The 228,733-nt window shown below is 65.3% G+C and carries 217 protein-coding genes, 1 tRNA gene, 4 pseudogenes and 1 other annotated feature (2 of these 223 running past the window's edge); of the genes and pseudogenes, 100 read left to right on the plus strand and 122 right to left on the minus strand.

Annotated elements, in window-relative coordinates:
* Positions 1–486: the 5' portion of a uracil-DNA glycosylase gene (locus CFP68_RS02825; RefSeq protein ID WP_099824339.1), read on the minus strand. It extends 321 nt beyond the left edge of the window; only the first 486 of its 807 coding nucleotides appear in the window; it begins with the start codon at positions 484–486; the stop codon falls past the left edge of the window.
* A gap of 113 nt (positions 487–599) precedes the next feature.
* Between CFP68_RS02825 and CFP68_RS02830 the strand changes: the two genes are divergently transcribed.
* The 7 genes from CFP68_RS02830 to CFP68_RS02860 all read left to right on the plus strand — a co-directional run bounded on the left by CFP68_RS02830 (position 600) and on the right by CFP68_RS02860 (position 5,572).
* Positions 600–1,553 carry an aspartate carbamoyltransferase catalytic subunit gene (locus tag CFP68_RS02830; protein WP_099824341.1) on the plus strand — a complete coding sequence of 318 codons (954 nt, stop codon included), beginning with the start codon at positions 600–602 and terminating at the stop codon, positions 1,551–1,553.
* Positions 1,550–2,119, plus strand: a complete 570-nt coding sequence (locus tag CFP68_RS02835; RefSeq protein WP_099824344.1) for a hypothetical protein — start codon at positions 1,550–1,552, stop codon at positions 2,117–2,119. The genes CFP68_RS02830 and CFP68_RS02835 overlap by 4 nt, the downstream gene beginning before the upstream one ends.
* A complete protein-coding gene (locus CFP68_RS02840; protein ID WP_099824346.1) occupies positions 2,119–2,691 on the plus strand; it encodes a hypothetical protein in 573 nt (190 codons plus the stop codon). Before CFP68_RS02835 ends, CFP68_RS02840 begins: the two co-directional genes overlap by 1 nt.
* On the plus strand, positions 2,688–3,953 hold the full coding sequence (gene pyrC / locus CFP68_RS02845) for a dihydroorotase (protein WP_099824350.1): 1,266 nt from the start codon (positions 2,688–2,690) through the stop codon (positions 3,951–3,953). Before CFP68_RS02840 ends, pyrC begins: the two co-directional genes overlap by 4 nt.
* 91 nt (positions 3,954–4,044) lie before the next feature.
* Complete coding sequence (plsY, locus tag CFP68_RS02850; protein WP_099824352.1) at positions 4,045–4,626, plus strand: glycerol-3-phosphate 1-O-acyltransferase PlsY; 582 nt, start codon at positions 4,045–4,047, stop codon at positions 4,624–4,626.
* Between the two features lie 50 nt (positions 4,627–4,676).
* Positions 4,677–5,162: a hypothetical protein gene (locus CFP68_RS02855; RefSeq protein WP_099824353.1), complete on the plus strand. Its 486-nt coding sequence runs from the start codon at positions 4,677–4,679 to the stop codon at positions 5,160–5,162.
* 74 nt (positions 5,163–5,236) lie between these two features.
* Entirely contained in the window at positions 5,237–5,572 is a 336-nt protein-coding gene (locus CFP68_RS02860) for a hypothetical protein (protein WP_158234121.1), read from the plus strand.
* On the opposite strand, the gene CFP68_RS02865 is transcribed toward CFP68_RS02860, so the two are convergent.
* The 3 genes from CFP68_RS02865 to CFP68_RS02875 all read right to left on the minus strand — a co-directional run bounded on the left by CFP68_RS02865 (position 5,566) and on the right by CFP68_RS02875 (position 8,267).
* A complete protein-coding gene (locus tag CFP68_RS02865; RefSeq protein ID WP_099824357.1) occupies positions 5,566–6,936 on the minus strand; it encodes a glutamate--cysteine ligase in 1,371 nt (456 codons plus the stop codon). The genes CFP68_RS02860 and CFP68_RS02865 overlap by 7 nt on opposite strands.
* Before the next feature lie 63 nt (positions 6,937–6,999).
* Positions 7,000–7,530, minus strand: a complete 531-nt coding sequence (locus CFP68_RS02870; RefSeq protein WP_099824358.1) for a hypothetical protein — start codon at positions 7,528–7,530, stop codon at positions 7,000–7,002.
* The gene (locus tag CFP68_RS02875; protein WP_099824360.1) at positions 7,527–8,267 is read right to left on the minus strand and encodes a 16S rRNA (uracil(1498)-N(3))-methyltransferase; all 741 of its coding nucleotides are present in this window, start codon (positions 8,265–8,267) and stop codon (positions 7,527–7,529) included. Before CFP68_RS02875 ends, CFP68_RS02870 begins: the two co-directional genes overlap by 4 nt.
* Between CFP68_RS02875 and ubiA the strand changes: the two genes are divergently transcribed.
* The 4 genes from ubiA to CFP68_RS02895 all read left to right on the plus strand — a co-directional run bounded on the left by ubiA (position 8,266) and on the right by CFP68_RS02895 (position 13,775).
* A complete protein-coding gene (gene ubiA / locus CFP68_RS02880; RefSeq protein WP_099824362.1) occupies positions 8,266–9,228 on the plus strand; it encodes a 4-hydroxybenzoate octaprenyltransferase in 963 nt (320 codons plus the stop codon). The two genes, CFP68_RS02875 and ubiA, sit on opposite strands and share 2 nt — an antisense overlap.
* A gap of 59 nt (positions 9,229–9,287) precedes the next feature.
* Positions 9,288–11,240 (plus strand): OmpA family protein, encoded by a 1,953-nt coding sequence (locus CFP68_RS02885; RefSeq protein WP_099824364.1) that lies wholly within the window; start codon positions 9,288–9,290, stop codon positions 11,238–11,240.
* Entirely contained in the window at positions 11,227–11,556 is a 330-nt protein-coding gene (locus CFP68_RS02890) for a hypothetical protein (RefSeq protein WP_099824366.1), read from the plus strand. Before CFP68_RS02885 ends, CFP68_RS02890 begins: the two co-directional genes overlap by 14 nt.
* 77 nt (positions 11,557–11,633) lie before the next feature.
* The gene (locus CFP68_RS02895; RefSeq protein WP_099824369.1) at positions 11,634–13,775 is read left to right on the plus strand and encodes a malate synthase G; all 2,142 of its coding nucleotides are present in this window, start codon (positions 11,634–11,636) and stop codon (positions 13,773–13,775) included.
* 39 nt (positions 13,776–13,814) lie between these two features.
* Here the strand turns inward: CFP68_RS02895 and CFP68_RS02900 are convergent, their stop codons facing one another.
* The gene (locus CFP68_RS02900) at positions 13,815–14,675 is read right to left on the minus strand and encodes a LysR family transcriptional regulator (protein ID WP_099825240.1); all 861 of its coding nucleotides are present in this window, start codon (positions 14,673–14,675) and stop codon (positions 13,815–13,817) included.
* A 122-nt stretch (positions 14,676–14,797) separates the two neighbouring features.
* Between CFP68_RS02900 and CFP68_RS02905 the strand changes: the two genes are divergently transcribed.
* Both CFP68_RS02905 and CFP68_RS02910 read left to right on the plus strand, forming a co-directional pair.
* On the plus strand, positions 14,798–15,016 hold the full coding sequence (locus CFP68_RS02905) for a DUF1127 domain-containing protein (protein ID WP_099824371.1): 219 nt from the start codon (positions 14,798–14,800) through the stop codon (positions 15,014–15,016).
* 154 nt (positions 15,017–15,170) lie between these two features.
* Entirely contained in the window at positions 15,171–15,890 is a 720-nt protein-coding gene (locus tag CFP68_RS02910; RefSeq protein WP_099824373.1) for a Bax inhibitor-1/YccA family protein, read from the plus strand.
* 93 nt (positions 15,891–15,983) lie between these two features.
* Here CFP68_RS02910 and CFP68_RS02915 read toward each other — a convergent pair whose 3' ends face one another.
* Positions 15,984–16,874, minus strand: coding sequence for a LysR family transcriptional regulator (locus CFP68_RS02915; RefSeq protein ID WP_099824375.1), 891 nt, complete (start codon positions 16,872–16,874; stop codon positions 15,984–15,986).
* A 113-nt stretch (positions 16,875–16,987) separates the two neighbouring features.
* Between CFP68_RS02915 and CFP68_RS02920 the strand changes: the two genes are divergently transcribed.
* The 3 genes from CFP68_RS02920 (at position 16,988) to CFP68_RS02930 (ending at position 21,547) form a co-directional block, all read left to right on the plus strand.
* On the plus strand, positions 16,988–18,538 hold the full coding sequence (locus CFP68_RS02920; RefSeq protein ID WP_099825244.1) for a proton-conducting transporter transmembrane domain-containing protein: 1,551 nt from the start codon (positions 16,988–16,990) through the stop codon (positions 18,536–18,538).
* Between the two features lie 15 nt (positions 18,539–18,553).
* Complete coding sequence (locus CFP68_RS02925; RefSeq protein ID WP_099824377.1) at positions 18,554–20,935, plus strand: YbcC family protein; 2,382 nt, start codon at positions 18,554–18,556, stop codon at positions 20,933–20,935.
* A 123-nt stretch (positions 20,936–21,058) separates the two neighbouring features.
* Complete coding sequence (locus CFP68_RS02930; protein ID WP_241523954.1) at positions 21,059–21,547, plus strand: hemerythrin domain-containing protein; 489 nt, start codon at positions 21,059–21,061, stop codon at positions 21,545–21,547.
* On the opposite strand, the gene CFP68_RS02935 is transcribed toward CFP68_RS02930, so the two are convergent.
* From CFP68_RS02935 to CFP68_RS02990, 12 genes are all read right to left on the minus strand, one after another.
* On the minus strand, positions 21,513–22,232 hold the full coding sequence (locus CFP68_RS02935; RefSeq protein ID WP_099824381.1) for a Crp/Fnr family transcriptional regulator: 720 nt from the start codon (positions 22,230–22,232) through the stop codon (positions 21,513–21,515). The two genes, CFP68_RS02930 and CFP68_RS02935, sit on opposite strands and share 35 nt — an antisense overlap.
* Before the next feature lie 198 nt (positions 22,233–22,430).
* Positions 22,431–23,282 carry a universal stress protein gene (locus CFP68_RS02940; protein ID WP_099824383.1) on the minus strand — a complete coding sequence of 284 codons (852 nt, stop codon included), beginning with the start codon at positions 23,280–23,282 and terminating at the stop codon, positions 22,431–22,433.
* A 12-nt stretch (positions 23,283–23,294) separates the two neighbouring features.
* On the minus strand, positions 23,295–24,791 hold the full coding sequence (locus CFP68_RS02945) for a SulP family inorganic anion transporter (RefSeq protein WP_099824385.1): 1,497 nt from the start codon (positions 24,789–24,791) through the stop codon (positions 23,295–23,297).
* Positions 24,792–24,863: 72 nt separating this feature from the next.
* Positions 24,864–24,920, minus strand: a sequence feature (sul1 is cis-regulatory element that is thought to sense ions involved in sulfur or methionine metabolism; They are found in Alphaproteobacteria).
* A gap of 117 nt (positions 24,921–25,037) precedes the next feature.
* Entirely contained in the window at positions 25,038–25,397 is a 360-nt protein-coding gene (locus tag CFP68_RS02950) for a Na+/H+ antiporter subunit G (RefSeq protein ID WP_099824387.1), read from the minus strand.
* Positions 25,394–25,681 (minus strand): K+/H+ antiporter subunit F, encoded by a 288-nt coding sequence (locus CFP68_RS02955; RefSeq protein WP_099824389.1) that lies wholly within the window; start codon positions 25,679–25,681, stop codon positions 25,394–25,396. The genes CFP68_RS02950 and CFP68_RS02955 overlap by 4 nt, the downstream gene beginning before the upstream one ends.
* A complete protein-coding gene (locus CFP68_RS02960) occupies positions 25,678–26,178 on the minus strand; it encodes a Na+/H+ antiporter subunit E (RefSeq protein WP_099824392.1) in 501 nt (166 codons plus the stop codon). Before CFP68_RS02960 ends, CFP68_RS02955 begins: the two co-directional genes overlap by 4 nt.
* A gap of 1 nt (position 26,179) precedes the next feature.
* A complete protein-coding gene (locus CFP68_RS02965) occupies positions 26,180–27,721 on the minus strand; it encodes a monovalent cation/H+ antiporter subunit D (protein WP_099824394.1) in 1,542 nt (513 codons plus the stop codon).
* On the minus strand, positions 27,718–28,074 hold the full coding sequence (locus CFP68_RS02970; protein WP_099824396.1) for a Na+/H+ antiporter subunit C: 357 nt from the start codon (positions 28,072–28,074) through the stop codon (positions 27,718–27,720). The genes CFP68_RS02965 and CFP68_RS02970 overlap by 4 nt, the downstream gene beginning before the upstream one ends.
* A gap of 1 nt (position 28,075) precedes the next feature.
* Positions 28,076–30,955, minus strand: a complete 2,880-nt coding sequence (locus tag CFP68_RS02975) for a monovalent cation/H+ antiporter subunit A (protein WP_099824400.1) — start codon at positions 30,953–30,955, stop codon at positions 28,076–28,078.
* A 236-nt stretch (positions 30,956–31,191) separates the two neighbouring features.
* Positions 31,192–32,565 carry an aspartate aminotransferase family protein gene (locus CFP68_RS02980; protein WP_099824402.1) on the minus strand — a complete coding sequence of 458 codons (1,374 nt, stop codon included), beginning with the start codon at positions 32,563–32,565 and terminating at the stop codon, positions 31,192–31,194.
* Positions 32,566–32,615: 50 nt separating this feature from the next.
* Entirely contained in the window at positions 32,616–34,100 is a 1,485-nt protein-coding gene (locus CFP68_RS02985; RefSeq protein WP_099825247.1) for an NAD-dependent succinate-semialdehyde dehydrogenase, read from the minus strand.
* Positions 34,101–34,231: 131 nt separating this feature from the next.
* Positions 34,232–34,765: an Lrp/AsnC family transcriptional regulator gene (locus tag CFP68_RS02990; RefSeq protein WP_241523932.1), complete on the minus strand. Its 534-nt coding sequence runs from the start codon at positions 34,763–34,765 to the stop codon at positions 34,232–34,234.
* A 22-nt stretch (positions 34,766–34,787) separates the two neighbouring features.
* Between CFP68_RS02990 and ehuR the strand changes: the two genes are divergently transcribed.
* The 8 genes from ehuR (at position 34,788) to doeB (ending at position 42,841) form a co-directional block, all read left to right on the plus strand.
* A complete protein-coding gene (gene ehuR / locus CFP68_RS02995) occupies positions 34,788–36,188 on the plus strand; it encodes a MocR-like ectoine utilization transcription factor EhuR (protein ID WP_241523933.1) in 1,401 nt (466 codons plus the stop codon).
* 144 nt (positions 36,189–36,332) lie between these two features.
* A complete protein-coding gene (locus tag CFP68_RS03000; protein WP_099824408.1) occupies positions 36,333–37,352 on the plus strand; it encodes a TRAP transporter substrate-binding protein in 1,020 nt (339 codons plus the stop codon).
* 65 nt (positions 37,353–37,417) lie between these two features.
* Positions 37,418–38,047: a TRAP transporter small permease gene (locus tag CFP68_RS03005; protein WP_193825203.1), complete on the plus strand. Its 630-nt coding sequence runs from the start codon at positions 37,418–37,420 to the stop codon at positions 38,045–38,047.
* 3 nt (positions 38,048–38,050) lie between these two features.
* The gene (locus tag CFP68_RS03010) at positions 38,051–39,337 is read left to right on the plus strand and encodes a TRAP transporter large permease (RefSeq protein WP_099824410.1); all 1,287 of its coding nucleotides are present in this window, start codon (positions 38,051–38,053) and stop codon (positions 39,335–39,337) included.
* Positions 39,338–39,355: 18 nt separating this feature from the next.
* Positions 39,356–39,796, plus strand: coding sequence for a universal stress protein (locus tag CFP68_RS03015; RefSeq protein WP_099824412.1), 441 nt, complete (start codon positions 39,356–39,358; stop codon positions 39,794–39,796).
* A gap of 10 nt (positions 39,797–39,806) precedes the next feature.
* Positions 39,807–40,604, plus strand: coding sequence for an aspartate racemase/maleate isomerase family protein (locus tag CFP68_RS03020; protein ID WP_099824414.1), 798 nt, complete (start codon positions 39,807–39,809; stop codon positions 40,602–40,604).
* 60 nt (positions 40,605–40,664) lie between these two features.
* Positions 40,665–41,849, plus strand: coding sequence for an ectoine hydrolase DoeA (gene doeA / locus CFP68_RS03025; RefSeq protein ID WP_099824416.1), 1,185 nt, complete (start codon positions 40,665–40,667; stop codon positions 41,847–41,849).
* Positions 41,846–42,841, plus strand: coding sequence for a N(2)-acetyl-L-2,4-diaminobutanoate deacetylase DoeB (gene doeB, locus CFP68_RS03030; protein ID WP_099824419.1), 996 nt, complete (start codon positions 41,846–41,848; stop codon positions 42,839–42,841). The genes doeA and doeB overlap by 4 nt, the downstream gene beginning before the upstream one ends.
* A 22-nt stretch (positions 42,842–42,863) precedes the next feature.
* On the opposite strand, the gene CFP68_RS03035 is transcribed toward doeB, so the two are convergent.
* From CFP68_RS03035 to CFP68_RS03055, 5 genes are all read right to left on the minus strand, one after another.
* Positions 42,864–43,193, minus strand: coding sequence for a chaperone modulator CbpM (locus CFP68_RS03035; RefSeq protein ID WP_099824423.1), 330 nt, complete (start codon positions 43,191–43,193; stop codon positions 42,864–42,866).
* Positions 43,190–44,137, minus strand: a complete 948-nt coding sequence (locus CFP68_RS03040; protein WP_099824425.1) for a DnaJ C-terminal domain-containing protein — start codon at positions 44,135–44,137, stop codon at positions 43,190–43,192. The genes CFP68_RS03035 and CFP68_RS03040 overlap by 4 nt, the downstream gene beginning before the upstream one ends.
* 164 nt (positions 44,138–44,301) lie before the next feature.
* Positions 44,302–44,679, minus strand: coding sequence for a Lin0512 family protein (locus tag CFP68_RS03045; protein ID WP_099824428.1), 378 nt, complete (start codon positions 44,677–44,679; stop codon positions 44,302–44,304).
* Positions 44,676–45,020, minus strand: a complete 345-nt coding sequence (locus CFP68_RS03050; protein ID WP_099824430.1) for a Lin0512 family protein — start codon at positions 45,018–45,020, stop codon at positions 44,676–44,678. Before CFP68_RS03050 ends, CFP68_RS03045 begins: the two co-directional genes overlap by 4 nt.
* A gap of 9 nt (positions 45,021–45,029) precedes the next feature.
* Entirely contained in the window at positions 45,030–45,854 is an 825-nt protein-coding gene (locus CFP68_RS03055; protein ID WP_099824432.1) for a prephenate dehydratase, read from the minus strand.
* 132 nt (positions 45,855–45,986) lie between these two features.
* On the opposite strand from CFP68_RS03055, the gene CFP68_RS03060 reads away from it, so the two are divergent.
* The 9 genes from CFP68_RS03060 (at position 45,987) to CFP68_RS03100 (ending at position 55,305) form a co-directional block, all read left to right on the plus strand.
* Positions 45,987–46,511 carry a c-type cytochrome gene (locus CFP68_RS03060; RefSeq protein WP_099824435.1) on the plus strand — a complete coding sequence of 175 codons (525 nt, stop codon included), beginning with the start codon at positions 45,987–45,989 and terminating at the stop codon, positions 46,509–46,511.
* Positions 46,512–46,702: 191 nt separating this feature from the next.
* A complete protein-coding gene (locus CFP68_RS03065; protein WP_099825255.1) occupies positions 46,703–48,604 on the plus strand; it encodes an extracellular solute-binding protein in 1,902 nt (633 codons plus the stop codon).
* Between the two features lie 6 nt (positions 48,605–48,610).
* On the plus strand, positions 48,611–49,693 hold the full coding sequence (locus CFP68_RS03070) for a microcin C ABC transporter permease YejB (protein WP_099824437.1): 1,083 nt from the start codon (positions 48,611–48,613) through the stop codon (positions 49,691–49,693).
* A gap of 66 nt (positions 49,694–49,759) precedes the next feature.
* Positions 49,760–50,905, plus strand: a complete 1,146-nt coding sequence (locus tag CFP68_RS03075; protein ID WP_241523955.1) for an ABC transporter permease — start codon at positions 49,760–49,762, stop codon at positions 50,903–50,905.
* A complete protein-coding gene (locus tag CFP68_RS03080; RefSeq protein WP_099824441.1) occupies positions 50,905–51,252 on the plus strand; it encodes a hypothetical protein in 348 nt (115 codons plus the stop codon). The genes CFP68_RS03075 and CFP68_RS03080 overlap by 1 nt, the downstream gene beginning before the upstream one ends.
* A complete protein-coding gene (locus CFP68_RS03085; protein ID WP_099824443.1) occupies positions 51,249–51,596 on the plus strand; it encodes a hypothetical protein in 348 nt (115 codons plus the stop codon). Before CFP68_RS03080 ends, CFP68_RS03085 begins: the two co-directional genes overlap by 4 nt.
* Entirely contained in the window at positions 51,593–53,221 is a 1,629-nt protein-coding gene (locus CFP68_RS03090) for an ABC transporter ATP-binding protein (RefSeq protein WP_099824446.1), read from the plus strand. The genes CFP68_RS03085 and CFP68_RS03090 overlap by 4 nt, the downstream gene beginning before the upstream one ends.
* 72 nt (positions 53,222–53,293) lie before the next feature.
* Entirely contained in the window at positions 53,294–53,956 is a 663-nt protein-coding gene (locus CFP68_RS03095) for a potassium channel family protein (RefSeq protein ID WP_099824448.1), read from the plus strand.
* Complete coding sequence (locus tag CFP68_RS03100; RefSeq protein ID WP_193825204.1) at positions 53,956–55,305, plus strand: TrkH family potassium uptake protein; 1,350 nt, start codon at positions 53,956–53,958, stop codon at positions 55,303–55,305. The genes CFP68_RS03095 and CFP68_RS03100 overlap by 1 nt, the downstream gene beginning before the upstream one ends.
* A gap of 63 nt (positions 55,306–55,368) precedes the next feature.
* Here CFP68_RS03100 and CFP68_RS03105 read toward each other — a convergent pair whose 3' ends face one another.
* Both CFP68_RS03105 and CFP68_RS03110 read right to left on the minus strand, forming a co-directional pair.
* Positions 55,369–56,727 (minus strand): D-alanyl-D-alanine carboxypeptidase family protein, encoded by a 1,359-nt coding sequence (locus tag CFP68_RS03105; RefSeq protein ID WP_420915810.1) that lies wholly within the window; start codon positions 56,725–56,727, stop codon positions 55,369–55,371.
* A gap of 199 nt (positions 56,728–56,926) precedes the next feature.
* Entirely contained in the window at positions 56,927–57,649 is a 723-nt protein-coding gene (locus CFP68_RS03110; protein WP_099824451.1) for an HAD family hydrolase, read from the minus strand.
* 135 nt (positions 57,650–57,784) lie between these two features.
* Here CFP68_RS03110 and clpS point away from each other — a divergent pair, with 135 nt between their 5' ends.
* From clpS to hemF, 4 genes are all read left to right on the plus strand, one after another.
* Entirely contained in the window at positions 57,785–58,105 is a 321-nt protein-coding gene (clpS, locus tag CFP68_RS03115) for an ATP-dependent Clp protease adapter ClpS (protein WP_169961452.1), read from the plus strand.
* Between the two features lie 9 nt (positions 58,106–58,114).
* Positions 58,115–59,104: a class I SAM-dependent methyltransferase gene (locus CFP68_RS03120; RefSeq protein ID WP_338152795.1), complete on the plus strand. Its 990-nt coding sequence runs from the start codon at positions 58,115–58,117 to the stop codon at positions 59,102–59,104.
* A gap of 25 nt (positions 59,105–59,129) precedes the next feature.
* On the plus strand, positions 59,130–59,939 hold the full coding sequence (locus tag CFP68_RS03125; protein WP_099824455.1) for an SDR family NAD(P)-dependent oxidoreductase: 810 nt from the start codon (positions 59,130–59,132) through the stop codon (positions 59,937–59,939).
* Between the two features lie 66 nt (positions 59,940–60,005).
* Positions 60,006–60,899, plus strand: a complete 894-nt coding sequence (gene hemF, locus CFP68_RS03130) for an oxygen-dependent coproporphyrinogen oxidase (RefSeq protein ID WP_099825261.1) — start codon at positions 60,006–60,008, stop codon at positions 60,897–60,899.
* On the opposite strand, the gene CFP68_RS03135 is transcribed toward hemF, so the two are convergent.
* Positions 60,896–61,282: a hypothetical protein gene (locus CFP68_RS03135; RefSeq protein WP_099824457.1), complete on the minus strand. Its 387-nt coding sequence runs from the start codon at positions 61,280–61,282 to the stop codon at positions 60,896–60,898. The genes hemF and CFP68_RS03135 overlap by 4 nt on opposite strands.
* Positions 61,283–61,463: 181 nt before the next feature.
* Between CFP68_RS03135 and CFP68_RS03140 the strand changes: the two genes are divergently transcribed.
* Positions 61,464–62,924 carry an MFS transporter gene (locus tag CFP68_RS03140; protein ID WP_099825263.1) on the plus strand — a complete coding sequence of 487 codons (1,461 nt, stop codon included), beginning with the start codon at positions 61,464–61,466 and terminating at the stop codon, positions 62,922–62,924.
* On the opposite strand, the gene hemE is transcribed toward CFP68_RS03140, so the two are convergent.
* Positions 62,921–63,952, minus strand: coding sequence for a uroporphyrinogen decarboxylase (hemE, locus tag CFP68_RS03145; protein ID WP_099824459.1), 1,032 nt, complete (start codon positions 63,950–63,952; stop codon positions 62,921–62,923). The genes CFP68_RS03140 and hemE overlap by 4 nt on opposite strands.
* A gap of 114 nt (positions 63,953–64,066) precedes the next feature.
* Between hemE and hemC the strand changes: the two genes are divergently transcribed.
* Positions 64,067–65,023 (plus strand): hydroxymethylbilane synthase, encoded by a 957-nt coding sequence (gene hemC, locus CFP68_RS03150; RefSeq protein WP_099824462.1) that lies wholly within the window; start codon positions 64,067–64,069, stop codon positions 65,021–65,023.
* On the opposite strand, the gene CFP68_RS03155 is transcribed toward hemC, so the two are convergent.
* The 3 genes from CFP68_RS03155 to CFP68_RS03165 are packed head-to-tail and all read right to left on the minus strand — an operon-like array spanning position 65,014 to position 68,341.
* Positions 65,014–66,222, minus strand: a complete 1,209-nt coding sequence (locus CFP68_RS03155; RefSeq protein ID WP_099824464.1) for an MFS transporter — start codon at positions 66,220–66,222, stop codon at positions 65,014–65,016. The two genes, hemC and CFP68_RS03155, sit on opposite strands and share 10 nt — an antisense overlap.
* Before the next feature lie 22 nt (positions 66,223–66,244).
* Positions 66,245–67,651 carry an FAD-binding oxidoreductase gene (locus tag CFP68_RS03160; RefSeq protein WP_099825266.1) on the minus strand — a complete coding sequence of 469 codons (1,407 nt, stop codon included), beginning with the start codon at positions 67,649–67,651 and terminating at the stop codon, positions 66,245–66,247.
* A gap of 57 nt (positions 67,652–67,708) precedes the next feature.
* Entirely contained in the window at positions 67,709–68,341 is a 633-nt protein-coding gene (locus CFP68_RS03165) for an arylesterase (RefSeq protein WP_241523956.1), read from the minus strand.
* 64 nt (positions 68,342–68,405) lie between these two features.
* On the opposite strand from CFP68_RS03165, the gene CFP68_RS03170 reads away from it, so the two are divergent.
* The 20 genes from CFP68_RS03170 to CFP68_RS03260 all read left to right on the plus strand — a co-directional run bounded on the left by CFP68_RS03170 (position 68,406) and on the right by CFP68_RS03260 (position 90,824).
* Positions 68,406–69,122 carry an ABC transporter ATP-binding protein gene (locus CFP68_RS03170; protein ID WP_099824468.1) on the plus strand — a complete coding sequence of 239 codons (717 nt, stop codon included), beginning with the start codon at positions 68,406–68,408 and terminating at the stop codon, positions 69,120–69,122.
* A gap of 79 nt (positions 69,123–69,201) precedes the next feature.
* Positions 69,202–71,727 (plus strand): ABC transporter permease, encoded by a 2,526-nt coding sequence (locus tag CFP68_RS03175; RefSeq protein ID WP_099824470.1) that lies wholly within the window; start codon positions 69,202–69,204, stop codon positions 71,725–71,727.
* 380 nt (positions 71,728–72,107) lie between these two features.
* Positions 72,108–72,305 carry a cbb3-type cytochrome oxidase assembly protein CcoS gene (ccoS, locus tag CFP68_RS03180; RefSeq protein WP_099824472.1) on the plus strand — a complete coding sequence of 66 codons (198 nt, stop codon included), beginning with the start codon at positions 72,108–72,110 and terminating at the stop codon, positions 72,303–72,305.
* A 74-nt stretch (positions 72,306–72,379) separates the two neighbouring features.
* On the plus strand, positions 72,380–73,954 hold the full coding sequence (ccoN, locus tag CFP68_RS03185) for a cytochrome-c oxidase, cbb3-type subunit I (RefSeq protein WP_099825268.1): 1,575 nt from the start codon (positions 72,380–72,382) through the stop codon (positions 73,952–73,954).
* A 3-nt stretch (positions 73,955–73,957) separates the two neighbouring features.
* Positions 73,958–74,734, plus strand: a complete 777-nt coding sequence (ccoO, locus tag CFP68_RS03190; RefSeq protein ID WP_241523934.1) for a cytochrome-c oxidase, cbb3-type subunit II — start codon at positions 73,958–73,960, stop codon at positions 74,732–74,734.
* 3 nt (positions 74,735–74,737) lie between these two features.
* A complete protein-coding gene (locus CFP68_RS03195; RefSeq protein WP_099824476.1) occupies positions 74,738–74,908 on the plus strand; it encodes a cbb3-type cytochrome c oxidase subunit 3 in 171 nt (56 codons plus the stop codon).
* Positions 74,899–75,783 (plus strand): cytochrome-c oxidase, cbb3-type subunit III, encoded by an 885-nt coding sequence (ccoP, locus tag CFP68_RS03200; RefSeq protein WP_099824478.1) that lies wholly within the window; start codon positions 74,899–74,901, stop codon positions 75,781–75,783. Before CFP68_RS03195 ends, ccoP begins: the two co-directional genes overlap by 10 nt.
* Positions 75,773–75,946, plus strand: a complete 174-nt coding sequence (locus CFP68_RS18175; protein WP_169961447.1) for a hypothetical protein — start codon at positions 75,773–75,775, stop codon at positions 75,944–75,946. The genes ccoP and CFP68_RS18175 overlap by 11 nt, the downstream gene beginning before the upstream one ends.
* A complete protein-coding gene (locus CFP68_RS03205; RefSeq protein WP_206601889.1) occupies positions 75,940–76,824 on the plus strand; it encodes a DUF2189 domain-containing protein in 885 nt (294 codons plus the stop codon). Before CFP68_RS18175 ends, CFP68_RS03205 begins: the two co-directional genes overlap by 7 nt.
* Positions 76,825–77,055: 231 nt before the next feature.
* Positions 77,056–77,493 (plus strand): pseudoazurin, encoded by a 438-nt coding sequence (locus tag CFP68_RS03210; RefSeq protein WP_099824482.1) that lies wholly within the window; start codon positions 77,056–77,058, stop codon positions 77,491–77,493.
* A gap of 468 nt (positions 77,494–77,961) precedes the next feature.
* Entirely contained in the window at positions 77,962–80,163 is a 2,202-nt protein-coding gene (locus CFP68_RS03215) for a NosR/NirI family protein (protein WP_099824484.1), read from the plus strand.
* Positions 80,164–80,174: 11 nt separating this feature from the next.
* Positions 80,175–82,115, plus strand: a complete 1,941-nt coding sequence (gene nosZ / locus CFP68_RS03220) for a TAT-dependent nitrous-oxide reductase (protein ID WP_099825271.1) — start codon at positions 80,175–80,177, stop codon at positions 82,113–82,115.
* A gap of 3 nt (positions 82,116–82,118) precedes the next feature.
* Positions 82,119–83,450: a nitrous oxide reductase family maturation protein NosD gene (locus CFP68_RS03225; RefSeq protein WP_099824487.1), complete on the plus strand. Its 1,332-nt coding sequence runs from the start codon at positions 82,119–82,121 to the stop codon at positions 83,448–83,450.
* Positions 83,416–84,312 carry an ABC transporter ATP-binding protein gene (locus CFP68_RS03230; protein ID WP_099824489.1) on the plus strand — a complete coding sequence of 299 codons (897 nt, stop codon included), beginning with the start codon at positions 83,416–83,418 and terminating at the stop codon, positions 84,310–84,312. Before CFP68_RS03225 ends, CFP68_RS03230 begins: the two co-directional genes overlap by 35 nt.
* Positions 84,309–85,133: an ABC transporter permease gene (locus tag CFP68_RS03235; RefSeq protein ID WP_099824491.1), complete on the plus strand. Its 825-nt coding sequence runs from the start codon at positions 84,309–84,311 to the stop codon at positions 85,131–85,133. Before CFP68_RS03230 ends, CFP68_RS03235 begins: the two co-directional genes overlap by 4 nt.
* A complete protein-coding gene (locus tag CFP68_RS03240; RefSeq protein WP_099824493.1) occupies positions 85,130–85,711 on the plus strand; it encodes a nitrous oxide reductase accessory protein NosL in 582 nt (193 codons plus the stop codon). The genes CFP68_RS03235 and CFP68_RS03240 overlap by 4 nt, the downstream gene beginning before the upstream one ends.
* 4 nt (positions 85,712–85,715) lie before the next feature.
* Complete coding sequence (locus CFP68_RS03245) at positions 85,716–86,624, plus strand: FAD:protein FMN transferase (protein WP_099824495.1); 909 nt, start codon at positions 85,716–85,718, stop codon at positions 86,622–86,624.
* A 105-nt stretch (positions 86,625–86,729) separates the two neighbouring features.
* Positions 86,730–87,218, plus strand: coding sequence for an acyloxyacyl hydrolase (locus CFP68_RS03250; RefSeq protein WP_099824497.1), 489 nt, complete (start codon positions 86,730–86,732; stop codon positions 87,216–87,218).
* Positions 87,219–87,303: 85 nt separating this feature from the next.
* Complete coding sequence (locus CFP68_RS03255) at positions 87,304–88,179, plus strand: hypothetical protein (protein WP_099824499.1); 876 nt, start codon at positions 87,304–87,306, stop codon at positions 88,177–88,179.
* Positions 88,180–88,310: 131 nt separating this feature from the next.
* Positions 88,311–90,824, plus strand: a complete 2,514-nt coding sequence (locus tag CFP68_RS03260; protein WP_099824501.1) for a cation:proton antiporter — start codon at positions 88,311–88,313, stop codon at positions 90,822–90,824.
* Positions 90,825–90,839: 15 nt separating this feature from the next.
* On the opposite strand, the gene CFP68_RS03265 is transcribed toward CFP68_RS03260, so the two are convergent.
* Positions 90,840–91,742 carry a LysR family transcriptional regulator gene (locus CFP68_RS03265; protein WP_099824503.1) on the minus strand — a complete coding sequence of 301 codons (903 nt, stop codon included), beginning with the start codon at positions 91,740–91,742 and terminating at the stop codon, positions 90,840–90,842.
* A 121-nt stretch (positions 91,743–91,863) separates the two neighbouring features.
* Between CFP68_RS03265 and xdhA the strand changes: the two genes are divergently transcribed.
* The 4 genes from xdhA (at position 91,864) to CFP68_RS03285 (ending at position 97,266) form a co-directional block, all read left to right on the plus strand.
* Positions 91,864–93,321: a xanthine dehydrogenase small subunit gene (xdhA, locus tag CFP68_RS03270; RefSeq protein WP_099825274.1), complete on the plus strand. Its 1,458-nt coding sequence runs from the start codon at positions 91,864–91,866 to the stop codon at positions 93,319–93,321.
* An 8-nt stretch (positions 93,322–93,329) separates the two neighbouring features.
* Positions 93,330–95,732: a xanthine dehydrogenase molybdopterin binding subunit gene (gene xdhB, locus CFP68_RS03275; RefSeq protein WP_241523935.1), complete on the plus strand. Its 2,403-nt coding sequence runs from the start codon at positions 93,330–93,332 to the stop codon at positions 95,730–95,732.
* Complete coding sequence (xdhC, locus tag CFP68_RS03280; RefSeq protein WP_241523936.1) at positions 95,725–96,552, plus strand: xanthine dehydrogenase accessory protein XdhC; 828 nt, start codon at positions 95,725–95,727, stop codon at positions 96,550–96,552. The genes xdhB and xdhC overlap by 8 nt, the downstream gene beginning before the upstream one ends.
* A gap of 297 nt (positions 96,553–96,849) precedes the next feature.
* Positions 96,850–97,266 (plus strand): GlcG/HbpS family heme-binding protein, encoded by a 417-nt coding sequence (locus CFP68_RS03285; RefSeq protein WP_099824506.1) that lies wholly within the window; start codon positions 96,850–96,852, stop codon positions 97,264–97,266.
* Between the two features lie 274 nt (positions 97,267–97,540).
* Here the strand turns inward: CFP68_RS03285 and CFP68_RS03290 are convergent, their stop codons facing one another.
* The 5 genes from CFP68_RS03290 to CFP68_RS03310 all read right to left on the minus strand — a co-directional run bounded on the left by CFP68_RS03290 (position 97,541) and on the right by CFP68_RS03310 (position 103,176).
* The gene (locus CFP68_RS03290; RefSeq protein ID WP_099824509.1) at positions 97,541–98,005 is read right to left on the minus strand and encodes an Hsp20 family protein; all 465 of its coding nucleotides are present in this window, start codon (positions 98,003–98,005) and stop codon (positions 97,541–97,543) included.
* 213 nt (positions 98,006–98,218) lie between these two features.
* The gene (locus tag CFP68_RS03295) at positions 98,219–99,058 is read right to left on the minus strand and encodes a trypsin-like serine peptidase (RefSeq protein ID WP_099824512.1); all 840 of its coding nucleotides are present in this window, start codon (positions 99,056–99,058) and stop codon (positions 98,219–98,221) included.
* Positions 99,059–99,158: 100 nt separating this feature from the next.
* Positions 99,159–100,553, minus strand: a complete 1,395-nt coding sequence (gene glcF / locus CFP68_RS03300; RefSeq protein ID WP_099824514.1) for a glycolate oxidase subunit GlcF — start codon at positions 100,551–100,553, stop codon at positions 99,159–99,161.
* Positions 100,554–100,556: 3 nt separating this feature from the next.
* The gene (gene glcE, locus CFP68_RS03305; protein WP_099825278.1) at positions 100,557–101,687 is read right to left on the minus strand and encodes a glycolate oxidase subunit GlcE; all 1,131 of its coding nucleotides are present in this window, start codon (positions 101,685–101,687) and stop codon (positions 100,557–100,559) included.
* Positions 101,688–101,742: 55 nt separating this feature from the next.
* Positions 101,743–103,176 carry an FAD-linked oxidase C-terminal domain-containing protein gene (locus tag CFP68_RS03310; protein ID WP_099824516.1) on the minus strand — a complete coding sequence of 478 codons (1,434 nt, stop codon included), beginning with the start codon at positions 103,174–103,176 and terminating at the stop codon, positions 101,743–101,745.
* Positions 103,177–103,298: 122 nt separating this feature from the next.
* Here CFP68_RS03310 and CFP68_RS03315 point away from each other — a divergent pair, with 122 nt between their 5' ends.
* Positions 103,299–104,006, plus strand: a complete 708-nt coding sequence (locus CFP68_RS03315; RefSeq protein WP_099824519.1) for a DUF599 domain-containing protein — start codon at positions 103,299–103,301, stop codon at positions 104,004–104,006.
* Positions 104,007–104,146: 140 nt separating this feature from the next.
* Here CFP68_RS03315 and CFP68_RS03320 read toward each other — a convergent pair whose 3' ends face one another.
* The 4 genes from CFP68_RS03320 to CFP68_RS03335 are packed head-to-tail and all read right to left on the minus strand — an operon-like array spanning position 104,147 to position 110,907.
* Complete coding sequence (locus tag CFP68_RS03320) at positions 104,147–106,213, minus strand: hypothetical protein (protein WP_099824521.1); 2,067 nt, start codon at positions 106,211–106,213, stop codon at positions 104,147–104,149.
* 49 nt (positions 106,214–106,262) lie between these two features.
* Positions 106,263–109,028: a DUF4159 domain-containing protein gene (locus tag CFP68_RS03325; RefSeq protein ID WP_099824523.1), complete on the minus strand. Its 2,766-nt coding sequence runs from the start codon at positions 109,026–109,028 to the stop codon at positions 106,263–106,265.
* The gene (locus CFP68_RS03330; RefSeq protein WP_099824525.1) at positions 109,028–109,903 is read right to left on the minus strand and encodes a DUF58 domain-containing protein; all 876 of its coding nucleotides are present in this window, start codon (positions 109,901–109,903) and stop codon (positions 109,028–109,030) included. Before CFP68_RS03330 ends, CFP68_RS03325 begins: the two co-directional genes overlap by 1 nt.
* Positions 109,900–110,907 carry an AAA family ATPase gene (locus CFP68_RS03335; protein WP_099824527.1) on the minus strand — a complete coding sequence of 336 codons (1,008 nt, stop codon included), beginning with the start codon at positions 110,905–110,907 and terminating at the stop codon, positions 109,900–109,902. Before CFP68_RS03335 ends, CFP68_RS03330 begins: the two co-directional genes overlap by 4 nt.
* An 82-nt stretch (positions 110,908–110,989) precedes the next feature.
* On the opposite strand from CFP68_RS03335, the gene CFP68_RS03340 reads away from it, so the two are divergent.
* Positions 110,990–111,565, plus strand: coding sequence for a DUF1285 domain-containing protein (locus CFP68_RS03340; RefSeq protein WP_241523937.1), 576 nt, complete (start codon positions 110,990–110,992; stop codon positions 111,563–111,565).
* 110 nt (positions 111,566–111,675) lie between these two features.
* Here the strand turns inward: CFP68_RS03340 and CFP68_RS03345 are convergent, their stop codons facing one another.
* The 6 genes from CFP68_RS03345 to CFP68_RS03370 form a co-directional block, all read right to left on the minus strand.
* Positions 111,676–112,110, minus strand: a complete 435-nt coding sequence (locus CFP68_RS03345; RefSeq protein ID WP_099824531.1) for a F0F1 ATP synthase subunit epsilon — start codon at positions 112,108–112,110, stop codon at positions 111,676–111,678.
* Between the two features lie 62 nt (positions 112,111–112,172).
* Positions 112,173–113,597, minus strand: coding sequence for a F0F1 ATP synthase subunit beta (atpD, locus tag CFP68_RS03350; protein WP_099824533.1), 1,425 nt, complete (start codon positions 113,595–113,597; stop codon positions 112,173–112,175).
* A 19-nt stretch (positions 113,598–113,616) separates the two neighbouring features.
* Positions 113,617–114,483 (minus strand): F0F1 ATP synthase subunit gamma, encoded by an 867-nt coding sequence (locus tag CFP68_RS03355; RefSeq protein ID WP_099824535.1) that lies wholly within the window; start codon positions 114,481–114,483, stop codon positions 113,617–113,619.
* 21 nt (positions 114,484–114,504) lie between these two features.
* The gene (gene atpA, locus CFP68_RS03360) at positions 114,505–116,043 is read right to left on the minus strand and encodes a F0F1 ATP synthase subunit alpha (RefSeq protein WP_099824537.1); all 1,539 of its coding nucleotides are present in this window, start codon (positions 116,041–116,043) and stop codon (positions 114,505–114,507) included.
* Positions 116,043–116,609, minus strand: a complete 567-nt coding sequence (locus CFP68_RS03365; protein ID WP_099824539.1) for a F0F1 ATP synthase subunit delta — start codon at positions 116,607–116,609, stop codon at positions 116,043–116,045. The genes atpA and CFP68_RS03365 overlap by 1 nt, the downstream gene beginning before the upstream one ends.
* Positions 116,610–117,041: 432 nt before the next feature.
* Positions 117,042–117,788 carry a class I SAM-dependent methyltransferase gene (locus CFP68_RS03370; RefSeq protein ID WP_099824542.1) on the minus strand — a complete coding sequence of 249 codons (747 nt, stop codon included), beginning with the start codon at positions 117,786–117,788 and terminating at the stop codon, positions 117,042–117,044.
* Between the two features lie 65 nt (positions 117,789–117,853).
* On the opposite strand from CFP68_RS03370, the gene gloB reads away from it, so the two are divergent.
* The 3 genes from gloB to CFP68_RS03385 all read left to right on the plus strand — a co-directional run bounded on the left by gloB (position 117,854) and on the right by CFP68_RS03385 (position 122,114).
* Positions 117,854–118,624 (plus strand): hydroxyacylglutathione hydrolase, encoded by a 771-nt coding sequence (gene gloB / locus CFP68_RS03375; RefSeq protein WP_099824544.1) that lies wholly within the window; start codon positions 117,854–117,856, stop codon positions 118,622–118,624.
* A gap of 174 nt (positions 118,625–118,798) precedes the next feature.
* A complete protein-coding gene (gene clpA / locus CFP68_RS03380; protein ID WP_099824546.1) occupies positions 118,799–121,117 on the plus strand; it encodes an ATP-dependent Clp protease ATP-binding subunit ClpA in 2,319 nt (772 codons plus the stop codon).
* Positions 121,118–121,208: 91 nt separating this feature from the next.
* Positions 121,209–122,114: a M23 family metallopeptidase gene (locus CFP68_RS03385; RefSeq protein ID WP_241523938.1), complete on the plus strand. Its 906-nt coding sequence runs from the start codon at positions 121,209–121,211 to the stop codon at positions 122,112–122,114.
* A gap of 6 nt (positions 122,115–122,120) precedes the next feature.
* On the opposite strand, the gene CFP68_RS03390 is transcribed toward CFP68_RS03385, so the two are convergent.
* The 3 genes from CFP68_RS03390 to CFP68_RS03400 form a co-directional block, all read right to left on the minus strand.
* Positions 122,121–124,697, minus strand: a complete 2,577-nt coding sequence (locus CFP68_RS03390; RefSeq protein ID WP_099824548.1) for a peptidoglycan -binding protein — start codon at positions 124,695–124,697, stop codon at positions 122,121–122,123.
* Positions 124,698–124,700: 3 nt separating this feature from the next.
* On the minus strand, positions 124,701–125,897 hold the full coding sequence (locus tag CFP68_RS03395) for a biopolymer transporter ExbB (RefSeq protein WP_099824550.1): 1,197 nt from the start codon (positions 125,895–125,897) through the stop codon (positions 124,701–124,703).
* 72 nt (positions 125,898–125,969) lie between these two features.
* Positions 125,970–126,515, minus strand: a complete 546-nt coding sequence (locus CFP68_RS03400) for a gamma-glutamylcyclotransferase (RefSeq protein WP_099824552.1) — start codon at positions 126,513–126,515, stop codon at positions 125,970–125,972.
* Positions 126,516–126,579: 64 nt separating this feature from the next.
* On the opposite strand from CFP68_RS03400, the gene CFP68_RS03405 reads away from it, so the two are divergent.
* Positions 126,580–127,575: a DUF2125 domain-containing protein gene (locus tag CFP68_RS03405; RefSeq protein ID WP_099824555.1), complete on the plus strand. Its 996-nt coding sequence runs from the start codon at positions 126,580–126,582 to the stop codon at positions 127,573–127,575.
* Positions 127,575–128,786, plus strand: coding sequence for a winged helix-turn-helix domain-containing protein (locus CFP68_RS03410; RefSeq protein WP_099824558.1), 1,212 nt, complete (start codon positions 127,575–127,577; stop codon positions 128,784–128,786). The genes CFP68_RS03405 and CFP68_RS03410 overlap by 1 nt, the downstream gene beginning before the upstream one ends.
* Before the next feature lie 48 nt (positions 128,787–128,834).
* On the opposite strand, the gene CFP68_RS03415 is transcribed toward CFP68_RS03410, so the two are convergent.
* From CFP68_RS03415 to hisC, 3 genes are read right to left on the minus strand one after another with little or no spacing between them, the layout of a single operon-like run.
* Complete coding sequence (locus CFP68_RS03415; protein ID WP_099824562.1) at positions 128,835–129,656, minus strand: extensin-like domain-containing protein; 822 nt, start codon at positions 129,654–129,656, stop codon at positions 128,835–128,837.
* Positions 129,657–130,574: a prephenate/arogenate dehydrogenase family protein gene (locus CFP68_RS03420; RefSeq protein ID WP_099824564.1), complete on the minus strand. Its 918-nt coding sequence runs from the start codon at positions 130,572–130,574 to the stop codon at positions 129,657–129,659.
* Positions 130,571–131,659, minus strand: coding sequence for a histidinol-phosphate transaminase (hisC, locus tag CFP68_RS03425; RefSeq protein ID WP_099824566.1), 1,089 nt, complete (start codon positions 131,657–131,659; stop codon positions 130,571–130,573). The genes CFP68_RS03420 and hisC overlap by 4 nt, the downstream gene beginning before the upstream one ends.
* Before the next feature lie 184 nt (positions 131,660–131,843).
* Between hisC and CFP68_RS03430 the strand changes: the two genes are divergently transcribed.
* A complete protein-coding gene (locus CFP68_RS03430) occupies positions 131,844–132,113 on the plus strand; it encodes a DksA/TraR family C4-type zinc finger protein (RefSeq protein WP_099824569.1) in 270 nt (89 codons plus the stop codon).
* 224 nt (positions 132,114–132,337) lie between these two features.
* Here the strand turns inward: CFP68_RS03430 and CFP68_RS17795 are convergent, their stop codons facing one another.
* The 4 genes from CFP68_RS17795 to CFP68_RS03445 all read right to left on the minus strand — a co-directional run bounded on the left by CFP68_RS17795 (position 132,338) and on the right by CFP68_RS03445 (position 136,055).
* Entirely contained in the window at positions 132,338–132,640 is a 303-nt protein-coding gene (locus CFP68_RS17795) for a hypothetical protein (protein ID WP_145953389.1), read from the minus strand.
* A gap of 349 nt (positions 132,641–132,989) precedes the next feature.
* The gene (gene rpsD, locus CFP68_RS03435; RefSeq protein ID WP_099824571.1) at positions 132,990–133,610 is read right to left on the minus strand and encodes a 30S ribosomal protein S4; all 621 of its coding nucleotides are present in this window, start codon (positions 133,608–133,610) and stop codon (positions 132,990–132,992) included.
* 215 nt (positions 133,611–133,825) lie between these two features.
* Positions 133,826–134,944 carry a Hint domain-containing protein gene (locus CFP68_RS03440; RefSeq protein WP_099824573.1) on the minus strand — a complete coding sequence of 373 codons (1,119 nt, stop codon included), beginning with the start codon at positions 134,942–134,944 and terminating at the stop codon, positions 133,826–133,828.
* Between the two features lie 184 nt (positions 134,945–135,128).
* Positions 135,129–136,055: a LysR family transcriptional regulator gene (locus CFP68_RS03445; RefSeq protein ID WP_099824576.1), complete on the minus strand. Its 927-nt coding sequence runs from the start codon at positions 136,053–136,055 to the stop codon at positions 135,129–135,131.
* 163 nt (positions 136,056–136,218) lie between these two features.
* Between CFP68_RS03445 and aroC the strand changes: the two genes are divergently transcribed.
* Positions 136,219–137,322, plus strand: coding sequence for a chorismate synthase (aroC, locus tag CFP68_RS03450; protein ID WP_099824578.1), 1,104 nt, complete (start codon positions 136,219–136,221; stop codon positions 137,320–137,322).
* Positions 137,323–137,366: 44 nt separating this feature from the next.
* Here aroC and CFP68_RS03455 read toward each other — a convergent pair whose 3' ends face one another.
* The 10 genes from CFP68_RS03455 to CFP68_RS03500 all read right to left on the minus strand — a co-directional run bounded on the left by CFP68_RS03455 (position 137,367) and on the right by CFP68_RS03500 (position 147,140).
* Positions 137,367–137,747, minus strand: coding sequence for a PRC-barrel domain-containing protein (locus CFP68_RS03455; protein WP_099824580.1), 381 nt, complete (start codon positions 137,745–137,747; stop codon positions 137,367–137,369).
* 118 nt (positions 137,748–137,865) lie between these two features.
* Positions 137,866–138,768: a DMT family transporter gene (locus CFP68_RS03460; protein ID WP_099824582.1), complete on the minus strand. Its 903-nt coding sequence runs from the start codon at positions 138,766–138,768 to the stop codon at positions 137,866–137,868.
* Between the two features lie 72 nt (positions 138,769–138,840).
* The gene (locus CFP68_RS03465) at positions 138,841–139,275 is read right to left on the minus strand and encodes a MarR family winged helix-turn-helix transcriptional regulator (protein WP_099824584.1); all 435 of its coding nucleotides are present in this window, start codon (positions 139,273–139,275) and stop codon (positions 138,841–138,843) included.
* Between the two features lie 16 nt (positions 139,276–139,291).
* Entirely contained in the window at positions 139,292–139,879 is a 588-nt protein-coding gene (locus CFP68_RS03470) for an amino acid synthesis family protein (RefSeq protein WP_099824587.1), read from the minus strand.
* A gap of 35 nt (positions 139,880–139,914) precedes the next feature.
* Positions 139,915–140,499 carry an amino acid synthesis family protein gene (locus CFP68_RS03475; protein WP_099824589.1) on the minus strand — a complete coding sequence of 195 codons (585 nt, stop codon included), beginning with the start codon at positions 140,497–140,499 and terminating at the stop codon, positions 139,915–139,917.
* A complete protein-coding gene (locus CFP68_RS03480) occupies positions 140,492–141,313 on the minus strand; it encodes a UPF0280 family protein (RefSeq protein ID WP_099824591.1) in 822 nt (273 codons plus the stop codon). The genes CFP68_RS03475 and CFP68_RS03480 overlap by 8 nt, the downstream gene beginning before the upstream one ends.
* Complete coding sequence (locus tag CFP68_RS03485; RefSeq protein ID WP_099824593.1) at positions 141,310–142,728, minus strand: 6-hydroxynicotinate reductase; 1,419 nt, start codon at positions 142,726–142,728, stop codon at positions 141,310–141,312. Before CFP68_RS03485 ends, CFP68_RS03480 begins: the two co-directional genes overlap by 4 nt.
* The gene (locus CFP68_RS03490; RefSeq protein WP_099824595.1) at positions 142,721–145,453 is read right to left on the minus strand and encodes a molybdopterin-dependent oxidoreductase; all 2,733 of its coding nucleotides are present in this window, start codon (positions 145,451–145,453) and stop codon (positions 142,721–142,723) included. The genes CFP68_RS03485 and CFP68_RS03490 overlap by 8 nt, the downstream gene beginning before the upstream one ends.
* Positions 145,446–146,285, minus strand: coding sequence for an FAD binding domain-containing protein (locus CFP68_RS03495; protein ID WP_099824597.1), 840 nt, complete (start codon positions 146,283–146,285; stop codon positions 145,446–145,448). The genes CFP68_RS03490 and CFP68_RS03495 overlap by 8 nt, the downstream gene beginning before the upstream one ends.
* Before the next feature lie 78 nt (positions 146,286–146,363).
* The gene (locus tag CFP68_RS03500) at positions 146,364–147,140 is read right to left on the minus strand and encodes a copper chaperone PCu(A)C (protein WP_099824599.1); all 777 of its coding nucleotides are present in this window, start codon (positions 147,138–147,140) and stop codon (positions 146,364–146,366) included.
* 34 nt (positions 147,141–147,174) lie between these two features.
* On the opposite strand from CFP68_RS03500, the gene CFP68_RS03505 reads away from it, so the two are divergent.
* From CFP68_RS03505 to CFP68_RS03560, 12 genes are all read left to right on the plus strand, one after another.
* Entirely contained in the window at positions 147,175–148,602 is a 1,428-nt protein-coding gene (locus CFP68_RS03505) for a hypothetical protein (RefSeq protein WP_241523939.1), read from the plus strand.
* A 101-nt stretch (positions 148,603–148,703) separates the two neighbouring features.
* Entirely contained in the window at positions 148,704–149,999 is a 1,296-nt protein-coding gene (locus CFP68_RS03510; RefSeq protein WP_099824601.1) for an ABC transporter substrate-binding protein, read from the plus strand.
* A 61-nt stretch (positions 150,000–150,060) separates the two neighbouring features.
* Positions 150,061–150,987, plus strand: coding sequence for a branched-chain amino acid ABC transporter permease (locus tag CFP68_RS03515; RefSeq protein ID WP_099824603.1), 927 nt, complete (start codon positions 150,061–150,063; stop codon positions 150,985–150,987).
* The gene (locus tag CFP68_RS03520; protein ID WP_099824605.1) at positions 150,984–151,922 is read left to right on the plus strand and encodes a branched-chain amino acid ABC transporter permease; all 939 of its coding nucleotides are present in this window, start codon (positions 150,984–150,986) and stop codon (positions 151,920–151,922) included. Before CFP68_RS03515 ends, CFP68_RS03520 begins: the two co-directional genes overlap by 4 nt.
* A complete protein-coding gene (locus tag CFP68_RS03525; protein WP_099824607.1) occupies positions 151,919–152,629 on the plus strand; it encodes an ABC transporter ATP-binding protein in 711 nt (236 codons plus the stop codon). The genes CFP68_RS03520 and CFP68_RS03525 overlap by 4 nt, the downstream gene beginning before the upstream one ends.
* Positions 152,622–153,317: an ABC transporter ATP-binding protein gene (locus CFP68_RS03530; RefSeq protein WP_099824609.1), complete on the plus strand. Its 696-nt coding sequence runs from the start codon at positions 152,622–152,624 to the stop codon at positions 153,315–153,317. The genes CFP68_RS03525 and CFP68_RS03530 overlap by 8 nt, the downstream gene beginning before the upstream one ends.
* A 15-nt stretch (positions 153,318–153,332) precedes the next feature.
* Positions 153,333–154,529 (plus strand): amidohydrolase family protein, encoded by a 1,197-nt coding sequence (locus tag CFP68_RS03535; protein ID WP_099824612.1) that lies wholly within the window; start codon positions 153,333–153,335, stop codon positions 154,527–154,529.
* Positions 154,530–154,617: 88 nt separating this feature from the next.
* Entirely contained in the window at positions 154,618–155,544 is a 927-nt protein-coding gene (locus CFP68_RS03540) for a histone deacetylase family protein (protein WP_099824614.1), read from the plus strand.
* The gene (locus tag CFP68_RS03545) at positions 155,541–155,783 is read left to right on the plus strand and encodes an exodeoxyribonuclease VII small subunit (protein WP_099824616.1); all 243 of its coding nucleotides are present in this window, start codon (positions 155,541–155,543) and stop codon (positions 155,781–155,783) included. Before CFP68_RS03540 ends, CFP68_RS03545 begins: the two co-directional genes overlap by 4 nt.
* A gap of 53 nt (positions 155,784–155,836) precedes the next feature.
* Positions 155,837–156,715 (plus strand): polyprenyl synthetase family protein, encoded by an 879-nt coding sequence (locus tag CFP68_RS03550; protein WP_099824618.1) that lies wholly within the window; start codon positions 155,837–155,839, stop codon positions 156,713–156,715.
* Positions 156,716–156,789: 74 nt separating this feature from the next.
* The gene (gene dxs, locus CFP68_RS03555) at positions 156,790–158,685 is read left to right on the plus strand and encodes a 1-deoxy-D-xylulose-5-phosphate synthase (RefSeq protein ID WP_099824621.1); all 1,896 of its coding nucleotides are present in this window, start codon (positions 156,790–156,792) and stop codon (positions 158,683–158,685) included.
* 233 nt (positions 158,686–158,918) lie between these two features.
* Positions 158,919–159,575, plus strand: coding sequence for a redoxin domain-containing protein (locus CFP68_RS03560; protein WP_158234123.1), 657 nt, complete (start codon positions 158,919–158,921; stop codon positions 159,573–159,575).
* A 52-nt stretch (positions 159,576–159,627) separates the two neighbouring features.
* Here CFP68_RS03560 and CFP68_RS03565 read toward each other — a convergent pair whose 3' ends face one another.
* The 5 genes from CFP68_RS03565 to dapA all read right to left on the minus strand — a co-directional run bounded on the left by CFP68_RS03565 (position 159,628) and on the right by dapA (position 164,252).
* Positions 159,628–160,506: an SDR family oxidoreductase gene (locus CFP68_RS03565; RefSeq protein WP_099825284.1), complete on the minus strand. Its 879-nt coding sequence runs from the start codon at positions 160,504–160,506 to the stop codon at positions 159,628–159,630.
* 82 nt (positions 160,507–160,588) lie between these two features.
* The gene (locus CFP68_RS03570; protein ID WP_099825287.1) at positions 160,589–161,773 is read right to left on the minus strand and encodes an amino acid aminotransferase; all 1,185 of its coding nucleotides are present in this window, start codon (positions 161,771–161,773) and stop codon (positions 160,589–160,591) included.
* 2 nt (positions 161,774–161,775) lie between these two features.
* Entirely contained in the window at positions 161,776–162,633 is an 858-nt protein-coding gene (sseA, locus tag CFP68_RS03575) for a 3-mercaptopyruvate sulfurtransferase (RefSeq protein ID WP_099824624.1), read from the minus strand.
* Between the two features lie 70 nt (positions 162,634–162,703).
* The gene (gene smpB, locus CFP68_RS03580) at positions 162,704–163,180 is read right to left on the minus strand and encodes an SsrA-binding protein SmpB (protein WP_099824625.1); all 477 of its coding nucleotides are present in this window, start codon (positions 163,178–163,180) and stop codon (positions 162,704–162,706) included.
* Positions 163,181–163,376: 196 nt separating this feature from the next.
* Positions 163,377–164,252, minus strand: coding sequence for a 4-hydroxy-tetrahydrodipicolinate synthase (gene dapA, locus CFP68_RS03585; RefSeq protein WP_099824628.1), 876 nt, complete (start codon positions 164,250–164,252; stop codon positions 163,377–163,379).
* Positions 164,253–164,378: 126 nt separating this feature from the next.
* Between dapA and CFP68_RS03590 the strand changes: the two genes are divergently transcribed.
* A complete protein-coding gene (locus tag CFP68_RS03590; RefSeq protein ID WP_099824630.1) occupies positions 164,379–166,352 on the plus strand; it encodes a lytic transglycosylase domain-containing protein in 1,974 nt (657 codons plus the stop codon).
* A 55-nt stretch (positions 166,353–166,407) separates the two neighbouring features.
* On the opposite strand, the gene CFP68_RS03595 is transcribed toward CFP68_RS03590, so the two are convergent.
* From CFP68_RS03595 to CFP68_RS03645, 11 genes are all read right to left on the minus strand, one after another.
* Entirely contained in the window at positions 166,408–167,628 is a 1,221-nt protein-coding gene (locus tag CFP68_RS03595) for a DUF1501 domain-containing protein (RefSeq protein WP_099825290.1), read from the minus strand.
* 18 nt (positions 167,629–167,646) lie between these two features.
* Complete coding sequence (locus CFP68_RS03600) at positions 167,647–169,011, minus strand: DUF1800 domain-containing protein (protein ID WP_158234124.1); 1,365 nt, start codon at positions 169,009–169,011, stop codon at positions 167,647–167,649.
* Between the two features lie 104 nt (positions 169,012–169,115).
* Complete coding sequence (locus CFP68_RS03605; protein WP_099825292.1) at positions 169,116–170,039, minus strand: DMT family transporter; 924 nt, start codon at positions 170,037–170,039, stop codon at positions 169,116–169,118.
* A 108-nt stretch (positions 170,040–170,147) separates the two neighbouring features.
* On the minus strand, positions 170,148–171,113 hold the full coding sequence (locus CFP68_RS03610; protein WP_099824634.1) for an App1 family protein: 966 nt from the start codon (positions 171,111–171,113) through the stop codon (positions 170,148–170,150).
* Positions 171,114–171,150: 37 nt separating this feature from the next.
* On the minus strand, positions 171,151–172,215 hold the full coding sequence (queG, locus tag CFP68_RS03615; RefSeq protein ID WP_099824637.1) for a tRNA epoxyqueuosine(34) reductase QueG: 1,065 nt from the start codon (positions 172,213–172,215) through the stop codon (positions 171,151–171,153).
* 78 nt (positions 172,216–172,293) lie between these two features.
* Positions 172,294–172,959, minus strand: a complete 666-nt coding sequence (gene fzlA, locus CFP68_RS03620) for an FtsZ-binding protein FzlA (protein ID WP_099824639.1) — start codon at positions 172,957–172,959, stop codon at positions 172,294–172,296.
* A gap of 55 nt (positions 172,960–173,014) precedes the next feature.
* On the minus strand, positions 173,015–173,731 hold the full coding sequence (gene mtgA / locus CFP68_RS03625; protein ID WP_420915811.1) for a monofunctional biosynthetic peptidoglycan transglycosylase: 717 nt from the start codon (positions 173,729–173,731) through the stop codon (positions 173,015–173,017).
* Positions 173,732–173,798: 67 nt separating this feature from the next.
* Positions 173,799–174,713 carry a Hint domain-containing protein gene (locus tag CFP68_RS03630; RefSeq protein ID WP_099824646.1) on the minus strand — a complete coding sequence of 305 codons (915 nt, stop codon included), beginning with the start codon at positions 174,711–174,713 and terminating at the stop codon, positions 173,799–173,801.
* Between the two features lie 147 nt (positions 174,714–174,860).
* Positions 174,861–179,399 carry a glutamate synthase large subunit gene (gltB, locus tag CFP68_RS03635; protein WP_099824648.1) on the minus strand — a complete coding sequence of 1,513 codons (4,539 nt, stop codon included), beginning with the start codon at positions 179,397–179,399 and terminating at the stop codon, positions 174,861–174,863.
* Positions 179,396–179,830, minus strand: a complete 435-nt coding sequence (locus CFP68_RS03640) for a GFA family protein (protein ID WP_099824650.1) — start codon at positions 179,828–179,830, stop codon at positions 179,396–179,398. The genes gltB and CFP68_RS03640 overlap by 4 nt, the downstream gene beginning before the upstream one ends.
* Positions 179,831–179,959: 129 nt before the next feature.
* On the minus strand, positions 179,960–181,393 hold the full coding sequence (locus tag CFP68_RS03645) for an NAD(P)-dependent oxidoreductase (protein ID WP_099824652.1): 1,434 nt from the start codon (positions 181,391–181,393) through the stop codon (positions 179,960–179,962).
* Between the two features lie 204 nt (positions 181,394–181,597).
* Here CFP68_RS03645 and CFP68_RS03650 point away from each other — a divergent pair, with 204 nt between their 5' ends.
* The gene (locus CFP68_RS03650; protein WP_099824654.1) at positions 181,598–182,401 is read left to right on the plus strand and encodes an undecaprenyl-diphosphate phosphatase; all 804 of its coding nucleotides are present in this window, start codon (positions 181,598–181,600) and stop codon (positions 182,399–182,401) included.
* Here CFP68_RS03650 and CFP68_RS03655 read toward each other — a convergent pair.
* Positions 182,392–183,381, minus strand: coding sequence for a complex I NDUFA9 subunit family protein (locus CFP68_RS03655; protein ID WP_099824657.1), 990 nt, complete (start codon positions 183,379–183,381; stop codon positions 182,392–182,394). The genes CFP68_RS03650 and CFP68_RS03655 overlap by 10 nt on opposite strands.
* A 185-nt stretch (positions 183,382–183,566) precedes the next feature.
* Here CFP68_RS03655 and CFP68_RS03660 point away from each other — a divergent pair.
* Positions 183,567–183,652: transfer RNA gene (locus CFP68_RS03660), tRNA-Leu, on the plus strand.
* A 193-nt stretch (positions 183,653–183,845) separates the two neighbouring features.
* On the opposite strand, the pseudogene CFP68_RS03665 reads toward CFP68_RS03660, so the two are convergent.
* Positions 183,846–184,172 (minus strand): annotated as a pseudogene (locus tag CFP68_RS03665) (hypothetical protein); the annotation flags it as partial.
* 611 nt (positions 184,173–184,783) lie between these two features.
* Here CFP68_RS03665 and CFP68_RS18055 point away from each other — a divergent pair.
* Positions 184,784–185,179: a YbaN family protein gene (locus tag CFP68_RS18055; RefSeq protein WP_158234125.1), complete on the plus strand. Its 396-nt coding sequence runs from the start codon at positions 184,784–184,786 to the stop codon at positions 185,177–185,179.
* Between the two features lie 63 nt (positions 185,180–185,242).
* Here the strand turns inward: CFP68_RS18055 and CFP68_RS03680 are convergent, their stop codons facing one another.
* From CFP68_RS03680 to CFP68_RS18060, 7 genes and pseudogenes are all read right to left on the minus strand, one after another.
* Complete coding sequence (locus CFP68_RS03680; protein WP_099824661.1) at positions 185,243–186,637, minus strand: 4Fe-4S binding protein; 1,395 nt, start codon at positions 186,635–186,637, stop codon at positions 185,243–185,245.
* Positions 186,638–186,811: 174 nt separating this feature from the next.
* The gene (locus tag CFP68_RS03685) at positions 186,812–187,519 is read right to left on the minus strand and encodes an iron transporter (RefSeq protein WP_241523940.1); all 708 of its coding nucleotides are present in this window, start codon (positions 187,517–187,519) and stop codon (positions 186,812–186,814) included.
* A gap of 136 nt (positions 187,520–187,655) precedes the next feature.
* The gene (locus CFP68_RS03690; protein WP_099824665.1) at positions 187,656–188,885 is read right to left on the minus strand and encodes a NifU family protein; all 1,230 of its coding nucleotides are present in this window, start codon (positions 188,883–188,885) and stop codon (positions 187,656–187,658) included.
* Entirely contained in the window at positions 188,878–189,249 is a 372-nt protein-coding gene (locus tag CFP68_RS18370) for a DUF971 domain-containing protein (RefSeq protein WP_277621455.1), read from the minus strand. The genes CFP68_RS03690 and CFP68_RS18370 overlap by 8 nt, the downstream gene beginning before the upstream one ends.
* Positions 189,250–189,291: 42 nt before the next feature.
* Positions 189,292–189,999, minus strand: a pseudogene (locus CFP68_RS18375) (Mrp/NBP35 family ATP-binding protein); the annotation flags it as partial.
* 265 nt (positions 190,000–190,264) lie between these two features.
* Entirely contained in the window at positions 190,265–190,900 is a 636-nt protein-coding gene (locus CFP68_RS03700; RefSeq protein WP_145953390.1) for a hypothetical protein, read from the minus strand.
* Positions 190,901–190,973: 73 nt separating this feature from the next.
* Positions 190,974–191,144 (minus strand): hypothetical protein, encoded by a 171-nt coding sequence (locus CFP68_RS18060; RefSeq protein WP_158234126.1) that lies wholly within the window; start codon positions 191,142–191,144, stop codon positions 190,974–190,976.
* Between the two features lie 24 nt (positions 191,145–191,168).
* Between CFP68_RS18060 and CFP68_RS17800 the strand changes: the two genes are divergently transcribed.
* Both CFP68_RS17800 and dhaL read left to right on the plus strand, forming a co-directional pair.
* The gene (locus tag CFP68_RS17800; protein ID WP_145953391.1) at positions 191,169–191,864 is read left to right on the plus strand and encodes a hypothetical protein; all 696 of its coding nucleotides are present in this window, start codon (positions 191,169–191,171) and stop codon (positions 191,862–191,864) included.
* A 272-nt stretch (positions 191,865–192,136) separates the two neighbouring features.
* Positions 192,137–193,885, plus strand: coding sequence for a dihydroxyacetone kinase subunit DhaL (gene dhaL, locus CFP68_RS03715; RefSeq protein WP_099824673.1), 1,749 nt, complete (start codon positions 192,137–192,139; stop codon positions 193,883–193,885).
* A 5-nt stretch (positions 193,886–193,890) separates the two neighbouring features.
* On the opposite strand, the gene CFP68_RS03720 is transcribed toward dhaL, so the two are convergent.
* From CFP68_RS03720 to CFP68_RS18625, 17 genes and pseudogenes are all read right to left on the minus strand, one after another.
* The gene (locus CFP68_RS03720; protein ID WP_099824675.1) at positions 193,891–194,346 is read right to left on the minus strand and encodes an RpiB/LacA/LacB family sugar-phosphate isomerase; all 456 of its coding nucleotides are present in this window, start codon (positions 194,344–194,346) and stop codon (positions 193,891–193,893) included.
* On the minus strand, positions 194,343–195,119 hold the full coding sequence (locus tag CFP68_RS03725) for a triose-phosphate isomerase (protein WP_099824677.1): 777 nt from the start codon (positions 195,117–195,119) through the stop codon (positions 194,343–194,345). Before CFP68_RS03725 ends, CFP68_RS03720 begins: the two co-directional genes overlap by 4 nt.
* Positions 195,116–196,048 carry a sugar phosphate isomerase/epimerase family protein gene (locus CFP68_RS03730; protein ID WP_099824679.1) on the minus strand — a complete coding sequence of 311 codons (933 nt, stop codon included), beginning with the start codon at positions 196,046–196,048 and terminating at the stop codon, positions 195,116–195,118. Before CFP68_RS03730 ends, CFP68_RS03725 begins: the two co-directional genes overlap by 4 nt.
* Positions 196,045–196,878 carry a TIGR01459 family HAD-type hydrolase gene (locus tag CFP68_RS03735; RefSeq protein WP_099824684.1) on the minus strand — a complete coding sequence of 278 codons (834 nt, stop codon included), beginning with the start codon at positions 196,876–196,878 and terminating at the stop codon, positions 196,045–196,047. Before CFP68_RS03735 ends, CFP68_RS03730 begins: the two co-directional genes overlap by 4 nt.
* Positions 196,875–198,113: an FGGY-family carbohydrate kinase gene (locus CFP68_RS03740; protein WP_099824686.1), complete on the minus strand. Its 1,239-nt coding sequence runs from the start codon at positions 198,111–198,113 to the stop codon at positions 196,875–196,877. The genes CFP68_RS03735 and CFP68_RS03740 overlap by 4 nt, the downstream gene beginning before the upstream one ends.
* Entirely contained in the window at positions 198,106–199,083 is a 978-nt protein-coding gene (locus CFP68_RS03745) for a class II aldolase/adducin family protein (protein WP_099824688.1), read from the minus strand. Before CFP68_RS03745 ends, CFP68_RS03740 begins: the two co-directional genes overlap by 8 nt.
* Positions 199,080–200,579 carry a glycerol-3-phosphate dehydrogenase gene (locus CFP68_RS03750; RefSeq protein ID WP_099824690.1) on the minus strand — a complete coding sequence of 500 codons (1,500 nt, stop codon included), beginning with the start codon at positions 200,577–200,579 and terminating at the stop codon, positions 199,080–199,082. Before CFP68_RS03750 ends, CFP68_RS03745 begins: the two co-directional genes overlap by 4 nt.
* Positions 200,576–201,229, minus strand: a complete 654-nt coding sequence (locus tag CFP68_RS03755) for a class II aldolase/adducin family protein (RefSeq protein WP_099824693.1) — start codon at positions 201,227–201,229, stop codon at positions 200,576–200,578. The genes CFP68_RS03750 and CFP68_RS03755 overlap by 4 nt, the downstream gene beginning before the upstream one ends.
* Before the next feature lie 4 nt (positions 201,230–201,233).
* Positions 201,234–202,274 carry a 2-hydroxyacid dehydrogenase gene (locus CFP68_RS03760; RefSeq protein WP_099824695.1) on the minus strand — a complete coding sequence of 347 codons (1,041 nt, stop codon included), beginning with the start codon at positions 202,272–202,274 and terminating at the stop codon, positions 201,234–201,236.
* Positions 202,267–203,841 carry an FGGY-family carbohydrate kinase gene (locus tag CFP68_RS03765; protein WP_099824698.1) on the minus strand — a complete coding sequence of 525 codons (1,575 nt, stop codon included), beginning with the start codon at positions 203,839–203,841 and terminating at the stop codon, positions 202,267–202,269. The genes CFP68_RS03760 and CFP68_RS03765 overlap by 8 nt, the downstream gene beginning before the upstream one ends.
* Positions 203,838–204,962, minus strand: coding sequence for an ABC transporter ATP-binding protein (locus tag CFP68_RS03770; RefSeq protein ID WP_099824701.1), 1,125 nt, complete (start codon positions 204,960–204,962; stop codon positions 203,838–203,840). Before CFP68_RS03770 ends, CFP68_RS03765 begins: the two co-directional genes overlap by 4 nt.
* The gene (locus CFP68_RS03775) at positions 204,959–206,074 is read right to left on the minus strand and encodes an ABC transporter ATP-binding protein (protein WP_099824704.1); all 1,116 of its coding nucleotides are present in this window, start codon (positions 206,072–206,074) and stop codon (positions 204,959–204,961) included. Before CFP68_RS03775 ends, CFP68_RS03770 begins: the two co-directional genes overlap by 4 nt.
* 3 nt (positions 206,075–206,077) lie before the next feature.
* On the minus strand, positions 206,078–206,935 hold the full coding sequence (locus tag CFP68_RS03780) for a carbohydrate ABC transporter permease (protein WP_099824706.1): 858 nt from the start codon (positions 206,933–206,935) through the stop codon (positions 206,078–206,080).
* Between the two features lie 11 nt (positions 206,936–206,946).
* On the minus strand, positions 206,947–207,813 hold the full coding sequence (locus tag CFP68_RS03785) for a carbohydrate ABC transporter permease (RefSeq protein WP_241523941.1): 867 nt from the start codon (positions 207,811–207,813) through the stop codon (positions 206,947–206,949).
* 171 nt (positions 207,814–207,984) lie between these two features.
* Positions 207,985–209,430, minus strand: a complete 1,446-nt coding sequence (locus tag CFP68_RS03790; RefSeq protein ID WP_099824710.1) for an ABC transporter substrate-binding protein — start codon at positions 209,428–209,430, stop codon at positions 207,985–207,987.
* A 29-nt stretch (positions 209,431–209,459) separates the two neighbouring features.
* On the minus strand, positions 209,460–210,416 hold the full coding sequence (locus tag CFP68_RS03795) for a sugar-binding transcriptional regulator (RefSeq protein ID WP_099824713.1): 957 nt from the start codon (positions 210,414–210,416) through the stop codon (positions 209,460–209,462).
* A gap of 277 nt (positions 210,417–210,693) precedes the next feature.
* Positions 210,694–210,838, minus strand: a pseudogene (locus CFP68_RS18625) (IS256 family transposase); the annotation flags it as partial.
* Between CFP68_RS18625 and CFP68_RS18630 the strand changes: the two are divergent.
* Positions 210,839–211,105 (plus strand): annotated as a pseudogene (locus tag CFP68_RS18630) (transposase); the annotation flags it as partial.
* A gap of 170 nt (positions 211,106–211,275) precedes the next feature.
* On the opposite strand, the gene CFP68_RS03810 reads toward CFP68_RS18630, so the two are convergent.
* Positions 211,276–212,631, minus strand: a complete 1,356-nt coding sequence (locus tag CFP68_RS03810; protein WP_099824715.1) for a FliI/YscN family ATPase — start codon at positions 212,629–212,631, stop codon at positions 211,276–211,278.
* Between the two features lie 85 nt (positions 212,632–212,716).
* Between CFP68_RS03810 and CFP68_RS03815 the strand changes: the two genes are divergently transcribed.
* Genes CFP68_RS03815 through CFP68_RS03855 form a run of 9 tightly spaced genes read left to right on the plus strand, consistent with a single transcriptional unit; the run spans position 212,717 to position 217,304 of the window.
* Entirely contained in the window at positions 212,717–213,109 is a 393-nt protein-coding gene (locus tag CFP68_RS03815; protein ID WP_099824717.1) for a FlgB family protein, read from the plus strand.
* Positions 213,110–213,118: 9 nt separating this feature from the next.
* Positions 213,119–213,508, plus strand: a complete 390-nt coding sequence (gene flgC / locus CFP68_RS03820) for a flagellar basal body rod protein FlgC (protein WP_099824720.1) — start codon at positions 213,119–213,121, stop codon at positions 213,506–213,508.
* 28 nt (positions 213,509–213,536) lie between these two features.
* Complete coding sequence (gene fliE, locus CFP68_RS03825) at positions 213,537–213,830, plus strand: flagellar hook-basal body complex protein FliE (protein WP_099824722.1); 294 nt, start codon at positions 213,537–213,539, stop codon at positions 213,828–213,830.
* Positions 213,831–213,833: 3 nt separating this feature from the next.
* A complete protein-coding gene (locus CFP68_RS03830) occupies positions 213,834–214,100 on the plus strand; it encodes a flagellar biosynthetic protein FliQ (RefSeq protein ID WP_099824724.1) in 267 nt (88 codons plus the stop codon).
* Between the two features lies 1 nt (position 214,101).
* Positions 214,102–214,818: a flagellar hook-basal body complex protein gene (locus CFP68_RS03835; RefSeq protein ID WP_099824726.1), complete on the plus strand. Its 717-nt coding sequence runs from the start codon at positions 214,102–214,104 to the stop codon at positions 214,816–214,818.
* A gap of 25 nt (positions 214,819–214,843) precedes the next feature.
* Positions 214,844–215,629 carry a flagellar basal-body rod protein FlgG gene (flgG, locus tag CFP68_RS03840; protein WP_099824728.1) on the plus strand — a complete coding sequence of 262 codons (786 nt, stop codon included), beginning with the start codon at positions 214,844–214,846 and terminating at the stop codon, positions 215,627–215,629.
* Positions 215,626–216,054, plus strand: a complete 429-nt coding sequence (flgA, locus tag CFP68_RS03845) for a flagellar basal body P-ring formation chaperone FlgA (RefSeq protein ID WP_099824730.1) — start codon at positions 215,626–215,628, stop codon at positions 216,052–216,054. The genes flgG and flgA overlap by 4 nt, the downstream gene beginning before the upstream one ends.
* Positions 216,055–216,068: 14 nt before the next feature.
* Positions 216,069–216,791 carry a flagellar basal body L-ring protein FlgH gene (flgH, locus tag CFP68_RS03850; RefSeq protein ID WP_099824732.1) on the plus strand — a complete coding sequence of 241 codons (723 nt, stop codon included), beginning with the start codon at positions 216,069–216,071 and terminating at the stop codon, positions 216,789–216,791.
* 9 nt (positions 216,792–216,800) lie between these two features.
* Positions 216,801–217,304 (plus strand): flagellar basal body-associated FliL family protein, encoded by a 504-nt coding sequence (locus CFP68_RS03855; RefSeq protein ID WP_099824734.1) that lies wholly within the window; start codon positions 216,801–216,803, stop codon positions 217,302–217,304.
* Positions 217,305–217,345: 41 nt separating this feature from the next.
* Here the strand turns inward: CFP68_RS03855 and CFP68_RS03860 are convergent, their stop codons facing one another.
* The 13 genes from CFP68_RS03860 to CFP68_RS18600 form a co-directional block, all read right to left on the minus strand.
* Positions 217,346–217,702, minus strand: coding sequence for a hypothetical protein (locus CFP68_RS03860; protein WP_099824737.1), 357 nt, complete (start codon positions 217,700–217,702; stop codon positions 217,346–217,348).
* Complete coding sequence (locus tag CFP68_RS03865) at positions 217,699–218,346, minus strand: EscU/YscU/HrcU family type III secretion system export apparatus switch protein (protein ID WP_338152799.1); 648 nt, start codon at positions 218,344–218,346, stop codon at positions 217,699–217,701. The genes CFP68_RS03860 and CFP68_RS03865 overlap by 4 nt, the downstream gene beginning before the upstream one ends.
* A 40-nt stretch (positions 218,347–218,386) precedes the next feature.
* Entirely contained in the window at positions 218,387–218,989 is a 603-nt protein-coding gene (locus CFP68_RS18385; protein ID WP_241523942.1) for a plasmid pRiA4b ORF-3 family protein, read from the minus strand.
* Positions 218,986–220,632 (minus strand): IS66 family transposase, encoded by a 1,647-nt coding sequence (gene tnpC, locus CFP68_RS03875; RefSeq protein WP_099824739.1) that lies wholly within the window; start codon positions 220,630–220,632, stop codon positions 218,986–218,988. Before tnpC ends, CFP68_RS18385 begins: the two co-directional genes overlap by 4 nt.
* A 59-nt stretch (positions 220,633–220,691) precedes the next feature.
* Entirely contained in the window at positions 220,692–221,042 is a 351-nt protein-coding gene (gene tnpB / locus CFP68_RS03880; protein ID WP_099824741.1) for an IS66 family insertion sequence element accessory protein TnpB, read from the minus strand.
* A complete protein-coding gene (gene tnpA / locus CFP68_RS03885; protein ID WP_099824743.1) occupies positions 221,039–221,431 on the minus strand; it encodes an IS66-like element accessory protein TnpA in 393 nt (130 codons plus the stop codon). Before tnpA ends, tnpB begins: the two co-directional genes overlap by 4 nt.
* 31 nt (positions 221,432–221,462) lie before the next feature.
* Positions 221,463–221,930 (minus strand): EscU/YscU/HrcU family type III secretion system export apparatus switch protein, encoded by a 468-nt coding sequence (locus tag CFP68_RS03890; protein ID WP_158234127.1) that lies wholly within the window; start codon positions 221,928–221,930, stop codon positions 221,463–221,465.
* Positions 221,927–222,703 (minus strand): flagellar biosynthetic protein FliR, encoded by a 777-nt coding sequence (locus CFP68_RS03895; protein ID WP_099824748.1) that lies wholly within the window; start codon positions 222,701–222,703, stop codon positions 221,927–221,929. The genes CFP68_RS03890 and CFP68_RS03895 overlap by 4 nt, the downstream gene beginning before the upstream one ends.
* Complete coding sequence (gene flhA / locus CFP68_RS03900; RefSeq protein ID WP_099824750.1) at positions 222,700–224,784, minus strand: flagellar biosynthesis protein FlhA; 2,085 nt, start codon at positions 224,782–224,784, stop codon at positions 222,700–222,702. Before flhA ends, CFP68_RS03895 begins: the two co-directional genes overlap by 4 nt.
* Before the next feature lie 237 nt (positions 224,785–225,021).
* The gene (locus CFP68_RS03905) at positions 225,022–227,061 is read right to left on the minus strand and encodes a hypothetical protein (RefSeq protein ID WP_145953392.1); all 2,040 of its coding nucleotides are present in this window, start codon (positions 227,059–227,061) and stop codon (positions 225,022–225,024) included.
* Between the two features lie 80 nt (positions 227,062–227,141).
* A complete protein-coding gene (gene motA / locus CFP68_RS03910) occupies positions 227,142–228,005 on the minus strand; it encodes a flagellar motor stator protein MotA (protein ID WP_099824755.1) in 864 nt (287 codons plus the stop codon).
* Between the two features lie 87 nt (positions 228,006–228,092).
* Entirely contained in the window at positions 228,093–228,632 is a 540-nt protein-coding gene (locus CFP68_RS03915; RefSeq protein ID WP_338152796.1) for a MotE family protein, read from the minus strand.
* 44 nt (positions 228,633–228,676) lie between these two features.
* Positions 228,677–228,733, minus strand: partial view of a hypothetical protein gene (locus CFP68_RS18600; RefSeq protein ID WP_193825208.1) — the final stretch only. 429 nt of this gene lie beyond the right edge of the window; 57 of the gene's 486 nt are visible here — the last part of the coding sequence; its start codon lies beyond the right edge, outside the window — the gene reads right to left on this strand; the stop codon is at positions 228,677–228,679.

Raw genomic sequence — 228,733 nt, forward strand, 5'->3', positions numbered from 1 at the left:
GTCGGCGCCGGAGGCCGTGCGCGACAACCCGATGGCGTCGAACATCCGGTCGAGAAACTGACCTGCCTTGCCGATGAAGGGTTTGCCCCTGGCGTCTTCCTCGCGGCCCGGCGCCTCACCCACGATCATGACCCGAGCGCCCGGATCGCCGTCGGAAAACACCAGGTTGCGCGCGCCCTTGCGCAATTCGCACCCTTCAAAGGCCGCCATAGCATCGCGCAATTCGGCCAGGGTCGTGGCCCCGGCGGCGGCGGCTTGCGCATCTGCCACGGGATCGGCCAGCACGATGGGCGGCGGCGGGGGTGTCGGGCGCTTGCGCGCATCCGGCTGCGCCTGCGGCGAGGCCGGCCTGGCCGGTGCGGCCGGCAGCTCGTAACGGTTCACCGGGGCTTCGCCGATCGCTTCGGTCGCGCCCAGTTCGACCTGCCATTCCAGCAGGGCGGCGGCGTGCCACCAGTCGTCGGGGGATGATGCCTGCGAATCCATGGGCCGCAGTCTAGGCCGCTTTGGGCGCAATGTGCAGACCCCCCGTCGTCGCAGCGCCCTTGCCCGGCCCGGCGCGCCTTCCTATAACCGCGAAACGCCAAGGAGCTTGCCACATGACCTTTCGCGCCCGCCACCTTCTGGGGATCGAGCATCTTCACCCCGTTGAAATCACGACCGTCCTGGATCTGGCCGACAGCTATGTCGACCTGAACCGGGGGGCGCGCAAACATGGCGATGCCCTGGCCGGGCTGACGCAGATCAACATGTTTTTCGAAAACTCCACCCGCACCCAGGCCAGTTTCGAGCTGGCGGGCAAGCGGTTGGGTGCCGACGTGATGAACATGTCGATGCAGGCGAGCAGCATCAAGAAGGGCGAGACGCTCATCGACACGGCGATGACCCTGAACGCCATGCACCCCGATCTTCTGGTGGTGCGCCATCCGCAGTCGGGCGCCGTCAACCTTCTGGCCGAAAAGGTGAATTGCGCCGTTCTGAACGCCGGCGACGGGCGGCACGAGCATCCGACACAGGCGTTGCTGGACGCGCTGACGATCCGCCGCGCCAAGGGACGGTTGCACCGTTTGACCGTCGCGATCTGCGGCGACATCGCCCATTCGCGGGTGGCGCGCTCGAACATCCTGCTGCTGGGCAAGATGGAATCGCGGATCCGCCTGATCGGTCCGCCGACGCTGATTCCCGCCGGCGCGCAGGACTGGGGGGTCGAGGTCTTTGACGACATGAAAGCAGGTTTGGAGGGCGCCGACGTGGTGATGATGCTGCGACTTCAGAAGGAACGGATGGACGGCGGTTTCATCCCCTCGGAACGGGAATACTATCACCGGTTCGGTCTGGATGCCGAAAAACTGGCCCACGCAAGGGAGGACGCGATCGTGATGCACCCCGGTCCGATGAACCGCGGCGTCGAGATCGACGGCACGCTGGCCGATGACATCAACCGGTCGGTCATTCAGGAACAGGTCGAGATGGGCGTCGCCGTGCGCATGGCGGCCATGGATCTTCTGGCGCGAAACCTGGTTGCGGACAATGCCGCCGGAGTGATGGCATGACCCCCCCGCGCGAGGCGAACGGCGTGGCCAGCCGCAAGATCCAGGTTTCCGCCGGGGAACACGGCGTGCTGCGTCTGTTTTCCCTGTCGATGCCCCCCGAGGAGGCGGCAACGCTGCGCGACGGCAAGGCGCTGAGTGCGGCGTTGGGCGCCAGCCACATCGACCCGGAACACGCCGAGGTGATCGCGCTGAACGACATCGGCGGCATCGGCCTGTCGTCCTATCTGACCGAAGGTGTGGGGATACGGGCCGACGAGGTGCGCGCCGAACGCGCCCGGCTGGACGCGCTGGAAGGACATGTTCTGCTGCTGCGGTCGTCCGCGGTCGGGGCCCGGGCGCAGCAACTGACGCCCGATCCGCGGCTGACCCTGATCGCGACCCTGCACGAGGATGCGCCGGCGCCGCCGCCGATGGACCCGCTGCGCAGCGACAGCGCCAAGGGCACCATCACCCCCGCCGATCGCGCCGCGGCCGCCCCCGCCAAGCGCAAGAGCCGCGCCAAACTGCTTGCCGTGATCTGCGCCATTGCTGCGCTGCTGCTTCTGGCGCTTGCCCTGGGGCGGTGATGGAGACGCGGGATGCCACGCCCGGCTGGGAGGATATCCTGGACAGCGACGAAGACCTGATCTGGCAGGGCAATCCCCGTCCCGGCCTGACGTCGCCCGGCAAGACGGTGTTCCTGTCGATCTTCGGCCTGCCGTTCCTGGGCGCCGGGCTGGCCGTCTTCGGCTTTGGCGTGTTCGCCCTGTTCTCGCTCGGCGGCAGCGCCGATATCGTCAGCGCGCTGTTCGCCATACCGTTCAGCGTCCCGTTCATCGGTGTGGGGCTGCACCTGGTGGTGTTCAGCTGGTACAAGGCCCTGACCGCCCATCGCCATGTCCATTATTCGCTCAGCAACAAGCGGGCCTATATCGCCACCGACTATTGGAAGCGGACGCTGGAAAGCTATCCGGTCCGGCCGGACAGCCGGATTCAACTCGACACCGGGGGGCGCGGCGATACGGTGTGGTTCGACGTCAAGACCCGGCGTGGGCAGAAGGGTCGCACCATCGAGACACCGGTGGGATTCGAACATATCGTTGACGGCAGCCGCGTCTATCGGCTGCTGCGAGACATTCAGAGGGAGCAGACACAATGAGCCTGCTGTTCACCAACGCACGCCTGATCGATCCCGAACGCGGTGAACTGCGCGAGGGCGATCTGCTGGTCTCGGGGGGAGTGATCCAGCCGGACGGCACCGATCGGAAAGCCGCCGCCGTCATCAACTGCGCCGGTATGTGCCTGGCGCCCGGCATCGTCGACATCGGCGTCAAGGTCAGCGAGCCGGGCGAGCGGCACAAGGAATCGTTCCGCTCGGCGGGGCGGGCGGCGGCGGCGGGCGGGATCACCACGATGGTTACCCGCCCCGACACCGACCCGCCCATCGACACGCCCGAGGTGCTGGAATTCGTCACCCGCCGCGCCCGCGCCGACAGCCCGGTGCGGGTGCTGCACATGGCCGCCCTGACCAAGGGGCGTGCCGGGCGCGAGATGACCGAGATCGGGTTCCTGCGCGATGCGGGGGCGGTTGCCTTCACCGACTGCGACCGGGTGGTCGAAGACACCAAGGTGTTCGCCCGCGCGCTGACCTATGCGCGTTCGCTGGGGGCGCTTGTCATCGCGCACCCCCAGGATCCGGGCCTGTCGCGCGGCGCCTGCACGACGTCGGGCAAGTTCGCGTCGCTGCGCGGCCTGCCCGCCGTGACGCCCATGGCCGAACGCATGGCGCTGGACCGCGACATGGCCTTGGTGGAAATGACCGGCGCGCGCTATCACGCCGATCAGATCACGACGGCGCGCAGCCTGCCCGCGCTGGAACGGGCCAAGCGCAACGGGCTGGACGTGACGGCAGGGGTCGGCATCCACCACCTGACCCTGAACGAACTGGACGTCGGCGATTACCGCACCTTCTTCAAGATCAAGCCGCCCCTGCGCTCGGAAGACGACCGCAAGGCGATGGTCGCGGCGCTGGCCTCGGGGCTGATCGACGTGCTGTGTTCCATGCACACCCCCCAGGACGAGGAATCCAAGCGCCTCCCGTTCGAGGAGGCGGCCAGCGGCGCGGTGGGCCTGCAGACCCTGCTGCCCGCCGCCATGCGGCTGGTCCATTCCGGCGACATCGACCTGCCGACACTGTGGCGCGCGCTGTCGCTGAATCCGGCGCGCCGGCTGGGCCTGCCCGCGGGGCGGCTGTCGCCCGGCGCGCCTGCCGATCTGGTGCTGTTCGATCCCGACGCGCCGTTCCTTCTCGACCGCTTCACGCTGGCCTCCAAGTCCAAGAACACGCCCTTCGACGGCCAGCGGATGGAAGGCCAGGTGACCGGCACATGGGTCGCGGGCGAACGGGTGTTCACGCGATGACAGCCCGCACCACGCCCGGCTTCTCATTGACCGAAATACTCCCGCCGGAGGCATCCGCCCCCGCGGCTTCCACACCCTGGCGGACGCTCCCATGACCCTGATCCTGACCGCCATCGCGGCCTATCTGCTGGGCGCCGTCCCGTTCGGCATCGTCATGGCGCGGCTGTTCGGGCTGGGCGATCTGCGCACCATCGGGTCGGGCAACATCGGGGCGACCAATGTGTTGCGCACCGGCAACCGGACGGCGGCGTTCCTGACGCTGGTGCTGGACGCCGCCAAGGGCGGGATCGCGGTTCTGCTGGCGCGCTGGCTGGTCGGGGACAACGGCGCGCAGGTTGCCGGGTTCGCGGCGTTCCTCGGGCATTGTTACCCGGTTTACCTGGGGTTCAAGGGCGGCAAGGGCGTGGCCACGTTCCTTGGCACGCTGCTGGCGCTGGCCTGGCCCCTGGGGCTGATCGCCTGTGGCATCTGGGCCGCGACCGCGGCTGCGTTCCGGTATTCGTCTCTGGCCGCGCTGGTGGCGGCGGTCACGTCGCCGCTGGTGGCGATGATTGCCGGATACGACCAGATGGCGGTGCTTCTGGCGCTGCTGGCGGGGCTGATCGTTTTGCGTCACAGCACCAACATCGCGCGCCTGCGGGCCGGCACGGAACCCAGGATCGGGCGGAAATGATGCGCCAGGCCAGCCTGTTTTCAATCGTATGTTTCGCAACTGTCTTCGGTATGACATCCGTCGGCACCGCCGACGTCGCACCGATCAATGACCGGGTCGATGCGATCCTCACCGCTGCCGAAGCGGAATGCGTCGCCGATGTGCGGGGCGACGACCCGACCGCGCCGATGCCCGAACTGCTGGTGGAACCCGGCGCACTGACCTTCGTCACGCTGGACCCCGACGACGAGGCGAAGGACGATGTGATCCTCGACTTCAACCATGTGCTGTGTTCGCTGAACTATTCGCTGTGGCACGGCACCGGCGGCAGCATCATCCACGTGGTGCGCAACGGCGAAACCTCGGCCAGCTGGACCGGCGGACGCTGGCGGCTGAGCGAATTCGACGGCACGCCGCTGCTGCTGATCGGGCGGCACGGCGGCAATTGCGACGGCTACGGCGCACAGCCCTGCGTGCAGGCAATTTCGTTCTACGAGGGTGGCTTTTCGACGGTGCGGTTTCCCGCATCGCTGGAAGAGAAACCGCCCGAGGAATGACCGGCCCGCGGCCGATACCGTTTGTCATCGCGACGGTTCTTTCACCACTCCTTCTGACGATCGCAAGTCGGGCTTTGGTCGACGTGGTCGGCGTGGGGTTCGTGATCCCGTTCTTTGCCGGGGTCATCGGCGCGCCCAGCTATCTGTTGCTCGGATTGCCCGCGATGTATCTGACCACCCGCCGATGGGGCGCGCGGGTGCGTGTCTTCACGCTGGCGGGGATGGCGGCCAGCCTGCTGTCGCCGCTTCTCGTCGTCGCACAGCTTCTGATGGATGGCAGAACGATAGATCCGCAGATGCGCTGGCTTCTGTTCTTCGGGCTGCTGCCGATGGGCCTGATTTTCTCGGCGCTCTGGTGCGGTTTCGCCGGGCTTCTGTATCGCTGGATCGACCGCCGCTTTCCTCAGTAACTATGCTCGGCATAGATCCGCTTCAGATCGCCGTCCCAGACGGTATCGTATTCGTCCAGCAGGTCATCGGCGGGCGTCTTGCCCGTCTCGACGCTTTCCTTCAGGGCGTTCAGGAAATGCGTCTCGTCCGGGATCAGGCCGCCGGCGCCGCTGCGCCCACGTGCCTTGAGGCCGGCATCGGCGATCATCACCGTCTCGCGCGCCAGATCGTGCAGCGACAGGCCATTGACGCGGCCCTGCAATCCCTGTTCGGAAGCTGCAACGCGCAACGCCTCGCGGGTGTCGGTGTCCCAATCCTTGACCATGTCCCATGCGGCGTCCAGCGCGCTCTGGTCATACATCAGCCCGACCCAGTAAGCGGGCAGCGCACAAAGACGGCGCCACGGGCCGCCGTCGGCGCCGCGCATCTCGATGAATTTCTTGATCCGCGCCTCGGGAAACAGGGTGGTCAGGTGATCGGCCCAATCGCTCAGCGTCGGGGTTTCACCGGGCAGCGCAGGCAGTTCGCCCTTCAGGAAATCGCGGAACGACTGGCCCAGGGCGTCGATGTATTTCCCGTCGCGATAGACGAAATACATCGGCACATCCAAGGCGTATTGCACCCAGCCTTCAAACCCGAAACCTTCGTCGAAGACGAACGGCACCATGCCGGTGCGCGCATCGTCCAGCCCCCGCCAGACCCGCGAGCGCCAGGATTTGTGGCCGTTCTTCTTCCCCTCGAAGAAGGGGGAATTGGCGAACAGCGCGGTGGCGACCGGTTGCAGGGCGATGGCGACGCGCAGTTTCTGCACCATGTCGGCCTCGGACGCGAAGTCCAGGTTGACCTGCACCGTGCAGGTGCGGCGCATCATCTGGGTGCCATGGGTGCCTACGCGGCCCATGTAGCTGTCCATCAGCTTGTAACGCCCCTTGGGCATCAGCGGCATCTGTTCGTGGGTCCATTCGGGGGCGGCACCAAGGCCGATGAAGCCGACGCCGATCTCGTCGGCCACCGATTTCACCTCGCGCAGGTGCACGTTCACCTCGTCACAGGTTTCATGGATCGTGCGGACCGGCGCGCCCGACAGTTCCAGTTGTCCGCCCGGTTCCAGCGAGACGTTCGCGCCGTCCTTTTCCAGCCCCAGCAGCTTGTCGTTCTCGGTCACCGGCGCCCAGCCGAAGCGATCGCGCAGGCCCGACAGGACGGCGTGGATCGACCGCTCGCCCTCATAGGGCAGCGGTTTCAGGGTGTCCTTGCAATAGCCGAACTTCTCGTGCTCGGTGCCGATGCGCCAGTCGTCCTTGGGCTTGCAGCCGTCTGCCAGGTATTCGGCAAGCTGTTCGTGCCGTTCGATCGGGCCGCCACCGGACTGGGGAATGGACATGAACGTGATCTCCGATGGGTTGCGCGCAATCAGACCGAGGGGTGGAAGGTTTCGCGCGCCTTGTCAATGCAGGCGGGGGCGATGCTTTTGCCAGATGACGAACAGGCCGGGGGCGCCGCCGCTGCCCGCGTCGATGGCGCGGGCGTAATCCACGCCGGGCAAGGGGGCCAGCGCGTCGAACAGCGCGGCGGCGTTTTCCGCATCGCCGGGGATGGTCAGCGGCGCCATGCCGTCGGCGTGCAGGATCCACGTCAGACCGGCGGGCGCGGCCCGGGCCGCGTCGCGTTCGATTTCGACACGGGCCAGCGCGTCGATGGACACGGCCCCGCCGCCACCGGGGCCGAAATAGGTGATCTGGCGTTCATCCACGTCGACCACCCCTGCCCCGCCCCCCGCACCGGGAAAGCGCGCGCGCCGGATCCCCTGGGCGCCCAGCGCGGCACCGCCCAGCATCAGGACCACCCCGGCCGCCCGCAACAGCCCGCCGCCGCCCAGCACCCAGAACGCGCCGATGACGACAAGCACGACGGCGATCAGCACGTCGCGCCAGCGCAGCATCAGCGCAATGGCCTCGGGGCGCAGGAACCGGCTCACCGCCAGTCGCCGATGCGCAACTGCCACAGGGTCAGCGCCGCCACCGCCGCCGTATCGGCGCGCAGGATGCGGGGGCCGAGCGAGACCGGATGCGATCCAGCCATCTGCGACAGGCGCACCCGTTCGGAATCGGAAAATCCGCCTTCGGGGCCGATCAGGATCGCCCAGGGGTCGGCCGCGCCCACGGTGTCGGGCAAGGGCGCGGCGGTTCCGGCCAGCGCTTCGTCGCAGAACATCAGCCGGCGGTCGCCCGGCCAATCGTCCAGCAGGGCGCCCAGCCTGGCGATCTGTGTCACCTCGGGCACCATCGTGGCGCCGCATTGCTCGGCTGCCTCGATCGCGTGTGCCTGCAGACGGTCGTGGCGGATACGCTCGGCGTTGGTAAAGTCGGTGTGGACGGGGACAATCCGCGCCGCGCCCATCTCGACCGCCTTCTCGACGATGAAATCCGTGCGCGCCTTCTTGATCGGCGCGAACATCAGCCACAGGTCGGGGGGCGGTTGCAGGGGGGCAGTCTGTTCGCCCACCGCCAGCGTGCCCTTGCGCTTGTCGGCCCGGGTGACGGTGGCCGCAAAGGCGCCCTCGCGCCCATTGAACAGAGTGACGGTCGCGCCTTCGCTCAGGCGCATCACCGCGAACAGGTAATGCGCCTGCGGCTGCGTCAGGGCGACGGATTGCCCCGGACCAAGGGGCTGGTCTACATAAAGTCTGATTTTCGCAGCCAAGGGACGCTCCATGCCGGACAGCTCGCACATCACAAATGGGCAGGTCGCCGATGCGGTCAAGGGCAACTGGGTCGACCGCCTGGCCCCCGTGGCCGCCCGGCCCTATCTGCGGCTGTCGCGCGCCGACCGGCCGATCGGCACGTGGCTGCTGCTGATTCCGTGCTGGTGGGGGCTGTTGCTGGCCTCGGCCACGACCGGCACCTTCGGGCTGCGCGAGGTGTGGATCGCCGTCGGCTGTGCCATCGGCGCGTTCCTCATGCGCGGCGCGGGCTGCACCTGGAACGACATCACCGACCGCGACATCGACGGCGCGGTGGCGCGCACCCGGTCGCGCCCGATTCCGTCGGGCCAGGTCAGCGTGAAGGGCGCGCTGGCCTGGCTGGTGGCACAGGCACTGTTGTCCTTCGCCATCCTGCTGACGTTCAACGGGGCCGCCATCGCGCTGGGCATCGCGGCGCTGGTGCCGGTCTGCATCTATCCGTTTGCCAAGCGGTTCACCTGGTGGCCGCAGATCTTCCTCGGGCTCGCATTCAACTGGGGCGCGCTGCTGGCGTGGTGCGCCGTGACCGGCAGTCTCACGCTGGCGCCGGTCCTGCTGTATGTCGCGGGCATCGCCTGGACGCTGTTCTACGACACCATCTATGCCCACCAGGACGCCGAGGACGACGCGCTGATCGGGGTGAAATCCACCGCCCGGCTGTTCGGCGACACCTCGCCACGCTGGTTGCGGGGGTTCCTGGTGGCCACGGTCCTGCTGATGTCGGCGGCGATCATCGTGGCACTGGCGCCGCTGGCGAATCCCCTGGTCCTGGTCATCGCGCTGGGCGGACCCTGGGCCATGGGGTGGCACATGGCATGGCAGTTGCGCCGGCTGGATATCGACGATTCGCCGCGCCTTCTGGCCCTGTTCCGCAGCAATCGGGATGCCGGATTGATCGCTGCGCTGTTTCTCGCCTTGTCACAACTCGTTTGATTGCCCCCCATGGCGCCGGCCAGTAAGACCATGCAACCGAAACCGAACCGGAGTCGCGGATGAAAGTCGCATCCCACCTGCCCGCCCTCGCTGTTTTCGTTCTGGCCGCCGTCGTCAGCTTCTTTTCGGCCAGCTTCGCGGTGGCCCTGATCGAGCGCACATCGGTTCGCGACGTGACGACCGCCATGCGCGACAAGGGGTATGATTGGGTCACGGTATCGGCCAACGGTCTGAACCTGGGGCTGGCCGGCACCGCCCCGGACGAGGCGACGCGCTTTCGCGCCATCACCGTCGCCAACGAAATCGTCGATTCGGCGCGGGTGATCGACGGGCTCGAGGTGGCGGCGGCGGAACAGATCCGCGCGCCCGACTTCTCGATCGAGATCCTGCGCAACGCCGACGGCATATCGCTGATCGGGTTGATTCCGGCAGACAGCGACCGCGACGGATTGCTGCGCGACGTGCGCGCCATCGACGGCGCGGGCGAGGTGGCGGATTTCCTGGAAACCGCCGATTTCCCCGTTCCCGAAGGCTGGTCGTCGGCGGTGACCTTCGCCGTGCGCGCGCTGGACCGGATGCCCCGCTCGAAGGTGTCGATCACCCCGTCGCTGGTCAGCATCAGCGCGATTTCCGACAGCCGCGCGGACAAGCGCATGCTGGAAACGCAACTGACCCGGCTGGCACCCGACAGCCTGCGCGTGGCGCTGGACATCGCGGCACCCCGCCCGGTGATCACCCCCTTTACCCTGCGTTTCATCATCGAAGAGGACGGCGCCCATTTCGACGCCTGTTCCGCCGCCACCCCCGAAGGACGCGATCAGATCCTGACGGCGGCCGCCGCGGCCGGGCTGGAGGGCAAGACCGATTGCACCATCGGCCTGGGCGTGCCCAGCCCCGACTGGCCCAATGCCGCCGTCGCCGCCATCGGCGCGCTGAAAACGCTGGGCGGCGGGTCGGTCACGCTGTCGGATTCCGATATCACGCTGGTCGGCACCGATACGACGCCGAAGGCCGATTTCGACACCGCCGTCGGCCGGCTGGAAGGATCGCTGCCCAAGGGGTTTTCGCTGTTTTCGGTGCTGCCGGAAAAGGTGGTGATCGACGGCACCGGCGAAGGCGACGGCCCGCCCGAATTCATCGCCACCAAAAGCCCCGAGGGCCTGGTGCAACTGCGCGGGCGGATCCCTGGCGATCGCGAACGCGCCGCGATCGCCAGCTTTGCGCGCGCCCGCTTCGGTATCGAAAACGTGCAGGACGGCGCGCGCACCGACAAGGATCTGCCCCAGGGCTGGTCGCCCAGGATCCTCGCCGCGCTCGCCTCGCTGGCCGAGTTGAACAACGGTGCCGCGGTGGTGCAACCCGACGTGGTCGACATCCGCGGCGTCACCGGCAACCCCGACGCCCGCGCCGAGATTGCCCGCATCCTGGGCGAACAGCTGGGCACGGCCGAGCAGTTCAAGCTGAACGTGCGTTACGACAAGAAGCTGGATCCGATCCTGGGCCTGCCGACACCGGAAGAATGTGTTTCCCAGATCAACCAGGTGCTGGACGTGCGCAAGATCACCTTTGCCCCCGGATCGGCCGAAATCGCTGCCGACGCCCGCGATACCGTTGACCGGATCGCCGAACTGCTGCGCACCTGTGACGACGTGCAGATGGAAATCGGCGGCTATACCGACAGCCAGGGCCGCGAGACGATGAACCAGCAGCTCAGCCAGTCCCGCGCCGAGGCCGTGCTGACCGCGCTGGCGGCCAAGCGGGTCAAGACCGCGAATCTGACCGCCATCGGGTTCGGCGAAGAGCGCCCGATCGCCACCAACGAAACGGAAGAGGGCCGCGAAGCCAATCGACGTATTGAATTCCGCCTCATAGTGCCCGAAGAACCGGGTACGCCCGATGACGAAGCTGAATCGTCCGACGGCCCCACCGACGTCACAGACCAAGACGACCAGGGTTCGGGCGACGGCGAAATCATAACGGGCGGCGCGGGAAGCGAGAATGAACAGAACTGAATTCATCATTGTCACCGCGTGCATCCTGTTCGTCGCCTTCATGCTGGGATGGTTCGCAAGCTGGCTGGTGCATCGCCTGTCACGCGTTTCGCAAAGCGACATCAGCGAACTGGACAACCTGGCGCAGCAGTTGCACGAGGCCGAACAGACACGGGACGAGGCGATCGCCTATGTCCAGCAGCGCGAGGCCGAGATGAACAACCAGATGGCCCAGACCGAGGCGGAATTGCGCGCCGCCATGGAAGGGCTGCGCGATGCCCGCCACGAGGCCGAAGAACTGCGCGATTATATCGAACGCACCAACCAGAACGTCTGACCGCCCGTCCCGGCCTCACTTGTGTCGCGCGCACCTTGGGCCTAGGTTGCCGCGACACCTAGCGACGGAGCATTCAGATGGGCGAGCGGATTGAAAGACACGGCCTTCAGGTCGATACGGAACTGGCGACCTTCCTCGAGGAACGCGCCCTGCCCGGAACGGACGTTGCCCCCGATGCCTTCTGGAAGGGTCTGTCCGATCTGATCCACGACTTCGGCCCCGAGAACCGCGCGTTCCTCGAGACCCGCGAAAAGATCCAGACGCAGATCGACGACTGGCACAAGGCCCGGCGCAACCAGCCCCACGATCACGACGCCTACAAGGCGTTCCTCGAGGACATCGGCTATCTCCTGCCCGAAGGCCCCGCCTTCCAGATCACGACGGAAAACACCGACCCCGAATTCGCGTCGATCGCCGGTCCCCAGCTTGTCGTGCCGATCACCAACGCACGCTATGCGCTGAACGCCGCCAATGCCCGCTGGGGCAGCCTGTATGACGGGCTGTATGGCACCGACGCCCTGGGCAGCGCACCGCCGCAAGGCGGTTTCGACAAGGGCCGCGGTGCCCGCGTCGTTGCCCGCGCCCGGGTGTTCCTGGACGAGGCGTTCACCATCGATGGCGCCAGCCATTCCGGCGCCGGCGAATACCGCATCTCGGACGGCGCGCTTCTGGTGGATGGCAAGCCCCTGGTGAACCCCGAGAAGTTCATTGGCCACCGTGGCGACGCCGACAGGCCCGACGCCATCGTGCTGAAGAACAACGGCCTGCACGTCGAACTGGTGTTCGACCGCACCCACCCCATCGGATCCGAAGACCCCGCCGGCCTGGCCGACGTCCGCATGGAAAGCGCGGTTTCCGCGATCATGGATTGCGAGGATTCGGTCGCCTGTGTCGATGCCGAGGACAAGGTTCTGGCCTATTCCAACTGGCTGGGCCTGATGAAGGGCGATCTTGAGGAAAGCTTCGAGAAGGGCGGCAAGACCGTCACCCGCAAGCTGGCCGGTGATCGTGTCTATACCGGCGCCGATGGCGGCGAGGTGAAATTGAAGGGTCGCGCGCTGATGCTGATCCGCAACGTCGGCCACCTGATGACCAACCCCGCCATCCTGGACCGCGACGGCAACGAGGCGTTCGAGGGCCTGATGGACGCGATGATCACCGTGCTGATCGCGAAGCACGACCTGAAGCGTGAGGGTGGAAATTCGGTCTGCGGCTCGGTCTATGTGGTCAAGCCCAAGATGCACGGCCCCGACGAGGTGGCGTTCACCGACCGCATCTTCACCCATGTCGAAGCCGCGCTGGACCTGCCCGCCAACACCGTCAAGCTGGGCATCATGGACGAGGAACGGCGCACGACCGTCAATCTGATGGAATGCATCCGCGCCGCGAAATCCCGCGTTGCCTTCATCAACACCGGGTTCCTGGACCGCACCGGCGACGAGATCCACACCTCGATGGAGGCGGGGCCGTTCTCGCGCAAGGACTTCATCAAGAAGAAGGCGTGGATTTCGGGCTACGAAAACCGCAACGTCGATATCGGGCTGGAATGCGGCCTGTCGGGCAAGGCGCAGATCGGCAAGGGCATGTGGGCCATGCCCGACATGATGGCCGCGATGCTGGAGCAGAAGATCGAACACCCCAAGGCGGGCGCGAACACCGCCTGGGTGCCCTCGCCCACCGCCGCGACGCTGCATGCGCTGCATTACCACAAGATCGACGTCTTCGCGGTGCAGGACAAGCTGAAGAAGGGCGGACGGCGCAACCATGTCGACACCGTTCTCGACATCCCGCTGGCCAGTTTCCGCAACTGGAGCCGCGAGGAGATCATCCGCGAGGTCGAGAACAACGCCCAGGGCATCCTTGGCTATGTCGTGCGCTGGATCGACCAGGGCGTCGGCTGTTCCAAGGTGCCGGATCTGAACGATGTCGGCCTGATGGAAGACCGCGCCACCTGCCGGATCTCGGCCCAGCACATCGCCAACTGGATGCACCACGACGTGGTGTCGGAAGACGACGTGCGCGGCATCATGGAAAAGATGGCCGCCGTGGTCGACAAGCAGAACGCCGACGATCCGAACTATCGCCCCATGGCGCCCGACTTCGACAGCATCGCCTATCGCGCCGCCTGCGATCTGGTGTTCAAGGGACGCCAACAGCCGTCGGGCTATACCGAGCCGGTACTGCATGCGCGGCGCCTTGAGCTGAAGGCGGCACAGTAACGAACCGGGGCGCCCTTGCGGCGCCCCTTTCCATTTCGGCTAGCCGCGCAGCAGGCGGTAATGCTGGCGGATCAGCCCTGCCATGCCGCGCGCCACCTCGCCCTGGGTCAGTTCGCCGGAATACAGGTTGATCATCTGGGTCTTCAGCTCGGGCAGGCCGCCGCCGTGCGAGATCTGTTCCATATGCCCCGAAGCGGTGCCTTCCAGCTGGGCGGTGATGGCCAGATCGGCACTGACGGTCGCTTCGATCGCCGGCTCGGAATCGCTCTCGACGCTCATCTCCCAATCGATGCCGGCGGTGTCCAGCGCGCGCTGCGCCCCGGCGCGGAAGATGCAGTTGGTGCAGAAGGCCAGCCGCAGGGGCCGCTGTCGCCATGCCGTCCCCTTGTGCGCGCCATACCAGACCAGCGGCACCTGAATCAGCGTCTCGCCCCCCAGGCCGACGTCGTCTTCGGTGGTCAGGATGAAATCGCATTCGCCCTTGGCGAACATCCGCTTGAGGAACCGCGTGTGCGCCGATCGCAACTGCACCCGGACCCGGGGAAATTCGGCGGCGAACCGTTGCAGCACCTTGGGCATGGCCGGATGCACGATGTCGTGGGGCAATCCGACGACGATTTCGCCCTCATAGGCGGTGGCGGTCATGCGGGCCATCGCCTCGTCGTTCAGATCCAGCATCCGCCGGGCATAGGACAAAAGCTGTTCGCCCGACGAAGTCAGCGCGACCGTGCGCGCGCTGCGGTCGATCAGGCTGAGGCCCATGCTTTCCTCAAGCCGCTTCAACTGCATCGACACGGCCGATTGCGTCAGGTTCAGAAAGCCGCTGGCCTTGGTCACACCGCCGGTTTCCGCAACGGCCACGAACGAGCGCAGGGCCGTCATGTCGAGATTTCGCATCACATCACGATCCTTGATAATCGAAGTCAAAAACATTCACTTTGCTTATTGAACATGGTGAAGGATAAGCATCAACAAAAATGATGCCTATGGCATCTGAAATCACACGAGCGAAAGTTTCTGCCATGTCCACCCTGATCCGTTCCGCCCAACACGGCACCTTGCACGCGACGCGTTCGGGCCTGATCGCCGTGCTTGCCAACGCCCTCGCGGCCCGACGTCAGCGCATCGCGCTGGCCGGTCTCGACGATGACCGGCTGTGCGATATCGGCCTGACACGGGCCGAGGCCGAACAGGAATCGCGCCGTCCGCTGTGGGATGTGCCGGCCCGCCGGCAAAAATGACGCGGATCCATTCGATTGCCCGAAAAAACCCGCCGTCTGCGGCACTTGCGCGCTTGAAATGATCGGTCGGCCTGCCGATATTCCTAACCAAGGGCGGCTGTCTTCATCCCGAAGGCGTGTCGACCGCTCCGCGATGCACGCAAAGAGGTGATCCATGGCTGAATATCAAACGATCCGCGCAGGGACCGGTGCCCGGTCCGCCCAAATCGACGAGGGTCTGCGCGCCCACATGTCAAAAGTCTACGGCACGATGTCCGTTGGTCTGCTGATGACCGCGCTTGTGGCATGGGCGGTCGGCACCAACGAACAGATGGTGGCCGCCATCTTCGGCACGCCGCTGAAATGGGTCGTTATGTTCGCGCCGCTGATCATGGTCTTTGCCTTCGGGGCGGTGATCAACCGGCTGTCCGCCGCGGCGGCACAATTGTTCTTCTACACCTTCGCCGCCCTCATGGGCCTGTCGATCAGCTATATCTTCGCGGCCTACACGGGGATTTCGATCGCCCAGACGTTCCTTGTGACGGCGATTTCCTTCGCCGGTCTCAGCCTCTGGGGCTATACCACCAAGAAGGACATCTCGGCCTGGGGATCGTTCCTGATCATGGGCGTGATCGGCCTGATCGTGGCGTCGATCGTGAACATCTTCCTCGGCTCGCCCGCGTTGATGTTCGGCATCTCGGTGATCGGCGTTCTGATCTTCGCCGGCCTGACCGCCTTTGACACGCAGCGGATCAAGACCGACTATATCCAGCATGCGCAGGCGATGGACAGCGAATGGCTGGGCAAGTCCGCGATCATGGGTGCGCTGAACCTGTATCTGAACTTCATCAACCTGTTCATGTTCCTGCTCAGCCTGATGGGCGGCCGCGAATAAGCGACCCGTCTTCGCCGACTGGACAATCCCACCCCGCCGGGCCCCGACCCGGCGGGGTTTTTCGTTGGTGCGCCATGGCTGAACACCGCGGGTTCAGCGGCGCCCTGCTTCATCGGTGCTGAGCTTCAGCAGATCCTGAACCAAGCGGTTGGGGAACCGGCGGCGCAGCGTCACCGCATAGAACACCTCGTGGATCCGGGGATGTTCGTCGGCCTCGACCAGCCGCCCCGACGCCAGTTCGTCCTGCACGACGACCGGCGCAACCAGGGCCAGGCCGATATCCTCGCGCGCCATCAGGCGCATCATCGCCATGTCGTCGACCTCGGCCACGATGCGGGGACGGATTTCCAGTCGGTTGACCAGGGCATCGAACGCCGTGCGCACGCTGCTGCCCGCGGTCGGCAGGATGATCGGCTGATCGCGCAGAAGATCGCCCAGTGGGCGGCGGGGATCCAGCCGGCCGGGCGATCCGACCAGGCTGACCGCCTGTTGCGCAAGGCGGTGGGTCACGAACGGCGCGGCGCCGTCCCCCGGCGGCTCGCGATTCATCAGCACAAGATCGAAGTTGAGCGTTGCCAGACCGTCGAGAAGTTCGGCCGGGCTGCCTGACCGCAGCATCACTTCGACGTCCGGGCGTGCCAGGATCGGGCGCAGGAAGCCGATCTGGAAATTGCGCGACAGGGTTGCCAGCGCGCCCACCCGCACCGCAAGGCGGGACCGATCGGTGTCCTGCAGGATCGCCACCAGTTCCTGACCGGTGGAAAAGATCGCATCCGCATGGTCCAGCGCGATCCGGCCCGCTTCGGTCAGGTGCAGCTGGCGGCCGCGACGATCGAACAGCGGATGCCCCAGACGCTGTTCCAACTGCTTGATCTGCACCGACAGCGCCGATTGCGAGATGTTCAGCCGCTCGGCCGTGCGGGTCAGGTTGCCATCATGGGCGACGGCCCAGAAATACCGCAGGTGATGATAGTTCAATGGCATACGTTCTGTTTATTGAAACGGTTACAGTCAAACAATGAATTTATAATAACGATGTGAATGCCGTAATTCCCGTCCGGCCGGCCATGCCCGGCGCAACCGAACGGGAAGACACGATGCCTTACATGCTGCTGCCCCTGTTGGCCCCGCTGATCATGGCCCTCACTGCGGGTTACGCCCATCGCCATCCGGGTCTGCGCCCCGCGCGCCTGATCGCGTTGTCGCACCGGGCGGCCCTGGCGGCCTTCGGCGTCTGCGTTCTGACGGTCGCGGTGCTGGCGCTGGACGGGGCGGGCACATCGCCGCTGATCGGCGTCATGGGGGTCGGGCTTTCCGTGCGGCTGGACGTGGTCAGCGCCACCATGCTGACCGTGGTCGGCTTCATCGGCTGGATCGTCATGCGCTATGGGGCGACCTACATGGACGGCGAGGCGCGACAGGGCCGGTTCATCGCCCTGATGTCGGCCACCCTTGCCGCCGTGCTGCTTCTGGTGATGGCGGGGAACCTGGTTCAAATGCTGGCGGCCTGGGTGGCGATGGGCGTGGGGTTGCATCGGCTGCTGCTGTTTTATCCAGAACGGACGGTGGCACAGCGGGCGGCGCGCAAGAAGTCCGTGGTCAGCCGCATCAGCGCCGTCGCGCTGGCGGGCGCCATCGTCCTGTTGATCGCGGATCACGGCACGACCGACATTGCACAGATCCTGACCGGCGCGCGGCCCGGCGCGATGTCGATCGCCGCGGCCCTGCTGATCGCGGTGGCCGCCGTCCTGGCATCGGCACAGTTTCCCGCCCATGGCTGGCTGACCGAGGTGATGGAGGCGCCGACGCCGGTGTCGGCGTTGCTGCACGCGGGGGTCATCAACGCCGGGGGTTTCCTGCTGATCCGCTTTGCCGACGTGATGCTGACAGCGCCGGGGGTCATGGCGGTTCTGGTGATGCTGGGCGGGTTCACCGCCCTGTTCGGGGGGCTGGTGATGCTGACGCAGCCCGCGATCAAGACTTCGCTGGCGTGGTCGACCATCGCGCAGATGGGGTTCATGGTGCTGCAATGCGGGCTGGCGCTGTTCGGACTGGCGCTGCTACATATCGCGGCCCATTCGCTCTACAAGGCGCACGCCTTCCTCGGCGCCGGCGAGGCGGTCAGGAACGTCGCCGCCATCCGCCGCCCCGGCCCGGTCGCCGTTCCCAGCGCGCGAAAGGTCATCCTGGCGTTCACAGTGGCCATCGCGATCTACGTCTGTGTCGGCCTGGTGCTGGGGTTCGACGGCAAGTCGGTGCAGGCCGTCGCGCTGGGGGTCATCCTGATCTTCGGGGTCGCCTATCTTCTGGCGCAGGGGTTCGCCGATGCCGCACCGGCCGCGCTGACCCGGCGCACCGCGCTCTATGCCGCGGTCACGTCGTTCAGCTATTTCGCGCTGCAGAAAATCGCGGCCCATCTGGGCGCCGAGACCTTGCCACCGGTGCCGCCGCCCGGACCGCTGGAATGGGCGCTGATCGTGCTGGCGCTGGTGTCGTTCGGCGTCGTGGCCTTGGCCCAGGCGGCGTTTCCGCTGTGGGCGACACATCCGGCGGCGGGTGGGCTGCGGGTGCATCTGGCGAACGGCTTGTATGCGAACGCGATCTTCGACCGGCTGATCGGCGGCTGGTCGAAGCCTTCGAAAACCTGATCAGGGACACCACCGATGCTGATGAAACACGAGAATTACCCCCCCGCCCTGCTGGAGCTGGTCACCGTTGCCAATGGCGCCGTGCGGGCGGTGCCACCGCTGTTCCCGCTGGCCGCCAGCGTTGCGGTCAATCCGTTCCTGGGCCAGTCCGGATCGTCACTGGCCGCCACGGCGGCCCGGCTGGCGCGGGTGTCGGGCAGCCGCATCATGCCCGAACGCGCGGCCTGGGCCAGCCGGATCGACAGCGGGGAAATCCGCACGTCCGATCTCTGCGCCGCGCTGGCTGCGCAGCCGGACGCGTCGTCTCCCGCCACCCTGGATGAGGTGAGAGCGGCGCTGAAAGCGCCGTCGCCCACACCCGCCGCCCAGCCCACGGTGGCCGAACTGGCCGCCGAGGTCTCGGGCATCGATTGGCCCGGCCTTGTCGACGAACGCATCGGTGTCTGGGCCGCCAGCCATTTCGATGATGGCCAGGCCTTGTGGCAGCCATCGCGCGCCGGCGGGGCCTTTGCCGCCTGGCAGGCGTTCGCCGCGCGCGATCTGACGCCGGAAATCCACGGGTTGACCGGGTTCGGCGCCTTCGTCGCGGCGTTGCCCCGCTCGCCGTGGCGCGCGATGGGGCGCGCGTCGGAAACGCTGGGCCTCACCACCGATGCCGCCGACACGGCGTTTCACCGGCTGCTGGTCACCCTGGGCGGCTGGGCGCAATATGCGCGTTACCTGCTGTGGCAGGCCGAACTGGCCGGCGACAACGATACGACCGCCGTGCAACTTCTGACGATCCGCCTTGTCTTTGAAGAGGCGCTGTTCACGATGTATCGCGACCGGATCGCGGGGGCGTGGGCCACCGTGGTAAAGGTTCACGCGACGCCGGTCACACCGACCCGAGATCAGGTGATCGATGCGGTGTTGCAGGCGGCCGCCGAACGGGCCGCACAGCGGGCGCTGGCGGAAAAGCTGGCCGCAACCACGGCCCAGAGCGCCGGCACGGGCCGCCCTGCGGTGCAGGCCGCCTTCTGCATCGATGTGCGGTCGGAGGTGTTTCGCCGCGCGCTCGAAAGCCAGGACGCGGGTATCCAAACCTTGGGCTTTGCCGGATTCTTCGGCCTTGCCACCCGCCATGCACCGGCCGGTTCCGACGTGACCGAGGCGCGCGGTCCGGCGCTGTTGGCGCCCGGCATGTCGTCGCGGGCGGTCGAACCTGTCACGGCCGACCAGCGCCGCCGCTATGGCGCGCGCGCCCGGCGGGCGTGGGGGCGGTTCAAGCTGGCGGCGGTGTCGTCCTTCGCCTTTGTCGAGGCGGCCGGCCCGATCTATGTCGGCAAGCTGTTGCACGATGCGCTGTCTGTGCGCCCCGCCACCGGCTTGGCAGAGCCATGCCCCACGCCCGATCGCGCGCTGGATGTCGCAGCGCGCGCGGCCATCGCGGCAAAGGTTCTGCGGGCGATGTCGCTGACCGGGAACTTTGCCCGTATCGTCGTGCTGGCGGGTCACGGCGCCACCGTCACCAACAATCCCCATGAAAGCGGTCTGCATTGCGGCGCCTGTGGCGGTCACGCGGGGGATGTGAACGCCCGCCTTCTGGCCGGGCTGCTGAACGATACCGCCGTCCGCGATGCCCTGCGGTGCGACGGCATCGACATCCCGCGCGACACGCTGTTCCTGGCGGCGCTGCACGATACCACCACCGATGCCGTCACGCTGTTCGATGCCGATCATCCTGTGGCGACGATGGCGGGCGAGATCGACAGACTTCGGGCGTGGCTGAAAGCGGCCGGGGGGCTGGCGCGCAGCGAACGGATCGCCCGCCTTCCGCGCGCGGCGGCGGACGCCGACGTGTTCCGGCGCGCCGCCGACTGGTCGGAAACCCGCCCGGAATGGGGGCTGGCCGGATGCCGCGCCTTCATCGCCGCGCCGCGCGCGCGCACACAAGGGGTGGCCCTGGCGGGACAGGTGTTCCTGCACGATTACGACTGGCGGACGGACCAGGGGTTCGGCGTTCTGGACCTGATCGTGACCGCGCCGGTGGTCGTCGCAAGCTGGATCAGCCTGCAATACTATGGCTCGAGTGTTGCGCCGCAGCTGTTCGGCGCAGGCAACAAGCTGTTGCACAATGTCGTGGGCGGCATCGGCGTGCTGGAAGGCAACGGCGGCGCGCCGCGTCCGGGTCTGCCGTGGCAATCGGTGCATGACGGCGAGCGTCTGCAACACGACCCCCTGCGCCTTGCCGTGGTGATCGAGGCGCCCCGCGACGCCCTGACCGACATCCTGCACCGTCACCCCCAGGTGCGGGCGCTGTTCGACAACGCGTGGATGCATCTGATCGCGATGGATGACGACGGACGATTGGCGTGGCGGTATGAACGCGGCCTGACGTGGCGCGCGATGCACGCGTGAAGCATCCCCCCGTGGTGCCGGAAATCGCCGGCTTGACACATATCAAGGTTTTCGCCCGATCCCGGCCCTAGAGTCGGAAACGCTTACCGTCCACCCTGCTCCGAAGGGACCCCGGCCTTGCCTGTGTCATCCAAACCGCCCAACCCGATCGAGGAACGGGCAACCGCCATCGACATTTGCCTGGGCAACCAGCTTGAATTGTGTCGCCGGCTGGAAACGCTGGTCGATGCGCTTCCCTTCCGGTTCGACACGCTGGCCGCGACCCTCCTGGCCGAACGGCTCCGCTCGACGATGCAGATGTCCCATCACTTGGAAGAAACGATCATCTTTCCGGCCTTGTCGACCTGTCACCCCGAAATTCACGGCATGCTGGATCGCCTGCGCGAGGAACATCTGGAAGATCAGGACCAGACCCGCGATGTGCAGGACGCTGTCGGTGCCTTCGCCCTGGGCAACCGGGGCGAAGCCGAGGCGGTGGGATACATGGTGCGCTGCCTGTTCGTGTCGCTGCGCCGGCATCTGGCCCATGACCGTGAATATATCCTTCCCCTCTATCGGAAAGGCCCGACGTCGCGGTTCAATCCAGAATCGCTGCGGTTTCGAGAGCCGTGAAGTCAAGAACGCTGACGCTGCGGTTGCGCGAGATCGAAATGATTCCCGCCTTGCGCAGATGCGACAATTGACGGCTGACCGTTTCGATCGTCAGGCCAAGGAAATCGGCGATGTCGGCCCGCCGAAGCGGAATGTCGAAACACGCCGCATACCCCGGATTATAGGGATCGATCCGTTTGCTCAGGTGCAACAGGAACGATGCGACCTTTTCCGACGCCGACTTCTGTCCGAGGATCATCATCCAGTCCCGCGCCTCGTCCAGCTCGCGCAGGGCCTGGGCGTGCAAGCGTTGTTCCAGCCTGGGTGAGCGGCGCGTCATCTCTTCGAGCACCGCGCGCGGAAAGGCGCACAATCGCACCGGGCTGGCCGCTTCGGCGCTGACCGCGCTGCAATCGGCAAAGGGGCGGCCCAGGAAGTCGGGGGCGAACTGCAACCCGACGATCTGCTGGCGCCCGTCGGGCAACAGCTTGATCAGCTTCACCACGCCGCTGAGTATGTTCGCATAGCCTTCGGCGCGGACCCCGGCGGCGATCAGCTCGGTCCCCGCGTCGACCTCGCGACACCCCGACTGACGCCCCAGATGTCGCAGGTCGGGCGCGTCCAGCGCCCCGCAGATCCCCTGTTGGCGTGCGTCGCAGGCCAGGCAGAGCGAAGGCGCGTCCAAGCTGTGGATGTGCAGCCGCATATCGCATTCCTTACGGCGCGGGCGCATGTCCGACGGAAAGGGTCGTGGTGCCGGATCGCGCCAGGCCAACCCTCAGGATAGCCATCGGGGCCGCCCTTGCAAGCCATCCCCCGTTGTCGGGCCGGAACCGGCCGAAAGGTCGGCGGCGCACCGACCAAGGCGCACATTCGATTGGCGCGGCGCCAACCCTGCCGGGTGTCAGCGATAGAGAAGCACGGGAATCTTGACCCGCTGGATCATCGCCGTCGTGGTCGAGCCGATGATCAGCCGCCGGATCCGGCTGTGGCCATAGGCGCCCATGACCAACAGGTTGAAGCCTTCGTCCGCCACCAGCTTGGCCAGCACTTCCTCGGGTTCGCCCGTGGCGACGCGCGGTGACGCCGTCAGGTTCGCCGCCCGAAGCTTGGCCACAGCCTCGTCGGCCGTGGCCTGCGCCCGGCTTTCGTCCTTGCCGACGCACAGCACACAGATCTCAAGCCCCTCGAACACCGGACTGGTCGCCATACGCTCGATGGCGACCTTGGCGCTGGAACTGCCGTCATAGGCGACAAGAACCTTGGCGATCGGGGTGAATTCGCGCGATGCCACGAACACCGGCACCTTCGACGTGCGCACGATCCGTTCCAGATTCGAGCCGAGATGCCCGGTGGCGAAATCCGCGCCCTCGCCGCGCTTGCCGATGATGATGGCGCGGATGTCGTCCTCGATCTCGCGCACGGCATCCAGAAGATCGCCCTTGCGCAGCCGCAGGTTCACCACCGGCACGCCGTCCTGGTCCAGGATCGCCTTGGCATCCTCGAGGATCGCGTGCCCCTTGGCATGGGCCACCTTGGCCCATTGTTCATCCAGCGACGAAAGCTCCTGCAGGATGGCCGACCGGGCCCCCAGACGCAGGGCGCCGGACAGGTCGGGCGATTCAGACCCGGCACGCCGCCCGATCACATGCATCGCCTCGACACTGGCGTTCAGTTTCCGGGCAATCCAGGCTGTGTGGTGACAGACGCTTTCGGAATAGGCCGAACCATCCAGCAAGGTCAGTATCTTGTCCATGTCGTTCCTCCCTCAGTGCCCCATCAACTTGTCCATGGCGCCCGGCTTGTCGTGAATCGCCAACTCGTCGACGATCGTCTCGGACGCTTCGTTCAGACCGATCACCTGAACCTCCGCGCCCTCGCGGCGCCATTTCAGGATCGCCATGTCCAGCGCCTGGACCGAGCTGATGTCCCAGATGTGGGCCTGGCTGACGTCGATCACGACACGGTCCAGCGCTTCGCGGAAATCGAACGCCTCAACGAAATCCTCGGTCGAACCATAGAACAGCTGACCCTCCAGAACATAGGTCCGTTCGCGCCCGTCTGCCGAAAGGGTCGACGTGATGCCGAAAAGCTGGGCGATCTTGCCGGCAAAGAAGATGCCCGACAACAACACGCCGACCAGCACCCCGATGGCCAGGTTGTGGGTATAGACCACGGTGGCCACCGTCGAAAGCATCACGATCGACGACGACCGCGGATGGACCGTCAACGCCTTGATCGACGACCACGAGAAGGTGCCGACGGACACCATGATCATGATGGCGACCAGCGCCGGCATCGGAATCTGCCCCACCAGATCGCCAAGGCCGACGACAAGGATCAACAGCACGACCCCGGCCGTGAAGGCCGAAAGCCGCCCGCGCCCGCCGGATTTGACGTTGATCATCGACTGGCCGATCATCGCACAGCCCGCCATGCCGCCGATGAACCCGGTTGCCGTGTTGGCGATGCCCTGGCCGATGCACTCCTGATTGCGGTTGGATTTCGTGTCGGTCAGGTCATCGACGATGTTCTGGGTCATCAGGCTTTCCAGCAGGCCGACCACCGCAACCGCGACCGAATAGGGGAAGATGATCACCAGCGTCTCGAAGGTCAACGGGATCTGCGGAACCATGAACACCGGCAGCGTGTCGGGCAGCGCGCCCATGTCGCCGACGGTGCGCACCTCCCAGCCGGTCACGAAGACCAGCCCGGTCAGCACGAGGATCGTCACCAGCGGTGACGGCACCGCCTTGGTGAGGCGCGGAAACAGATAGATGATCGCCAGCGACACGGCGACCAGCGCATAGGTCAGCCATGTGACACCGGGATTGGCCAGGTTCAATTCGGGAAGCTGGGCCATGAAGATCAGGATCGCCAGCGCGTTGACGAAGCCGGTCATCACCGATTTCGACACATAGCGCATGAAGCGCCCCAGTTTCAGCAAGCCCGCGCCGATCTGAAGCAATCCGGCCAGGACGGTGGCGGCCAGGAGGTATTCAAGGCCATGGCTTTTGACCAGGGTGATCATCAGAACCGCGGTGGCCGCCGTGGCCGCCGAAATCATGCCGGGCCGCCCGCCGGTGAAGGAGATCAGCACCGCGATCGAGAACGACGCATAGAGGCCGACCTTGGGATCCACCCCCGCGATGATCGAAAAGGCGATGGCTTCGGGGATCAGCGCCAGCGCGACCACCAGACCGGCAAGCAGATCGCCGCGGATGTTGCCGAACCATTGCTGCCGGTATTCGGAGAGTGAAATCATGTGCGGTCCAATTCTCGGTGTCGAACGGCCCTTCGCAAGGCATTTCGGCAGAACGACATGGGATGGTCTTTTGGTTGTCCGGCGGATCGGCGGCCGGAAGAGCCACCCGGCGTTCCCACCGGGTCCTTGCGCGAATGCTGCCGCATAGACACGATTACGCGCCAACCCTCAAGGGTTAACCGGGCGATCGCGGGCATCGGCGGCGTTGCAGGTCGGCCCGGGGCCGGGCCATGGCCCACCCGTCCCTCAGTCCTCGGGCGAGTTCAGCGTGGCCCACATGTCGTCACGCGGCGGCGGCGGCGGCATGTCGCAGGCGCGGCGGTGAATGGCGACCTTGGCGATGAAATGCGCCGAAATCGGCGCCGTCACGAACAGGAAGGCCATGATCAGCAATTCATGCAGCGATGCGTCGCCCACGACGAACGAATGGATCATCGACGCCAGCAACAGCATGCCGATGCCGACGGTGCCGACTTTCGTCGGGGCGTGCAGCCGGGTCATCGGGTCGTTGAACTTCAGCAGTCCGATGACACCGACGATGACGAAGAACGATCCGATCAGCAGGCACAGCGCGGCGGCGTAGGTGGCGATGATTTCCATGGTCATTCGATGATGTCCCCTCTCAGAAGGAACCGTGCCAGTGCCACGGTCGACACAAAGCCCAGCATGGCGATCAGCAGGGCAATCTCGAAATAGATCTGCACGCCCTGGTGAATGCCCAGCAGAACCACCAGGCCCAGCGCGTTGATCACCATGGTATCCAGCGCCAGGATGCGATCGCCCGGTGTCGGCCCCAGCACCAGCCGCACCATCGACAGCACCTGACCCAATACAAGCGCGATAAAGGCGATGCCCAGGGCTGCATCCATAACTCCGTAAGCTGTGGTCATGAGAAAATCTCCTGAAGACGGCGTTCATAGCGGGTCTTGATGTCGTCGCGCACGGCATCGGGGTCGTCGGTGTGCAGCACATGCACCAGCAGGCTGTGACCTTCGTCGGACAGATCCGCCGACACCGTGCCCGGGGTCAGGGTGATCGTTCCGGCAAGGACCGTGATCGCCTCGGGTTGGCGCAATTCCAGCGGAACGACGATCCACGCCGGTTTCAGCTTGGCGTTCGACACGGTCAGAACGATCCACGCGACCTCGATATTGGCCACCAGGATGTCCCACAGCACCATGACGGAATAGGTTGTCATCTTGCCCAGCCGGAACCCCCGGGGCGTGTCCGGCCACCAGATCGAGGTCGTCCAGGGAATGACGATCCCCAGGATCAGACCGAACACGATCATGCCGGCCGACACCTGGTTTTGCAGGATCGTCCAGACCAGGGTCAGCAGAAGGGTCATGAAGGGGTGCGGCACCAGCCAGTAAAACGCGCGGGCCATGTCAGTGGTCCTCCTTCGGGGTGCTCAGTTTGCCCGGGGTGTCCAGCACGGTCGCGATATAGGGGCCGGGCGCGAACAGCTGCGCGGCCACCCGGGTCGTGTAACCGTGCACCTGTCCGGCGAACACCGTGTGCGCGACCAGAAGCGCCACCAGCCCGCCCGTCGCGACATAGGACAGCGTGGCGGGCCGCAGCATTTGCTCCGTATCGGCGGGGTCCGACAGGCTGTGGGGTTTCCAGAACAGGATGCTGCCGGCACGCGCGAAGCCCAGCAGGCTGACCAGGCTGGAAATCAGGACGACCGCCCAGATCCAGACGACCAGGTCGGTGCCATAGGCCGAATCGAGCACCAGCAGCTTGCCCAGGAAACCCGACAGGGGCGGCAGGCCGGCCATGGCGATGGCGCCGACGAAGAACAGGCCCGCTGTCAGCGATATCCCCGCCATCGGCGGCTGTGCCGTCAGTTCGACGTTGCCCCGCCCGCTGCGCACCAGGTCCGAGATCAGGAACAGCACGGCACCGGCCAGCGTCGAATGCACGATGTAATACAGGGCGGCGGCGATGCCCGACGGCGTGAACAGCGCGATCGCGACCATCACCATGCCCATCGAACCGATGATGGAAAACGCCACCAGCCGATCCAGACGGCGCGCGGCCAGCACACCCGCCATGCCGAGCGTCAACGACACCAGGGCGGCGGGCAGAAGCCAGACCTCGTGCAGGCCCGCCGTGACCTCCAGATCCGGCGGAAAGATCAGCGTATAGACGCGGATGATCGCATAGGCGCCGACCTTGGTCATGATCGCGAACAGCGCGCCGACCGGTCCCGGTGCCTCGGCATAGCTGGACGGCAGCCAGAAATGCAGCGGCACGACCGCCGCCTTGATCGCGAACACCAAAAGCAACAGGACCGACGCGACCCGGATCCCCACGCTGTCCTCCGGCCCGATCATCGCCACCCGGTTGGCCAGGTCGGCCATGTTCAGGGTGCCGGTTTCCGCATAGATCGACCCCAGCGCGAACAGGAACAAGGTCGAGCCGATCAGGTTGAACAGCACGTATTGCACGCCCGCCCTCAGCCGCACGTTGCCGCCGGCATGGATCATCAGGCCGTAGGACGCGATCAACAACACCTCGAAAAAGACGAACAGGTTGAACAGGTCGCCGGTCAGAAACGCGCCCAGCAGCCCCATCAGCTGAAACTGGAACAACGCGTGGAAATGCCGCCCGCGGTTGTCCCATCCCGACCCGATGGCATAGAGCAGCACGAACAGCGCCAGAACGACGGTCAGCAGGACCATCATCGTCGACAACCGGTCGCCCACCAGGACGATGCCGAAGGGCGCGGCCCAATCGCTGAGCCGATACAGCACGATGGACCCGTCCGAGACCTGCCAGGCCAGGCTTGCCGCGATCGCAATCAGCGCCAGCACACCGGCCAGCGAAAAGGTCCGCTGGATCCGGATATGATAGCGGGCGGCCAGCACGATGAACGGCGCAAGCATCGCCGGAAGAACGATGAGGGCGATGATCCAATGGCTCATGATCTGCCCCCCGGCTGTCGGTCGGCGCCGTCGGGCCGGTCATCCACGTGGTCGTCGTCCGACCCCAGGAAGGCGCCGAGCGCGATCATCACCACGACCGCGGTCATGCCGAAGGAGATCACGATCGCGGTCAGCACCAGGGCCTGCGGCAACGGATCGGTATAGACGGTCACCCCGTCCCGCAGGATCGGCGGCGCCCCGACGGTCAGCCGCCCGGATGCGAACAGGAACACGTTCACGGCATAGGTCAGCAGCGACATGCCCAGGATCACCGGAAACGTCCGCAACCGCAGCATGAGGTATAGTCCGCCGGCGGTCAGGATGCCGATGGCGGATGCGACGAGAATTTCCATGTCAGACGTCCCCCCTGGTGAAGACGGCCGAATCCGGCGCTGGTCGAACCCGGGAGGGGTCGATATCCATCGCATGTTCGCTGTCGGGCGTGTGCGCCCGCCGCGCCAGCCGCGAGAAACTCTCCAACGACAGCATCACCGCGCCGACCACGGCCAGGAACACGCCCAAATCGAACATCGCGGCGGTGGCCAGCTCGAACTTCTCGAACGGCGGAATGCGCACATAGGTGAAATCCGATGTCAGGAACGGCTTGCCCACGAACCACGACCCGATCCCGGTCAGCCCGGCGGTCAGAACCCCGGCGCCGATGACGCCGTGATAGGGGTATTTCAGGCGCGCGGATGTCCAGGAAAAACCGCTGGCCATGTATTGCATCACCACCCCGATCGACACGATCAGCCCGGCGATGAACCCGCCCCCCGGTTCGTTGTGACCGCGCAGGAAGATATAGAAACCCACCATCAGCACCAACGGCAGCAGAACCCGCGTCAGCACCACCATCATCATCGGATGGGTGTCGCCGGCCCGGGCCTGGTCGGGCTTGCGGTTCAGAAGCCGGGCGCGCACCGGCCCGTCCAGCAGGGTTTCGGTCAGCGCATAGATCAGCAGTGCCGCAATCCCCAGGACGATGATCTCGCCATAGGTGTCAAAGCCCCGGAAATCGACAAGGATCACGTTGACGACATTGTTTCCACCGCCGCCCTTGTAGGAATTGGCCAGGTGAAACTCGGAAATCGGCGTGCTGACGGCTTCGCGCAACAGGTAGTGATGGGCCAGCGCAAAGGTGGCCAGACCGCCCAGGATGGCAATGCCCGCATCGCGCACCCGGCGCAGAACCGTGCTTTCGATCGGGGTGTGGTTCGGCAGGAAGTTGAGCGCCAGCAGCAGCAGGATGATCGTCACCACCTCGACCGTGAACTGCGTCATGGCCAGATCCGGCGCGCTGAGGAAGACGAACCCGATCGAAACCATCAGGCCGACGATCCCGATCAGGATCAGCGACAGGAACCGATTGCGATGCATCAGGACCAGACCGGCGGTCGCGGCGACCAGCATCGCCCAGCCGCCGATGAAGACCGGCGAGGCGGGCTGGGGCGTACGGGTCGGGAAGCCGATCGATCCCGTGCTCCACGCGTGATAGCCGACCGCGAAGATCGCCACCGATCCGATCGCGGCATAGCGTGTGAACGCACCATCGTGAATCGGCAGGATCAGCTTTCTGGCGAGGCTTGCGGTGGCGTCCGTGATGGCATCGAAGATCGCCTTGGCCTCGGGGCGCGGTGCCGCGTCCCACAGGCGCAGGGCCGGGTTGAACACGGCCATCATGACCAGGCCGCCCACGACGGCGATGATCGACATGAACAGGGCGGGCACCAACCCGTGCCAGATCTTGAAATGCGCGGCGGGAATCTCGGCGGCATCCCCCAGCACCGAGGCCGTGATCAGCTTGACGAAGGGTTCGGCCAGGAACGGCGCGACACCGATCACCACGACCAGCAGCACAAGCGTTGCCGGCGGCATCCACAGACCTGCGGGCGGATCGTGGGGTTTTGCCGGATAATCGTCTCGCACCGGCCCAAGAAACACATGCCAGATCAGCCGGAAGCAATAGGCGGCGGAAAACAGCGCGCCGAACGTGGCCAGCGCCGGAACCAGCCATGGCACATCGAAAAGAACGGTGTGGTTCGCCTCTTCCAGCATCATTTCCTTCGACAGGAACCCGTTCAACAAGGGGATCCCCGCCATCGACAGCGCCGCCAGCGTGGCGATCACGAAGGTCACCGGCATCAAATGACGCAACCCGCCCAGCCGGCGGATGTCGCGGGTGTGGGTTTCGTGATCGATGATCCCGGCCGACATGAACAACGCGGCCTTGAACGTCGCGTGATTGAGGATGTGAAACACCGCCGCCATGGCGCCGAACGCGGTGCCGGTGCCAAGCAGCATCGTGATCAGGCCCAGGTGGCTGACCGTCGAGAACGCCAGAAGCGCCTTGAGGTCATGTTTGAACAGGGCAATCACCGCGCCCAGCACCATGGTCACCAATCCGGCGGTCGTTACGATGACGAACCATTCCGGTGTGCCCGACAGAACCGGCCACATCCGCGCCATCAGGAAGATGCCCGCCTTCACCATGGTGGCCGAATGCAGATAGGCCGACACCGGCGTCGGCGCCGCCATGGCGTGGGGCAGCCAGAAATGGAACGGGAACTGCGCCGATTTCGTAAAGCACCCCAGCAGGATCAGGATCAGCGCCGTCAGATACAGTGGGTCGGCCTGGATCAGATCGCGGTTCTGCAGGATCACGCTCAGGTCATAGCTGCCGACGATCTGGCCCAGGATCAGCATCCCGGCAATCATCGAGAGCCCGCCCATGCCGGTGGTCACAAGCGCCATCCGCGCGCCCTGCCGCCCCTCGGGCAGGTGTTTCCAGAACCCGATCAACAGGAACGACGACAGCGACGTCAGCTCCCAGAATACCAGCAAAAGAAGGATGTTGTCGCTGAGCACGATCCCCACCATGGCGCCCTGGAACAGCAGCAGGTAGGTAAAGAACTCGCCCATGTTGTCGTCGCGGCTGAGGTAGTGGCGCGCGTAGGCGATGATCAGAAGCCCGATCCCCAGGATCAGCAGGGCGAAGAAGAACCCCAGGCTGTCCAGCATCAGTGTGAAATTCAGCCCCAGCGCCGGCATCCAGTCGACCCGCGCCATCACCACATCGCCGGCCAGAACCGTGGGCAGATTGGTCAGCAAGCCGATGAAGGCGGCCAGCGAAACGGTGAACGTGACACCGGCACAGGCGGCGCGCCCGGCCGAGTTCATCAGCCCCGGCAACAGCGCGCCGAGAAAAGGCAGGGCGACAATGATAAGGAGGGACACGGAAACTCCTGGTTGGACCGGGTTTCAAACTGCGCAAAACGCCTTGGATTCGCAAGAGCGTAGCCGCATATCCCCGACTTTCTTTGAAAGTCTTTCGTTATTTTCGATCAAGACGAATCCGGCATCGCGGACAAAAGGTCGCGATTCGCGCCCGCCCCTCCCCGGCACCCGTGAATTGCGGGCGCCGGAGCCGGGTCGCGGCGGGTCTTGGCGCGACGCCGAAGCATGGCCGCGCGTCAGGCGCCCAGGACGACGTTGATCGCATCGACGGTGGCGCCGACGATGGTGTCGGCCTCGTCGCGCGTCAGGCAGAACGGCGGCGCATAGCCGATGATGTCGCCTTGCGGCATCGCGCGGGCAATGACGCCGCGTTTCGCCATTTCGGCCGAGATGGCGGCGCCGATCTTGCGCGACGGATCGAAGAATTGCCGCCCCTGCCGGTTCTCGACCATCTCGACCGCGCACAGCATCCCCTCGCCGCGCACCTCGCCGACATGGGCGTGATCGGCCAGCGCTCCCTGCATCTGGCGGTTCAGATAGGCGCCCACCTCGCGCGCGTTGTCGATCAGGTTCAGATCGTCGATCAGCAGCAGGTTGGCGACCCCGGCGGCGGCGCCGATGGGATGGGCCGAATAGGTCCAGCCGTGGCCAATGGGGCCGTTTTCATCGGTGCCCTGCTCCAGAACCTTCCACATCCGATCGCCCACGATGGACCCCGACAGCGGCGCATAGGCCGACGTCAGCCCCTTGGCGATGGTGATCAGGTCAGGCCGCATCCCGTAATGGTCGGATCCGAACATCGACCCCAGACGCCCGAACCCGGTCACGACCTCGTCCGCGACCAGCAGGATGTCGTGACGGTCCAGCACCTTCTGGATCGCGGGCCAATACCCCGGCGGCGGCGGCACGATGCCCCCCGTGCCCAGCACGGGTTCGCCGATGAAGGCGGCGATGGTGTCGGCGCCCTCGCGTTCGATCAGCGCCTCGAGTTGCGCCACCAGGTGATCGGTGAACTGCTCGGGCGTCATGTCCTCGTCGGTGCGGCGATAGTAATAGGGTGCGTCGGTGTGCACCACCTGGGCCAGCGGCAGGTCGAACTTCTGATGGAACAGATCGAGGCCCGTCAGCGACCCGGTCATCAGGCCCGATCCGTGATACCCGCGCCAGCGGCTGATGATCTTCTTCTTCTCGGGACGGCCCAGGATGTTGTTGTAATACCAGATCAGCTTGACGTTGGTTTCATTCGCATCCGACCCGGACTGGCCGAAATAGACCTTGCTCATGCCTTTCGGCGCGCGGTCGAGGATCATCTTCGACAGGGTGATCGACGCCTCGGTGCCGTGGCCGACATAAGCATGGTAATAGGCCAGCTCGTGCGCCTGCTCGGCGATCGCCTCGGCGATTTCGCTGCGGCCATAGCCCACGTTCACGCAATAAAGCCCGGCGAAGGCGTCGAGCGAGCGGTTGCCGTCGCGATCGGTGATATGGCACCCCTTGGCGGTCTTGATGACCCTTGTCGGGCTGTCGCCGCGGGCGTGGTTCGCCAGGTGGGTCGAGGGGTGAAAGAAACTCTCGCGGTCCCATTGCTCCAGCAGGTCGTTCTTCAGCATCGTCTTACCTTTCGTCTTGCGGGCGGACCCGCCGGTTTTTCGGTTTTCGCTCAGGCCCAGTCGCGGCAGACGTATTTCACGTCGGTGAAGGCTTCCATCCCCAGGCGCGAGCCTTCGCGCCCGATGCCCGATTGTTTCATGCCGCCAAAGGGGATCGGTGCGCCCGTCACCTTGGTGCGGTTAACCGCGACCATGCCGAACTGCAACGCGCGGCTGGCGCGATAGATGCGGCGCGGATCCTGCGTGTGCAGATAGGCGACAAGGCCGTATTCGGTGTCATTGGCCCGCGCGATGGCCTCGGCTTCGGTGTCGAAGGCGGCGATGGCGGCGACGGGGCCGAAGGTTTCCTCGTGCATGATGCGGGCATCGGGCGGCACGTCGGCCAGGACCGTGGGTTGAAAGAACAGCGGCCCGGCGACGTGCCGTTTGCCGCCACACAGAAGGCGCGCACCGCGTGCCACGGCGTCGGCGACCTGTTCTTCCTGCTTGGCGACGGCCGCTTCGTTCATCAGCGGGCCGATGTCGGGGTCGTCCATGCCGGGGCCGACGCTCAGCGCCTTCGTCGCCTCGGCAAAGCGGGTGCAGAACGCGTCGTACACGCCGCGCGCCACAAGGAAGCGGTTGGCCCCCAGGCAATCCTGGCCCGACGTGGCGAATTTCGCCTTGATCGCTTCGGACACCGCGCGCTCCATGTCGGCGTCCTCGAATATCAGGAACGGCGCGTGACCGCCCAGCTCCAGCACCAGCCGCTTGATCGTATCGGCGCCCTGGCGATACAGCAGGCGGCCGATTTCGGTCGAACCGGTGAACGACACGGCCCGCACGCGGGCGTCGTCCATCCAGGCGCCGACCACCTCGGGGGCGTCCCCCGTCACCACGTTGAACACGCCGGCGGGCAGCCCGGCCCGTTCGCCCAGTTCGGCCAGCGCCAGCGCCGAGCATGGCGTTTCGGCCGACGGATGCGCCACCACGGTGCATCCCGCCGCCAAGGCCGCCCCCGCCTTGCGCGTCAGCATCGCCGACGGGAAGTTCCATGGCGTGACCAGGGCGGCGACGCCCACGGGTTCGCGCCAGATCTCGACCTCGGCGTCGGGCAGGTGCGACGTGACGCCCTCGATGTTCGGGCGCCGCGCCTCTTCGGCGTAAAACTCGAGGAACGCCGCGGCATAGTCGATTTCGCCACGGGATTCGGAAATCGGCTTGCCCTGTTCGGTCGTCATGATGCGGGCCAGATCCTCGCGGTGTTCGATCATCAACTCGAACCAGCGGCGCAGGATCGCCGAGCGGTCCTGTGGCAGAAGGCCGGCCCAGGCGGGAAATGCGTCATGGGCGGCATCGACGGCGCGGCGGCTGTCGGCGGCGTTCAGGCGGGCCACGTCCGCCAGCTTGGCGCCGGTGGCGGGATCGGTGACCGCCAGCGTCGCATTCGCGCCGCCCGCGACCCAGGCACCGCCGACATAGGCAAAGCTGCGCGCCAGTTCCGGGCGGCTCAGAACGGGCAGACCATTGGCGGGGGGCGGTGTCGGTTTGGTCATCTCGGGTCTCCTCGGGCGGTCGTTGCATTCGACCGCAGGATACCGGGCGCGCGCCGGAAAATCGCCGGAATGCGCGGAAAACAGCACCGGATCCGGCGCCGATCCGCCCCGCCCGCCGGCGAAACCCGTGGTCAGCCGTCGGTTTCGGGATGCAGGATGGCGAACGGCGGTGGTGCGGATTTGATCGGCTTGGTCACGACATGGGTGAAATAGCGCGACAGCCCGATCCGTTCGGCCAGCACCGTGTCGATCAGGCGCTGATAGCTGTCGATGTCACGGGTGACGACCTGAAGCAGGTAGTCATAGCCGCCGCCCAGCGCCCAGCAGCCGGTGATCTCGTCATACCGCTCGACCGCCGCCTCGAACAGCTGGAACGCCGCCGCCTCGTGGCTGCCCAGTTCGGCCAGGACGAACACCGTGACGTGCGGCGCCAACCTGCGCAGCGCGATGTCGGCGCGATAACCGCGAATCAGCCCCGCGGTTTCAAGCCGCGCAAGCCGGTCGGCACAGGCGCTGGTGCCCAGGTTGACCCGTTCGGCCAGCGCGCTTTTCGAAATCCGGCCCTCGCGGGACAGCACGCGCAGGATCGCGATATCGCGTTGATCGAGTTTGACGATGGCCATGGCGAAGTGATGCGCAGGGCCGCCGGACTTGTCAATTGTCATGATTATGGCAATCATGGCAATCATGACAAGTTGGCCACCGGACCCCGGCACGTTGAAGCGACCCGCCTATCGGTCGCTGGTGAACGCCATCGAGACGGCGATGCAGACCGGAGCCCTGAAACCGGGCGACCGGCTTCCGACGCAGCGCCAGCTGGCGTTCGATCTCAGGCTCAGCGTGCAGACCGTCAGCCGCGCCTACAGCAAGCTGATCGAGGCGGGACGGATCAGCGGCGAGGTGGGGCGCGGCACCTATGTGCGCGGCCCCCGCAACGAGGTTCAGATCCCCTTTGTCACGCGCAAGGTGTCCCATGGCCTTCTGGACATGTCGATCCTGAAGCCCGTGGTGGACCACGGCCAGGAAAACGCCCTTGCCGAAGTTCTGCGGGCAATCGCGCGATCCTTGCCGCGCACCGTGCTGAACGCCAGGCGGCCGGCCATCGGCACCGATGCCACGTCGGAACCGCTCCGCCGGTGGCTGGCGCTGTGCGGGCTGAACCTGGACGATACCGTGGTGATCCCGACCAATGGCAGCACCAGCGCCATGACGGTGGCGCTGATGACGGCGGCGCAGCCCGGCGATCTGGTTCTGAGCGAGGACATCGGCCATCATACCCTGCGCGCGCTGGCCCGTTTCCTGGGGCTGCGGTTGCAGGGCGTGACGGTGAACGACGGCGGCATCTGCCCCGACGCCCTGGAAGCCGCGTGCCGCGCGGAAGGCGTCAAGGCGGTGTGCCTCATGCCCACGGGGCTGAACCCGCTGGCGTTCACCATGACCGACGAACGGCGGGCCGCCATCGTCGCCGTGGCACGCCGCCATGACCTGGCCATCATCGAAAACCACGCCTGGGGCCCCCTGCAGGACGCGGCGCCCCCGCCGATCGCCGCCCTCGCCCCCGAGCGGACGCTGGCCTTTACCGGGCTGTCGAAATGCCTGATGCCGGGGTTGCGAATGGGATACCTGGTGGTGCCCGATCACCTGGGCTCGGCCGCCGCGAACCGGCACCTTGTCACCGACTGGATCGCCAATCCGCTGATGTCGGAAATTGCCGAACGCTGGTTCGACAACGGCACCGCGGAACGCCTGCTGCACCGTCAGCGCCTGGCGCTGGCGGACCGGACCGGCCACGCGGTGCAGGTTCTGGATGGAATCGACATTCGCACCAGTTCGAACGGCCTGCATATCTGGATCGGGTGTCACGATGCCCGCGAGGAACGGGCGGTGGTCGATGCCGTGCGCCACGAAGGCGTCGCCGTCGCACCGGCGGCCAGCTTTTCCATCGGCCCCCATGCGCTTCATACCGGGATCGGCGTCGCCGTAGGTGGTCTGTCATTCCCCGATTTCGCCCGGGGGTTGCGGATTGTCGACCGCGAGATCCGCAGGATCCGCGCCCTGCCCTTCGGGGATCAAAGACGAAGCCCGTGAAAAGGAAGGGTGAAATTGTAATGGTTCAATATTCGCATTGACATGATTGTCGAACCTCCAAATGCTCACACAATCAGGACAATCCACACGCCATGGCCTCCTGACCGTGTGCATTGGATAAATCCAACAGAGAAAGGGTAAATAATGGCCACTTATAAAACCGCACTGGCAGCGAGCGCACTTGCCGCTGTCACGACCGTCGCAGGTGTAAGCGCCGTTCAGGCCGACACGTGGCGGTATGCCTTCGAAGAAGCCATGGACGAGGTCCAGGGCAAGTTCGCACAGAAGTTCAAGGAAGAGGTCGAGGCCAACTCGGACCACGAGATCCAGCTGTTCCCCTATGGCACCCTGGGCGAATCCGCCGACATCATGGAACAGGCCCAGGCCGGCATCCTGCAGTTCGTCGACCAGTCGCCCGGCTTCACCGGCGCGCTGATCCCCGAGGCGCAGGTGTTCTTCGTGCCCTACCTGCTGCCGCAGGACGACGAGGAGCTGTTCGAGTTCTTCCGCACCTCGAAGGCGATCACCGAGATGTTCCCCGAGCTTTATGCCGAACAGGGGTTGGAACTGCTGACGATGTTCCCCGAGGGCGACGTGGCGATCACGACGCGCGAGCCGCTGAAATCGCCCGAGGATTTCAACGAGGTGAAGGTCCGGGTGATGACCAACCCGCTGCTGGTCGAAAGCTACAAGGCGTTCGGCGCCACACCGACGCCGCTGCCCTGGGGTGAGGTTTACGGTGCCCTGCAGACCGGCATCATCCAGGGACAGGAAAATCCGACGTTCTATATCCTGTCGAACAAGCTGTATGAGGTCAGCGACTACATGACCTACATCGGCCACAACAACTTCACGACCGCCGTGATGGCCAACCAGGACTTCTATTCGGGCCTGTCCGAGGAAGACCAGGCGATGATCGAAGATGCCATCGACGTGGCGTTCGAATACATCCTCGATTACCAGCGGGGCCAGACGGAAGAGGCGATCAAGGGCATCAAGGAAGCCAAGCCCGGCTATACCGTCACCACGCTGTCCGAGGAAGAGCGCCAGCCGTTCAAGGATGCCGCCGCGCAGGTCGAGGCCGCGTTCATCGAGATGACCGGCGAAAGCGGCGAGAAACTGCTGGAGCAGTTCAAGGCCGATCTGGACGCCGTCAAGAAGTGACGCCCTGACGCAAGCCCCCCGCCATCCGGGGGGCTTGTCGTTGAAACCATCTCGGGAGGACGCCGGTGACGAACGACAACCACGGCTCGCAACTGCAATCGCAGACCGACACCACCGGCACGGACGACGCGCCTCTCGAAGCCTATGAATCCAGCCTGCCGGGCTTTCTCGGCACGCTGGACACCTGGATCAGCAAGGTCGAATCCGCCATGCTGGCCCTGGGCGTTCTGCTGATGGCGGCCAACACCAGTGCCAATGTCATCGGCCGGTTCGTCTTCCAGAGTTCGCTGTTCTTCTCGGAAGAGTTGAACCGGGTTCTCATCATCCTCATCACCTTTGCCGGGATTTCCTATGCCGCGCGCCATGGGCGGCATATCCGAATGTCGGCCATCTTCGACGCCTTGCCCAGTCGTATGCGCAAGGTGCTGATGATCGTGATCTCGCTGGTGACGGCCATCTTCATGCTGGGGCTGGCGTGGTATTCGCTGCAATACATCCTGACGCAGGCCGGGCGCGGCCGCGTTCTTCCGTCGTTGCAAATACCGGTCTGGCTGACGCTGGTCTGGGTGCCGGTCGGCTTCTTCATGACCGGGGTTCAGTATCTTCTGACCGCCATCAAGAACATGATCGAAAGGGACATCTACCTGTCGACCAATGTTCTTGAAGGGTATGACGACAACGAGACAGAGGTCTGAACCATGGCAATCACGATTTTCTCCATCATGATCGTCCTTCTGCTTCTGGGCTTTCCGATGATGATCCCGCTGATTGTCGGCGCCTTCGTCGGCTTCTATTCCCTGTTCGGCGGCTTTGGTCAGCTTGAAACCATGGTGCAGCAGATGATGGCGGGCATCCGGCCCGCGTCGCTGATCGCCGTGCCGATGTTCATCTTTGCCGCCGACATCATGACCCGCGGCCAATCGGCCGGGCGGTTGATCGACATGGTGATGGCGTTTGTCGGCCACCTAAAGGGCGGGCTGGCGGTGTCGACCGCGACGGCCTGCACCATGTTCGGCGCGGTGTCGGGGTCGACCCAGGCCACGGTGGTGGCGATCGGATCGCCCCTGCGGCCACGGATGCTGAAGGCCGGCTACAAGGACAGTTTCGTTCTGGCGCTGATCGTCAATTCATCCGACATCGCGTTCCTGATTCCGCCCTCGATCGGAATGATCATCTATGGCGTCGTGTCCAACACGTCGATCGCCGAACTGTTCATCGCCGGCATCGGGCCCGGCCTTCTGATCCTGTTTCTGTTCTCGGTCTATTCGGTGATCTATGCCATCCGCCACGATGTGCCGACCGAGGAAAAGACCACCTGGGGCGCGCGCATAAAGGCCGTGCAACAGGCCCTGTGGCCGCTGGGATTTCCGGCGATCATCATCGGCGGCATCTATGGGGGCATCTTTTCTCCCACCGAAGCCGCGGCAGCCTGTGTGCTTTATGCCATCTTCCTGGAACTGATCGTCTTCCGCTCGCTCGATCTGCGGGGGTTGTATGAAACGGCCAAGTCCACGGGGCTGATCACCGCGGTCGTGTTCATCCTTGTCGCGGCCGGCGCCGCGTTCTCGTGGGTGATCTCGTTCGCGCAGATTCCGCAGGCGATCCTCAGCGGGATCGGCATCGACCAGATGGGTCAGATCGGGGTGCTGTTCGTCATTTCCATCGCCTTCTTCATCGGCTGCATGTTCGTCGATCCCATCGTCGTGATCCTCGTGCTGGTGCCGATCTTCACACCGGTGGTCAATTCCGTCGGGCTTGATCCAGTTCTGGTCGGCACGGTCATCACGCTTCAGGTTGCCATCGGGTCGGCGACGCCGCCGTTCGGCTGCGATATCTTCACGGCCATCGCGGTGTTCAAACGGCCCTATATCGAGGTCATCCGCGGCACGCCGCCGTTCATCGTGATGCTGCTGGGCGTTTCCGTGTCGCTGATCTTCTTCCCGCAGATCGCCCTGTTCCTGCGCGACCTCGCGTTCGCCAAATAACCGCAAAGAGAGTCTGGCATGTTCACCCATATCCTTGCGCCCTATGACGGATCGAAAAACGCGGATCGCGCGCTGGAAAAAGCGGCGCAGCTTGCGAAGCTGACCGATGCCAGCATCAGCCTGCTGACCGTGTTCCGGCACCATTCCATGCTGGAAGCCTCGCTTTCGATGGTGCGGGTCAACGATCCCGGGCGCATCGACGACGCCATGCGCGAACATGCCTCGGGGATCGTCGCCCATGGCAAGCAATTGTTGATCGACGCCGGCGTGGCAAACGTGCGCGGGTTCGTCCGCTCGGGCCGGCCGGCCCGCGAAATCAACCAGTTCGCCATAAAGCACGGGGTCGACCTGATCATCCTGGGCAGCCGCGGTCTTGGCGCGTCGGGCGACGGTTATCTGCTGGGCAGCGTGTCGCACAAGGTGACGGGCCTGTCCAAATGCCCCGTCCTTGTCGTCTAGCAGGCCCGGCATGGCCACCCCGCCCAAGCCCCGGGTCTTTGACAGCCGCCTGCGGTCGCACGCCGAAGGCCCGGCGCGGATCGGCGCCATCCTGTTGTCCACCGATCAGGTGTTCGAAGGCGATGCCGCGCGCCTGATCGACCGCGACCGGGCCGTCCTGCACGTCGCGCGGATCGCGTTCGAAAATCCCACCACGCCCGAAAGGCTGCGCGCCATGGCCCCCGACCTGGCGCGCACGGCGGGCCTGCTGGTGCCGGGTGCCACCTTGTCGGCGGTGGCCTTTGCCTGCACGTCGGCGTCGGTCAGCATCGGCAACGGCCCCGTCGCCGATGCGGTTCACCAAGGGCTGCCCGGCGTTCCCGTCATCACGCCGTCCTTTGCCGCGCTGGCCGGGCTTGCGGCGCTTGGCGCGCGGCGGGTCGCGATGCTGACCCCCTATCTGCCGGAAACCACCGAACCGATGGCCGAATACCTGTCGGACTGCGGGCTGGATATCGTGGAAAACGCGTGTTTCGCCCTTGAGGACGATCGCGACATGGCCCGCGTCGACGACGACAGCATGATCGAAACCGCCTGTGCCCTGGACACGCCCGAGGTCGAGGCGGTGTTCCTGTCGTGCACCGCCATGCGCGGCGTCGATGTGATCGAGCGGATCGAGACGCGGCTGGACAAACCCGTGGTCACCTCGAACCAGGCGTTGTGCTGGGCGCTGGACCGGATGGCCGGCCTGAACGGGCGCCCCCGCGGGTTCGGACGACTTTGGGATTGCGCGATGCCGGCGGCATTTGCCAAAGGTATCGGAGCGTAACGGACGGCATCATCGCCCTGTCCGACGACATGCAACATCAACCGCGACAGGAGGCAGGGCATGACAACCTTCGAGGCGAATTTCACCCGGTCCGAATACCGGCGTCGTATCGCAAAGACCCGCAAGGCGATGGCCGACAGGGGGCTGGATGCGATCGTGGTCTGCGACCCGTCGAACATCTCGTGGCTTTCGGGCTATGATGGCTGGTCGTTCTACGTCTATCAGGCGGTGATCCTGACCCATGACGGCGATCCGGTCTGGTGGGGGCGCGCCATGGATACCCTGGGCGCACGGCGCACGGTGTTCATGGAGGATGACGATTGCATCCGCGGCTATGACGACACATTCGTGCAGAACCCCGAAAAGCACCCGATGACCGACCTGGCACGGCTGCTTGCCGAACTGGGGTTGGAAAAGGCGCGGATCGGCGTCGAGATGGACAATTACTATTACGCCGCCGCCGCCCATGCGACCCTGGTGCGCAGCCTGCCCGATGCCAGCTTTCCCGACGCGACCGCATTGGTGAACTGGCAGCGGGCGGTCAAGTCCGAACGCGAGATCGAATACATGCAACGGGCCGCGCGGATCGTCGAGGTCATGCACGAGCATATCGTCGCCACGGCGGAACCGGGAATGCGCAAGAACGACCTGGTGGCCGAGATCTATGCCGCGGGGATTCGCGGCGCCGACGGATACTGGGGCGATTACCCGGCCATCGTGCCCATGGCGCCCTCGGGTCTGGATGCGACGGCGCCCCATCTGACATGGGACGACCGGCCGATGGAAACCGGCGAGTCGACGTTCTTTGAGATCGCCGGCGCCCATCGCCGCTATCAATGCCCACAGTCGCGCACCCTGTTCCTGGGCGAGGTGCCGCAAAAATACCGTGACGCGGAATCCGCCGTGCTGGATGCGATCGACGCCGGGCTGGAACAGGCCCGCCCCGGCAACCGCGCCGAGGACATCGCCAACGCCTTCAACGCCACGCTGAACAAGGCGGGGTTCGAAAAGGACAGCCGCTGTGGCTATGCCATCGGCATCAGCTATCCACCCGACTGGGGCGAACGCACGATTTCCTTCCGGCGCGGCGACATGACCGTTCTGGAAGAGGGCATGACATTCCATTTCATGCCTGCGCTCTGGCTGGACGACGGTGGCCTGGAAATTACCGAACCGATCCGCATCACCGAAACCGGGCATGAATGCTTCTGCAACACGCCCCGCCAATTGTTCGTCAAATCATGACCACCAGCCCGATCACCCCGACCATTCCGCTGGACGCGCAGGGCGCGTTCCACGGCTTCCTGCGCCTGCCCCACAGCCGCGACGACAGCGCCTGGGGCGCGGTGATGGTGCCGATCAGCGTGATCGCGGGCGGCGACGGGCCGACCGCGTTGCTGACCGCCGGCAACCACGGTGACGAATACGAAGGCCCCATCGCGTTGCAGGAACTGGCGGCGACGCTGGACCCTGCAACCGTCAATGGCCGGATCATCATCCTGCCGATGATGAACCTGCCCGCGTTCAGTGCCGGACGGCGCTGTTCGCCCATCGACGGCGGCAACATGAACCGCAGCTTTCCGGGCCGTCCCGACGGCACCGTGACCCAGAAGATCGCGCATTACATCGCCACCGAACTGGTGCCGCTGTCCGATATCGTGCTGGATTATCATTCGGGCGGGCGCACGCTGGATTTCCTGCCGTTCGCCGCCGCTCATATCCTGCCCGACAAGCGTCAGGAGGCGGCGTGCATGGCGGCAATGACGGCCTTCAACGCGCCCTATTCCATGAAGATGCTCGAGATCGACAACGTCGGGATGTTCGACACCGAAGTCGAAAGCCAGGGCAAGGTGTTCGTCACCACCGAACTGGGCGGCGGCGGCACGTCCACGGCGGCCAGCGTCGCAGTGGCGCGCAAGGGCGCGCGCAACCTGCTGATCCACGCCGGCATCCTGAACGGCACCTGCGAAACCGCGCCGTCGGTCACGCTCGACATGCCCGACGGGCGCTGTTTCGTGTTCAGCGAACATGCCGGATTGCTGGAACCGCTGGTCGATCTGGGCGCGTCGGTCGAGGCCGGGCAACCGATTGCGCGGCTGTGGCCGGCCGACCGCAGCGGCGCCGCACCACGCCAGCTTGCGGCGGGCCTGTCGGGTATTCTGACCGCGCGCCATTTTCCCGGCCTTGTCGGAATGGGCGATTGCGTCGCCGTGGTGGCGGTGCCCGTCACAGCGTGATCCGGGCGGCACCGCGGCCGGTTCAGGCCTTCTTCAGCGCCGTGAGAATTTCGGTGCGCAGACTTTCGGGCAGGGTGTCGATGGCATGGGCCATCGCGGCCAGGTCTTGCCGCGCCGCGTGCAACTGATCGAGCAGGGACAGCACCGTGCCAAGGGCTGTCTCGTCGAACTCGAGATCCAGCGACAGATCGCACAGCAACTCGAGGCGCGCGATGTCGACGCGGCGAAAGACGTATCCGTGGGCTGCGCGCTCGGGCTTCACGAACTCGCCCTCGACGAACCGGACCAGGCGGCTTCGGGTCAGACGCGTGACAGTGGCAATGACTTCGTCTTCAGACAACAGCTCGCTCATGTCATGGCCCCTTTCATCAGATCGGCCCGGGGATCGACCCCGTGGGTCTTGCGCCATTCCGTCAGGAAATCACGCAGCGCCGCGTCGGGTTCGGGCGGTGCGACAATCTTCAGTTCGACCATCTGATCGCCCTTGGCCTTCTGCCCCTTGCGCGCCACCCCGCGCCCGCGCAACCGCAGGATCCGCCCCGAGCTTGCGCCCGCCGGAATGGTCAGGCCGACCGGCCCGTCGATGGTGGGGGCTGTCACCTTGCCGCCCAGGACGGCTTCGTCGATGGTGATGGGCAGGGTCACGAGGATATCGTCGCCCTCGCGGCTGAACACGGGGTGCGGGCGCACCATGACGGTGATCAGGGCATCGCCGGCCGGGCCGCCGCCGAAACCGGCGCCCCCCTTGCCGCGCAGCCGCAAGGTCTGGCCGTCTTCGGTGCCCTGCGGAATCTTCACGGCAAGGGCATTGCCATCGGGCAGGGTGATGCGCGTTTCCGACCCGCGCACGGCGTCCAGGAACGGCACCTCGAGGGAATAGCGCGCATCGGGCCCGGCAGCTGAAAAGCCGCCGCCGCCAAAACCGCCACCCCCGGCGGTGCGGCCCCGGTTACGCAGGATCTCGGCGAAGATGTCGGCCGGGTCGGCGTCCTGTCCAAAGCCGTGGCCCTGCTGATAGCCATGGTTCGGCCCGCCTGCGAAATCGCGGTAATATTGCCGCTGGGGCCGTTCGGTGCCCGAGGCGTCGATTTCGCCGGCATCGAAACGTGCGCGGGTTTCGGGATCCTTCAGCAGGTCATAGGCGGCCGAAATCGCCTTGAACCGGGCTTCGGCACCCGCATCGTCGGGGTGCAGATCGGGGTGACTGGTGCGCACCAGCCGGCGATAGGCTTTCTTGATGTCTGCCGCAGTCGCGTCCTTGCTCAGACCGAGGGCGGCATAGGGATCGTCGGACATTCAGGCTCCTTGTGGTCGGCCTTGGGCGCGCGCGCACCGGCGGGCGCCGCCTTTGGCGGCATTCTGCGGCGCGGCGCCGATCCCTGTCAACATGGGGGCAGACGGTCAAAAATCGACCCCTGCGGGCGACCCCGCCCCACCCCAATCATGGCGCCGGGACAGGATCAGGCGTTGTCGTCCGCCCCGCGGGACGTAAGCCGCCAGCCGGCCTGTTCCGGCAGGAACGCCTCGATCGCGGCGGTGACGATCACGGTCACCTCGCCGCTTTCGGGGTTGGTGATGTCCAGCCCGCCGTGACCCGCGGTGACGCTGGCGCGACCGCGCGGCAAAAGGCGCGCGATGGCGGCGGTATCCACCCGGTCGGGGTGTTGCGCGCCGATCGTCACCCGCACATCCATGTCATCATGCGCGATGTCGAGGGTGGCAAAGATCGGCAGGGTCGAGCGGCGCAGCGCGGCCTCGACCGCGCGCCCGGCGGCCTTGGTATAGTCGCGCCCATGCAGATCGTTGCCCATGCCCGTTTCGAGGATGAACCGTCTCATGTCCGCTCCATGTCGAAGGATACCGAAATCGCGGCGTTGGCGATGACGGTGGGGTTGCCATCGGGCCGTGGCACGTCCAGGCCGCCCTTGCGGACCGTGATCTGGACCTGGCCATAGGGAAACACCCGCGCCAGGGCGTCCACGTCCACCGAATCGGGATCCTGCACGCCGATCTCGGCGTCGATGATCATGGCCGCGCGATCGAAGTCGAACAATTCGGCCAGGTTGATCGAATTGCGCCAGAGCGCGTCCTTCAGCGCCTTTTCGGCCGCCGCGGTGTAATCCTGCCGCCGCAGCGAGGTGCCGATGCCGAATTCGGTCAGAAGGCGGTGGCGCGGCATGGCGGTTCCTTACAGGCGGCGCGGGAATGTCCCGAGCATCACGATCTCGTCCGTGAAATGGTCCAGCTCCTCGAAGGCGCGAATCATGTTCTCGTCTTCGGGGTGGCCTTCGACGTCGGCATAGAACTGGGTCGCGGTGAAATCGCCGTTCACCATGTAGCTTTCCAGTTTCGTCATGTTGATGCCGTTGGTCGCGAATCCGCCCATCGCCTTGTAGAGCGCGGCGGGAATGTTGCGCACGCGGAACACGAACGACGTGACCATCGGCCCGTCGCCGCGCCGCGACAGGTCGGCCTCGCGCGCCATGACGATGAACCGGGTGGTGTTGTTGTCGAAATCCTCGATGTTCGCGGCCAGCACGTCCAGGCCGTAAATCTGTCCGGCCAGTTCCGACGCCAGGGCCGCGCTTGACGGATCGCCCGCCTCGGCCACCAGTTTCGCCGATCCGGCGGTGTCGACGCCGGTGATCGAGGCGATGTTGTGGTCGCTCAGGAACCGGCGGCACTGGCCCAGCAGAACGGTATGGCTGGTGGCGGTCTTCACCTGCTCCAGCGTCGTTCCGGGCACCCCCAGCAGGGCGATGTGGACGCGCACGAACGCCTCGTCGACGATCTTCAGCCCGCTTTCGGGCAACAGGGAATGCACATCCGCCACCCGCCCGTAGGTCGAGTTTTCAACCGCGATCATGCCCAGATCGGCGTCGCCGTCGCGCACCGCCGCGATGGCATCGTGAAACGTGGTGCAGGGATAGGGCACGTGGTCGGGCCGCGACTGGACACAGGCCTGATGGCTGTAGGCGCCCAATTCGCCCTGAAACGCGATCTTTCCGGCCATTGTCGCACCCCTTGGTTTCGGTCTTGACGCAAAAAGCGTCACATGGCGTTTCGTCGCGCCTCATATCGCTTGAAACGAGGGGGCGGAAGAGGATAGGTAGCAAACCAACGCACAGGTAACACGGATCGCGACATGTTCGACACAATGACACTGACAAAAGCCGTGGGCGCACTCTGCGGGATGTTCCTCATCTTCCTTCTGGGGGGTTGGGTCGCCGAAAGCCTGTATCACGTCGGCGGTCATGGCGATGAAAACCAGGCCTATGTGATCGACACCGGGGAAGACGAAGGCGCAGACGAAGCCGAAGCCGAAGCGGCCGATGAACCGCCGGTCGAGGAACTGCTGGCTTCGGCCGACATCGGTTCGGGCGAACGGACGTTCAACAAGTGCAAGGCCTGTCACAAGCTGGGCGCCGGCGAAAACGGCACGGGCCCGACGCTGCACAACATCATCGACCGCCCGGTGGATTCGATCGAGGGCTTCAACTATTCCGGCGCGCTCGAGCAGGTGGCTGATGTCTGGAGCTACGAGAACCTGTATCACTTCCTCGAAGATCCCAAGGGCTGGGCGCCGGGCACCAAGATGAGCTTTGCAGGACTGCCCAAGCCGCAGGACCGCGCCAACGTGATTGCATACCTCGAGTCGGCCGCGAACTGAGACTGTCTTGCGGACGACGACGTGACGATGCCGGCCTTCGGGTCGGCATTTTCATTTCTGCCGATGGTCGCCAAGGGCCGAAGGTTGCACCAAGATGTCGGGGCGATCACAAAGTATCAACTTGATCCCGCCACGCCGACCTTTAACCTGATCGCCCATACCCGACCGTGATTTCCGCAAAGGTCCGCTTCATGTCCAGATCATCGACAATCGCCCTGCCCCGCGTGCCTCTGGCGCTGAAGGCCCGCCGGACCTGGATCGCGGCCATCGCGGTTGCGCTGACGGCCCAGGGCGCGGCGGCGCAGGGTGCGGGCGGTGACGCGAAGATCATCACGGCGCACGGGTTCTCGGATCTCGGTGCGCTGGTCTATGGGCCGGACTTCGAACATCTGGCCTACGTGAACCCCGACGCGCCCAAGGGCGGCGAGATGTCGACCTGGGCGCGGGGCACGTTCGATTCGATGAACCCCTATACCCGCAAGGGGCGCGCGCACGGCTTTTCGGTCCTGCCCTATGAGCGGATCATGACCAACACCGACGACGACGCCTATGGCTCGTACTGCCTGTTGTGCGAAACGCTGGAATATCCCGAATCGCAGGACTGGGTGATCTTCAACCTGCGCCCCGAGGCGACGTTTTCCGACGGCACGCCGCTGACGGCGGAAGACGTGGCCTTCACGTTCCGGCTGTTCCTGGAACAGGGACTGCCGTCGTTTTCATCGGCGGTCAAGGCGCTGATCCCCGAGGTCGAGGTTCTGGGACCGCACCGCGTCAAGTTCCATTTCGCCCCCGACGTACCGCGCAAGGGTCTGATCGGCCAGGCCGGGGCGACCATCGTCTTTCAGAAGAAGTGGTTCGAGGAGACGGGCGCGCGGCTGGACGAAAGCCGCCTGACCCAATCGCCCGGCTCGGGCCCCTATATGATCGACGAGGTCGAGGTGAACCGCCGCATTTCGGTCAAGCGCAACCCCGACTATTGGGGCGCCGACCTGCCGATCAACCGCGGGCGGTGGAACTTCGATACCATGCGGGTCGAGTTCTTTGCCGATACCAATGCCGCGCTCGAGGGGTTCAAGGCGGGCGCTTATACCTTCCGCCAGGAAAGCAGCTCTCTCACCTGGGCGACGCAATACGATTTTCCGGCGATCGAGAAGGGTCACATCGTCAAGGAGGAATTGCCCGACGGCAGCCTGCCGCAGGCGACGGGGTTCATTTTCAACCTGCGCAAGGAAAAGTTCCAGGATCCGCTGGTGCGCCGGGCGCTGGGTCTGATGTTCAATTTCACCTGGACGAACGACACCCTGCAATACGGTCTGTTCGCGCAACGCGCCTCGTTCTGGGAAAATTCCGAGCTTGAGGCCAGGGGGATGCCCGAAGGCCGCGAGCTGGAGTTGTTGCAGGGCGTCGCCGACATGCTGGACCCGGCCGTGCTGTCCGATCCGGTTCCGGTGCCCGATGCGGGCGGCAAGCGCCAGCTTGATCGCGGCAACCTGCGCGCGGCGGCCGACCTTCTGGAACAGGCCGGCTGGATCGCCGGGGACGACGGGATGCGCCGCAAGGACGGTCGTGTCCTCAGTCTCGAATTCTTGCAGAACAACCCCAGTTTCGACCGGATCATCCTGCCCTATATCGACAACCTGAAACGTCTGGGCGTCGATGCGAAATACAACCGGATCGACGACGCGCAATACACCCTGCGCGAACGCGACGGCGATTTCGACATGATCTATGACGGCTATACCAATGGCCTTGAGGAAGGGCTGGGCATCGGTCAACGCTTCGGCTGTGCGGATGCAAAGAACAGCGTCTTCAACCCCGCTTCCTATTGCGATCCGGCGGTGGACAAGCTGATCGACGAGGTGGTGAAGGCCGAAAGTCTGGAAGACATGCAGGCCGCCGTGCGCGCCATCGACCGGATCATGCGCCACGCCTATTTCGTGGTGCCGGTGTGGTACAATCCCACCTATTGGGTCGCGTATTACGACCAGTTCGCCTATCCCGATACCTTGCCACCCTATGCGTTGGGGGCCTTGGATTTCTGGTGGTATGACGCCGACAAGGCCGCGCAACTGCGCGCGGCGGGGGCGCTGTAACCCGCCATGGGCGCCTATATCCTTCGCCGTCTGCTGCTGATCGTTCCCACGTTGCTTGGGATCATGGTGCTGAACTTTGCGCTGACGCAATTCGTGCCGGGTGGCCCCATCGAACAGGTGATCGCCCAGCTTGAAGGTCAGGCCGATACCTTCGCGGGCATTTCCGGCGGCGCCGGTGACGCGGGCAACCAGACGTTCGAGACCGAGAATTACGTCGGCTCGCGCGGCTTGCCGCCGGAATTCATCGCCAAGCTGGAAAAGGAATTCGGCTTCGACAAACCGCCGCTGGAACGGTTCCTGTCGATGATGTGGAATTATATCCGGTTCGATTTCGGCGAAAGCTATTTCCGTTCGATTTCGGTGATGGATCTGGTTCTGGAGAAGATGCCGGTGTCGATCACGCTGGGCCTGTGGTCGACCGTCATCGCCTATCTGGTGTCGATCCCGCTGGGCATCCGCAAGGCGGTGAAGGACGGATCGGCGTTTGACACCTGGACCAGCGGCTTGATCATCATCGCCTATGCCATTCCCGGCTTCCTGTTCGCGATCCTGCTGCTGGTGCTGTTCGCGGGCGGGTCGTATTTCCAGATCTTCCCGCTGCGCGGGCTGACCTCGGACAATTTCGATCAGTTGAATCCGCTGCAAAAGGCGCTGGATTACCTGTGGCACATCGCGCTGCCGGTGATTGCATCCACCATCTCGGCCTTTGCCACGTTGACGCTGCTGACCAAGAACAGCTTTCTGGACGAGATCAAGAAACAATATGTGGTCACCGCCAAGGCCAAGGGCCTTTCGGAACACAAGGTGTTGTATGGCCACATCTTCCGCAACGCGATGCTTATCGTCATCGCCGGTTTTCCGGCGGTGTTCATCGGCGTGTTCTTCGGCGGCTCGCTGATCATCGAAACCATCTTCTCGCTCGACGGGCTGGGACGGCTGGGATTCGAGGCGGCCGTGGCGCGGGATTATCCGGTGATCTTCGGCACGCTGTTCTTCTTTGGCCTGATCGGGCTGGTCGTCGGCATCCTGTCGGACATGATGTATGTCTTCATCGACCCGCGCATCGACTTCGACAGCCGCGAGACCTGAGCCATGGTGAACACGTCCCCCACCCAGCCCGATGTCGTCACACCCCCCGCGCAGCCCGCGCCGGGGATGGATGCGCCGCCCCCCGTGGTGCCGGCGCGCAAGCGCATGGTCCTGTCGCCCCTGAACCAGCGACGCTGGCGCAACTTCAAGAAGAACCGCCGCGCGCTGTGGTCGCTGTGGATCTTCGCGGTGATCTTTACCTTGTCGCTGTTTGCCGAATTCATCGCCAACGACAAGCCGATCCTGGTTCAGTATCGCGGCGACTGGTATGCGCCGATCTTCAACTTCCATTCGGAAGAGGAATTCGGCGGCGACTTCCGCACCGAAGCCGTCTATGGCGATATCGAGGTCAAATGCCTGATCCGCACCGGCGGGCTTGAGGAATGTTTTGACGATCCCGAACGTCTGATCGCGGCGGTGGATGCGGGTGAAACCCCGGCGGGCGATTTTGAATCGGGCTGGATGATCTGGCCGCCGATCCCCTATTCCTATGACACGATCAACGATCTGGGCCGTGCCGCGCCCTCGCCGCCGGACGGCACCCATATCCTTGGCACCGACGACACCGCGCGCGACGTTGCTGCGCGGGTGATCTATGGCTTCCGCCTGTCGATCCTGTTCACGCTGATCGTCACGGCGCTGACATCGCTTCTGGGCATCCTCGCGGGGGCCGTGCAGGGCTTCTTCGGCGGCTGGACCGACCTGATCTTCCAGCGTTTCCTTGAAATCTGGACGTCGACGCCATCGCTTTACGTCATCATCATCCTGTTCGCGATCCTGGGGCGCAGTTTCTGGCTGCTGGTCTTCGTCACCGTGCTGTTCGGCTGGCCCGCTTTGGTGGGCGTGGTGCGGGCCGAGTTCCTGCGGGCGCGCAACTTCGAATACGTCCGCGCCGCCCGCGCGCTGGGCGTCGGCAACTGGACGATCATGTTCCGCCACATGCTGCCCAATGCCATGGTCGCCACGGTCACGATGCTGCCGTTCATCATTACCGGCACGATCTCGACCCTCGCGTCGCTCGATTTTCTCGGGTTCGGGTTGCCATCGTCCGCCCCGTCGCTGGGCGAACTGACGTTGCAGGCGAAACAGAACCTTCAGGCGCCGTGGCTGGGGTTCACCGCGTTCTTCACCTTCGCGATCATGTTGTCGCTGCTGGTGTTCATCTTCGAGGGTATCCGCGACGCCTTCGATCCCAGAAAGACGTTTCAGTGATGGCGGTCGATCTGCGCGCCCTCATCGGACCGGCCTATGGCATCGCCCTGGTGATCCACGGCCTGTTCGTGGTTTTCGTGATCGGTGCCGGCGCAACCTCGGCGGTGTTCGTTGCCGGCACGGCCAACGCATGGCGCTCGGACCTGCTTGCCTTTCCGCTGATCCTGCTGCCGGCGTTGCTGGGGGCGTTGCCGTCGATCATCGCGCTGTTGTCGTGGTTCCTGCTGTGGCGCCGCGATCGGCGGCCATCGGTGGGGCATCGCGTGCTGACCACCGGCTGGGCCGCGGTGCTGGTCGGGCTGACGGTGTTCGGCATGGCGAACGCCCAGGGCGGAGCCGGAGCATGAAGGGCGAACGCCACGTCCCCACCCCCGTCGCCGCCCGTCGCGCCGAACGCACGGCGCAGACCTATCCGCTGTATGCGATTTCGCTGGCGGTCATCGCCACCTGCCTGATCGTGCTGATCACCCATCTGCTGATGTCGATCATCGAGGGCGCACCGTTTCCGGTGCTGAAGGATCCGCTGTTGTTCTGGGCCAGCTTCGCGTTGATCGGCGGCGGCATCGGCATCGTCGGTCTTGCCTGGCGTCGGGCGCGGCTGAACCGCCCGCCGGGGCGGGGCCTGCGTGTGTTCGTGATCGTCGCCGCCTGCATCTTTGTTCCCGCCACCCTGTTCGAGATTGTCCTGTGACCGCATCGCCCCCTTCAAACACCGTGCTGGACGTGCGCGACCTGACCGTGACCTTCCGCCAGGACGGCGCGTGCACCGTTGCCGTGCGCGGTGTTTCGTTCCATGTCGACAAGGGCGAAACCGTCGCGCTGGTGGGGGAATCCGGGTCCGGCAAATCCGTCACCGCCTTGTCCACCGTGTCGCTTCTGGGGGATTCCGCGGAAACCACCGGGTCCATCGTTTACGAAGGCACCCAGATGGTCGGCGCCCCGGAGAAAGACCTGCGCCGGGTGCGTGGCAACGACATCAGCTTCATCTTTCAGGAGCCGATGACCTCGCTGAACCCGCTGCATACGCTGGAACGCCAGTTGGCCGAATCCCTGGAACTGCATCAGGGCCTGACCGGCGATGCCGCGCGCAAGCGGATCATCGAACTGCTGGTTCAGGTCGGCATCAACGATCCCGAAACCCGGCTGGGCGCCTATCCGCATCAGTTGTCCGGCGGCCAAAGACAGCGGGTGATGATCGCCATGGCTCTGGCCAACGGTCCCGATCTGCTGATCGCGGATGAACCGACCACCGCGCTTGACGTGACCATCCAGGCACAGATCCTGGATCTTCTGGCCGATCTGAAGGACCGGATGGGCATGTCGATGCTGTTCATCACCCACGACCTGGGGATCGTGCGCAAGATCGCCGACCGGGTCTGCGTGATGAAGTCGGGCGAAATCGTCGAGACCGGTCCGACTGCGGAAATCTTCGGCAATCCGCAACACCCCTATACCCGGATGCTGCTGAGCGCCGAAAGCACGGGCCAGCCGAACCCGGTGCCCGACGACGCACCCGAAGTGGTGCGCACCAAGGATCTGCGCATCTGGTTCCCGATCCAGAAGGGCCTGATGAAACGGACGGTGGGCCATGTGAAGGCGGTGAATGCCGCATCGCTGTCGGTCCGTGCCGGTGAAACCATCGGCATCGTCGGCGAATCGGGGTCCGGCAAGACCACGCTGGCCTTGGCGATCATGCGGCTGATTTCATCCGAAGGGCCGGTGGTGTTCCTTGGCAATGATATCCAGGGGCTGAAATCGCGCGCCCTGCGCCCGATCCGCGGCGCGATGCAGATCGTGTTCCAGGATCCCTACGGATCGCTGTCACCGCGCATGACGGTCGAGGAGATCATCGCCGAGGGGCTGACGATCCACGGCACCCGCGACGGTCAGGACAAGCGGCAGATGGTGGCGGCGATGATGGCCGAGGTCGGTCTGGATCCGGCCACCATGCACCGGTATCCCCACGAGTTTTCCGGCGGTCAGCGACAGCGCATCGCCATCGCCCGCGCGATGATCCTGCGACCGACGCTGGTGGTGCTGGACGAACCCACCTCGGCGCTGGACATGACGGTGCAGGTGCAGATCGTCCAGCTGCTGCGCGATCTGCAGAAGAAATACGCGCTGGCCTATCTGTTCATCTCGCACGACCTGCGGGTGGTGCGCGCGGTGTCGCACAAGGTCATGGTGATGAAGCGGGGCGATGTCGTCGAACAGGGCCCGGCCGCCGAAATCTTCGACGCGCCACGCACCGAATATACCCGCACACTGATGGCGGCGGCGTTCGGCCTGAAAATGGAACATCCGGGGCACCGCTGACCGGGACTGTCGTCTTTGACCGTGAATGGCGCCCGCGCTAGATCGTCACGAACACATCTCAGGAGCGTCCAAGTGGCCAGAAACGGCAGAACATTCGGCGTCATCGGATTGGGCAACTTCGGCAGCACGGTGGCCAACGAACTTGTCCGCTTCGGCAATCACGTCATCGGAATCGATCTGAAGGAACAGCTGGTATCGGCCCACGCCGAAACGTTGACGCAATGCATGATCGCCGACGCCCGCGACGATGTCGCCCTGCGCGAAGCGGGGATTGCCGATTGTGACGCGGCCCTGGTGGCCATGGGCAGCGACCTTGAATCCAACATCGTCGCGTCGATCAATCTCAAGATGCTGGGCGTGCCCAAGGTCTGGGCCAAGGCCAAGACCAAGACGCACCACCGCATCCTGTCGAAACTGGGCGTCGACCGCATCGTTCACCCCGAGGTCGAGATGGGCCAGCATGTGGCGCAGGTGCTGCACAATCCGCTGGTGCGCGACTATGTCTCGCTGGGCAACGGGTTTCATGTTGTGAACTTCATGGTTCCCGAAAGCCTGGAGGGCAAGAAGCTGTCGGACCTGCCGCACACCAAGAATCACAACCTGCGGTGCGTCGGAATCATGCGTGGCACCGAATTCGTCGGGCGTGACGGTGACAGCTGCGTGCTTCAGGGCGATGACCGGTTGCTTTTGCTGGGGCAACGCGGCGATCTCAGGGCCTTCGCGGCGACCCTCTGATGGCCCTCACCTTCCGCACGCGGCTCCGGGCGTTCAGGGTCCGGCGTCTGCCACCACCGGCAATGCTGGCTCTGCTCTACCTCTCGCTTGTGATGCTGGGCGGTGTCCTGCTCAAACTGCCCTTCGCGACCACCCAGCCGATCTCGTGGAGCGATGCCGTCTTCACCTCAACCTCGGCGGTGACGGTGACCGGATTGGCGGTGGTCGACACCGGGTCGGGATTTACGCTGTTCGGGCAGATGGTGATCGCGTTCCTGATCCAGATGGGCGGCCTTGGCCTGATGACGTTTGCCGGCCTGCTGCTTCTGGCATTGGGGATTTCCATTGGTCTGCCGCAGCGCCTGATCCTGCGCGAGGATCTGAAACAGACATCGCTCAGCAATCTGCCGACGCTGGTGCGGGTGATCTTCACCGTCGCCCTGCTGTGCGAGACGATCGGCGCGGCGCTTCTGGCCATCGTCTTCGTGCCGGAATTCGGGCTTTGGCCCGGGCTCTGGCATGCGGTGTTCCACTCCATATCGGCCTTCAACAACGCGGGTTTCGCGCTATTTCCCGACAGCCTGTCGCGGTGGGTTGGCGATCCGATCGTCAATCTGGTGATCCCGCTGCTGTTCATCGTTGGCGGCCTAGGATTCGTGGTGCTGGCCGACATCAACCAGAAACGCGGGTTCCACCGGCTCAGCCTGCATTCCAAGCTGATGCTGGTCGGAACGGGTTGCCTGATCGCGTGGGGGTGGGTCACGTTCGCAGTGCTGGAATGGTGGAACCCCGGAACGCTTGGCGGTCTCGACGGCTGGGGGGCCAAGCTGTGGGCAAGCTGGTTTCAGGCAGTGACGCCCCGCACCGCCGGGTTCAACACGCTGGACACCGGCGCGATGCACGATGCGACGGCGTTGATGACGATATCGCTGATGCTGGTCGGCGGCGGCAGCGCATCGACCGCCAGCGGCATCAAGGTCACGACGCTGATCGTGCTTTTGCTGGCCACGGTCGCATTTTTCCGCCGCTCGACCTCGCTGCACGTTTTCGGGCGTTCGCTGGGCATCGACGAGGTGATGAAGGTGATGGCCCTGACCACCGTCAGCATCATCCTGGTCCTGATGGGTGTTTTCCTGATGACGATCACCCACGACGGCGAATTTCTGCCCATGGCGTTCGAGGTCGCGTCGGCTTTCGGCACGGTCGGGTTGTCCATGGGGGTGACCGGTGAACTTGACGGGTTCGGGCGCGCCCTGATCATGGCCATCATGTTTCTGGGCCGCGTCGGGCCGCTGACCGTCGGATTTTTCCTTGCCACCCGCAGCATACCGCGCGTGCGCTATCCCGCCGGACAGATCTATCTGGGCTGACCGCCCGACGCGAAAGGCCGCCCCGGGCAGAGCGGCCTTCGACAATCGTCTGTATCGGTAACTTCAGCCGGGCCCGAAGGTCGAACAGGACATGTTGCGCGCTTCCAGGCGGCGACAGGCCAGTGTCGCGCGGTCTTCGGTCAGGCCGACGAAGTTCGCCTCGTAACCGCCGCCACGGGTGACGACCTTGCGCAGCGCCTCGTCCAGGGTGCCGATCTCGACCAGCGCGGTCTTGAGCAGCATCCGCTCGGCCTCGTATTTCGAGCCGTAGCGCCCGACATTGATGCCGTAATGCCGCCCGCCAGATGTCGAGAGCCGTGTCACCACCTCAAGCTGCAAAGGTTCGGCCGAGGCTGTCGCCGTGCCGAGGTCTTCCGGGCGGGGCGGGGGCACCGGCGCGGCGGCGACAACAAGGGTTTCAACCTCGGCGCGCGCCACGACGACCGTTTCGACGGCGGGTTCCGGCGCGCTCCGTCCGGGGCGCGGCGTGGGCCGGGGCGATTTCGTCACCGCGGTGACCAGGCGGATTGTTTTGCCCTGCAGGGACGGATCGGCCAACCCGGCCAGCATCGGCGCGTCCGGCTTGGTCGTCGGCGCATTGCTGGGCGCACGACGGAACCCGAGGTCAAGCAGTTCGGCCACCTTGGCATTGCGCGACGCGCTGGAGCGGCCGCCGAACACGGTGGCGATCACCCGTTCGTTGCCCCGCTTGGCCGAAGCGACAAGGTTGAAGCCTGCCGCGCTGGTATAACCGGTCTTGATCCCGTCGGCGCCTTCATAGGCGGCCAGCAGGCGGCGATTGGTGTTGTTGACGGTGCGCACGCCCGCATCGGTCGAACGGCGCGAGAACAGGTTGTAATACTCGGGGAAATCGAACAGCAGACGCCGCCCCAGCAAGGTCATGTCACGCGCAGTCGACTGGTGTCCGGCCTCGGTCAGGCCATGGGCGTTCTTGAAGGTCGTCCGGGTCATGCCCAGCGCCTGTGCGGTGCGGGTCATGCGCTTGGCAAAGGCGTCTTCCGAGCCCGACAGCGCCTCGCCCAGGGCGGTGGCAGCGTCGTTGGCGGATTTCACCGCGGCGGCGCGGATCAGATACTTCAGCGCGATCCGCTGGCCGGCGCGCAGGCCCAGCTTGGACGGCGGTTCCGACGCGGCATGGGGAGAGATCCGCACCTCGGTATCCAGCGAGATTTCGCCCCGACGCACCGCATCGAACGTGATGTAAAGCGTCATCATCTTGGTCAGCGATGCGGGATGCAACCGGGTGTCGGCGTTGGTTGCATGAAGCACCTCGCCAGTGCGGGCATCCATCACCATCGCCGCATAGGGGGCGGCGCGGGCGGGGGCCGACGCGAATGACGTCAGGCCGATCAAAAGAAGAGTGAGTCCGATCAGGACACGCGGGGTCCGTCGTGCTTGCACGGTATTTCTGCCTTTTACTGCCTCACGCGGCCAGATCTGTCGCCTGGTCCGTCATTATAGCAAGAATGCTAGCACAACCTCTGGCTTCGGGAAATACCTTTATTCCCCAAGACTTAAAGGATGACTCGTCAAGCTCTCCTATATCTGGCGCCGCGATACCGGCGACTCCCCCATATATCCACCACGACGCTAGGGCGCCTTATTTCTGCCACATCCCGGTCTGGCTGATCGACCGGCAAACCGCGACGATGCGCCCCAGTCGGTCCAGCTCGACGAAGCGCGTCGATTCCCGTGGGGCCGGTGCGTGTTCCAACGCCCAAGGCGCGCCATGGGGCACGTGAACACCCCAACCGCCGGCCTGGATCATCGGCACCACGTCGGACCTCATCGAATCGCCCACCATCAGGCCCGTGGCGGCACACCCACCATGGCGCGCAAAGATCGACGCATAGACGGCGGGCGTCTTGTCCGACACGATCTCGATTCCGTCGAACAGGTCTCCCAGCCCCGATTGCGCCAGCTTGCGCTCCTGATCCAGGAGATCGCCCTTGGTGATGACCAGCAGGCGAAAATCACCCGACAGCGCGGCGATGGTGTCCTGCACATCGGGCAAAAGATCGATGGGGTGTTCCAGCATCTCCTGACCCGCCGCGATCAGTTCGCCAATCACCGAACCCGGCACCGCACGGTCCGTCACCTCAAGCGCGGTTTCGATCATCGACAGGACGAACGCCTTGACGCCGAAGCCATACCGCCCGAGGTTGCGCCGCTCGGCCGCCAGCAGACGCTCGTGCAGGTGGTCGGCCTCGGCGTAATCCGCCAGAAGCTCGGCAAATCGCTGTTGGGTCAGCCGGAAAAAGCGTTCGTTGTGCCAAAGCGTATCGTCGGCATCGAAGGCCACCGTGGTCAGCGCGCGCGCCATCAGAGCCGCGAACGCGGCACGTTTCGCCCACCAGCGGGCTGCGCCCCCTTTTCACCGCGGTTCCACGTCTTATATACAGCGATCAATGCCAATCCTTTCCATCGGAGTTCCGGCTTGCTCACCCCTCCAGTCACCATGTCGGACAGGAACGACCAGCCAGATGATGACTCGGGCGTAATCCTTGAGACGAAGAAGAAAACGCAACGCCCACCGCTTTACAAGGTGATGTTGCTGAACGACGACTTCACCCCGATGGAATTCGTGGTGCACGTTCTCGAGCGTTTCTTCGGCATGAACCACGCCCAGTCGTTCGAACTGATGCTGGTCGTGCACAAGAAAGGGCTGGCCGTGGTCGGTGTCTTTTCCTTCGAGGTGGCCGAAACCAAGGTGGCGCAGGTGATGGATTTCGCCCGCCGCCATCAGCATCCGTTGCAATGCACCATGGAAAAGGAATAGAGGCAGGCGATGTTGTCTGCCCGTCTTTCCTTTGCCCGCGAAGAGGGCCTGTTCGAGCTGCCCGAAGGCGGGCGCGTCTGCGTGTTCGGTGCGCGCGGCGATGACGACCTGTCGCTGCTGGGCGATCAGGTCCAGGTGGTGCAGGGAATGAAGCCCGATCACGACGCACTCGGCGCCCTTGGTCATGATGTGGTCGTTGCCCCCGACGGAACCTTCGACGCCGCGCTGGTGGTGCTTCCCCGGGCGCGCGACCTGGCCCGCGACCGCATTGCGCAGGCGGTCGATCTGGTGGGCGATGGGCCGGTGTGGATCGACGGCCAGAAGACCGACGGCGTCGAAAGCATGATTCGCGCGCTGAAACCGCTGGGCACCATCGGCCCGGTGATCTCCAAGGCGCACGGCAAGCTGTTTTGCCTGACCGGCGCCACCCTGCCCGGCTGGCACGCAGAGACGACGTCTCTGGAAGGTGGCTTCATCACCCGGCCCGGCGTGTTTTCAGCCGACGGACCGGACCGGGGTTCGGTCCTGTTGGCCGGGCTGCTGCCCGAGGTGATGAAAGGCAGCGTTGTCGATCTGGGCGCGGGATGGGGGTATCTGTCGCACCACATCCTGCACCGTGACGGCGTCACCGCCCTGCATCTGGTCGAGGCCGATCACACCGCGCTCGAGTGTGCGCGCCACGCCATCACCGATCCGCGCGCCAGCTTCCACTGGGCCGATGCCCGCACTTTCTCTGCCGAGCCGGTCGATCACGTCGTGATGAACCCGCCATTTCACGTCGCGCGCGCCGCCGATCCCGATCTGGGCCGCGCCTTCATCACCGCCGCGGCGGCGCTGTTGAAACCCGCCGGCCATCTGTGGATGGTCGCCAACCGTCATCTGCCCTATGAAGCGGTGCTTGACGAACACTTCGTCAAGACGACGGACCTGTCGGACGATCCGGCGTTCAAGGTGATCCATGCCGAACGCCCGCGCCGCGGGAAAACCCGGCGCGCCTAGGCCCTCTCCCTTACGGAGTTATCCCATGTCTCTTTCAATCCAAGGCAAGACCGCCGTCGTGACCGGCGCGGCAAACGGTATCGGCCTGGCCATTGCACGGCATTTCGTCGAACGCGGCGCCAACGTCATGTTCGCCGACATGGACGAGGAACGGCTGGAATCCGAACTGGGCGACAATCGCGATGGCGATGGCAACGCCCGCTGGTTCGCCGGCGATTTCCGCGAAAAACTGGCGGTGGCCAACCTTTTGTCCGCGACCATCGATGCCTACGACCGGGTCGATATCTTGGTCAACGCCTCGCGCCAGATGCTGACGACCGATCCGCTGGACCTCGACGACGATTCCGTGTCGACGCTGCTGCAACAGAACCTGATGACCAGCCTGCGCCTGTCGCAACTGTTCGCCCGACGGATGATAAAGCAGTCGGAGGAATCCGAGGACGATACCCGGATGGCCGGATCCATCGTCAACCTGTCGTCCATCGCCGCGCGCCGCACCCATGCCAACCTTCTGGGCTACTCCGTCAGCTCGGCCGCGCTGGACCAGGCGACGCGGTCTTTGGCCGTCGCGCTGGCCCCCAACAGGATCCGGGTCAATGCCGTCGCCTTCGGCAGCGTGATGAGCGCGTCGTTGAAGGGCGCGATCAAGGGCAATTCCGACATGCGCGCCGACATCATCGAAAACACCCCGCTGTCGCGCATCGCCAGCCCGACCGAGGTGGCCGAAACCGTGCAGTTCCTGGCGTCGGACGGCGCGGCCTTCATGACCGGCCAGATCCTGACCATCGACGGCGGCCGCACCCTGATCGACGGGTGCGACAGCGCGATGCACTAGGCCACCCTTGCCAGCCGGCCGCCTTTGGCCGACAACGCGCCCCGCAACCGAACGCGGAGCCCCGACATGAACGACACGATGCCGAACGAGAAAGACCGCGCAGCCGCGTGGTTCCGCAGCCTGCGCGACAGCATCGTCGCCGCGTTCGAAGGGGTCGAAGACCGCCAGACCACAGGCCCCACGGCCGCCCTGCCCGCCGGCCGGTTCGACGTCAGCGAAACGCACCGCACGTCCGAGGACGGATCGGACGCCGGCGGCGGATTGATGAGCGTGATGCGCGGGGGGCGCGTGTTCGAAAAGGTCGGTGTCAACGTCTCGACCGTGTTCGGCACCCTGGGGGATCGCGCCCAGGCCGCCATGGCCGCGCGCAAGGGCATTCCCGGCATGGCCGACGATCCGCGCTTCTGGGCCTCGGGGATTTCGCTGGTCGCGCACATGCAGAACCCTCATGTGCCCGCGGTGCACATGAACACGCGCATGTTCTGGACTCCGCATGCCTGGTGGTTCGGGGGGGGATCCGACCTGAACCCCTGCATCGAATACGCCGCGGACACCGCCGATTTCCACGCCGCACAGAAGGCGCGCTGTGCACCCCATGGCGCCGATCTATACGACCGCTACAAGGCATGGGCCGACGAATATTTCTTCATCCCCCACCGCAAGCGCGCCCGCGGCGTCGGCGGGATCTTCTATGACGATCACAATTCAGGTGATTGGGAGGCCGATTTCGCCTTCACCCAGGACGTCGGTCGCGCGTTTCTGGAAGCCTACCTGCCGCTGGTCGAACGGCGCCGCAACACAGGCTGGAGCGATGCCGACAAGGACACGCAACTGATCCATCGCGGTCTCTATGCGGAATACAACCTGGTCTATGATCGCGGCACCAAGTTCGGGCTGGAAACCGGCCACGACGCCAACGCGGTGTTGATGAGCCTGCCGCCCATGGCCAAGTGGGTTTAACCTTCGGGCGGATCGACCCGGACGAATTTCGCCCCCGTGATCCGGCGCAGGGGCAAGGTGGCGACAGGATCCTGCGCCTTGGCGGATCCGTCGGCCATCGCCCGCAACGCGGTTTCGATCTCGTCGCGGGCCACCGCGCCCTGTCCCTGGTGCGCGATCAGATCGACGGCAAGGCCCGGCGCCACGTCCACCGCCACCCGCGCCAGTCGCAGGGTGCGCAGGGCCTGACGGTCGCCGTCCGACAACGCCCCGGTGGGCAGCCCCAGCGCCTGTCGTTCGCCCGCATCTGGCGGCACCGCCTGAACCCAGCCCGAGAACGTGATGGCGACGGCCACGATGACCGCCCGCAGGACGGCAAACGGAAAGCGGATGAGAAACGGCATGAGGGCGCCCCTTTCAGGCTGGCGTGTCACCCCGATACCCGTCGAAACGGGCCTGGCCGCGACCGGGACATGGCGAAGATGAGGCCGGATCCCGCCGATTGACCTTGCAAGTTCGCCCGGCCGTCGCATGTTGCCATGCGAACGCGCGCGCCCTGCGCCGAACCCTCCGAAGGCCAACGACATGAGCACGACCCAAGCCGACGCCCCGACCACCGGAGCGGTGCCCGCCCCGCGCGAACGCTGGATCGCGATGGCGGTCCTGCTGGTCGCCAGTTTCATGAACCTGATCGACGTGACCATCGTCAACGTCGCCCTGCCCACCATGGAGACGGCGTTCGCCGCCACGCCCAGCCAGATCGAATGGATCGTCGCGATCTATATCCTGGTGTTCGCGGTGCTGTTGCTGCCCTCGGGCCGTTACGGCGACATGTTGGGACAACGGCGCGTGTTCGTGGCCGGGGTGGTGGTGTTCACCGTCGGATCGGCCCTGTGCGGGCTGGCGCCCAACATCGAAACGCTGATCGGCGCGCGGGCGGTTCAGGCGGTGGGCGGGGCGATGATGATTCCGCAGACGCTGGCGTTGGTGCCGGCCCTGTTCCCGCCCAGGGAACGCGGTGCGGCCTTTGCGCTGTTCGGGCTGTCGGCCGGCCTGGCATCGGTCAGCGGGCCGTTGCTGGGCGGTGTGCTGATCGGCGCCGACCTGTGGGGGCTGGACTGGCGGCCGATCTTCCTGGTGAACATTCCGGTGGGGATCGCCGCGATCCTGCTGGCGATGCGGTTCGTGCCGCGGGTCGAACCGCGCCCCGAACTGAAGAACGATTTCGTCGGCATGCTTCTGGCCGGGGCCGCGCTTTTGCTGGTGGTTTTTCCGCTGATCGAGGGGCGACAGTTCGGCTGGCCCTGGTGGAGCTTTGCGATGATCGTGGCGGTCGTGCCCACCGCGTTCCTGTTCGCGGCCTGGCAGAACCGTCAGGCCCGCCGCAATCGTGCGCAACTGCTGCCCGCCTATCTGCTGCACAACCGCAATTATCTGGTCGGCATCTTTCTTGTCGCCTTGCTGTTTTCGGGCGTGCCGGGATTCTTCCTGATCACCGCGCTTTTCCTGCAGAACGGCTATGGTCTGAGCGCGCTTGAATCGGGGCTGACGACGCTGCCGTTTTCCATCGGCGTGCTGATCGCTTCGTTCGTGGCCGGGCGGCTGGGCAACCGGGTGCTGCGCCTGCGGATCACGGTGGGTGCCACGCTGATCTCGGTGGCCATGGCGTCACTCTGGTATGTGGTGGCCAACACCGGCGAAACCCTGGTGCGCAACGATTTCATCCCGTCGCTGCTGATCGCCGGGTTCGGAATGGGCACCGCGATTTCACCGCTGTTCAACACGGTCCTGGCCAGTGTCACCGAAGGCGATTCCGGTTCGGCATCCGGCGCGTTGCAGGCGTTTCAGCAGGTCGGGCTGGCCATGGGCGTGGCCATTGTCGGCCAGATCTTCTTTGCCCAACTCGGCGGGGTCGCCGCCGACGGTTCCCCGGCCGCCCATGCCACCTATTCCCATGCCTACCTTCTTGGGGTCAGCTATTCGGCGGTGTCGTTCGGGGCGCTGGCGGTTCTGGTGTGGTTCCTGCCGCGCCCCGATCCGGACTAGGCGCGCAGGGTTTCCAGCATCAGCGCGACGTTGTCAGGGTCGGCATCGGGCGTGATGCCATGGCCCAGGTTGAACACATGGGGCCCGCCGGAAAACGCCGCCTTGATCCGCCGCACCTCGTCGATCAGCGGCTGACCGCCGGTGACCATGTGGCCGGGTGCCAGGTTGCCCTGGACGCAGCCATCGACCTGCACGTTCTTCGCGGCCCAACCCGCATCGACCGATTGATCCAGCGCGACGCAATCCGCGCCGGTCGCCTTGGCGAAGCCGACATAGGCCTCGCCCGCCTCGCGCGGGAAGGCGATGACCGGCGTGTTCGGGTGCCGCGCCTTCAGCGCCGCGATGATCTTGCGGGTCGGCTCCAGTGCGTAGGTGGTGAAATCGTCACCCTTCAGCGATCCGGCCCAGGAATCGAACAGTTTGACCACTTCGGCCCCCGCGTCGATCTGGGCCGACAGGTATTCAATGGTCGCCTCGGTGATCCGGTCCATCAGCGCATCGAACACCGGGCGGTTGCCGTCCTTCAGCGCATGGGCCGGCGCCTGGTCCGGCGTGCCGCGCCCGGCGGTCATGTATGTGGCGACGGTCCAGGGCGCGCCGGCAAAGCCGATCAGCGCGACATCCGACGGCAATTCACGCGACAGGATCTTCACCGTCTCATAGATCGGCGACAACGTCTCGTGCACCGCATCCGCCGGTTTCAGCGCGTCGAACCCGGCGCGGTCGGTGATCGTCGACAGGCGTGGCCCCTCGCCGGTGACGAACCACAGGTCCGCGCCCAGCGCCTGTGGCACCAGCAGGATATCCGCGAACAGGATCGCCGCGTCAAAGCCGAACCGGCGGATCGGCTGCAACGTGACTTCGGCCGCCAGATCGGGGTTGTAGCACAGCGACAGGAAATCCCCCGCCTCGGCCCGGGTCGCCTTGTATTCGGGCAGATACCGCCCGGCCTGCCGCATCATCCACGCCGGCGGTGTCTCCATCGTCTCGCCCGCCAGCGCGCGCATCAGTTTTTTCATCTCGGCCATGGTGCCCCCTTCCGCTTGGGGCTGTGGTCGGGGTCGCCCGCCCCTTTGTCAAGCCGACAGGATGCCGCCCGCTTCGATATTGTCAGCCATGACCGGACCTTGTAAGCCCGCCCCATGACCCTGACTTTGCCTTCTCCCACCGATCCGTTGAAAATCGGCACGCGCGGCTCGCTCCTGGCGATGGCGCAGGCCCATGAAACGCGTGACCGGCTGGCCCGCGCCTTCGATCTGCCCGAGGATGCCTTCGTTGTCGTGCCGATCAAGACCACCGGCGACCGGATCCAGGACCGTCCGTTGAAGGACATCGGCGGCAAGGGCCTGTTCACCCGCGAGATCGAGGATGCGCTGCTGACCGGCGTCATCGACATCGCGGTTCATTCGATGAAGGACATGCCGGTGTTGCAGCCCGAGGGGCTGACGCTGGACACCTATCTGCCCCGCGAGGATCCGCGCGACGCGTTCGTGTCGCTGAGCGGCGGGTTGCTTCAGGATCTGACCGAAGGCAGCATCGTCGGAACCTCGTCCCTGCGACGGCGGGCACAACTGTTGAACCGGCGGCCCGACCTCAGGATCGTCGAATTTCGCGGCAACGTGCAGACACGGGTGCAGAAGCTGCACAACGGCGTGGCGGCGGCGACGTTCCTGGCCATGGCCGGGTTGAACCGTCTGGGCGCAAGCGAAGTGCCGCGTCAGCCGATCCCCGACACCGATATCCTGCCCGCCGTGGCCCAGGGCGCCATCGGCATCGAACGGCGCGGCGACGACACCCGGGTGGCCGACATGCTGGCCGCGATCCACGACACCCCGACCGGTCAGCGGCTGGCAGGCGAACGCGCATTTCTGGCGGCGCTGGACGGATCCTGCGAAACGCCCATCGCCGCGCTGGCCGAACTGCACGGCGGCACCCTGCACCTCAGGGGGGAGATCCTCCGGGTGGACGGGTCGGAATGCCTGGCCGGGGAACGCCGCGGCGATATCGCCGACGCGGCCGCCATGGGGCGCGACCTGGCGGTCGAACTGCGTGACCGGGCCGGCGCCGATTTCCTCGACTGGGTGACGCCTCAGGCCTGAACGGGCACGCCGCGCCGGTCGACGATCCACAGGCAGGCGGCGCCGGCCGCCACGGCCATTCCGCCCATCACCGCCGCGCCCTGATAGCCGCCGATCCACGCGCCCAGTGCGAACATGGCCGCGCTCGACACCTGTGCGCCAAGCTGAACCAGCGAAATCAGCGACCCGCCCATGCCCGGTCGTTTCCCCAGCAAGTCCTGCAGATACAGCAACGGTTGCGACACCAGAACCCCCGCCCCCAGACCGGCGGGCACCAGCAACAGCCAGACCGCGCCGGAATGCCCCAGCACCGGCAGCAGGATCAGGAACGCGGCATAGACGAGGCCACCGCCCGAAATCACCGCCGTGATCCCGTATCGCGCCACCAGGCGCGGCAGCATCAGCATCACCGGCACCTCAAGCCCCGCGACGATCGCCACGAACAGCGACACATCCGATGCATCGCGCCCCGGTGCCGCGCTCAGCACCAGGCCGATCAGGATCATATACAGCGATATGCCCCCCATCAGCAGCCCCAGCAGCGCCGCGCGCAGCAGCACCGGGCCATGGGTCAGCTCGGCCAGCGCCGCCCGCAGGCTGAGGCCCGAGCGTTGATCCTTCCACCGTGTCCGCCCGTCCTTGGGCCATGCGAACAGGAAGATCGCCAGCGTCACCGACGCCGTGATCCCGCAGGCCAGATAGACGGTCAGCAACCCGGCACCGTTCTGGAATGCAAGCGCCCAGATCGGCAGAACGGTCAGCCACGGCAGGCAGAAGATCGCGCGAAACGCAGTCTGGATCGCCACCCGCTGGGTTTCGGGGTGCACCGTTCCGGCCAGCCGCGCCATGGCGAACAACTGACCGAACAGCGTGGCCGAAGCGGGAAACAGCAACACATGGGCAATGACGAAAGCCGCCGGCGTCTGCCAGAGACCGACGCCGAAGGCCCCGACCAGACCGGCCGCCGCCGCCAGACGCGCGGTGTTGCGCCGCTTTGCCGTGCGGTCGTTGACGATACCGACCGTCACCGCCGCCACCAGCGACAGGACCGACCCCGCCATGTAGATCAGCGCATATTCACCATCGCCGAACCCGAAGACCTGAACGGCGATCAGCGACTGGTAAGGGCCGATGGACGCCACGAAAGTCGACACCGACAGGAACGCCAGCGCGATCAGGCGCAGGGCCGGATCGCGCAGGATCGTGAGAAACGCGCTCAACCTGAAACCTGCGCGACGCGGATCAAGGCAGGATCTTGCCGGGGTTCATGATGCCATCGGGGTCCAGCGCGGCCTTGATCCGCGTCATCACCTCCAGCGCGACGCGATCCTTGCGCCGCTGCATGGTGCCCTGCTTGCTCAGCCCGATGCCGTGTTCGGCGGAAAAGCTGCCGCGCATGTCGGCGACGACATCCTCGACCGCCTCGAGGATCGTCTCGCTGTTGTCGGCCCCGCCTTCGGTCATCCAGATGTTCAGATGGATGTTGCCGTCGCCCAGATGCGCGACGATGAACTGCTCGGCACCGGGATCGTGCCGGTCCACCGCGATCTGCGCGCGGTCCAGAAACTCGGCCACGCGGTCCAGCGGCACCGCGACATCCATGATCACCAGCGGCCGTTTCGTCGCCGACACCTCGGCGGCATCCTCGCGCCGTTTCCACATCTCGGCCCGCTGCGCCTCGGTGCGGGCCACGACGGCGTCCAGCACCTGGCCGCTCTCGATCATCTCGCCCAGCATTTCCTCCAGGGCGGTCACGATGGCGACCGACCCGTCATCGGCCACGGCGGCATCGCGCGGGGCGGTGGCGCCGACCTCCAGCATGATGTTCACGTCATAGATCTGATCGAACGCGGGCCGCGCGCCGTCGATCACCGCCAGATGACGCTCCATATACAGGCGCGGCATGTATTCGAACGCCTCGACGGCACCCCCCGTCGCCGCCTGCAACCGGTTCAGCAGATCCAGCGCGTCGGACAGCGCAGGCAGCGCGACCATCGCCGTTGCATAGGCCTTGGGCTTCGGCATCAGCTTCAGCACCGCGCCGGTGACGATGCCCAATGTGCCTTCCGCGCCGATAAACAGGTCGCGCAGATCGAAACCCGAGTTGTCCTTGCGCAGCTCGCTCATCAGATCCAGCACCTCGCCCGAGGGCAGAACGACCTCGATCCCCATCACCTGTTCGCGGGTGTTGCCATAGCGCAGCACGTTGGATCCACCCGCATTGGTCGACAGGATGCCGCCGATCATCGCCGATCCCCGCGCGCCGAAGGTGACCGGGAACACCAGGTCGTGTTCGCCGACCGCATCGTGCAGCTTCGACAGGATCACACCCGCCTCGACCACCGCCAGCCGCGCGTCGGCGCGGATCTCGCGGATCTTGCGCATCCGGTCGACCGACAGCACCAGCTGGTCGGGCGCATGGGTGCCCCCCACCAACCCGGTATGCCCCGACGACGGCACCACCGGCGTGCCGGTCTCGGATGCCAGCTTCATCACCGCCGCGACCTCGGCCGTCGACGCGGGACGCACCACCGCCAGGGGCTGTCCGCGGAACTTGCCGGTCCAGTCCTCGGCCCAGGGGGCGCAATCGCTGCCGGTCAGTACATTCGCCTCGCCCAGTTCCGCGCGCAGCCGTTCGATGATGTCCATGGGATCCTCCGTGCCAGTCGCGCGCAGCATCCCAAAAGCCGCGGCCGCGTGCCAGCCCTATTCGCCGCGCACCCGGGCGATCAGGTCCAGAACCTTCGGCCCCAGATCCGCGACGATCAACGCCACGCCATCGGCATTGGGATGCACGCCGTCCCCCTGGATATAGCGCGACATCGCCGCCTGCCGGTCGGGCATCGCTTCCAGCGCGCCAAGGAAGTTGTCGGCCAGCAGCGTTCCGTGTTCCGCCGCAAGCTCGGGATAGATCGCATCGAACGCCGCCTTGTAGTCGGCGCCGAAGTTCCCCGGCGCACGCATCCCGACCAGCAAAACCGGCACATCCCTTTCACCGGCCGCCGCCAGGATGCCGTCCAGGTTGGCGCGGCTTTCGGCCGGATCCAGCCCGCGCAACAGATCATTGCCGCCCAGCGCCACGATCATCCCGTCCACATCGGGCGTCAGGGTCCAGTCGACGCGGCTCAACCCGCCTGCCGTCGTATCCCCCGACACACCGGCGTTGATCAGCGTAGCACCGGCGTCGCGGTCGCCCAGCCACGCCTGAAGCTGCGGCACGAAGCCCTCGGTGCGCGGCAAACCATACCCCTGGGTCAGCGAATCGCCCAGCGCCGCGATGGTCACGTCCTGCGCCCAGGCCGGCGCGCCCAGCACCCCGAGCGCCAGCGCCGCACCCATCCACAGCTTGCGCAATCCGCCCGGTGCCCCATATCGAACCGAGAGACGACAAAAGGTGCGCCCGATGACCGACACGCCCGATCCGATCCTGTCGCTGAGCGACATCGACCTCAGCCTCGACGGCAATGCCGGGCGGGTGGATATCCTCAAGGGCATCACCCTCGACGTCGCTGCGGGGGAAACACTGGGCCTGGTGGGGCCGTCGGGATCTGGCAAATCGTCTCTCCTCATGCTGATGGGCGGACTGGACCGCGCCACGGGGGGCCGGGTGCGGGTTCTGGGATGCGACATCACCGATCTGGACGAAGACGCGCTGGCCCGCTTCCGCAGGGATCATATGGGGGTGGTGTTCCAATCCTTCCACCTCATCCCGACGATGACGGCGCTGGAAAACGTCGCCACGCCGCTGGAACTGGCCGGGGCCGCCGATGCGTTCGAGCGGGCGCGCGCCGAACTCGCCGCCGTCGGTCTCGCATCGCGTGCCGACCATTACCCGGCCCAGATGTCGGGCGGCGAACAGCAACGCGTCGCACTGGCCCGCGCCGCGGCACCCCGCCCGGCGATCCTTCTGGCGGACGAGCCGACGGGCAACCTCGACGGCACGACGGGGCAGGCGATCATGGACCTGCTGTTCGGCCTGCGTGACCGCCACGGCGCGACCCTGATCCTTGTCACCCACGCGCCCGACCTTGCCGCCCGGTGCGACCGGGTGATCCGCCTCGAAGACGGGCGCATCGCCCCCGAAGACCGCGCCGATGCCCAGAGCGAGGCCGCCGAATGATCGCCTCCGCCCCGCTTCTTACTGACCGAAATACTCCCGCCGGAGGCTCCGGCCCCCACAAAACGCGCCGGAGCCCGGAATGAGCCTCGCCATTGCCGCACGCATCGCACGGCGTGAACTTCGGGGCGGCGTGCGGGGGTTCCGGGTGTTCCTTGCCTGCCTGACGCTGGGCATCGCGGCCATCGCCGCCGTCGGCACGGTGCGCGAAAGCATCGATCGCGGCCTTCAGCGCGAGGGCGCATCGATCCTCGGCGGCGATGCCGAAATCGAACTGACCTATCGCTTCCTGAACGCCGACGACCGCGCGTTCCTCGACACGCTGGGCACGGTCTCCGAAATCGTCGATTTCCGCTCGATGGCGGTGGTGGGTCAGGGCGACACGTCCGATCGTGCCCTGACCCAGGTCAAGGGCGTGGATGGCGCCTATCCGCTTTACGGCAGCGTCGCGTTGACGCCCGAGATGACACTGGCAACGGCGCTGGAGGGTCAAGGCGGCCTTCCCGGCGCGGTGATGGACCGGATCCTGATGGACCGCCTGGAGTTGTCGGCGGGCGACACCTTCCGCCTCGGCACCCAGGATTTCGCCGTCATGGCCGAATTGACCCGCGAACCCGACAGCGGCACCGGCGGCTTTACCCTCGGGCCGCGCACCATCGTCGCCACCACGGCGCTGGACGGATCCGGCCTGCTGGCGCCCGGCACGCTTTACGAAACCGGGAACCGCCTGCGTTTGCCGCCCGAGGCCGATCTGGACGCCACGAAGGTCGCCGTCGCCGCGCATTTCGACGATACCGGATACCGCTGGCGCGACCGGCGGAACGGCGCGCCGGGAATCGCGCGCTTCGTGGATCGTCTGTCGGCGTTCCTTGTGCTGGTCGGGCTGGCCGGTCTGGCCGTGGGCGGCGTCGGCGTCGCGGCGGCTGTGCGCGCGCATCTGGACGGCAAGACCGGCACGATCGCGACGCTCAAGACCCTTGGTGCGACCGGAACGACCATTTTTCAGGTCTACCTGATCCAGATCGGCGTGCTCAGCGCCGTCGGGATCGTCCTGGGGGTCACGCTGGGTGCTGTCGTGCCCCTTGCCCTGTCGTCGGTCATCGAAGCGAACCTCCCGGTGCCGGCCGCCTTCGGTCTCTATCCTGGTCCGCTGATCGAAGCCGCTGTCTATGGCCTGCTGACGGCGTTGCTGTTCACCCTCTGGCCGCTGGCGCGCACCGAACGGATCCGCGCCGCCGCGCTCTACCGCGACCTGAATGTCAGTGGCCTGCCGCGCCCGGTGTTCATCGTCGTTCTCGTGGGTCTGCTGTGCACGCTGATCGGGCTGGCGGCGTGGCTGTCGGGGCTGGCGTTCCTCACGCTCTGGGCCGCGCTGGGGCTGATCGCGGCCTTTCTCGCGCTGATGGGCGCGGCGTGGCTGGTGCGCGTACTGGCCCGCGCGACGGCCGGATCGAAGCTGGTGCAGGGGCACAGCGCCCTGCGCCTTGCGCTGGGGTCCGTCGGCGGACCGGGCGGTGAGGCGACATCGGTGGTCCTGTCGCTGGGCCTGGGCCTGACCGTCCTTGCCGCGGTGGGCCAGATCGATGCCAACCTGCGCGGTGCCATCGCCCGCGACCTGCCCGACATCGCCCCGTCGTATTTCATGGTCGACATCCAGCCGGGGCAGATCGACGGATTCCGCGCGCGACTGGCCGAGGATCCCGGCGTCAGCAAGGTGCAGACCGCGCCGATGCTGCGCGCCATCGTCACCGAGATCAACGGCCGCGATGCAACCGAAGTGGCGGGCGATCACTGGGTCGTGCGCGGCGATCGCGGCATCACCTATGCCGCCGCCAAGCCCGAGGATACGACGATCACCGCCGGCACCTGGTGGCCCGAAGGATACGACGGCCCGCCCCAGGTCAGCTTTGCCGCCGAAGAGGCGGCCGAGATCGGCCTGAAGCTGGGCGACGACATCACCATCAACGTGCTGGGCCGCGACATCACCGCCGAGATCACCAGCTTTCGCGAGGTCGACTTTTCCACCGCCGGGATCGGTTTCGTGATGACGATGAACCCCGCGGCGTTGCAGGGTGCGCCGCACACCTTCATCGCCACGATCTATGCCGATGAAGCCTCCGAGGCTTCGATCCTGCGCGACCTGGCCGACGCCTATCCCAACATCACCGCGATCCGGGTGCGCGATGCGATCGACCGGGTGACGGTGGTTCTGGGCGGGATCGCCGCCGCAATCACCTATGGCGCGCTGGCGACGCTGATCACCGGCGCGGTCGTCCTGATCGGTGCGGCCGCAGCGGGCGAGCGCGCGCGCACCTACGAGGCGGCCGTGCTGAAGACCCTGGGTGCCTCGCGCGCCACCATCCTTGCCAGCTTCGCCATGCGTTCGGCCATGCTGGGCGCGGCGGCCGCAGTGGTCGCCATCGTGGCCGGTGCGGCCGCGGGGTGGGGCGTCAGCCGCTTCGTGATGGAGACGGATTTCTGGTTCGAGCCGACATCGGCCCTGTTGATCGTGATCGGCGGCGTCGTCGTCACCTTGCTGGCCGGGTTGGCCTTTGCCTGGCGCCCCCTCGCGGCGCGCCCGGCGCGCGTGTTGCGCGGCGCGGAATGATCGCGGCATGCCGCCGGATCACATCGGTCCGGGGCGTGCGACCCGCGTGCCCCCGCGGCTTCGGCGAAGGCACACAACCGGCAGGGAACTCCCTTCAGGCCACGCCGCGGCACCGGCCTTCACTGATCGGCATCCGACCGCATGTCACGCGGGCGTGATCTGCAACATCAGGTGATTTGAGTTTTCCGCGGATCGGCGCTATGTTGCGGAATACACGCCCGGATCCGAGCTTTCGAAAGGTGCGCTGTGTTTCATGAGATTCTTCCAGCAATGTCACGTTTCGCGTCGTCGTCATGCAATGGCGGACGCGTCGCGTTGCCCGATCCGTGGCCAGCAGCGGGTCCGGACCTTCGGGCGGTCGCAACGGATGGGGGCACCGCATGGGCGCGCTGATCGTTCTTGTTCCCGTTTCGCTGGCCATGGGCGCCATCGGCCTTGCCGTCTTCTTGTGGAGCCTGCGCACCGAGCAATACCAGGATCTTGAAGGTGACGCCGAGCGGATCCTTCTGGCCGACGATCGTCCGATCGCGCCACGGGCGTCCGAATTCTCCAGACGCAAGAAGGAAACATCCCCGTGATCGCACAACTGAGGACCGCAGAGCGCCAGCTGGCGCTGATCCTGTCGGGGCTTGTTGCCTTCGCCGGGCTTGTCATGGCCGCCGTCGGACGCGGCGACCCCATGGGCGCGCAGGGATGGATCGTGGCGCTGTGCGCCGGTCTGGTCGTCATCTTCCTGCTGCGCGGTCTGGACGGTCCCGAGCCGGTCGAGGACCGCGCGACCGCTTACTACGATGATCCGACGCGGGTCGGCATCCTGATCTCGCTGGCCTGGGCGGTCGTGGCCATGTCGACAGGGGTCTGGGTTGCGTCGCAACTGGCGTGGCCCGATCTGCGCTTCGACGGCGCATGGTCCAGCTTCGGGCGGATCCGTCCGGCCCATACCTCGGGCGTGATCTTCGGCTTCGGCGGCAATGCGCTGATCGCGACGTCGTTCCATGTGATGCAACGCACCAGCCGGGCCCGGCTGGCCGGGCAGGTGTCGCCGTGGTTCGTCCTGTTCGGGTTCAACCTGTTCTGCATCGTCGCGGCGTCGGGTTATCTCATGGGAATCACCCAGTCCAAGGAATACGCCGAGCCGGAATGGTATGCCGATATCTGGCTGGTGATCGTCTGGGTCACTTATTTCACGCTCTATATCCGCACCCTGGCCCGCCGGAACGAGCCGCACATCTATGTCGCCAACTGGTATTACATGGCCTTCATCCTGGTGATGGCGATCCTGCATATCGTCAACAACCTGGCGATTCCGGCGTCGTTCGCGGGGGCGAAAAGCTATTCCGCGTTCTCGGGCGTGCAGGATGCGATGATCCAGTGGTGGTATGGGCACAACGCGGTGGCGTTCTTCCTGACGGCGGGTTTTCTGGGGATGCTCTATTACTTCCTGCCCAAGCGCGCCGAACGACCGATCTATTCCTATCGCCTGTCGATCCTGTCGTTCTGGGGGATCGTGTTTTTCTATATCTGGGTCGGCTCGCACCATTTGCATTATACCGCCCTGCCCCAATGGGTTCAGACCCTGGGCATGACGTTCTCGATCATGCTGCTGATCCCCAGCTGGGCCAGCGCGGGCAACGCGCTGATGACGCTGAACGGGGCGTGGCACAAGGTGCGCGATGACGCCACGCTGCGCTTCATGATGGTGGCGGCGGTGTTTTACGGCCTATCCACGTTCGAGGGATCGTTCATGGCGGTGCGTGCCGTCAACTCGCTTTCGCATTATACCGACTGGACCGTCGGGCATGTCCATTCCGGCGCCATGGGCTGGGTCGCGATGATCACCTTCGGGTCGATCTATGCCGTGGTGCCGCTGCTCTGGCGCAAGGAATCGATGTATTCCTGGAAGCTGGTGGAATGGCACTTCTGGCTCGCGCTGGCGGGCACCGTGATCTACGTCTTCGCGATGTGGAACAGCGGCATCATCCAGGGGCTGATGTGGCGCACCTATACCGACAGCGGCACCCTGGCCTATTCGTTCACCGATTCGCTGGTGGCGATGCACCCCTATTATGTCGCTCGCGCCGTCGGCGGCGGCCTGTTCGTGGCGGGGGCCGTCCTGTGCGCGTTCAACGTTCTGATGACGATCCGCAGGGTGCCTGACCGGGTGCCGGAATACGACCATCCGACATCGTCCGAAGCGGGCGAGCCGGCCGTGCCGGCAGGAGAATAGACCATGTGGCGCAAACTTCTCTCTCCGTTCGCCCGCATGTTCGAATTCCAGGCCCGGACTCATTACCGGGCGGAACGCCATTCCATGGCGCTGACCATCGGCATCATCCTGGCCGCCGCGGTTGGCGGTTTCGTCGAAATCGCGCCGCTGTTCACCATCGATGAAACAGTCGAGGCGGATCCCGACATGCGCGTCTATACCCCGCTGGAACAGGCCGGGCGCGACATCTATGTGCGCGAGGGGTGCTATGCCTGTCACAGCCAGATGATCCGCACGCTGCAGGACGAGGTGGATCGGTATGGCCCCTATTCTCTGGCCGTCGAATCGCAATACGACCATCCGATGCTCTGGGGGTCCAAGCGGACCGGCCCCGATCTGGCCCGCGTCGGCGGGAAATACTCGGACGACTGGCAGGTGCGCCACCTGGTCGACCCCCGGGCGCTGGTGCCCGAATCGGTGATGCCGCAATATGCCTTCCTGCTGGACACCACGTTGGAGACGGCCAGCCTGCCGGGCCGTCTGGCGGCGCTGCGCGCGGTCGGCGTGCCCTATACCGACGCGCAGATCGAGAACGCGGTCAGCGACACCATCGGCCAGGCCCAGCCCGACGGCGAGCGTGCCGACGGCACGTTCGAGCGGTATGGCGACGACACCAACGTGCGCGCCTTTGACGGGCGCCGCGACCTGCTGACCGAAATGGACGCGCTTGTGGCCTATCTGCAGATCCTCGGCGATCTGACCGACCTGCCAGCCCGGACGCAACCCGCAAGAGGAGAATGACCGATGGAACTGACCCATGCCTTTACGTCGGCAATCGCGAAATCCTTCGGGCTGTTCTACCTGATCGCGCTGTCGATCGGCGTGACTGTCTATGCGTTCTGGCCTTCGCTGGGCAAACGGTTCGACAAGGCCGCGAAAAGCATTCTCGATGACGAGGACGGCCCATGTCGGTAAAGGAACGCGACCCGCTGACCGGGCACCAGACCACCGGCCACGAATGGAACGGCATCACCGAACTGAACACCCGTGTGCCGCGCGCGGTGTGGTTCTTCATCATCGTCACCCATATCTGGGCGCTGGTCTATTGGGTGCTGATGCCCGCCTGGCCCCTGGTCAACAGCTATACCCGCGGTCTTCTGGGCGTCGATCAGCAGGAGCGTGTCGAGCGCCAGGTCGGCGCGGCCAATGCGGCGCGCGCCGACTGGACCACCCCGCTGGCCACGCTGGACGCGGCCGCGATCCGCGACGACCCCGCGCTGATGGCCCATGTGCAACGCACGGCGCCGGCGCTGTTCGGCGACAATTGCGCCGCCTGCCATGGCACGGACGCGGCGGGCGGCCCCGGCTTTCCCAGCCTCGTGGATGACGCGTGGCTTTGGGGCGGCGACGCCGAAACCATCATGGAAACCCTGCGGGTCGGCATCAACTCACCCCATCCCGACAGCCGGTATGCGCAGATGATGGCCTTTGGCCAGTCCGGCATCCTGACACGCCCCGAGATCCGCACTGTCGTCGATTACGTGCAATCGCTGTCCGGCCTTGAAACCGAGGCCGACGCGGACCGCCTGGCCCGGGGCGCGACCCTGTTCGAGGAAAACTGTGCCAGTTGCCATGGCGAGAACGCCATGGGCAACCAGGATCTCGGCGCGCCGGACCTGACCGACGCGCACTGGATCTATGGCGGCGACGATGCGTCGATGTTCGAGACGATCAACGCCGGCCGACAGGGGTGGATGCCGGCCTGGGAAGATCGCCTGACCGTGGCCGACCGGATGATGCTGACGCTGTATGTCCAGGACCTGGCAAAGGAGGCGGACAATGCCGATTGATCGCACGCGCCTTTTGGCCCTCGGGGCCGCCTTCATGGTGGCGGCGGTCTTTGTCGCCGCCAATATCCATCTCGTGTCCGTCGCCGTGTCATCACAACCGGCGTGCATTCTGACTCCAAAGGAAGGCGTCGCGTCCCATCGCGCGGCGAAACCCTCATGCTGAGCGATCGTGACGCCCCCCCGCCCCCCGACAATCCCCATTCCGGGGGAATGATCCCCAAGGTCGTTCCACCGCTGCCGCGCGAAAACACCCACGCCCGCGATCTGCCCTGGCGGACGGCGTTTTCCTGGCTGCGCGCCGGATGGTCGGACCTGTGGACCAACCCGTTGCCCAGCCTTCTGTACGGTGTCGCGGTCTTTCTGGTTTCGGTGGTTGTGGTCTGGTTCCTGTTCCGGCTGGAATACGATTACGCGCTGTTTCCGGCCTTGGCGGGCTTCATGGTGGTCGGGCCGCTGATTGCCAGCGGGCTGTACGAAAAAAGCCGGCGGCTGGAGGACGGCGCCCATACCGGCATCCTTCAGATGGTGTTCGTCAAGCCGCGGGCCGGCAGGGCAGGTCTGTTCATGGGTGTGATGCTTCTGGGGCTTTTCCTGTTGTGGATGCGGGCGGCTGTGCTGATCTATGCGCTGTTCTTCGGCATGGTGGCCTTTCCGGGCACCGCCGAGATCGTCCCGATGCTGTTTCTCACCCCCACCGGATGGGGATTGCTGGTGGCGGGCAGCGTCGTGGGCGGCCTGTTTGCGGCGTTTGCCTTTGCCATCAGCGTGTTTGCCGTGCCGATGCTGCTGAGCGAACGCATCGATGCGCTGTCGGCGCTGGGAATCAGCATGGCAATGGTCTGGGCCAACCTTCCCGTCATGCTGGCCTGGGGGGCGATCGTGCTGGTGCTGTTCGCGGCCTCGATCCTGACCTTGGGACTGGGCCTGATCGTGGCCTTTCCGGTTCTGGGCCATGCCACCTGGCACGCCTATCGCGCAGTGCGCGGCGACAGGGCCGTGGAAGACGACGAAACCCAACGGATGTTCATCCGTCCGGCCTGATCCGGTTGCGACACCTTGTGCTCTGGACAGGCCGTCCCTTTTTCGCGCACACCGTAGCCGGTCCGGACCCTGGCGTCCCGACCGCTCTTTTTTCGGGTCCGGCTCTTCAAATAGCCCGACGAACCTCCTAGGTAAAACCCGTTGCAGACGGGATAAGCGCCGGACATGGTCCGGCCCTGCCAACACCGCCAAAGAACGATTGGCGGACCCGATGACACACAAGGATAAAACATGAAACTGACTACGATTCTCGCCGCATCGCTTGTTGCGCTGGCTCCTGCGCTGGTCTCTGCCGAAACCATCGAAGTTCAGATGCTGAACAAGGGTGAAACCGGAACGATGGTGTTCGAACCCAACTTCGTGTCGGCACAGGTGGGTGACACCGTGGTGTTCCGCGCCACCGACCGGGGTCACAACGCCGAAACCATCAAGGGTATGGTGCCCGAGGGGCAGGAGGAATTCGTCGGCAAGATCAACGAGGAAGTCGAGGTCGAGCTGACCGCCGAAGGCGTGATCGGCGTGAAGTGCAAGCCGCACCAGGGCATGGGCATGGTCATGGCCATCCAAGTTGGCGACGCGCCGATGCCCGACGGGTTCCTGGACGCCAAGCTTCCCGGCAAGGCCAAGAAGACCATGAAGACCATCGTGGAAGAAAACGGGCTCAACTGAGCCACCCCGGCCACCCGCAGGACACGTTGTCCGCGGGACCGGCGGGTATGTTCGAAGACGCCAGGCAGGCAATCCGACCGCGGGTTGCCTGCCTTTTTTGTTGGCGCCGCTGGGGCCGGACCCCGGGCGTCAAAACAAAATGGAAATTGTCGGATAAACGGGTGCCAATTTGAGATGGAACAAGGTCGCGCCGCGCGCCGGTCGTTAGACCACGCCCATGACATACGCCTTCCTTCAGTTTTCCGGTCCTGCCCGGCCTCTCGATTCCGAAAGGGGGGTGCGCGGTTGCGCGCCGCTTGCCGCCCTGGCCGCCGCCGGACCGTGCCCCGTTCGGCCATCGCTGCGACAGGATGGCGCGCTGACGCGGCAGGCGATGTTGACCCCCTCGAACCCAGTTGCTACCGCTCAGGCGGTCGCCCGATGTCTGGCGCACAGTGATCGGCGACCCTTGGAAAAGGACGCCGTCGCATGAAGACCCTTCAAATTCTCGTAAAATATCTGACCGTTGCCATCCTGATGCTGGGCTTCGGCCTGCCGGCGGCGGCGCAATCCGTGCTTTCCAAGATGCTTCCCGATGTCGAGGTCGGACAGCTGGTCGAGGGCGCGGATGCCTTCGGCGCCACCCACCCCGACCTCCCGGCGGTCGAGGTTCTGAAGGCCGGACAGCACATCGGCTGGGCGTTCGTCACCTCGGATTTCGTGTCCACCACGGGGTATTCGGGCAAACCGATCCACACCATGGTCGCCGTGGACGATGCCGCCCAGGTGATCGGCGTCGAACTGGTCAAGCATTCCGAACCGATCGTGCTGATCGGCATCCCCGATTCGAAGATCAAGGCGCTGGTGGCCAATTACCGCGGGCTCGATCTGGTCGCCGAGGCTGAATCCGGCGGCACGGCCCATGATCTCGACATTATTTCCGGGGCGACGGTGACGATCATGGTGATCGACGATTCGATCATCCGCGCCGGCCTGAAGGTGGCACGCCAACTGGGCCTTGGTGGCCTGGCGGTCGCGGCCCCCGACACCGGCCCGCAATACGAGATCGATCCCGACGCAGAGGCCGCCGACGACTGGATGACGCTTGAGGGCGACGGCACCCTGCGCCGCCTGTCGCTGGACGTGGGCCAGGTGAACGCCGCCTTCGCCGCCATGGACGATCCGCGCGCCGCACGCCGCGCGTTGACCGAAGCCCCCGAGACGACCTTTATCGAAATGCAGGCCGCTCTGGTTTCGCACCCCGCCATCGCGCAATCCCTGTTGGGCGAGGCCGAGGCCGCGAACCTGGAAAACTGGCTGGAGGAAGGCGAACACGCTGTCGCCATCTTCGGCCGCGGGCTGTATTCGTTCAAGGGATCGGGCTATGTCCGGGGCGGCATCTTCGACCGGATCGTGCTGATCCAGGATGACATCTCGGTGCGGTTCCGCGACCGGATGCACAAGCGGATCAACACCATCGCCGCCGATGGCGCGCCGGTGTTCAACGAATCCGACATGTTCAAGATCCCCGCCGATGCCGGCTTCGATCCGACCCAGCCGTTCCGTATCCAGCTTCTGGTGCAGCGCGACGTGGCGGCGATCGAAAAGGTCTTTACCACCTTCGATCTGGGCTATGAGCTGCCTTCGAAATATACCCGCACCATCGCCGCTCCGCCGCCCGCCGAAGTGCCGGTCGGTGTGGCCGAGGTGACGACCCAGACCGAAGCGGACGCCCACCAGGCGTTGTGGAAACGCATCTGGGCCGGGAAGACCACCGAGATCATCGTGCTGGGGATCATGCTGACCCTGCTGACCGGCGTGTTCTTCTTCCAATCCCTGGCCACGCGCAACGAACGGGCGTTCTTCTGGTTCCGCATCGGGTTTCTGACGGTCACGCTGGTCTATCTGGGCTGGTATGCGAACGCGCAGCTGTCGGTCGTCAACCTGATGGCGCTGTTCGGATCGCTGGTCAGCGGCTTCAGCTGGCAGGCGTTCCTGCTGGATCCGATGACCTTCATCCTGTGGTTCGCGGTGGCGGCAGCCCTGCTGTTCTGGGGGCGTGGCGCCTATTGCGGCTGGCTTTGCCCGTTCGGTGCGCTGCAGGAATTGCTGAACCGCGTCGCCAAGGCGTTGCGCATTCCGCAATGGACCCTGCCCTGGGGATTGCACGAACGCCTGTGGCCGCTGAAGTACATGATCTTCCTCGGATTGTTCGGCGTCTCGCTGGCCAGCATCGAACAGGCCGAGCGTCTGGCCGAGGTCGAACCGTTCAAGACCGCCATCATCCTGAACTTCGTGCGCGCCTGGCCCTTCGTGGTCTATGCCGTCGGGTTGTTGATCGCCGGCCTGTTCGTGGAACGGTTCTTCTGCCGCTACCTCTGCCCCTTGGGCGCCGCGCTGGCGATTCCCGCACGCTTGCGGATGTTCGACTGGCTCAAGCGCTACAAGGAATGCGGCAATCCGTGCCAGACCTGCGCCCACCAGTGCCCGGTGCAGGCGATCCATCCGACGGGCGAGATCAACCCGAACGAATGCATCAACTGCCTGCATTGCCAGGTGCTGTACCAGTCCACCACGACCTGCCCGGTCGTTATCAAGAAGATGAACAGACGCGCCAAGACCGGCGCACCTGATCTCTCTCGCGGTATTTCCGGGCACCCGAACCTCGTCAACAAACCAACTACAGTGTGAAGGAACACATGATGTCTGAGGGAAAGAAACTGCCGATTTCACGTCGGAACCTGCTGGGCGCGACCGCCGGGGGCGCTGCCCTTGCCGGGGCCCTGGGCACCCGCGCGATGCTGACCGGCGGCGCCGTCGTCGGAGCGGCCACCGTGGCCGGCACCACCAGCGCACGTGCAGCCGCCGGCGCCGAAGTCGGCCCCGGCCAGCTGGATGAATACTATGGCTTCTGGTCCTCGGGCCAAGCCGGCGAAATGCGCGTCCTCGGTGTGCCTTCGATGCGCGAACTGATGCGGATCCCGGTGTTCAACACCTGCTCGGCCACCGGCTGGGGCATCAGCAACGAATCCAAGAAGATCCTGACCGAGGGCCTGCTGCCCAAGACCAAGGAATATCTTGCCGCCAACGGTCACGAATTCCCGCCAAACGGCGACCTGCACCACCCGCACATGTCGTTCACCGAAGGCACCTATGACGGCCGCTTCCTGTTCATGAACGACAAGGCCAACACCCGCGTCGCCCGTGTGCGTTGCGACGTGATGAAGTGCGACAAGATCATCGAGATCCCGAACGCCAAGGCGATCCACGGTCTGCGTCCGCAAAAGTGGCCGCGCACCAACTATGTCTTCTGCAACGGCGAAGACGAAGTGCCGATGGTCAACGACGGCAAGATCCTGGACGAGCCGGAAAAGTACGTGAACTTCTATACCGCCGTGAATGCCGACGAAATGACCGTCGCATGGCAGGTGATGGTCACCGGCAACCTCGACAACACCGATTGCGACTATGACGGCAAATACGCCTTCTCGACCTCCTACAACTCGGAAATGGGCATGAACCTGGCCGAGATGACCGAGGCCGACATGGACCACGTCGTTGTCTTCAACATCAAGGAAATCGAGAAGGGCATCGAAGCCGGCGACTATATCGAGCTGAACGGCGTCAAGGTGATCGACGGCCGCAAGGGTCAGAACAAGAAGTACACCCGCTATATCCCGATCCCCAACAACCCCCACGGCTGCAACATGGCGCCCGACAAGATCCACCTGTGCATCGCGGGCAAGCTGTCGCCCACCGTGTCGGTGATCGACGTGCGCAAGCTGGACGCGGTGTTCAACGACGAGGCCGAGCCGCGCAGCGTCGTGGTGGCCGAGCCGGAACTGGGCCTCGGGCCGCTTCACACCTGTTTCGACGGGAAGGGCCGTGCCTTCACGACACTGTTCCTCGACAGCCAGGTGGTGATGTGGGACATCGAAAAGGCGATCCAGCTCTACAACGGCGAAGACGTCGATCCGATCATCACCAAGCAGGACGTGCATTATCAGCCGGGCCACAACTCGACCGTGATGGGCGAAACGCTTGAAGCCAGCGGCAAGTACTATCTGACGATGAACAAGTTCTCCAAGGACCGGTTCCTGAACGTCGGACCGCTGAAGCCCGAGAACGAACAGCTGTTCGCGATCGACGGCGACAAGATGACCCTGATCCACGACGGCCCGACCTTCGCCGAACCCCACGACTCGATCATCGTGGACCCCAGCAAGGTGAACCCGAAATCGGTCTGGGATCGCAACGATCCGATGTGGGCCGACACCCGCAAGCAGGCCGAGGCCGATGGCGTCGATCTGGACGACTGGCAGGAAGAGATCATCCGCGACGGCAACAAGGTGCGGGTCTACATGTCGGCAAACGCGCCCAGCTTCTCGATCGAGAAGTTCACGGTGCAGCAGGGCGACGAGGTGACGATCATCGTGACCAACCTCGATGACATCGACGACCTGACCCACGGCTTCACCATGGGCAACCACGGTGTCGCAATGGAAGTGGGGCCGCAGGCAACCGCGTCGGTCACCTTCGTGGCGGCACAGCCCGGTGTCTTCTGGTACTACTGCCAGTGGTTCTGCCACGCGCTCCACATGGAGATGCGCGGCCGGATGTTTGTCGAACCGAAGGCGAGCTGAGCCATGATGCGTTCCCTGATCCTTGCATTGTCGATGTCTGTCGCGCTGCCCCTCTGGGCTGCCGGGACCGACGTCGTGCCCGGATCGGGGAGCCTTGCCAAAGCCATCGCCGGGGCCAACCCCGGCGATGTGCTGACCCTGCTGCCCGGCCGTCACGAGGGCGCGGTGGTCATCGACCGCCCGCTGACCGTGACCGGCACCCACGACGCCGTGATCGACGGCATGGGCCAGGGCACGGTGGTCACGATAGACGCCGAAGACGTCACCCTGCGCGGCGTGACCGTCACCGGATCGGGCCTGAGCAGTCAGGACCTGGACGCCGGCATCAAGATTCTGAAACAGGCCGATCGCGCCATCGTCGAGAACAACCGCGTGCTGGGCAACCTGCACGGCGTCGATGTTCACGGTGGCCGCGACGCCGAAGTACGCGACAATACTATCGAAGGCACCCGCCAGTTCCGCCTGAACGACCGCGGAAACGGGATCTATGTCTGGAACTCTCCCGGTACGCTGGTCGAGGGGAATTCGGTCCGCTGGGGCCGCGACGGCATCTTTTCCAACGCTTCGCGTACGGGCACCTATCGCAACAACCTGTTCCGCGATCTGCGCTTTGCCGTGCATTACATGTACACCAACGACTCCGAGGTGTCGGGCAACGTGTCGATCGGCAACCACCTGGGCTATGCGATCATGTTCTCGAACAAGGTGGTGGTGAAGGACAACCTCAGCCTGTCGGACATCAGTCATGGCGTGATGCTGAACTATGCCAACAATGCCGACGTGTCGGGCAATTTGGTGCGCGGCGGAACCGACCGTTGCACCTTCATCTATAACGCCCACAAGAACCTGATCTATGACAACCGGTTCGAAGGCTGCAACATCGGCATCCACTTCACCGCCGGATCCGAACGCAACGTGCTGACCGGCAATGCCTTCATCGGCAACCGCACCCAGGTGAAATACGTCGGCACCCGCGATATCGAATGGAGCTTCGAGGGGCGCGGCAATTATTGGTCCGACCATCCCGGTTTCGATCTGGGCGGTGACGGGATCGCCGACAGCCCGTTCCGCCCCAACGACCTGATGGATCATATCCTGTGGTCGCAACCCGCGGCCGCCCTTCTGACGGGTGCGCCTGCCGTGCAACTTGTGCGCTGGGCCCAATCCAGCTTTCCCGCGACATTGCCGGGCGGTGTCGTCGACAGCGCGCCCCTCATGGTGGCACCTGCGATGACCGTCCCTTCCGAATATACCGCCATGGAGGCCGAAGCGGTCGGCCGGCGGGATGAAAGTGTGCTTGATGACTTCGACATTAACGATCTCTCGTCTCACTAAGACATTCGGGGGGCTGAACGCCCTGACCGAAGTCTCGCTTACCGTCGCCCCGGGCGAGCGTGTGGCCTTGCTGGGCCACAACGGTGCCGGCAAATCGACGCTGATGAAAATCATCCTCGGGCTGATCACGCCCGACGGTGGCGACATCTCGGTCTGTGGCGCGGCACCGGGCAGCGCGCGCGCCCGCGCCCAGGTGGCCTATCTGCCCGAAAACGCCGCCTTCCATCCGGCACTGAGCGGGTTGGAACAGATCACCCAATACATGCGCCTGCGCAATCTCGACCCGTCCGGCGCGATGGAGCTGCTTGAGCGTGTCGGCCTGGCCCATGCGGCGAAACGGCGGATCGGCACCTATTCGAAGGGGATGCGCCAGCGCGTCGGCCTGGCCCAGGCTCTGATCGGGCAACCCCGCCTTCTGGTGCTGGACGAACCCACCAGCGGCCTTGATCCGGTATCGCGGCGCGATTTCTACGAACTGCTGGACGGTCTGGCGGCCGACGGTGCGGCGATCCTGCTGTCCAGCCATGCCCTGACCGAGGTCGAGGCCCGCACCGACCGGCTGTTGATCCTGTCGGGCGGGCGCATGGTGGCCGAAGGGACCCTGCCCGATCTCAGGCGCGAGGCGGCGCTGCCCGTGGCCATGCATCTGAGTGCACTCAACGGTTACGAAAGCGATGTCGTCGCGGCCCTGCCCGGCGCGATCCGGGCCAACGGTTTCGTGCATCTGACCTGCGCCCAGGATGAAAAGCTCGCGATGCTGTCGCGGATTTCGGCCATGTCCGAAAAGATCTCCGACCTCGACGTGATTCCGCCTAGTCTCGAGGATATCTACAGTCATTTCAGCCGGAGGGACGGCCAATGATCGCCCGCATCCTGGCCACGGCGGCCACTGAGATCCACATCGCACGGCGCAACCGCTGGGTTCTGATCGCGGTGTTGCTGATGGTGGTCTTCTCGCTTGTCCTGTCGGCGGCGGGATCGGCGCCGACAGGGGCGTTGGGCGCCGACCGGCTGTCGGTTGTCGTCGCCTCGTTGACCTCGCTCTCGGTCTATCTTGTGCCGCTGGTCGCACTGCTGATGTCGTTCGACGCGGTGGCCGGCGAGGTCGAGCGTGGCACGCTGCCTTTGCTGCTGACCTATCCGGTGGCGCGCTGGGAAATCCTGGCCGGCAAGCTGGTCGCCCACACCGCGATCCTGGTTGTCGCCATCGCCGCCGGCTATGGCGCGGCGGCGGCGGTGGCCATCATCACCGACCCCGCGGCCCTGGCCGGTCTGGCGGCGCTGTGGCGGCTGACCTGGACGTCGGTCCTGCTGGGCATGGCGTTTCTCGGCATCGGCTATGCCCTGTCGTCGCTGGCGCGGCGGGTGTCCGGTGCGGCCGGACTGGCAATCGGGCTGTGGCTGGGGCTGGTCGTGCTGTATGACCTGGGGCTTCTGGCGGCCGTGGTGGCCGACGATGGCGGGTTTTTCACCACACAGGTCTTCCCCGCCGCCCTGCTGGCCAACCCGGCCGATGCCTTCCGGCTGTTCAATCTGACGGCCGCCCAGGCCACATCTGCCGCGTCCGGCATCGGTGGTGCGGCAAATGCGATCCCGCAATGGCAATCCCTGGTATCCATCGCCCTCTGGCCGCTTGTTTCACTGGCGCTGGCCGCGCTGGCCTTCCGGAAGGTCGAACCATGAGAACCGCATTCGCCGCCCTGGCGCTGTTGATGCTGACCGCCTGCAACGACGAACCGGCACAGGACGTCTCGGCCATGCCGCTGACCGGAAGCTCGGTCGGGCACTTCTGCCAGATGGATCTGCTGGAGCACGAGGGCCCCAAGGGCCAGGCCCACCTGGCCGGCCTGCCGGGGGCGCCGCTGTTCTTCAGCCAGGTGCGTGACGCCGTCGCCTATATGCGGATGCCCGAACAAAGCCACGAGATCCTGGCCGTCTGGGTCAACGACATGGGGGTGCCGGGCGCCACCTGGGCCGATCCGGGTGCCGACAACTGGATCGCCGCCGACGCTGCGGTTTATGTCGTCGGGGCCCGTGTCACCGGCGGAATGGGTGCGCCCGAACTGGTTCCCTTTTCCGACGCTGACAAGGCGGCCGGCTTCGCCGAAGCCAACGGCGGTGAACTGATGCGACTCGCCGAAATCCCCGACAGTGCGGTCCTGGCCCCCGTCGATCTGGTGCCCGACGAATCGGACGAAACCGCCGACGATTCCGAATTTGAACAACGCCTGCGTGCCTTGTCGCGCAAATCCGAAGGATGACATCATGACGACCCGCCGCCGTTTTCTTGCGATCAGCGCCGCCGCCATTGCCGTTCCGGGGATGGGCCGCGCCCAGCCGATCCATGTCTGGCAGGGCACCGCCCTTGGGGCGCGCGCCACCCTGCGCCTGGCCCATCCCGACGCGGCGGCGATCGGCGCCCGCGTCGGTGCCGAGATCTCGCGTCTCGAAGACATCTTCAGCCTGTATCGCCCCGACAGCGCGCTGTCGCGGTTGAACCGCGATGGCCGGCTTGTCGCGCCACCATTCGAGCTGCTGGAATGCCTGTCGCTGGCCGGAAGCGTCCATGCCGCCAGCGGCGGTCGGTTCGATCCCACCGTGCAACCGCTGTGGGCCGGGTATGCCGATGCCTCGGCCACGGGGGCGTTGCCCGGCACCGACACCATCGACGACGCCCGTGCGCTGGCCGACTGGGGCGGTGTCACGCTGGGCGCCGACGCCATCACCCTGCGCCCGGGCATGGCGCTGACCCTGAACGGCATCGCCCAGGGGTTCATCGCCGACCGGATCGCCGCGTTCCTGTCGGCCGAAGGGCTGAGCGATATCCTGATCGACACCGGCGAGTTCCGCGCCCTCGGCAGTGCGCCGGGTGGCAAATCGTGGCAGGTCAAGCTGGCCGCGGGGGGCGAAGTGGCGCTGACGGCGCGGGCGCTCGCGACCTCGGCCCCCTTGGGCACGACGTTCGACGAAGCCGCACAGGTGGGGCATATCCTTGATCCGCGCACCGGGCGCCCCGCGCAGACACCCTGGCGCGAGATCACCGTCTCCGCCGACTCGGCCGCGCTTGCCGATGCTCTGTCGACGGCGGCCTGCCTGTTCGACACGCGCGCAGAGATCGATGCCTGCCTTGCCGGATTCCGCGACGCACGGCTGGAGAACATAACCGCGGCGTGACGGGCGCCGCGGCACGCGGTCCGTGCTGCAACACCTGAATGCATATCGACCGACGCGCGCATTTTATGTCTTGAAATCGCGACCGCGTGAACCGAAGGATCGGCAATGCGCAAGATCCTGACACAGCTGACCTTTGGTCTTTTCCTCTCCGCCATGCCCCTGTCGGCCGCCGAACTGGTGTATGGCATCGGCTCGGATGACGTCGATGGCCCCAAAAGCGGGACGCCGACGGCACTGTTCGAATACCACACCGACCCCTGGCGCGAATTTTCATGGGGCAGCGTGGCGGGCATGGCGGCGGTTCAGACCGACAGCGACCGCGACGTCTGGCTTGGCGTCGGAATTTCGTCGATCGTGAACCTTTCCCCCTCGTGGTTCATCGAGGGCAGTTTTGCGGCGGGCTATTACGACGGCGGCAACAACGGCAACGATCTGGGCGGCAAGCTGGAGTTTCGCACATTGGTCGGCACCGGTTACCGGTTCAACGACCGCCACCGCCTGTCGGTCGCTGTCGATCACATATCGAACGGCGGCTTATCGAATCGCAATCCCGGGCGGAACTCCGTATTCCTGCGCTACGGCCTGTCTTTCTGACAGGTCCGACATCTGATTTTCATCGCGTGGCGCCCGCGGCCCTGCGCGACACGATGCACGTATCGTGAGGAACAAGGATTGCGCCATGGCGACCGACCCGACCATCCAGATCGTGTTCCTGAAATGGGGAACGAAATACGGTCCCGAATACATCAACGGCATGGTCGACACGATCACGCGCACCGCGACACGTCCGGTTCGGTTTCTCTGTTTCACCGAAGATGCCACCGGGATGGATGAGCGTGTCGAAGCGCGGATGTTTCCCGATTTCGGTGTGCCCGTCACGTCCATGACCGGGCGGCGCGGCACGCTTTTGAAGATGGCGTTCTTCGATCGGGGACAGTTGGATCCCGATCGCCCCACCGTCTATATCGACCTGGACAGTTCGGTCATGGGCGACATCGTGCCGTTGGTGCAATGTCTTGAGCGGCATCGGGGTCTGTATCTGCTCAAGCGCCACGCGATTCCCCATTGGCGGTTCCGCGGCTTGGTCAGGCTGGTGGCACCGCACCGTTATTACCTGGGCAATACCGCCGTCATGGCGTTCTATCCCGGCGACTGGACGCAGATCGCCGATGGCTTCCGCAAGGATTTTCCGAAGTATCTGAACGATCCCGAATCGCTGGATCCGGCCACGCGCCGTCGCTATCTGGAAGGCAACGAACGCATCATATCGCACGCGGCGAAGGATGCATCGCGGGTGTTCCCGACCGACGTGGCCGTGAAGTTCACCCAAGGGTTCATGTCGCATTTCCTGTGGCTGGCCCGTCTTCGCAACCGGTTGCCGTGGGTCAAAGCGCGGCGCAGCCGGGTCAAGGTGATTTCCTATCACGGTGACAAGCTGAAACCGGCGAACCTGGTCGATGTGCAGCCCGGCGAGCTGATCACCTACAAGTCCTACAAGACGATCTGGGATTATCCGGCCCTGTCCGCATACTGGCGCCGGGTGCTGGGCGCCTGAGGGTCCGGAAGACCGACGGCGTCGCGCGGCGGGACCAATCGACCCGGGCAGAGGCCCGAACCGCACTCCGTTTTCGCCCGCCGTCGTGCGGAACAGTTTCCGCTTTCACAAAACTGCGCTAACTAGCCACGATGGACATCGTTCTCATCACCACGGTCATCTCGTCGCTGTTCCTGGTCATCGGCGCGGCCGAGCCGTTGGCGGCGCGCCTTCGGCTGCCCTATACGGTGATCCTTGCCATTCTCGGCATTCTCATCGGCACGGCGGCGCTGTTTTTCCTGCGCACGGACCTGACCGATGCCCTGAACCCCGTGGCCGAGGCGATCCTGGCACTTCCGATCCGCTCGAACGTCTTTCTCTATGTGTTCCTGCCGACGCTCCTGTTCCAGGCGACGCTGGGGATGAGCCTGCGGCGGATGATGGATGACTGGGTGCCGATCCTGGTGCTGGCGGTGGTTGCGGTGATCGTTGCCACGCTCAGCGTCGGCTATGCGCTGTCGTGGGTCAGCAGCCTGCCCTTGGCGGCCTGCCTGCTGATCGGCGCCATCGTCTCGACCACGGACCCGTCGGCCGTGGTTTCGATCTTCCGCTCGATTTCGGCGCCGCGCAGGCTGGCGCGGATCATCGAGGGCGAAAGCCTTTTGAACGACGCGGCGGCGATCGCGCTGTTCGGGTTGTTCATGGGGTTTGTCACCTTCGGCGGCGAGGATCCCAGCCTTGCCAATGCCCTGGGGCAATTCCCGATGCTGATCGCCGGCGGCGCGCTGACCGGCTGGCTGGCGGCGCGGATCGGCGTGTGGATCATGGCGCTTTTCGGGCGTCACGAACTGGCGCTGATTTCGGTTTCCGTGGCCCTGCCCTATCTGGCCTATATCGGCGCCGAACAGGCGGTCGGCGCATCGGGGGTCATTGCCGTCGTGGTGACTGGCCTGACCCTGAACCTGACCGGCCCCGGCCGCCTGCCGCCAGAGGCCTGGATCAACCTGCGCGAAACATGGGATCTTCTGGCGCATTGGGCCGGTGCGTTGATCTTCATCCTGGCGGCGCTGCTGATTCCCCGGCTGCTGCAGGACGTCCGCATCGGTGACTTCATCCTGATCGGTGTCATCGTTCTGGCTGCGATCGCGGCGCGGGCCGTGATCCTGTTCGGCCTGCTGCCGTTGATGACGCTCCTGCGGGTGTCGCCGGTGGTCGATCGTCCCTATCGCGCGGCGATCCTGTGGGGCGGGCTGCGCGGCGCCGTCACCCTGGCCCTGGCCCTGGCGGTGACCGAGAGCTTCCGCGTCCCGGACGAGGTGAAGCGGCTGGTCGGCATCCTGGCGACCGGTTTCACGCTGTTCACCCTGATCGTGCAGGGCACGACCCTGCGCACGGTCATCGGCTGGCTGGGACTGGACCGCCTGTCCCCGATCGACGAGGCGATGTCGCGCCAGGTCGTTGCCGTCGCCCTGCAAACCGTGCGCGAGGACGTGGCCCGCACCACGGACGACTATAACCTGACGCACGACATCGTCCGCTCCGAGGCCAAGGTGTTCGGTGAACGGCTGGATGACGCCGTAAAGACGGCCGAAAAGACCACCGATATCCTGGACCGCGACCGGATCACGCTGGGCCTGATCGCGCTTGCGGGGTTCGAGCGTGAAACGATTCTGGCCCGCGTGCGCGAACGCACGATTTCGGCCCGGATGGCCGAACAGATCCTGTCGGATGCCGACCGCCTGATCGAAGGCGCGCGCAACGGCGGGCGCAGCGGGTATCAGCGCGCGGCCCGCCGCACGGTCGCCTATGGCAGGACGTTCCGGCTGGCCGTGTGGCTGCACAGCCGGCTGCATATGCCCACGCCGCTGGCGCGGATGACCGCCGACCGGTTCGAACACCTGCTGTCACAACGCCTGATCATGCAGGATCTGGATTCCTTCATCGACGGGCGCATCCGCCGGATCCACGGGCGCCGGGTGGCGGACCTGCTGCACGAGTTGCTGGCGCGCCGCATCGACAGCGTCGAAACCGCGCTGGAGGGGCTGCGCCTGCAATATCCCGGCTATGCCGAGGAACTGGAACGTCGGTTCATCCGGCGCACGGCCCTGCGGCTGGAAGAACGCGAATACACCGCGATCCGCGACGACGGTCTGATCGGGGCCGAGGTCTATACCGCGCTGATGCAGGACCTGGGCCAGCGCCGCGCCGTCGCCGAGGCGCGCCCGCGTCTTGATATTGCCGTGCAACGGAAAGAACTCGTCCGGCAGTTTCCGCTGTTCGAGGGTCTCGACGAACGGGCGCGCCGGAAACTGGGCCGGGCCTTGCAGACCCGATATGTCGATGCCGGCAAGGTGGTGTTTCGCAAGGACAGCCCGGCCAAGAGCGTGTTCTTCATCGCGTCCGGCGCGGTCGAGTTGCAAAGCGCCGGTCAGACCTGGCGGTTGGGCCGGGGCGAGATGTTCGGCCAGATGGGTGTTCTGCTGAAGAAAGCACGCCGGATCGAGGTTCAGGCCATCGCGCCCTCGACCCTTCTTGTGCTGGACGAGGCGCGGTTCCGATCCCTGCTGGCGCGCAGTCCCGCGATGCGCAAGGCGGTGCGCAAAAGCGCGGAACAACGTGGCATCGATCCCGACCTCCTGTTTCCCGAAAAGGATCGCGCCGCCTGAGCGCGCCATCGCACGCTATGGGTTGGCCAGTTGCTTGCGGCATCCGGCCAGCAGGAAGTCGATGAAAAGCCGGACCTTGTTGTCCTGCAACCGCCGGTGGGGATACAGGCAGCCGAAAAGAGAGGGCTCGGGCGGCGTTTCCGGCAGGATCTCGACAAGCGCGCCGCTTTTCAGATGCTCGGCGATCTCGAACCGGGGCTTGTTGATCACCCCGCGCCCGGCAAGCGCCCAAAGGGTCAGAACGTCGCCATCGTCGGAATCGTAACTGCCGGACACATCCAGGCGCATCGGGCCGCGGGCGGTCGTCAGGGTCCAGAACCATTCCGGCGATCTGGGAAAACGCAGCAACAGGCAATTGTGCCTGAGCAGATCGTCCGGCGTCTGCGGCACACCCCGTTTCGCAAGATAGGCGGGCGCGGCACACAGAACCCGCGGCGTATCCATGATCTTGCGCAGCTTCAGCGTCGAATCGGGCGGCCGCCCGACGAACAACGCGACATCCAGCCCATCCTCCAGCAGATCGACCTTGCGATCCGACAGGCGCAGACGCACCGACACCTCGGGATAGGCATCGACGAATTCGGGGATCAACGGCGCGACCAGGCGCTTGCCCACCCCCAGGGGGGCGGTGACATGGACAGTGCCGTGGGGATGGCGCGAAAAGTCGGAGATCGCGGCCTCGGCGTTTTCCAGCGATTGCACGACAAGCCGGGCATGGTCGTAGAACGCGTGCCCCACTTCGGTCGGGGTCAGCTTGCGGGTCGTGCGGTTGAACAGGCGCACGTCCAGGCGACGCTCCAACTCCTTGATCCGGTTGCTGGCCACCGCGGGCGTCAGGCGCAGATCCCGCCCCCCTGCCGTGATGCTGCCAAGTTCGACAACCCGGACAAAGACCTTCAGGCTTTCCAGATAGGGCATGCGCGCCTCTTATTATATACGATTCGTTGAAAGAGAATACGCGACTGCGCGGTTCTTTGAACGCTTTCGATTCGGTATGATGCGCCGGCGCACCGGCCCGCGCCGCGCCCATGGAGGATATATGACAGCCAGATCCGAAATCCGTTTCGTCCTGAACGATCGCGACGTGTCGCTGGACCGCGTCGGCGCCGCGGACACGCTGCTGGATTTCCTGCGGATCGAACGCCGCTTGACGGGCACCAAGGAAGGTTGCGCCGAAGGCGATTGCGGCGCCTGCACGGTGCTGGTGGGCCGCCTTCAGGATGGCACGTTGCGGTATGAACCGGTCAACGCCTGCATTCGCCTGCTGGCATCGCTGGATGGTTGTCACGTGGTGTCGATCGAATACCTGTCGGGGCCGGATGGCAAATTGCACCCGGTGCAACAGGCCATGGTCGATCACCACGGCAGCCAATGCGGCTTTTGCACGCCGGGGTTCGTCATGTCGCTCTATGCGTTGTGGATGGAAAACCCCGACCCCACCGAGATCCAGATTGAAACGGCGATCCAGGGCAACCTGTGCCGCTGCACGGGATACCAGCCGATCGTCAAGGCCGCCCGCGCCGCAACCACGCTGGGCAGCCCCGTTGACGACGCGTTGACCCGCGAACGCGCGGCCATGACGAAGCGGCTGCATGCCCTGCACGACGGCGCCCGGGTCGAGGTGTCGAAGGGAAACAGCCGGTGCATCCTGCCGGCGTCGGTCGATGATCTGGCGCAGGTGCTGTTAGAAGTGCCGGACGCCACGATGGTCGCCGGTGCCACCGATGTCGGGCTGTGGGTGACGAAGTTCCTGCGTGACATATCGCCGGTGGTGTTCCTCGGGCAACTGGACGGATTGCGCAAGATCGAGGTGACGGACGACGCGATCCGGATCGGCGCGGGCGCCAGTTACACCGACAGCCGGGCGGCGCTGGTGGCGGATCATCCGCATCTCGGCCCGTTCTGGGACCGCATCGCCGGCTGGCAGATCCGCAGCATGGGCACCATCGGCGGCAACATCGCGAACGGATCGCCCATTGGCGACACCCCGCCGGTTCTGATCGCGCTGGGGGCCACCATCACCCTGCGCAAGGGCGACGCGCGGCGCACCCTGCCGATCGAGTCATTCTTCATCGACTACGGCAAGCAGGATCTGGACCAGGGCGAGTTCCTGGAAGGCATCACGGTGCCGCGTCCCATCGCCGGCGCCCGCCACGCCGCCTACAAGATTTCCAAACGCCGCGACGAAGACATCTCGTCCGTCTGCGCCGCGTTCAACGTGTTGGTCGAGAACAGCACGATCACCGCCGCCCGCATCGCCTTTGGCGGCATGGCGGCCACCCCGAAACGCGCGGCAAACGTCGAAGAGGCGCTGGTCGGTGCGGATTGGAGCGAGGCCGCGCTGATGCACGCGGCCACCCGCCTGGCCGATGATTTCAGCCCGCTGTCGGATTGGCGCGCCTCGTCCGAGTATCGCCTGCAAGTGTCGAAAAACCTGTTCCGCCGCTTCTGGCTGGAACAACAGGGCGGCTCTGCGCCCGTGCGGCTGAGCGCATGAGGGAGGACATGGAAATGAACATCGAAAAGCCGGTCGAATCCCCCATCGAGACGGACAAGCGCAAGGATCCGCCCGTGGCGCAGAACCTGACCCGCGCCGACCAGGACCGCGATGTCATCAAGGGCGGCGTCAGCAAGGATCTGCGCCATGACAGCGCGATCAAGCATGTGACGGGCCGCGCCGAATATTGCGACGACATTCCCGAACCGGTCGGCACGCTGCACGCCTATCTGGGCCTGTCGACCCGCGCCCATGCCACGCTGCGCGACATCGATCTGGACGCGGTGCGCGCGGCCCCCGGTGTAATCGGCGTTCTGTGCGCCGCCGACATTCCCGGCGTGAACGACGTCTCGCCCACGGGGCGCGATGACGAACCGATCTTCGCCACCGACAAGGTCGAATTCTGGGGCCAGCCGATGTTCGCGGTGATCGCGGAAACCCGCGACGCGGCCCGCCGCGCGGCACAACTGGCCCGGGTCGGTTACGACGATCTGCCCCCCGTGCTGGATGTGCAGGCGGCGCAGGACGCCGGCAGCGCCTATGTCACGCCACCGCTGACCCTTCGGCGTGGCGATGCGCCGCGTGCGATGGAGAAGGCGACGCACCGGATCAAGGGCAAGCTGACCGTCGGCGGTCAGGATCATCTGTATCTTGAAGGGCAGATCGCCTTTGCCATCCCCGGCGAAGACGACGACGTGGTGGTTCATTCCTCGACCCAGCATCCCAGCGAGGCGCAGCACATGGTCGCCCACGCCCTGGGCGTGCCGTCCAACGCCGTCACGATCAACGTGCGGCGCATGGGCGGCGGGTTCGGCGGCAAGGAAACCCAGATGAACCTGTTCTGCGCCGTGGCCGCGGTCGCCGCGAAGAAATGGAACCGCCCGGTCAAGATCCGCCCCGATCGTGACGACGACATGTCGGCCACCGGCAAGCGCCATGATTTCGTGATCGACTACGAGGTCGGTTTTGACGACGACGGCGTCATCCAGGCGGTCACCGGCGAATTTGCCGCGCGCTGCGGGTTTTCATCCGACCTGTCCGGGCCGGTCACCGACCGCGCGCTGTTTCACGCCGACAACGCCTATTATTACCCCGATGTCCTGCTCAATTCGCATCCGTTGAAGACGAACACGGTGTCGAACACCGCGTTTCGCGGATTCGGCGGACCACAGGGCGTGATCGCCGCCGAACGCATCATCGAGGAGATCGCCTATCACCGCGGGCTCGACAGTCTGACGGTGCGCAAGCGCAACTTCTATGGCGACGACGGGCGCGACCTCACGCCCTATCACCAGACGGTCGAGGACAACATCGCCCCCCGCATCGTGCAGCAGCTTGAGGAAGACGCCGATTACCAGGCGCGCCGGCAGGCGGTGCTGGACTGGAACGCCAAGGGCGGCACGATCCGCAAGGGCATCGCGCTGACCCCGGTCAAGTTCGGCATCTCGTTCACCGCGACGTGGTATAACCAGGCCGGCGCGCTGCTGCACATCTATTCCGACGGGTCGATCCACCTGAACCACGGCGGCACCGAAATGGGCCAGGGTCTGAACACCAAGATCGCCCAGGTTGTGGCCGACGCGCTCCAGGTCGATTTCGACCGGATCAAGATCACGAAAACCACGACGGAAAAAGTGCCCAACACCTCGGCCACCGCCGCCTCGTCCGGGTCCGACCTGAACGGCATGGCCGCACTGGATGCCGCCCGTCAGCTGCGCGAGCGGCTGACGGCTTTCGCTGCCGAACATTGGCAGACCGACGTTGTAAACGTGCGTTTCATCGCCAACGCGGTGCAGGTCGGTGACGAAACGATCCCCTTCGCCGATTTCATCCGCGCGGCGTACATGGCGCGCGTTCATCTGTCGGCCGCCGGGTTCTACAAGACGCCGAAAATCCATTGGAACCGCGACACCGGCAAGGGACGCCCGTTCTATTACTATGCCTATGGCGCGGCCTGCTCGGAAGTTTCGGTGGACACCCTGACCGGCGAATACCGGGTCGATCGGGCCGACATCCTGCACGATGTCGGCAGATCGCTGAACCCGGTGATCGACCGCGGCCAGATCGAAGGCGCGTTCATCCAGGGCATGGGATGGCTGACCACCGAGGAACTCTGGTGGGACAAGCAGGGCCAGCTTCGCACCCACGCGCCCTCGACCTACAAGATTCCGCTGGCCTCGGACCGTCCGCGCATCTTCAACGTCGAACTGGCCACATGGTCGGAGAATCGCGAACACACGATCAAGCGGTCCAAGGCAGTGGGCGAGCCGCCGTTCATGCTGGGCATTTCGGTGTTCGAGGCGCTGTCCCACGCGGTGGCCAGCGTGGCCGATTACAGGATTTGCCCGCGCCTCGACGCGCCCGCAACCCCCGAACGGGTGCTGATGGCCATCGAACGGCTGCGTGGCTGACGCCATGACGCTTGCCCGGTTTTTCGCCAGGACCACAGACGTCATTCACGTCCGGCTGAGCCGGGTGCGCGGGTCGTCCCCCCGCGACGTCGGTGCGGAAATGTTCGTGGCGCCGGGGGGCATCCACGGCACCATCGGCGGCGGCCAACTGGAATACATGGCCATTGACAACGCGCGGGCGATGCTGCGCTCGGGGCGGCGGTCTAAACGTATGGACGTCCCGCTGGGCCCGGAGATCGGGCAATGCTGCGGCGGGCGTGTCGAACTTGCGCTGCGCTGGATGACCGACGCTGACCGGGCCACGGCGCTGCGCACTGACGCGGAACGCGAGGCGGCGCGACCCCACGTCCATATCCTGGGGGCGGGCCATGTCGGACGGGCCCTTGCACGGTTCTTTCAGTTCCTGCCGGTGCGCTGCATCGTGATCGACAACCGCGCCGAAGAACTGGCTCTGGTCGATGCCACGGTGGAAAAACGCCGCTCGGCCATGCCCGAGGCCGACATCCGCAACGCCCCCGCCAACAGCGTCTTCATCGTGCTGACCCACGATCACGCGCTCGACTTCCTGCTGACCCTTGAGGCGCTGGACCGCCGCGATGCGGCCTATGTCGGGCTGATCGGCTCTGCCACGAAACGCCAGAGGTTCGAGCGGTTCCAGAAAACGCACGGCGCCGGGGCGGATTGCACGCGCCTGGTCTGCCCCATCGGCGCGGACGACAGCGGCGACAAGCGCCCCGAGGTGATCGCCGCCCTCGTCGTGGCCGAGGTCATGCGCGCGCTGGGCGTCGCACGATACCCAGCCACCGAAACGACCGGTTGACCGACCCGATCTCGCCGGCAAACGCCGAAACACCCGGCCTGCAGAACCCTCACGGGCGGAAACTGCGTGAAGGCCAGCGTGGTGGTGGCGATCTGTTCGTTTCAAGAACCGCCCGGCCGCGCCCCGCTGGATCGCGCGGGGAATTGCTCTCGGATATCGATCGCGGACCCCCGCGAACCCGCGCATGGACCGCATCGAAAACCTGTGCGAAAACCTTCTCGCCCCCGAAACACGGGCGAAGACCGGGCCCGCGCGCCGATCGACCGCGCAGGCCAGCCGCAGAAAAGGAAACAACCGATGATCACCGTCACCCGTCTCGACGCCGCCGACGCCGATACCATCATGGCCGGCGCCGTGGCCCATGCCGATGCGATCGGCGTGCCGATGTGCATTGCCATCACCGACGAGTCCGGTCAGCTGATCGCCTTTCGCCGGATGGACGGCGGCAAGGTCACATCGACCACCGTCGCGATCGACAAGGCTTTCACCGCCGCCGCCGCCAAGAAGGCGACCCACGAAATCGGCGCGGCCAGCCAACCGGGCGGGCCCGTCTTCGGCATCGGATCCGCCATCGGCGGGCGGCTGATGGTGGTGGGCGGCGGCCTGCCCGTGATCTTCGAAGGCGACGTCGTGGGCGGGATCGGGGTCAGCTCGGGAACACCGGACCAGGACCGCGCCGTCGCACAGGCAGGCATCGACGCGTTGCTGCGCTAGGCGCCGGCGCGCTTGGCGCATCCCAAGCCCGCTTCAGCCCGCCAGGCCCCGACCGGCGCACCTGCTTCTTACTGATGGGAAATACTCCCGCCGGAGGCTCCCACCCTCTCATCCGCGATACGTGTGCGGGGCCGTCGGACACGTCGATCTGACATTCGCCACGCGAAACCCCGCCGGACGGGACCACGCGAAACCGCAAACACGTGCGCCGCCCGACAAAAAAAGGCGCGCCCCCGATGGGGCGCGCCACATGATGTCGGTTTGGCGTCTGCGCTCAGGCGTCGGCGTGTTCCACGGCCTTGCGCTCGACCGTGTCGCCGCTCGAGATGGCGATACGGCGCGGCTTGAGGGCTTCGGGCACCTCGCGCACCAGGTCGATGTGCAGCATGCCATTCACATGCTCGGCACCGGTCACATGGACGTGGTCGGCCAGGTGGAAGCGCCGCTCGAACGCGCGGGTGGCGATGCCGCGGTGCAGATAGCTGCGCCCTTCATCCCCATCGGCCTTGCGGGCGGTGACGATCAACGCGTTCTCGCGGACTTCGACGTTCAGATCGGTGTCCGAGAACCCGGCAACGGCGATGGAAATGCGCCAGCCATCGTCGTCCGTCTTTTCGATGTTATAGGGCGGATAGGTCTGCGCGCCGACATTGTCGGTCAGAACGCGATCCATGAGGTCGGCCATCTGGTCGAAACCGACAGTGGCGCGGTACAGCGGAGCAAGATCGAAGGTTCGCATGGGTCATCCTTTCAACAAGCGATAACATGGGGGCCTTCCCGTGCGGGACAGGCCGTTTCGACAACCGGACCCGATTTCGGCATCCGGTGGCACTGATGTGGGTGTCGATTTTCGCCGGTTCAAGATCGGCCCGGCGGATTTTCGCGCGGCGGGATGCCCGGTACCGGCCGTGAAAGGCCGGACGTTTCAAGATCGTACCGATGCCGGCAGTGATCAGCCGGGGCGCAGGAACTTGGCCGTGCCGGCCTTGCGCGCATCGTCCGGGTTCAGCGTTTTGACCTGCGGTTCGGCGCGGTGAAAGACACCGTCGCTGGCGGCCATCAGTCGGGTCAGCTCGTCCAGCGCCCCCCCGAGGGCCGTGCCGATCGACACCTTCTCGGACTGCACCTCGGCCATGGCCGACACCACCGAAACGATCCGGGGGCCATCGTCGGTCATGGCAAAGACGGGGGCGCCGGATGCCCCGAAGTCGACCGCGCACGACATGATCAGCGCGCCGTCCTGATGACCCTTGATGTGACACACCTCCTGCAGCGTGGGCCTGTCGGCGCGTTCGCGGGCATAGGATACGATCCCCACCGCATCGCCGTCCGCTGGGCCGGCATATACCGGGAATGGCTGGATCCGGCCGTTGCGAATAGGGTGATCCAACTCGATCAGGGCGATATCGCGGCCGATGTCATGCATGGCATTGGACAAGGGATCATACGCGGGATGGGTCATCGCCCGACGCGCACCGCGATAGGCTTCGGCGCGACCATCGCGCCAGCCGGCGAGAAAGGTGATTTCGGACGGCGCATACCGGCGGCCCGTGTGCTTGTCGAACAGGCAATGCCCGGCGGTCAAAACCAGGTCGGGCGCAATCAGCGCCCCGGTGCAAAATCCCCGCTCGCCCAGGTTGACCCGGCCCACGGCGTCCCAGCCACGCGCGTCGTCCGCTGTCTGGAACGATTTCAGCCCCGAGGCCGACGCCAGTTCGATCGCCTGCGCCTGCGCGCCCAGGACGCTTGCGAACAGGGCCATTGCCCCAAGTGTTGCCGTCATGATCCGCATCGAACCCTCCTGCGTTGCGTTAACGCTAGGGGGGGCGTGCGGCCGATCTGTGTCGTTACCCGCATCAATCACGGCGCTGCCGGGGCATGGTCGTGATCGTTCAGGCGGGCTCTGCCACCTTTCGCTCACGCACGGTCATATCGGCAAGCGCCGGAGGGCGCGGCCCGCCCGTGGCCCAGTCAAGCAGCTCGACGGTATGCACGATCGGCACTCCGGCGGCGTCGCCGATCTGCATCATGCAGCCGATGTTGCCGGCCGCGATCACATCGGGATCCGTCGCCGCCAGGGTATCGACCTTGCGCGTCTTCAACTGCTTGCTGATCACCGGCTGCATCAGGTTGTAGGTGCCTGCCGATCCGCAGCACAGATGGCTGTCCCTGGGTTCGACCACGTGGAACCCGGCCCGCTTCAGCAGGTCCTTGGGATAGGTCTTGATCTGCTGACCGTGCTGCAACGAACAGGCCGCATGATAGGCGACACGCAGACCCGCCGGCGGTCCGCCTTCATGGACAGCCCGTGCATCGGTGCCCGCGACCAGGTCGCGCGCGCGGTTCTGCTCGGCCCCCGGTGTCGCCGCGGGCATCAGGTCCATCAAAACCTCGCTGACATCCTTGGCCAGGGCACTGATCCGTGCGGCATCGTCGGCCAGCGGATCGTTGCGGAACATGTGGCCGTAATCCTTCACCGTCGTGCCGCAACCGCTGGTGTTGATGACGATGGCGTCCAGCGCATCCTCGCGGTCCTCGGCCATCCATGCCTTGATGTTGCGCGCGGCCGAGGCATGGCTTTCATCGACCTTGCCCATGTGATGCACCAGCGCGCCACAACACCCCATGTCCCTGGCGATGACCACCTCTGCCCCCAACCGCCTCAGCACACGGATCGTGGCATCGTTGATGTCGGTGTTCAGCGCCTTCTGCGCACATCCCGTCATCAACGCCACGCGCATCTTGCGCGCGCCCTTGGCGGCGAACACCTGCGGATCGTCATTGCGGCTGACCGGCGGCACGGTCTTCGGCGCCATCTCCAGCATCGCGCGCAACCGGGCATCGGGCACCAGGAACGCGAACGGCCGCCCGATCTTTGCCCCCAGAAGGGCCAGCCGGAACCGCCCCGGATGGGGCAGGATCCGGGCCAGGGTCCAGCGCAGGACGCGTTCGAACATCGGCCGCTTATAGGTCTTTTCGATATGGGCGCGGGCATGGTCGACCAGGTGCATGTAGTGCACGCCGGACGGGCATGTCGTCATGCAGGCCAGGCACGACAGGCATCGGTCGATGTGCTTGACCGTCTTGGCATCGGCCGGGCGGTCGTTCTCCAGCATGTCCTTGATCAGATAGATCCGCCCCCGCGGCGAATCCAGCTCGTCACCGAGGATCTGATAGGTCGGACAGGTCGCGGTGCAGAACCCGCAATGGACACAGGCGCGCAGGATCTCGTTCGACCGCGCGATCGCCGGATCCTTCAGCTGTTCGGGTGTGAAATGCGTCTGCATGTCTTATCCTCCATGCGCTCCGGTTCGGCCCATGCGTCCGGGATTCAGAATCCCGCGCGGATCGAACTGCGCCCTCAGGCCCGCCGAAATCGCGGCCAGCGGGGCGGGTTCGGGATGAAATGTTCCCAGGGCGGCATGGGTTTCGGCCGCTCCGCGGACCAGCGTCGCATGGCCGCGAAAATCGCCCAGCGCCGCGCGCAGGTCGGTGCCGGGCGCCACCCCGGCCCAGATCAGCCCACCGCCCCAGTCGAACATCACTCGTGCCTCCGGCAGACGGGCCGCCATCGCCGCGCCGTCCCCCGGCATGACCGAAATGCGCCACACGTCTTCGTCGGTATCGGCAAACATCGTGGCATTCGCAATGTCGCGCCATGTCGCGTCCACCTCGGCCGCATTCATGTCGACCGACCAGTCACCGAACCCGGACAAAAGCTGCTGCAGGCGTTCCGCGCGATATTTCACCGACGCCTCGAAACCCTCGATGCGCAGCAGCGTCACGTCGTCGCGATGGGCCGCGCCCGAGATTTCGAACGGCGATCCCAATGCCGCCGACAGCGCAGCGATCGCACGGGCGACATCCAGTCCGGCCGTGGACAGGGTCGCCCGCACCGCCGACTGCGGCAAAACCTTGAACGACACCTCGCTCAGCACGCCCAGAGTCCCGTGGGATCCCGCCATCAGCTTGACCAGGTCATAGCCGGTGACGTTCTTCATCACACGACCACCGTTCTTGATCGCGTCGCCGCGCCCGTCCACGAACCGCACCCCGATCAGCGCATCGCGGCACGCACCGACCTGGATCCGCCGTGGCCCCGATACGTTGGCCGCGACGACTCCGCCGATGGTCGGCGTGCCTTCGGTTCCCAACACCGCGCGGTGATCCATCGGCTCGAACGCCAGACGCTGGTTCTCTGCCGCCAGCGCGGCCTCGATCTGGGCGACGGGGGTTCCCGCCTGTGCCACCAGGGTCAGCGCGCCGGGCTCATACAGGGTAATGCCGCTCAGCCCCGAAACGCTCAGCCGCGTCCCTTTGGCTGCTCGGGCCGGACCGCGCGTGCCACCCCCTTCGATCCACAACGGACCCTCGGCGCCCCGCACGGCATCGCACAGTTCCGCTTCGCTTTGCGGCCTCAGCATGGCGGCACTCCTGACTTTTTCTTGCTCGAAATACTCAAATCCGACGATGGCGTCACGCGGCGCGCCGGCTTTCGGTCGCCGCCAGCGGAAACACCTTGGCCGGGTTCAACAACCACTTGGGATCGAAGACATCCTTCACCCGCAACTGCGCTTCCAGATCCACATCGTCGTATTGATCGCCCATCAGGTCGCGTTTTTCAATGCCGACCCCGTGTTCGCCGGTCAAACAACCACCGACCTCGACGCACAGGCGCAGGATGTCCGCGCCGAACGCCTCGCATTTTTCCAGATCGCCGTCCTTGTTGGCATCGAACAGGATCAGCGGGTGCATGTTGCCATCGCCGGCGTGAAACACGTTGCCCACGTCCAGGCCGTATTCCTTCGACATCTCGCCGATCCGCTTCAGCACATGGGGCAGCGACGACACCGGGATCGTGCCGTCCAGGCACATGTAATCGTTGATCTGCCCCATGGCACCGAACGCCGACTTGCGCCCCAGCCAGATCCGCGCCGATTCCTCGGCCGACTTGCTTTCCCGCAGTTCCACCGGATCATGGCTCCGCGCGATTTCGGTGATCACCGACAGCTGTTCGTCGATCTCGGCGTCGGATCCCTCGACCTCGACGATCAGCAGCGCCTCGCAATCGGGATAGCCCGCGTGGGCAAAAGCCTCGGTCGCGCGGATACAGGGGCGGTCCATGAACTCGATCGCCACCGGCAGGACACCGGCCTTGATGATGTCCGACACGCATTCGCCCGCCACTTCGTTCGAATCGAACCCGATCAGAACCGGCCGCGCCCCTTCCGGCTTGCGCAGGATCCGCAACGTGGCCTCGGTCACGACACCCAACTGCCCCTCGGATCCACAGATCAGCCCCAGAAGGTCCAGCCCGCCGGAATCCAGGTACGCACCGCCGATCTCGACGATTTCGCCCTCCATCGTGACCATGGTGACACCCATGAGATTGTTGGTCGTCACGCCGTATTTCAGGCAATGCGCACCGCCACTGTTCATCGCGATGTTGCCCGCGATGGCACAGGCCAGTTGCGATGACGGATCGGGGGCATAGAAGAAATCCTCCTCCTCGACCGCGCCGGTCACCGACAGGTTGGTCCGCCCCGTCTGCACCCGGATGAACCGGTTGGCGTAATCGGTTTCCAGAACATCGTTCATCCGCGCCACGCCCAGGATCACGCTGTCGGCGGTGGGCAATGCCCCCCCGGCCAGCGACGTGCCCGATCCGCGCGGCACCACCGGCACCCCTTCCTCGAAACAGATCTTCAACACGGCGGCCACTTCGGCGGTGGACGACGGCAGAACCGCGCACAGCGGCGGGCACCGATAGGCGGTCAGCGCATCACACTCATAGGCGCGCACCTCGTGCTCTTCGTGAATCACCGCGTCGGGCGCCAGTACGGCCTGCAAACGCGCGACGATATCCGCCTTGCGGTCGATGACGAAGGCGTTGGGAATCGGCATTTCCATGACATGTTCCTTTCAACCGTCCAGTGTGAAAACATAACCGATACCTACCCACAAACAAGGCGCAAATCCGGCCATGCCACTGCCGCACTACCCGTTGCCGGGAAATTGAGCTAGGCAACCCCATGACCTTCATTGACCGCCTGAGCCTGCTGACCCTGATGGACGGTGCCGCCGTCGCGCTTCTGCTTGCGGGGTGGAGCCTGATCGGCTGGTGGATCGAACGCCCGAACGCCGCCCGCCCCTCGGTCACGGTGCTGATGATGCAATATCGCCGCGACTGGATGGTGCAGATGGTCACCCGCCAGCCGCGCATCTTCGACGCCACGATCCTCGGTTCGCTGCGTCAGGCGACGTCTTTCTTCGCCTCGACCAGCGTCATCGCCATCGGCGGCGTCATGGCCCTGATCGGCAACGCCGAACACCTGGCCGGCGTCGCCGCAGACCTGACGGCACGCAGCACCCCGACGATCATCTGGGAGATGAAGCTGGCCCTTGTCGCGCTTCTGCTCACCGATGCCTTCCTGAAATTCGTCTGGTCCAACAGGTTGTTCGGCTATTGCGCCGTGGTCATGGCGTCGGTCCCCAATGATCGGGACGACCCCCAGACCATGCCACGCGCCGCGCGATCGGCCGAACTGAACATCCGCGCGGCGTGGAACTTCAATCGCGGCCTCAGGTCGATGTATTTCGCCCTGACCGCGGTGGCTTGGCTGCTTGGCGCGATCACGCTGATCATCGCGGTGATCGCCACGCTGGTCCTGCTGTGGACACGGGAATTCCGCTCGCAATCGCGTGACATCCTGCTTGGACGTTCGCCCGCCGATCCATGACGACGGGCGCTTTTCGCCGGGGCGCTCACCACTGATCGCAGGGGTGTCGTCGCACAGTCCGCGGATCCACCGCGCTTCTCGCTGACACACATACGCGAATTCCGCGTCACCCGCCGCGACCGACGGCGACGGCCCCGCGCTCAGCGTCGTCCTTCGCGCACCCATGCGCCGACCGTCAGCAGGGCCGCCAGCAGCAGGAACAGCCAGCCCGAGACAAGCGGCGTCACCATCACATCCGCTGTCAGATAGGCCTTGCGCGGCGTCAGCCCGATCCAGCCGCGTCCGGCGGCGGGCCGGCCTTCGCGGACCTGTCGGATGTCGGGAATTCCGTCCTCGATCGCCAGGATGCCCCCCCGGGTCGTATCGACGACAGGTTTCAGCATCTCGCCACTGGCCACCGTCTGCTCGAACTCACGGGGTGCCGACGGCCCCACGGCGATCACGGTTTCCTGCTCTGCCTCGCGCAACCGGTAAAGCCCGATGTCGGGCGCTCGCCATTCCGCCGCGAACCGGCCCGGCGCCGTCGGCTCCAGCGGCACCCTGGTCACGTTGCCATCTGGCCCGGCAATCTCGACATCGCCCACCGTGTCGCCAAGGGTGCGGCGCAGGATCGTCACCCGCTGCCCCTCGGCGCTGGCGACCAACGCCTCTTCGTCCAGTTCCGGCTCCTTCATCATCCAGTGGGCCAGCCGGCGCAGCAACTCCAACTGCGGCCCGCCCCCTTCATAGCCGCGCGACCACAGCCATGCCTGATCGGATCCCAGAAGGGCCACGCGCCCCTCGCCCACCCGGTCGAGGATCAGCAGGGGGCCGTCATCGATCCCCTGCATCACCGCCTGCCCCGACGTCGCGGTCAACTCGATCTGCCGCATCCAGCGCCCCCAGCCGGGCTGGCCATCGCTGCCGCCCGGCGACAGGGCATCCAACCCCTCGGTCACCGGGTGCTTGCGCCCAAGCTCGGTCAGACGGGGCAGAAACCCCTGTTCGAACACCCGCGCCGTGGGCGCACCGGGCAACACATCGCCCAGGGGCGAGCGATAGATCGACGCGGCACTGGCATAATCGGGCCCCGCAGCAACCAGGACGGCACCGCCCCGTTCGACATACTGGCGGATATTGTCGAAATACAGCGCCGGCAGGATGCCGCGCCGCTTGTATCGGTCGAACACGATCAGATCGAACTCGTCGATCTTTTCCAGAAAAAGCTCGCGCGTCGGAAAAGCGATCAGCGACAATTCGTTGACCGGCACGCCGTCCTGTTTTTCCGGCGGGCGCAGGATGGTGAAATGGACAAGATCCACCGAACTGTCCGACTTCAGCAGGTTGCGCCATGTCCGTTCGCCCGCGTGCGGCTCGCCACTGACCAGCAGCACGCGCAGCCGGTCGCGCACGCCGTTGATCTGCACCACGGCCGCGTTGTTGCGATCGGTCAGCTCATCGCCGGTTTCGGGGGTGCTGAACTGGATCACGTTCATCCCGCCATGGCTCAGCGTCACGGGCAATTCCAGATCCCGACCGACGGGAACCTCGAACAGCTGCGGTGCGGCCCCGTCGACGGCGATGCTCAGCTCGGCGCGCTCTTTGACCGCGGTCGGGACCGCGCCCTGATCCTCGATTCGCAGGGTCAGGGTGACGGGCTCGTCGATGATGGCGAAGGCCGGCGCGTTGGTCACGACCAGCCGGCGATCCCAATCGGCCTCACGCCCGCTCAACAATACATGCAGCGGCGCGGGCAGATCGGGCGCCTGCGCCACATCATGCAGCCGTCCATCGGTCAACAGGATCGCTCCGGCCAGCCGCGCGCGTGGCTCCTCGGCCATGGCCCCCGCCAGCGCCGCCATAAGCAAGGTGCCACGATCCCCCTCGCCGTCGCCCAGCCGAACCACCCGCAACTCGGTGTTCTCCAGATCGGCGATTTCGGCTTCCAGCGCGGCTTCGGCCTCGGCCACCTGCGCCGCGCGGTCCGAAATCCGCTGGCTGGCGCTTTCGTCCACGACCAGGATCACGATATCGCTCAACGGCGCGCGGTCTTCCTGCTGGAACGACGGGTTCGCCAACGCAACCAGAAGCACGATCGCCGCAAGCCCCCGCAACCACCACCCCGCCAGCCCGCGCCACAAACACAGGCCGACGGCCAACGTCGCGACCACCGCGGCCGCCGACAGGAAGGCCACCGGGACCAACGGATCGAATATCACGCTGTCCATGGGCAGAGTCCTGATTTCTTACCGATAAAAATACTCATTCCACCCATCGTCACTGACCCAACCGATCCAGAAGGGCGGGAACGTGGACCTGGTCGGATTTATAGTTCCCGGTCAGCACGTGCATGATCAGGTTGACACCAAAGCGCAGGGCGATCTCGCGCTGGCGCTCGCCCGCGTAACCGCGCCCCACCGGGAACATCCGGTTGCCGCGGTCATCGATGGCCCAGGCGGCGGCCCAGTCGTTGCCGCCGATCACCACCGGGGTCACGTTGTCGTTCAGGTTGCGAAACGGCATCCCCTCGATCTGCTCGGCATCGGGCGGCGCCGCCTCGACCCAGATGTCCCGGCTGGCAAAACGTCCGGGAAAGTCCTGCAGCAGATAGAAGGTCCGCGTCAGGACGTGATCCGACGGCAGCGGTTCCAGCGGCGGAATATCCAGCGGTCTGGCCAGTTGCTGCAGCTTGCGCCCGTTCGGCGATCCGCCACCGAAGCCCGCGACATCGGCGTCGCGGGTGTCGAACAGGATCAGGCCCCCGGTCCGCAGATAGGTGTTCAGCCGGGCATAGGCCGCCGGGCTCGGTTGCGGCTGATCCGGGGTCACCGGCCAGTAAAGGAAGGGGAAGAACGATAATTCGTCGGTTTCCAGGTTCACGGCAATCGGATCGGACGGTTCGATCGAGGTGCGCGAGAACAGCGTGTCCGACACCCCCCGCAACCCGGCATGGGCGATCTCGTCCACCCGGGCGTCGCCGGTGACCACATGGGCCAAGACGACTTCGGCCGTGGCGTTCAGCGCAAAGGCATCGGCCTCCTGCGCGCGTGTGTCCAACGGCGCCGACACCAGGATCAGTGCGGCCATGGCCGCAACCGCACCGCGCGGCCCGCGAAGACGCCCGGCCAGCCACAGTGATGCGATGACATCCAGCGCCAACAATCCCAGCGCCAGCATCAGCAACCATCCCTTCAGGGCCGTTTCCCCCGCCAACGTCAGGCCTTCCACCGGGATCCGGGCGGGCCAGACGGTCGGCGCAAGCACGCTTTCGGCGCCCGTGACGTTCAGGGCGATCCGCCGGTCTTCGCCGGCATAGAGCCCCGGCGGGCTTGCGGCCGAAGGCACCGCCCGGGCCAGATCCTCGCCCGCGATCCCCGGCAGGTTGCCGGCGTCGCCGATCTGTCCGAACGCATCCAGCAGGCGGTCGGGCGTCCATGTCGTGCCGGCCAGATCCTCGGCCGCCACCTGTGCCGGGCGCGTGGACACGGCCAGCCGTTCCAGCATCTGTACGAACAGCCCCGACAGCGGCAGCGTCGACCATTCGGCATTCGCCGTGACGTGGAACAGCACGACCTGCCCCTGTCCCAACCGCTTGCGGGTGACCAGCGGCGTGCCGTCTTCCAACGCGGCGATCACCCTGTCGGCCAGCGTCGGATCGGGCTGCGCCATGACCTGTGCGTTCACCTTCACGTCATCCGGAATTTCCAGCCCGGCGAAGGGCGAGCCTTCGGCAAACGCGCGCAACCCCTTCGGCTCGCCCCAGCTCATGGCGCCGCCGACGCTGCGCCCGCCGGTGCGCAGCCGCACCGGCATCAACGGGTCTTCGGTGTCGCGCGACACGTCGCTTGCGGCCAGGCGCGGCCCGGCAAAACGCAGCAGCAGGCCGCCACCGTCGACCCAGGCGGCAATCTCTTCGGCCTCGGCCGATGTCACCATGGCGACATCCGCCATGACGATGACATCGGGATTGGCCTGCAGGATATCCGCGAGCGTCCCGTCGATCAGATCCGCCGTGGGGGCCAGGGCCTGTTCCAGGTAATGGGTCGGCGACAGCAGTTGCAGCGCCGCGCCATCGTCGCGCCCGGAAATCAACGCCACTTCGCGCCGCTTCAGGGCGTCATCGGTCAGTGTCACCGCCCCCGCCGACCGCCAGCCGTCGATCTGGAACCGCGTGATCCGGTTGCGCAGCTCGGGCGGCAGCGACAGGGATATTTCGGCCTCGGGGGCGCCTTCGGCAAAGGTCAGCGTGGCACGGGCCAGTTCACGTTCGATCCCCGCCGGATCCAGACCGTGCCCGGCCACGTCGATGTCCTGCGTCCCGTCCGCGCGCGCACGCACCGCCGACAGCGCGATCGCGCCGTCGCGAAACTGCGCCGGGCGCAAACCCAGCACCGGCCGCGGGCTTTCGAAGACCGTCACCGGACCACGACGCTCGAACGCCGCAAGAAGCGGTGCGCGCCAAGGTGCAGCCACGCCATCGGACAGCCACAGTGTTTCGAAACTGCCGTCCAACGCGCCGGCCCATGCACCGATGTCGTCCCGGTCGGGCGCCCAAGGTCGCGGCGTCAGCCCCGACAGCCGCGCGATCCAGGCATCGGCGGCGCGAAACGGCAAACCGTCATCCGCCGGCAGGTCGGTCAGCGTCACCACGGCGGCGGTCCGCCCGTCCCGCGCCGCTTCGCGCAGGGCATCATCGATCCGGTCCAGCCGCCGCGGCCAGTCGCGGGCATCCGCCCACGTCCCGTCCGCCACGATCAGGATCGGACCGCTGCCCGGCACTCGGTCGTCGGGATTCAGGATCGGGCCGGCAAAGCCCACGATCACCGCGGCCACGGCCAGTGTCCGCAGAAGCAGCAACCACCACGGCGTGCGATCGCTTTGCTGTTCTTCGTCTCCCAGGCCCAACAGCAAGGCAACACCGGGAAACCGCCGGCGCACGGGCGCGGGCGGCACCGCGCGCAACAACAGCCACAGGATCGGCAGCGCCGCCAGAGCCAGCAACAACCAAGGCGCGCTGAAGCCGATGTTCGCCAGGACAGCCATCACCGCGTCCGCTCCATCGCGCCATACAGCCACAACAGGGCCGCCGTGGCGCTGTCTGCGGTGTGGTGACAGTGATATTGCCACCCTGTCGCGCGGCACAGGTCGGCCAGCATCGCCTTGCGCGCCGCCAACCGATCAAGATAGCGATCACGCAGATTGCCCGCCTTCAGCGTCTCATGGCGCAGGGCACCGCCGATGGATTCGAACACGGTGCGCCCGTCGAAGGGAAACGCCTCTTCCTGCGGGTCCAGAACCTGCAGCACGGCGCCCTTGACGCCCCGATCCGCGGCCTTGGTCAACGCACCGGCGACCGGATCGGGATCGCCCAGGAAATCCGACACGAACAACGCGCGTGACCGTGCCATCATCCCCCGCGTTTCCGGCGCGCCGTATTCGGCAGCCTCGACCGAGCCCGACAGCGCCGACGCCAGCCGCAGCAATTGCACCTGGCCGGTCCGCGGCGGCAGCCCGTCGCCCGACAACCCCACACGCTCGCCACCCCGCACCAGCAAGATCGCCAGCGCCATGGCGATCAGCCGCGCGCGCGCGCCCTTGGTCGGCACGCCCGGATCCGACGCGAACTCCATCGACCGGCCATCGTCGACCCACAGCAGGATCGACTGTGCCGCCTGCCATTCCTTCTGCTGGACGAAATGCGCATCGGACCGCCCCGAACGGCGCCAATCGATGCTGCGTCCGTCGTCGCCCGGCATGGCCGGGCGGTATTGCCAGAACTCGTCCCCGACGCCTGCCCGCCGCCGACCGTGGGCGCCCAGCAGCACGCTCTGCGCCAGGTGTTCGGCGTCGGCCATCAACGGCGGCAGGGGCGCCGCCAGCCCTTCGGCACCCGCGCGCAAAAGGGCGGAGTCGCTCACGCCGCGGCCTCGATCCGGGTGACATTGGCGACGACGGTTTCGATCAGCTGCGACAGGCTCTCGCCGCGCGCCCGCGCCGCGAATGACAGAGCCATCCGGTGCGACAACACCGGCGCCGCCATGGCCGCCACGTCATCGGGCGACGGGGCAAGTCGCCCGTCCAGCAGTGCACGCGCGCGCACCGTCAGCATCAGCGCCTGCGCCGCCCGCGGCCCCGGCCCCCAGCTGACCGAGGCGCGCACGATATCCGAGGCCGAGGGATCGTCGGGGCGACAGGCGCGCACCAGATCCAGGATCAGCTCGACCACCCGATCGCCCACCGGCATCCGCCGCAACAGGGCCTGCGCCGCCAGCAGACCGGGGGCATCGAACACGGCGCGCGCTTCGCCTTCCGCGGTGCCGGTGGTGGCGATCAGGATATCGCGTTCGGTCGCGCGATCGGGATAGGGCACGTCGATCTGCACCAGGAAGCGGTCAAGCTGTGCTTCGGGCAGGGGATACGTGCCTTCCTGCTCGATCGGGTTCTGCGTTGCCAGCACATGAAACGGCTGGCCCAGGGCACGGGATTGCCCGGCGACGGTCACGGTTTTTTCCTGCATCGCCTGCAGCAGGGCCGACTGCGTGCGCGGCGAGGCGCGGTTGATCTCATCCGCCAGCAGAAGCTGACAGAACACCGGCCCCTCGATGAACCGGAACGCCCGCGTGCCGTCTTGTGTCGTGTCCAGAACCTCGGATCCGATGATATCCGCCGGCATGAGGTCGGGCGTGAACTGAACCCGCCCCCCATCCAGCCCCATGACCGTGGAAAGCGTGTCGACCAGACGCGTCTTGCCCAGCCCGGGCAGACCGATCAACAGGCCGTGTCCACCGCACAGCAGCGCCGACAGAACCAGATCGACGACCCGTTCCTGGCCGATGAAACGCCGCGAGATGCTGTCGCGTGCCAGCGCCAGGTGGTCCCCCAAGGTCTCGATCTCGGCGATCAGCGCGTCGGACTCGGCCATGACTTCTCTCCATCCATGCTTATATCACCATTAGACAGACCTATCCCGACAGGGACAAATGGCAAAAGCACATAAGGGACAAATGATCGTGAAACCTTCTGCCGAAAGCCTGGCAAAAAGCGCGGCCGCTGCGTCAAAAGGCGGATTGCCGCCGGTCCATCTGTGGAATCCGCCGTTCTGCGGCGATCTGGACATCCGCATTGCCCGCGACGGGACGTGGTTTTACCTCGGCACCCCCATCGGACGCAAACCGCTGGTCAGGCTGTTCTCGACCATCCTGAAGAAAGAGGGCGAAGATTATTTCCTCGTCACCCCGGTGGAAAAGGTCGGGATCATGGTGGACGACGCACCTTTCCTGGCATCGGATTTCACGGTGGAGGGGGAAGGACCGGATCGCACGATCGTCTTCACGACCACGACCGACGACCGTGTGACCGCCGACGCCGATCATCCGATCCGCGTCAGGCGCGATCCCGACACCGACGAACCCGCCCCCTATGTCATGGTGCGTGGCGGGATGGAGGCGCTGATCGACCGGAAAAGCTTCTATCGCCTCGTGGAAATCGGCGAAACTGCGCCACAGGATGGGTCAGACTGGTTCGGCGTCAGATCCGGCGGAGTCTTCTTCCCGATCATTCCCGCAGACGAATTGCCCTGACTCGGGCCTCCTGCTGATCCAGGGGCTCAGTCAACGGTCTGCATCGGACGTCAACGCAAAAGGGCCCCGATCAACACCGGAGCCCTTGCAGATCCAAATTGACGAGTCGCTCAGAGGTTCGGCTGCTTCGGGTTCAGCCCGATATGCGTGCCGGTGGCAACCATGTCGTTCAGCAGTTTCACCGCATCATCGACCGGGCCGGGTTCGTTGTTGAACTCGCGCACCTTGGCGTGGGCCTCGGCCGCCTGCTGAATCCAGTCGTCCAGCGTTTCCTGCGTCACGTCGGCGCGCGGCAGCGCCTGTTCGGCCAGAACCGAAATACCGTCGGCGTTGATCTCGGCAAAGCCGCCGGTGACCATGTATTCCTCGGTGCCGTCCGGTCCCGTGGCTTTCAACAGGCCGGGACGCAGGATCGTGATCGTCGGCGCATGGCTGGCCATGACCGTCATGTCGCCTTCCGAACCGGGAATGAGGACTTCGGTCACTTGGGCCGAGGCCAGGCGACGCTCGGGCGAGACGAGGTCGAATTGCATCGTGTCTGCCATGGTGGCTCCTTCCGAATCGATACAGGTCGGACCGGCCCCGCATCACGGGACCGGTGTCAGGGTCAGGCGGCGTCGGCGGCCATCTTCTCGGCCTTGGCCTTCACTTCCTCGATGCCGCCGACCATGTAGAAGGCGCCTTCCGGCAGGTGGTCGTATTCACCCGCGACAACGGCCTTGAACGAGGCGATCGTCTCTTCCAGCGGAACCTGCTTGCCCGGCGCGCCGGTGAACACCTGCGCCACGTCGAACGGCTGGGACAGAAAGCGCTGGATCTTGCGGGCACGGGCCACGGTCAGCTTGTCGTCTTCCGACAGTTCGTCCATCCCGAGAATGGCGATGATGTCCTGCAACGACTTGTAACGCTGCAGGATACCCTGCACGTCACGGGCCACCTGGTAATGCTCCTCACCCACGACGGTCGGATCCATCAGACGCGACGTGGAATCGAGCGGGTCGACGGCCGGATAGATGCCGAGCTCCGAGATCGCGCGCGACAGGTTGGTCGTGGCGTCGAGGTGGGCGAACGAGGTGGCGGGCGCCGGGTCGGTAAGGTCGTCGGCGGGCACATAGATCGCCTGAACCGAGGTGATGGACCCGGCCTTGGTCGACGTGATGCGTTCCTGCAACTGGCCCATGTCCGTGGCCAGCGTCGGCTGATAGCCCACGGCGGACGGGATACGGCCCAGCAGCGCCGAAACCTCGGAACCGGCCTGGGTGAAGCGGAAGATGTTGTCGACGAAGAACAACACGTCGGTGCCCGACTGGTCGCGGAACTGCTCGGCCAGGGTCAGGCCGGACAGGGCGACGCGCATCCGTGCACCCGGCGGCTCGTTCATCTGGCCATAGACCAGCGCCACCTTGGATTCGGTCAGGTTGTCCGGAACGATAACGCCGGATTCGATCATCTCGTGATACAGATCGTTGCCTTCGCGGGTCCGCTCGCCCACACCGGCAAACACGGAAAAGCCGCTGTGCACCTTGGCGATGTTGTTGATCAGTTCCATGATCAGAACGGTCTTGCCCACGCCGGCACCGCCGAACAGGCCGATCTTGCCGCCCTTGGCATAGGGGGCCAGCAGGTCGATGACCTTGATGCCGGTAACCAGGATGTCCGACGACGTCGCCTGTGCGGCGAAATCCGGTGCCGGCTGGTGGATCGAACGGTATTCGTCCGCTTCCACCGGACCGCCTTCGTCAACGGGTTCGCCGATGACGTTCAGGATCCGGCCCAGGGTCGCATTGCCCACGGGAACGGTGATCGGGCCGTCGGTGTCGGTGACGACCGTGCCGCGCACCAGACCTTCGGTCGCGTCCATCGCGATCGTGCGGACGGTGTTTTCACCCAGGTGCTGGGCCACTTCCAATATCAGGCGCTTGCCGTTGTTGTCCGTTTCCAGCGCGTTCAGGATCTGCGGCAATTCGTCGTCGAACTGAACGTCCACGACGGCACCGATGACCTGCGTGATCTTGCCTTTGGCATTTGCCATGTTGTCTCTCCGGTTCGTCTTAGAGGGCTTCGGCGCCCGAAATGATTTCGATCAGCTCGTTCGTGATCACGGCCTGGCGCGAGCGGTTGAATTCGATGGTCAGGTCGTCGATCATCTCACCCGCGTTGCGCGTCGCGTTGTCCATGGCGGACTGACGCGCGCCTTGTTCCGACGCGGCGTTTTCCAGCAGTGCCGTAAAGATCTGGGTCGCCACGCCACGCGGCAGCAGGTCGGCCAGAATGCCTTCCTCGCTGGGCTCGTAATCGTACAGCGTGCTTTCCTCGGCCTCGTCGAACGTGGCCGGGATGATCTGAAGCTCGGTCGGGTGCTGTGTCACGACGTTTTCGAACCGCGAGAAATAGATCCGGCAGACGTCGAATTCACCGGCGTCGAACCGGCTCAGGATATCCTTGGCGACATCCTGTGCGTTGGCATATCCCACGCGCTTGACCTCGGACAGGTCGACGTGACCCACTAGGAACGCGGAATATTCGCGGCGCAGCTGATCGCGCCCCTTCTTGCCGACGGTGAGGATCTTGACCTCTTTGCCTTCGGCCCGCAGCTTTTCGATCCGGACCTTCGCCTTCTTGACGATGGACGAGTTGAAGCCGCCGCACAGACCGCGCTCGGCGGTCATCACGACCAGCAGTTCAACCTTGTCGCTGCCGGTTCCCGACAACAGGCGCGGGGCAGAATCGCTGCCCTGCACCGATTGCGCCAGCCCCGACATCACGGCGTTGAACCGTTCCGCATAGGGCCGGGCCATTTCGGCCGCTTCCTGCGCCCGCCGCAGTTTTGCGGCGGCCACCATCTGCATGGCCTTCGTGATCTTGCGGGTCGATTTGACCGACGCGATCCGGTTTTTCAGATCCTTGAGGCTGGGCATTCAGCTGTCCTTTTCGGGTCTTCAGGCGGCGAAGTCGTCGGCGAATTCCTTGATCGCGCTACGAATGCGATCTTCGGCATCGCCCTTCACCTTCGGATCCTCTTCGGTGATCCAGTTCAGCATGTCCTCGTGGTTGGCATGCAGATGCTTCAGCAGGCCCTGCTCGAACTTGCCGACCGCACTCACCGGGATCTTGTCCAGATAGCCCTTGGTGCCGGCCAGGATGACGCAGACGATTTCCGCGTTGGTCAGCGGCGAATACTGCGGCTGCTTCATCAGCTCGGTCAGGCGGGCACCCCGGTTCAGCAACTGCTGGGTCGAGGCGTCGAGGTCGGACCCGAACTGGGCGAACGCCGCCATCTCGCGATACTGGGCAAGCTCCAGCTTGACGGGACCGGCGACCGATTTCATCGCGTTGGTCTGGGCCGACGAGCCGACGCGCGACACCGACAGACCGGTGTTCACGGCAGGGCGGATGCCCTGATAGAACAGTTCGGTTTCCAGGAAGATCTGGCCGTCGGTGATCGAGATCACGTTGGTCGGAATGAACGCCGAAACGTCGCCACCCTGGGTTTCGATGATCGGCAGCGCGGTCAGCGAACCGGCGCCGTTCTCCTCGTTCAGCTTGGCCGAACGTTCCAGCAGGCGGGAGTGGAGGTAGAACACGTCGCCGGGATAGGCTTCACGGCCGGGCGGACGACGCAGCAGCAGCGACATCTGGCGATAGGCCACGGCCTGTTTCGACAAGTCATCATAGACGATCAGCGCATGGCGCCCGTTGTCGCGGTAATACTCGGCCATGGCCGTCGCGGCATAGGGGGCGAGGAACTGCATCGGCGCGGGGTCGGATGCGGTCGCGGCAACGATGGTCGTGTATTCGATGGCGCCGGTTTCTTCCAGCTTCTTCACCAGCTGTGCCACGGTCGACCGCTTCTGGCCGATGGCGACATAGATGCAATACAGCTTCTGGCTCTCGTCCGTGGCCGCGTCGTTGTACGACTTCTGGTTCAGGATCGTATCCAGTGCCACGGCGGTCTTGCCGGTCTGACGGTCACCGATGATCAGCTCGCGCTGGCCACGGCCGACGGGGATCATGGCGTCGATGGCCTTCATGCCGGTCGCCATCGGCTCGTGCACCGACTTGCGCGGGATGATGCCCGGCGCCTTGCTGTCGGCCACGCGACGTTCGGCGGCGTCGATCGGGCCCTTGCCGTCGATGGGGTTGCCAAGACCGTCGACGACGCGTCCCAGAAGCGCGTCACCGGCGGGCACGTCCACGATCGAGTTGGTGCGCTTGACGACATCGCCTTCCTTGATGTCGCGGTCCGACCCGAAGATCACGATGCCGACGTTGTCGGTCTCGAGGTTCAGCGCCATGCCGGCGATGCCGCCGGGGAATTCGACCATTTCACCGGCCTGCACGTTGTCCAGGCCGTGCACACGGGCAATACCGTCACCGACCGACAGCACGCGGCCAACTTCGGCCACATCGGCGTCTTGCCCGAAGTTCTTGATCTGCTCCTTGAGGATCGCAGAGATTTCGGCAGCTTGGATACCCATTATCCGACCTCTTTCATGGTGTTCTGGAGTGCGTTCAGCTTCGCGCGGATCGAGGTATCGATCATCTTGGAGCCGACTTTGACGATAAGACCGCCGATGAGCTTCTCATCAACGGCGGTGTTCAGCTTGACGTCTTTGCCGACCGACGCCTTCAGCGTTGCGGCAAGGTCGGATTTCTGCTTTTCGGTCAGCGCCTTGGCAGACGTCACATCGGCCGTGACCTCACCCTTGGCTTCGGCGATCATGTCGCGCAGCGCCGCGATCATGCTGGGCAGCACGAACAGGCGCCGCTTGGACGCCATCAGGCGCAGCGTGTTGGCCAGGTTGTTGCCGAGGCCCATCTTGTCGGCGATGGCGCCGATGGCCGCCTGCTGCTGTTCCCGGGAATAGACGGGCGACGCGATCAGCGAACGGAAATCCTCGCTGTCCTTCAGCGCGGAGTCCAGCGCATCGACGTCCGTTTGCAGTTGATCCAGCGCGTTTTCATCCTGCGCGAGCGAAAAGATCGCAGAGGCATATCGCCCGGAGATACCTGTGGAAATCGAAGCTGGTTCTGACACGTCCACCCTTTCGAAGCTTCGCCCCCGGGGAATGCCTGACCGGGCACGAAGGGGGCAATTGAAAAGACGCCCCCTCGCGGGCGCGTCATCAAGATCGGGCGTCATGTAGCAGAGCGTTCGACACCCCGCAACCGCTTTAGAACGCCAGTGCGGGTCCGGTTGCCGGTCGGCCACCGCCGCCCCGCAAGACACCGCGCGTCGCGGTCACACCGGAGCGCCGGCCCGTTCCGGCGCGATACGTTCCGGGTTTCCCGCCCCAATCCCGTTGACGCCACAAACAGGCGGGTTTCACCCCGAAAGACGCGGATCGCGGGACAGGTGCGCCATACCCCGTTCGCCGGTTTCCTGCGGCTTTGCCAGAAAATGCACGATCGGATCCGCGCCGCGCTGTCCTTGACGATTCGCGCCCGGACCGCCCGTTTTCCCGGCAGCCGCCCCTCAGGCCGGTTCGGCCTCGGGGCCGGCAATTCCGTCCAGCACGCGCAACGGACGCCGCAGTGATTCCCGCAGCCCGGGACCGGCCGGGCGCGGCACCTGCTTGCTGACCTCGACCATCAGGACACCGCCGGCATAGCGCCCCGAGACGGCGCTTCCCACCCGCTCCATCAACCCGCCGGCCCTGAGCCAGAACCGCCGGTCCGACGGCGGCTGAAACAATGCGGCGACATGACGCTGAGGGATCAGCCCGTGGCGTTTCAGTTGCGATTCAAGCTGGCTCAGGCTGTAGGGGCGCCCAAAGCCGAAGGGGGTGCGATCGCGGCGCGCCCACATTCCGGCCCGGTTCGGCACGATGAACAATCCCCGCCCGCCGGGCGCCAGAACCCGCCAGCATTCCTCGAGAACCGAGGTCGGATCCTCGCTGGTTTCCAGCCCGTGCATCAGGATCAGCCGATCCGCCGCGCCGCCGTCCAGCGGCCACAGCGTTTCCTCGCACAGGACCGAAACGTTGGGCTCGCCCGCTGGCCAGTGCATCACGCCCTGCGGCCCCGGCATCAGCCCGACAACCCGCTTGGCTGCCGGCAGGTAGGGGCGCAAAAGCGGCACCGCGAACCCGTAACCGACCACCGTATCGCCGCGGCGCGGCGGCAACAGCGACACCACCTGCGTTCTGATCGCCCGTTGCGCCGCACGGCCCAGCGGGGTGCGGTAATAGAAGTTGCGAAGATCGTGAACATCCAGATGCATTGAAGTGGCCCGCGATTGCTGCAAGTCTTCCGATCAGAGTTTTTCCTGAAGGAAGGTGCCCGACCATGACCCTCGAACTTGTCACCGTCCCCTGTCTTTCGGACAATTATGCCTTCCTGCTGCATGAGAGCAACAGCGGCGCCACGGCCCTGATCGACATTCCCGAGGCCGCGCCCATCGACGCGGCGCTGCGAACGCGCGGCTGGAACCTGAGCGAGGTGTGGCTCACCCATCATCACGCCGACCACGTTCAGGGCCTGTCCGAGTTGCTGGCGGGACGGGACGGCGTAAGCGTGACAGGTGCCGCTGCCGACGCACATCGCCTGCCGCCACTTGATCGCCAGGTGGCCGAGGGGGACACGTTCGACTTTGCCGGTCACGCGGTGCACGTCATCGACGTATCCGGCCACACGACCGGGCACATCGCGTTTCACGTTCCCGATGCCCGCGCCGCGTTCACCGCCGACAGCCTGATGGCCCTGGGGTGCGGTCGCCTGTTCGAGGGGACGCCCGAAACGATGTGGGCGTCGCTGTCGAAACTGGCCGCGCTCCCCGATGACACGATCATCTGTTCGGGGCATGAATACACCGCCGCAAACGCCCGCTTTGCCCTGACGATCGAACCCGAAAACACCGCGTTGCAGGACCGCGCCAAAGCCATCGACGCCGCCCGCGCGAAGGGCGCGCCGACCGTGCCGTCGACCCTGAAGGAAGAACTGGCCACCAATCCCTTCCTGCGGGCGGGATTGCCGTCGGTCAAATCATTCCTATCTATGGCGGGCGAGAGCGACGCCGCCGTCTTTGCGGAAATCCGGCGCCGCAAGGATTCCTTCTGACATCACCGCAATGACGCGGCATCCGACCGACCACACGGCAACGCCCATCAAAATGTGAACTGTTTGCCAAAGAAAAGTCTTGAAGCATGGCCATAAAAAACCAAGCTTTAAGGTTAAGGGGCCAAGGTCGCGAATGGGCCCATCCTTCACGACCAAGACAAAGGAGCACGCAACGTGCCTTCATTTTCATCGACGCTTGAGCAGGCAATCCACGCGGCACTGGCCCTTGCCAACGCCCGCCACCACGAACTTGCAACACTCGAACATCTCTTGCTTGCCCTGACGGACGAGCCCGAGGCCGCCAAGGTGATGAAAGCCTGCTCCGTCGACCTTGAGGATCTCAAAACAACGCTGGTCGAATTCATCGACGACGATCTGTCAACGCTGATCACCGACGTCGAAGGGTCCGAAGCGGTGCCGACTGCGGCGTTCCAGCGGGTGATCCAGCGTGCCGCGATCCATGTCCAGTCGTCCGGTCGCACCGAAGTGACCGGCGCCAACGTGCTGGTCGCGATCTTCGCCGAACGCGAAAGCAACGCCGCCTATTTCCTTCAGGAACAGGATATGACGCGCTATGACGCCGTCAACTTCATCGCCCACGGCGTGGCCAAGGATCCGTCCTATGGCGAAAGCCGCCCGGTTTCCGGCGCACCCGAAGCCGACGACGACACCACCGTGGACGAAGGCGATCAGAAGGAATCGGCGCTGGCGAAATACTGCGTCGATCTGAACACCAAGTCCCGCAAGGGCGATGTCGACCCGTTGATCGGCCGCGAGGCCGAGGTTGAACGCTGTATCCAGGTGCTGTGCCGCCGACGCAAGAACAACCCGCTTCTGGTGGGCGATCCCGGCGTGGGCAAGACCGCCATCGCCGAAGGGCTGGCCCTCAAGATCGTGCGCGGCGAAACCCCTGAGGTTCTGTCGGGGGCGACCATCTTCTCGCTCGACATGGGCGCGCTGCTGGCCGGCACCCGCTATCGTGGCGATTTCGAGGAACGCCTGAAGGCCGTAGTGACCGAGCTTGAGGATCACCCCGATGCGGTTCTGTTCATCGACGAGATCCATACCGTGATCGGTGCCGGTGCGACCTCCGGCGGCGCGATGGATGCGTCCAACCTGCTGAAACCCGCGTTGCAGGGCGGCAAGCTGCGCTGCATGGGGTCGACCACCTACAAGGAATTCCGCCAGCATTTCGAAAAGGACCGCGCCCTGTCGCGCCGGTTCCAGAAGATCGACGTGAACGAACCCTCGGTCGAGGATACCGTCAAGATCCTGAAGGGTCTGAAGGAGTATTTCGAGGACCACCACCACATCAAGTACACGGCCGATGCGATCAAGACGGCGGTCGAACTGTCCGCGCGTTACATCAACGACCGCAAGCTGCCCGACAAGGCCATCGACGTCATCGACGAGGCCGGCGCGGCGCAGCACCTGGTCGCCGAATCCAAGCGCCGCAAGACCATCGGCACCAAGGAAATCGAGGCCGTCGTGGCCAAGATCGCGCGCATCCCGTCCAAGAACGTGTCCAAGAACGACGCCGAAGTGCTGCGCGACCTCGAAGGGTCGCTGAAGCGGGTCGTCTTCGGTCAGGACGCGGCCATCACGGCCCTGGCGTCGGCCATCAAGCTGGCCCGCGCCGGTCTGCGCGAACCCGAAAAGCCCATCGGCAACTATCTGTTCGCCGGGCCGACGGGTGTGGGCAAGACCGAGGTGGCGAAACAGCTGGCCGATACACTGGGCGTCGAACTGCTGCGTTTCGACATGTCGGAATACATGGAGAAACACGCCGTCTCGCGCCTGATCGGCGCGCCCCCGGGTTATGTCGGGTTCGATCAGGGTGGCATGCTGACCGATGGTGTCGACCAGCACCCCCATTGCGTGCTGTTGCTGGACGAGATCGAAAAGGCACACCCGGATGTCTTCAACATCCTGTTGCAGGTGATGGACCACGGCAAGCTGACCGATCACAACGGCCGCGCGGTGGATTTCCGCAACGTCGTGCTGATCATGACCTCGAACGCGGGGGCGGCGGACATGCAGAAAGCGGCCATCGGCTTTGGCCGCGACAAGCGCGAGGGCGAGGATACGGCCGCCATCGAACGCACGTTCACGCCCGAATTCCGCAACCGTCTGGATGCGGTGATCTCGTTCGGCGCGCTGCCGAAAGAGGTGATCATGCAGGTGGTCGAAAAGTTCGTCCTGCAACTGGAAGCGCAACTGCTGGACCGCAATGTCGCCATCGAACTGACTGCGCCGGCCGCCGAATGGCTGGCCGACAAGGGTTATGACGACAAGATGGGCGCACGCCCGCTGGGTCGGGTGATCCAGGAGCACATCAAGAAGCCGCTGGCCGAGGAACTTCTGTTCGGCAAGTTGGCCAAGGGTGGCGTCGTGCGCGTGGGGGTGAAGGACGGCAAGATCGATCTTCAGATCGATCCGCCCGAAACCCGGCGGCTGTCGTCCAAGAAGCCGCCGCTTCTGACCGCAGATTAGAGCGCGCTTCGTGCCTGGCACCGCGCACTTCGGTCTTGCGCTGATCCTCACGGGCTCCCTCGCGTCGCCGCTGGCCGCGAGGGAGCCCGTTTTGAATCCGCCATTGGACTGCACGCTGGGCAAGACCTGTTTCATCCAGCAATATACCGACACCGATCCGGGTCCGGGATCCGCAGACTACATGTGCGGCCCGCTGAGCTATGATGGGCACAAGGGCACGGATTTTGCCCTGCCTTCGATTGCGGCGATGCGCGCGGGGGTCGATGTCTATCCCGCAGCCCCGGGCACGGTCACCGGCGTGCGCGACGGGATGGAGGACGTGCTTCAGGGTCAGTCCGGCGCGCCGGATGTCAGCGATCGCGAATGCGGCAACGGCGTCGTCATCGATCACGGCGGCGGATGGGAAACCCAGTATTGCCACATGAAACGCGGATCGGTCCGGGTGCGGCGCGGCAACAAAGTGAACAATGCCACGGTCATCGGCCAGGCGGGGTTCAGCGGTCTGGCGGCATTTCCGCATCTGCACTTGTCCGTGCGCAAGGATGGCACGGTGGTCGATCCGTTCAACCCCGAAGGTCTGGCCAAATGCGACGGCGCGCCTGCCGATACACTGTGGCAGACGCCGCCGGCCTATCGCCCCGGTGGCTTGATCGCGGCCGGGTTCTTCCCCGGCGTTCCCGATTACGAAACGGTGCGCGCCGGTGCCGCCGCGCCCCCGACCATTGCCGGCGATGCAGGTGCCCTGGTCATCTGGGGATTCGCGTTCGGCGGCCGGGCGGGCGATCAGCTCTCGCTGGAATTTGCCGGGCCGGATGGTTCGGTTCTGTCGGAAACGGTCGACCTTGACCGGAACCAGGCGCAATTCTATCGCGCCGTCGGCCGGCGCGCGCCCGATGGCGGCTGGCCCGCGGGCGAATATCTGGGCCTTGTGCGGATGCTGCGCGACGGGGTCGAGATCGACAGCCGGGCGGCCGATGTCCGCATAAGCGAAGATTAACGCCGCCTAGCGTTCGGTAAGCTTGAGTTCGATGCGCCGGTTTTGCGCCCGTGCCGCAGCACTGTCTTCCGGATTCACCGGATAGAATTCGCCGAACCCGGTCGGCGCCAGCCGGTTTGGCGGAAAACCCAGATCCTCGGTCATGTAGCGCACGACCGACAAGGCCCGCGCCTGAGACAATTCCCAGTTGTCGGCAAACCGCGCACCGGGGATCAGCGGCACGTCGTCGGTATGCCCGTCAACACGTATGACCCAATCGATCCCTTCTGGAATATCGCGCGCCACCTCGAACAACAGGTTGGTCACACGCCCGATCTGCGCTTCGCCTTCCGGCGAAAGCGTCGCCGATGCGCTGGGAAACAGCACCTCGGACGAGAACACGAAGCGGTCGCCGACGATCCGCACGCCTTCGCGGTCGCCCAGCAGATCGCGCAGGCGGCCGAAGAATTCGGACTGATACCGTTCCAGCCGCTGACGTTCCGCCGCTTCCAGCGCCGCGATCTTCTTTTGCTCAAGCAGGGTCCGCGCCAGGGCGGCGTTCAACTCGGTCCCAAGGTTCTCGATCACCACCTTCGACGCCGCATCCTTTTCGGCCGCCAGATCCAGAAGCCCCTGCAACTGATCCAGCTGCTTGCGCAATTCGCCGACCTGTTGGTTCAGAACCTCGACCTGGCGCTGGCTTTCGGCCGAACGCGCCTCTTCCGTCTCCAGTTGGCGGTTGGCGGTGGCCAGCAGGGCTTCGCGCTTTTCCGCCTCGCTCAGGCGGTCCGCGGCCTGACGTTCCGCGGCCAGTTTGGCGGCCAAGGCTTCCTCAAGCTGATCGCGCAGCGCGTCTTGGCCATCTGCCGCCCCACGCAACGCCGCAGCCTCGCTGCGGGCAGCTTGCAGGGCGGCGGCCAGCCGGTCGCGCTCGGTCGCCTCGCGGCCCACGGTCTCGCGCAGGTCGGCCACCTCGGCTTCGGCCGCGGCCAGCCGGTCGCGGGCATCCTGCAAATCGCCCTGGAAGGTCAGTTTCGCGGCCTCGGCCACCTTCAGCGCGGCGGATATGGCGGCCAGTTCCTCGGTCGTTTCATCCTGCTTCTGCAACGCCGCGGCCAGCAATGCCTCGGCGCTCTCGCTGTCGCTCAGCGCGGTGTCACGCGCCGCGAGCGCGGCGGCAAGGGCGGCTTCGCTGCGGGCCAGTTGATCCTTGGCATCATCCGCCGTGCCCAGGGCCGCCGTCAGCCGCGCCGTCAGATCGGCGCGATCACCCTCGACCCCGGCAAGAGCCGCCTCGGCGCGCTCCAATTCCGCTTCGGTCTGGTCCTGCGCCAGGATCGCGGCGGCCAGCCGGGTGTTCAGCGCGGTGCGGTCTGCCTCAAGCTCGGCCAGTTTCGCGGCATCATCGTCACGGGCCAACAGCGCCTGCGCCAGCTTTTCGTTCAGATCGGCCTGGTTCGTTTCGGACCGGTCCAGCGCGATCTGCAGGGTGGCGATTTCCTCGCGGCTGCGATCCTGAGTCAGCAGGGCGACGGCAAGCTGGCGGTTCAAGGCCGCTTTTTCCTGGGCCAGCTGGGCCACCGAAGCATCGCTTTCGTCCTGCGCCAGCAGCGCGGCGGCCAGACGCGCGTTCAGATCTTCCTGCGCCGATTCCGCTGCGGCCAGCAGGGTCAGGGTTTCTTCGGCGCGCTTGCGCTGTTCCTCCAGCGCCAGCGTCATCGCGGTCAATTCGCTGTCCGCCGATGCCAGACGTTCGCGCAGCGCTTCGGCCGCCGCCGCCTCGGCCAGCCGCGCCTGTTCCTCGGCCGTCAGTTCATCCTCGACGGCCGCCAAGCGTGCGCGCAACGCTTCGGCGGCGGCGGCTTCGGCCAGGCGGCGGGCCTCTTCATCCGACAGTTCGGCGGCGGTTTCGTCCAATGTGCTGGCCAGTTCGGCGCGCGCCGCATCCGCCGCGCTGAGCCGTGACAGCGCATCTGCCAGCGATGCGTCACGTTCTTCGACGCTGGCGCGCAACTCGGCGGTCATGGCTTCCAGCGCTTCGCGGCGGGCGGCGGCAAGGCGCGCGGCCTCGGCCTGGGCGTCAATCTCGTCACGGGCGCGGGCCAGGGCGATCTGCAACTGCTCCTGCTCGCTCAGCAGATCCGCCTGCGCCTGTTCCAGCTCGTCCAGCGATGCGCCCAGCCGCTCGCCCTCGGCCAGCGCGGTGTCGCGTTCGGCCAGAAGCGTCGCCACCTGTTCCTCGAACGACGCGATCCGCCGGTCCTGATTTTCGGCCTGCGCGGTCAGGCTTTCGATCAGGCGGTTCTGACGCTCGCTTTCGGCCTGTGCGGTTTCCAGCCGTGTATCCAGTTCCGCCGTCCGGTCGCGTTCCAGCCCCAGAAGACGTGTCAGGCCGGCCACTTCGGAGGTCAGCGCGTTCAGTTCATCGCCGCGGCGTTCCAGCTCGCTCTCCTGCCCCGAGATTTCCTCGCGCAGGACGAATTGCACCACCATGAAAATGGTCAGAACGAACATCATCACCAGCAGAAGCGCCGTCATGGCATCGACGAAACCGGGCCAGATGCTGTTGCTTACCCGCTGTGTCGAACGTCGCGTCAGGGCCATGGATCAGCCCCGCCCGCTGTCCACGCGCGGCGCGTCGCGCGCGCCCTGCCCGCGGATCGCGCGCACCAGTTGCTTGATGTCTTGGCGCAGTTCGGCCGTGCTTTCCTGGCGTCCCGCGGCGACTTCTTCCAGCAGGCGCAGCAGTTGCACGTCGATCGAACGCAGGCGCATCCGGCTTTCCGCATCCATGGCGCCACCGCCGGAATCGGCCTGCGCCTCCAGCGCTTCGGCCAGCCGCTCCTGGCCCTGCGCGACCCGGTCGAGCGCACCGCGCACCGATCCGTCCTCGGCCATCCGGCGGGTCATCGCATCGACCGAGCTGACGAGATCGCCCAAACGCTCCTCGACCAGGGTGCGGCCCACCTCGGAATCCGCGAACAACTGGGTCAGCTCGTCCATCTGGCGCGACATGTGTTCCATGACGCCGGTGACCATCGCCGCATCGCCGTGCCCCTCGCTGCCGGTGGCAATGCCAAGCCGGGTGAACGACGACAGCCATTCCTCAAGTTCGCGATAGAACCGGTTCTGTCCATGGCTCGCGAACAGTTCCAGCAAGCCGACGACCAGCGACCCGGCCAAGCCCAACAGCGATGACGAAAACGCCACCCCCATGCCGCCCAGCTGGGCCTCAAGCCCCGACATCAGGCGCGCGAACACCTGCATGCCGTCTTCACCGTTCTGCGGCGCAAGCCCCCGGATCGTTTCGACAATGGCCGGAACGGTGGTGGCCAGGCCATAGAACGTGCCGAGCAGCCCGAGAAAGATCAGCAGGTTTACGATATAACGCGTGATATCGCGCGCCTCGTCGATCCGCGTCGCAACCGAATCCTGGATCGAGCGTGACGACGAATCCGAGATCTGCACCTGCCGCCCGCGCGAGCGCAACAGCGCGGCCAGGGGGGCCAGAAGCCGCGGCGCGTTGACGAATTCGTGACCGGGGTTTCCGGCCACGAAGCCTTCGATCCAGCCGACCGATTGCCACAGCTGATAGACCTGCCAGAAACACGCGATCACTCCGAAGATGAACACGATGGCGATGAACCCGTTCAGCCAGGGGTTGGCCAGGAAAACCGGTGCCACGCGCGGAAACGCGATATAGGCACCCACCGCGACAAGGGCGACCACCACCAGCATCGTAAGGATCTGGCGCACGGGCTGGGTGAAATGGGCGTCGGACTGAAGGTCCGCTCGGCGCTCCATCAGTGTATCCTCGCATGAATGTCGCAGCGCAGCATACCGGCATTGCCCGGCGAGTCCAACGGGCGGCGCGATTTACCCATGGGTGAGGATTTCGCGCACCCGCGCGTCCAGCCAATCCAGATCACGGTCGGGAATCCCGGTCTCATGCAGATGCGCCACCGTGTTGAACAGATAGTCGGCGTTGGCCCCGCGATCGCCCACGGCCCGCGCAATGATGCGGGCCTGCTCCTCCAGCGCAAGGTTGCCGCAATACTGATCGTGGCCCGTGTCGACGACATAGGCGACAGCCCGCACATCACGCCCATCGCTCAGCGACAGTGCCAGCACACGTTCGACATAGGCCGACGAGATCAGCTCACGCGCGCGCAACGCCTCGAGCGTGTCGTCCTCGGCCCCCGGTGCGACCCGCAAGCCGAGACCACAGCACGACGCCCCCGGCTCCGGGTCCAGCGCCAGCACCAGGCCGGGGTCGGCCACGGTTCCCCGATGATGGATCGAGCGCATGCAGAAACTGCGCGCATGGTCGGGCAAGATGCCGATCACGCGTTCGGCCACCGGAAACTCGGGGTTCCACAGAAGCGATCCGTATCCGAACACCCACATCGGGGGCTGAGCCATGGTGCTGGTCCTCTTGGTTTCGCCCCTGTAAACACCACGACACGGATCAGCGAAAGGGTGCAGGATGCGGAAACTTCTGGCGGTGATCCTGATCGCGGCACTGGCATGGGGCGGCTATTGGTTCGTGGGCTCCTCGGCCGTCGAAAAAGGCATGAAACGCTGGTTTGCCGCACAACGGGAGCGGGGCTGGACGGCCACGTATTCCGACCTCTCGACCACCGGCTTTCCCAACCGGTTCGACACCACGATCACCGACCTCGACCTCTACGATCCGGTTACCGGGTTCGGCTGGCGCGCGCCGTTCTTCCAGATCTTCGCGCTCAGCTATCGACCGAACCAGATCATCACGGCCTTCGCCAACGATCAGACGGTTCAAACGCCTGCGGAAAGCATCGCGCTGGCCAGCACGCGGATGAGGGCCTCGGCGACATTCGCGCTGGACACGGGCCTGGCCCTTGATCATTCGACGCTGATTGCCGACGGCGTGACCCTGACCGGCGAAACCGGCTGGCGCGTCTCGGCCGACCAGATCCGCGCCGCCACCCGTCCCGCCGTGGGTCTGCAACACGGCCACGATCTGGACATCGTCGCGGTCGAACTGGCGCCGGGGCCCGCGCTGCGCGCGGCAATCGACGCCGGCGGATCCCTGCCGCCAACGCTCGGCACCGTGAAACTGGACGCGAGCCTGGGCTTCGACGCGCCGTGGGACCGTTTCGCCCTCGGCAATGCCCGTCCGCGCCTGACCACGGTTGATCTGACCGAAGCGCGCATTGTCTGGGGGCCGCTGGATCTGCGCGCGTCGGGCGATGTTGCGGTCGGCGCCGACGGCCTGCCCGACGGCCGCATCACGGTGACGGCAACCGGCTGGCGACGGATGATCGACATGGCCGTGGGTGCCGGCCTGATCCCCGCTGCGGCAACCGATACGGTGACGCGTGTCCTGACGATGCTGGCGCAATCGACGGACGATGGCGAAACGCTGGACCTGCCGCTCAGCTTTTCGGACGGGCGCATGGCCCTCGGCCCTGTCGATCTGGGGCCGGCGCCGCGCCTGCGCTGATGGCGAACCCGCGGATCGCCAATGTCACGGCCCGGCGCCTGTTCCTCGACCGGCACGCCCTGCTCGAGCCGCCAACCGGTCCCGCCCGTGGCGCCGATCTTCTGGCCCTGATCCACCGGCTGGGGTTCGTCCAGATCGACAGCGTGTCCACCGTCGAACGGGCCCATCACATGATCCTGCACGCGCGGCGCACGGCCTATCGACCGGCGATGCTGGCGCCGTTGCTGGAACGTGACCGCACGCTGTTCGAACACTGGACTCACGATGCCTCGGCCATCCCGATGGCGTTCCTGCCCCATTGGCGGCTGGCCTTCGCCCACCACGCCGAACACCTGCAACAGCGTTGGAAGACCTGGCGGAGGGCCGGGTATCAGAATGAATTCGGCCCGGTCATGGCAAGGATCGCGCGCGACGGCCCCTGCCGGTCGGATGATTTCGCCGACCGCGCCAGCGGCAAGACCGGCGACGGGTGGTGGGATTGGCACCCCTCGAAGACCGCGTTGGAATACCTCTGGCGTACCGGCGATCTGGCCGTTTCCCGGCGCGAAGGCTTCCGCAAGGTCTATGATCTGGCGGCGAACGTCTATCCTGCCTGCGCTGCCCCCCTGGACGTGGCCGAAACCATCGACTGGGCCTGCACCGCCGCGCTGGACCGGCTGGGGTTTGCCACATCGGGCGAGTTGGCGGCGTTCTTCGCCGTGATCAGCCCGGCCGACGCAAGGCACTGGTGCGCAACGGCCCTGTCCGACGGCACCATCGAAGCCATCGAGGTGCAATCGGCCGACGGCACGTGGCGGCGCCATTTCGCCCGGCCCGGCACCGCCCAGACCGCCGCAACCCTGCCTGCCCCTCCGCACATGATCCGCGTCCTCAGCCCGTTCGATCCTGCCCTGCGCGACCGCAAACGCGCCTTGCGCCTGTTCGGCTTTCATTACCGGATCGAGATCTTCACCCCCGCCGCGAAACGCAAATACGGCTATTACGTCTTTCCGATCCTCGAAGGCGACCGCCTGATCGGCCGCATCGACATGACGGCAGACCGACCCGATTCCACGCTGAACGTCGCGGCACTCTGGCCCGAACCCGGCGTGCGCTTCGGCGCGGGTCGCATTGCCCGTCTCACCGCCGCGCTGAACCGCACGGCCCGCTTCGCCGGCTTGACGGGCATCGCGTGGGCCAACGACTGGCTCAGACCCCCGACTTCTTACTGACCGAAATACTCCCGCCGGAGGCTCCGGCCCCCACCACGCACGCCGACGCTATTTGCAATAGGATCCGCTGCGATAGCGCGCCGTGTCGAAATGGAAGTGATCCTGATGATATCGGTCCGCATTCGGCCCCAGGACGGTGCCGAACGGCCCACAGGCCGCACGGTGCATGGTCTTCATCATGCCCGCCTGCGCCGGATCGCGCCATCCCTTCAGCACGCTCAGCGACGCGCCGTTCTTCAGAACGATGGACGATATGTCGACCGCCCGCCCCTTGCCGTGCTCGGAAATCCGGGCGCCGCGCTTGTTGTTGCGGGCGCGGCAGGAATAATGCGCGGCCACCTTCAGTGACGCGACACCGCCGCCCAGCCGTCCGATCACCGGCTTCACGCCGCGCTCGACCCAGGTTTTCAGCGCCTTGGCCGTGGTGCAATCCATCGTCGCCCCGGTGGACAGCGCCACTCCGGCGATCGCCGTCACCTGCACGGGGGCTTCCACACCGCAGCCCCGGATGCGCCCGGCGATCCGCGACATGCGCACGCCCTGGATGTCCGGGTCGCCGCAGAGCGCCCCGCGCGATCCCGTCGCAGGCGGCATCCGGCGAAATCCGGCGGCGGCGACGATGGACCGGCGCTTCAGATTCTCGGGGCGCACCTGGGGGCGCGGCGAACGCGGCACCACGCCGGCCACCGCCGCCAGAACGACGGGCGCCATGCCTTCGCCGACTTGCCCGCCCACCCCGAGAGGTGCCGCGCGGCTGACGACGTCGCCATCCCGGTGCTGGGGCCGCGGCGAAGACGTCGGCGCATCCGCCCGCCCCGTTTCCGCGACCAATGCGGCGCACACCAAGGCAAGGGCGTAGACATGTTTCATTCAGGGCTTCCCACCGCGTCCGAAGTCGGCGGCAGATGTATCCTGCCCCGCCTCGATGATACCGCGCCGGATTGCACGGGTCCGGGTAAAGTAGTCGAAAAGATGGTCGCCGTCACCCTTGCGGATCGCCCGCTGCAACGCGAACAATTCCTCGGTGAACCGCCCGAGGATTTCCAGGGTCGCGTCCCTGTTGTTCAGGAACACGTCACGCCACATGGTCGGGTCGGACGCCGCGATGCGGGTGAAATCGCGAAACCCGGCGGCGGAATATTTGATCACCTCGCTGTCGGTCACCCGGCCCAGGTCATCGGCAACACCGACCATGGTATAGGCGATCAGGTGCGGCGCGTGGGACGTCACGGCCAACACGAGGTCATGGTGTTCGGCGTCCATGACATCGACGTTGGCGCCCATCCCCTGCCAAAGCGCGCGCAACCGGCCAAGAGCGGCATCGTCGGTGCCTTCGACCGGCACAAGCAGGCACCAGCGGTTGTCGAACAGTTCGGCGAACCCGGATCGGGGGCCGGAATGTTCGGTGCCCGCCAGGGGATGCGCCGGGATGAAATGCACGGTGTCGGGCAGATGCGGCGCGACGGCGGCAATCACCCCGGCCTTGACCGACCCCACGTCGGTCACCGTGGCACCGGGTGCCAGATGCGGCGCCATTTCGGCCGCGACGGCGCCCATTGCCCCCACCGGCACGCACAACACCACCAGGTCGGCGTTCGCCACGGCCTCGGCCACGGTATCGACCACCCGGTCGCACAGCCCGATTTCGGCGGCGATGGTGCGGGTTTCGGCCGAGCGGGCGGTGCCGACGATCTCGCCGGCCAGACCGGCGCGGCGCATGGCCAGCGCCATGGAACCGGCAATCAAGCCAAGCCCGATCAGGGCCACCCGGTCATAGGTCACGCTCATCCCTCGGGATCCTTGAAGCGGGAAATGGCGTGGACCACGCGGCGGCACGACGCTTCGTCGCCCACGGTGATCCGCAGGCAGTTGGGCAGTTTGTAGCCGCCCATCTTGCGCACGATCAGACCGTCGCGGCGCAGGTGCGCCTCGCAGGCGTCGGCTTGCGGCGCATCATCGAACCGCGCCAGCACGAAGTTGGCGCAGGATGTGTCCGACGGCACCCCCAGTTCGGCCAGCGCCTTGGCCATCCAGCCGCGCATCCGGCTGTTTTCGGCGCGGCAGCGTTCGACATATTCGCGATCGCGCAAGGCCGCCTCGGCCGCCGCCATCTGCAACTCCGACAGGTTGAACGGCCCGCGCACCCGGTTCAGCGCGTCGATGACGTGGTCGGGCCCATAGCCCCAGCCGATGCGCAAGCCCCCCAGCCCGTAGAGCTTGGAAAACGTGCGTGTCATGAAGACATTGTCGCGCTTGTCGACCAGTTTCGCGCCGCCATCGAAATCGGCGACGTATTCCGCATAGGCGCCATCCAGCACCAGCAGCACATGATCCGGCAGTTCGGCCGCCAGGCGCCCCACCTCGTTCGAACCGATCATCGTGCCCGTGGGGTTGCCGGGGTTGGTCACGAAGACCAGCCGCGTGCGGAAATTGCAGGCCTCGAGAATCGCGTCGACATCGACCTTGCGTTCGTGTTCGCGCACTTCGATCGGGGCGGCGCCCGCGGCCAGGGCGCTGATGCGATACATGCCGAAGCCGTGTTCGGTGTGGATCACCTCGACTCCCGGTCCGCCGTAGGCCTGGCACAGCAGGGTGATGATTTCGTCGCTGCCATTGCCGCAGATGATGCGCGCGGGATCCAGGCCGTGGACGTCGGCGATGGCATTGCGCAGCGAATCGTGGCTGGTGTTCGGATACCGGTGGATATTGTGCAGCGACCGGCGGATCGCCTCCTTGCTGGCCTCGGACGGGCCGAACGGGTTCTCGTTGCTCGACAGTTTCACGACATCGCGCGCGCCCGCGATACCGGCGTCACCGCCCACGTAGGGCGCAATTTCCAGAACGCCGGGCTTCGGCTGAATGGCATGTGTCATGGCGGCAATTCCCCTTCGGGGCGGTTCTAGCGACGGGCGTCGGCCAAGACCAGAAGCATGTTGCCAATTCGGCACAGGCCGGAATTTCGTCGCGGGGTGCGGTTTTCGGGTCACGCGGCCGCGCATCTTGAAGCGGCCCCTCGCGATGACCACCTTGTTTGCAGGGCGAATCGGAGGTGTGGACATGGCCGGAGGCTGGAGCCGCGACGGCGCGGTGAACGAACAGATCGAAGCATCCATCGCGGATGAGTTGCAGCGCATGCAGGCGCGGCGCGGTGTCGCACGCCCCTCGCGCACCCATTGCGCCGATTGCGAGGAACCGATTCCCGAAGCCCGCCGCATCGCCAGCCCCGGCGTGACGCTGTGCATTGATTGCCAGACCGAACGCGACGGCCAGGCGGTCCGACGCGGCGGCATCAACCGGCGTGGATCGAAGGATTCGCAACTGAAGTAGCGACCGAATGGCGGCGGGCCAGGGCAGTTGCAATTGGTGCGACAGAATCTGCGCGCGCGAAAAATTGCCGTTCGCCTTACCCTGGTTCAGTCCGGTCACGACCGTTAGCGGTCGTTCATTCAAGTTGCGGCGAAGGGTCGGAACGAGCCGACTTCAATCACGATCAATGTCACGTCAAAGTGTCGCCTGCATGACCGGAAATTGCGATTTAAGGCAGGTGCGGTCTAGTGATTATGGTCGCATTTTGTATCAACCTTGGACATGCGCCAGGTGATCATGGAAAGCAGGCAAGCTCGACCTGGGTCTTGAGCATCGCGAATTCGGCTCATCATCGTTGCCCAGTCTTCTTCGGGTGCTCTGTTTGTAAAATCAGCGACAGCCATCCGGGCAAAGGCGGCATGATCCATACCTTCGGCTTCGGCGGCTTTACCCAAGGCATCCCAAATCTCTGGCTCGGCGGGTGCCAGCCAGTCTTTAATCCCATCGCCGGATTTGCGCGCGGCGCTCAGAACTTCACCTAGCATCATGACTTTATCTCCACCCGACTGGCATGTTGGAATTAGAAAGACATGATGGCGTCAAGCAGCACTGTCAATTCCAAACGCGACCGCGTTGGTGTCGCAACCCTGACAGCAGTCTGGCGGTTCCGGACCTGTTCTGGCCTTTCGCTATCATTCACGAAGGTCTGCCTTGTCCGCGCAGCCGACCTCGGCACCTGGTGCAGCGACGCGCGCTTCCCGCCGCTCCATGACATCGGATGGCGTTGTCCCATCGCTCCATCAGGGATGAGAGCCGTCATTCGCCCTATCACCCTGCCAACGAAAAAGGCCGCCGCATCCAACGATGCGACGGCCCTGATGCGACATTCCGGAACGATCAGTTCTGGGCGTAGTATTCGATGACCAGGTTCGGCTCCATCTGCACGGGATAGGGCACATCGCCCAGGGTCGGGGTGCGGGTGAAGGTGGCGGTCATCTTGTTGTGGTCGACCTCGACATAGTCGGGCACGTCACGTTCGGGAAGCTGCACGGCCTCCAGGACGCTGACCAGCTGCTTCGACTTCTGGCGCACCTCGACCACGTCGCCTTCCTTCACGCGGTAGGACGGGATGTTGACGCGCTGGCCGTTCACCGTGACGTGGCCGTGGTTCACGAACTGGCGGGCGGCGAAAACGGTCGGCACGAACTTGGCGCGGTAGACGACGGCGTCCAGGCGGCGCTCGAGCAGGCCGATCAGGTTCTCGCCGGTGTCACCCTTCACGCGGGCGGCTTCGGCGAAGATGCGCTTGAACTGCTTTTCGGTCAGGTCGCCGTAATAGCCCTTGAGCTTCTGCTTGGCGCGCAGCTGCAGGCCGAAGTCCGAAACCTTGCCCTTGCGGCGCTGGCCGTGCTGGCCCGGGCCGTATTCGCGGCGGTTGACCGGCGACTTGGGGCGGCCCCAGATGTTTTCGCCCATGCGGCGGTCGATCTTGTACTTGGCAGATGTGCGTTTCGTCACGTCTGATATCCTTCGTCTATGCGCCACCCGAAGCGGGCGACAGGGAAGGGCGTTGTCCTCTGAACCCCGATTCGACGAACCGGGCTCCGACAGGCGATCCCTTGCGGGAGCCACCAACACCAATGATCATCCGGATGCCACGCAGGCGCAGCACCAGACGAAGGCGCGTCTTATCCGCTGGGCGGGGGAAGTCAAGGGGTGGCGTCCGCAGCGGGTCACGACATGACATGGGCAACCTCACGGACGGCACCGGTGCGACGGTGCGCCATGCCGCGCGCTTCCGACAGCATGACCGCCGCTTCCGCCGCGCTGAGCAGGCGGCGGGCGGCGGCCCCGAAGACCGTCGGATCTTCCGCCAGTTCGGGATCGGTGGCGAACATCGCGGCGCGCTGGTCGTCGGGAATGCTGTCCAGCGCGGTGTGGGCCGGATGGAAGCTTTCGGAGGCAACGCCATTGGCCCACAGCACGTTATGGGCCGGCAACATCAGGTGATGATAGACGACTTCGCGCCGGCCGTGTTCCACGGTGACCGAACGGTCGTTGACCAGGTCGATGGCCGCCACCAGCACTTCGGGTTCGTTGAACAGCGCCTCGGCGGCCGCCCCGCGCACGAGGATGCGGTGTTGCGGCGACACGACCAGATCGGGCGTGGGCACGTTCAGACCCAGCGCATCGGTGCGGATCCGCACCGGACGCAGCGCCGGCAGCGCATGCAGGCGCGCCCCGGTCATCCGCCGATGGCCGGTCCATTGCAGGGGTTGCGCGCCGTTGTCACGGGTGCAGACGGTATCGCCCTGAGTCAGATCCTCGACCCGGCGATCGCCGTCGGGGGTGCGCACCAGGGTGCCCGCCGCGAAACAGATCACGCCCGGCGGCACCGCGGCCGTCCGGGGTGCCACCAGGACCCGTTCACCGGGACAGCGCACCACCCAGAGATCGCGATCGGCTGGCGGCATCTCGCCAAGGAACAACAGCAACGGACGCGCCGTTTCGGCCAGTTCGATAAGCGTTATCGCGTATTCGCGACGGCCTTCGGTCACCACGAAGTGGCGGTCGAACAGCGGCTCGTCCGCGAAACCGCGAACATCCGGCCGCAGGGGCTGTATCGCGTGCCCCACCATGCGCCGTGCGGCACGCGCTGCGCGCTGCCGCAATTCACCGTCACCCAAGGGCCCTTCCAGAATCAGAAGATCGTTCGCGCCATCGACACGCACCGGGCTGCCGCTCCAGCGCCAGCTGGCACCGACCTCGAGCGCGCCCACCGGCGCCCCCGGCAAACCATCCACTTCCGTCTGAGACCAAGGGACAACGAACGTGCCTGAATAGCCCGCCATCCTGCTTGTTCCTGCTCTCGTTTCTTATTGTTTTCAGGATACGCACAGCGTCCGCCCGATCCAAGTCATTGTCCGCAAAGGAACCGGGTTGCGCGCGGCAGGCGTTGCGTGGAACCCACAAAAGCGCGCGCGGGGGGCCTGCCGGCACCGTCGTCGCCACAGTTTCGCCACACTTGCACCCGAATCAGATGCGCCGAGCGAATCCGTCCAACACCATGTCTGACAGCATCCGTGCCGCCGGGGTCAGATCGGTGTCGCGGCGTTCAAGATAGGAAAACGTCTCGACCGCGATCTTCAGGCGCAGATCAAGCGGCTCGAGCCCGATGCCCGGAAACGCCCGGCAGACCGCCGCGGCAATCGGGGCGATCGCGTCGCTGCGGGCCGTGGCCGCCAGCGTCATCACGAAGGACGAGGTCGACAGGACCCGTTCGGGCAACCCCAACCCCTGGGCCCGCAGTACCGAATCCAGCGTCGTGCGCAGGATCGCGCCCTCGGACGGCACAACCCAGTCGAACGGCATGAGGTCGGCCAACTCGAGATTGCGCCGTCCGACCAGCGGATGACCCGACCGCACCGCGAAAACGACCGGCTCGTCAGCGATCGGAACCTCGCTCAGCAAGGCCGGGGCCACCGACCCGGGCCTGCGCGCAATGGCGAAATCCAGCGTGCCGTCCAGCAGGTCGGCCACCATCCGGTCGCTGGGGCCGACATCGATGCCGACGTCGACCCGCGGATACGCCGCGCGATAGGCGGTCACCGCCGACAGCACGGCCTCGACCGCCGGGCCGGTGACAGATCCCAGCCGGACACGGCCCGCCGCGCCCTGGCGCAACTCGTCGACCTCGCGGCCGCCCAGTTCGATCTCGTGCAGCATCCGCGCCGCCCGACGGGCCATCGCCGCACCTTCGGGCGTCAGAACGACACCGCGCTGGGTCCGGGTATAGATCGCCACCCCCAGGATGCGCTCAAGCTCGGCCGCCAGCCGGGACGCCGCCGGTTGCGAAATCGCGATGCTGCGGGCGGCGGCGCCCAGGTTGCTCTGCGTCAGCAGAGCCGCCATCAGCCGCAGATGCGACAACTTCAGCCCGCGGCGCAGAAGGTCCGGCGTCATGTCCTGTCCACTCAAAGGGTATCGGCCACAAACCACGCCGGGTGCATCCTGTCACCCCGGTTTCCTGAAAGACCCCGCCGGTGAAGGATGGTCCGGCACTGGTTTGGGCTGGGCATCCCATCGTCGCGGCCATAAACAGGACACCGACAAAACGGAGCGCGCCATGAGCCTGAACACCTTCGGACATCTTTTCCGCGTGACCACCTGGGGCGAAAGCCATGGCCCCGCCCTGGGCTGCACCATCGACGGCTGCCCGCCGGGTGTGCCGGTGGCCGCCGAAGACCTTCAGATATGGCTGGATCGGCGCAAGCCGGGGCAGAACCGCTATACCACCCAGCGCCAGGAGCCGGACGCGGTGGAAATCCTGTCGGGCACCTATGAAGGCGTCACCACCGGAACGCCGATCCAGCTGACGATCCGCAACACCGACCAGCGGTCGAAGGATTACGGCGACATCGCCGAGAAATTCCGCCCCGGCCATGCCGACATCACCTATTGGCAGAAATACGGCATCCGCGATCCGCGCGGCGGCGGCCGGTCCTCGGCCCGCGAAACGGCGGCGCGGGTGGCGGCGGGGGGCGTCGCGCGGGCGGTGCTGGCGCAACTGGTGCCGGACCTGCGGATCACCGGCTACATGGTGCAGATGGGACCGCACGCCATCGACCGCGACCGGTTCGATTGGGACCGGATCGGCGAGAACCCGTTCTGGACGCCCGACGCGCAGGCCGCCGAGGACTGGGCCGGATATCTGGACGGGTTGCGCAAATCCGGCAATTCCTGCGGCGCCGTGATCGAGGTCGTCGCGCGCGGCACGCCGCCGGGCCTTGGCGCCCCGGTCTATGGCAAGCTCGACACCGATCTTGCCGCCGCGATGATGAGCATCAATGCCGTGAAGGGCGTCGAAATCGGTGAAGGGATGGCCGCGGCTGCCCTGACCGGCGAAGACAACGCCGACGAGATCTTCATGGGGAACGACGGTGTGCCGGTGTATTCATCGAACCACGCGGGCGGCATCCTAGGCGGCATTTCAACGGGGCAGGACGTGGTGGTGCGATTCGCGGTCAAGCCGACCTCGTCGATCCTGAAATCCCGCGCCACGATCACCAAATCGGGCAAGCCCGCCGACATCATCACCAAGGGCCGGCACGACCCCTGCGTCGGCATCCGCGCCGTGCCAGTGGGCGAGGCGATGATGGCATGTGTCATCCTCGACCATCTGCTGTTGGATCGGGCGCAGACCGGCGGCGTGCGCGGACCCATCGGATAGGAAACGGCCCCGGCGAACGCCGGGGCCGCATCGTTTCGGTCAGGTCAGATCCAGTAATACGGCATCCCGAAGTGGCTGTAATACCGCTCTTCCCACGCCCGGTCACGGGTCCAGTCGTCGTTGCGGGGGGGCATCCCCTCGAGCTGTTCCTTGGTGATATCGGTGACGAAACCACCTTTTGACGGGTCGTAATCCAGCTTGCCCCACGGTACCGGCACCTCTTCCGCACCAATTCCGAAAAAACCGCCAAAGTTCATGACGGCATAGCCGATGTTGCCCGACTTCTTGTCGATCATCAGGTGGGCGATGTCGCCGACGTGATCGCCGGTCGGGCTATAGACCGCCGTTCCGGTGACGTCGTCGGACGACACCAGATGGCCGCCGGTTTCGGTTTGCGAGTGGTCTGTCTTCAATGCGTCAGTCATCGGAAAACCTCCTCTTCTCGATGTCACCGAGTCAACGGGGATGGCGGCCGAACGTTCCCATCAGGCAGGTGCCATCGGCCGAAAGCGGCCGATCCGAAACGGCGCCGCGCGCGGTGGATCAGCTCGCGCGGGGTGGGTGCGGCGGAACGGCGTTGATACGCCGCGCCTTGGACACCTGCACGGCAAAGATACCGGCCGTGATGATCGCCACGCCGACGATATCCAGCACACCCAGCGCCTCGCCCAGCAGCAGGGCGGCAATGGCCACGCCAAGGAACGGGTTCAGGAAATGGAACGTCGATGCGCGCACCATGCCGATCCGCCCGACCAGCACGAACCACACCAGCGTCGCCGCCAGCCCCGGCACAAGGGTGGTATAGGCAAACGCCAGCACCAGCCGCCAGGACCACGCCACATCGAAGGTTTCCGTCGGGATCGCCACCACCGCCAGACAGACCGACCCCACCAGCATCTGAAGCCCGACCACCATCAACAGGTTGCCCCCCGAAGACGCACCGCGCATCGACAAGGTGGCCACGGTCAGCGCGATGGCCCCGAGGATGCACAGGATCAGGCCCGTCACATCCACGCCGCCGGAAATGCGCGACCCCATGATCAGCACGACGCCGAACATGCCGGCGGCCAACCCGGCCAGCCCCAGTGGCCGCGTCCGTTCGCCCATGAACAGCCAGCCGGCCAGCGCCACCAGCAATGGCAGGGACGACGCGATGATCGCGGCCAGCCCCGCCTCGATCTTCTGCATCGCGACAAAGTTCAGCCCCAGGTACAGCGCGTTCTGGCAGATGCCGAACACCGCCGTCGCCTTCCATTGCGCCCGGCTCAGCCGCCATGTCTGGCCCAGCGCCAGCGCGATGCCGACCCCCAGAAGGCCCGAGATCAGGAACCGCAGGCTGAGCGCCGTCAGGGGCGGCGCGTCCAGCACGATCATCCGTGCGCTGGTAAAGGCCGACGACCACATGACGGCGAACGCCACGCCCAGCGCGATTGCCTTGATGTCCATGATATGGCTCCGCTTCGGGGGTGATGACGTGGCGCCCACACACCGCATTTTCAGGCGGCCGGCAAGGGCGCGTCAGGTCAGCTTGCGCAACAGGGCCAAAAGCTGTGTCCGCTCGGCGGCGTCCAGAGGTGACAGCGTCTCGTCGGTGATGACGTGGCCGGCCTCGTGCAGTTCGGCGATCATTGCGACACTTTCGTCGGTCAGCGATATCAGCGTGCGCCGCCGGTCGCCCGGATAGGGTTTGACGGCGACCAGCCCCTTGGCCTTCAGCCGGTCGATCACCCCCTTGATCGTCGCCACATCCATCGCCACCGCGCGGCCCAGTTCGTTCTGCGACGCGGGGCCGGCCTCGTGCAGGCGGATCAGGGTGGAAAACTGTGTCGGCGTCAGACCGCCGGGCGCCAGCCGCTGAAAGATCGCGGCGTGCCGCTGGCTGACCTGGCGCAGCAGATAGCCGGCCTGATCGTCCAGGACATACCCGTCGCGCGGGGCGCTTTCATCGTTCACGCGCCGGTCCTTGTGCTCATCGCAATCCGTCCCGGCCTTCGGCGTCTTCGTGACTCAGCCCGCCGACACGCGGCAGGGGGCGCCCGCTGTCGGTGACGGCCACCGCGACCATGATTTCATTCGCGCGGGGCGAATCGTTCAGCCGCACCTCGATCCCGTCGAAGTGGCTGCGCACATAGGCCGCGTCCTTGTGGCCCAAAGGCACATCCAGCACCTGGCCCGGTCCGCCCATCTTCTTGGACGACGGCACGAGGGCCGCGCCCTTTTCCACCGCCGCGCGCAGGGGTGCGCCCAGTTTCGGATGCAGGATCGCGGCGGCGTGTTCCAACTCGCCGTTCTCGCCGACCATGGCGGCCTTGCCATAGCTTTGCGCCTGCGCGGGAGCGATGCCCAGCGCGCTCACGCACCGTTCACCCAGCAGCCCGCCCAGTTCGGCCCCGATGTCGATCAGGTCCGACAGGTCGTCGGCATAGGTGCCGGCGAAGGGGTTGGCGATGACGGCGACGGCCACCGCCTTGCGGGTCGGCGGCGCGATCTCGCGCCCCATCTCGATGCGGGTCTCCTCGACCCAGACGGCGATCTTGCGGATATTCGCCTTTGCCATGCTTGCGGCTCCTTCAGTGTTCCTGGCCTGCAACGTCAGCGCTGGCCGTCCTCGCCCTTGATGTCGCGTGCCTCCAGCCCGCCCGACCGGCTGTGCACCCGCGGCCCGGTCGTCATGACCAGGATGAAGGCCAGTTCATCGGCCCGCGGCGCGTCGTTCACCCCCACCTCGATACTGTCGAAATGGCTGCGCACGTAAGAGGCGTTGACATGGGTCACCGGCACGTCCAGGCGCGCCCCGACCCCGCCCACCTTCTTGGTCGACGGCACGATCGCCTTGGTCCCGTCCAGCACCGCGCGCATGGAATATCCACCGGGCGCATGCCACAGCGCGCCATGCTCCAGCTCGCCCGCCGCGCCGACGATGGACCCCTTGCCATAACCTTCGATGGCCTTCGGATCGCCGCCCAGCGCGTTCAGCAGACGGGTCGCCATGTCGACGCCCATGGGCTTGAGATCTTCCATGAACGGCTGAATGTCCGCGACATAGCCGCCGGCGAACGGATTGCGGATCACCGCCATGATCGCCCCGCGCTTCAGCGGCTGGGCCGGGGCGGGGCCGAATTCGTGAAACACCTCTTCGACACTCAGAACGGTCTTGCGGATGACGACCTCAGGCATGGGCGGGCTCCTTTGCTTCGATGTAATGGCTGGCGCCGATCACGCGGCGTTCGCCCTGAAGGCACAGTGCGGCGGCATGGATCAGCCCGGAGCGGCACATGGCGTCACCACGCGCCACGCCCCGCGCCAAAGCTTGCGAGATGTCATCCGGTGTCAGGCCGTGGACCCCGACAACCACGGGACGCGCGCCAAGATCGCTGTCGTCCTTCACGCGGTCGGCCGGGGCGCGCGCGATGCCCGGATGACCGGGCACGTCCACCGCATTGGCAATCAGCGTCGCGGCCACGTCGGCCGCCGACGCCGTCCGGGCCAGAACGGTAACCGAATCGGCGATGCCCATGGACAGGGACCGCCCGCCGCGCCCGCTGGTGGCAATGCCGCGCACCGGATCGGCGTGGCGCACGACGATCCGCCCCGCCGCCATGGCGACGCGAAACACCTCGCCTTCGGTCAGGTACAGCGCAATGTCGCCGCCGTTGTTCACATAGGCCCGCCGCACCCCCGGCACGGCCCGGATCGCGCCCAGCACCGCATCGGCCACCGCGCCCGCAACCGCGGCCATCGGCGTCGCCTGCCCCGGATGGGCCTGCACGGCGGCCCACATGGCGCGCGCCACCGGGCCGCCGGGACAGGGGCCATCCCACTGGCGCAACAGGGCGTAGTCGTCCATCAGACGTTCAAGGATCCCGTCGAAGCGCGCCCGCGCCGCCGCGAATCCCGCCCGGCGCGCCCCGTCGCAGCCGATCACCAGATCGATGGGACCGTGGTGCAGGTGCAGCCGGTCACCGGGCAGAAGGGCGGCCTGAACGCTCACGCGGCGCCGTCCCGGGGCACCCGGCGGATCCCGTCCTTCAGCACGGAATCGACGGGTTGGATCCGCTCCACGTGGCCGCCCATGGCCTTGTAATCCTCGCGCCGCAGGGTGAACTCGATCGGCGCGACAAGGGCCGGTGTCGGCACATAGCCGAAGGCGTTCGTCGGCATGTCCATCACATCGGCCATCACCGTGATCCCGCCGCCGGGCCAGACGTATCCGGCCGCCCCGCCCACGGTCACCTTCGTCAACGTATCCTTGACCGAGCGGGTCAGGCCGACGGGGTTTTCCGTGACCCCGGCGCGCAGCGATCCGCCCGCCCCGCCCATGAACAGCACCGAACACAGCGAGGGCTCGCAGTTGTCGGCGATCCGTTCGGCAATCGCGCGCAGCGCATCGGGGATGTAGGCCACCTGCGGCGCCAGATCATCGTCCAGCGTGAAATAGGCCCATTGTTCGCCGGTGGTCGAAATCATCAGAAGGCGCAGACCCGACCACGCCACCTTGGGATCCACCGCCTTGATGATCGTCAGCGGGTCTTCCACATCGGTGCCGCCCCAGCCGGTGCCGGGACGCGCCACCTGGAAATACCGCCCCGGGGTCGAACGGCGCCCGGTCACCCGGATCCCCGCCGGTTTCATGCCCAACTGCTTGCCCGCCTCGTGTTCGGTCAGCACGCCGGTGATGTGGTCGTCCACCACGATCACCTCGTCGACATGGGGCGCCCATTGCTGTGCGAACATCCCGATGGTGGCCGAACCGCATCCCACGCGCATGAGCTTTTCCGTCTCGCCGTTGATGACCGGCGGCTTTCCGGCCTGCACCACGATCGATGCGCCATCGTCGATCTGCATCTCGACGGGTTCGCGGTTGCACAGCGCCATCAGCGCATCGCAGGTCACGCGACCTTCCTTTTTCGAGCCGCCGGTCAGGTGGTCCACCCCCCCGAGGCTGAGCATCTTGGACCCGTATTCCCCGGTCGTCACATGGCCGATGGGTTCGCCATCGACCCGCACGACCGCGCATTCCTCGCCGATATGACGGTCGGTGTCGATCTTCACCTTGACCCCGCAATACGAGAATATCCCCTCGGTCACGATGGTGATCATGTCCACGTCGTCGATCATCTGCGACACGATGAACGGCGCGGGCTTGTAGTCGGGATATGTCGTGCCCGCCCCGATGGCGGTGACAAAGGGGCGGTCGGCCTTCAGGATGTCGCCGTCCCATTCCTCGGGGCGCTCGGCCCGGTCCAGAAACGGCACGGCGGGCGCGCCGTTCTCGATCACCGTCAGCGGGTCCAGGCGCACCAACTCGCCGCCGTGGTTGGCATAGCGGTCGCAGGCCCCGGATTTCCCGTCCGAGATATAGCACATCACGGGGCAGGCATCGCAGCGGATCTTCTCGTCACTCATGGGTTTTCTCCAGCGCCGCCTTCATGCGCGACGGGGTGACAGGCACCTGCCGGATCCGCACGCCGGTGGCATTGCGGATCGCGTTCAGCAGGGCGGGCGCGGTCGGAATCAGGACATGTTCGCCCAGCCCCTTGGCGCCATATGGGCCGTGCGCATCCGGGTCTTCGACGATCAGGGTTTCGATGGGGGGGATGTCACCGATGGTGGGAATCAGGTAATCGTGCAGGTTTTCTGTCCGGCCGGGCAGATATTCCTCCATCAACGCCATGCCCAGACCCTGGGCGATGCCGCCCTGAACCTGGCCTTCGACCAGCAGCGGGTTGATCGCCTGACCCACGTCATGGGCGGCGGTAAAATGCAGCGGTTTCACGGTGCCAAGCCGCAAATCGACCTCGACCACCGCCAGATGCGCGGCATAGCCGAACTGTGCGTAAGGCACACCCTGTCCGTTTTCATCCAGCGGTTTCGTCGGCGGATCATAGGTTTCGCACGACCTGATGACGTAACCCTCGGCATCGGCCTCGATCCGGTCCAGCGCGATGTCGTGGGTCACGTCGCCCGACGTGACGTGCAGCCCGTCGCGATCCAGCGCGATCTGCGCCGTTTCGGGTGCATTGCACAGCTTCAGGATCGCGGCCCGCATCGCTTCGCCCGACAGTTTCGCGGCGGCCCCGGTGACGAAGGTCTGGCGGCTGGCGCTGGTCTTGCCCGCGTCGGGGGTGACGTCGGTATCGGCGCCGACCAGGTGCAGTTGCGTCACCGGCAACCCCACCGCCTGGGCGAAGATCTGGGCGATCACGGTGTTCGCGCCCTGCCCGATATCCATCGCCCCCTGGTGCAGGGTGATCGTGCCATCCGCTTTGATCCCTGCCTTGATGGTCGACGGGTTCGGCAGGGACGTGTTGCCGCAGCCATACCATCCCCCGGCCAATCCGACCCCGCGCCTGACGGTTTCAGACGCGGCATTGAACGCCGCGCATTCCGCCTTGGCCCTGTCCCACGCCGGACGCAGCGCGTCGAAGCAGGCACCAATACCGACGCCCTGATCGAACACCTGACCACAGACGGTGGGCTGCCCGTTCTGCAAGGCGTTCAGCGCGCGGAACTCCAGCGCATCCATGCCCAGCGCCTCGGCCAGATCGTCGAACAGGCATTCCTGCGCGATGGCCGATTGCGGCACGCCAAAGCCGCGAAACGCGCCCGAGGGCGGGTTGTGGGTGTGAATGCCGCGCGCCTCGGCCCGGTAATCCGCGATGCGGTAGGGACCGGATGCATGGACCGGCACGCGGTTGGCCACCGTCGGCCCCCAGGACGCATAGGCGCCGGTGTTGAAATCGCCATCGAACGCCATGCCGCACAGCGTGCCGTCGCTGGTCGCACCGATCCGCACCCGCAGGTCGGACGGATGGCGCTTGGTCGTGGATTGCATCGATTCGGTGCGCGAATAGGTGATGCGCACGGCTTTGCCGGTCTTCAGCGCACCCAGTGCCAGAAAGGGCTGCACCGACAGATCCAGTTTCGATCCGAAACCGCCGCCCACCGCCGTCGGCACGATCCGCACCCGCGACTTGGGCCAGCCAAGGATGCCGGCAACCCCTTCCTGATCCATTACCGGGGCCTGGGTGCAGGCGTGGATCTCCACACGCTCGCCCACCATCCGCGCGAAGCCCGCTTCGGGCTCGATATAGGCGTGTTCGACGAAACCGCTCCGGAAATGCCCATCAACCACGATGTCGGCGCGCGCCAGCGCCGCTTCGGCGTCGCCGCAGGCCACGAAACCGCCGGTCATCAGGTTCCCATCGCGCCCGACGTGCAGAAGCGGCGCGCCATCGGCCTTGGCGTCGGTCACGTCCAGGACATGATCCAGCGGCGTCCAGGTCACCGGAAAATCCGCCATGTCGAATGCGGCCATGGCGGCGGGCGATCCGATCACCGCCGCCACCGCCTCGCCGCGATAGCGCGTCTCGCGCTCGGCAAAGACGGGTTGATCGACAAAGGCGGGAATCACGCCGAACGCATTGCGCCCCGGCACATCAGCCGCCGTCAGCACGGCCTCGAGCCCCGGCGTATCGGCCACCAGCGCATCCAGATCGCCAAAGGCGAAGGCCGCGCGGGGGTGCGGCGAGCGGACAATGCGCATCACCAGCGCATCCAACGGGGCCACATCGTCGCCGAAGGCCTCGCGCCCTTCGACCTTGGCGGCACCGTCCAGACGGCGGATCGTCTGGCCGACCTGTCCGGCACCCATGGGCCCGGCAGGCAACCCGCGCACCGCGTCGATGATCTTGCGATAGCCGGTGCAGCGGCACAGCACACCGGCCAGCGCATCCGTCACCTGATCCTCGGACGGGCGCGGCACCTCGCGCAGCAGGGCGACGGCCGACACCATCATGCCCGGCGTGCAGATCCCGCATTGCGCCGCCTGATGGTCCTGAAACGATTGGACCAGGGCACGGCCTTCGTCGGTGTCCAGCACCCCGGTCAGCGTATCGACGGCACGCCCCGCCGCCTGTTGCGTCGGCATCAGGCAGGCGCAGACCGGCGCGCCGTCCACCAAAACGGTGCAGGCGCCGCAATCGCCGGCGTTGCAGCCGACCTTGACATCCCGGGCACCCAGCCGTTCGCGCAACGAATAGGACAGGCGTTCGCCCGGTGCCGCATCAACCTCGGCAATGCGCCCGTTCAGGCGCAGGGCGGTCATGGCGGTGTGGGCGGGCTTATCCATGGGCGGCCTTCCGGATCGCGCGGTCGCACAGTTCGGCGACGGCCAGACGGCGGTAATCGGCGCTGCCCCGCACATCGGCGATGGGCGACAGGCCAGACAGGTGTTCGGGCCGGGTCAATGCGCCGTCCAACCCGCCGAGATCCAGACCGACCAACACCGCCTCAAGCTCCGGCAGGCGCTGTGCCACGGGCGAGGCGGCGCCGACGGCGATCCGCGCGCCCGCGATGCGCCCACCGTCGCGCCAGATCACCGTCGACACCATGACGATCGAGATCACAAGGTATTTCCGGCTGCCCAGCTTCAGGAACGCCGATTGCGCGCTTTCGGGCTGCGGCGGAACATGGATCGCCGCGACGATTTCACCGGGACGCAGGGCGGTTCGCCGCACGCCGGTCAGGAATTCGCCCAGCGGCAAATGGCGCGTGCCCTCGCGCGCGGCCAGTTCAACGGTCGCATCCAGCGCCATCAGCGCCGGCACGCCGTCGGCGGCGGGCGATGCGTTGCACAGATTGCCCGCCAGCGTGCCGGTGGTCTGGATCTGCACCGATCCGACCTCGCGCGCCGCCGCCTTCAACCCGTCGAAACAGGGCGGCAGGTCGGCGCGGATCGCCTCGCGCCATGTCACCGCCGCGCCGATCCGCCAGCCGCCATCGTCACGCCGCGTGATGCCGCGCAACTCGGCCACGCGGGTCAGGTCGATGAAATCGGCCGGAGGCGGAGAATCGCCCAGCGCGGGAAACACATCGGTGCCACCGGCGACGATCCGCGCGCCGCCATGGGCCGCGATCGCGCCCAGCGCATCGTGCAAGGTTTGCGGCGCGTGATAGCTCAAGATCGCCTCCCAGGATCATTCGCACACACACAAACTAAAGGGCGTGACGTCCGGTGTGTCAATCTTTCTCTGCGTCCCTCAGCCGACGCGCAACGTGGCGGTCGCGCGCACCGGGGTGTCACCCACCACATAGGCACGGTGATCATTGGTGTTCAGCGTGACCGAGACGGCGTAATCGCCCGGCGCAAGCGCGCCGATTCGCGCGGTGTCGGAATACATCCGCTGCAATTTCAACCCGTTGAGATAGAGGTGCCCGTGGCCATACCCCGGGATATGGCCCAGGTCCGGCGCCGGTTCGGAAAACGTGAAGTTCGACGATGCCACGTGCATCCGCCATCCACCGTCCACCGCCGTCAGGTTCAGCGCGACCTCTGGCGCAGGCTCGCCCGGCCCGGCGCGACAGATCCCGCCCAGCGACATCAGCCCGAACGCCGACGCATCGCCGGGTCGCAAGGCAGGCGCGACACGGGCGCGGGTGGCGACAGCGCCGGCGCCCGCGAAGGTCAGCGTCAGCGGCAGGATCGCGCCTTCGCCCGGGGGTGGCAGGCCGCGCACCAGCAGGTGCGCGCCGTCGGCGGCCAGGCTGGGGCTGGATCCGGCGGGCAGGATCAGATCGCCGTCCGATACGGTTTCCGCCGCGATCCCGTCCAGCGTCGCGCCGATCAGGCGATCCGCCGCGCCCGCGTTCCGCATGGTCACGAAAATGCGCAACTCGTCGGGCGCGCCGGCCACCGGCACCGCCTCGGCCCCGGTCAGGTCGACCGACGCGCGCGCACGGCCCAGGGTCCACAGGCCGACCGCGCCCGCCGCGCCGGCAAGTCCGGTCAGAATCACGGCGCGGCGACGCGAGATCATTGGCAACCCTGCAAAGCTGTGTCTGATATGAAGGATGACCAAACCTTCGCTTCCCGTCAATTCACCCCTGCGCCGCGGTTTTGCCGTCGCGATTGCCGCCGGCCTCGGGGTCGGGCCGGCATCGGCCCACACCGCCCAATCGGGGTTCGTGCTGTTGCTGCCGACCGATGTCTATCTGATCGCCGGAAGCCTTGCGGTGGCGGCGACGGTGATCTTCGTGACGGTATTGCCGGGGGCAACCCTTGCACGGCTGTTCCGGCCAAGGCGGCTGGGATCACTGCCCGATCTGTCGCAACTGCGCGCCGCCACCAGCCTGATCGCGCTGGGCTGTCTGGCGCTGCTGATCGTCGCGGGCCACCTCGGGCCCAGCGATCCGTTGTCAAACCTGCTGCCGCTGGCGATCTGGACGGTCTGGTGGATCTGCCTTGTCGCGGTGCAGGGCGTGTTCGGCGACGTCTGGGCCTGGGTCAATCCGTGGACCGGGTTCCAGCGGCTGGCCAACGGCGGGGGGCAGCCGCCGCTGAAGCTGCCGGCGGCATTGGGCCAGTGGCCCGCCGTCGTCATCTTCGGGCTGGCCATGGGATTCGCGCTGGCCGATCCCGCGCCCGATTCGCCACCCCGGCTTGCCGGGTTCGTTGCCGGCTATGCCCTGTTCACGCTGGCGGGGGTGACCGTGTTCGGGGCGCGCTGGCTGCGTCAGGTCGAGTGTTTCACGATCATGCTGCGCTGGTTCGCCACCCTTGCGCCGCTGCAACTGCGGCGCTGGGCCTCGATCGGCTTTCCCGGCTGGGCCAGCCTGCGCGCGCCGGTGCCGCCCGTCTCTGGCGCGGTGTTCATCATCGTCCTCCTGGCCACGGGCAGCTTTGACGGGCTGAACGAAACGTTCTGGTGGTTCGCGCGCATCGGCATCAACCCGCTGGCTTTTCCCGGCCGTTCCGAGATCATCTGGGACACCACGCTGGGCCTGATCGGCGCGAACGTCCTGCTGGTGGCGGCCTTCTGGGGCTGTGCCGCGCTGGGCGTGCTGCTGGTGCGGGCTTTCGTGGCCGACACGGCGCCCTCCACCACGCTGGCATTCCGCCGCCTGTCGGTGTCGCTGTTGCCCATCGCGCTGGGCTATCACATCGCGCATTTCTTCACCGCGTTCCTGGTCAACGGCCAATATGCCCTGGTCGCGCTGAGCGATCCGCTGGCCAACGGCGCGGACCTGCTGAACCTGGGACAGTTCTATGTGACCACGGGGTTCTTCAACACCCGCGACACGGTGCAGACGATCTTTCGCGTTCAGGCGGGGGCCATCGTGATCGCCCATATTCTGGGCGTCCTGATGGCGCACCGGATCGCCGACGACCTGTTCACCACCCGCCGTGCGGCGCTGTTGGGGCAGATCCCGCTTGCCCTGTTCATGGTCCTCTATACGCTGCTGGGATTGTGGCTTCTGGCCGCGCCGAGGGGCGCATGATCCGCCGGTCGCTGCAACAAAATGCTGGACAGGTCGTTCGTGTGCATACAACCTTGATCCAGTGACAAACGGCCGCAGCGCCGCCACAGGGAGGTTCCACCATGACCCGCAAGACGCTTCTGAAACCCGACTATTCCCGCCGCAAGGCAATCCGCACCATGGGCCTCGGGGCCGGGGCGCTGGCCGCGTCCACCGCGTTGCCGCGATTCGTGCAGGCCCAGAGCGCCGCGCCGATCAAGATCGGGTTCCAGGTGCACCGCACCGGCATTGGCGCCTCCTATGGCCGCTGGTATGACCGCACGACCACCGCCGTGGTCAAGCGGATCAACGACGCCGGCGGGATCAACGGCCGCCCGATCGAGATCATCGCCGAGGATGACGGCACCGACGCCAAGCGCGGCGCCGAGGTGATCGAGAAGTTCGCGACCCAGTCAAAATGCGACATCGCCTTCGGCACGCTGTTTTCCCATGTCGTGATCGGATCGGCCCCCCGCGCGGGCGAGCTGAAGCTGCCGTATTTCGTGGTTTCCGAAGGGCACCACGTCGCGTCGGGCATGCTGAACCGATACACCCTGCAACCCGGCATCACCGACGTGAAAAGCCAGGTGCAGGCGATGGCGCCCTATGTCGCCAACAACCTGGGCAAGAAGGTCACGATGATCTATGCGGACTTCGCGTTCGGCCATGATCACCGCGACTATTTCTCGGCCGCGGTCGAGGCGCAGGGCGGCGAAGTCGTGGCAAAGATCGCCATTCCGCCCACCGAGACGAGTTTCACCAAGTATTTCCCCCAGATCCCCCGCGAAACCGAGGTGGTGTATCACGTCATGGTCGGCCCCGCCGTTCTGACGTTCGTCAAGGAAATGGGTGAATTCTTCGGCCCCTCCAGCCCGGAAATCTTCGGCTTCATCGATTCGCTGGAAGCGGTGGACATCGCGTCGCCGGGGCTGGAATTTCTCGAAGGCAGCTATTTCTGGGAAGGCATGCCGCGCTATGCGCAGGCCGATCAGACGGATTACGAAAAGGAATACCGTGACGCGGTCGGCGTCGATGCCAACGGGGCATCGGTCACCGATTCCAAGGACGTGTCGACCTATGCCCATATGTTCGGCTGCTGGGAGACGATGAACATCATCAAGGCGGGCATGGAAGCCTGCGATTACCAGGGGCCCGAGCAGCGGCAGGCGCTGATCGAGGCGGTCGAGGCGATGTCAGACATGCCCGCGGGCATCGACCATCCCCAGGGACCGAAACGGTTCAACGGCAAGACACACCAGACATTCGGCGTGCAGTATATTTCCAAGGTCGAGGGCGGAAAGATGAACGTGGTCCACACCACGTCGATCGAAGACACCCTGTATCCCGACGAAGTCGACTATACGACGCAATCGTTCTGACCCCCCTGCACCGCCGGGCCGGTTCCGGCGGTGCCTGTCCCATGACCTGAACGGATCCTTTATGGAATTCGGCCCCCACCTGATGCTCGCCATGCTGGAAGGCGCGGTGACCGCCGCGATCCTTGCGCTGACCGCCATGGGGCTGTCGGTCGTGTTCGGCGTGATGCGCGTGGTCAACGTCGCGCACGGCGAATTCTACATGCTGGGCGCGGTGATCGCGTGGTTCGTCGCCGCAACGCTGGGCACACACCCGGCGGTCGGTTTCGTCGCCGCGCTGGTGATCGCGCCGCTGCTGGTGGGCGCGCTGGCGTCGCTGGCCGACGTTCTGATCCTGCAACGCATAAACTATGACCCCGAACGCACGATCGTCGCCACCATCGGCCTGCTGTATATCCTGCAACAGGGCACGCTGATGACCTTCGGCCCCGATGCGCGCCCGGTCGAACCGCCGTTCAACCATCGTCTGGCCCTGCCCTGGGTGGAATGGGGCGAACAGGGGCTGGCGCTCTATTGGCCCTGGGGGCTGTCGATCACGTCCTACAAGCTGTTCGTGATCGTTGCCGCCGCCGCGATCCTGGGCGCGCTGTGGCTGTTCATGACCCGCACCAGGGCGGGGCTGGTGATGCGGGCCACGCAACAGGACAGCAATATGGCCCGGGCGTTCGGCATACCGGTCGCGCGGGTCTATGCCCTGGTCTTCGGGCTGGGGGCCGCGCTGGCGGCCATGGGGGCGGTCCTGATCGTGCCGATCCAGCAGGCGCATTACCTGATGGGGCACGATCCCTTGTTGCTGTCGTTCATCGTCGTCATCATCGGCGGCCTCGGGTCATTGCCGGGCACGATCATCGCCGCGATCCTGATCGGCATGTCCGACGGCATCATCTCGGTCTTCTTTTCACCGACGCTGGCCAAGATCCTGGCGACGCTGGCCGTTGCCATGGTCCTGGTGTTCCGCCCGCAGGGCTTGCTGGGAAAGAAAGCCGCATGAGCCACCGCGACACGTTCCTGCACCTGTCGGTGATTGCCGTGCTGTTCGCCGCGTTCTTCGTGCTGCCCGCCTATCATTCCGGCAGCCTTGCGCGGATCATGGTGCTGGCGATCTATGCCATGGGATACAATCTGGCGTTCGGATACACCGGTCTGCTCAGCCTCGGGCATGCGTTGTTCTTCGCCGCCGGGATGTACGGGCTGGGGCTGACCATGCAACTGGGCGGCTGGGCGGCGATCCCGGCGTTCGCCCTCGCGCTGGTGGCGTCACTGGTGGTGGCGGGGGTGGTCGGGGTGCTGGCCCTGCGCACCAGGGGCGTCGGCTTCATGATCGTGACACTGATGTTCGCGCAGGCCGGATACCTGACCGCGCTCTATTTCGTGCAATACACCCGGGGCGACGAAGGCTTCGTGATCGACCAGGCGGCGCGCGCCATCGGCCCGGCCGACCTGTCGTCCGAGGCCGGGCGGTATTTCGCGGCACTGTTCCTGTTCGCCGTCACCCTGCTGGTCATCGGTGCGCTGGTCCGCGCCCCGTTCGGACGCACCCTGATCGCGATCCGCGAAAACGAGGCCCGTGCGACCATGCTGGGATACGACGTGCAGCGCCTGAAATGGATCGCGCTGGTGGTGTCGGGCACCATTTCCGGCGCTGCGGGGGCCGCCTATGCCCTGTTGTTCGGCTATGCCGGGGCCAGCTTTGCGGGCGTGCAATACAGCATCTTCCCGCTGCTCTATGTCCTGTTGGGGGGCGCTGGCACCACCCTTGGGCCGCTGATCGGTGCCATCTTCATGTTCTACCTGATCGACCTGTCCAGCGGGATCACCAACGCCTACATGCTGATCGCGGGTGTCGTTCTGGTATTGCTGACGATGTTCCTGCCCCACGGCATCCTCGGAACCCTTCGCAAGAGGGCGCTGCCGTGGCTTCCATGATGCTGAGCACGCGTGGCCTGACCAAGACCTATGCCGGGGTGAAGGCGAACACCGATGTGGATTTCGATCTGCCCAAGGGCCAGATCCGCGCATTGATCGGCCCGAACGGCGCGGGTAAATCCACCTTTGTGGGCATGCTGTGCGGCCGTATCCCCGCCACGCGCGGCACCGTCACCCTTGACGGGCAGGACATCAGCCGCCTGCCCGCCCACAAGCGGATCGCCATGGGCATCGCCTATACCTTCCAGATCACATCGGTCTTTGCGGGGCTGAGCGTGCGCGAGAACCTGGCCCTGGCGGCCCGCCGCCACCTGCATTCGGCGGCCGTGGTCACCGCCAAGGTCGATGATGTTCTCGACCGGGTGGACCTGGCCGGGCGCGCCGACCAGATCGCCGGCGATCTGAGCTACGGGCACCAGCGGATCCTGGAAATCGGCATGGGTCTGGCGCAGGATCCGCGCCTGTTCATCCTCGACGAACCGACGCAGGGTCTGGCCGAAACCGAAATCGCCGCGTTCAAGACGCTGATCCTGTCGCTGACCGACACCACGATCCTGCTGATCGAACACAACATGGGCGTCGTCATGGAAACCGCCGAATACATCACCGTCCTGAATTTCGGCCAGATCCTGGCCGAGGGCACGCCCGATCAGATCCGTGGCAACGCGGATGTGCAGGCCGCCTATCTGGGAACCGGCAATGCTTGAGGTGGCGGACATCCACGCCGCCTATGGCCGGGTCAAGACGCTGTTTGGCGTGTCGCTGAGCGCGAAACCCGGCGAAATCACCTGTCTGCTGGGGCGCAACGGCGCGGGCAAGACCACCACCATGCGCGCGATCATGGGACTGTTGCCTGTGTCGCAGGGGTCGGTATCGCTGGACGGCACGCCCCTGCACACCCTGCCGGCGCACATGATTCCACGCCAGCGGATCGGCTATATCCCGCAGGGGCGGCAGTTGTTCGCGGAACTGACCGTGGCCGAGAATATCGAGATCGGGTTGATGACCTGCGGCGAGGGGCCCGACACCCGCGACTGGGTGCTCGACATCTTTCCGCGCCTGCGCGAACGCCTGCGCCAGAGGGCCGAAACCCTGTCGGGGGGCGAACAGCAGATGCTGGCAACGGCCCGCGCGCTGTGCCTGCGGCCCCGCGTCCTGTTGCTGGACGAGCCGACCGAAGGATTGCAGCCTTCGATGATCGAAGAAATCCGCCAGGTCGTTCTGCGGATGAAGGCCGAGGGGCTGATCGTGCTGCTGGTCGAACAGCGGATGGATGCGATCCTGTCCATGGCCGACCAGGTGGTGTTCCTGGAGAACGGCCAGTCGCGCGAAAACATGTTCGGCGCCGCCCTGCGCGCCGACCCCGAAATCCTGACCCGCCGGTTGGGTGTCTGACAACGGAGAAACACGATGGCCGATCCTGCCCCTGCCGCAAAGTCCGAAACCCCCGAAAAGCTGGTGATCCACAACATCGGGCTGATGTTGTCGGGCCGGATCGAGGAGCCGATCCTGGACGCCGATTGCGTGATCTGCGTCGACGGCAAGATCGCCGAGATCGGCCGCGCCAAGGACATGGATCAGGAAGGGGCGACGACGGTGGTGGACGCCAACGGCATCACCCTGTGCCCCGGCCTGATCGACAGCCACGTGCACCCGGTGATCGGCGATTACACCTCGCGCCAGCAACAGTTGGGTTGGATCGATTCGACCCTGCACGGCGGCGTTACCACGATGATTTCCGCTGGCGAGGTGCATGTGCCGGGACGGCCCAAGGATGTCGTCGGGCTGAAGGCGATGGCGATCGCCTATCAGCGGTTCTACAGCAATTTCCGCCCCTCGGGGGTCAAGCTGCACGCCGGGGCGCCGGTGATCGAACACGGCATGGAAGAACACGATTTCAAGGAGTTGGCCGAGGCGGGCGTGACCCTGTTGGGCGAAATCGGGCTGGGATCGGTAAAGGACGGCAAGACCGCCGCCCAGATGGTCGGATGGGCGCGGAAATACGGCATCCAGAGCACGATCCACACCGGCGGCCCGTCGATTCCGGGGTCCGGCCTGATCGACGCCGACATGGTGCTGGAAACCGGAACCGACGTGGTGGGGCACATCAACGGCGGCCATTCCGCCCTGCCCGACGACCAGATCGTGTGCCTGTGCGAGAACTGCAAGCAAGCCCTTGAAATCGTGCACAACGGCAACGAACGCGCGGCGATCCTGACGCTGAACACCGCGCGCGAGCTGGGCAAGCTGGACCAGCTGATCCTGGGCACCGACGGACCTGCCGGATCGGGGGTGCAACCCCTTGGCATCCTGCGGATGATCGCCATGCTGTCGTCGCTGGGGAACGTCCCGGCCGAAGTCGCCTTCTGCTTCGGCACCGGCAACACCTCGCGCCGCCGCAAGCTGGACACCGGCACGATCGAGATCGGCCAATGCGCCGACTTCGTGCTGTTGGACCAGGCGCAGCACGCGCCGGGCAAGACGATCCTCGACTCGGTGCAACTGGGCAATCTGCCGGGGGTCGCCATGACGGTGATCGACGGCAGGATCACGTCCCAGCGGTCACGCAACACGCCCCCGGCGTGGCGCGTCCCCGAGATGCGCTGATCCCGGACGGGGCCTGTCACAACGCGTCTGACTGCCGTACACATCCCGGGCATAAGGAACGTGCGCCGCCAGCAAGGGAGCGAACGCCATGACAACGGCCTGTTTCAGTCACGACGACGGGTTGAACCACGTCAACCCCGACGGCCACCCCGAACAGGTCGCGCGCCTGACGGCGGTGGCCGATGCGCTGCACGGCATGGACCTGGACCGGCGCGCCGCCCCCCTGTGCGACGATGCCGAAATCCTGCGCTGTCATCCGCAGCGATACCTTGATCGGGTCATCGCCAGCGTGCCGGACCGGGGGTTCACCCGGATGGACGGCGACACGACGGTGTCGCCCGGGACGCTGCGCGCCGCGCGCCGCGCCGTCGGTGGATGCTGTGCGGCGGTCGATGCGGTTCTGGCCGACGAGGTCGCGAACGCCTTTGTCGCCTGCCGCCCACCGGGGCACCATGCGGAAACGGAAACCGCCATGGGGTTCTGCCTGTTCGGCAACATCGCCATCGCCGCGCGCCGCGCGCTGGATCATCACGGGCTGTCGCGCGTGGCGGTTGTGGATTTCGACGTGCACCACGGCAACGGCACCCAGGATCTGTTGTGGGACGAGGCGCGCGCGCTTTTCGTATCGTCGCACCAGATGCCCCTGTATCCGGGCACCGGTGATCCGTCCGAGACCGGCGCCCATGGGCAGATCGTGAACATGGCGCTGCAACCCGGGTCGGGATCGGCCGAAATGCGCGCGATTTGGGAACGCCCGGGATTTCCCGCCATCGAAGCATTCCGTCCCGAACTGATCCTGATTTCGGCCGGGTTCGATGCCCACACCCGCGATCCGCTGGCGAACCTGAACTGGACCACCGCCGATTTCGCCTGGATCACCGGCCGCCTGTGCGACCTTGCCGATGCCGCCTGCGGCGGGCGCATCGTCTCGACACTGGAGGGGGGATATGATTTGCAGGCGCTGGGCGACGCGGTGGCGGCCCATGTGGATGTCTTGAGGGAGCGCGGCGCATGAGCGAGATACCGGTGGATCAGATGAGTTTCGAGCAGGCCATGGGCGAGCTGGAAAAGGTGGTCGGCAAGCTGGATTCCGGTGACGTTCCGCTGGAGGAATCGATCCGGCTGTATGAACGCGGTGCTGCCCTGAAGGCGCGGTGCGAGGCCAAGCTGAAAGAAGCCGAGGAAAAGGTCGCCGCGATCACGCTGGACCGCGACGGACAGCCGACCGGCACCACCGCCTTTGACGGCGCCTGATATCGGCGTCGGATTTTGAGTATTTGGATCGGTAAGAAGCAGGGCGTTGCGGCATGAGCGTTGGGTTCGCCTCTCGTCTGGACGAAAGCGCCGCGGCGGTGCGGGCGCGGCTGGATGCGGCCATGGCGCACCTCGGCGATCTGCCGGTTGTGCAGGGCATGCGCTGGGCCTGCGCCGGGGGCAAGGGTCTGCGCGGCTTCCTGGTGAGCGAAGGCGCATCGTTGCATGGTCTTCCGCTTGAGCGGTCGGTGACCGCGGCGGCGGCGATCGAGGCGCTGCATGCCTATTCCCTGGTACATGATGATCTGCCCTGCATGGACGACGACGATCTGCGGCGCGGCCGGGCCACGGTGCATGTGAAATGGGACGAGGCGACGGCGGTTCTGACCGGGGACGCCCTTCAGACGCTTGCGTTCGGTTTGCTGTCGGATCCCTCGTGCCATCCCGATCCCGGCGTGCGGGTGGCGCTGATCGCGTCGATGGCAGAGGCCGCCGGGGCGCAGGGCATGGTCCGGGGACAGGCATTGGACATCGCCGCCGAGGCGGCACCCGTGCCGCTGACCCTGGAGCAGATCACCGCGTTGCAAGCGGGCAAGACCGGCGCGTTGATCCGCTGGTCCGGTGCCGCCGGCGCGGTCATGGCCGGCGCGGATCCGGCGCCGTTGGACCGTTATGCCGCGGCCTTGGGGCTGGCGTTTCAGATTGCCGACGACCTGTTGGACGAAACCGGAGATCGTGTGGCCGTGGGCAAGGCCGTGGGCAAGGATGCGGCGGCCGGCAAGGCGACCTTCGTGTCGCTGCTGGGTGTGGCGGGCGCGCGCGACCGCGCCCAGGCTCTGGTCGAGGCGGCCTGTGACGCCCTTTCGCCCTATGGCGGGCGGGCCGACGCGTTGCGCGCCTGTGCGAAATACGTCATTTCGCGCGACCGCTGAGCGGGACGGCCCAAACGGGCCTTTTCCCCACCGCACAGATCCCTATGTTGCCTGCCACAATGTGGAGAGCGCCGATGACCGATACCCCCCTTCTGGACCGTGTCCACAGCCCTGCCGACATGCGCGGCATGTCCGACGCGGATTTGAAACGGCTGGCGGGTGAACTGCGGGGCGAGGTGATCCGCGCCGTGTCGCAGACCGGCGGCCACCTTGGGGCCGGGTTGGGTGTGGTCGAGCTGACCGTTGCGCTGCACGCCGTGTTCGACACGCCGAAGGACCGGCTGATCTGGGACGTCTCGCACCAGTGTTATCCGCACAAGGTGCTGACCGGGCGGCGCGACCGCATGACGACCCTGCGCCAGAAGGACGGGTTATCGGGATTCACCAAACGGTCTGAATCCCCCTACGATCCGTTCGGGGCGGCACATTCGTCGACCTCGATTTCCGCTGCCCTGGGGTTTTCGGTGGCGCGCGATCTGGGCGGCGCGCCGGAACACGGGCTGGGTGACGCCATTGCCGTGATCGGCGACGGCGCGATGAGCGCGGGCATGGCGTTCGAGGCGATGAACAACGCGGGCCACCTGGGCAAGCGGTTGTTCGTGATCCTGAACGACAACGAGATGTCCATCGCGCCGCCGGTCGGTGCCATGTCGTCCTATCTGACCCGCCTCTATACCGGCGCGCCCTTCCAGGAGTTCAGGGCCATCGCCAAGGGCGCCGTCGGGTTCCTCCCGCCGCCGTTCCAGGAGGGCGCGCGCCGCGCCAAGGAAATGCTGAAGGGCATGACCATCGGCGGCACCTTGTTCGAGGAACTGGGATTTTCCTATGTCGGGCCGATCGACGGACACGACCTGGACCAGGTGCTGGCGGTTCTGCGGACCGTGAAATCGCGGGCGACCGGGCCGGTGCTGATTCATGCGATCACGAAGAAGGGCAAGGGATACGCACCGGCGGAAAAGGCCCGCGACAAGGGCCACGGCGTCGGCAAGTTCGACATGGTCACCGGCGAACAGGCCAAGGCGAAGGCGAACGCGCCCTCCTACACCTCGGTTTTCGCCAAGGCGCTGCTGGATCAGGCGTCGCGCGACGACAAGATCGTGGCGGTGACGGCGGCGATGCCGGACGGCACCGGATTGAACCTGTTTGCCGAACGATATCCGTCACGCTGTTTCGACGTCGGCATCGCCGAACAGCACGGCGTGACTTTCTGTGCCGGGCTGGCCGCCGGCGGGCTGAAGCCGTTCTGCACGATGTATTCCACGTTCCTGCAACGGGGGTACGACCAGGTGGTGCATGACGTCGCGATTCAGCGCCTGCCGGTGCGCTTTGCCATCGACCGGGCCGGTCTGGTCGGGGCCGACGGCGCGACCCATGCGGGAGCGTTCGATATCGGCTTCCTGTCGAACCTGCCGGGGTTCACCGTCATGGCCGCCGCCGACGAGGCCGAGTTGGTGCACATGGTGGCCACCGCCGCGGCCCATGACGACGGACCGATCGCCTTCCGCTTTCCGCGCGGCGAAGGCGTGGGGGTGGACCTGCCGGAACGGGGCGTGCCCCTGGAAATCGGCAAGGGCCGGATCATCCGCGAAGGGCGTGACATCGCCATCCTGTCGTTCGGCACGCGGTTGGCCGAGGTGGAATCCGCCTGCGAATCGCTGGCGGCCCAGGGGATCACGCCGACGATCGCCGACGCGCGCTTTGCCAAGCCGCTGGACCGTGCATTGATCCTGGATCTAGCCGCGCGCCACGATGCGCTGATCACCATCGAGGAAGGTGCCATCGGCGGATTCGGATCCCATGTCGCACACCTTCTGGGCGAGGAGGGCGTGTTCGATACCGGGTTGAAGTTCCGCTCGATGGTCCTTCCTGATATCTTCATCGATCAGGCCAGTCCGGCGGATATGTATGCCGTGGCGGGGCTGAACGCCGCAGATATCGAGGCAAAAGTCCTGAATCTGTTAGGCCATTGACAGTTTCGCGAGCACGCAATCGGTTGTTTCGTCAAGTTTAAAATATTAACCCTGCCTTAATCCTGCCGGAATCAGATGCCTTCATACACGTATAGCGGGAAATCGTTTTTCATTCCGCTTTGTTCACCAGTGCAAGGGGCCAACCGATGATGATGACGAAGGTGCAAGCGACCACGCTTTTTTCACAACGCCGTAAACCGAAAACAAAGGTCGAGATACCGCGTGGGTATTGCGTGACAAACACGTGGGTGCCGAAAATCGGCGACTATTTTCCGAACTTCTGGGCCGATTCGACCCAGGGCGACATCAGCTTTCACAAGTGGGCCGAGGGCAACTGGACCGTCCTGTTTTCGCACCCCTGCGCCTTCACGCCGGTGTGCAGCTCGGAAATGGCGGAATTCGCCGCCCTGAAGGACGAGTTTCGGTCGCGCGATGTCAAGGTTCTGGGCCTGACCAACAGCAGCCACGAAGACGAAAGCCGCTGGCTGGAGGACATCGAGCGGACCTTCGATGTCGATATCGACTTTCCGGTGATCTCGGACCCGGATCACATGCTGAGCAAATCCTGCGGCATCTATGCCACCGAGAGCATGCCCGACTATCGCATTCGAAAGACGTTCATCATCGATCCATCCCTGCGGATCCAGATGATTTTCGAGTATCCGGTGATGGTGGGGCGCAGCACGGAAGAGCTTTTGCGCGTGATCGATGCGCTGAAGATGTCGGCCAAACACCAGGTCGCCATGCCCTGCGACTGGACCGCCGGCAAGCATTGCCTGGTGTCATCGAAGTTCGACGACATGCAGGCCACGGCGCTTTACGGCGACAACTGGTTCAAGGTCCGCGATTACCTGCGGGTCGTCGATGGACTTGAGGATTCGATACGGTAACGGGGCGACCCTTGCGGGGCGCGCGGACATCGGATCGCGCGCCTTGACCCTGTCACCCCGACATGGCGTCCTCGTCGCGCAGAAGCGCCGCAAGGCCGCTGCGATAATCGGGGTATTTCAGGGTCACGTTCAGGTCATCATGGATCCGCCGGTTGCTCACCCGTTTGCTCTCGGCATAGAAGCTGCGCGCCATGGGTGACATTTCGGCGGTTTCGAAATTCACCCGTTCGGGCAACGGCAGGCCAAGCAGTTCCGCCGCATGGGCGATCACGTCCTGTGGCGGTGCGGGATCGTCATCGCAAACGTTGTAGATCGCGCCGGGATCGGGCTGCGCGATCGAGGCCGCCAGCACCCGGGCGATATCATCGACATGGATGCGCGAAAACACCTGGCCCGGCTTGATGATTCGCCGCGCCGTGCCGGCCCGGACCTTGGCAAAGGGGCCACGGCCCGGACCATAGATCCCTGCAAGCCGGAAAATATGAAGCGGCAAACCGATATCCGCCGCCATTTCCTGCCACTGTGATTCCGCCAGAACCCGGTGCGCGCCGCGCGTTGTCGACGGGGTCAGCGGGGTGCTTTCGTCGACCCAGCCGCCCCCGTGATCACCATAGACACCCGTGGTCGACAGATAGCCGACCCAACAAAGGTGTCCCGCGGCCTGTTCGATCTGCCCGCGGGCGCTGTTCAGCACCGGGTCGCCGGTTTCATCCGGTGCCGCGGAAATCAACAGGTGGGTCACACCGGCCAGATCGGGCAACGACCCGTCCCCCGGCCACACCAGCGGCTGGATTCCCGTTGCCGCCAAGGCGTCCAGCTTGTCGGCGCTGCGGGTCGTGCCGGTCACCTGCCAGCCTTGCGGCAGCAGGATCTTCGCAAGGGCACGGGCCGAATACCCATGGCCGAAGCTGAAGAGATGGGACTGCGTCATCATCGCGCCCCAAGGCGCCCGCCGCTGCCTGAGGGAGCCTCCGGCGGGAGTATTTGCAGCAAGAAAAAGCCGTGCGTCAGCGTCATGCCCCGGCGTCGAGGATGGCCTGGGCCAGGATCGGCACCGTGCGCGCGTTCAACCCCGCGATGTTCATCCGGCTGTCGCCCACCATGTAGATGCCGTTGGTCTTGCGCATCTGCTCGACCTGTTCGGGTGTTGCGCCGATGCGCGAGAACATGCCGCGATGGTGCGCGATGAAATCGAACCGGTCCGAGTTCGACCGCTGGCGCAATTCATCGGCAAGCTGTGTGCGCAGACGCAGCATCCCGGCGCGCACCTCCTCAAGCTCGGCCTGCCAGTCGGCGCGCAGGTCGGGGTCGGTCAGGATCGTCGTGACCAGCCGCGCGCCATGGTCGGGCGGAAACGAGAAGTTCTGACGGTTGAGAAAGGCCAGCGTGCCTTGGGCGACGGTTTTCAGCTTGGCATCATGGGTGATCGCCATGAGAAGCCCGGTCCGTTCACGGTAGATGCCGAAGTTCTTCGAGCAGCTTGCCGCGATCAGCGTCTGCGGCATCCGCGATGCGATCAGACGTGTTCCGGCGGCGTCGGCGTCCAGGCCGTCACCGAAACCCTGATAGGCGATGTCGATGAACGGGATCGCACCGCGGTCCGTCAGGATATCCGCTACCTCGCCCCATTGCGCCAAGGTCAGGTTGGCGCCGGTCGGGTTGTGGCAACATCCGTGCAGCACGACCACGTCACCTGCGGCAACGGCGTTCAGGTCTTCTTTCATGCCCTCGAAATCGACGGTGCAGGTGGCATTGTCGAAATAACGGTATTCGCCCATCTCGATCCCGAGATAGCGGATGATCGACGGATGGTTCGGCCAGGTCGGATCGGAAAGCCAGATTTTGGCGTCGGGCGCGGCAAGGCGGATCAGCTCGAACCCCTGGCGCAGCGCACCGGTGCCGCCCGGCGTTGCGGCGGCCGACACCTGACCGGGATCGACACTGTCCCCCAAAATCAGGTCGCGCAGGGCGTCGCCATAAGCCGGATCGCCCAGCAGGCCGACATAGCTTTTGGTCTGCTCCGTTTCCCACAACCGTTTGCCGGCGGTGCGGACGGCACGCATCACCGGCGTGCGGCCTTCGGCATCCTTGTAGACGCCGACACCCAGATCGATCTTGTCCGCGCGCGGGTCGTCGCGGAAGGATTGCATCAGCGCCAGGATCTTGTCGGCGGGTTGCGGTTTGAGGTTGTCGAGCATGGTCATGCGTCTCCGGTGGCGATGGACAGATCATCGAACATGCCCCATTCGGACCAGGATCCGTCATAGAGCGCGTGATCGCGATGGCCCATGATCTCGAGGGCCAGCGACAATATGGCCGCCGTGACGCCCGACCCGCAGGTCGTGATCGCCGGTCGCGACAGATCCACCCCCGCCGCAGCAAAGACCGCGCGCAGATCGTCAATGGATTTCATGGTGTGATCGGGGTTCAGGATGTCGCGATAGGGGACATTCCGCGATCCCGGAATGTGGCCCGACCGCAGGCCCGGGCGCGGCTCGGGGGCCTCGCCGCGAAACCGCTCGGCCGACCGCGCGTCGATGATGGCATGGTCGCCCAGCTTGGTGGCCGCGGCGACCTCGGTGACGTTGCGGACCAGGTCATTGCGCCGGCTGGTGGTGAAGTGGCGATCCTGCACCATCGGCGCCATGTCCTCGACCGGACGCGCCTCGGCTTGCCATTTCGGAAACCCGCCATCCAGAACGGCCACATCGGTCTTGCCCATGAGACGGAACAGCCACCACAGACGCGCTGCGGAAAACAGCCCGGCGCCGTCATAGACCACCACCTGATGCCCATCGCCGATGCCGAGCGCCCGCATCCGCGACGCGAATTGTTCCGGTGGCGGCGCCGTGTGCGGCAGGTCGGACCGGGCATCGGACACGGCATCCAGCGCCACAAAACGCGCGCCCGGAATATGGGCGGCCTCGTATTCGGCGCGGGGATCGCGTGGCACATCCGACATGTGCCAGCTTGCGTCGAGCACTCGCAGGTCAGGGTCGTTCAGGTGACGGGCCAGCCAATCAGTGGACACCAGCGTCTTGGGATCGTTGTAAGCCATGTGGTCAGCCCCGTATGGTCCTGAAACATGCGTAAACGCGCGGCGCCCGCAAGACAAGACCGCCCCGACCTCAGACGTTGTTGCGCAGCAGGCGGGCCTTCTGGCGTTGCCAGTCGCGCTTGGCCGAATCGGCGCGCTTGTCGTGGTTCTGCTTGCCCTTGGCGACGCCGATCTTCAGCTTCACCAGGCCCTTGTGGTTGAAATACATCACCAGCGGCACGATGGTCATGCCCTTGCGCTGGGTGTCGTTCCAAAGCTGTGACATCTGCTTTTTCGAGACCAGCAGCTTGCGACGGCGACGGTCCTCGTGGCCCCAGGTCTTGGCCGGAAGGTAGGGGGCGATATAGCTGTTCACCAGCCACAGTTCCGACTGCTCGACCGCCGCATAACTTTCGGCGATGTTCGCCGAATTCACACGCAGCGATTTCACCTCGGAGCCCATCAGGACGATGCCGCATTCGATGTCGTAATCGATAGCATAATCGTACCGGGCCCGCCGGTTCTCGGCGATTACCTTGTAGTTCTTGTTGTCATCTTTTGTGGCCATGGGAACCAGATAGCGGGCCGCGCGCGCCGTATCAACCTGTGGCGCGCGCGGAACGGACGGGATGCCTCCGGCGGCGGGGTGAGCGGCGGTTCGGAAACGCTCTGGGAAAGCGTTTCAGCCGTGAACAGGCGGAGCTCTGAGGCAGGAAAAAGACCGGACATGGCTTTTTCTTGCTCCAAATACTCAAATTCGATGGTCAATCCAGCAGGCCAGCGTGATCCATTGCAGCGCGGACCGCTTCCTTGGCGCCGTCCGACAGTCCGATCAGGGGCAGACGCACGTCGGGCGCGCAAAGATTCAGCAGCGACATCGCGTATTTCGCACTGACCAGGCCGGGTTCGATGAACAGGGCGGCGTGCAGCGGCATCAGCCGATCCTGATACTCGAGCGCCTTGGCATAATCGCCGGCCAGGGTCGCCTCCTGGAAGGCGGCGCAGAGGCGCGGGGCCACGTTGGCCGTGACCGAGATCGCCCCGACGCCGCCATGGGCGTTATAACCCAGGGCCGAGGCGTCTTCGCCGGACAGTTGAATGAAATCGGGACCGCAGGTGATACGCTGTGCCGAGACGCGGGTGATGTCGCCCGTCGCGTCCTTGACGCCGACGATACGCGGCAGCTTGGCCAGCTCTCCCATGGTGGCGGGCGACATGTCGACGACCGACCGACCAGGGATGTTGTAGATCACGATCGGGATATCGGCCGCATCGTGCAGGGCGGTGTAATGCGCGATCAGCCCCGCCTGGGTCGGCTTGTTGTAATACGGCGTGACGACCAATGCCGCCGCGGCGCCGACCGATGCCGCGTGCTTTAGCAGGCGGATGCCTTCGACCGTGCTGTTCGATCCCGCCCCCGCGATCACCGGCACCCGGCCGGCGGCATGTTCCACCACCACTTCGATCACGCGTTCGTGTTCGGCGTGGGTTAGGGTCGGGCTTTCGCCCGTCGTGCCGACCGGAACGATCCCGTGGGTGCCTTCGGCGATGTGCCAGTCGACCAGTTTTCGCAGGGTATCCAGATCCAGCTGGCCGTCCTTGAACGGCGTAACCAGAGCGACATAGGACCCTTTGAACATGACACGTTTCCTTCAGGTTGGTCGGGCGGGATCGCCCAGACGTTTTCGCGCGGACCCTAACGCCGGTTGGCGGGATTGCCAAGTTTGTGTCTTGCCCGAAGCGGGCGGCGCTTTAGGGTGCGGACCATGAGATATTTCCGCATCCTCGCGCTGCTTCTGGCGGCGCTCTGCCTTGTCGCTCCGGCATCGGCCCAGCAGGTGAAACCGCGCCCCCGTCCGGCGCACGATCTGACCAACGGCATGGCCGCCGCCATGGACGCGGTGCGGCGGGGCAGCTGGACCAGCGCCCTTGTCGCCGGTTCGCGCGCCGGCCCGGTGGGGCGCGACGTGATCGAATGGCACCGCCTGCGTGCCGGGTTGGGCACGTTCGAGGAAACGCTTGCGTTCCTGCGCCGCCGCCCCGATTGGCCCGGCCTGCCCTATCTCAAGCAGCGGGCCGAGAAAACGCTGCCCCATGCCGGGCAGGCACCCGATGTCATTGCCTTCTTTGCCGACACGACACCCACCACCGGGCATGGGGTCGTGTCGCTGGTCAATGCGTTCCGCGCCATCGGCGCCGAAGGGGATGCCCAGGCCGAGGCCGCGCTGGCCTGGCTGAATCTGTCGATGACGGCCGAGGCGGAAGCGGTGCTGTTGGCCTATTACGGCGATCTGCTGGCCCCGCTGCATGGCGCGCGGCTGGATGCGATGCTGTGGCAGGACGCCGAGAGCGCGGCGCGCCGCATGCTGCCCCGTCTGGACGACGCGGGGCAGACCGCGCTGGCCGAGGCACGGCTGGCCTTGCGCAACGACCGGCGCGACGCCGATGCGCTGCTGCAAAAGGTGCCCGATGAACTGCGCGCCGATTCGGGGCTGGCATTCGAGGTGTTCCGCCGCCATCACGCCAACAACCGCGACGATGCCGCGACCGACCTGATCGTGCAGCGCAGCGTCAGCGCCGATCTGTTGGGCCAGCCCGAGGTCTGGGCCCGCCGGCGCCGCGAGCTGGCGCGCACCCTGATGCGGGCCGGCCGCACCGAAGATGCCTATGCCGTCGCGTCGGTGCATTGGCTGGCGCCCGGTTCGGATTATGCCGAGCTGGAATGGCTGTCGGGCTATCTGGCGCTGCGGTTCCTTGACAACCCCGAGGCGGCACAGGCACATTTCGCCCGTTTCCGCAGTGCGGTGGAAACTCCGATCAGTCTGGGACGGGCCGGGTATTGGGAAGGCCGCGCCCACGAGGCGGCCGGAAACGCCGAGGCCGCCGCCAACGCCTATGCTTTCGGTGCGGAATACCAGACCAGCTTCTATGGCCTTCTCGCGGCCGAGCGGGCGGGCCTGCCGATGGACCCGGAATTGACCGGCACGCAGGTCTATCCCCCCCTCACCGGCGCTGCATTCCGCACCTCGGACATCCTCGAGGCGGCGCTAATCCTGCAGGCCGCGGGTGAACGGGACCTGGCCGAACGGTTCATGGTGCATCTGGCCGAAACCCTGACCGGCCCCGAGCTGGGCACGCTGGCCGACCTGGCCCAGGCCCTGGGCGAGCCGCACATCGCCCTGATGATCGGCAAGCAGGCGGCGTCGGTCGGTCTGACCCTGCCGCGGCCCTATTATCCGGTGGTCGAGCTGGGGGTCGAAAACAACCCTGTGTCGCGCGAACTGGCGCTGTCCATCGCGCGGCGCGAAAGCGAGTTCAATCCCGGCGTGTCGTCCGGCGTCGGCGCGCGGGGATTGATGCAGCTGATGCCGGGCACCGCCAAGGACATGGCGCGCAAGCTGGACCTGCCGTTTTCGCGCGAGCGGCTGTTCACCGATCCGACCTATAACGCGACACTGGGCACGGCATACCTTGCGGAACTGACCGAAAGGTTCGGCAACAACGTGGTGCTGGTATCGGCCGGATACAACGCGGGGCCGGGACGCCCGCTGCGCTGGATGGAGGAACGGGGCGATCCGCGGGCCGAGGGTGTCGATGTGATCGACTGGATCGAACACATTCCATTCGACGAAACGCGCAATTACGTCATGCGGGTGGCCGAAAGCCTGCCGGTGTATCGCGCGCGCCTGTCGGGCCAGGTCGAACCGATCCGCCTGAGCGAGGAGTTGAAGGCGCGCTAGGTTGTGACCCCATAACGCTCGGCCCAGGCATCCGGAAGATTCCCGGGGTCACGACCTAGAGGATCAGACCCGGGTTCGTTCCCATGTCGAGGCCGGGAAAGACGTCGCGTTCAAGACTGGCCGAAGGAAGGCCGAACAATCCGCGCATGGCCCAGGCCGCATGTTGGCGAACGTCCGATGTCGGCATCAGATCGCGGCGCTGATACAGGGCCGCCTCGTCCAGGCCGGGCCATGTACCCATGACGCGACCGCCCCGGATCGCGCCCCCGGCGAACAACATCGCCCCGCCGGTGCCGTGATCGGTGCCGCCCGATCCGTTTTCGCGCACCGTGCGCCCGAATTCCGTCATCGCCACCACGCAGGTCTTGTCCCACACCGGGCCAAGCCCCTGCTTGAGCAGAAGGATCGCATCGGACAGGCGCGCCAGCGATCCGCCGATGGCCTGGGGCTGCCGGCGGTGGGTGTCCCAGCCCGGCATCGAGAACGCGGCGATCCGCGTCTCTTCGCGCAGGCGCTGGGCCGAGAATGCGGCCAAAGCCTCGATCGCGGTGCCGCCCCCGCGTTTCATCGCGTCGGCCATCGCCGCACCGCGCGGCGTGCTTTCGTCGGGCGCCACCAGTTCGGCCAGTTCCACCGCCTCGTCCGCGGCGTCGCGAAACAGCGGATCCTCGTGATAGACTTCCTGCAACAGAAGCCTGGCCTGCGGCGACATGTTCAGGGCGGCATCGGGCGACCAGTTCATCACCGGCGCCGGTCCGTTCAACACCTTCAATTCATCGCGGCCAACGGCAAAGGCGGTCTGGGCATTCATGCCGGGCACCGTGGCCAGCATCCGGTTCAACCATCCATCGCGCCGCGCGGAGGCCGGAACATCCATGCCGGTGCCTGCCTCGAGGATATCCTGTCCGTCGAAATGGCTGCGCTTGTCGCGGTAGGGGGTCGAAACCGCGTGGGCAAAGGCAAGTTGCCCGGCCGACCACAGGGGCATCAACGGCGCCAGCGCGGGATGCATCGCGAAATAACCGTCCAGCGGCAGGCTGTCGTCGCGGCCGCGCAAAAGGCCGCCGCGCATGGCCATGAACGCCGGGTCGCCCAGCGGGCGCACCACGTCCAGACCATCCATGGCACCGCGCAGGATGATGACCACCAGGCGGTTTTCCCAAGGCGCCGAGGCGAAGGTGACCGTGGTCATCAGCGGATGCGCGGCGGCGGAACAGGCGATCAGCGCGCCACCGCGTTGCAGAAGTCCGCGTCGTGTGAGGCGTGTCGTTGCCATGTCGTCGTCCTCCACCGGTCAGCGGCGATTGAATTGCGGGGAATAAAGAACCAGCGCGACGCCCTGTGGCACAGTTTCGCTGGCGCCGACGGCCCAGCTCAGCCGCTCTCCGGCGGCATCGGCAAGCACCGCATCCAGAAATTCGCGCGGGTCCGGCAGCGGGCCGGCCACCAGACGGCGGGGCATCTGTTCGCCCCAGCGGATCCGCTGTGCCAGACCCAGGGGCGTGATCCAGGCCTCGGCCTCCTCGGGCCAGCCGTCGGGGCCGGCGGGTCGCAGGAACCGCTGCCCCATCAGGCGCATCGGGCGCATGACGGATTGCCGCAGCAGTTTGCGATCCAGCGCCATGACATCCTGTCCGCTCAGCCCCAGCGCGACCAGAGACGAGGCGATGAAATCCAGCGGCTGCTTGGCCTTGCCGCCCACCGGCCCCCACCCTTCGGGGTGGTCCAGCATGGATTCGTAAACCGCCATCAGATCACCGCCGGTCGCCATCCAGGCCGACGTCATCCGGTCGACCAAGGCATCGGACGGCGTGTCGGCCACGAAATGAACGGCCAGCTTGCGCGACACATGGCGCGCGGTATCGGGGTGCACGGACAGATCATCGAGCGCGGCGTGAATGTCGGCAACACGCGCCGGGTCGTCCGACCCATAGGTCCGGCCCAGCACGGTTTCGCCGCCGGGCTCGGCCCATCCGGGGCGAAACGGGATGTGCCGGTCGGGACCGAACCAAAGCCCTGTCAAAAGCTCAGCGAACTGGCGCACATCATCCTGCGTATAGGCCGCCCCGACCCCCAGCGTGTGCAACTCCAGCACCTCGCGGGCCAGGTTCTCGTTCAGGCCCGCCTTGCGCTTGCGGCCCACCCGCGATCCCGGCCCGATGGACCCGACCTGATCCAGATAGACCAACATGGCGGGATGGGTCACGGCAGCGCGCAGCAGGTCGGCAAAACGGCCGGTCAGATTGGGACGGATCGCATCGTCGATGAACGAGCCGATCAATGCCGCCGCCGCGTCCGAGGTCAGCGCGACGGTGAAATGATCGACCCAGAACCGCGTCAGCCGCTCGCGCATCGGTGCGTCGGCGTCGCAGATCCGCGCCAGTGTCGCGCGCAGGACTTCACGCGGCAAGGCCCGGATCGCATCGCGCGCGGCGTCGCTGGCCTTTTGCGCATCGGGATCGCCGTCGCGGGCTGCGATCCTTGCCTCCTTGGCGCGAAGCAGCATCTGTCGCGCCTGGTCCAGATCGGTGGTCGGATAGGCCTGCACGACGCGGTCCGCATCCATCAGCGACTTGAGAACGGCCGTGGGCGAGGCAGGTTGCGGGCTGGCCCGCAGGCCAAAGCCATATCGGATCGCGGCGATCGTGGCGTCCTGCATCAACCCCTCCGGCGCGACTCTGCCGTTCCTGATATAGCAGACCGGCAGCCGGCGCAAAGCCATGCCCGATGCCGTTCGGCCATTCCCGGCCGATACGCAGCCCGTCAGCCCTGGGGCGTCATCACCCGCCGGCCGCGCGCGCGTTCCAGGCCCAATGCACGCTCGCGCCAGATGATCAGGATACCGGCGGCGATCACAACCGCGACGCCGGCCAGCATGATCAATGTCGGCACCTCGCCAAAGGCGACATAGCCGATGAACAGGGACAGCAGGATCGAGACGTATTCGAACGGCGCCACAACCGACACGTCGGCCCAGCGATAGGACGTGGTCAACAGGATCTGACCGAACCCGCCCAGCAGCCCCGCCCCCACCAGCATCGCCGCAACCGGCGCACTGGGCACGACCCAGCCGAACGGGACCGTGCACAGCGCCAGCGCCGACGCCGTGATCGAGAACCAGAACACGATGGCCGATGTCTGTTCGGTGGTGACCAGTTTGCGCACGAACACCTGCGCCAAGGCCGCACAGACCGCCGACATCAGCACCAGCACCGCGCCCAACGCCTCAAGCGGGTCGATCTCGCCACCGGACAGGGCCGTCAGGCGGGGCGACAGAACGATCAGCACGCCGACGATGCCCATGAAAACGGCCGTCAGGCGAAACAGGCGCACCTGTTCGCCCAGGAACATCGCCGCAAAGATGACCACCAGAAGGGGGGCGGCATATTGAATCGACTGCACCTCGGCCAGCGGCAGAAATCCAAGCCCCGCAAAGCCCAACCCCATGGCCGCGGTGCCAACCACCCCGCGCCAGACATGCCCCATGGGGTTCACGGTCACCAGCCCCGTGCGCAATTGCTGCCGCCAGACCAGCCACCCCAGAATGACCGGAACCGCAAAGATCGAGCGGAAGAACACCGCCTGCCCCGGCGGCACCTCGTCCGATGCCCCCTTGATCAGCGCCGACATCAGAACGAACAGCGTGACGGATCCTATCTTGAACAGAATCGCGCGGTAAGGTGACATGGCGGCGGGACTTTCCACAGGAATACCCGAGCCATAGACCATGGCGCGACGTCAGGGAAACAGATTTCACGTGCCCGCCGGGGGCACAATCCGCGCCGATGTGCCCGGTCAGCGCTGAACATCGACTCCGGCGTGGTCCAGTGCATCCGCCGCGCCAGTGAAATCGCGACCGGTGTGCACGGTGACACCCATGATCCGCATCGCCGCGATGGCATGGCGTGCCGCATCGCCGGGTCCGTTGCGCGTCGCTTCGCGCAGGATCACGGCGCGCACCTGCCCTCCGGCACGTTCGCATATGCCGTGATAGATCTCGGCGTCGTGCTGGCCGGTGTCCCCCATCAGGATGAACGGCAGATCCGGGTTCGCCGCGAGGATCTGCAGGATGGCGTCGCCCTTGTGATCGCCATGGGCGTTCGCTCCGCCCTGCGCGGTGCCGACACCAAAATCGCGCAAGAACATCGGCCCCGCCACCAGGCCCGCCCGGGCAAACACCTTGTCCAGGAAATAATGCAGGTTCCAGGGGCTGGAACTGACGTAATAGACCGGGTTGAGACCGTGGGCGTGCAGGTGATCCATCAGAACGACTGCATCGGGAAACACCTTGCGCGTCAGCGCCGATCCCGTGAACGTGGTCCACAGGTTGCGCGCCAGCGAATAGGCGCCGGTCTTCATCATCGTGTCGTCGATGTCGGAAATGATCCCGATGCGCGCCTGCCGCTCGGGCACCATCACCGGGAACGGCACGGCCGGCCCATCATCGCCGACGATCCCCACCTCGACGTCATGCCAGCCCGGCCCCTCGCCCTCGCGCGGCACCTCGAGCCAGACATAGCCCTCGCCGTCACTGCGCGTGGTCACGCCCCGCGCCTCGACGGCGACATCGGCAACCTCGTCGGTCAGGAACAACGACAGCATCTGGCGCAGGTTCGCCCAGCGCCCCTGGTCCGGCAGGGGGGCGGTGCGCCGCGACGCGCTCAGGACGCGACCGCGCAGGATCAGCCGGTCGGGCGTCGCAAAACCGCGATACCCGTCCAGAACCGGCGCCGCATCGCGATCACGCAGGGCGCGGTCCATGACCCGTTCCGCCCCGGTCGCCAGCTTCAGAAATAGACTACGCCCCAGCACCGTCCGCCGCCACTCCTCTGGTCAACCGCTCCCTGGCCCACAAGGCGGCGTCGGCCACCACCGGATCGGGATCCGCCAGCAGTGGCACCAATACCGCCGCAAGCTCGGGACGTCCCGAATTGCCGATGGCATAGCATACATTGCGCACAAAGCGATCCCGCCCCAACCGCTTGACCGGACTGCCCGAAAACATCGCGCGAAACGCCGCATCGTCCAGAACCGCCAATTCGGCCAGTGGCGGCGCATCCAATGCGCCGGTGCCGTGATACCGCATCTCCTGCGCGGCGACGGCGAACTTGTTCCACGGGCATGCGGCCAGGCAATCGTCGCAGCCATAGATCCGGTTGCCAAGGGCGGCGCGGAACTCGGCCGGCACCGGCCCCTTGTGTTCGATCGTCAGATAGGAAATGCAGCGCCGCGCATCCAGCTGGAACGGCGCGGGAAAAGCATCGGTCGGACAGGCATCCAGGCACTTGCGGCAGCTTCCGCAATGATCGACCTCGGGTGCATCCACCGGCAGATCGATCGTCGTGAAGATCGCCCCCAGGAAGACCCAGTTGCCGATGTCACGGCCCAGCAGGTTGGTGTGCTTGCCTTGCCAACCCAGTCCGGCCGCCTGTGCCAAGGGCTTTTCCATCACCGGGGCGGTATCGACGAACACCTTGATTTCTTCGCCCGGACATTGCTCAAGCAGCCACCGCCCGACCCGCTTCAGCCGTTTCTTCACGATATCATGGTAATCGCGGCCGCGCGCATAGACGCTGATCGCGCCCAGATCGCGCTGGCCGACCACCTCCATCGGATCGACGTCGGGTGTATAACTCTCGGCCAGCATCACCACCGACCGCGCGGCCGGCCACAGGGCCGTGGGATCGCCGCGCCATCCCATCCGCTCGGCCATCCACCCCATCTGGCCATGCCGCCCGGCGGCCACGAAGGCGTCAAGCCGGCCGGCGGTCTGGGGCGCTGCATCGGGGCGACACACGCCCACCTTGGCAAAGCCGGCAGCGCGCGCTTCCTCGATCAGCCTTGATTTCAGATCTCCAGCCATGGCCCAAGCTTTTTCTTGCTCAAAATACTCTGGGGGAGCGCGCAGCGCGGGGGCAAGGCCCCAAACCCGGACGAAGGATCAGAAATCCAGATCGGCGTAATGCTGGGGCGGCAGAAATCCCGAAATCTGGTCCGCCAAGATCGAGCGGAACGCCGGGCGCGACTTGATCTTGGCATACCAGTCCTTGACCGTCTCGCTGCGGTTCCAGTCGACGTCGGAAATGTAATCGAGGCACGACAGATGCGCCGCGGCGGCGAAATCGGCCAGGGTCATCTTGTCGCCCGCCAGCCACCGGCGCTGATCCAGCAGCCATGCCATGTAATCCAGGTGGAACTTGATCGCCTTGGCGCCCTGCTTGATCTTGGTGCTGTCGGGATAGCCCTGGCCCATGATCTTCTTGTTGACCCGCTCATACAACAGCTTGCTGGTGACTTCGCTGTGGAACTTGTCGTCGAACCAGCCGACCAGCCGGCGCACTTCATAACGTCCCTCGGGATCGGACGGCAGAAGCGGCGGTTCGGGATGCACTTCTTCCAGGTACTCGCAGATCGCCACGCTTTCGCTGAACGTCTGCGATCCCATCTTCAGCACCGGAACCTTGCCCGCCGGGTTGCGGCGCAGGAAATCGGTGCTCTGCTCCCAATACCTTTCCTCGACCAATTCGACCTCGATCTTCTTTTCCGCAAGCGACAGGCGAACCTTGCGGGCAAAGGGAGACAGCGGAACGTGAAACAGACGATTCATCTCAAAACCAACAAAAATGGGGGCCGTCCCTCAATGGACCCTATCGGCGCGGTTATCAACTCTCGAAACAGGCGGCCCGTCCGTCCCTGCGGATCGTCGCCGCTCCGTCGCGGATCCCGTTGGCGCGACGGCGCACGAAATCGCTGGGCTTGCTGGCCGACCGCCCCTTGGGGTCGGGCAGGATCGCGGCAAGCCTTGCGGCCTGGGTCGCCGTCAGATCGGCGGGCAGGACCCCGAAATAATGCTGTGATGCCGCGTCGATACCGAACACTCCTTCGTCGAATTCGGCCACGTTCAGATAAACCTCGAGGATGCGCCGCTTGCTCCAGACCATTTCCATGACGGGGGTGATCATCGCTTCCAGCGCCTTGCGGATCCACGACCGGCCCTGCCAGAGATAGACGTTCTTGACGACCTGCTGGCTGATCGTCGATGCGCCGCGCGCGCCGCCCGCTTCCAGGGCAAGGCGAATCGCGGCCATGTCGAAGCCGAAGTGTTCGCAGAAATTCGCATCCTCCGCCGCCACGGCCGAACGGGCCATGACCGGCGCGATATCTTCCATCGGCACGAAGGCGTAATCCACCGCGCCCAGCCGCATGCGTTCGCTTCGGATGTAGAAGGTCGTCGGCGGGTCGAAGACGGCAAAGCACGAGATCGCCAGCAGCATCACCGCCGCGGCCAGCACCGCAAGGCGCATGACCCAAAGGGCCAGCCACCGCCCGGGCCGGAACTTCTTCTTGCCACTTGGTTTGAATGTCTTCGACTTTGCCACGGCGCAGGGTATCCATGGCGACGTCGACACGGTCAAGCCCCGATCCCGGGGCCGCGCGGAACGCCACCTAGGCCAGGACGGCCGCCTCGGCAGCACGCACGACCGGCCGCGCCACGGCCCGCATGGTCAGCTGGCGCGCGCTGGTTTCCGACAGCGCGTTGGTGACGTCGGCGGCCAGGGCCGGGTCGGCGTCAAGAACGGCATCGCCTGGATTGAAGCTCTCGACGGGCAGGCCTTCGGCAAAGACCACCTGGTGCGCGTCGAACAGCAGGTGGCGATAGACGATGGACCGGCACGGCGCCAACGCGATGCCCGGGCGCCCCACCATGTGCTTGGCGGCGATCAGAACCTCGGACGCCCCCAGGAACAACTCGGCCCGCCAGCCCCCCTGAAGCACGCGATGCTGCTGCGACAGGCGCAGCGTGCCGTGATCGCCCAGGGCGCCGCCCAGGATTTCGACCGGAGCACAGCGCCCGACGCCCGTTTCCGCGCGCGAGATCACGAGGCGCACGGGTTGCAGACCGTTGTCGGCCGTCTGCACCAGAGTTCCTTCGCGGATCTCCTCGATCGCCATGGCGCCCCATACGGTCGCGATCTTCGTGCCGGGGCCGAAACAGGTCGGGCCGAACTGGTTCACGCTGATCTGGGTGCTGTAGTTGACATAGGTCGAGCGGACGAACGTCCCTTCTTCCAGAACCGCGTTGCCGCGCGGCGTGAAGGCACGCGCGCCGTTGGCGGTATAGAAGGTCGTCCCGGTATAGGTGATGTCGGGGCCGCCATCGCTGGGCCGGATGGTGACGGTATCGTTCACATAGACCGCGGTGATCCGCGATCCGTCGAAGGTATCGCCGGTATTGCCACGGATCACGCCATTGTCGTTCACGTCGGTGAAAACCAACCGCTCGACCGACAGGGTCGTGCCGAAGGCGGGCGGATTGCCTGGATCCATGCGATAGAATTGGTCGACGTATTCTTGCGGCATCAGCTCCCCCCTCGTTGGACGACAGGGCTAGTTCGCAATTTAGACATAATCGTGGCAAATTGGCCGGATTGGTTCCGGTGAGGCCCGATGTGGCAAAAACGCATCGCTATGCGGCATCGGCGGGACGGGCCCGCCGGTGCCGCGCGATCATTCCGCCGGAACGGCCAGCGGTTCGATTCCCAGCGGATGGGACAGATGCACCAGCATTTCGCGGGGGCAGACCTGGATGAACTGCGTCAGGCTTTCGTCCCAATGCTGCAACAGCGCGGCGGCGCGCTTGCTGCCGGTTTCGGCCAGATGCCGTTCGACCAGACCTTTCAGCTCGGCCTGCCAATGGGGTTCGGCCACCGCACAGGTAACCAGCGTTTCAAGGTTCATCAGCCCCTCGGCCCGGCCTTCTGGGTCGTGCAGATACGCCATGCCGCCGGTCATGCCGGCGCCGAAGTTGGCACCGATGGACCCAAGGATCACGGCCACCCCGCCGGTCATGTATTCACAGCCGTTCGACCCGCAGCCCTCGATCACCACCTTCGCACCCGAATTGCGCACCGCGAACCGTTCGCCCGCGCGCCCGGCGGCAAACAGGTAACCATCGGTCGCGCCATACAGCACGGTGTTGCCGATGATCGTGTTGTCCGCGGCGACCAGCGTCGACATCATCGGCGGGCGCACCACGATGGTGCCGCCCGACAACCCCTTGCCGACGTAATCGTTGGCGTCGCCGCTGACCTCGATCTTCAGGCCCGGCGCGGCGAAGGCGCCCAGGGATTGCCCGGCCGATCCGGTCAGCTTAACCGTCAGGTGATCGGGTTGCAGGTTGTTGCGCATCCCGAACCGGCTGACGATATGGCTGGACGTGCGGGTGCCCACGGTGCGGTGCGTGTTCTGCACCGCATAGGACAGCTGCATCTTCTCGCCGTCCTTCAGGAACCGCTCGGCATCCTTGACGATTTCGGCATCCAGCGTATCGGGCACCTCGTTGCGCGCGCGCGCCTTCCAGTATTCGATCTTGTCGGCCCCATCGACAGTGATCAGAAGCGGGTTCAGATCCAGATCGTCCAGGTGCGCCGAGCCACGGCTGACCTGGCTCAGCAGGTCCGCCCGGCCGATCACCTGGTCCAGCGACCGGGCACCGATCGACGCCAGGATCTCGCGCACCTCCTGGGCATAGAAGGTGATCAGGTTCACCACCTTGTCCGCGCTGCCGGTGAACTTGGCGCGCAACGCCTCGTCCTGGGTGCAGACGCCCACGGGGCAGGTGTTCGACTGGCACTGGCGCACCATGATGCAGCCCATGGCGATCAGCGCGGCGGTGCCGATGCCGTATTCCTCGGCCCCCATCATCGCCGCCATGACGATGTCGCGCCCGGTGCGCAGGCCCCCATCGGTGCGCAACGTCACGCGCGAGCGCAGGTTGTTCATCGCCAGCACCTGGTGCGCTTCGGTCAGCCCCATTTCCCACGGCAGGCCCGCGTATTTGATCGATGTGGCCGGCGATGCGCCGGTGCCACCGTTGTGGCCCGAAATCAGGATCACGTCGGCCTTGGCCTTGGCGACCCCCGCCGCGATGGTGCCGACCCCGCTGGAGGCGACCAGCTTCACCGTCACCTTGCAGCGCGGGTTGATCTGTTTCAGGTCATAGATCAGCTGTGCCAGATCCTCGATCGAATAGATGTCGTGGTGCGGCGGTGGTGAAATCAGCATCACCCCCGGGGTCGAGTGGCGCAGCCGTGCGATCAGTTCGGTGACCTTCATGCCGGGCAGTTGTCCGCCCTCGCCGGGCTTGGCGCCCTGGGCGACCTTGATCTCCAGTTCCTCGCACTGATTCAGGTACTCGGCCGTCACCCCGAACCGCCCCGACGCCACCTGCTTGATCTTCGCGCTCGGGTTGTCGCCGTTGGCTTCGGGGTGGAAATGCGCCGGATCCTCGCCGCCCTCGCCTGAATCGGACTTTGCGCCGATCCGGTTCATCGCCACGTTCAGCGTCTTGTGCGCCTCGGGGCTGAGTGCGCCAAGGCTCATGCCGGGGGTGACGAACCGCTTGCGGATCGCGGTGATGCTCTCGACCTCTTCCAGCGGCACGGGCTTGCCCAGGGGTTTGATATCCAGCAGGTCGCGCAGGTGGATCGGCGGTGCCGACCGCATCCTGGCCGAATACTGCTTCCAGATCTGGAAGCTGGCCCTGTCGCACGCCGTCTGCAACAGGTGCATCCCGGTCGCTTCCCAGGCGTGCGTCTCGCCCGACCGGCGGGCCTTGTAAAAGCCGCCGATGGGCAGGACGTTGGCACTGTTGCCATCCTGCCAGCCCTGTGCGTGAACCTCTTCGGCCTTGCGCTGGATGCCGGACACGCCGATGCCGGAAATCCGCGAATGCATGCCGGGGAAATACTCGGCGCACATGGCGCGCGACAGGCCCACCGCCTCGAAGTTCAGACCGCCGCGATAGGACGACAGGACCGAAATCCCCATCTTCGCCATGATCTTCAGCAATCCCTGGTCGATGGCATTGCGATAGCGCGCCATCGCCTCGGCCAGGGTGCCGTCCAACAGCCCCCGGTCGATCCGGTCGGCAAGGGAATCCTGGGCCAGATACGGGTTCACCGTGGTCGCGCCACAACCGATCAGCACCGCGAAGTAATGCGGATCGATGCATTCCCCGCTGCGCAGGTTCAGCGAACAGAAGGTGCGCAGCCCCTTGCGCGTCAGCCACGAATGCACGGCACTGGTGGCCAGGATCATCGGCATCGCCACGCGGTCGACGCCCGATCCCTGATCGCTGAGCACGATATGCCCCGCGCCCGAGCGCACGGCCTCTTCCGCCTCGGCGCGAATCCGCGCCAACCCCTCGGACAGCGCCCCGGCCCCCGGCGCGAAGGTGCAGTCGATCACGCTGACCATGCTGTCGAAATGGCGCATCAGTTCATCGAATTCCGCGTTCGCCACGAACGGGCTTTCCAGCACGATGATCTCGGTCTGGCTGCCGTCCTCGTCCAGCACGTTCTTGAGGTTTCCGAACCGCGTCTTCAGGCTCATCACGCGATGCTCGCGCAGCGAATCGATGGGCGGGTTCGTCACCTGGCTGAAGTTCTGGCGGAAGAAATGGCTCAGCGGGCGGTATTTCTGCGACAGCACCGCGCTGGGCGTGTCGTCGCCCATCGACGCCAGCGTTTCCTTGCCGTCCTCGGCCATCGGCGCCAGGATCTGTTCCAGTTCCTCGATGGTGTATCCCGCGGCGCCCTGGCGGCGGCGCAGTTCGTCGCCGGTGAACACCGGTGTTTCCGGCAGCGCGGTCAAGGTCGATTCCAACTCCTTGATCTTGCTGACCCATTCGCTGAACGGCAGGGCCTGGCTCAGCTTGTCCTTGATCTGGGTGTCGTGATACAGACGGCCCTTCGTCATATCCACGGCCAGCATCTGACCGGGGCCGAGGGCACCTTTTTCCACGACCGACGCCTCGTCCACCGGCACCATGCCCGCCTCGGATCCGGCGATCACCATGCCGTCGCCGGTGACGACATAGCGCATGGGGCGCAGCCCGTTGCGGTCCAGCCCCGCGCAGACCCAGCGCCCGTCGGTCATCGCCAATGCCGCCGGGCCGTCCCAGGGTTCGATCACCGAATTGCAATAGGAATACATGTCACGCCAGGCGCGCGGCAGCTCCTGCGCCTGTTTCGACCAGGCTTCGGGCACCAGCAACGTCTTGGCCATGGGCGCCGACCGGCCCGAGCGCACCATGACCTCGAACACCGCGTCCAGCGCGGCCGAGTCCGACGACCCCTGTGCGACGATCGGCTTGATGTCCTCGGCCAGAGTTCCGAACGTCGATGACGCCATGCGGATCTCGTGGGATTTCATCCAGTTCAGGTTGCCCTTCAGGGTGTTGATCTCGCCGTTGTGGGCCAGCATCCGGAACGGTTGCGCCAGCCACCACTGGGGAAACGTGTTGGTCGAATAGCGCTGGTGATAGATGGCGAAGGCGGATTCGAACCGCTCGTCCATCAGGTCGGGATAGAAATTGGCCACGTCCTGCGCCAGCATCATCCCCTTGTAGATGATCGACCGGCACGACAGCGACGCGATATAGAGCGACCCGACCCCGGCGGCGACCGCTGCCTTCTCGATGCGGCGGCGGATGACGTAGAGTTCACGCTCGAACGTCTCTTCGTCCACGCCCTTGACGTTCGAAATCAGGATCTGCTCGATCTCGGGCCGGGTGGCATTGGCCTTTTCGCCCAGGCATCCGGTATTCACAGGCACATGGCGCCAGCCATAGATGTAATACCCCATGCGCAGAACTTCGGTCTCCACGATGGTCCGACAGGTTTCCTGCGCCGAAAAGTCGGTGCGCGGCAGGAAAACCTGGCCCACCGCGATCATCCTGGTCTCGTCGGGCTTGTGGCCGGTGCGACGGATCTGGTCATGGAAGAACGCCACGGGAATCTGCACATGGATGCCCGCGCCATCGCCGGTGCGCCCGTCGGCATCGACCGCGCCGCGGTGCCAGATGGCCTTGAGCGCGGCGATGCCGTTCTCGACGACTCCGCGCGACGCCGTGCCGTCGATGTTGACCACAAGGCCCACGCCACAGGACGCATGTTCGTCGCTGTCGCGATACAGGGACTCGCGTTCGATCCTGGCGCGCCGTTCGACTTCGGCGCGTTCCCATTCGGTAAAGTAATGCGTCATGTCTGATCTCCCTGAACGGATTTCTCGTCCGCTTCGTAATCGGCTTCGGTTGTTCTGGCGTGATCGCCCGCCAGCGCCAGATAGGCGGGGGCGCGATCGGCATAGATCTCGGACCTCAGCGGCCAGGTCTCGGTCGCATCGAATAGCCCCGGCATCAGATCATATTCGGCCGCCGGATCGTCGGTGTTGCGCATCCACAGATGCGATCCGCAGATCGGGCAGAACGCCCGCTCGGCGAACCCCGACGACGCGTATAGCGCCACCTTGCCCGCGACCGTCACATCCGACGCCGGAGCGGTGAACGCGGCAAAGACGGCGCCGGACCAGCGGCGGCACATCCGACAATGGCAGACGCCGACCCGGGCATCGTGGGATGCCACGCGGATCGTCACCGCACCGCACAGGCACCGGCCGTTCAGACTGTCTGCCATCGCCATCACCTTTCCTTCACAGACCAGGTCAGCCCCGCTGCCCCATCGAGTTTGGCCGGCTTCGCTCGGCACCGGCCGCGATGCGAATTGCGGAGACGCGGATCATACGGATGTCCGCCGAGGAACCGGTCACTCGGCCGCGATGCTGGTGGCGGCGTCGATATAGGCCAGCATCGCCTCGGCAGCCTCGCGCCCGTCGCGGATCGCCCAGACGACCAGGGACGCGCCGCGCTGGATATCGCCGCAGGCATAGACGCCTTCGATGCTGGTCTCATGGGTGCGGAAATCTGCGATCACGGTGCCCCAGCGCGACACTTCCAGCCCTTCGACCCCCCAGAGTTTCGGCAGATCCTCTGGCTCGAACCCCAGGGCCTTGATCACCAGATCGGCGTCTTCGACATAGTCCGACCCCTCGATCAGTTCGGGCATCTGCCGCCCGGTGACATCGGGTTCACCCAGCCGCATCTTCTGAACCATGACACCGGTCACGGCATCGCCCGCAAACCCTTGGGGCGCGGAAAGCCACGCGAATTCGACACCTTCCTCTTCGGCGTTGGCGACCTCGCGCTGTGATCCGGGCATGTTGGTGCGATCCCGGCGATACAGGCATTTCACCGAATCCGCGCCCTGGCGCACCGCCGTGCGAACGCAATCCATGGCCGTATCGCCACCGCCGATCACGACCACCCTCTTGCCCTTGGCGTTCAGCGCGCCGCTTTCGAAATCGGGCACGTCGTCGCCAAAGTTCTGGCGGTTGGATGCGGTCAGATAATCGATGGCACGCACGATTCCGTCGGCCCCGGCACCGGGCGCGGTCAATTCGCGCGATTTATAGACACCGGTGGCAATCAGCACGGCGTCGTGCTGTCCACGGATCGCATCGAAGCTGATATCTTCGCCGACGTTGCAGTTCAGAACGAAGGTGACGCCGCCCTCCTCAAGCTGGCGGATGCGCCGCATCACCACGTCCTTTTCCAGCTTGAACCCCGGGATGCCATAGGTCATCAAACCGCCCGCCCGGTCGTGACGATCATAGACCGTCACCTGGATGCCATGCCGGCGCAGCATGTCCGCCGCGGCCAGACCGCCGGGGCCGGCGCCGACGATGCCGACCGACTCGGCCCGTTCACCGCCGTTCGTGATCGGCTTGACCCAGCCCTGATCGAACGCCGCGTCGGTGATGTATTTCTCGACCGATCCGATGGTAACGGTGCCATGGCCCGCCTGTTCGATCACGCAGTTGCCTTCGCACAGCCGATCCTGCGGGCAGATCCGGCCGCAGATCTCGGGGAAGGTATTGGTCGCCTGGGCCAGGTCATAGGCCTCGCGCAACCGCCCCTCGGCCGTCAGACGCAGCCAGTCGGGGATGTTGTTGTGCAGGGGGCAATGGCTCTGACAATAGGGCACGCCGCATTGGCTGCACCGGGCCGCCTGCTCTGCCGCCTTCTCGCGGGCGAATTCGCTGTAGATTTCATCGAAATCCTGTCGCCGCAGGTCTGGTGCGCGCTTTTCGGGCATGTCCCGCTGCACATCCACGAATCTCAACATGACGTTCTTGGCCATTGCTCCAACCTCGGCTAAGGGTGCGCGGCACCCGGCTAATCAGACATCGCTCATTTAAAAGGCAACATGACTTACCTATAAAACGATAGAACCGGAAATCGCATCAAAAAATGTGCTGATTCTTAATTTTTTAGGGCCGAATCGTAACTATCAACCTGAAACACGCGTCGGATCAAAGCCTTAACCGCCGCTGACTGGAACCCCATGACATTGTTCAATCTGCTTCTCGTTGCCATCATCCAGGGTCTGACGGAATTTCTGCCGGTGTCGTCCTCGGGCCATCTGATTCTGCTGCCCGCCATCACGGGCCTTGCCGACCAAGGGCAAGCCATCGATGTCGCGGTGCATGTCGGCACCTTGGGCGCTGTCGTGCTGTATTTCTGGGCGGATGTTCGCGACGGCCTGATCGGGCTGACGCGCCTGGCACGCGGGCGCGCCGACACCCCGGGGGCGCGGCTGGCATTGTGCCTGATCGTGGCGACCGTACCCGTGATCGTCGCTGGCCTGATCCTGAAGCTGACGGGGCTGGATCACCTCATGCGATCAACCGCCGTCATCGGCTGGACGATGCTGATTTTCGGGCTCGTGCTGTATTGGACCGACCGGAAAGGTGCGACGACGCGCACCACTGGGGACTGGTCGTTGCGACATGCATGGATCATGGGGCTGTGGCAGGCGATCGCATTGATCCCCGGCACGTCACGATCCGGCATCACGGTTTCGGCGGCGCGCTGGCTGGGTTACGCGCGCGAGGATGCCGCGCGCATTGCCATGCTGATGTCGATCCCGACGATACTGGCGTCGGGCATCCTGCTTGGCGCGGAAGTCGTCGGATCGGCCGACATGGCATTGGCGCGGGACGCGGCCATCGGCGCCGCCTTTGCCTTTGTCTCGGCGCTGTTGGCGCTCAGCCTGATGATGCGGCTTCTGAAAACCGTCAGCTTCACGCCCTATGTCATCTATCGGATGATCCTGGGCGTCGCGCTGTTGGTCTGGGCCTATTCCTGAGGCTGGCGCAGGTTCTTGGCCGAATTCTTGATCGCGGCATATTGCCCCGACGGCCGGAACCGCCACAGGTATTCCGGCAGCACTGCCTCGGTCGATACGGGATCTATTCCAAGCGCCGCAAACCCCTTGGCGTCCGGTGACACGACATTGTCACGGGCCAGGTTTTCGACCTGATCCCGCGTGACGGGCCCTTTGATCAAACCGCCGCTGAACTTGTTCAGCACGTCGAAGGTCGACCCCATCAGCCGCGCCAGCCACCAGGGCGTGTTCAGGATCAGGCGACGCCGCTGAATGACGCCCAGCATTTCCTGCATCAACGTGCGGAAGCTCTGAACGTCCGGGCCGCCCAGCTCGTAAACGCCGGCGGGTGCCAGGCCCTGAACGCCCAACACCGCCGCACGCGCCACGTCATCGACATAGACCGGCTGAAACAGGGTTTCCGCGCCGATGACGGGAAGCACCGGACCGAACCGCGTCATGCCGGCAAACCGATTGAAGAACTCGTCCTCGGGACCGAAGATGATCGACGGGCGCAGGATCACCGCGCCGGGGAACGCCTGCCGCACGGCCGCCTCGCCCTTGGCCTTGGTCCGGGCATAGGCGCTTTCGCTGTCCTCGTCGGCACCGATGGCCGAGATCTGGACCAGGGTCGCGGCACCCTGTTCGGCCGCAAGCCGCGCGATGCGTGCCGCACCCTCGACCTGCACGGCCTCGAAGCTTTGCTTGCCCGCTTCCGCAAGGATCCCGACACAGTTCACGACCGCGTCCGCGCCCCGCAAGACCGCGCGCACCGAGTCGTCGTCACGGATGTTGCACATCACCGGCTCGACCTGGCCCACGACACCGTAGGTGCGCACGAACATCGCGTCGTTCGGGCGGCGCACGGCCACCCGCACCCGCCAGCCTTCCTTGGCCATGCGCCGCGCGATATAACGGCCGACAAAACCGGAACCGCCAAAGATCGTGACAAGGTTGGTCATGGAATCCGCCCCGTTTTGTTGGATCGCCCTTGGTTTACTTGTCCCCCCAAGACCACACAAGGTGCAATTCGCCCCACCCCCCGGGGCACGAGGTCGGGGATTTCCCGACGGGCGCAAATTCACCGCGCAAAACCCGTTGACAGCCCCGGCGCACTGCCGTAATCCGCCCCCACGACACGATACGTGCCCAGGTGGCGGAATGGTAGACGCGCTAGCTTCAGGTGCTAGTACTGGCAACGGTGTGGAGGTTCGAGTCCTCTCCTGGGCACCACTTAATCCAATATTACCTTTTGATTACAGAAGCTGCGGATTATCCTGCGGCTCCAGTTCCCCTCCTCACCCCCCCTTTCATCGTCTTTTGCCACTGCTTCCGGTCGGGAGTGCGGATTCGGTATTCTTGCAAGTCCGCAAGCTCTTTTGCGCAAATCGGCTGAAGGCCGAGGATCCCCTTTGCCTGGACGGACTCATCCCACGGGTTCCGTTACGGGTATACCGAGCGCGGTGTGGCCGTTCAGGACGACGATGCGGACCTGGAGTTCGGCGACCCGACGGTCGAAGTCCCGTGTCATGAGCCGCTGGGCCAGCAGTTTCACACAATGCATCTCGTCTCGTCTCGACGCGGCTCCGGCGGTGGTCTCCGCTCCATCGTCGCCAGATTGCACGTCCAAGGTGTTTGGCCGCGCGCAGGCCGTCGTTTCCCGGCGAGCCTTGGCCGCCATTGGTCTGAGGACGATGGCGGGCGCTCCGGCGGTGATAGTCTTCCAGGGCTTCGCGTTCCTGCGGGGCGGGATGAACCTCGCGTCGCCCGTCGGTGTTCACGCCGACCGCAAGGGCAACGGCGACGGCGACAGTTACGATCCGGCCGCCATGGCGAACCTTGGGGTCGATCGCATCGATCCAGAGGCAGGTCATTCGCCGTTAATCAGTCGGGTCAGGAAGGCATCGACCCGTTCATCAACTTGGCATCGATGAGCTGGTATCTTGCCATATCCAGCCCCTCCAGAGGGAGCTTTTGAGGGTGCACGATCCGTTTGATACATATTCGTCGAGGGCGCATAGTAGCTTAAGCATCTGAACTTTTTATAAGTTAAATCTCTGCCAGATCGCTGCAAGGCTCAAACTTGGCGTCTCTTCCGACCGCCATATCAAGCTTGAAATGCCGACACGATCCGGCTTTCCGCCGATTTCGCATCTTCGCTTGCGAACCGCGACAAGGCTTGTCGCACAACACCCACCCTATCGAGAGCCGATGACAGCGCGCGGATACTGCGCGTTGCATCGTGGACGCGACACCGGGCATATATCGGCCGCCCGGCAAGTCCGGGTGATTTCATGGGGCTTCGTTGCCTGTCTGGCTCGGTCGCCCTATGTTGCGCCCAAGCAGGCGAAAGGACAAAATGCGATGCGCCCCGGCCTTCCGAGCAGTCCGCTTCGGGTCATCTGGTTCCTGATCGGCGCGATCGCCTTGGTCTTGGGCCTGATCGGTGCCGTGCTGCCGCTGTTGCCGACGACGCCCTTCGTCATCCTTGCCGCCTTCGCATTCGGCAAAAGCGTCCCTGCGTTTCAAACCCGGCTGGAGCAAAACCGCATTTTCGGGCCGATCATCGCCGATTGGCGGGCATCGGGCGCCATTGCCCCGCGCTACAAGGTGCTGTCGGTGGCGATGATGGCCGTGACCTTGGCGTTCGGTCTGGCGTCGGGCATGCCGCTTGCCGTGAAAGTGGCCCAGGTGGTGGCCATCGCAGCGGCCGCGACCTTCGTGCTCAGCCGACCAAGCTCGGCCAAGCCTACCCCGTGACGGACCGTCCAGCGCAATAGCGGGTTTCGGCCAAGCTGCCTACCCCATTCGCCATGGCGTCGCCTACCAGTGCCAGAACAACAACCACCACGCACACAGCGGTGCCCCGAAGGCGCAGGCCGCCGCCCCGCTTGCAAGGGCCAGTCGCACGCCGTGGGCCTGGCGGGCCAGGATCCGCACCAGAAGATACCCCGAGGCTGCGACGGCGGCGGCAAGCGCCCAGAACCGGACGGCACCGATCCATTCCAGCGCAAAACCGTCCGCGCGCAGTTGCGTCACCGTCATCGACGACAGCCCCAGGATCACACCGACCGCCGCCAGCGGAATCAGGCCGTGGCTGACGTGATGGAACCGCCGCCAGTTCCACGTGCCGGAAATCCGCACGGCCAAGGCCAGCGGCAGGCCGACCGCGGCGCTGATCACCACCGCGGCGACGGTGATGTACAGCATCAGCACCGCCCCATCGAGAAGCGTCAGCACGTCGTTGCGGGCGGGGTAATTCGTCAGCAGATACCAGGGCAGGCTTTGCTCAAGCGGCCAATAGACGTCATGCTGCACCAGCCAGGTCGCCAAGGCCTGCTTGGCGCCGACGAACCAGGGGCTTGCCGACCATTGGAAGGCGCCGATGGCGACCCCCATCAGCCCGGTGATGATCAGCAGGCTGTCCCAGATGCTGGCCGTTTCGGCCGCGAGGTTGACCACCTCGTGATCGGGACGGCGCGACTTCAATTCCACCGCATCGCGATACCCGGCGCAGCGCCCGCACATATGGCACGCACTTGTCCCCTGCATGGTCTTCACCGCCACCAGCGGCGCGCAGGTAAAGGGTTGCATCGCTTGCGGGCGCTGCTGCGGTGCGCTCCACTGTGTCCGGTCGACGCCGTAATGCACCGGCGCCAGCTTTGCCAGCAGGCCGAACACCCCGTTGACCGGGCAGAGGTAGCGGCACCAGACCCGCTTGTTGCGCCCATACATCCAGCCAACGGCCATGGCGGCAAGGGTCGAACCTCCGAGGATCAGCAACACCGCCAGCGGATATTGATAGACGCTGATCATCTGACCATAGACGGTCGTCAGCACGAAGGCGGTGAAGGGCCAGCCTTTCCAGCGGATCCAGCGGGGGGTTGCGCGGCCCCGGCCATGGCGCGCGGCAAACTCGGACAGCGCCCCTTCGGGGCAGAAGAGGCCGCACCACAACCGGCCAAAAACCAGCATCGACAACAGCACCCCCGGCCACCACACGCCCCAGAACAGGAATTGCGCCAATAATGTCAGGTTGTCCCAGACATGGGCCCCCGCAGGCGGCAAGGGCAGGATCGCGGGGCCGATCAGCAGCACGGCATAGACGACAACCACACCCCATTGCAGCGCCATAACCGCCCCGCGATGGTCCCGCAACCACAGGCCGAATCGCATCAGGCGCGCCCGGTGGTCACCGTGGTATTCAACCGCGCTCATGCGAGGCCTTCCCCGCGCCGACCGCTTTTCCCTGCAAAGCCGTGGAATTCGATCGCGCCATGCGGAGGCACGACGATTCCGTCGTTCAGTGTGATGGTCATAATCAGTAGGTGTTTCATTGCGCAGGTTCCCCAACGTGCGCGGCCGACCACGGCAGCCGACCGCGCATCGGCGTCAATAGGCGCCCTTCTTGCCGGTGCCGGCAAAAACGAAATCGTAGTCCCTGGTGAACGGTTCAAACCACGGCGCCACGCCGGTTTCGGGGTCGGTATGGCGGCCGAATCCCATGCCATCGGGGGGCGAAACAGTCAGCGTCAGCCGATACGCACCCACACCGTCCAGCTTGACGTTGTCGCCATAATGGGGGCCATCGCTGGCGACCATCGGCATCATGTCGCCCGATGCGGTCCAGTCGCTGTTTTCCTTCGCCAACGCGAACCAGACTTGAAGGTAAGGCACCCATTCGCCTTCGTTCAGGCCGTTCGGATTGCCCGCCAGCGCGTGAATATCGGCCTCCAGGTGGATGTCCGCCTCCACCGCGGGGGTCATCATGCCTGCGGGCTGCATCACGATGGGCTGAAGATAAACGGCCGCGACCTCCAGGCCGGCGCCCGTCTGCGGCACCCCGATGGGATACTCGGCCGCACCCGCAGGAAACGCGAGAGTCACGGCAAGCAACGACAAGGCGGCGTGGTGGGGGCGTATCATTCCTGGATCTCCTTTTCCATCCATGGCGTTGCGATACTCGACTTTTTTTGTCAGGTAAATATTTCGGAAAACCGCATCCGACCGGGTGCCCTCCGTCACGGCCCGGCGAGCACGAACAAAACGGCTGGATTGATGCGGCCGGACCTTGAAACGTTGGAAAATTGCAAGCGTCACGCGTCGCACGCGGGCGGCGGTCTGCGCGCAAACGTCGCACGCATCCAGCCGTCGCGTTCAGCGAACCGAAGGCGCGGTCACGCTGGCTGTTTCATATTGACCGAATCCGGCGGACGCTGCGCGATCGCGGCAGGCGTCAACGCGCCTTGATGCTTTCACGCAGAAGCCTTTGGTGGAAAGCCTGCCGTGTTTCGCCCGCTTGCGGCGATTGCCCCAGTTTTTCCGCGAGTTCGAAGAACCCGTTACCGGGCAGTTTCCCAGATCCGCGGCCGACGACACGCGCCGCGATGAATGGCCGGCCCGCGTCGGCGTCCTGGCGCATCGTCGTCTCCAGCGCTTCGGTCACCCGCCGGATCGAACCCGGCGCGAACATCCGCAACCCGCGCGCCAGCCGCCCATAGGTCACGGGCAGATCGCCGGCCGGAAGCTTTTCAAGATAGACGCGGATCTTCGCGGCAAGACTGGGTGCGTAATTGTTGGTCCGCGCCGACCGCGGCGGCGGAATCTCATAGGCCGAGCCATCCGGCCCGACATCGGCGGCCCAGGCCCGCTGCGGACTGCGCACGATCACCCGCATGCCGCCGATTGCAGCGTTCGGTTCGCTTTCGATGGTGATGTCGCCGCCCGCCAGGCCGGCCTGCAGGACCTCTGGCGTCAGCCCCATGCGCGGCGCAAGGTAATCGGGATCGATGACCAGTTGTTCATCCTCCCATCCGACGGAACCGGGGGGCAGCGGGCGCGCGAAGGCCGGGCTTTGGCCCGCCTCGTCCTGATAGAACGGCTTGTCGCCGCTGGCATGGTCGGTCACGTCGATGATGTCACGGATCATCGGCAAGGCGGCGCGCAGGGTCGTCTCGACACCGCGTCGCAACGTGATGGCCGAGGCGGCGCACCCCTGACAGCCCCCCGACATCCGCAGATAGACGTTGCCGTTGTCGACGCGTTCGGCACTGATGTGTCCGCCGTGGCTGGCGATGGCCGGATTGGCCCGCGTATCCAGAATCTTGGTGACGGCGGCCAGAAGCGTTTCGTCCACGTCCAATTCGGGCGATGGCGGCGCGTCGGGTCCAAGCGGGCTGTCGGTGCTGTCCAGAACATGGCGGATCGCCGCCGCGATGGCCGGCTTGAGCGTGTCCCAATCGTGGCTGGCGTGGCGCGTCACAAGGATCGTCTCGCCGCTCACCTGTATGCGGTTCACGCCGTCCACCGCGAACAGCGCCCGCGCCAGAGGGGCGGCGTCGGCCGGCGAATCGAAGCTGGCCGCGCGCCCGTTTTGAACCGGCTCATCAAGGATGAAGCGCATGGTGGCGGGATCGCGCGGCGAGGCTTGGGCCCGGATGCGGCGACGGGATCGGGTTTCAGACATCTTCGGTCTCGGCTCCCTCGATCTCGCGCAGCGCGCGATAGGTGAAGATGCCCGAGTCGTGGCCATCGCTGAAGGCCACGCCCAGCGCATAGTTTCCCACGCTCCAGATCCGGGTCGGGACCACGTCCAGCGGCACGGCCACAGGATCGAGCAACGGCCGGCCGGTCATTTCATCCCGGCACGCGGCACAGCGACACGACAGGCGCAGATCGCGCGGGTCGATCTTCTGCACGTGATCGGACCAGCGGATCGTCAGGCCAGCGGCGTCGTGGTCCAGGGCCAGGGGTCGATCCGTCGCGCCATCCGCGGCCGGCGCGGGCTTTCCGGCCCCTGTCGTCACGTCCCAGTCGAACGGCACCCGCACTCCGCCGGCGGACGCCGTGCCGCCGGTCAGGACATCCGCAATCGCCGCATAGGCCCGCGCCGCCGGACTGTCGGGGGCGGTCATCACCAGCGGCACACCGCTGTCGCCGCCATCCACGATCGCCGGGTCCAGCGGTATGGTGCCCAGAAGCGGAACATCCAGGCTGGCCGCGATACGTTCGCCGCCACCACGATGGAAGATCTGCGTGACCTCGCCACAGGACGGGCAGGTAAAGCCGCTCATGTTTTCGACGATGCCCAGGATCGGCACGTTGACCTGTTGCAGCATCCGCACGCCGCGCTGCGCGATCTTCAGGCTGACATCCTGCGGCGTCGACACGATGACGGCGCCGGTCAAGGGAAACGACTGTGCCAGCGTCAATTGCGTATCACCGGTGCCCGGCGGCAGGTCCAGCAGCAGCACATCCAGCGTGCCCCAGTCGACCTGCGTCACGAACATGCGCAGGTATTTCGTCACCATCGGGCCGCGCAGGACGGCGGGCTTGTCGTCGCCGGTCAGCATGCCCATCGAGATGACCTTGGCGCCATGCGCCTCGGCCGGGATCACCTTGTTGGCGGGCGACATGGCGGGGGGCTGGCCGCCGGGGATGCCCAGCATGCCGGGAATCGACGGCCCGTAGAGATCGGCATCCACCAGCCCCACGCGCAGCCCGCGCTGGGCCAGCATCACCGCAAGGTTGGCCGATACGGTCGATTTGCCGACGCCGCCCTTGCCGCTGGCAATGGCGATCATGCGCCCCAGGTGCGCCAGCGGGTCGGTGGCCGGCGTGTCCGCGGGGGATTCGGGAATGATCAAGGCGTGTCGCTCCTGTTGTTCGAGGTCGGATGCCGGTCGATTGCGGCCCGGCAGAACCCCCGTGGCATCCGGGTTCCGGCCGCGTCTTGCGACCTTGCACGACGGCGCCGTCAAGATCCATCGCGCGGGTCATGATTTTCGCGCTCTCGCCGCCGCTGGACGCAGCCAGCGGCGGCGAGATCCCTGATACGCATCTGGGTCAGTCGGCGGCAGGATCAAGCGTCCCGCAGGCAATCGGCAGCGTGACATGGGCCGGAACGTCGCCCAGCGACTGGACGCTGTTGGGCAGATCCGTGTCGGCGGGCACGCCATGCAGAAAGATCACCCGACGGTCGAAATCCAGGTTCTGACCCGGGAATGCATCGCCAAAGGCATCCTCGAGCGCCGCCAGCGACACGCTCTGCTCGTACGCATAGGTGCCATCGGCTCCGGCGGTGGGATAGCTGTCGGCCACGATCGCCAGGCTGACGGGATTGGCGTGGAACGGGACCATGGTGATCCCTGCGCCCGGCTCGGTCTCGATCAGGTCGATGATCCCGTCGCCATTGGTGTCGGCGGCGCCGGTCGGACAGGCGGATGTCCCATCGCCCGTGGTAAAGCCGTGAAAGTGCTGAAGATGCATGACGCCCGGCGCCGTGCCCGACGCCTCGATCCGGATCGTCAGCGTATCGCCCGACACCCCGAGCGTGGCGGTCGCGCTGGCTTCGCTGCCGGCGGTCGCGGCATTCAGCGGTTTCAGTTCTGCCCGCCATTGCGTGTCAGCCGCCTGTGCAGCTGCTCCCGTCAATGCGATCAGTGCGAGCGCGGATGTCACAGCCGTCATTCTGATGGTCATCACGGTTCTCCTTCTTCTCAGATTGCGCCGGACGCAGGGCCCGACGCTTCACGAATATGGTGAACAGGGTCCGTCACACATGCCGCTGGATGCCGCCGGACGTGGGCATGGCCGCGACGGTCGGATGCGACCATTCGACGTTCACGGCAATCGGATCACTGGCCGGAAAGCTCTGGTCCAGCGCCGCATCAAGCAACGCTTCCAGGCGATCGGGGTCGGGGCCGTCAACAACGCGGAACGACACAGGCGGTTGCGTGGCATCGGCGCCATGATCGGCTTTGCCCCGGCCCGCGCCATGCCGCTTCGGCGTGGCGTTTACCGGTCCGTAATCCGCAACCGCATGGACATCGCCATGCTCATCCACATCGATACGCCGGCCAAGTCGGTCGGACGCAAAGATCCAGTGGGGTTTGTTATCCGCGTTGCCGGTGCCCAGCTCAGTCCATCGGCTGATCGCACCGATGCGCAAGCCATCCATCAATTCCGTCGGGCTGATGCCGAACGCCCTGGCAACGGCAGCCATATCAGGCGCGGCCCGGTCAGCGGGAAGCATAACTCTGAACATCGACCCCTCCTTGGGTTTATTGGCCTTTTCAATCTTCTGTCACTCTGCCGCGGCAGCCCCGGCGTCGGGGCGCAGGGCGGCAAGAAACACGTCTGTCGCAGCGGCAAGTTATGGCCGCAGGTACTACGTCAACCGGCGCGTCCGGCGATCGGCACGCGGGCATTCGACGATGGCAAAGCGCCGCTCAGGATGGCGCACGACCTGGGCCACCGCGATTTCGCTGGCCGGCCGCTCCACCTTGGCCGGGTGATGTTGCGGGTTTGCGAACGCATCGGCGATTTGCCGTGTCGAGACCGCTTCCGTCGGCGCCCCCGCAAGCCGCATCCGATCTCGCACTTCATCGTCGGTGTATGCCGCACGTCGCATATCGACCTTGGTAACCGGTATCCTTGGCGCTGATTATAGCGCACTTTAATAAGCATTGTAAATACCGATTAAAGGCGGCGTCGGCCGGTTTGGGGATAAAGACAGGGGCCCGGGTGATGATCTGACCTTGCCCCGAACCCCTGCCACCTTTGGAACGGCAAACTTGCCAAGCCCGTCAAATTGCACATACTCGCCCCGTGTCGGGACGGTTCATGCCCCCGGGGTTTCCGTCCGTCCACCGATCGTTCCGCAATCACAGCCCGCCGTGACGCGCCGGGCGGTGCAATGGTGTCAGGCAACGCCCCATGTCCAGGAAACTGATAAACGACCCCGAGCATCTGATCGCCGAGCTGATCGAGGGGATGTTGTCGGCGCACCCCGATCGTCTGACCACCCAAGGCACGACGGGCCGGGCCATCGTCGCCCGCCACGGACCGCGCCCCGGCAAGGTGGGCATCGTGGTCGGCGGTGGATCGGGGCACGAGCCGGCATTTGCGGGGTATGTCGGCAAGGGCCTGGCCGACGCCGCGCCGCTTGGCAACATATTCGCCTCTCCGTCACCGCCACAGATCCTGGATGCCGGGTTTGCCGCCGATGGCGGTGCCGGGGTGCTGTTCCTGTTCGGCAATTACACCGGCGACGTGATGAACTTTTCCATGGCCGAAGAGGCCATGGTGAAACAGGGAGTCACCGCCCGTTCATTCGTCACCACGGACGATATCGCCTCGGCGCCGCCGGATCACGCCCATGAACGGCGCGGGATCGCCGGCAATTTCTTTGTTTTCAAGGTGGCCGGTGCCGCCGCCGACCTTGGCGCCCCGCTGCACGCGGTCGAAGCCGCGGCGCGCCGGGCCAATGCGGCCACCCGCACCATGGGCGTGGCCCTGTCGGCCTGTTCCATGCCGCAAACCGGGAAAGCCAATTTCGACATTCCCGAGGGCGAGATGGAAATCGGCATGGGCATCCACGGTGAACCCGGCATCGCGCGCATTCCGGCCGAAACGGCCGATGCCGTCACCGACCGGTTGCTGGGGCCGATCATCGAAGAACTCGGATTGGTCGCGGGCGACACCGTGGCGGTGCTTGTCAACGGGCTGGGCTCGACGACCCTGCTCGAGCTTTACCTGCTGCACCGCCGCGTGGCCGCGGTGTTGGCCGACCGGCAGGTCGGTATCCACCACAGCTGGGTCGGAGAATACTGCACCTCTCTCGAGATGGGCGGGGCATCGGTTTCACTGATGAAGCTGGACGATGATCTGCAACGCTGGCTGGATCATCCCTGTGACACCCCCGCGCTTCAGGTCGGCGCGACATCCGCGCCCGTGGCCACACCTGCCCCCGCCGCCACCCGCCCGGTTGCGCGGACAGCACCGTCCAGCAACCCCGCCGTCCCGCGCGCAGAACTCGCAACGTCCGGGCCCGTGACGCCCGCGGTGTTCCGCCACATGATGGCGGCTTCCGCCCAAGCGATCTTCGACGCGCGCGACAGGCTGTGCGAACTTGACGGTGCCATCGGTGACGGCGATCACGGCATCACGATGGAAATCGGCTGGAAGGCAGCGGTCGCCGCCCTGGACGACGCGGCCCCCGACGCCACCATTGCACAGCTGAGCGATACGATTGCCGCGGCCTTCCTCGACGCTGTCGGCGCATCGGCCGGTCCGCTGTATGCGACCGGCTTTCGAACCGCCGGGGCGGCCGTTTCGGATCGGCTGAATTTGGACAGTGCCGCACTGGTCGCCTGGTTGCGGGGCATCGGCGACGGGATCGCGGCCCGGGGCGGGGCGGCAATCGGCGACAAGACCATGCTCGACGCCTGGCTGCCTGCAATCGATGCGGCGACGGCCGCGCTTGCGCGAGGGGGCGATGTCGCGGCCTGCCTCGCCGCGGCGGCCGAGGGGGCGGCGGCCGGCGCCGGGGACACCACCGGGATGCAAAGCAGGCGCGGCCGGTCAAAGAAGCTCGGCGCGCGCTCGGTCGGCCATCAGGATCCGGGCGCGGCGTCGAGCGCCATCATCCTCGCCGCCTGGTCCGGGGCCGTTCGCGACCTTTGACGCGCTCAGCCCCGGTGGTACTTGGCGTCCACCGCGTCGATCGCGCGGACATTCCCGGCCGAGCGTCCATCGGGATCGAAATGGCTGGACAGGAACGCGTCTGCGATGTCCTTGGCCAGTTCGGTGCCGATCACCCGTGCGCCCATGGTGATGATCTGGGCATTGTTCGACGTCGCGGCCTTGCCCGCGGAATAGGTGTCGTGGCATTGCGCCGCACGGATTCCCGCCACCTTGTTGGCCGACAGGCAGACTCCGATGCCGGTGCCGCAGACCAAGATGGCACGCTCGACCTTTCCGGCGATCACGGCGCTTGCGACCCGATCGGCCAGATCGGCATAGAAGGCGTCGGGCCCGGCCTCGGTGCGCGACATCTCGACCACGTCATGGCGTTCGGCCAGATGATCGGCCAGGATCCTTGCCAGGCCTTCGCCTGCGCTGTCCCCTGCCACTGCGATTTTCATGTCGGTTCTCCCTTGTCCAAGGTTGCGGCGCATTTTGCCAGAATGTCGAGATAGCCGGTGACGTCCCACGCCGAGCGGCCGATGAACAGCCCGTCCACGTGGGGGCAGCCGATCAATTCCTCGCAGTTGTCCGGATTGACCGATCCGCCGTAAAGGCACGGCACGCGCCGTCCCAGCACATCGCCGGCGACGGCGATGATTTCGGCCTGTCGCGCGTCGGCATAGTCGGATGTCGCCGGGATGCCATGTTCACCGATCGCCCACACCGGCTCATAGGCCAGCAAAACGGGCGCGTCGCCGCTGGCCTGCGCCAGGGCGGCACCGACCTGCGTGGCAAGCACATCCCTTGCACGCCCGGCGTTCCGTTCGTCCAGGGTTTCGCCGATGCAGACCAGCGGGATCAGCCCGTGCCGCTGCGCCGCGGCGACCTTCAGCCCCACGGTTTCGTCGGTCTCGCCGAAGTGCGCACGCCGTTCGGAATGGCCCAGCTCCACCATGTCCAGCCCGCAATCCACCAGCATCGGCGCCGAAACCTCGCCGGTCCAGGCGCCCGCGTCGGCCCAGTGCATGTTCTGCGCGCCGACCTTGACCGACGTGTCGGCCAGCGCGGCCTTCACCTCGCGCGCGCAGGTGAAGGGGGGCACCACGAACCGCTGGATGCGGGCATCGCGCCCGCCGTCCGCCGCGGCCAGTGCGTGGGCAAAGGACAGCCCCTCGGCCAGGGTCTTGTTCATCTTCCAACTGGTGCCGATCCAGAGCGACGGTTGGGTCATATGTTCAAATCCTGTATTCCGCTATCGATATGGGGCGCCCAGAAGGCGACGCTTTCGGCGATCTGGTCGATCACCTCGCGGTCATTCGGCTCGCGTTCCTTGAAGGACAGTTCAAGACAGATCTCATTATCCACCGCCCCGCCCTGGGCCAGAGCGGCAAGCAAGGCGTCGGGCTGAATCCGCCCCCGAGCGTTGAACGCCGCGATGAATGGCCGGTGGCCGCCCTTGTCCATCAAACTCTGCTTGATATGGATGATCGGGCTGACCTTCGGCACCGCCCGCGCCCAAGCGTAGGGATCGTAATCGTCGGGATCGGGGCTGGTCACGTCGCCATGGTCGATGTCGGCCATCATCTTCATCGGGACCGCGAAACCGGCACGCTCAAGCCGATCCTGCAACGCCAGCGCGCCGGCAATGGTTTCCCCAAATTCGCGCCCGATGCTCATCGGCTCCCAGAAAACAAACTCCAGTCCGGCGGCCTTGGCATGGTCGGCCACCTCGGCCCAGCATTCCATCGCGCTGTCGATCAGGGCGGCGCGACGGGTTGGGTCGTCGAAATCGCGGTAGGTGAAGATGGCGAATTGCGTGCCGATGGATGTTCCGCCCAGATCGGCCGTGATATCGGCGAAGGTCTTGAACCATTGCACATGATGACGCCGCACCTCGGCATCGGGATGGCCGAAATGGTTCAACCTTCCGTATGGGCCCGTCATCCCGCTGGTGACGCGCACACCGGTCCGGCGCAAGGCAGCCGCCATCGTCCGGCTCAGCCGCGCGATCACGGGGGCGGGCCAGTCGGGGTTGATGAACTCATGGGTCAGTTGCAGGTCACGGATGCGCAGATCCCGTGCGACCGTGTCGATCAGGTCGTCGGGTTCTGCGAACCGGTTGACCAGGGGGTTCGTGTTCAGCGAAAGCGTCAGTGTCATAACGGTCCCTCCAGGCAAAAGCCCGGTATGATGAAATCAGGCATCGCGGTGGCGCGGCAATGCTCCAGCAGCGCGGCGTCGGACAGATCCGAATGCAGCCCCGTGCGCACCAGGGCGGTGGCAAAACCGGCGCCCTTACCGCCGGCGATATCGTGCGCCGGGCTGTCACCGATGCACAGCACGCGATCGGGCTTGCCCAGGGCATCGTGGGCCCGGCGATAGATCAGCGGAAAGGGCTTGCCGACCCATTCGACCCTGCCGCCCAGATCCTCATACATTTCCGCAATGGCGCCAGCGCCGAACCGCTGTCCCTGCGGCGTCAGCATCTTCATGTCGGGATTGGTGCAGAAGGCCGGCACGCCGCGCCGCGCCGCGGGCGCCAGCCAGTCGCGGTATTGGTTGCGGTCGAATTCATCGGCCCGGCTGCCGGCGATGACCAGCAGATCGGCCGCTTCGGCCTGATCGACCGGGGTCAGGTCCAGCCCGTCGACCGCCGACATGTCGCCGTCGCGCGCATGCACCCAGACCGCGACGCCTGGGCGGATGTCCTGTCCGATCCGGCGTTTCATCTCGGCGAAAGCCGCCTCTCCCGACGACATCACGCCGAGATAGCTGTGCCGATCGAACCCCAGCCGCGTCAATCGCGCCGCGTTGGGTGCCGCGCGTTTGCCCGAGTTAGACAACAGCACGATCCGCTTGCCCATCCCCGCCAGCGCCGACAAGGCCGCGGCCGCGCCATCATAGGCCCCGGCGCCATCCATCAGCACACCGAACTGATCGATCAGAAAGGCATCATATCGGCCTGCCAGCGCCCTGAGGTCCGTCTTCATCGGGCCGACCGTGCCAGAAGCGCCGTGCCATATGCGGCCTCGCCGGACAGGGGCGGCGGCATGGCAACCGCCAGGCGCCGCGCGCGGATGCGCGTCCAGGCCGTGTTCGCCGCGCCGCCGCCAACCGAACGGACGCTGCGCAACGGGGGTGCGCCCAGCTCGGCCAGGCGGCGATAGGCCAGCGCCTCGATGGTGGCGATGCCTTCGAACATCGCCTGAAGGTGCGCGCTGTCGTCGGCCGGGCGCGGCCCCATGACCGGCGCAAGGTCCGGGTCGTTGACGGGAAACCGTTCGCCGGTTTTGGCCAGCGGATAATAGGACAGACCGGTATCGGTCTCGGGGTCGATACGCGCGGACAGGGAAGCGATCTGCGCCGGCGAGAAATCGACCAACAGCGCCGCGCCACCCGAATTGGACGCCCCGCCCGCCAGCCAGAGGCCCATGATCTTGTGGCTGTAGATGCCGAATTCAGGCGCGAACACCGGCTTGTCGGACAAAAGCTTGATCGTCAGCGTACTGCCAAGGGCCGTCACCCCGTCGCCCACCCGCGCCGCCCCCGTCGCCAGGAAAGAGGCACAGCCATCGGTCGTGCCGGCAACCACCAAGCAGGTCGCGGCAAGGCCGAAGTCATTCGCGCCCACCTGCCCGACCACCGCGCCCGGTGCCACGACATCCGGCAGCACGGCGGGGTCGATAATTTCGGCGATCCAGTCCGGCCATTGGCCGCTGACGGGATCATAGCCGGTCTTGAGGGCGTTGTTCTCGTCACTGATCCAGCGTCCGCTGAACTGTCCGGCGATCCAGTCGGCCTGGTGCACCACCCGCGCCTTACCCCGTGCCGCAAGCTGCACCGCCCGCGCCAATCCGCTGGTGGCGCCGCGTGCGGCAGTTGTCTGCGGCGAAACGGCGGCGATGCGCGCCAGCAGATCGCCATCGGTGCAGGCGTCGTTGTACATCAGCCCGTCGGACAGGGGCGCCCCCCGACCATCGATGGCCAGCATCGTTCCCGACGTGCCATCGACCGCCAGCGCGACCACATCGCCCACCGTCACATCCGCCAGCGCGGCGCGCACCGCGCGCTGCGTTGCGGCCCACCAGACCGCCGGCGCACGCGGGCCGCCGGCGTGGTCCGACAGCGCCGATTTGCCCGCGCCGACAACTTGCCCCGCGCCATCGATCACCATGGCCCGCGCACCCGAGGTGCCCAGATCGATGCCAAGGAACAGCTCAGCCATTCAATGCCTGCCGGTATTTCTCGGCGTCCCAGTCCAGCAACGCGCCGTTTTGCGCCAAGGTCAGGTAATTCAGGGCCGCGCCTTCGGGCACGCGTGTCAACACATCCCCCAGGCACCGCGCCAGCGCCCAGGCCCCCGACGTTGCATCCGCGCGCATGGCCGCCCCCTTGCCGGGGATCAGGACAAACGGCGGGCTGTCGCCTTCGGGCGGCATGTCACAGGCCAAAGCCCCCACACCGCAGAAGATGACGTGATCGGGATAAAGGCTTCCGCCCGTCGCCATGGACAACAGCGCCGGGTCACCGGCGACATGGGACAGCGACGCCGGCCCCACCATCCACCCCGCAGGCAGATCGCCCAGGGTTGCGGCCTGCAATGGCACGGCATCCATGCGAAGGGCGGCAGACACCCGGTGCAGAAGATCGTCGGCCGCGGCCACCGTGTCGGCCGCGACAATTACGCCGTGGTTGCCCAGGATAATCACGTCACGGCCCTTTTCGACCTCGTCACGCACCAGCATCGCAAGGTCGGCGCCGGGTTTCGCATAGGGCACGATGCCCCAGTCGAAGCCGCCCAGCTTGGTGCCGATGGCGGCCACCGGATCAGCCTGCACGGCATGCACCAGCGTATGGATGCAATGGGCGTGCAGCACGACGCGCTGCGGGAAGACGGCGTGCAGCGATGTCTCGATCGAAGGGCGCAGGCCGTCCTGGGCAAGGGCGAATTCCATCGGCCGATCGGCGCGGTCCTCGCCCTTTTGCAGGCTGTCGCGCATCGCGGGCAGATCGCAGGCCACAAAGATGTCGCGGGTTTCAGCCTCGGCCAGAAGTGTGCCCGAAGCCTTGATCCACATCACCTGTCCGTCCTTGACCGAGGTATTCCCCCCCGCCGCCTGTATCAGCAACGGATCGGCGCCGATGCGCGCCGACAGCCGCGCCAGATCGTCCATGTCATCGGGCCGCGCGGTCATGCCGCCAGGTCCGCGTTCTGATCGAACCACGTCGTGAACTCCTCGATCTCGGCGGCGCTCATGTGAAGGTTCTCCTTGGTGCGCCGGTGCAGCACGTCGGCCGCCGACATCGCCCATTCATGGGTCACGAGATAGCGCACCTCGGCCTCGAACAGGCGCGGGCCGAATTGCATGCCCAACCCGCCAAGCGCCGTCGCATCGCCCAGGATCATCCGCATCCGCGTGCCATAGAGCCGGCCCCAGTGCAGCGCCAGGTCACGCGGCAACCAGGGGTATTCGCGCTGAACCCCGGCCAGGAACCCGTCGAAATCCGCCCCCGCGATATCGCCACCGGGCAAGGACGCCTGCGCCGTCCAGTCCGCGCCCATCTGCGGGAACGTCGCGTCCAGCTTTTGCAGCGCATGTTCCGCCAGCTTTCGGAACGTCGTGATCTTGCCGCCGAAGACATTCAGAAGCGGCGCACCGCCCTGCGCCTCGAGGTCGAACACGTAATCGCGCGTCACCGCCGAAGGGTTGCCCGCCCCGTCGTCGTAAAGCGGGCGAACGCCGGAAAAGCTCTGGACCACATCGTCGCGGGTCAGTTCCTGCTTGAAATAGCGGTTCACGGCCGCCAGCAGATAATCGATCTCGGATTGATCCGCCGTCACCGCCTCGGGGGCGCCGTCATAGGGGATGTCGGTGGTGCCGATCAGCGCCTTGTCGCCCTCATAGGGGTTGATGAAGATCACCCGCTTGTCGGTGTTCTGCACCAGATAGGCCTGCGGCCCCTCCCAAAATTTCGGCGTGACGATGTGCGAGCCCTTGACCAGCCGGACATTGCGCCTGCTGTTGGTTCCGGTCACGCGCCCGATGACATCCGTCACCCAGGGCCCCGCGGCATTGACCAGCGCGCGGGCCGAAAACGTCCGCTCACCATCCGGGCCCTGCACGGTGATGTCCCACATCCGGCCGTTGCGCCGCGCGGACGTGCAGGCCGTGCGCGTCAGCACCTGCGCGCCCCTGGCGGCGGCATCCACCGCGTTCAGAACCACCAGGCGGCTATCGTCGACCCAGCAATCCGAATATTCGAACCCCTTGGTATAGGTGTCCTTCAGCGGCGCGCCTTCGGGATCCTGGCGCAGATTCAGCACCCGCGTGCCGGGCAGCTTTTTGCGGCCCCCCAGATTGTCATACAGGAACAATCCCAGGCGCACCAACCACGCCGGCCGGTCGTCGGGCGAATGGGGCAGGACAAAGCGCATGGGCCAGATGATGTGCGGCGCGGCATTCAGCAGCACCTCACGTTCGATCAGCGCCTCGCGCACCAGCCGGAATTCGTAATATTCCAGGTAACGCAACCCGCCATGGACCAGTTTGCCCGACCGCGACGAGGTGCCCTGTGCCAGGTCGTCCTTTTCGCACAGCACGACGCTCAGGCCCCGCCCGGCGGCGTCACGGGCGATGCCCGCGCCGTTGATGCCGCCGCCGATGATGAAAAGGTCGACCGGTTCGCTCATGCCTGGCGGTCCTTCGACTGCACACCGTAGCTTTCGAAACCGCGTGCGGTTTCTTCGATCTCGGCATCGCTCAGGATCACGGGGCCGCCGATCGCCAGGGTATGGACATATTGATGCGCCAGCGCCTCAAGCTCACCGGCCAGCCACAGGGCACGGGTCAGGTCGGACGCGCCGACAACCATGCCGTGGTTGGCCATCAGACAGCCGTTGCGCCCCTCCATCGCGGTCAGGATGCACGCCGACAGATCGGCCGTGCCATAGCGCGCGTAATCGCAAACGCGGATGTCGGGGCCGCCGAAGGCCGCGATCATGTAATGCACCGCCGGGATCGGTTTGCGCGCGATGGCCAGGATGGTCGCATAGGGCGCATGGGTGTGAACGACCGCGTTCATGTCGGGGCGACCGCGCAGGATGTCGCGGTGGAAACGCCACTCGGACGACGGCTTGTTCGGCCCCTCCCAGGTGCCGCTGTCATCGGCCAGAGACATTCGGGCAATCATGTCCGGCGCGATCACGTCGTAGCCGACCGCCGAAGGCGTGATCAGCATATCGTCCCCGTCACGGACGGAAACATTGCCCGACGCGCCCCGGTTCAGGCCGTCGGCTTCCAGCTTCTTGCAGGCTGTGATGATGTCCTCGCGGTGTCCCATCAGATCAGCACCGGTTGCGGGCAGGTTCGCCCGCGATATAACGGCGGACCTCTTCTGCGGCCTGTTCGGCGGCATAGGTCACCGTGCGCACCGAGGCCCCGGCGATATGGGGCGTCAGGGTCACGTTGGGCAACTGCAACAGCGGCCAGTCGGCGGGAACCGGTTCGACGCCGAAGGTTTCCAGCATGGCACTGCCGATTTCGCCGTCCACGAGCGCCTGATACAGGTCATCGTAATCGCACATCGGTCCACGTGCCGTGTTCACGAACAGGGCGTCGTTCTTCATCTTTCTGAAAGCCTCGGCATTCATCATGTTCCTTGTTTCGTCCGTGACGCGGGCATGCAACGTCACCACGTCCGAGTCGGCCAACAGCCGGTCAAGCGATACGTGCTCGACCCCGGCCTGTGCGTCCTCGGGGGCCAGTTGCACATAGGGATCGCAGACCAGCACCCGGGTGCCGAAGGCGCGCAGCAGTTTCACGACCTTGGTCCCGATATTGCCATAGCCGATGACGCCAACGGTCATCTCGTTCAATTCGCGCCCGGTGGTGTCGGCGCGGTAAAGATCGCCGCGCCACTTGCCCTGGCGCAAGGCCTCGTGCCCCGTGCGGATCTTGCGCGTCTCGGCGAGGATCGCGCCGATGGTGAACTCGGCCACCGCGGTCGCGTTGCGCCCCGGCGTGTTGACCACCGTCACCCCGTGATCCGCCGCCGCCGCCATGTCCACGTTGACCGGCCCGCCGCGCGACACCGCGACCAGCTTGAGGTTCGGCATCCGCTCGAACATGCCGCGCGACAGGGGCGCCAGTTGGGTCACCAGGATTTCCGCGTCACCGACAAACTCCACCACGTCATCGGCCGTGCCGAAATATTCCTTCAGGCCATCCATGCCATCGACGGCATAGCCATGTTCCATCGGGTCGTCCGGCCAGTTGTTCGTCTTGGTGCGGATGCTCACGTCGTCTCCGCACGCCGCAACCAATGCATCGGCGAAGGCTTCGGGCAGCATGAACAGATCCCCGATGATCGCGACCGACTTAGGCATGGTTCGTCTCCTTGGTGTTGATGGCAGCCAGCGTCGCCCAGACCGGGGCAGTCTGGGCGCGAAGGGTGCGATAGGACGGGTAAAGGGCGCTGTAGCGTGCGGCAAGCGCCGCATCCGGCGCCTCGGCGGGGCCCAGCAGGGGCTGCACCCAATCGGCGCAGCAGGCACTCATGTCGGGATAGGCGCCGATGGCGACGGCGGCGGTCATCGCCGCCCCCGCCGCCCCCGCCTCCTCGCGCGAGGTGGTGCGCACCGAGGCGCCCAGCGCGGCCGACAGGATCCGGCGCAGCGCCGCCGAGCGGGCCGCGCCGCCGGTCAGTCGCACCTCGGCCGGTGCGCCGCCCATGGCGTCATAGCAATCGCGCGCCGCGTATCCCAGGCCCTCGATCACGGCGCGCAGCAGATCCGCAAAGCCGTGCCGCGTTCCCAGCCCGACAAACCCGGCCCGGGCGCTGGTGTCGACGAACGGCCCACGCTCGCCCGCTTCGGAAATATAGGGGTGATAGATCACCTCGCCCGGGTTCGTGCGCGACAGCCAGCCTTCGATCCGGGCGACCAGATCGGCGCGGCTGACGGTGCCGCCCATCTCCTCGATCAGATCTGCCCCCAGCCCCAGCAACCAGTCGATGTTCAGCGTCGAGGCCATGTTGGTCTGGATCTGCGCTACGGTGTCGGGCACCGGCAGGACCATGACATAACCCGATGGCTCAGCGCTCAGCCGGACGTCGGCGGCGGGGGTCGCGCGCATGTGCATGCCGGTCGATCCCACGATGGTGCAGCCGGTCGCGGCATCGGGCGTGTACAACCCCGCCCCCAAACCGGTGCGGGCCACATCGACATAGGCCAGCGCCACGGGCGTGCCGCGCAGAAGGCCGGTCTGTGCCGCGGCCTCTGCGCTCAGGCCATGGGTCTGGCGGACACCATCGACAATCTCGGGCAGCAGCGCGCGCCGGTGATCCAGCCCCAGGCTGGCGATCACCGCATCGCTGTAGGTGCGGGTGCGATAGTTGCCGAAGGTGAAATTCGCTTCCGACGGATCGGTGGCGCGCACACTCGTCAGGTTCAGATACAGCCAGTCCTTGCAGTGCAGCGCGACCTCGGATGCGTCCAGAACGTCGGGTGTCGTGGCATCCATATGGGCCAATTGCACGCCCATCTGGCAGGCGTTCAGCCCCGTTCCGGTGCTTTCGAACCGCGCGCGCGTGTCGGCCTGGCGCAGCCGTGTCGCCGTTGGCGAACTGCGCGCATCCAGCCACAGCCAGGCGTCCGTCACCGGCCGGTTGTCCTTGCCCACCAGCCAGGTGCCATCGCCCTGCCCGGTCACGGCAAGCGCGGCCGTGCGCGTGGCAAGGTCCGGCACCTTGGCGGCCAGATCCCGCAGGGTCCGGGCACAATTCGCCCACGTCTCGTCCTGCGACTGGAACGCGGCACCATCGGCGCGGGTGGTGTATCGGTTGGGGACAGCGGCCACGGCGATCTGCGTGCCGTCCAGCAGGAAGGCCACGGATTTGATCACCGAGGTGCCGGCATCGATCCCGATCAGAATGTCGCGCGCCCGATCCGTCATGCCAGATGCGTCCCGTGGCTGAGCGCGGCGCCGGTGTCCTTGTCGAAGACATGCAGGTCTTCGGGGGCCAGGCGCACCCTGATCGCATCCCCGACGGCGACATCCGCCCGGTCATGTTCGACCAGGACGATCGTGCCCCGGGCAAACGTCGCGGCGATATGGCTTTGATCCCCCAGCCACTGGTTCGCGATCACCTGCGCCTCGGCGCCGGCCGTATCCCGTTGCACCGCGTAGGGCCGCACGCCCAGCATGATGTCCTTGCGCGCCAGAAGCGTTGCGCGCACTTCGGGGGCGAAGGCGTCGGAGGCATAGTTCAGATGCACGCCATCCCCCAGGTCAAGCTGCAACTGCCCGCCCCCGTCGCTGGCCTGTGCGGAAAAGACGTTCATCGGGGGTTCGCCCACGAAGGTGCCGGTGAACAGGTTTGCAGGCGCCTCCTTGATGGTCTGCGGCGTTGCGAACTGTTGCAGGACGCCGCCTTCCATCACCGCGATCCGGTCTGCCAGGGCGTTGGCTTCGGTCTGGTCATGGGTCACCAGGATCGCGGTCAGCCCGCGTTCCTTGATATAATGCTTGATCCGGCCGCGCAGCAGCGTGCGCAACTGCGGCTCGAGCTGGCCCATGGGTTCGTCGAGAAGATGCAGATCGGCATCGCGGATCAACGCACGCGCCAGCGAGGCGCGCTGTTGCTGCCCGCCCGATACCGAGGTGGGATAGCGATGCAGGATATCGGTGATCTCCAGCATCTCGGTCACTTCCTTGACCTTGGCGTCCACCTCGGCAGCCGGCAGCTTGGCCGCCTTCAGCGCAAAGGCGATGTTTTCGCCGACGGTCACCGTCGGATAGAGCGAGTATCCCTCGAACGCCATCGCCACGTTGCGCCGCACCGGGGGCAGGGTCTGCACCTCGCGCCCGGCAAGCGAAATGGTGCCGCGGCTGGTTTCCTCGAACCCCGCGATCATCCGCAGGGTCGAGGTCTTGCCGCACCCGGACGACCCGAGAAGTGCGATGATCTCACCCTTCATCACGTCCATGTCGATGTTCTGAACGGCATGGACGCCCTGGCCGATGGGGCCATAGAATTTGTCGACACCCGCAAGTTTCAACAGGACGGTCATCATGCGGCTCCTTGTGATCTTGCGGTGTGACGTTCGGTCGGGACAATCCGGTTGCCCGTGGCACGGTCGAACAGGTGGACATGTGTCGCATCGATCGCGATGAACCCCGTGCCTTCGGCGGGACCGGGCGTGCCGGCGGGGCGCGACACCATGATTTCGCGCCCGTTCTTCGTCAGCCCCAAGGTGACGGTCTTTTCGTTCAGCGGCGTCTCGGTCTCGATCGTCAGGGGGATCGCGTCGGCAGTGCCTTCGGCAACGAAGCGCAGCGCCTCGGGGCGGATGCCGACGATGCACGCGCGCCCGGCGACCTCGCCATAGCCGCCATCGATGGGCACGGGAACGCCGGACAGGGTGATGCGCATGCCGCCCTCGGTCTGTTCGGGGATGACATCCAGCAGGTTGATCACCGGATCCCCGAACAGGCGGGCGATCTCGATATTGGCCGGTGCCAGGTAGATTTCGGAGGGCGTTCCGGTCTGTTCGATCCCGTGGGCATTCATCACCGCGATCCGGTCGCCCAGCGCCATCGCCTCCTTGTAATCCTGCGTGACATAGATCACCGTGGCGTTCTGATCCTTCAGCAGACGCGGCAATTCCAGCCGCATCTCGAACCGCAGCTTGGCATCGACGTTGCGCAACGGATCGTCCAGCAACAGGATGTCCGGCTCGCCGGCCAGGGCGCGGGCCAGGGCCGTGCGCTGTTTCTGGCCGTTGGACAGTTCCTTGGGCTTGTGGTGCAGCACATGCTCGATCTTCAGCATCCGGGCGATCCTGTTCACCGTTTCGGTGATCGCGGATTTGCTCATGTTGCGGGCGGTCAGGGGGGCGGCGATGTTCTGCGTCGCGTCCATGTGCGGAAACAGCGCGAAGTTCTGGAACGCCATGCCGATGCCGCGATCTTCCGGCTCGACCCCGTCCATGTCGCGCCCCTGGATTGTGATCGTGCCTTCGTCCGGCTCGATCACGCCCGCGATCAGGCGCAGCAACACGGTCTTGCCTGCCCCTGACGGGCCGAACAACACCAGTGTTTCGCCGCTGTCCACCGACAGGCTGACCCCGTCAAGGACCACGTCCTTCTTGAAGGCTTTGACAATGTTCTCAAGCGCCAGGGTCATGGTCTATCCTTTCACCGCGCCAAGGCTCAGGCCTTCGACAAGATAGCGTTGTGCGTAAAGCGCCAGGGCAAAGGTCGGCGCGATCGACAGGATGATCCCGGCCGCAATCTGGCCGTATTGCACGCCCGACGCCGTGATGAAGGCCAGCGCCCCCACCGTCACCGGCTGCTTGTCCGCCGAGGCCAGCACCAGCGCGAAGATGAAGTTGTTCCAGGCAAAGATGAACGCCAGAAGGGCGGCTGCCGCGATGCCCGGACCGGCCAGCGGAAGCGCGATCTTGCGGAACGTCGTCCACCAGCGATGTCCGGCGATGCGATAGGCATATTCGATGTCGGCGGGAATATCTTCGAAATAGCCGCGCACGATCCACAGGATCAGGGGCAGCACGATCAGCTGATAGACCCAGATCAGACCGCCATAGGTGTTGGCCAGACCCAGCTGCTGGAAATAGATCGTCAGCGGCAGCAGCACCAGAAGGGGCGGCGCGAAGCGGAAGGACAGAAGGGTAAACGCGATGTCTTCCGACCCCCGGAACTTGAGCCGCGCAAAGGCATAGGCAGCGGGCACGCCAAGGACCAGGCCGACGGCAACCGACGTTGTCGACAGGAACAGCGAGTTGAACAGGTTGCCCATGAACTTGATCTCGAGCGAGCTGGTGTCGGTGACCAGCTGGCCGGTGATCAGCCCGCGGTAATTCTGCAACGTCGGCTCGAAGAAGATCGACGGCGGCACCTGCAGGATCGTCGCGTTGGTCTGGAACGACATCAGCACGATCCAGAAAATCGGGAACATGAAGAACAGGATCACGAGGGTGATCGCGATGCCGCGCAGCACCCGTTCAAGTGGTGAAGTGGTGTTCATGGCGCCGCTCCCTATGCTTCGCCGCGCTGCCGCTCACGCAGGCGCAACCAGTTTTTGATGAAGATGTTCGACAGGAAAAAGGTGATCGCCCAGAGGATCATCATCAGCGCGGCGGACCGCCCCACGTTCGTCGATTGGAAGAAGTTCAGGTAAGCCTCGACCTGAAAAACCGTCAGGGAATCCCCCGGTCCGCCCTGGGTCATGGCATAGATGATGTCGAACTGCTGGATGCTTTCGATCACGCGGAACAGGACGGCCGTCAGAAGGAAGGGCGTCAGCATCGGCAAGGTGATGCGATAGAACACGAACCATCGCGGCACCCCGTCCAGCGCCGCCGCCTCGAACGGCTGTTGCGGCAGGGATCGCAGACCGGCAAGCAGCAGGATCATGATGAAGGGCGTATAGACCCAGACATCGACGATCACGACCGTCAGCATCGCGGTTTGCGGGTCGGACGCCCAGTTGAAATTGGTAAAGCCCAGCAAGTCGGCGAAATAGGACAGGATACCGAAACCCGGATTGGTCATCAGCTTCCACATCAACGCCGCCAGCGCCGGCGCCGTCATCAGCGGCATCAGCAGCATGATCGACACGAAGTTGTTGAACCGCGACCGCTTCTGCAACAGCAGCGCGATGCCAAGCCCCAGCAGAAGTTCGATCCCGACGGTCGCGAAAGCATAGGTCAGCGACACCTTCAACGTATTCCAGAACGAGGAATCCGACAGGAAGTTCAGATAGTTTTCGCCCCAGTTGAACTTGCGCGCCCAGGGCTGTGACAGGCGATAACGCTGCAACGAATACAGCACGGCCGTGAAGAACGGGATCAGGATGCCGATGCAGACAAGCAGGGCAGGAAGGCTGAGAACATAGGGCAGCATCCGTCGGCTGACCTTGAATCGCCTGCGAGGGGGGGCGCCTGTCGACACGTCTGACATGACAATCATCTCCTGTGGCCCCGAGCGCGGTCAGGGCGTGCAAGTCATCTTCGGATCTGAAAAACCGGTGGGCCTGCCCAAACCCGAGGGCAGGCCCGGTCGCGTTCGCGCGGCCTAGTGCAGGCCGGCTTCGCCCAACTGACGGTTCACGGACTCGGCCAGCATGTCCAGCCCCTCGTCGACCGGCGTCTCGTTGGCCACCATCTTCTGAAGCGTCTGGGCCCATTCCGTCGTCAGGTCGAAGAACAACGGCTGCGGCGTGAACTTGATCGACGCGCCGGGTGCCGATACGTCATGCATCTGGACATAGCCCGGATACTTGGCCGACAGCTTGTCGCGGAACATCTCGTCGGCCCAGACCGACGCCCGTGCCGGGTTCACGAGGTCCATCTCGCGGGCGCCGAACAGGTCATGCTCGGGGCCGGTGACCCACTGCAGGAAATACCACGCCGCGTCCTTCTTCTGCGAGAACTTGGACATGGCCATCGACCAGATCCAGATGTTCGGCGTGGGAGCCGAGGCAGCGGGGTTGGCCGCGAACGCCGAAAAGGCGAGGTTGCCGGCTTCGGCGTTGTCGCCGCCGTTCATGAAATACCCCAGAATATCGGCGTCGAACATCATCGCCGATTTCCCCGCACCCACATCGGTGCCGACCTGGTACCAGGTGTGCGTCGACCAGTCGGGCGCACCGGATTCCTGAATCATCTCGACCCATTTGCGGTGGTATTCCTTGGACACATCCGTGTTCATCGCCGCCGACAGCATGCCGTCGTCACCCACGGTCAGATCGACCTGGTCGAAGTTGGTATAGCCCGACAGGAATCCCGGGTGGATCGTCGCCCAGCTGCGCGAGCCGCGCACGCCGATGCCATAGCCACCGTCCATCACCGCCTTCGCAGCCGCCGCCGTGTCCAGCAGTTCGTCGATGTTGGTCGGCACGGACAGGTTGTTGGCGTCGAAGATCCGCTGGTTGTAGGTCAGGTTGTTCTGCTCATAGGCCAGCGGGATGCACCATTGCTTGGCATCCTCCGACCCGATGGGGGCGCCGGGCACGCCGCTCCAGGCACAGGACTTGCGCACGCCTTCCAGCATGTCCTCCCAGTTGTAGTCGGGGTTGGTCTTGCTGTCGTCGGTGATCCACTCGTTCAGATCCTCGACCCAGCCCGCCGGTCCATAGGTCCATGTCATGTAGGCGCCGGTCATGAAGGCATCGTATTCGCTGGATCCCGACGACAACGCGGCGGTGACCTTGTCGAAATACACGTCCTCGGGGAAGACGTCGTATTGCACGTCCATCCCCGTCAGTTCCTTGAAATTCTCGAGGTTGGCCAGCATCGCATCGGTATAGGGATGCTGGTTCAGCAGCAGGCGCACCGTCGTGCCTTCGTGCTTCTTCCAGTCGAAACCGTTCTGCGCCAGCGCGCGGGTCGCCGAGGCGTTGACCAGGACAGCCGCCGCCGAGGTCGACAGACCCAACGCCCCGAGGCCCCGGAACAACTCGCGCCGGCTCATCCGGCCCGCCGTGAAGCTGTCGATCAGCTTGTTCTCTTTGTCATACATGATACTTCCTCCCTTGGTTTCCATATTTGTCAGTCTTGCAAAAGCGCCCGTGCCGTGCGCTCATCGGTGATGAGGCCGCTCAGGCAACCGTTCATCAAGACAGATCGGATGGCGCCGACCTTCTCCCTGCCGCCTGCTATGGCGACAATCTTCTTGCCCTCGGGCCCGTTCAGCCCCGCGGACATGGTGCGGTCCGTCAAGGCGGTGCGGATCGTTCGACCTTCGGCGTCAAAGAACTGCCCCAGCAGTTCGCCGACCCCACCCTTGGCGACCACCGCCTTGATCTCGTCCGCCTCGATCATGCCGGACGACACCAGCGACGCGCCGGGTTCGGTGGTGCCGATGCCCACGACCTTCAATTCGGAATTGGCTGCCATCTCGAAGACAGTGGAGACGCCGCGCTGGTTCAGAAGCACCTCGCGGTCCTCGACGGAATTGGCAAAGAACGGCACCGGCATGACATAGGCAGCGGCCCCCGTCTTTGCGGTCAGCCGGGCCATCACATCGTGTGGCGTTGCCGAATAATTCCGCGTCAACCCGCCCAGAAGCGACACGAACTTGACCTTGGTGCCGTCGCACCGGCTCATCTGGTCGACCGAGGCCGCCAGGGTCCGACCGTGACCGATCCCGATGCAGGTGTAATCGCCGTTGTCGATCTCGCGCTTGATGAAGGATGCGCCGGACTGGCTCAGCGTGCGCAGCGGCAGGTCCTCTTCGCCAAGATCGGGCGCGATCTCGCATGTCGCCAGCCCATACCGGGCGGCCAATGCGTCTTCCAGCGCGACACATTCGGCGATGTCGCCCTCGATCGTGACCTTGACCAGACCGTCCTGAACCGCCCGCGCAATCAGGCGATGCGCCTTGACAGACGGCACGCCCAGCCGCTTGGCGACCTTGGCCTGCGTCAGCCCGCCGACATAGTGCAGCCACGCGGCACGCACCGACAGGCTTGCTTCCATCGCCGTCTTTTCCGCACTGAGGGCCATTTTCACTCCCGAGGAAGACGCCCGGCCACCACAGCCAGATGGATTTTTTTCCACATACTGTATAATTTTGCACTTCAGGATACATCTGTCAACGTTTTCACCCGCCGCACCGCAGCACGCGCCGTCGACCGATCGCGCTCTTGTCGTGGATTCATAGGCTTGAAAGCCGAAGTCCTGCCGCGGCGAACCGTGATTGCCGCAGTTGAAAACGCGCTGGCGGGTGGCACGCACGACAGAATTCCCGCCAGACCGGAGCACATGGCGAATCCTGCAACGCATCGGACAAGACGAAGGCGAAGGATGCGACCCTGACGATCCGGCCGCCCCGACGCACCTTCAGAAAAGTTGCGTCGACTCGCCGGCGCGTTCGTCGACACAGTGCTTTTCGAGATGCCGCTCAGGCCCATTGCCTGCACCAGATCGCCCCGGCTCATGTTTTAAGGGGCCGGCATACGGTTGTCGCGGCAGCGATCCGTCAGGCCTTTTGAGCCGCCCGATCGCAAGCCTGCAGGTGAAACCCGGCACCATGTCGCGGAGCAGCTTCGCACCCGGCGGTCCAAGCTGGCCGATCTGATGGATGCCCGCGAACATGATGTGCTGGCCTACATGGCCATCCCGCGCCGACGTTGCACGGCACAAATCCCATTGAGCGTCTCAACAACGAGGTAAGCCGTCGCGCCGATAACGTAAAGTTGGTCGGGAAAACGATCACCCGGATGGTTTTCCGATTCTCCCAACTCATCAGCGTGGCGGCATCCAGCATCTGCGCCGCCAACATCTACTTCAGCTTCGCGTTCCCGGCCTCAAGCGCCTTCAAACGTTCGGGTTCGGAGACCGGAGGGCGGGTCAACGATCCACCTCAAGGTTGTCGCGTATCGGCGGCGGAAGCACGGCGCTTGTTCGCCGGTTCGATGCAGGCGCGCAATGCGTCGAAGCTGTCGCCCACCCCCTTGGGCTCGCGTCGCCCGACGAAAGCATCCAGTTTTGGCCACGCAACAATGGCAGCGTCAATGGCGGGATCCGATCCGTGGGAATAAAGCCCTGATTGAATCATGAGCTCGGCCCGCTGATAGGTACCAAGCAGGCGCCGCGCCGTTCCGATCAGCGCATTTTCGGATTCATCCGCCGCATCCGGCAGCGCACGGGACACCGAGCGGAGCACGTCGATTGCCGGAAAACGCCCCCGCTCGGCGATGGCCCGGTCCAATACGACATGCCCGTCAAGCGTGCCACGCAGTATATCCGCCACCGGTTCGTCCATGTCGGACCCTGCCACAAGGACCGTGAAGATCGCGGTGATGTCGCCGATACCATCAACGCCGGGGCCGGCACGTTCGCTCAGCGCAGTGATCAACGCCGACATCGATGCGGGATACCCCCCGGGCCCTGTCGCCTCACCACACGAGACCGCGATTTCACGATGGGCGTCGGCGAAGCGGGTGATCGAATCGGCCATCAGCAGAACGTGTTTGCCCTGATCGCGAAAATGTTCGGCCACGGTCATCGCCGCCAGGGCACATCGCCGCCGCAACGCCGCCGAACGATCCGAGGTCGCCGCGACGATAATCGTGCGCGCCATTCCCCGCGGCCCCAGGACACGCTCGACGAAATCGCGAACCTCACGACCTCGCTCTCCGACCATGGCGATCACCACGATGTCGGCGGTAAGGTTTTGCGCCAGCAGGGACAAGATCGTCGACTTTCCCACCCCGGATCCCGCGAAAAGTCCGATCCGCTGACCACGCACGATGGGCAATAACGTGTTGAAAACGCTCAGCCCCGTGCTCAACCGCGGGCCAAGTCCGCGCCGCCGGGTCGGGTTCAGCGGCACACCCGTCAGACGCTTGCGTGTCATGCCCGGCAACCGGGTGCCTTCACCGAACGCCTCGCCGTACGGGTCCACGACACTGCCGATCCAGCTGTCATCCGGGGCCAATGTCGCCGCGCCCAACAGGATCACGCGCGCGCCCAGCACCATCCCCTCCAGGGGCGAATCGGGCAAGACGGATACCTCGCCCCCCTCGAGCGCCAGGATTTCACCACGACAGGTGCCGTGGGCCGTGACGATACGCACCAGGTCGCCCATGGCGGCGATGTGCGACAGCCCCGACACCACGATTTTTGCGTTTGAAATCGAAACGATACGTCCGACGGGACGCCCCAGGTCAACGTTGTCCAATGCGCCCAGGACATTCTCGAATCCGATGTCTGCCATTCCCTGTCCTTCTTTGACGGTGAGAACCCTTTGTAAAGGAATGACGGTTAAGCCTTCGTTGAGTTTGATCGAGGGAGAAGCCCCGATGTTCGACAGCATCGCCGTTCTGAAGACCGCCCATGCCATGGCCAGCCACGCAAGTCAGCGTCAGACGCTGACCGCGCGCAACGTGGCAAATGCGGACACACCCGGCTTTCGTGCCAAGGACCTGCCGACGTTTGCCGAGATGGTCGAGGCTCCGGCCACGGGCATCGACCTGCGCACAACGCGCAGCCGCCATATCGCGGCATCCGATCCCGGCCCCAGCGGCGGCCGCGCCATGGACGCGGGTCAGGAGCCTTCGCCCAACGGAAATACCGTTTCGATCGAGGCCGAGATGATTCGCGGCGCCGATATCCGCCATGAGCATGATCTGGCGATGTCCGTCTTCTCGACGGCGCGCGACATCCTGCGCACCAGTCTTGGCAGCAAGCGATAGGAGCACGTGATGAGCGATTTTCTCCAAACTCTTACCCTGTCTTCCAGCGGCATGACCGCGCAGGCCACGCGTCTGCGGCACCTGTCCGAAAACATCGCGAACGTCGACACGCCCGGTTATCGGCGCAAGACCGTCAGTTTCGAAGCCGTCCTGCAGGGCGGTGCGGCCGGACAGGTGGAGGTGGGCAAAGTCAGGCTCGACCGGGCCGAATTGACGCGGATCTATGACCCCGGCCATCCCCTTGCCGACGCGACGGGCAGCTATGACGGATCGAACGTCGACCTGATGATCGAGATCGCCGACGCACGCGAAGCCCAGCGCAGTTACGAAGCAAACCTGAAGGTATTCGATCAGGCACGCCAGATGGCGCAGGGCCTTCTGGACCTGCTGCGCCGCTAGAACCCCTCCAACCAAAAGGACATCCAGAATGGATATCAACGCCTTGAACGCCGCCCAAAGCTATTCGGCCAACCGGCCGCTGACGGCACCTGAACCCGGCAGCGCAGGAACAGGCGAAGACGCCTTTGCCGCGCTTGCACAGGACTTCCTCGCGACCATGCAGACCGGCGAGTCGACGGCAATGGCCGCGATGACGGGTGGCGCTGACACTCATTCGCTGGTGCAGGCGCTGGCACAAACCGAACTGGCTGTCGAAACCGCCGTGACCGTGCGCGACAAGGTGGTCGAGGCCTATCAGGAAATTCTTCGGATGCCGGTCTGACCGATGGATGAAGCGGTCTTTTTCGACACCTTGCGCCAGGGCCTTTGGGTTTCGGTCGTCATGTCGAGTCCGATCCTTCTGGTCGCGCTTGTCGCCGGCGTCGGGGTCGGCCTGTTCCAGGCGCTGACGTCGGTTCAGGAAATGACCCTGACCTTCGTGCCGAAGGTGGCGGCCATCCTGGTCGTGTTCTGGGCGACCATGAACTTCATGACCGACACGCTTGTCACCTATTTCGACACACAGATCATCCCCCAGGTCGGCGGAGAGTAAGATGGACAACGCAGGATATGCCACGTTGACGCGCCAGTCCGGTTTGCTGCGCGAAATGCAGACGGTGGCGAACAACATCGCCAACATGTCGACCGGCGGATATCGCAAGGAAGGCGTGATCTTTTCCGAATATGTCGAACGGCTCGACCCGCGCGAGCCGTCCCTGTCGATGTCTGCGGCACGCGGTCGATTGACCAGCGCCGCCCAGGGCGTCTTGACGCAAACCGGTGGCACCTTCGACTTCGGCATCGAAGGCGATGGTTTCTTCCTCATCGAGACGCCCCAGGGCCAGGCGCTGACACGGGCCGGCAGCTTTACCACCGCCGCGACCGGCGAGTTGGTGAACCCCGACGGGTATCGCCTGCTGGACGCAGGTGGCGCGGCGATCTTCGTGCCGCCTGACGCGGCGGGTGTGGCGCTGTCCTCGGATGGAACGCTCAGCGCGCAGGGGATCCCGATCACCCAGATCGGCCTCTGGAAACCGGCGGCGCCGGAAGACATGACTAAGCGCGACGGTGTCTTGTTCGACCTGTCCGCCCCACCTGACCCGGTACCGGATGCGACGATCCTCCAAGGGTTTCTGGAAGGGTCGAACGTCGATCCGATGACCGAGATGGCGCGCATGATCCAGGTGCAGCGCGCCTATGAGATGGGCCAGAGCTTCCTCGAAAAGGAAGATGAGCGGATTCGCGGCGTCCTGACCACTTTGGGTCGTTGATTTCAAACACGAAAAGGAGTGAGCCATGCGCGCCCTTCAGATAGCCGCGACCGGAATGAGCGCCCAGCAGATGCGGGTCGAGGTGATTTCCAACAACCTCGCGAACATGAACACCACCGGCTATAATGCGCGCCGCGCCGAATTTGCCGATCTGCATTATCAACAGGTGACGCGCGCCGGCACGATCAACGCCGCCGATGGCGCGCAACTGCCCACCGGCGTGCAACTGGGCCTCGGAGTCAGACCCGCCTCGATCAGCATGAATGTCCAGCAAGGCACATTGATCCAGACCGGCGCAGATCTGGACCTTGCGATCGAGGGCGGCGGCTTTCTCGAAGTGACGCTGCCCTCGGGCAACTCCGGCTATACGCGGGACGGGTCGCTGAAACGCTCGGGTGACGGGCTGATCGTGACGTCCGACGGATACGGCGTGGTGCCCGACATCACCATCCCCGCCGATGCGCGCGCCATTTCGGTGAACGCCGCAGGCGAGGTCTACGCCTATTTCAACGATCAACCCGAACCACAGCTTCTGGGTCAATTTTCCCTCGTCGGCTTTACCAACGTCAAGGGGTTGGAGGCGATGGGATCGAACCTGTTCCTTGAAACGCCCGCCTCCGGGCCGGCCCTTGCAGGCGAGCCGGGGACCGACGGTCTTGGAACATTGCGCCAGGGCTATCTCGAAAATTCGTCCGTCGACGCGGTGCGCGAGGTGACCCAACTGATCGAGGCGCAACGCGGGTATGAGTTGAACGCCAAGGTGATTACAGCGGCTGATCAGATGCTTGCAGCCACCACGCAGATTCGATGATCCGGTTCGGCATCATCATCGCATTGACACTCGGCGCACCCGTCGCGGCCGACACCTTGGTGGCCGCGCGAACGATCCGTGCACAGGCGATCCTCGGACCCGAGGATCTGAAAATGATGTCCCAGGATGTTCTGGGCGCGTTGGGCGATCCCGCCGCGGCGCTGGGCTTGGAGGCCCGCGTCATGCTGTATGCCGGGCGCCCCATCCGCCCCGGCGACATCGGCCCCCCCGCGCTGGTCGAACGCAACCAGATCGTTCGCGTCTATTTCCGCAACGGCCCGATCACGATTGCCATCGAAGGCCGCGTGCTGACCCGCGCCGGATCGGGTGATCCTGTGCGGGTGATGAACCTTGAATCCCGCACAACCGTCAGCGGCACCGTCGCCCAGGACGGCACCGTGCATGTCGTCAACAGATTGCCCTGAGGAACCTCCCCACCATGCGTTTGTCCGTCCTTCTGATTCTCGGTCTTCTTGCCGCCTGCGGTCGTCTTGGCCAGATCGGCAAGCCCCCCGAACTCAGCCCGACCGATACCGGTTACGAACTCAGCGCCATGGCCAATCCGGGTCTGCCACAAGTGGTCGAGCTGCGGACCGAGCTGGACCAGGCATCATTGTGGAGGGGCGGGCGAAACTCGCTTCTGGGTGATCGGCGTGCCGAGGGACGGGGTGACATCCTGACGGTGGTCATCGAAATCGACGACAAGGCGGAGATCTCGAACTCGACCCAGAGATCCCGTAGCGGGACCGAAAGCCTCGGCATCCCGCAATTGTTCGGCATCCCCCAGCGGATCGACGAAAAACTGCCCGATGGAGCATCCCTTGCCGATGCGGTTTCAACCTCGTCCAACAGCGTCAGCGCCGGTGACGGTTCTGTGCGTCGCAACGAAAAGCTGACGCTGCGGGTCGCGGCGACCGTGGTCAACCAATTGCCCAACGGGGTTCTGCAAATCCAGGGATCGCAAGAGGTGCGCGTCAATTTCGAGATCCGCGAGTTGATCGTGACCGGCTATGTGCGCCCGCAGGACATCTCGCGCCAGAACGAGATCACCTATGACAAGATCGCTGCTGCACGCATTTCCTACGGCGGGCGGGGCCAGATCACGGATGTGCAGCAGCCGAGGTATGGACAGCAGATCGTCGACGCCATCCTGCCTTTCTGAGGACCGAAGATGCTTGCAAAACTCATCCCCCTGATCATCGGCCTCGCAGGTCTCGGGCTCGGCGTCGGCGCAGGGGTGGCCTTGCGCCCGCCGCCACCGGAACCCGCGAACGAACAGGCGGTCGATCACGCCGCGGCCGGAACACAACCGGCGCCCGCAGCAATGCCGGAGCCGCCAAAAGTCGCGATCGAGAGCGAATTTGTCGCGATGTCGAACCAGTTCGTCTTCCCCCTGGTCGAAGATGGCGACGTCGGCGCGCTGGTCGTTCTGACGCTCACCCTCGAGGTGACGAAGGATCAGGCCGAAACCGTTCTTGTTCAGGAACCCCGCCTGCGCGACGGCTTTCTCAGGGTGATGCTGGACCATGCCAACGCCGGCGGGTTCCGGGGTGCGTTCACCGCCAATGATTCCATGGATCGCTTGCGCAACGCCTTGATCGAAAAGGCGCGCGAAACACTGGGAGCCGCGCTCATCGACGTTCTGATACTGGACATAAACCGGCAAGACGTCTGACGGAGGGTCAGAAATCTGCTCTGCCCCGTCACGGCTCGTGGTTACGTGCTGCGGGGCTTTGCACGTGAGTCTGCAAGCATCCGCAACGCCTCGGCACGGCCGAACGACTTTCGCGCAACACCAAGATAACCTTCGCGCGCCGCCGCAAGACCGGCGCGGCGCTGTTGCAGCGCGCGCAGGTGTTGTTCCGATGCTTGCTGCCATTTGACATCCGCTCCGGACATCCGCGCGGCATCCAGGTCAAGGCTTGCCGCGCGCGTCCGGGTATGATTGCGGATTCGATCGATATCCGCCTGCAATGCGGCCATCTGCGCCGCGATCCGGCTGACGTTCTGCAAATCGGCATCGCGTTTCATGTCGGCGATCGCTTTCAGACGCATCAGATCCGCGCGTTTCATCGTGTCCTCGCCTTCTGTCGCATGGCTTCGGCAAACCGGATGGCGGCGGCCACGGCCGCGTAATGGTCCGGGTGGATCTCGTCACCCAGATTCAGCGACGCATGCAAAAGGCGCGCGGTCGGCGGGTCGCTGTGCAGGGGAATGCCATGTTCCGCCGCGATCTCGCGAATGCGCGCCGCGATCTCGTCGACGCCCTTGGCAATGCAGACCGGCGCCTGTCCGGCGCCGCGTTTCCATTCGAAAGCCACGGCATAATGCGTTGGGTTCACGATAACGACGTCGGCCTTCGGAACATCCGCCAACATCGTGTTCATGGCAATCTGGTATCCCTTCTGACGCCGCTGCTGCTTGACGTGCGGATCGCCTTCCGATTGCTTTGCCTCGTCCTTCATGTCCTTGTGAGACATCCGGTTCTTGCGCATATGCTCGGCACGCTGCCAAAGGAAGTCGATCCCGCCCAGCACGATCGCGATGCCAAGCACCAGCGTCAGGAACGACACCGACATTTTCAGGATCAGCCCGGTCACCAAGCGCGGGTCGAGATTGATTGCCGCCAGAACTTCCGGCATCCTGGACCAGACGAAAAGCCCGAGAATTGCGGAGTAGATCACGAGTTTCACGAAACTCTTCGCGAACTCGAACAAACGTAAGCATCCGCCGAAGGCCGTGGCTGTGCCGTATTGATCAGAGGCGTTTGGGAGCGGCCCTTGGTTTGCGCGGCTTTGGTGCCCACTTTTTGGCGAGGCGCTCGAAGTTGTCGAGGATACGGCCGATCTCTGCCTCTTCAGGGTCGAACTTTCCCCCATACCATTCCAACATCCGGTCGTGCTCATCGTGCTTGGGTTCGGCCATGGCTTCGAGGAAGTCGGCGTAGCCGGGAAAGCCACCCACATCTTCAGGGGGACAAGCACCGATGGCCCTGACGAGGCGCGGGTAGTCGGCACCCGGGATGGCGTCATCGATCTTCTCGACCTTGATCACATGGTGCCAGTTGTCTCCAAAGTCATAGATGTAATGGATGGTCTTGGTGCCGGCATCCTCGAGCACATCAAGCAGACTGGATTTGCTGGCAGGCAGCGGGCCATCGTAATAGCCATCGGGATCGGGCACGCCCCAGCCAACACCGCCGGCCCGGAACTCATAAAGGTGGCTGTCGGTCCAGCCCATGGCGGCCTGGATCACATCGTGCAGACGGTTGAGTTTGATCTTCAGTGGCACATCGAAGCGCCGCAACACCTGAGGTTCGACGTCAGATAATGTGACCTTGAGGCGCGCGACCAGCGTCATGCGGCAATCCTTTTCAATTCAGTGGTGGTCTTCCAGTGCCAAGGCAGCAACTCATGCACACGCGATATCGGCATATCCGGCAGACGGGCGAGCACATCGGCCAGCCATGCCTGCGGATCGATGTCGTTCATCTTTGCCGTGACGATGAGGGTATACATGAAGGCTGCCCTGTCGCCACCGCGCTCGGACCCAGCAAAAAGCCACGACTTTCTGCCCAATGCGATGCCGCGTAGAGCGCGTTCGGCGGCATTGTTGGTCAGACAGAGGCGCCCGTCATCAAGGAATGCAGTAAAGGCTTCCCAGCGACCTTTCCCGTCGAGCATGTAATTGATCGCCTTGGCGACAGGGTTGTGCTTTGACATCCGGGCCCGCTCGGCCCGCATCCAGTCGTGCAGATCATTGACCAGCGGCGCGACCCTTTGCTGCCGGACTTCATGACGCGTTGCTGCTGACAAGCCAGTGATTTCGCGCTCGACAGCAAAGATAGCGTCGATCCGCGTCACGGCATCCAACGCGATGGGCGAGATCTCCTCTGCCACCTTTTTGCCCTTGTGGGCGATGGCTTTGATATCGGCCAGCTCAAAGAACTTGCGCCTGGCATGGCTCCAACACAGCGCGGATCGCACCGGCCCCGGGCTGCGATCCGCCAGATACAGATCATTGTAACCGCCATAGATGTCTGACTGCAGCACACCATGCCACCCGGCCAGGTGCCGTGTCGGGTGTTCTTTCCGACGATCTGCTGAGAAGTGAAAGAGCGCGGCAGGTGGCGCACCCCCATTCCAGGGACGATCATCGCGCACATAGGTCCAGAGCCGCGCTGTTTTTGTGCCCCCACGCGCCAGGAGCGGCACGGTCGTGTCATCACCATGCAGACGCCCGCCGTCCAGCACATGGCATTCGATCAGCGCATGGATCGGGGCAAGCGCCACACAGGCATGACCGATCAGATCGGCAAGCGTAGACAGGCTGAGGTCAATGCCTTCTCGTGCAATGCGCTCGGCTTGGCGGTTCAGTGGTTGGTGCTGGCCATATTTGTCAAAGGTGATCATGGCGATCAGGCTGGGCCCGGCCCATCCTCGTGGGATCGCATGGAAGGGTGCTGGTGGCTGGCTGATTTTCTCGCAGGCTCGGCAGGTGAACTTCTCCCGCACTGTTTGGATCACCTTCCACTGGCGGGGGATCACTTCAAGCGTCTCAGTGATGTCCTCGCCCATCTTCACGATCCGGTCGGAACCACAGCAGGAACAGTTGGTCGGGGCCTCAACCACGACACGTTCGCGCGGCAGGTGGTCGGGAAAGGGTTTGCGCACTGGCTTGCGCCGCGCGAAGGCGCGCACGGCGCTGGTCGTGTCTGTAGTAGCGGCTTGTTCAGCTGCCAACGCATCCTCTATGGCTGCCGCTTCCAATTCCTCAAGCTGCAATTCCAGTTGATCGATCAGTCGGGCGCGACGTTCGGAAGAGATCCCGTATTTGTCGCGCCGCAGCTTGGCGATCTCCAGCTTCAATTCTTGGATCATTGCCTCCGTGCAGGAGACCAAGGCGCGGGCTTGCACCAATTCGGCCTCTGCAGCTTGCGCACGGGCGGTCTGCGCGGCAAGTGCGGCGCTCAATTCGGCGATTTGCAAGGCGGCATTTGACATGGCAGATGCCTAGCATAAACGCTACGAAAGGCCAATAAAAACAGGCGCTTCACCGCAGATTATCCAGCCGTTCTGGGCCTTTGCGTCCAGCGCGGATTACGCCAGTCGATCCCTTCCAGAAGATAACCGAGCTGGGCGGATGATATCGCCACAGCCGTCCCGTCCTGGCTCACAGGCCAGATGAACTTGCCCGCCTCAAGCCGTTTCAGATACAGCGACATGCCAACCCCGTCATGCCAGAGCAATTTCACCAAGTCGCCTTTACGCCCACGAAAGCAGAATATCTCACCCGCATGCGGGTCACGCCCAAGGCCCTGTTGGACAGACAACGCCAAGGTGTTCATCCCGCGCCGCATATCCGTCACCCCACCCGCAATCCAAACCTTCGTGCCCACCGGAAACGCGATCATGGCCGCACCATCAAGCCATTGAGCAGACGCGCAGCAGCCTCCATGTCAAAGCCGGAGGGGATCGTCACGCGACACCGCGGGCCGAGATCAATGGTCATGACAAGAGCTTGCGGCGCAGGAACATCATCAGGGCCAGAGCCGTCTTCGAGCTGAAGAACGCGCAAAAATTGTGGGCCAGCCCCAAGCAGCCCATTCTTGTGCCTATATCGCCAATCGTAAAGCTGTGATCGCGAAATGTCATGGCGCCGTGCGACCTCCGCCAATGTCACGCCATCGCCACGGCTTTCCTCAACGATCCGGACCTTCTCATCATCCGTCCAACGGCGACGGCGGCCGGTATCAGAGACCGACAAAACTTGAATACGGCGGGTGTCTTCGTGTGCGTCCATAAGGACACTCGATAAACAATCTCGCAGCCCATCAGCCAGACGGCCCTCGGCGGATGTTTACGAACAAACCGCCGCGGCCAAACTTGTTCTTGGCGTTTCCGAGAACTGAAATCCGGCTCAGCTTTGGTTGCAACTTCGACAACGTGACCGTGAAGCTGCGTTGCGCGATGACGCACATCAGTGCCAGCGCGGCCGGAAACAGGAAGAACGGAGCAAGGCGCCACGTCATCTCGCTGGCGATGCCGGCGCCGATGCTGGTACCGCTTCCGGCAAACACGAGGTCGGCCAAGGTCACCGGACGTATCAGGAACCCCGACAGACCTTGCGCGAAACCTGAAAGTGCCGGCACGCCCAGCGCCATGGCCGCCAGCAGGAACCCCGCGTACGAGGCCGCCGTGGTCAGGTCATTGGATCGCGGAACCTCGCCTTTCTTGCGCGCATCGTCGAGCTTCTTCTGCGACGGTTCATGTTGTTTGTCGTCGTCCTGATCGTCGCTCACGGCGTGGCCTCGAACGGCATGGCCAGAAACCGATCGAATGCGGCAGACCATACCGACAGCATCATGGGCGAAGCGACGGCGAAAATCACCAATCCCGCCAACGTGATGGCAGGCGCACCGACGAAAGCGACCATCAACTGCGGCATGGCGCGGTTGATGACCCCAAGCGCGACATTATAGATCAGCGAGGCCGCAAGGAATGGCGCAGCAAGGCTGAACGCGAGCGAAAACGCCTTGGACACATGGGCCACGGCCCAGGGCGAGAGTTCGCCCGCGGCGGGCATCTGTCCCGGCGGCAGGATTTGATAAGTCAGCTGAAACAACATGGCCAGCTTGACGTGAAGCCCCATCATCGCGGCCAGGGCAAGGCCGCCGATCACCAGAACATGTCCGATGGCCGGCATCGGTTCGGCCGCATTTCCGCCGAAAATCTGTGCCAGCGACGTTGCTTGCGCCGCAATGGACCCGGCGATCATGAGCACGAGAATGAAAAGGCGAAGGATTGCCCCGATGCTCAGCCCGATGATCGTCTCGGACAACAAGAGCAGATCCCACCGCGGTGCCACGGTCAGATCGGGCAGCTGCCCGGCGACAACCGGCGCAAGGATCGACGTAAACGCAAGCGCCAGAACCAGCCGAACCCTGACCGACACCACCCGCTCTCCGAAGATGGGCATCAGCGCCGCCGCCGCACCCACGCGCAGAAAGACGACGAACCCCAGTGCGAGCGCGGCCTGAACCTGGGCCAGAACCTCGCCCGTCGGGCCGTTCATGCCGCGATCAGGCCGACAAGCGACGGTTTTGCCCCGGTTCCTATTTCCTCGAAGGACAGGACCGGGTTGGCAAGACCGCGCGCCGACATCACCGTATGCAGAAACCGCCGGCGCCGGGCAGACGTGATGACGGCCGGAAAGGTACCGTTCTCGGCCGCGCTGCCGATCTTGTCCGAAATGGCGCCGGCAAGGCGATTGAAATCCTCGGGCGACAGGGCGACATCGGGCGCACCTGTTTCCGTTTCGATCTGATGCGCCAGAAAGGTATCCTCCCACTCTGGCGCGAGCTGCAGAAGCGGCAGCGTCCCGTCGGGCCTGCGCAGTTCCGCAACCATCTGGAACCCCAACCGCTGTCGGACGTGTTCGCAGATCGATTCCGCTGTGGCCCGGGCGCCGCGGGCTTCGGCGATCGCCTCGAGGATCAGGGGGAGGTTCCGGATGGAGACCCGCTCTTCCAGAAGTAACCGAAGCACGGCCAGCAACATGTCGACCGGAACCTTGTCGGGCACGAGTTCATCAAGGAGACAACGGTTGGCCTCTGCGCGCGTGGCGTCGGACAGGTTGGTGAATTCGTCCAGAAGGCGGCGAAGTGCCTTCATGGTCAGAAGCCGCGGGAAATTCTGTTTCATCACCTCGAGAAGGTGGGTCGCCAACACCTCGGTCGGGGTGACGGTGGTTATCCCGTTCAGCGCAGTCCGATCCTGGTCCGCCGACGCGATCCAGCGCGCCGGGGCCCCGTAAACAGGCTCCTTCACGTCCTCCCCGCTTGGAATGCCGGCCTGCTCGTCATTGATCAGGGCCAGAACGCGGTCGGCATATACCCTATCGCGCACCTGCTCGACACCATGAATGCGCAGGACATATGTTCCCGGCGGCAATGCCGCGTCGTCCGTCAGCCGGATCTCCGGCAGGATCAGGCCGTAAACCGTCGCCACATGGCGCCGCATGTTGCCGATCCGGGCATCCAGGCCCGTGGCCGGGTCAAGCACCATCGGAACCAAATCGGTCGCGAATTCAAGATGTATGTCGTCGAGATCCAACAAGTCCCCCATTACGACCTGGGGAAGTTCATTGGTATCGACCGCAGCGGCCGGTGACGGTCGCGCCGCCAGTCCGATCTTGCGCTGCACCGCCCAGGCCGCCCCACCAAGGGCCAATCCGCACGCAAGAAACGGCAGAAACGGCAAGCCGGGCACAATTGCGAACATCACCATCAACAGGGCAACCGTGCCGAGGGCGGGCGGGAAACGTCCCATCTGGGAGAAGATCGCGGTGTCGGTCGAACCGGTGGCGCCACCACGTGCCAACAGCAGCGCCGATGCGATCGAGATGATGACCGCCGGTATCTGGCTGACCAAACCGTCCCCGACCGTCAGAATTGCATAGGTTTCGAACGCCCGCCCGATCGGCATGTCGTGCACCACCACACCGATGATCAGCCCCATAACGATGTTCAGCATAGTGATCAAAAGGCCGGCCACCGCATCGCCCTTGACGAATTTCGATGCACCGTCCAGCGATCCGAAGAACGTCGTTTCCTGCTGCTCCTTCTCGCGACGTTCCTTGGCTTCGGTGTGATCGATGGCGCCGGCGGACATGTCACTGTCGATCGCGAGTTGTTTTCCCGGCATTCCGTCCAGCGCAAAGCGCGCGCCCACCTCGGCCATCCGGGCGGCACCCTTGGTGATGACCACGAAGTTGACGATGAGCAGAACACCGAAAACAACGACCCCCAGGAACAGGCTGCCGCCCATGACGAAGCTGGCGAAGCCCTCGATGACCCCCCCGGCGGCGCCCGTCCCCGTGTGCCCTTCACCAATGATAAGCTTGGTCGAAGAGACGTTGAGGGAAAGCCGGAGCATGAGCGACGCCAGAAGAATCGTGGGAAACGCGGAAAAATCCAGCGGCCGTTCAATGAACAGCGTCAGCGTGAACATCAGGATCGCCAGCGCGAACGAGATCGTCAGCCCGACGTCCAGAACCCAGGCCGGCATCGGCAGGATCATCATCACGATGACCCCCATCAGCGCCAGCGCCAGCAGGATCGTCGGCTGAAACAGACGCTGCACTGAAAACGTCATGGCCGGCCGCCTTCTGGCTGTGCCCCGATCAGCCAGATCAGATGCTGCGGATCCGGGACTCTAGAGACGCGAGGGGATGTCCTGCCCCAACAGCTCACAACGACCGAATGGGAATCGTCACGGTGCAAAAGTATGGTTTGGCTCATCGGCGCTTCTCGCTTGCGGTGCCGAATTCTTCGGCCCTGTCGCAATACGGCTAGCGATTCTTCGTTTACAAACGGTAAGCGTCCGCCGTCCTTATTCCGCGCCGAGCAGGTCGCTCAATGCTTGGCGGCGCGCCCTGCTTTCGCTCAAGAGCGCCTTGTTCGCAGCGAGAACACCAAGAGTATCCGCGGTATCAGACGTCCCCGGCATCTCGTCCGGTTGCACCACATCGCCGGAGGGGTCGGGCAAGCTCCGCGCGATCGTCACCAACTCAACCGCTTCCGGGTCGGCCAAACCGGCAAGGTAACTTTCCGCGATCCTTGGCGCGTCTTCGAGAAGGGCAAGCCGTGCACGGAGGATTCTCTCCCGCGCGGTCGGAATTTCGGTTATATCGCCCAAGGCGGCCCGGGCCTGTGCTGGCATGCGCAAGGCGGCCAATCGTTCGGCCAGGGGGAGGCGCGCCGGCGCGATCAGCGGTTGTCGGGCAATTTCCGGCAGACCCACCGATAGAAACTCCGTGTCATCGGACCGTTCGGCCAACCCCACCAGAGCCGCACTTCGCAGTGGCTCGGCAGCGGCGATGTTCATGAAACCCCGCGCTTTCATTTCACGCAGATATTCCAATGCCTCCTTTATCGAACCATTGTGGATCAAAGCTTGAACGGTCGCTGTCGCCAGCGGCGCGGCCATTTCGGACAATCGGATCTCGGAGGTGAGCGCCTGAGCATTTTCAATGAACGAAAGTGTGACCGGGGATTCCGATGCAATCTGCGACTTCAGAAGTTCAACCATCGCCCGGGCCGCGTCTTTGCTTCGGCTGGCGGACACTTCAGCCAGTTTCGCCTCGGCGGATACGCGGTTGTCTGCGTCGAGGTCCAACTCGGCCGCCACCATTGTCGCGCCGGGAGAAGGGTCGGACCCACCACGCTCGATGGCATTCCGAATGGCCAATGCACCATCCCGATCGCCACGCTGCAAAAGCGCAGACGCGACGCGCGGTCCGAGGTGACGGCGAAGATGTGAAGGCCATGCGGAAAAGGTGGCGATCACGGCATTTCGCGCCAGCGGTTTGTGTTGCCCTGACTTATCGGCAAGCAAACCCCAGATGGCGACCGACGTGTCACAATCGAGTTGGCTGTGAAGCGCGGACTCGCGCGGCACGTCGCCATCATCCATGATACGCGCAATATCTCCAAGCAGTGCATCATCGGGCTGTCCCGGGCGCACGGACCGCAACAGCGCCCGCGCTTCGGCGCCGAACGTCATGTAAATCATCTGACGCGCCAGGTTTCGGTATCCCGCGTTGACAGGACGGTCGCGCACGTCGACCAGGTTTACGCGCGCCTCGCCAAACCCCTGGATCACGATCTCGGGGTTGAACCATGCGCCGACGTCCAAAGTATCGGCTGCGATACACGGCCCCTCGGCCACGCTGTAGGATTGACCGGCGGTCTGCCGTCGATCCCGGTCGATCTGGGTTTCGATACGGATGTTCCCGCCCCCGTCCGGGTCCTGTCGCGCAGGTGTCGGATCATCCTCAGGTTGGACCGAGAAAACGGGGATCTGCTCCGGCAAGCGCATATGGAGGTCTGTCACCCCCTGCGAAACGCCGCGCGCAACTTGCGCGATCAAGGTCCGATGAACATCCTGCAATTGCGATGGAGTTTCGTGACCAAGTTCGGCCATGGGCCCATGGCTTGGCAGCAGCCGCGGTTGCGGAAAAACCACCGGCAGCGTTAGCTTTTCTGATACCTCGGCGGTCGTTTCAGCATTGACCGGACCGTCCAAACGTCGTTCAAACCGGGCTCCGGGCGACGGCGCGCCGTCGACAATATCGATCATCAGCCCTTGGTTCGGAAGTTCCACCACTTCGAGACGGCACCGACACCCGAGGCTGAACGCCACGGTTCCACCATCATGATTGCGGATCTCTGTCAGACGACCCGCATCCAGTCTGCGAAACACATCGGAGAGATCGAATCCGGTCCTCGCGTCGGTTCGAAGTTCATATCCTTCGCCGACGCGCCCAAGCCGCCACATCGGACGCCGGTCGAAATCGATAACCAGCCGCGTAAATCCCGGGTGCTCGCCACTGCGCACACGCGTTTCGGCGGAAACGGCGCCGCTCAACATGCCGATGCATATCAGAGCCGCAGTGGCGCTGATGCGGCGCGATCGCATCAACGCGATACAGGACCTGGCACATTGAAAAATCATGCGGCTTTCGCGCCCTTCAGCGATTCTTCGAGGTCTGAAAAAGCAGGACGCATATGATGCGGCATGTTCTGGCGTCCGACTTCGATGCAGATGTTGGGAGAATGATTGTGAAGATTCGCGACGAGGACTTCACGGATCAATTGATAGAAGTGCGCATCTTCCTCGACGACCGCCTTGACGCGCACGGCGATCGGTCCCACCAGTCCATAGGCAAGAAAGACCCCCAGAAACGTGCCGACCAAGGCCCCACCGATCATCTTTCCGAGAATCTCGGGCGGTTGGTCGATCGAAGCCATGGTCTTGATCACGCCCAGAACCGCGGCGACAATTCCCAACGCGGGCAATCCGTCTGCGACCGTCTGAAGTGCATGACTGGAGTGGAGCGCATGGTGCAGGCTCGCATCCATCCGCTTTTCCAGAACTTCCTCGACTTGATGGGGATCATCATAGTTCATCGACGCGGACCTCAGCGTGTCGCAGATAAGTTCCACCGCCTCATGGTCTGCCTGCACCCTTGGATATCTGCCGAATATCTCGCTACTGTCGGGCGCCTCTATATGTTCTTCCAGCGCCACCGGATTCTGCTTTGCCAGGCGGATGAGCTCATAAAGAAGGCACAGAAGGTCTCGGTAGTCGCCGGCTTTCCAGCGCGGCCCCTTGAATACCTTTCCCAAGTCCCTGCAGGTCTGCTTGATCGCCGGAATGTCGTTCGAAAGAAGAAACGCCCCAACCGCGGCCCCCCCGATCATCGTCATCTCGAAGGGCAGTGACTTCAGGATGATCGCCATCTTGCCGCCGGCCATGAGATACCCGCCGAACACCATCACGAACACCACGGCGATACCGATCAAACCAATCATTTCAGCTCTGTCTCCTTGGGTGGGACCCTGAGCCCCGGAACAAACGTGGTTGTGCGAACCCGCAGCATGACGGCGGCTCGCCTGGATTTATCTGGCCGGCGCATTTGCGTTGCGACCGGCGAGAATCACACTGATGACATTGGCCGCTTCGGGCGACAGGCCCTCCACGACCTTCGCCGCGGCGTCCGGCCTCATCCGGCCGAGGAATCCGGCCGCAAACTCGGGCACCATGGTTTCGAACAACAACGCCGCTTCCTTGGGTTTCATGTTTTCGTAAACAGCCGTCAGGCGCGCAACATCGGTCTCGGCGGCGGAGTCCGCACGGGCGAGCGTTTCTTCCAACGCGCGTTCAGCCGCCTCCAGCGCCGCCAGCTGATCCGCGATCTCGGCCTCGGCCGTCGCCAGTTTGGCCGAACGCGCGGCATACCGCGCCTCGCGCTCATCCAGACGTTCTTCCCGTTCGCGCAGAGCCTCGAGAACGGTGGCGACATCCCGCGGCGGCTCGCAAGATTGGTTCGCGAAACCACCACCTCGAACGTCGAGATCTCCCATTTCGCGCGCTATCGCCTGTCCCGTGCCACCGATCAGGCGCAGCAGCCCCGACAACACGAGAATCAGCGCGATCACCGACAACGGCCCCAGCCCGACACCCATCAACCGTCGTTTACGCATCATTCCGCAGCCTCCGGGGTTGCCGCGTGCCGGTGGCTGGAAAAGAAGGATCGCAC

The organism is Oceaniglobus indicus (assembly GCF_002751875.1).
GTDB classification, from domain to species: domain Bacteria; phylum Pseudomonadota; class Alphaproteobacteria; order Rhodobacterales; family Rhodobacteraceae; genus Oceaniglobus; species Oceaniglobus indicus.

Excerpts from the sequence above, each read along its gene's own strand:
- CFP68_RS02830 (WP_099824341.1), top strand. The coding sequence starts at position 600 with ATGACCTTTCGCGCCCGCCACCTTCTGGGGATCGAGCATCTTCACCCC.
- CFP68_RS02835 (WP_099824344.1), top strand. The coding sequence starts at position 1,550 with ATGACCCCCCCGCGCGAGGCGAACGGCGTGGCCAGCCGCAAGATCCAG.
- CFP68_RS02840 (WP_099824346.1), top strand. The coding sequence starts at position 2,119 with ATGGAGACGCGGGATGCCACGCCCGGCTGGGAGGATATCCTGGACAGC.
- pyrC (WP_099824350.1), top strand. The coding sequence starts at position 2,688 with ATGAGCCTGCTGTTCACCAACGCACGCCTGATCGATCCCGAACGCGGT.
- plsY (WP_099824352.1), top strand. The coding sequence starts at position 4,045 with ATGACCCTGATCCTGACCGCCATCGCGGCCTATCTGCTGGGCGCCGTC.
- CFP68_RS02855 (WP_099824353.1), top strand. The coding sequence starts at position 4,677 with ATGACATCCGTCGGCACCGCCGACGTCGCACCGATCAATGACCGGGTC.
- CFP68_RS02865 (WP_099824357.1), bottom strand. The coding sequence starts at position 6,936 with ATGTCCATTCCCCAGTCCGGTGGCGGCCCGATCGAACGGCACGAACAG.
- ubiA (WP_099824362.1), top strand. The coding sequence starts at position 8,266 with ATGCCGGACAGCTCGCACATCACAAATGGGCAGGTCGCCGATGCGGTC.
- CFP68_RS02875 (WP_099824360.1), bottom strand. The coding sequence starts at position 8,267 with ATGGAGCGTCCCTTGGCTGCGAAAATCAGACTTTATGTAGACCAGCCC.
- CFP68_RS02885 (WP_099824364.1), top strand. The coding sequence starts at position 9,288 with ATGAAAGTCGCATCCCACCTGCCCGCCCTCGCTGTTTTCGTTCTGGCC.
- CFP68_RS02890 (WP_099824366.1), top strand. The coding sequence starts at position 11,227 with ATGAACAGAACTGAATTCATCATTGTCACCGCGTGCATCCTGTTCGTC.
- CFP68_RS02895 (WP_099824369.1), top strand. The coding sequence starts at position 11,634 with ATGGGCGAGCGGATTGAAAGACACGGCCTTCAGGTCGATACGGAACTG.
- CFP68_RS02905 (WP_099824371.1), top strand. The coding sequence starts at position 14,798 with ATGTCCACCCTGATCCGTTCCGCCCAACACGGCACCTTGCACGCGACG.
- CFP68_RS02910 (WP_099824373.1), top strand. The coding sequence starts at position 15,171 with ATGGCTGAATATCAAACGATCCGCGCAGGGACCGGTGCCCGGTCCGCC.
- CFP68_RS02915 (WP_099824375.1), bottom strand. The coding sequence starts at position 16,874 with ATGCCATTGAACTATCATCACCTGCGGTATTTCTGGGCCGTCGCCCAT.
- CFP68_RS02920 (WP_099825244.1), top strand. The coding sequence starts at position 16,988 with ATGCCTTACATGCTGCTGCCCCTGTTGGCCCCGCTGATCATGGCCCTC.
- CFP68_RS02925 (WP_099824377.1), top strand. The coding sequence starts at position 18,554 with ATGCTGATGAAACACGAGAATTACCCCCCCGCCCTGCTGGAGCTGGTC.
- CFP68_RS02935 (WP_099824381.1), bottom strand. The coding sequence starts at position 22,232 with ATGCGGCTGCACATCCACAGCTTGGACGCGCCTTCGCTCTGCCTGGCC.
- CFP68_RS02940 (WP_099824383.1), bottom strand. The coding sequence starts at position 23,282 with ATGGACAAGATACTGACCTTGCTGGATGGTTCGGCCTATTCCGAAAGC.
- CFP68_RS02945 (WP_099824385.1), bottom strand. The coding sequence starts at position 24,791 with ATGATTTCACTCTCCGAATACCGGCAGCAATGGTTCGGCAACATCCGC.
- CFP68_RS02950 (WP_099824387.1), bottom strand. The coding sequence starts at position 25,397 with ATGACCATGGAAATCATCGCCACCTACGCCGCCGCGCTGTGCCTGCTG.
- CFP68_RS02955 (WP_099824389.1), bottom strand. The coding sequence starts at position 25,681 with ATGACCACAGCTTACGGAGTTATGGATGCAGCCCTGGGCATCGCCTTT.
- CFP68_RS02960 (WP_099824392.1), bottom strand. The coding sequence starts at position 26,178 with ATGGCCCGCGCGTTTTACTGGCTGGTGCCGCACCCCTTCATGACCCTT.
- CFP68_RS02965 (WP_099824394.1), bottom strand. The coding sequence starts at position 27,721 with ATGAGCCATTGGATCATCGCCCTCATCGTTCTTCCGGCGATGCTTGCG.
- CFP68_RS02970 (WP_099824396.1), bottom strand. The coding sequence starts at position 28,074 with ATGGAAATTCTCGTCGCATCCGCCATCGGCATCCTGACCGCCGGCGGA.
- CFP68_RS02980 (WP_099824402.1), bottom strand. The coding sequence starts at position 32,565 with ATGCTGAAGAACGACCTGCTGGAGCAATGGGACCGCGAGAGTTTCTTT.
- CFP68_RS02985 (WP_099825247.1), bottom strand. The coding sequence starts at position 34,100 with ATGACCAAACCGACACCGCCCCCCGCCAATGGTCTGCCCGTTCTGAGC.
- CFP68_RS02990 (WP_241523932.1), bottom strand. The coding sequence starts at position 34,765 with ATGACAATTGACAAGTCCGGCGGCCCTGCGCATCACTTCGCCATGGCC.
- ehuR (WP_241523933.1), top strand. The coding sequence starts at position 34,788 with ATGACAAGTTGGCCACCGGACCCCGGCACGTTGAAGCGACCCGCCTAT.
- CFP68_RS03000 (WP_099824408.1), top strand. The coding sequence starts at position 36,333 with ATGGCCACTTATAAAACCGCACTGGCAGCGAGCGCACTTGCCGCTGTC.
- CFP68_RS03010 (WP_099824410.1), top strand. The coding sequence starts at position 38,051 with ATGGCAATCACGATTTTCTCCATCATGATCGTCCTTCTGCTTCTGGGC.
- CFP68_RS03015 (WP_099824412.1), top strand. The coding sequence starts at position 39,356 with ATGTTCACCCATATCCTTGCGCCCTATGACGGATCGAAAAACGCGGAT.
- CFP68_RS03020 (WP_099824414.1), top strand. The coding sequence starts at position 39,807 with ATGGCCACCCCGCCCAAGCCCCGGGTCTTTGACAGCCGCCTGCGGTCG.
- doeA (WP_099824416.1), top strand. The coding sequence starts at position 40,665 with ATGACAACCTTCGAGGCGAATTTCACCCGGTCCGAATACCGGCGTCGT.
- doeB (WP_099824419.1), top strand. The coding sequence starts at position 41,846 with ATGACCACCAGCCCGATCACCCCGACCATTCCGCTGGACGCGCAGGGC.
- CFP68_RS03035 (WP_099824423.1), bottom strand. The coding sequence starts at position 43,193 with ATGAGCGAGCTGTTGTCTGAAGACGAAGTCATTGCCACTGTCACGCGT.
- CFP68_RS03040 (WP_099824425.1), bottom strand. The coding sequence starts at position 44,137 with ATGTCCGACGATCCCTATGCCGCCCTCGGTCTGAGCAAGGACGCGACT.
- CFP68_RS03045 (WP_099824428.1), bottom strand. The coding sequence starts at position 44,679 with ATGAGACGGTTCATCCTCGAAACGGGCATGGGCAACGATCTGCATGGG.
- CFP68_RS03050 (WP_099824430.1), bottom strand. The coding sequence starts at position 45,020 with ATGCCGCGCCACCGCCTTCTGACCGAATTCGGCATCGGCACCTCGCTG.
- CFP68_RS03055 (WP_099824432.1), bottom strand. The coding sequence starts at position 45,854 with ATGGCCGGAAAGATCGCGTTTCAGGGCGAATTGGGCGCCTACAGCCAT.
- CFP68_RS03060 (WP_099824435.1), top strand. The coding sequence starts at position 45,987 with ATGTTCGACACAATGACACTGACAAAAGCCGTGGGCGCACTCTGCGGG.
- CFP68_RS03065 (WP_099825255.1), top strand. The coding sequence starts at position 46,703 with ATGTCCAGATCATCGACAATCGCCCTGCCCCGCGTGCCTCTGGCGCTG.
- CFP68_RS03070 (WP_099824437.1), top strand. The coding sequence starts at position 48,611 with ATGGGCGCCTATATCCTTCGCCGTCTGCTGCTGATCGTTCCCACGTTG.
- CFP68_RS03075 (WP_241523955.1), top strand. The coding sequence starts at position 49,760 with ATGGATGCGCCGCCCCCCGTGGTGCCGGCGCGCAAGCGCATGGTCCTG.
- CFP68_RS03080 (WP_099824441.1), top strand. The coding sequence starts at position 50,905 with ATGGCGGTCGATCTGCGCGCCCTCATCGGACCGGCCTATGGCATCGCC.
- CFP68_RS03085 (WP_099824443.1), top strand. The coding sequence starts at position 51,249 with ATGAAGGGCGAACGCCACGTCCCCACCCCCGTCGCCGCCCGTCGCGCC.
- CFP68_RS03100 (WP_193825204.1), top strand. The coding sequence starts at position 53,956 with ATGGCCCTCACCTTCCGCACGCGGCTCCGGGCGTTCAGGGTCCGGCGT.
- CFP68_RS03110 (WP_099824451.1), bottom strand. The coding sequence starts at position 57,649 with ATGGCGCGCGCGCTGACCACGGTGGCCTTCGATGCCGACGATACGCTT.
- clpS (WP_169961452.1), top strand. The coding sequence starts at position 57,785 with ATGTCGGACAGGAACGACCAGCCAGATGATGACTCGGGCGTAATCCTT.
- CFP68_RS03120 (WP_338152795.1), top strand. The coding sequence starts at position 58,115 with ATGTTGTCTGCCCGTCTTTCCTTTGCCCGCGAAGAGGGCCTGTTCGAG.
- CFP68_RS03125 (WP_099824455.1), top strand. The coding sequence starts at position 59,130 with ATGTCTCTTTCAATCCAAGGCAAGACCGCCGTCGTGACCGGCGCGGCA.
- hemF (WP_099825261.1), top strand. The coding sequence starts at position 60,006 with ATGAACGACACGATGCCGAACGAGAAAGACCGCGCAGCCGCGTGGTTC.
- CFP68_RS03135 (WP_099824457.1), bottom strand. The coding sequence starts at position 61,282 with ATGCCGTTTCTCATCCGCTTTCCGTTTGCCGTCCTGCGGGCGGTCATC.
- CFP68_RS03140 (WP_099825263.1), top strand. The coding sequence starts at position 61,464 with ATGAGCACGACCCAAGCCGACGCCCCGACCACCGGAGCGGTGCCCGCC.
- hemE (WP_099824459.1), bottom strand. The coding sequence starts at position 63,952 with ATGGCCGAGATGAAAAAACTGATGCGCGCGCTGGCGGGCGAGACGATG.
- hemC (WP_099824462.1), top strand. The coding sequence starts at position 64,067 with ATGACCCTGACTTTGCCTTCTCCCACCGATCCGTTGAAAATCGGCACG.
- CFP68_RS03160 (WP_099825266.1), bottom strand. The coding sequence starts at position 67,651 with ATGGACATCATCGAACGGCTGCGCGCGGAACTGGGCGAGGCGAATGTA.
- CFP68_RS03165 (WP_241523956.1), bottom strand. The coding sequence starts at position 68,341 with ATGGGTGCGGCGCTGGCGCTCGGGGTGCTGGGCGCGCCGGCCTGGGCG.
- CFP68_RS03170 (WP_099824468.1), top strand. The coding sequence starts at position 68,406 with ATGACCGACACGCCCGATCCGATCCTGTCGCTGAGCGACATCGACCTC.
- CFP68_RS03175 (WP_099824470.1), top strand. The coding sequence starts at position 69,202 with ATGAGCCTCGCCATTGCCGCACGCATCGCACGGCGTGAACTTCGGGGC.
- ccoS (WP_099824472.1), top strand. The coding sequence starts at position 72,108 with ATGGGCGCGCTGATCGTTCTTGTTCCCGTTTCGCTGGCCATGGGCGCC.
- ccoN (WP_099825268.1), top strand. The coding sequence starts at position 72,380 with ATGGCCGCCGTCGGACGCGGCGACCCCATGGGCGCGCAGGGATGGATC.
- ccoO (WP_241523934.1), top strand. The coding sequence starts at position 73,958 with ATGTGGCGCAAACTTCTCTCTCCGTTCGCCCGCATGTTCGAATTCCAG.
- CFP68_RS03195 (WP_099824476.1), top strand. The coding sequence starts at position 74,738 with ATGGAACTGACCCATGCCTTTACGTCGGCAATCGCGAAATCCTTCGGG.
- ccoP (WP_099824478.1), top strand. The coding sequence starts at position 74,899 with ATGTCGGTAAAGGAACGCGACCCGCTGACCGGGCACCAGACCACCGGC.
- CFP68_RS18175 (WP_169961447.1), top strand. The coding sequence starts at position 75,773 with ATGCCGATTGATCGCACGCGCCTTTTGGCCCTCGGGGCCGCCTTCATG.
- CFP68_RS03205 (WP_206601889.1), top strand. The coding sequence starts at position 75,940 with ATGCTGAGCGATCGTGACGCCCCCCCGCCCCCCGACAATCCCCATTCC.
- CFP68_RS03210 (WP_099824482.1), top strand. The coding sequence starts at position 77,056 with ATGAAACTGACTACGATTCTCGCCGCATCGCTTGTTGCGCTGGCTCCT.
- CFP68_RS03215 (WP_099824484.1), top strand. The coding sequence starts at position 77,962 with ATGAAGACCCTTCAAATTCTCGTAAAATATCTGACCGTTGCCATCCTG.
- nosZ (WP_099825271.1), top strand. The coding sequence starts at position 80,175 with ATGTCTGAGGGAAAGAAACTGCCGATTTCACGTCGGAACCTGCTGGGC.
- CFP68_RS03225 (WP_099824487.1), top strand. The coding sequence starts at position 82,119 with ATGATGCGTTCCCTGATCCTTGCATTGTCGATGTCTGTCGCGCTGCCC.
- CFP68_RS03230 (WP_099824489.1), top strand. The coding sequence starts at position 83,416 with ATGACTTCGACATTAACGATCTCTCGTCTCACTAAGACATTCGGGGGG.
- CFP68_RS03235 (WP_099824491.1), top strand. The coding sequence starts at position 84,309 with ATGATCGCCCGCATCCTGGCCACGGCGGCCACTGAGATCCACATCGCA.
- CFP68_RS03240 (WP_099824493.1), top strand. The coding sequence starts at position 85,130 with ATGAGAACCGCATTCGCCGCCCTGGCGCTGTTGATGCTGACCGCCTGC.
- CFP68_RS03245 (WP_099824495.1), top strand. The coding sequence starts at position 85,716 with ATGACGACCCGCCGCCGTTTTCTTGCGATCAGCGCCGCCGCCATTGCC.
- CFP68_RS03250 (WP_099824497.1), top strand. The coding sequence starts at position 86,730 with ATGCGCAAGATCCTGACACAGCTGACCTTTGGTCTTTTCCTCTCCGCC.
- CFP68_RS03255 (WP_099824499.1), top strand. The coding sequence starts at position 87,304 with ATGGCGACCGACCCGACCATCCAGATCGTGTTCCTGAAATGGGGAACG.
- CFP68_RS03260 (WP_099824501.1), top strand. The coding sequence starts at position 88,311 with ATGGACATCGTTCTCATCACCACGGTCATCTCGTCGCTGTTCCTGGTC.
- CFP68_RS03265 (WP_099824503.1), bottom strand. The coding sequence starts at position 91,742 with ATGCCCTATCTGGAAAGCCTGAAGGTCTTTGTCCGGGTTGTCGAACTT.
- xdhA (WP_099825274.1), top strand. The coding sequence starts at position 91,864 with ATGACAGCCAGATCCGAAATCCGTTTCGTCCTGAACGATCGCGACGTG.
- xdhB (WP_241523935.1), top strand. The coding sequence starts at position 93,330 with ATGGAAATGAACATCGAAAAGCCGGTCGAATCCCCCATCGAGACGGAC.
- CFP68_RS03285 (WP_099824506.1), top strand. The coding sequence starts at position 96,850 with ATGATCACCGTCACCCGTCTCGACGCCGCCGACGCCGATACCATCATG.
- CFP68_RS03290 (WP_099824509.1), bottom strand. The coding sequence starts at position 98,005 with ATGCGAACCTTCGATCTTGCTCCGCTGTACCGCGCCACTGTCGGTTTC.
- CFP68_RS03295 (WP_099824512.1), bottom strand. The coding sequence starts at position 99,058 with ATGCGGATCATGACGGCAACACTTGGGGCAATGGCCCTGTTCGCAAGC.
- glcF (WP_099824514.1), bottom strand. The coding sequence starts at position 100,553 with ATGCAGACGCATTTCACACCCGAACAGCTGAAGGATCCGGCGATCGCG.
- CFP68_RS03310 (WP_099824516.1), bottom strand. The coding sequence starts at position 103,176 with ATGGAAATGCCGATTCCCAACGCCTTCGTCATCGACCGCAAGGCGGAT.
- CFP68_RS03315 (WP_099824519.1), top strand. The coding sequence starts at position 103,299 with ATGACCTTCATTGACCGCCTGAGCCTGCTGACCCTGATGGACGGTGCC.
- CFP68_RS03320 (WP_099824521.1), bottom strand. The coding sequence starts at position 106,213 with ATGGACAGCGTGATATTCGATCCGTTGGTCCCGGTGGCCTTCCTGTCG.
- CFP68_RS03325 (WP_099824523.1), bottom strand. The coding sequence starts at position 109,028 with ATGGCTGTCCTGGCGAACATCGGCTTCAGCGCGCCTTGGTTGTTGCTG.
- CFP68_RS03335 (WP_099824527.1), bottom strand. The coding sequence starts at position 110,907 with ATGGCCGAGTCCGACGCGCTGATCGCCGAGATCGAGACCTTGGGGGAC.
- CFP68_RS03340 (WP_241523937.1), top strand. The coding sequence starts at position 110,990 with ATGATCGTGAAACCTTCTGCCGAAAGCCTGGCAAAAAGCGCGGCCGCT.
- CFP68_RS03345 (WP_099824531.1), bottom strand. The coding sequence starts at position 112,110 with ATGGCAGACACGATGCAATTCGACCTCGTCTCGCCCGAGCGTCGCCTG.
- atpD (WP_099824533.1), bottom strand. The coding sequence starts at position 113,597 with ATGGCAAATGCCAAAGGCAAGATCACGCAGGTCATCGGTGCCGTCGTG.
- CFP68_RS03355 (WP_099824535.1), bottom strand. The coding sequence starts at position 114,483 with ATGCCCAGCCTCAAGGATCTGAAAAACCGGATCGCGTCGGTCAAATCG.
- atpA (WP_099824537.1), bottom strand. The coding sequence starts at position 116,043 with ATGGGTATCCAAGCTGCCGAAATCTCTGCGATCCTCAAGGAGCAGATC.
- CFP68_RS03370 (WP_099824542.1), bottom strand. The coding sequence starts at position 117,788 with ATGCATCTGGATGTTCACGATCTTCGCAACTTCTATTACCGCACCCCG.
- gloB (WP_099824544.1), top strand. The coding sequence starts at position 117,854 with ATGACCCTCGAACTTGTCACCGTCCCCTGTCTTTCGGACAATTATGCC.
- CFP68_RS03390 (WP_099824548.1), bottom strand. The coding sequence starts at position 124,697 with ATGGCCCTGACGCGACGTTCGACACAGCGGGTAAGCAACAGCATCTGG.
- CFP68_RS03395 (WP_099824550.1), bottom strand. The coding sequence starts at position 125,897 with ATGGAGCGCCGAGCGGACCTTCAGTCCGACGCCCATTTCACCCAGCCC.
- CFP68_RS03400 (WP_099824552.1), bottom strand. The coding sequence starts at position 126,515 with ATGGCTCAGCCCCCGATGTGGGTGTTCGGATACGGATCGCTTCTGTGG.
- CFP68_RS03405 (WP_099824555.1), top strand. The coding sequence starts at position 126,580 with ATGCGGAAACTTCTGGCGGTGATCCTGATCGCGGCACTGGCATGGGGC.
- CFP68_RS03410 (WP_099824558.1), top strand. The coding sequence starts at position 127,575 with ATGGCGAACCCGCGGATCGCCAATGTCACGGCCCGGCGCCTGTTCCTC.
- CFP68_RS03415 (WP_099824562.1), bottom strand. The coding sequence starts at position 129,656 with ATGAAACATGTCTACGCCCTTGCCTTGGTGTGCGCCGCATTGGTCGCG.
- CFP68_RS03420 (WP_099824564.1), bottom strand. The coding sequence starts at position 130,574 with ATGAGCGTGACCTATGACCGGGTGGCCCTGATCGGGCTTGGCTTGATT.
- hisC (WP_099824566.1), bottom strand. The coding sequence starts at position 131,659 with ATGACACATGCCATTCAGCCGAAGCCCGGCGTTCTGGAAATTGCGCCC.
- CFP68_RS03430 (WP_099824569.1), top strand. The coding sequence starts at position 131,844 with ATGGCCGGAGGCTGGAGCCGCGACGGCGCGGTGAACGAACAGATCGAA.
- CFP68_RS17795 (WP_145953389.1), bottom strand. The coding sequence starts at position 132,640 with ATGATGCTAGGTGAAGTTCTGAGCGCCGCGCGCAAATCCGGCGATGGG.
- CFP68_RS03440 (WP_099824573.1), bottom strand. The coding sequence starts at position 134,944 with ATGGCGGGCTATTCAGGCACGTTCGTTGTCCCTTGGTCTCAGACGGAA.
- CFP68_RS03445 (WP_099824576.1), bottom strand. The coding sequence starts at position 136,055 with ATGACGCCGGACCTTCTGCGCCGCGGGCTGAAGTTGTCGCATCTGCGG.
- aroC (WP_099824578.1), top strand. The coding sequence starts at position 136,219 with ATGAGCCTGAACACCTTCGGACATCTTTTCCGCGTGACCACCTGGGGC.
- CFP68_RS03455 (WP_099824580.1), bottom strand. The coding sequence starts at position 137,747 with ATGACTGACGCATTGAAGACAGACCACTCGCAAACCGAAACCGGCGGC.
- CFP68_RS03460 (WP_099824582.1), bottom strand. The coding sequence starts at position 138,768 with ATGGACATCAAGGCAATCGCGCTGGGCGTGGCGTTCGCCGTCATGTGG.
- CFP68_RS03470 (WP_099824587.1), bottom strand. The coding sequence starts at position 139,879 with ATGGCAAAGGCGAATATCCGCAAGATCGCCGTCTGGGTCGAGGAGACC.
- CFP68_RS03475 (WP_099824589.1), bottom strand. The coding sequence starts at position 140,499 with ATGCCTGAGGTCGTCATCCGCAAGACCGTTCTGAGTGTCGAAGAGGTG.
- CFP68_RS03485 (WP_099824593.1), bottom strand. The coding sequence starts at position 142,728 with ATGAGTGACGAGAAGATCCGCTGCGATGCCTGCCCCGTGATGTGCTAT.
- CFP68_RS03490 (WP_099824595.1), bottom strand. The coding sequence starts at position 145,453 with ATGGATAAGCCCGCCCACACCGCCATGACCGCCCTGCGCCTGAACGGG.
- CFP68_RS03500 (WP_099824599.1), bottom strand. The coding sequence starts at position 147,140 with ATGATCTCGCGTCGCCGCGCCGTGATTCTGACCGGACTTGCCGGCGCG.
- CFP68_RS03505 (WP_241523939.1), top strand. The coding sequence starts at position 147,175 with ATGACCAAACCTTCGCTTCCCGTCAATTCACCCCTGCGCCGCGGTTTT.
- CFP68_RS03510 (WP_099824601.1), top strand. The coding sequence starts at position 148,704 with ATGACCCGCAAGACGCTTCTGAAACCCGACTATTCCCGCCGCAAGGCA.
- CFP68_RS03515 (WP_099824603.1), top strand. The coding sequence starts at position 150,061 with ATGGAATTCGGCCCCCACCTGATGCTCGCCATGCTGGAAGGCGCGGTG.
- CFP68_RS03520 (WP_099824605.1), top strand. The coding sequence starts at position 150,984 with ATGAGCCACCGCGACACGTTCCTGCACCTGTCGGTGATTGCCGTGCTG.
- CFP68_RS03525 (WP_099824607.1), top strand. The coding sequence starts at position 151,919 with ATGATGCTGAGCACGCGTGGCCTGACCAAGACCTATGCCGGGGTGAAG.
- CFP68_RS03530 (WP_099824609.1), top strand. The coding sequence starts at position 152,622 with ATGCTTGAGGTGGCGGACATCCACGCCGCCTATGGCCGGGTCAAGACG.
- CFP68_RS03535 (WP_099824612.1), top strand. The coding sequence starts at position 153,333 with ATGGCCGATCCTGCCCCTGCCGCAAAGTCCGAAACCCCCGAAAAGCTG.
- CFP68_RS03540 (WP_099824614.1), top strand. The coding sequence starts at position 154,618 with ATGACAACGGCCTGTTTCAGTCACGACGACGGGTTGAACCACGTCAAC.
- CFP68_RS03545 (WP_099824616.1), top strand. The coding sequence starts at position 155,541 with ATGAGCGAGATACCGGTGGATCAGATGAGTTTCGAGCAGGCCATGGGC.
- CFP68_RS03550 (WP_099824618.1), top strand. The coding sequence starts at position 155,837 with ATGAGCGTTGGGTTCGCCTCTCGTCTGGACGAAAGCGCCGCGGCGGTG.
- dxs (WP_099824621.1), top strand. The coding sequence starts at position 156,790 with ATGACCGATACCCCCCTTCTGGACCGTGTCCACAGCCCTGCCGACATG.
- CFP68_RS03565 (WP_099825284.1), bottom strand. The coding sequence starts at position 160,506 with ATGACGCAGTCCCATCTCTTCAGCTTCGGCCATGGGTATTCGGCCCGT.
- CFP68_RS03570 (WP_099825287.1), bottom strand. The coding sequence starts at position 161,773 with ATGCTCGACAACCTCAAACCGCAACCCGCCGACAAGATCCTGGCGCTG.
- sseA (WP_099824624.1), bottom strand. The coding sequence starts at position 162,633 with ATGGCTTACAACGATCCCAAGACGCTGGTGTCCACTGATTGGCTGGCC.
- smpB (WP_099824625.1), bottom strand. The coding sequence starts at position 163,180 with ATGGCCACAAAAGATGACAACAAGAACTACAAGGTAATCGCCGAGAAC.
- dapA (WP_099824628.1), bottom strand. The coding sequence starts at position 164,252 with ATGTTCAAAGGGTCCTATGTCGCTCTGGTTACGCCGTTCAAGGACGGC.
- CFP68_RS03590 (WP_099824630.1), top strand. The coding sequence starts at position 164,379 with ATGAGATATTTCCGCATCCTCGCGCTGCTTCTGGCGGCGCTCTGCCTT.
- CFP68_RS03595 (WP_099825290.1), bottom strand. The coding sequence starts at position 167,628 with ATGGCAACGACACGCCTCACACGACGCGGACTTCTGCAACGCGGTGGC.
- CFP68_RS03600 (WP_158234124.1), bottom strand. The coding sequence starts at position 169,011 with ATGCAGGACGCCACGATCGCCGCGATCCGATATGGCTTTGGCCTGCGG.
- CFP68_RS03605 (WP_099825292.1), bottom strand. The coding sequence starts at position 170,039 with ATGTCACCTTACCGCGCGATTCTGTTCAAGATAGGATCCGTCACGCTG.
- CFP68_RS03610 (WP_099824634.1), bottom strand. The coding sequence starts at position 171,113 with ATGGACCGCGCCCTGCGTGATCGCGATGCGGCGCCGGTTCTGGACGGG.
- queG (WP_099824637.1), bottom strand. The coding sequence starts at position 172,215 with ATGGCTGGAGATCTGAAATCAAGGCTGATCGAGGAAGCGCGCGCTGCC.
- fzlA (WP_099824639.1), bottom strand. The coding sequence starts at position 172,959 with ATGAATCGTCTGTTTCACGTTCCGCTGTCTCCCTTTGCCCGCAAGGTT.
- CFP68_RS03630 (WP_099824646.1), bottom strand. The coding sequence starts at position 174,713 with ATGCCGCAAGAATACGTCGACCAATTCTATCGCATGGATCCAGGCAAT.
- gltB (WP_099824648.1), bottom strand. The coding sequence starts at position 179,399 with ATGACGCATTACTTTACCGAATGGGAACGCGCCGAAGTCGAACGGCGC.
- CFP68_RS03640 (WP_099824650.1), bottom strand. The coding sequence starts at position 179,830 with ATGGCAGACAGTCTGAACGGCCGGTGCCTGTGCGGTGCGGTGACGATC.
- CFP68_RS03645 (WP_099824652.1), bottom strand. The coding sequence starts at position 181,393 with ATGGCCAAGAACGTCATGTTGAGATTCGTGGATGTGCAGCGGGACATG.
- CFP68_RS03650 (WP_099824654.1), top strand. The coding sequence starts at position 181,598 with ATGACATTGTTCAATCTGCTTCTCGTTGCCATCATCCAGGGTCTGACG.
- CFP68_RS03655 (WP_099824657.1), bottom strand. The coding sequence starts at position 183,381 with ATGACCAACCTTGTCACGATCTTTGGCGGTTCCGGTTTTGTCGGCCGT.
- CFP68_RS18055 (WP_158234125.1), top strand. The coding sequence starts at position 184,784 with ATGCGCCCCGGCCTTCCGAGCAGTCCGCTTCGGGTCATCTGGTTCCTG.
- CFP68_RS03680 (WP_099824661.1), bottom strand. The coding sequence starts at position 186,637 with ATGAGCGCGGTTGAATACCACGGTGACCACCGGGCGCGCCTGATGCGA.
- CFP68_RS03690 (WP_099824665.1), bottom strand. The coding sequence starts at position 188,885 with ATGTCTGAAACCCGATCCCGTCGCCGCATCCGGGCCCAAGCCTCGCCG.
- CFP68_RS03700 (WP_145953390.1), bottom strand. The coding sequence starts at position 190,900 with ATGACCATCAGAATGACGGCTGTGACATCCGCGCTCGCACTGATCGCA.
- CFP68_RS17800 (WP_145953391.1), top strand. The coding sequence starts at position 191,169 with ATGATCGGCTTTGCCCCGGCCCGCGCCATGCCGCTTCGGCGTGGCGTT.
- dhaL (WP_099824673.1), top strand. The coding sequence starts at position 192,137 with ATGTCCAGGAAACTGATAAACGACCCCGAGCATCTGATCGCCGAGCTG.
- CFP68_RS03720 (WP_099824675.1), bottom strand. The coding sequence starts at position 194,346 with ATGAAAATCGCAGTGGCAGGGGACAGCGCAGGCGAAGGCCTGGCAAGG.
- CFP68_RS03725 (WP_099824677.1), bottom strand. The coding sequence starts at position 195,119 with ATGACCCAACCGTCGCTCTGGATCGGCACCAGTTGGAAGATGAACAAG.
- CFP68_RS03730 (WP_099824679.1), bottom strand. The coding sequence starts at position 196,048 with ATGACACTGACGCTTTCGCTGAACACGAACCCCCTGGTCAACCGGTTC.
- CFP68_RS03735 (WP_099824684.1), bottom strand. The coding sequence starts at position 196,878 with ATGAAGACGGACCTCAGGGCGCTGGCAGGCCGATATGATGCCTTTCTG.
- CFP68_RS03740 (WP_099824686.1), bottom strand. The coding sequence starts at position 198,113 with ATGGCTGAGCTGTTCCTTGGCATCGATCTGGGCACCTCGGGTGCGCGG.
- CFP68_RS03745 (WP_099824688.1), bottom strand. The coding sequence starts at position 199,083 with ATGACCGCGCGGCCCGATGACATGGACGATCTGGCGCGGCTGTCGGCG.
- CFP68_RS03750 (WP_099824690.1), bottom strand. The coding sequence starts at position 200,579 with ATGAGCGAACCGGTCGACCTTTTCATCATCGGCGGCGGCATCAACGGC.
- CFP68_RS03755 (WP_099824693.1), bottom strand. The coding sequence starts at position 201,229 with ATGGGACACCGCGAGGACATCATCACAGCCTGCAAGAAGCTGGAAGCC.
- CFP68_RS03760 (WP_099824695.1), bottom strand. The coding sequence starts at position 202,274 with ATGCCTAAGTCGGTCGCGATCATCGGGGATCTGTTCATGCTGCCCGAA.
- CFP68_RS03765 (WP_099824698.1), bottom strand. The coding sequence starts at position 203,841 with ATGACGGATCGGGCGCGCGACATTCTGATCGGGATCGATGCCGGCACC.
- CFP68_RS03770 (WP_099824701.1), bottom strand. The coding sequence starts at position 204,962 with ATGATGACCGTCCTGTTGAAACTTGCGGGTGTCGACAAATTCTATGGC.
- CFP68_RS03775 (WP_099824704.1), bottom strand. The coding sequence starts at position 206,074 with ATGACCCTGGCGCTTGAGAACATTGTCAAAGCCTTCAAGAAGGACGTG.
- CFP68_RS03780 (WP_099824706.1), bottom strand. The coding sequence starts at position 206,935 with ATGAACACCACTTCACCACTTGAACGGGTGCTGCGCGGCATCGCGATC.
- CFP68_RS03785 (WP_241523941.1), bottom strand. The coding sequence starts at position 207,813 with ATGCTGCCCTATGTTCTCAGCCTTCCTGCCCTGCTTGTCTGCATCGGC.
- CFP68_RS03790 (WP_099824710.1), bottom strand. The coding sequence starts at position 209,430 with ATGTATGACAAAGAGAACAAGCTGATCGACAGCTTCACGGCGGGCCGG.
- CFP68_RS03795 (WP_099824713.1), bottom strand. The coding sequence starts at position 210,416 with ATGGCCCTCAGTGCGGAAAAGACGGCGATGGAAGCAAGCCTGTCGGTG.
- CFP68_RS03810 (WP_099824715.1), bottom strand. The coding sequence starts at position 212,631 with ATGGCAGACATCGGATTCGAGAATGTCCTGGGCGCATTGGACAACGTT.
- CFP68_RS03815 (WP_099824717.1), top strand. The coding sequence starts at position 212,717 with ATGTTCGACAGCATCGCCGTTCTGAAGACCGCCCATGCCATGGCCAGC.
- flgC (WP_099824720.1), top strand. The coding sequence starts at position 213,119 with ATGAGCGATTTTCTCCAAACTCTTACCCTGTCTTCCAGCGGCATGACC.
- fliE (WP_099824722.1), top strand. The coding sequence starts at position 213,537 with ATGGATATCAACGCCTTGAACGCCGCCCAAAGCTATTCGGCCAACCGG.
- CFP68_RS03830 (WP_099824724.1), top strand. The coding sequence starts at position 213,834 with ATGGATGAAGCGGTCTTTTTCGACACCTTGCGCCAGGGCCTTTGGGTT.
- CFP68_RS03835 (WP_099824726.1), top strand. The coding sequence starts at position 214,102 with ATGGACAACGCAGGATATGCCACGTTGACGCGCCAGTCCGGTTTGCTG.
- flgG (WP_099824728.1), top strand. The coding sequence starts at position 214,844 with ATGCGCGCCCTTCAGATAGCCGCGACCGGAATGAGCGCCCAGCAGATG.
- flgA (WP_099824730.1), top strand. The coding sequence starts at position 215,626 with ATGATCCGGTTCGGCATCATCATCGCATTGACACTCGGCGCACCCGTC.
- flgH (WP_099824732.1), top strand. The coding sequence starts at position 216,069 with ATGCGTTTGTCCGTCCTTCTGATTCTCGGTCTTCTTGCCGCCTGCGGT.
- CFP68_RS03855 (WP_099824734.1), top strand. The coding sequence starts at position 216,801 with ATGCTTGCAAAACTCATCCCCCTGATCATCGGCCTCGCAGGTCTCGGG.
- CFP68_RS03860 (WP_099824737.1), bottom strand. The coding sequence starts at position 217,702 with ATGAAACGCGCGGATCTGATGCGTCTGAAAGCGATCGCCGACATGAAA.
- CFP68_RS18385 (WP_241523942.1), bottom strand. The coding sequence starts at position 218,989 with ATGACGCTGGTCGCGCGCCTCAAGGTCACATTATCTGACGTCGAACCT.
- tnpC (WP_099824739.1), bottom strand. The coding sequence starts at position 220,632 with ATGTCAAATGCCGCCTTGCAAATCGCCGAATTGAGCGCCGCACTTGCC.
- tnpB (WP_099824741.1), bottom strand. The coding sequence starts at position 221,042 with ATGATCGCGTTTCCGGTGGGCACGAAGGTTTGGATTGCGGGTGGGGTG.
- tnpA (WP_099824743.1), bottom strand. The coding sequence starts at position 221,431 with ATGGACGCACACGAAGACACCCGCCGTATTCAAGTTTTGTCGGTCTCT.
- CFP68_RS03895 (WP_099824748.1), bottom strand. The coding sequence starts at position 222,703 with ATGAACGGCCCGACGGGCGAGGTTCTGGCCCAGGTTCAGGCCGCGCTC.
- flhA (WP_099824750.1), bottom strand. The coding sequence starts at position 224,784 with ATGACGTTTTCAGTGCAGCGTCTGTTTCAGCCGACGATCCTGCTGGCG.
- CFP68_RS03905 (WP_145953392.1), bottom strand. The coding sequence starts at position 227,061 with ATGTTGAGCGGCGCCGTTTCCGCCGAAACGCGTGTGCGCAGTGGCGAG.
- motA (WP_099824755.1), bottom strand. The coding sequence starts at position 228,005 with ATGATTGGTTTGATCGGTATCGCCGTGGTGTTCGTGATGGTGTTCGGC.